The following is a 173066-nucleotide window of genomic DNA, read 5'->3' on the forward strand; positions in this document are numbered from 1 at the left end:
TAACTGGAGGACCGAACCGACTACCGTTGAAAAGTTAGCGGATGACCTGTGGATCGGAGTGAAAGGCTAATCAAGCTCGGAGATAGCTGGTTCTCCTCGAAAGCTATTTAGGTAGCGCCTCATGTATCACTGTAGGGGGTAGAGCACTGTTTCGGCTAGGGGATCATCCCGATTTACCAACCCGATGCAAACTCCGAATACCTACAAGTGCCGAGCATGGGAGACACACGGCGGGTGCTAACGTCCGTCGTGAAAAGGGAAACAACCCAGACCGTCAGCTAAGGTCCCAAAGTCATGGTTAAGTGGGAAACGATGTGGGAAGGCTTAGACAGCTAGGAGGTTGGCTTAGAAGCAGCCACCCTTTAAAGAAAGCGTAATAGCTCACTAGTCGAGTCGGCCTGCGCGGAAGATGTAACGGGGCTCAAACCATGCACCGAAGCTACGGGTATCACTTAGGTGATGCGGTAGAGGAGCGTTCTGTAAGCCTGTGAAGGTGAGTTGAGAAGCTTGCTGGAGGTATCAGAAGTGCGAATGCTGACATGAGTAACGATAATGGGTGTGAAAAACACCCACGCCGAAAGACCAAGGTTTCCTGCGCAACGTTAATCGACGCAGGGTTAGTCGGTCCCTAAGGCGAGGCTGAAAAGCGTAGTCGATGGAAAACAGGTTAATATTCCTGTACTTCTGGTTATTGCGATGGAGGGACGGAGAAGGCTAGGCCAGCTTGGCGTTGGTAGTCCAAGTTTAAGGTGGTAGGCTGGAATCTTAGGTAAATCCGGGATTCTAAGGCCGAGAGCTGATGACGAGTGTGCTTAGGCACATGAAGTGGTTGATGCCATGCTTCCAAGAAAAGCTTCTAAGCTTCAGGTAACCAGGAACCGTACCCCAAACCGACACAGGTGGTTGGGTAGAGAATACCAAGGCGCTTGAGAGAACTCGGGTGAAGGAACTAGGCAAAATGGCACCGTAACTTCGGGAGAAGGTGCGCCGGTGAGGGTGAAGCATTTACTGCGTAAGCCCACGCCGGTCGAAGATACCAGGCCGCTGCGACTGTTTATTAAAAACACAGCACTCTGCAAACACGAAAGTGGACGTATAGGGTGTGACGCCTGCCCGGTGCCGGAAGGTTAATTGATGGGGTTAGCTAACGCGAAGCTCTTGATCGAAGCCCCGGTAAACGGCGGCCGTAACTATAACGGTCCTAAGGTAGCGAAATTCCTTGTCGGGTAAGTTCCGACCTGCACGAATGGCGTAACGATGGCGGCGCTGTCTCCACCCGAGACTCAGTGAAATTGAAATCGCTGTGAAGATGCAGTGTATCCGCGGCTAGACGGAAAGACCCCGTGAACCTTTACTATAGCTTTGCACTGGACTTTGAATTTGCTTGTGTAGGATAGGTGGGAGGCTTTGAAGCGTGGACGCCAGTCTGCGTGGAGCCAACCTTGAAATACCACCCTGGCAACTTTGAGGTTCTAACTCAGGTCCGTTATCCGGATCGAGGACAGTGTATGGTGGGTAGTTTGACTGGGGCGGTCTCCTCCTAAAGAGTAACGGAGGAGTACGAAGGTGCGCTCAGACCGGTCGGAAATCGGTCGTAGAGTATAAAGGCAAAAGCGCGCTTGACTGCGAGACAGACACGTCGAGCAGGTACGAAAGTAGGTCTTAGTGATCCGGTGGTTCTGTATGGAAGGGCCATCGCTCAACGGATAAAAGGTACTCCGGGGATAACAGGCTGATACCGCCCAAGAGTTCATATCGACGGCGGTGTTTGGCACCTCGATGTCGGCTCATCACATCCTGGGGCTGAAGCCGGTCCCAAGGGTATGGCTGTTCGCCATTTAAAGTGGTACGCGAGCTGGGTTTAGAACGTCGTGAGACAGTTCGGTCCCTATCTGCCGTGGACGTTTGAGATTTGAGAGGGGCTGCTCCTAGTACGAGAGGACCGGAGTGGACGAACCTCTGGTGTTCCGGTTGTCACGCCAGTGGCATTGCCGGGTAGCTATGTTCGGAATAGATAACCGCTGAAAGCATCTAAGCGGGAAACTAGCCTCAAGATGAGATCTCACTGGGACCTTGAGTCCCCTGAAGGGCCGTCGAAGACTACGACGTTGATAGGTGGGGTGTGTAAGTGCTGTGAGGCATTGAGCTAACCCATACTAATTGCCCGTGAGGCTTGACCATATAACACCCAAGCAATTTGCGATGAAGCAGATTGAGGTGTGTGAAGACGACACAACCGAAAATTGGCAAACCCACAGATCTATCACATCCCCATTCGCTGAACCGGGCGTCCTGAAAGGGATACGCGGGTCGGCTACCGAATTTCTTGACGACCATAGAGCATTGGAACCACCTGATCCCATCCCGAACTCAGTAGTGAAACGATGCATCGCCGATGGTAGTGTGGGGTTTCCCCATGTGAGAGTAGGTCATCGTCAAGATTAAATTCCAGAACCCCTGATCGCTTACGCGTTCAGGGGTTTTGTTTGTGCGCAGAAATAAACCGAGGCAGATCCAATCCATAAAAAAACCACCATAAAGGTGGTTTTTGACTGCTTCCGAATTCAGTCGCCCCGATATTCGCAGCCACTAGGACATGAGCGATACCTGCCAATCAAAAATGAAGGGTGCATTAGTTTTCGCAGTTAGTGCTTCGAAGATCGTGCCACATATGCACTTTTGAAACGAACCGCCGCCCTACTGCTACCGCCAAAGGTTCTACTCCAAAAAGCTTGAACCCCATTCGTTCATAGAGCCCTTGCGCACCCCTATTACCTTCGGTGACGGTGAGCTGAACGAGCAAAAGCTGAGGCTGAGATTTCGCAAAAGCCAAGACAGTGCGTAGCAGTTCATATCCGATGCCTTTCTCTCGATGAGCGAGTGGAACGTACATTCCGAAGAGCGTGGATTTGTGGTTGGCCTTTCTTCTTTTCTCAACAGAAAGGCCGACGACGCCAAGCAAATCCAAGCCCTCAAATGCAGCGAATACGACATCGGCAGCATCAGATCCAATATCCAGCCTTTTCTCCCACCAGCCGATGGACAAGGCTTCGCGCTCTTCGACATCTGAAGTAAAAGCATCGGGATGAAGACGGTAAGCCTCAAGCATCAGCGCTCGATATGCAGATGCATGATCCGGGATCAGTCGCTGAATCAACGTAGTCATAAGGGCGCATCTCATAATCGTGTAACGATTTTTCGTTTTGAAGGCCAACGCGACAGAGGCTGCGGTGCTCAGTCTCCAACAAATTGGCCATATGCGGTGGGGGAGGCCAATATTTTACTGCCGGGGTTCAAGTGTATGCCCACATATCCTGGGGAGTTACAAAAGCAGAATCGTATGAACCAGGAAAAATGCTGCCTAAGCTAGCGATTTCTGAATTTGATGATCAAAGGTATCGAGAAAATCGCACATGGTGATTTCTCCGAGATCTACAGCTTTAGCGCCGCCGGCAGCAATAAAGGTGACATCGGTGATGCCTAGGACGTTTAGGATCAGTTCTAAATATTGGGTAGCAATGTCACGGTCTCTAATGGGGGAGTCGCTGGTGTATACGCCTCCAGAGGCGAGCAGCACCGTCGCTTTTTTACCAGTCACCAGCCCTTTGCCATCAAGGCCTAAAGTCAGGCCTTTACGTACTACGTGATCCACCCAAGCCTTAAGCGCCGCGGGGACGTTGTAGTTGTAGACCGGCGTTGAAATAACCAAGTGATCGGTTTCGAGCAACTCGGCGGCAAGCTCATCGGATAGCTGCAACACGGTTTTCATTTCAGGCGAATGTTGGGTTTCAGGGGTGAAGTAAGCTTGCAGCCAAGAAGCCGTCACGAATGCAAGCGGGGTGGCCGTTAGATCCCGCACCTTGACGGTTCCTCTAGGGTTCGCTGCTTCCCACGCCTTCACGAATCGGCGAGTGAGCTGCCGGGAGATTGAAGCATCTCCACGTGAGCTGGTTTCTATCGTGAGTAGTCTGGACATCAAAGTAACTCCGGCGCCGTGACACGGCAGCATGTTTTTGCGTTGTCGCTTTAAGCGATGTGCGACACACTCTACTCAAAGAGATCTCTAGGCAGGAGTGATGTAAATATGATCGAGTCCATCTATATAAGTGATGGGTCATGATCGGAAATCTCAGTCTGGATCAGTTGCGGATACTTGCGACCATTGCGGATACAGGCAGTTTTTCGGCAACGGGGCGTCATCTGCGGCGTGCCCAATCGGCCATTAGTCAGTCGATTGCCACGCTTGAGTCAGTTCAAGGGGTGACGCTGTTTGATCGCAGCGGTCATCGTCCAACTCTCACCGAGGTGGGCAGAGTGCTAGTGGTTCAAGCACGCGCAGTGCTGGCAAGCGCCGCCCAGTTTGAAGCGATGGCAGCAAGTACGGCGGCAGGGGTCGAGCCGGAACTGGCTCTTGCCATAGACCCTTTAGTCCCCAGTGCCCCGCTCATCGAAAGCCTCGGCGCTATTCGCGAAGCTTTTCCTCATCTGGCAGTGAGTTTTTCCACAGAAGGCTTAGGCGGCGCAGAGCGCCGATTGCGCAACGGCGATGCGGCGCTGGCACTTTGTACCTTAATTCCCACGGTCCCAGACGATGTCACCGCACTGCCACTGCTCAGCGTCAACTTGAGGCCAGTAGTAGCCAGCGGGCATCCGCTGGCTAAATTAGGCCGTCGGGCAACAAGTGCAGACTTGACGCCTTATGTGCAATTGGTACTTTCCGATCCGGTATCTCCCGGCGGCCCTAGCTATGGAGTGACAGGCAGTCAGCAGTGGCGGTTTGTAGATTTGGCACGGCGGCTGGACTTTTTGCTCGCCGGGTTCGGTTGGTGCCGAATGCCAGAGCATCTGATTGCGGATCATCTGGCTTCAGGGCGCCTACTGCCGCTTGAGTTGGCCGCCGAGCTTGAGCGCACACCAGACACACTTACGATCTACGCAGCGCATATGCAAAATCGGTCTTTAGGAAAAGCGGGGCGGTGGCTTCTGAATGATCTGACCCGTCGTCTTTGCATCTGAGATACGAGGGCGACTAACGACTGCGGTTCGGTTTTCCAGTTGATCAAAGGGCTGATACGGTTAATCGAACGGGTCGTGCAGAAACTACGAGGGCTGTGATCTTCTGTGCGCTTTCGTAAGCCATGATGTGATGTCTACCCGCTTGCGGATATCTACCCCTTTTACGGCGTTATCGGTCACGCCAATATGGCAATCCTCATCACATCGCCTTAAGGTTCGGCCATCAGGTTTAATCAATTCATGAGCCGTCCTCACGCGACACTCGCTGACGGTATCAGTCAAGGAAGCAGCTATGCCGGTTACACCGACGCTCATTGCTGGATTCATGGTTGTCCATGGCAACCGACTGGACGTATTGCGCAGTCTGGTCGTTTCCTGGATGCGCCGTTATCCGCTGGCCCCGCTGGAGAATGAAATTGCCTTGGTACAAAGCAACGGCATTGCCCAGTGGTTGAAGCTCGCGTTAGCTGAAGATCCCCAGGAAGGCGACCTTGGCGGCTGCGGCATCTCTGCGGCGATAGACGTTCAACTGCCAGGAAGTTTCATGTGGCAACTGTACCGAATAGTGCTAGGTCGCGATGAAATTCCGGCAGCCTCGCTGTTGGACAAAGCCCCGCTGACGTGGCGCTTAATGCGATTGCTACCGTCGCTGATTGATCAGCCACATTTCGAACCCTTACAGCGCTTCCTCACGGCCGATACCGATTTGCGAAAGCGCTATCAACTGTCCGAGCGCTTGGCAGACTTGTTCGACCAATACCAGGTCTACCGAGCAGACTGGCTGGAAGACTGGGCGGCAGGCCGGCACCAGTTACGTAACGGTCGGGGAGAGGCTAAAGCCTTGACCCCCGCCAACTGCTGGCAAGCCGAATTGTGGCGTGCGCTATTGCTGGACGTTGGTGAAGAAGGCATGGGCCAGAGCCGGGCGGGCGTTCATCAGCGCTTTATCGAACGCATAAATACTCTGACCGAAGCGCCTGCTGGATTACCCTCGCGGGTCATCGTTTTCGGCATTTCCTCCCTGCCTGCCCAAGCGCTAGAAGCACTGGCCGGTCTGGCCAAATTCAGCCAGGTGTTGCTCTGCGTACATAACCCTTGTCGTCACCATTGGGCAGACATCGTCGCCGATAAAGACTTATTGCGGCACCAATACAAACGTCAGACGCGCAAAGCTGGAATGCCAGTCGTGCTGGACCCTGAAGCATTGCATCAACATGCCCATCCGCTGCTTGCGGCCTGGGGCAAGCAAGGCCGCGACTATATCAATCTGCTCGACAGCTACGACGACCCAAACAGCTATCGCGCAGCGTTCAGGGATGGGCGTATCGACTTGTTCAGTGAGAGCGAACCGCACACGCTCTTGAACCAACTCCAGGACGACATACTGGAGTTGCGCCCACTCAATGAGACCCGCGCGCTCTGGCCAGCTGTTGATCCCGCCCATGACCGTTCAATCCGTTTCCACGTTGCCCACAGCGCGCAACGTGAAGTCGAAATTCTTCACGATCAGTTACTGGCTCGCTTCAGTGCAAACGCCAATCTACGGCCCAGAGATGTCATCGTCATGGTCCCGGACATCGACAGCTATGCTCCCCACATTCGAGCGGTGTTCGGCCAGCTTGAGCGCGATGATCGACGCTTTATTCCCTTCACGCTTGCCGACCAAGGCCAGCGCGGTCGCGAGCCCTTGTTAATTGCGGTCGAACATCTGCTGAAAATTCCCGACAGCCGCTTCCCCGTCAGTGAGATTCTCGATCTTCTCGATGTCCCGGCATTGCGCGCCCGTTTCGGTGTTGAAGAGCGTGACCTCGTCACCCTGCATCGCTGGATCGAAGGTGCAGGTGTTCGCTGGGGGCTTAATGCTCAGCAGCGCGCCGGTCTCGGTTTGCCCGATGAGCTGGAACAAAACAGCTGGCATTTTGGCCTGCGTAGAATGTTGCTCGGCTATGCAGTGGGAGCAGGCGCGGCCTTTGATGGCATCGAACCCTATGACGAGATTGGCGGATTGGATGCTGCATTGATTGGTCCGCTGGTTGCTCTGATTGATGCCTTGCAGGTCGCGCACACCGAGCTTTCAATGCCGGCGACCCCGCAGGTGTGGGGCATGCGCATGCAGGCCTTGGTGCAGTTGTTCTTCAGGTCTGACAGTGAGCATGACGACTACTTGCTTGGCCAGCTTGAGCAACTCCGAGAAACCTGGCTGGAAACTTGCGAAACGGTCGGCTTGCTCGACGAGCTGCCGCTGACCGTTGTTCGTGAAGCGTGGCTAGCGGGCCTTGATCAAGGTCGCCTGTCGCAGCGCTTTTTGGCGGGCTCGGTGAATTTCTGCACGCTGATGCCGATGCGCGCTATTCCGTTCAAGCTGGTGTGCCTGCTGGGCATGAATGACGGCGACTACCCGCGCGCACAACCGCCGCTGGACTTCGATCTGATGGGCAGTGACTATCGCCCCGGAGACCGCTCGCGCCGGGAAGATGACCGATATTTACTGTTGGAAGCCCTACTCTCGGCCCGCGATCAGCTGTATATCAGCTGGGTCGGTCGCAGCATTCGCGACAACAGTGCGCGTCCGGCGTCGGTGTTGATTGGTCAGCTTCGCGATCACCTCGCCAGCGGTTGGACGCTGGAAGACGCCGTTCAACCTGAAGACACACAGAAACGCGATCCCGGCCAACAGCTGCTCCACGCGCTCACCCTCGAACATCCGCTACAGCCATTCAGCGCCCAGTACTTTCATCAAGACACCGGTTTTTTCAGTTACGCCCGTGAATGGCAGATGCTCCACCAGCCTCAAACCGTCGTGAAAGAATCCCTGTCGCTGCCCGAGTATGAGCAGGGCGAGCCCCTAAGCCTCCTGCAACTTCAGGATTTTTTGCGCAACCCGGTTCGCCACTTTTTCAGCCAGCGCTTGAAGATTTATTTCGAAGTGGCCCAAGCGCCGCTGGCTGATGAAGAGCCTTTTGTACTCGATGCGCTTGAGCGCTACAGCCTCAGCGAAAGTTTGCTCGGCGCCGCATTGACGTGCCCCGAGCAGGTGAGTGAGGCCTTAACCGCCCAAGCCCGAAGGTTGCAAGGCAGTGGACTACTGCCCATGGCCGGTTTCGGTACGAGCTTGCAAGAGGAGTTGATCGAGCCGTTGCCGGACCTGCTTCAGCGTTACCAGGATTTGCTGGTCCGCTGGCCCCGGCCGTTGAGCAGCGCGCTGCCAGTCAGCTTCATCCATGAAAAAATAAGTCTCGACGGCTGGTTGAGTGGTCTGCATCAAAACAACAACGGCGATTTGCTGGCCGTAACCGCGATCCCCAACGCCATCGGTTCGGAGAAGACCCGTAAATGGCATCGGTTGACGCGGCCGTGGGTGGTGCATCTGGTGGCCTGCGCCTGCGATCTGCCACTGAGTACCGCTGTGGTTGCCAGCGATGAAACGCTCTTATTGGCGCCGCTCGAGAAACAGTCCGCCATAAAAGCGCTTACCTATTTGTTAATGGCCTGGCAAACCGGCATGCAACGACCGTTGCCCGTTGCGGTTAAAACCGCATTCGCCTGGCTTGGCCAGCGTGATGAAAGCAAAGCCGAGGCCGCAGCCTGCAAAGCCTACGAAGGCGACGGCGTGAACACCGATGGTGAGCGACGGGAAAGTACCGCGCTGGCCCGCCAGTTCACGGATTTCGCTGCACTGACCGACAGCGAAGAGTTTGTCGGCTGGTGTGATGCCCTGTATCGACCTCTCTACGAAGCCGCTTGGCAATCCCTGTCCACCGAGGCCAGCGCATGAACGCCGACCAACCGCAGCAACCCACCGGCTCGCTGGCCCTGCGTTTCCCGTTGCACGGCAGCCAACTGATTGAAGCCAGCGCCGGCACCGGTAAAACTTTCACCATTTCTGCGCTGTACCTACGGCTGGTGCTCGGACACGGGGGGGTCTCAGGTTTCGGCCGCGAGCTATTACCGCCGCAAATTCTGGTCGTCACCTTCACCGACGCCGCCACCAAGGAGCTGCGTGACCGAATCCGCACCCGGTTGGCCGAAGCCGCCCGTTACTTTCGCAATGAAATTGCATCGCCCGACGGGCTTATAGCCGAGTTGCGTGACCAGTTCACCCCCGAACAGTGGCCGGCCTGCGCCAGCCGCCTGGACATCGCCGCACAGTGGATGGACGAAGCGGCCGTCTCGACCATTCACAGTTGGTGCCAGCGCATGCTGCGCGAACACGCGTTCGACAGCGGCAGCTTGTTCACCCAAACCCTGGAAACCGATCACAGCGAATTACTCAGCGAAGTCTTGCGCGATTATTGGCGGCGTTTCTGCTACCCCATGTCGGGAGATGCGCTGAAGTGGGTCCGTGCCCATTGGGGCGGACCCGCGACACTGCTGCCTCGGGTCCGCGCCCTGTTTGGCAGCGACCGAAATACAACGACCCAAGAACCCGCCGAACTCATCACGGCTGCCCTTGAAGAGCGCAAACAAGCGCTGCGTGCGCTGAAGTTTCCATGGACTAATTGGGCCGCCGAACTCCACGTTATTTGTCTCGACGGCGTCGCCTGCAAAGTGGTCGACGGCCGCAAGATGCAAGAGCGCTATTTCAGACCGTGGTTTGAAAAGCTCATCGCTTGGGCTGCCGATGAGGATCAGGAGGATTTGGACCTTGGCACCGGCTTCACTCGGCTCACCCCGGATGGCTTCGCCGAAGCGTGGAAAGGGCAAGCGCCCTCACACCCTGCCCTGGAAGCCATGCTGGTACTCCAAGCCAGTCTCGACACGCTGCCCACGCCGGATGCCGTCGTGCTCGAACACGCCGCGCAATGGGTGGGCCAGCGTTTTGAAGAGGAGAAGCGCCGGCGTGCGGAAATGGGTTTCGACGACATGCTGCTGCGGCTGGAAGCTGCGCTGCGCAGCACTGGCGGGGAGCGTTTGGCGACGTTGATTCGTGAGCAGTTTCCGGTAGCGTTGATCGATGAATTTCAAGACACTGACCCCGTGCAGTACCGGATTTTCGACAGTATTTACCGCCTCGAAGAAAACGACCCTGAGACTGGATTGTTCCTGATCGGTGACCCGAAGCAGGCGATCTACGCTTTCCGGGGTGCCGATATTTATACTTACCTGCGCGCACGGATCGCGACCACCGGCCGCTTGCACACCCTCGGCACAAACTTCCGCTCAAGTCACGCCATGGTCGATGCGGTTAATCATGTGTTCAACCTGGCAGAGCAACGTCCCACCGAGCGCGGTGCGTTTTTATTCCGGGACGGTGAGAACAATCAGGTGCCCTTTACCTCGGTCGCGGCCCAAGGGCGCAAAGAAATATTTACCGTAGAAGCGCAGCCAGTTGCTGCGCTGAACATCTGGCAATTACAAAGCGAGCAACCCCTGTCCGGCGCAATCTACCGGCAACAACTGGCGGCTACCTGCGCCAGTGAAATTGCCCAGTTGCTCATCAAGGGCCAGCAAGGCCATGCCGGTTTCGCGCATGCAGGTGAAACGGTACGCGGTCTGTTGCCAGCTGATATCGCGATCCTGGTGCGTGACGGTAAAGAAGCGCAGGCCGTGCGCGGCGAGTTATCGGCCCGAGGTGTGCGCAGCGTTTACCTGTCAGACAAAGACTCAGTATTTGCCGCTCAAGAAGCCCACGACTTGCTGGCCTGGCTCAAGGCCTGTGCCGAGCCGGACTCCGAGCGCTCCGTGCGTGGGGCCTTGGCCTGCATCACGTTGAACCTGTCGCTGGCTGAGCTTGAGCGCCTGAACCAAGACGAGTTGGCTTGGGAAGCGCGGGTAATGCAGTTTCGTGGTTATCGCACCATCTGGCGCACCCAAGGCGTGCTGCCGATGCTGCGGCGATTGCTCCACGACTTCCAACTGCCCCAAGCGCTGATCAGCCGCAGCGACGGCGAACGTATCCTCACTAACTTGCTGCACCTTTCTGAACTGATGCAGCAAGCCGCCGCCGAATTGGACGGCGAGCAAGCGCTCATCCGTCATCTCGGCGAGCACTTGGCATTGTCCGGCCAGGCGGGCGAAGAGCAAATCCTGCGGCTGGAAAGCGACGAGCAGTTGGTTAAAGTCGTGACCATCCACAAGTCCAAGGGACTGGAATATCCCTTGGTCTTTCTGCCTTTCATTTGCTCGTCAAAGCCGGTAGATGGCAGTCGATTGCCGCTGCACTTTCACGACGCCGATGGCAACGCGCACATCAGCCTGAAACCCACCGCCGTCTTGATCGAACAGTCCGACGACGAACGTCTGGCCGAAGATTTACGACTGTTATACGTAGCCCTGACTCGGGCTCAATACGCTTGCTACCTCGGCGTGACAGACCTCAAGCGCGGGAACAACAGCCATTCGGTACTGCACCGTTCGGCGCTGGGGTATTTGCTCGGCGGTGGAGTTTCGCTGGCTGAATCGGCGGCGCTCGCGATATGGCTACGGGACTTGGCAGAGGGCTGCACCGCGGTGAATGTCATGCCGCTGCCCATGCCTACCGCTGACACCTTCAGCCCGCCGCGCAACGACGCAATATTACTCAAGCCGCGTCAGCCAAAACGACGCGCCGCTGAGAACTGGTGGATCGCTTCTTACAGCGCGTTGCGTATCGGCGACACCATTACCGATGGCGACGAATCCCCAGACAGCCCGCAAGCGCAAAAGCTATTTGACGACGAACGACTCGACCCCGATGCCCCTCGCGAAATATTGGTCAGCGGCGGTGATATCCACCGATTCCCACGTGGGCCCAATCCCGGGACTTTTCTCCATGGCTTGTTGGAATGGGCCGGAGTTGAAGGTTTTGCCGTGGTTGCAGCCCATCCGCTCAAGCTGGAAAAAGCTGTCGGCAGTCGCTGCAATCGTCGGGGTTGGGAAGGCTGGATTCCTACGTTGACCGATTGGATGCAGCACCTGCTGACGATGCCGCTGCGTTTGGCTGCGAACGAGCCACCGGTGTCATTAAGCGCCTTGGACCAGCCACACCAGTACCGCATCGAAATGGAGTTCTGGTTCGCCTGCCACAAAGTCGACGTGGCGCAAATGGACGCCCTGGTCCGGCGCTATACCCATAACGGCGCACCTCGGGCCAAGGCGGAAACCTTCTCGCTCAACGGCATGTTCAAGGGCTTTATCGACCTAACGTTCGAGCACCAAGGGCGTTATTACGTAGCCGATTACAAATCCAACTGGCTCGGCCCAGACGACGATGCCTACACCGAACACAACATGATCGCTTCGATTCTGGAAAACCGTTACGACCTGCAATACGTCCTCTACCTGCTGGCCTTGCATCGCCAGCTCAAGGCACGCTTGGCCGATTACGACTATGACCAGCACATGGGCGGCGCTGTGTATTTGTTCTTGCGCGGCAGTCGAGCGCCGAGTCAGGGCCTCTACTTCACCCGCCCGCCACGTGAACTGATTGAAGGTCTCGACCTGCTGTTTCAAGGCCAAACAATGCTTCAAGAAGATGCGCTGTCAGGAGAGCCCGCATGAGTCGCTCATTCGCCGAATTATTACCCACTGCGTTAGACGCGCAGAGTCTGTCGTCGCTCACCCCCCTGAGTCGAGTCGACGACCTGCTGTTGCTGTTGGAGCGTTGGGTCGAGCGCGGTTGGTTGCGCGCCTTGGACCGGGCATTTGTGGCGTTCCTCAGTGAGTTGGACCCGCAGGCTGACTCATTGGTATTGCTGGCGGCAGCGTTGACCAGCCATCAATTGGGCCATGGGCATGTGTGCCTGGACCTGTATGAAACCCTGAAAGAACCGGATTTCGCGCTGTCGTTGCCACCCGAAGGCGATGCGCAAATGGGTCCGATGCTACTGCCATCGCAACTACTGGAGGCATTGGACGGTAGCGATTGGTATGACGCCTTGGCCGCGAGTGCCTTGGTGGCACAAGCCGATGATCACAGCGAAGCGGCGGCGCAAAAACCGTTGGTGTTGTCGGATCGACGTTTGTATTTGCGCCGCTATTGGAGCTACGAACGGCGCATCGACAGCGCTTTGCGTCAACGTCTGGCGCAGCAGGACGCGGCACCGCAGGATTTGGCGCAACGGCTCGACGCGTTGTTTGGTAAAGCCAACCCTGCCCCTGACGCCCTGATCGATTGGCAAAAACTGGCGTGTGCGGTGGCGACACGCGGCGCCTTCAGCATCGTCACGGGTGGCCCCGGCACCGGTAAAACCACCACCGTGGTGCGTTTGCTGGCATTGCTGCAAGCCCCTGCCGTAGAGAGCGGGCAACCGTTGCGCATTCGTCTGGCGGCGCCCACCGGAAAAGCAGCGGCACGGCTGACTGAATCCATCAGCCATCAAGTTCAGTCGTTGGACGTGACAGAAGCCGTTCGACAGAAAATTCCCAGCGACGTCGCCACCGTGCACCGCTTGTTAGGCAGTCGTCCGGGCACTCGGCACTTTCGTCATCACGCCGGTAACCTGCTGCCGCTGGATGTGTTAGTGGTCGATGAAGCGTCGATGATCGACCTGGAAATGATGGCCAACCTGCTGGACGCATTGCCGCCCCACGCGCGATTGATTTTGCTCGGCGACAAAGACCAACTGGCCTCTGTAGAAGCGGGCGCGGTATTGGGCGATCTGTGTCGTGATGCCGAAACAGGCCGATACAGCCCGCAAACCCAAACATGGCTACAAGCGGTCAGCGGCGAAGACTTGGGCCGCAGCGGTCTGCAACAGGGTGACGCCCTGCAATTTCCATTGGCGCAACAAGTGGTAATGCTGCGGCACTCGCGGCGTTTTGTGCAAGGCAGCGGCATTGGTCAATTGTCCCGGCTGGTCAATCAACAGCAAGCGGGGGAAGCACGGGCCTTGCTCGCGGCACGGACCCACAAAGATCTTTTTGCGCTGGGCTTGAAAGGCGAGCAGGACCACGCATTTGAGCGCGTGTTGATCGAAGGGCACAGTCAAGGCACCGAAGGGCCGCAAGGTTATCGGTATTACTTGGGTCTGCTGGCGGATCAACGCCCGGCCGCGAGCGCTGCCCTTGAAGACCCCTGCTGGACACTCTGGGCGCGTTCAGTGCTGGAAGCGTTCGATTCGTTTCAGTTGTTGTGTGCCGTGCGCAAGGGACCATGGGGTGTTGAAGGATTGAACCAGCGCATCCCCCATGCGCTGTTCAACGCGGGGCTGATCGAAAGCGCCCAGCACTGGTACGAAGGCCGCCCGGTGCTGATGACGCGTAACGACTATGGGTTGGGGTTGATGAACGGCGACATAGGGATCACCCTGCGCCTGCCCGAGCGCGATGGCGTTGAGCCCAGCCGCCACGTATTGCGCGTTGCATTTCCCCGTAACGACGGCAGCGGCGGTGTGCGTTTTGTCCTGCCAAGCCGTTTGAATGACGTCGAAACCGTGTACGCCATGACCGTGCATAAATCCCAAGGCTCGGAATTTGCCCACACTGCGCTGATCCTTCCGGAAGTGCTGAACCCGGTGCTGACCAAGGAATTGATCTACACCGGTATCACCCGCGCAAAACACTGGTTCAGCCTCATCGAACCTCGCCCCGGCGTGTTCGAAGACGCCATCAAGCGCAAGGTCAAGCGGCTTAGCGGGTTGATGCTGGGTTTGTAACCACTGACGCATAAATCCGCTGAAAGGGTGTCCATCAATGCACCAACCCCATAAATCTGCGCACCCGATCCCCAGCGTCGTGTGCGCGGATCACTTGCGGCGCGGCGTCCACTTGAATATTGCCGTCCTCCATAAAAATCACCCGATCAGAGATCGACATCGCGAACTCCATTTCATGGGTGACGATGAGCATGGTCATGCCTTCTTTTGCCAGATCGCGAATGACGTTTAGCACGTCGCCCACCAACTCGGGATCAAGTGCCGAAGTGGGTTCATCAAACAGCATGATCTGTGGGTCCATTGCCAGCGCACGGGCGATGGCCACCCGCTGCTGCTGGCCACCGGACAATTGATGCGGGTACTTATGGGCATGAGCCAGCAGCCCGACCTTATCCAGTAGCGCGTAGGCGCGTTGCTCGCTTTCGTCTCGGTCTTGCCCGTGGTAGCGCGGCGCCAGGGTGATGTTGTCGAGAATGGTGCGGTGCGGGAACAGATTGAAGTTTTGAAACACCATTCCAATCCGCTGCACGCCCTGGCGAATTTGTAGGCTGTTAGGGTTGTCGCCTGCATGAATAAAGCTTTCGCCGAACAGAATAATCTCGCCCTGATCAATACTTTCCAAGCCGTTGATGGTGCGTATCAACGACGTCTTGCCTGAGCCGGACGGGCCAATAATAGAAATCACTTGCCCGGCGCGAACGTCCAGATCGATGCCTTGAAGCACATCATGCTGGCCGTAACTTTTATGGATGTTATTTAACTGCAACGCAGGCGCCGCACCGGGGCCGACATGCGAACGAACCAACGACGGCTGGGCGGTTAAATTCCCTCTCAGCGCGCTCAATCCGTACTCATCCAGTGTCTGAGGCGTGCGGTTGTTCATTTCCAGGTACTGTTCAAATCGCTGCAACAGCCAGCCAAATACCGTGACGATCAGCACGTAATACACCGCCACGGCGGACAAGGTTTCCATCACCAGAAAGTTTGTCGCGTAGAGACGTTGGCCCACTGTGAGAATTTCGGTTAGCGAAATCACCGACACCAGCGAGGTTAGCTTGACCACGGTGATGTATTCGTTGATCAGCGTCGGCAGGGAAATCCGAAACGCCTGTGGGATAACCACCAACCGCTGCAAACCGATCAGGCCGACACCCAGTGCGCGCCCGGCCTCCTTTTGGCCCTTGGCCACCGAAATCAACCCCCCACGATGGATCTCTGCCATGTACGCCGCCTCGGTCACGATCAAGGCGAACAGGCCGGAATAGAAGGGGTTCGATAACACCTCACGGGTAACCGGAAACAGCTGCGGCAGGTTGTAAACGAATACCACCAGCACCAACAACGGGACGCTGCGGAAGAACCAGATATAAATCGCCGCCGGTATGCGCAACCAGCGCGAAGTCGAAAGCTTGGCCGAGGCCAGCAGAAACCCGAGCACCATGCCGATGAACCAGCCTAATGCGCTGAGTTCGATAACGGTGATGCACGCTTCCCAAAAATCCGACACAGAAAACAAAGAAAAAAAGTAGGGCCATTCGAATTGCATGCACACCTCAAGCTGCCGGCTTCGTGGGAAGCCGGCGGGTCAAACGGGGAGAAGAATCAGTTGCTCGGTTCTTCGAGGTTGTATTTCTTCAACAGGGCGGCGTATTCACCGGATTTCTTGCTGTCATCGAAGGCTGTCAGCAACGCTTTATACAGCTCTTCATTTCCTTTTTTGACGAAGATGCCCAAGGTTTGTTGGTAGATGGAATGTTCGGTGCTGACCATCACCCGGCCTTTGGTGTGTTCGGCGATCATGCCGGCCGCCCCGTCGATTTCAACCTGAGCCTGAACGTTGCCGGATAGCAGCGCTTGGGTCACTTCCGGTGCCGACGGAAATTCGCTGACTGCGATGGCGCCCTTGTGGTTCGGCACACAGTAGTCAGTAGACAGCTTGTTGAATTGGGCTACCCAAGTTGTGCCCTTTTCCAGGCCGACTTTAAGACCGCAGAGGTCTTCCGGGACTTTCGGTTTAACCGTGCTGTCTTTGAGCACCATGATCGCTGCGCCGGTCTTGGCATAAGCAATGGTTTGAGCTTGAGTCTGACGTTCCGGGGTGATGTACATCCCGGAAATGATCGCGTCGTAATGGCCAGAGTTCAGGCCGAGGATCAGGCTAGGAAACTTGGTGTCGACGAAATCAGTCTTGAGGCCCATGTGTTTGCCCAGCATTGTGGACAGCTCAGGGTCCGAGCCTACGACGTTCTTGTCTTTGTCATACGACTCAAACGGCGGGTAGGTAATTTCCATGCCCACCTTGAACTGGCCAGGTGTCACGGTCGCTGCTGCTTGCGCCACGGTCGCGCCGAGGAGGGCGACGGCCAATACGGTCAAGCGAACGGCAGTGTTGTTCTTGTTGCGCATCGTCGGTGACTCCACAGTAGGAAAGGAACTGCATTGATCAAATGAATCGTTAAGGCACTGCATTTACGGCGCGTCCGGGGTCTGGTTTTTCAAATGCCCGAAACTCGAGGGTTTACGGGCTTTTTCCGGCAGGATGATTTCGCCGTTTTCCACCCGCTTGCGTAAGTACTGATAGGTTTGCAGCGCCTGGCCGAACATGTGCTCACCGATGGCGATTTCCTCGTAATCCTTGCCGGCCTGCGCAAAACTGGGCAGCGGCTTGATCTGCGTGTGGAAGTCGCAGGCGTAGAACAACGGAAAAGAATACCGCTCCTGACTCACTGTTCTAACCCGATGAGCCGTTGCAACGAACGTACCAGCGGTCATCACCTCAAGCATGTCGCCAATGTTCACCACTAAGGCGCCTTCCACGGGCGGCGCGTCGATCCATTGGCCTTGATCGTTCATCACTTCAAGGCCCGGCTGATCGGCGAGCAATATCGTGAAGCACTCGTAGTCGGTGTGCGCACCAATACCGGGCGCGTCTTGAGCGGTGTCGTCGAATGGGTAATGGATCAAGCGCAGTTTCGATGGCGGGCGCGTCACCATCGCATCGAAATAGCCCTCTTCCAGGCCCAATGCCAGTGCGAAGCCGTCGAACAACCGGCGGCCCAGGGCAAAGATCGCCGCGTAATAGGCTTGCACCGATTCCTTGAAATTGGGCAGCAGCGGCCACTCGTTAGGGCCAAGCAATGGCGTGTTGGCCAGCACCAAAGGGTCATCGGCGGGCACTTCGAACCCGACATCGAAGGCTTCTTTGTGATCCGGCTTGCCCTTGGCGTACACCTCTTCACCTTCGGGAACGAAGCCTTTATGGGTTTTCGAGGTGCCGATGTAATGCTGCATCTTGGTCTCGAAAGACTGATCGAAAAAGTCCTTGGCGGCTTGATACAGTCCCTTGATCAACCGCGCTTCGATGCCGTGGTTCTTGATGTACAGAAATCCGACGTCACGGGCCGCGGCGCCCAGTTTTTCGGCCACTGCTTGACGCTCTTCAAGGTCGGCGCTGAACAGCCCGGCAATGTCCACCATCGGGATGCTGTTGAAGTTAGCGGCCAGCGAGGGCGCTGCTTTGGGTAACAATTCAGGCATGGAAAAGCGCTCCTTAATGGCGAGACGAATGAGTAAAACGTTTGAAATGCTCGCGTTCGGCGTGGGCCATCCACACGTTGAGCGACCACAGATCGGCCACTGGAACGTTGGTAAATGGCAGATTGTGCAAATAGCCGTCGGCGCCAAACTCGGGGGTCAACGTGCTGACCTGATAGCCACGCGCTTGTTGTGAACGCCAGATCGCTTCCCAGTGGTGTTGATGGAAAGCCAACTCTTTGGCGTATTCCGGCGCGGCGGGGTGAGGGACTTGCGGGCCTTGGTCATACCCGACCCGAGCCTGAATGTGATGGACCCGCTCAACGAAGGCGCTCAGGTCGTCCTCGGGATCGTCGAGCAAGCGTTCGCAGGTGACGATCCAGTGGCTGATGTCGCTGGTGAACCGCAAATCGGGCAATTGGCGAATCAGTTCGAGGGTGACCCAGGGGTTGAACAACGACCGCGAGCGGTGGGTTTCAAAGCTGCACACCTGGCCGTGTTTACGCGCCAGCTCCAGTGCGCGGCCGAAAAAGTCTACCTGTTGCGGCAACTGCCAGCGGTCATTACCGGCCAGCACATTGACGAAACGCGGCGACAGCTCTGCGGCCCAAGCGAGTTTTTTGTCGAGATCCTGAAGGTGTTCGTCGACCGGCGCGGCTTGCTCGGGCAACACGTTATAAGCGGTGAACACGCTGCTGATGTAGCCCAGCCGATTGGCCCGCAGAAACGCGGCAAAATCCGCTCGTTCGCGGGCTTCCAGTGGAAGGCGCGCTTCGATGCCGTCAAAACCGGCTTCGAGCAGCTCCTCCAATGCTTGGACCTTACTGGCGGTATAGCCCCAAAGCGTTCGGAATATTTCCAGTTTCATCAACGACCTCAAAGATTCCTCGGGCTACGGCACAGCACGACAACGGCAAGACCGGGTCGGGCAACGGGGGGCAGCAGCAGAAAGAGGTAATCCTTGGGCCGAATCTCTGGGGTTTCGGTCCCGTGTGAGAATGATCTTAGGTGGAGGGCGGGACCGGGAAGAATAGGAAAGCTCAAATCGATAGTTCAGAGATTTATAAACTAACTGCGTCGATGACTACTACAGAACTACCCGAACCGCGCCGGTCCCACAGACGCGGTCATATTTACCCTCCCTGAATCCTTGCAGACTACTCCGAAGCAAACACCATTCCCTTAGTTTCCCCCAGCAACAGCGGGCGGTTCTGCTCAGTTACCACGCGGATGTAATCCCACAACAAGGTAATCCGCTTTAACTTCCGCAGATCCTCGCGGCAGTACATCCAAAACTGCCGCGTGATATTCACCTCATCTTCCAACACCGGCAGTAGCCGCGAATCTTGCGCGGCAAGAAAACACGGCAGTATCGCCAGCGACCGGCCTTGCAGCGCGGCGACGTATTGGGCGATGACGCTGGTGCTGCGCAGGTTGGCGCTGGCGCCGGGCAGCAGGTTGCTCAGGTACAGCAACTCAGAGCTGAACGCCAAGTCATCGACGTAACTGATGAACGAATGATTAGCCAAATCAGCGCTGCGTTTGATCGGCGCATGGCTGTCGAGATAATCCTGAGTCGCGTAGAGCCGCAGGCTGTAATCGCACAGCTTGCAGCACACATAAGGTCCATGTTCCGGGCGCTCCAGCGCGATCACGATGTCGGCCTCGCGTTTGGACAAACTGATGAAGTGCGGCAACGGCAGAATATCCACTGATATCGCCGGGTAAGCGTCGAGGAAATGAGTCAGCTGCGGGGTGATGAAAAAGCTACCAAAGCCTTCGGTGCAGCCCATTCGAATATGTCCGGACAGTGCCACGCCAGAGCCTGAAACTTGCTCGCACGCCAAGTGCAGCGTACTTTCAATCGACTCGGCATACCCCAGCAAACGCTGGCCTTCGGCGGTCAAAATGAAGCCGTTACTGCGGGACTTCTCGAACAGCAATGTGCCCAGTGCCGCTTCCAGAGAATTGATCCGTCGCGACACCGTGGTGTAGTCCACCGCCAACCGTTTGGCCGCAGCGCTAGCCTTGCGGGTGCGGGCGACTTCCAGGAAGAACTTGAGGTCGTCCCAGTTCAGTAGGTTTAACGACGTGATGTTATTTTGCATGTTGATCCGGTTTTTATGTGCGTTCTTGTTAGATGTTTGCACATCTATACTCCAAAACATGCCCTCGACCAAATTCAGGATCAGCGGCTCAGGAGACCTAATCAGCAAGGCCGCTCACCCCATTGCTAAACGAAGCTACATGCCATAACACCCTGCACAAAAATAATAAGCGGAGGAGTTTATGAAGAACGCTACAACTGTGGGCGCAGGTTCCGTCGGCGCCAACCCTGCAAAAAAGGTCGCATCCTATCGGCTCGCCGGCATGGCAAGCATGGCCGGTACCACCATCGAGTGGTATGACTTTTTCCTCTACGGCACGGCTGCCGCGCTGATCTTCGGCAAAATATTTTTCCCCGCACTGGACCCCATCACTGGAGTGTTGGCGGCTTTCGCCACCTACGCCGTGGGCTTTCTCGGTCGGCCGTTGGGCGGGATTATTTTTGGCCATTTCGGTGACCGCATCGGGCGTAAATCCATGCTGTTGCTCACGCTGATGATGATGGGGATTCCGACCATCGTAATCGGGCTGATCCCCTCCTACGATCAAATCGGCTATTGGTCCGCGTTGATCCTGGTGCTGATGCGCTTTCTACAAGGTATGGCGGTCGGGGGCGAATGGGGCGGAGCTGTGCTGATGGCGGTCGAACATGCCCCCGAAGGCAAAAAAGGCTTTTATGGCAGCCTGCCGCAGACCGGTGTCGGTGCGGGCTTAGTCTTGGCGTCGTTGGCCATGGGCCTGGTCGCTAAACTGCCTGAAGCGGATATGCTCTCTTGGGGCTGGCGCCTGCCGTTTGTTGCCAGCGTGGTCTTGCTGGGCATCGGTTGGTTGATCCGCCTAAAAGTGCCCGAATCCCCTGCGTTCGAAAAAATAAAAGCGCAGAACACGGCGGTCAAAGTCCCGCTGTTTCAGGTTTTGCGCAAACACCCACGGGAAACCTTGACGATTATCGGAGCCCGCACGGCAGAGAACGCCTGGTTCTACATGTCAGTAACCTTTGCCTTGGCCTACGCTGCCAACCAATTGCAGATCCCCCGGGCCGATGTGCTCAACGCGATTACCTGTGGAGCGGTGTTGTCGCTGTTCACCATGCCGTTTTGCGGCTACCTCTCGGACAAAGTAGGCCAGCGCCGCTTGTACTTCGCCGGGCTGTTATTGCTCTGCGCGTTTATTTATCCGTTTTTCGCCATGCTCGAAACCCGCGAGCCTGTATGGGTCTGGTGGGCAATGGTGCTGGCGGTCGGGGTGGTCTTCCCGATCATGTATGCCCCTGAATCGCTGTTGTTCGCCCGGCAGTTTCCGGCGGAAATTCGTTACAGCGGCATCTCGGTGTCCGTGCAACTGGCCGGCGTGTTGGGTGGCGGATTCGCGCCGATGATCGCCACCAAATTGCTGACTTACGCCGACGGCAGCCCGCATTACGTCATCGTCTACCTCCTTGGCATGGCCGTGATCGCGCTGTTCTGTACTGCACTGATGAAACCCGATCCGGCGCGGTATCACGCACCCTGAATAGATCTAAAACAAACGGCTTGATCTGAATTTTTCGCTGCCCCTACTGGGCCGTTCGAATACTGGAGAACTTGAATGAACGCTTTGCAGAGTCTTTCAATCAACAACACATCCGGCGCTGTTGCCCGAGTCAAACTGCTGATCGCGGGTGAGTGGGTCGATTCGAAAACCAATGAATGGCGCGACATTGTTAACCCGGCGACCCAAGAAGTCTTGGCGCAAGTGCCGTTCGCGACTGAAGCCGAAGTGAACGCCGCCGTCGCTGCCGCGAAGCAGGCGTTCCAAACCTGGCGCCATACGCCTATCGGTGCGCGGATGCGCATCATGCTCAAGCTTCAGGCGTTGATCCGTGAACACTCCAAGCGCATCGCTATGGTGCTGAGCGCCGAGCAGGGCAAGACCATAGCGGATGCCGAAGGCGACATTTTTCGCGGCCTGGAAGTGGTCGAGCATGCGTGCTCCATCGGCACCCTGCAGATGGGCGAATTCTCGGAAAACGTCGCAGGCGGAGTCGATACCTACACGCTGCGTCAACCTATAGGTGTCTGCGCCGGAATCACCCCGTTCAACTTCCCGGCGATGATTCCGTTGTGGATGTTCCCGATGGCCATCGCCTGCGGCAACACCTTCGTGCTTAAACCTTCTGAGCAAGATCCGATGTCGACCATGTTGCTGGTTGAATTGGCGGTAGAGGCGGGCATACCGGCTGGCGTGCTCAACGTGGTCCACGGCGGCAAGCAAGTGGTGGATGGAATTTGCACCCATAAAGACATCAAAGCTGTGTCATTCGTTGGATCCACCGAAGTGGGCACCCACGTGTACAACCTCGCTGGTCAACACGGCAAGCGCGTGCAATCGATGATGGGCGCGAAAAACCACGCTGTGGTTTTGGCTGATGCCAACCGCGAGCAAACTCTTAACGCGTTAGTGGGCGCGGGCTTCGGCGCTGCGGGTCAACGCTGCATGGCCACCTCAGTGGTGGTGTTGGTAGGCGCGGCTAAACAATGGCTGCCGGACCTCAAAGCCCTGGCGCAAAAACTCACGGTGAATGCCGGTAGCGAAGCGGGCACCGATGTTGGGCCGTTGATTTCCAAACGCGCTAAAGAGCGTGTGTTGAGCTTGATCGAAAGTGGGGTCCGCGAGGGCGCCAAGCTTGAACTGGATGGTCGCGGTGTCTCAGTGCCGGGTTTCGAAGATGGCAATTTTGTTGGGCCGACCCTATTTTCCGGCGTGACCACGCAGATGCAGATCTACACCCAGGAAATCTTCGGCCCGGTATTGGTGGTGCTGGAAGTCGAGACCCTTGATCAGGCAATTGCCTTGGTCAACGCCAACCCTTACGGCAACGGTACTGGCCTGTTTACCCAAAGCGGCGCAGCGGCACGCAAGTTTCAGAATGAGATCGATGTCGGACAGGTCGGGATCAATATTCCGATTCCTGTGCCAGTGCCTTATTTCAGCTTCACCGGCTCGCGCGGTTCGAAACTCGGCGACTTGGGTCCGTATGGCAAGCAAGTGGTGCAGTTCTACACCCAGACCAAAACGGTCACCAGTCGCTGGTTTGATGATGACAGCGTGAACGATGGCGTCAACACCACCATTAATCTGCGCTAAGTCATTGCCTGTAAAAGCCAGCGTGTGGGCGAGGGAAAATATGCGGCGGTTCAGATATGCCGGTTCGCCAACAAGTAGGCATCTACAGACTAAGGAGAATAACCATGAAAATCGCATTCATCGGCCTGGGCAACATGGGCGCGCCCATGGCGCGCAATCTGATCAAAGCTGGCCATTCACTGAATCTGTTTGACCTTAATAAAACTGTGTTGGCGAAACTCGGCGCGTTAGGTGCCACCATCAGCGCATCGCCCAAGGACGCATCCCAGGGCGTCGAGTTGGTGATCACCATGCTTCCCGCCGCGGCCCATGTGCGCAGCGTTTACCTAAACGAAGACGGCGTGCTGGCCGGGATTGGCCGTGGTGTACCCGCTGTGGATTGCAGCACGATTGATCCGCAGACCATCCGCGAGGTGGCGGCGGCAGCGGCCAAACAAGGCGTGGTTCTCGGCGATGCGCCGGTGTCGGGCGGCACTGGGGGGGCTCAGGCCGGGACACTCACCTTTATGGTCGGTGCCAGCCCACAGCATTTCGAAATGCTAAGGCCGGTCTTGGCGCAGATGGGTAAAAACATCGTTCATTGCGGTGACATTGGCACTGGGCAAATTGCCAAAATCTGCAACAACATGCTCTTGGGTATCTCCATGATCGGCGTCGCCGAGGCTATGGCTTTGGGCAATACCCTGGGGATCGATACCGGCATTTTGGCCGGCATTATCAACAGTTCGACCGGGCGCTGCTGGAGCTCTGAAGTCTACAATCCCTGGCCGGGTATCGTGGAAACTGCCCCGGCATCGCGTGGCTATACCGGAGGTTTTGGAGCAGAACTGATGCTTAAGGATTTGGGCCTGGCAACCGAAGCCGCAAGGGTCGCCCATCAACCGGTGATTCTTGGCGCTGTCGCGCAGCAGCTTTACCAGGCCATGAGCTTACGGGGTGAGGGCGGTAAGGATTTCTCGGCCATCATTGAGTCCTATCGTAAACCTGAATAAAACGCGGAGTTTGAAGGCCCTCAATAGGCGGGTATCATCCGCCTATTGGTCTCGATTCCGATGCCTTCTTGTGTGTGTGCCCCGAATGTCGTTGAAGTTCTGGAAATCGATGGACATCAAGCACAGCTTGAAGCAAAGGATCGTGGTGGTCTTTTCGCTGATGAGTGTGCTGGTGGCTGGGGTATTCGCCGTGGGCATTATCGTGACCGTGCACGTGGTCGAGAAAAGATTGACCACTGCCACACTCGGTCGGGATCTTCATCGGCTGATGGTAATGGACAGCGTTGAAAGCTGGAGCCACAAACCGGAAAAAGAAGAGTTGTTTTATGTCGAGGGCGGCGCCGGTGAACTTGCCATTGTCGGCGATTTAGCCGAGCTGGCGCCGGGCTTCCATGAGGTACACCGCGGCGAAAAAGCTTATTACGCTATGGTCGAGATGGTCAGTGGTCGTCGCTACGTGCTGCTGCGTGACCAGCGCAATTTTGAAAAGCGTGAAAGGATTTTGTTTGGGATCGTATGCGTCGGTTTTATCCTCAGCATCCTTCTGGCAATTTTATTGGGTCGCTTGTTGGCGCGCCGTGTGATGGCACCGGTGGTTAATCTCTCGCGTCAAGTCCGCTACCGCGATCAAATTCTTGAACTTGCCCCCGCCTTATCACCCAACTACGCCCGTGATGAGGTCGGCGAGCTTGCAGTATCGTTCGATGCCACCTTGGGTCGCTTGCGTGCAGCACTGGGTCGCGAAAAACTCTTCACCAGTGACGTCAGTCATGAACTGCGAACGCCGCTAATGGTATTGGCCAGCTCGTGTGAATTGCTGTTGGAAAGCTCTCTGCTTGATGATCGATCCCGTAATCAGGTCAAGCGCATAGCTCGGGCCAGCGCCGGGATGAGTCAGTTGGTTGAAACCTTTTTGATGCTGGCGCGGGTCGAGGGCAACGAAAGTCGACACGGGCCCCGCTCGACGCTGTTAGACGTTGCTGAAGAACTGGTCGATCTGTGGCGCAAGCCCATCGAGGAAAAGGGCTTGCAACTGCTGTTTGATCCGGGCGAAACCTTGCCTACATTGTTCAATGCAACTTTGGTGCATTCGGTGATGGGTAACCTGCTGCGCAACGCTTGGCACTACACAGACGTAGGCTTCATACGCCTAGCGCTGAACCCGCACGGTTTTGCCGTCGAAGACAGCGGTATTGGCATTCCTGAAAGCCTTCACGAAGCCATGTTCCAACCCTTCGTCAGGGGGGATGAACAGCGCGGTGAAGGACTGGGTCTTGGTCTTTCACTGGTACAGCGAATCTGCGAAAACCAGCATTGGACCGTCGCGCTCAGAAGCCTGAAGCCCAGCGGGTGTTGTTTTGAAGTTGTGCTGGATCCGGTTCCGCCTGTAGCCAACGTGTTGGCGAAGAACCCTTGAGGTGTTTGGGGCATACCGCCTCGCGTCGGACAGCCTTGAGATGCCGCTTTACATATCCGCGTGGGCGGCTTACTGCGGGTGACCAGTAGCTTCTACAGCAATTTGATCGAAGGGCAGTTTACTGAGCCGGTCACCCTGGCCCCTTCTGCACCGAAGCGCAGTCGCAGAGAGCTGACAGAGTTGGCCATGACCCATATTGGTGCCCAGGAAGCATTCGAGCGGTTGGTCGAGCTAGGGTAGGTCACAGCGACAATGGCGGATGGGTCTCCGCCATGTGCTTTGACCTGCAATCGAGCTATCAAGCAAAAACAAAATACTTCCTGACCGTCTCAACCACTTCCCAAATCCCTTTCATGCCCGGCTCAACGATAAAGATATCGCCCGCACGTAAGTGAATAGGCTCCATGCCGTCCGGCGTGATGATGCAGTAACCTTCTTGAAAGTGGCAGTATTCCCACTTCACATAGTCCACGCGCCATTTGCCTGGAGTGCAGATCCAGGTGCCCATGATTTTGCTGCCGTCTTCAGAAGTGTAAGCGTTGAGGTTGACGGTGTGCGGATCACCTTCAAGCTTCTCCCATTTGCAGGCGTCAAGCACGGGCAGCGGGTGAGTATCGCGAAGGACGGTAATCGGCGTAGACATGGCAACTCCAGAAGGTAGGCGCGCGGTTAATAGCGCGCGGATACCATAGGGCGATTGCTTGATGGTCAGTTGTCTGTGCTCGACATCGAGGTATCCAGAAACGCTGAGGGCTACGAACCGACCGCGTCAGGTCGGCGCGTGCTGGGCAAGCCAATCAAGCGCGACGGCTATTCGCTCGGGGTGGTGCTCAAGGCGTCCACTAACATCTTGGCGTACCCCGGCAGTACGGAAAAATCAGTCGCGCATAACAGCAGTTTGCGATCAGCCCATGGGTCGCTCAGCGCAATGCTCCTCACCGCATGGGTGCGCTCGTAACGATCAACCGCAGCGCGCGGTACGATTCCCAGGCCCACGCCACGAGCAACCATACGCATTACCCCGGCAAACCCTTCGGCCCGCGCCCGAATTCGCAAGCGTTTGCCAACATGCAACGCTTGTTCTTCGAGGTAAATCGCTATCGCATTGTTGGCCGTCAAGGCCACATGATCGAAGTCCAGCGTTTGCGCAAAGCAGAGCGATTGATGGATGTTTAGCGGGTGATCCACTGGCATGACCAGTGCCAGCGGGTCATCGCGAAACGGCAGTGTTTGTAGATCACTGGCATCGACAGCGTCAGAAATGATGCCGATGTCTGCCGCGCCTTGACGCACGGCGTGTAGGATTCTCAAGCTTGGGTGTTCTTCCAGATCAACATCGATGGAGGGATGCTTGATCAAAAAATCCCCCAGCAGTTCCGGCAGGTATTCGGTCAGCGCGGAGGTATTGCACAGCATTCGGACCTGGCCTTTGAAGCCCTTGGCATAGTCTGTCAGGCAAAACTGCATACGGTCGACCTGCTGCAGGATCAGTCTTGCGTGCCGGGCCATGGCCTTGCCGGCAGGCGTCGCTGTCACGCCGCGTCGTCCTCGCTCCAACAATGGTGTGCCCAATGATCCTTCAAGCGCCCGAATCCGGGCGCTCGCTGAAGCCAATGACAAATGACTGCGGCTGGCACCCGCCGTGATGCTGCTGCTCTCAGTCACATTGAGAAAAAGCCGAAGGTCGATCAGATCGAAGTGCATTTAAGTTCACCCTTGTAAACAGCCTCTGTCTATGCCTGAGGCTAGCTCAAAATATGACAGCTTTTCGCATGCGCTTGGCCGCGACATTATTACGTCATGAATACGCTCATAGAACTTTATCAGCATCTGGGCTGGGCGCTGTCGTTACTGGTGCTCTGTGTTTTTATGACGGCAGGCGTGGTCAAAGGCGTCATCGGCCTTGGCTTGCCAACGGTGGCAATGGGATTGTTGGGCTTGGCTATGGTGCCGGCGCAGGCTGCCGCTTTGCTGATCATTCCGGCGACGGTAACTAATGTTTGGCAGTTGGCGACAGGCGGCCAGTTACGGGCATTGTTCCGGCGGTTATGGACGATGCTGTTATTGATTTTTCTTGGCACCGGCCTGGGTACGCTCTGGTTGGGCGTGGGATCGGACCAGACTATGAACCGCGTGCTAGGCGCGGTCTTGGCGCTGTATGCGCTGAGTGGCTTGTTCCTGCCGCCCCTGCATGTTGCACCGCGATTTGAGCGTTGGCTCGGGCCGCTTTGTGGATTGATTACAGGCATTTTGACATCCGCCACCGGATTATTTGCGATGCCTGCCGTGCCTTATTTACAAGCGTTAGGCTTGGACCGCAATCAGTTGGTTCAAGCATTGGGACTATCGTTCACCGTCTCGACGTTGGCATTGGCGGCGGGCCTGTATTGGCAGGGTGCGCTGGGCAGCGGTGAGATGGGCGCCTCATTGCTGGCATTAGTGCCCGCGTTGCTGGGCATGATGCTCGGTCAGTGGTTGCGCCAGCGCATCAGTGCGGCACTGTTCAAGCGGGTGTTTTTCGTTGGAATGGGGTTACTTGGATTGCATCTGTTAATGGCCTAGTCGAATCCTTGCAGCAATACCAGATGATTCGTGCGTGTGGGTCAAATAGCGGAGAAGCCGTGCGTCAGTTAGCCTTAGCCGGGGAGGGCGTTGTTTGCCTATCGCACTTCATGACCGACGAAGACATTCGCCTCAAGCCCTTGTAGGTCATTCTTCCTGAAGCCAACAGCGGTTACCGGCAACCGATTCATGCGGTGCACTACCGAAAACTCGCAATTGGCGCTGCGTATTCAATGTTTTCTCGACTTCCTCCAGAGGAAGCTGGCAAATTACGCCGCCTGAGGCTGAGCCTTTACCGATTATTTACTGCGCCGGGCTCGTTGATTGAGGCCGCTGCGGTTAGGCTGCTCGCTTTAGCCGAGCCAACTGATAGGGATGGACTGTGTGGGGTGCATGAATTTTCAACCGAGACACTGGCTTGCTGTGAGTGTGCTGCTTGGCACAATAGGTCTGACCGCCGGCTGCGCTAGCGACCCAGCGGGGGCCCACATTAAATTTATCGAGTTGGTTAACAAAGATCTGACCACCGCGTATCTGCCGGCCCATAACGAAGTCTCCAGTTGGGATGATACGTGGCAGATAGGACGCCAATCGGTGAATGTCGCTTGGCTGGCGCCCGTGAACCATGAGCGTTTGCCGCTGATTATTTATCTGCCGGGCCTCGGTGAATCGGCCACAGCGGGCGAGCAATGGCGCACCGCCTGGGCACAAGCCGGGTATGCCGTGTTATCGGTTCAGGGTCAGGCCTACGGCCCGGCTCTTTACCTGACAGGTCAGGCCCAGGCGGGCGTGTTTCGCGAGTTGGCGGCTGATCGCTATTCCAACGCTTCCCTCCGAGACCGGCTGAGCACACTGCAGAAAGTGTTAAGCGAAGTGCGGGCGCGGGCGGCTAAAGGTGAAGCGCAACTGGCGTCGATCGATTGGAGTCAAGTTGCCGTAGCCGGTTTTGATTTGGGCGCGCAAACCGCCGCTGCGGTGGCGGGAGCGGGACAAGTGGACGTCGCGACCGGTATTGATATTGAGCCCAAGGCTGTGTTGTTGATCAGTCCTTTTGCCGAAATCCAGGCCAAACCTGAGGTGTTCGCACGCATCGCTTCGCCCGTCTTGACAATTACTAGCCAAGACGACGAAGACCCGTTCAACTGGGTCAGTTCTAATCAGCAGCGCGAATTAGTGGGTGCATCCGTGACCGCTGCTGGCAGTCACCGCTTGAGGCTGTCGCGGGCTACCTACAAGACCTTGTCCGGCTCAGATTTGGTGCCCATTCCCACCGAAGGAAAGGAGTTAAAGGTGTCAGAGGACGATCATACTCCCGGGGGAAAATCCCACGCCAAGACCAAACTCCTTCGGTCTGGCGCTCACAGTCCTGTCGGGGCAGAGCCTGTTCCCGATCCGAAACAAGTAGCTTCGATTCAAGCGGTCAGCCAAGCCTTTCTCGACAGCCGGGTGAAACACAATCCGGCCGCCAGCGATTGGCTGCAAAAAACTGCACCGGGCTGGTTGGGAACTGCGGGCTGGCTGCAGTAACAAACGCCCGTGACCTGACCTTCAGTTAGTGATGTTCGCGGGTCGCACGGAATTTTACGTCGGGCCAGCGCTCTTCCATTAATGCAAGGTTGACGCGGGTCGGTGCCAGGTAGGTCAAGTGACCGCCGCCGTCGACCGCCAGGTTTTCCACGGCTTTGATCTGGAACTCTTCAAGTTTCTTCTTATCGCTGCAATCGATCCAGCGAGCTGACCACACAGTGATCGGCTCGTAAGCGCACTCGACCTTGTATTCCTCTTTCAGGCGGCTGGCGACCACATCGAACTGCAACACACCGACAGCACCCAGAATGATGTCGTTGCTGCGTGTCGGGAAGAACACCTGCGTGGCGCCTTCTTCGGCCAATTGCTGCAAACCCTGACGCAGTTGCTTGGACTTCAGTGGGTCTTTCAGACGTACGCGGCGGAACAGCTCCGGGGCAAAGTGCGGGATGCCGGTGAAGCCCAGGTTTTCGCCTTCGGTAAAGGTATCGCCGATCTGAATCGTGCCGTGGTTGTGCAAGCCGATGATGTCGCCAGCGAAAGCTTCTTCGAGCTGTTCACGCTCGGAGGAAAAGAATGTCAGCGCATCGCCGATCCGTACTTCTTTGCCCAACCGTACATGACGCATTTTCATGCCCTTGTCGTAACGGCCTGAGCAGACCCGCATGAACGCGATACGGTCCCGGTGCTTGGGGTCCATGTTTGCTTGGATCTTGAAGATAAAGCCGCTGAATTTCTCTTCATTGGGCTCCACGGTGCGTTCGTTGGCAACACGGGCTAACGGCTGTGGTGCCCAGTTCACAACGGCATCAAGGACGTGATCGACGCCAAAGTTACCCAGCGCCGTACCGAAAAAAACCGGCGTCAGTTGGCCGTCGAGAAATTCTTGTTGGTTGAATTCGTGGCAAGCGCCCTGCACTAATTCCAGCTGATCGCAGAAGCGGTTGTACTCGTCACCCAAGTGGGCGCGGGCTTCGTCGGAATCAAGCTTTTCAATGATTTTGACGTCGGTACGCTCATGGCCATGCCCGGCGGTGTACACAATGATGTAGTCGTCGGCCAGGTGATACACACCCTTGAAATCGCGATAGCAACCAATCGGCCAAGTGATCGGCGCGGCCTTGATCTTGAGTACCGCTTCGATTTCGTCGAGCAACTCAATGGGGTCACGGATGTCGCGGTCGAGCTTGTTGATGAAGCTGACGATAGGCGTGTCACGCAGACGGCAAACGTCCATCAACGCGATGGTCCGTGGCTCAACGCCCTTACCGCCATCAAGGACCATCAGTGCCGAATCCACTGCGGTCAGGGTGCGGTAAGTGTCTTCGGAGAAGTCTTCGTGGCCCGGGGTATCCAGCAGGTTGATCATATGATCGCGATACGGGAACTGCATGACCGAGGTGGTGATGGAAATGCCGCGTTGTTTCTCCATCTCCATCCAGTCAGACGTCGCATGGCGGTCGGACTTACGAGATTTCACCGTGCCCGCAATGGAAATCGCCTTGCCCATCAACAGCAGTTTCTCCGTGATGGTGGTCTTGCCCGCATCCGGGTGGGAAATGATGGCGAAGGTGCGGCGTTTCGCGACTTCGGCGGCCTGGTTAGTCATGGGAAATCGCCTGGCAGGTGATCAAAAAAGGGCGCAGATTATAGCTCAGTTGGAGGCAATAACCGAACCGTTCAGTCGATGCAAGGTGGCCAATTACTATCTTATGTGGGAACCTTTCGCACAGTAGAGACGTCCACTCCTCGGATAGAGCCAGTATGTGAGGCTGATAAATCAACACGTTAGCTTGACGAAGCTACGCTAATGGCTTGTGTTTTCGCCGAGGTTAAACCCTTACCGGCGACCCACCCGCTGCTCTTCGCGAACGTTATTGCAGTTATCAGTGCGGTCAGAATTGGCCCGCTATGGCAACGCGTTCGCCGACGGAAAAAAGGAGTCCGCCTGTGGCTAATCGCTATGGCAAGGGGCTATTGGGAGGTGCAATTGTTATTGCGCTTCTGGCCCTGCTGGTCCATTGGATCGGCATCAGTACCATCGTAAAGTACCAAGACGACCTGTGGTTCTACCTGCAAGCGCATTTGATTTTGGTCGTGGTTTCAATGCTGGCGGCACTGGTGGTCGGTATACCGGCTGGTATTGTCCTCAGCCGACCGAGTATGGTTCGTAGCGCTGAACGCTTCATGCAAGTTTTCAATATTGGCAACACCGTTCCTCCTCTCGCCGTGTTGGCCATTGCCCTTGGGATCCTCGGCATTGGCAGCGGACCCGCCATCTTCGCGCTGTTCCTGGCCTCGTTGCTGCCCATTGTGCGCAACACCTATGAAGGCCTGAAAAACGTTCAGGGCTCACTCAAGGAAGCGGCCGTCGGAATTGGCATGACACCGCGCCAAGTGCTGCTTCGCGTTGAGCTGCCTAATGCCGTGCCGATCATTATCGGTGGCGTGCGGGTCGCGCTGGCAATCAACGTAGGCACTGCGCCGCTGGCGTTTTTGATTGGCGCGAACAGCCTGGGCAGCCTGATTTTCCCAGGCATTGCACTGAACAATCAGCCGCAACTATTGCTCGGGGCGGCGTGTACCGCTTTGCTCGCGCTGTTGCTTGACGGTGTGGTGACGTTAGCCAGCCGTATCTGGCTGGAACGCGGCCTGACCCGCTGAGAGAGGAAAAACCAATGAAAAAATCATGCTTATTCATAGGCTTTGCCTTGCTGCTCTCTGGTTTGGCCAGCGCCGCTGAAAAACCGGTGATTCGTATCGGAGCTCGGGTATTTACTGAGCAAACGATCCTTGCGGAAATGACCGCGCAGTACCTCAGGACCAAGGGCTATGACGTCCAAGTCACCGGGGGACTGGGCAGTAACCTGGCACGTAGTGCTCAGGAAAGCGGGCAGCTAGACATGCTCTGGGAATACACCGGGGTGTCGTTGGTGTCTTACAACCACATCGCTGAAAAACTCGACAGCGCGCAATCCTATGCACGGGTTAAAGAGCTGGACCTGAAAAAAGGTCTGGTTTGGCTGGCGCCGTCCAAGTTCAGCAATACCTACGCGCTGGCATTGCCGAAAAAAATTGCTGATAAATACCCCCTAATAAACAGCATCAGCGACCTGACCAAGGTCTTGAAAGACGAGGCCAAGGAAGATCATATCGTTGCGCTGGATACCGAGTTCGCTAACCGTTCCGACGGTTTGGTCGGCATGGTCAAGGACTACGGCATGAACCTGAACCGGGAGAACACCCGCCAGATGGACGCCGGGCTGGTCTACACCGCGCTGCGTAATGGCCAGGTGTTCGCCGGATTGGTCTACACCACCGACGGTCGTCTGAACGCGTTTCACCTCAAGGTGCTCGCCGACGACAAGCACTATTTCCCGGACTACACCGCGGCCCCGGTGATCCGCAAGGACTACCTCGACGCTCACCCGGACTTGGCTGCGCAGCTCAAGCCGCTTGCGGAACTGCTGGACGACGACACCATGCGCGCGTTGAACGCGCGGGTTGATGTGGACCACGACAGCCCCTCCCTCGTTGCCGCAGATTTCCTGCGCGAACATCCACTTAACTGATCAAGGAGAAGACATGAGCATCTTGAACACCTTCTCCCATCTTGACTGGTCGCTGATCCTGCACCTGACTTGGCAGCACATCACGTTGGTCGGCATCGCAGTGACCCTGGCGATTATTGTCGGCGTGCCGCTGGGCATCGTGATGACTCGCTTTCCGACACTGGCCGGACCGCTACAAGCCGGCGCCACGGTGTTGCTGACGGTGCCGTCGATTGCGCTGTTCGGCCTGTTGTTGCCGTTCTATTCAAAGTTCGGTCAAGGGCTGGGCCCGATGCCGGCGATCACCGCTGTATTTCTGTACTCGCTGCTGCCGATCATGCGCAACACCTATTTGGCGCTGACCGGCGTCGAGCCGGGGATCCGCGAAGCCGCCAAAGGCATCGGCATGACCTTCAGCCAGCGCTTGCGCATGGTTGAACTGCCGATTGCAGTTCCGGTGATCCTCGCTGGGGTACGTACTGCCGTGGTGATGAACATTGGCGTCATGACCATCGCCGCCACCATTGGCGCGGGCGGTCTGGGTGTACTTATTCTTGCTTCAATCAGCCGCAGCGATATGTCGATGCTAATCGTGGGCGCAGTACTGGTCAGTCTTCTGGCCATCTTCGCCGACCTGCTTCTGCAATGGCTGCAACGCACGCTGACTCCAAAAGGATTACTGAAATGAACAGTCCCAAGCAAATGATCGAGCTGCAGAACCTGACCAAGACTTTTCACACCAACGGCAAAGACGTCACCGCCGTGGATTCAGTGAGCCTGACCGTTAACGAAGGCGAGATCTGTGTATTCCTCGGCCCGTCGGGGTGCGGCAAGAGCACCACGCTGAAAATGATTAACCGTTTGATCATGCCAACCTCCGGCAAGGTGCTGATCAACGGTGAAGACACCAGCGGTCTGGACGAAGTGACCCTGCGCCGTAATATCGGCTACGTCATTCAGCAGATCGGTCTGTTTCCGAACATGACCATCGAAGAAAACATCACCATCGTCCCGCGCTTGTTGGGGTGGGACAAACAGAAGTGCCGCGACCGCGCTATCGAATTAATGGCGATGGTCAAGCTTGAGCCCAAGCAGTACCTGAGCCGCTACCCGCGAGAATTGTCCGGCGGTCAGCAACAACGGATCGGCGTGATCCGCGCCTTGGCCGCAGACGCGCCACTGTTGTTGATGGATGAGCCGTTCGGCGCGGTTGACCCGATCAACCGTGAGTCAATTCAAAATGAGTTCTTCGAGATGCAGCGGGCGCTAAACAAGACCGTGATCATGGTTAGCCACGACATCGACGAAGCAATAAAGCTCGGCGACAAAATCGCAATTTTTCGTGGCGGAAAACTAATTCAGGTCGACCACCCCGACACCTTGCTGGCACACCCAGCAGATGATTTTGTAAAAAGCTTCGTTGGCCAGGACAGCACCCTCAAGCGTCTGTTGTTGGTAAAAGCCGAAGATGCGGCGGACAACGCGCCGTCGGTCAGCCCTGAAACCCCGGTCGCCGAAGCGTTGGAACTGATGGACGAGCTTGACCGCCGTTACGTGGTAGTCACCGATGCCGAAAACAAAGGCCTTGGTTACGTTCGCCGCCGCGACCTGCACCGTCAAACCGGCACCTGCGCGCAATTCTTGCTTGAGTTCAATGCCACGGCTGCATTCGATGAGCATTTGCGGATTCTGCTGTCGCGGATGTACGAGTTCAACCGATCGTGGCTGCCGGTCATGGATGCCGAACGGGTGTTCCTGGGTGAGGTGACTCAGGAATCCATTGCAGAGTATTTAAGCTCCGGTAAGTCTCGCGGTGGCAAGACCAGCATTGTTTCTCCGGCTGAGTTGGTGGCTTAAGCGTAAGCAGTGTTGCTTGATCCAACGGATGAAAAACCATCTTTCTGGAGGAGCCAAGGTGTTAGCGATATGGCGAACTGATGCGCTAGACATGGCGCTTCGCCAACAAGTCGGCCCCTACAGGGAATGCATGGTGTGCCTGGAATGGAGCATCAACCATGTCACATGGGTCGGTTGCGTAGGTCAGTGAAAGACAGCTCGCGACGGACGTGTGCAAAAACGCGACATTTTTTGTTGATCTCAAGGCTATCAAGTCCTAAAGTTCGCGCCGAACGTCCATGCTGGAAACGATCCATCCGGCTCAAGTACTGACGACGAGACAGCAAGGCCAAGGGAAGCGCTTTTCCCATGGCCTTTTTGCTTTCGGCGATGGCCTTGGGAAGTAGGCGAACCAAAGTGGGGATACACACGGAGGACGTTCATTCGCACCCATTGATTAATCCAGTTTGCCCGTAGGAGATCCAGCATGATCAAAGTCGAAGACTATTTTGAGCTCACCACCTTCAACAAAATGAAGGCGTTTGCCGATCAGCATGAAACCCCGTTTGTGGTCATCGACACTGCGATGATCGACAAGGCCTACGATGACCTGCGAGCAGGCTTCGATTTTGCCAAAATCTATTACGCCGTTAAAGCCAACCCGGCGGTTGAAATCATCAACCTGCTTAAGGACAAAGGCTCCAGTTTCGATATCGCTTCGATCTACGAGCTGGATAAAGTCATGGGTGAGGGTGTAACACCTGATCGCATGAGCTACGGCAACACCATCAAGAAATCCAAGGACATTCGCTACTTCTATGAGAAGGGTGTGCGGTTGTTTGCCACCGACTCTGAAGCTGACCTGCGCAACATCGCCAAAGCCGCGCCGGGCTCCAGGGTTTACGTGCGTATTCTCACCGAGGGCTCGACCACCGCCGATTGGCCGTTGTCGCGTAAATTCGGTTGCCAGACTGACATGGCCATGGACCTGCTTATTCTTGCCCGTGAATTAGGCTTGGTGCCTTATGGCATTTCGTTCCATGTGGGTTCGCAGCAGCGTGACATCAGCGTGTGGGATGCTGCGATTGCCAAGGTCAAAGTGATCTTCGAGCGTCTGAAAGAAGAAGACGGCATTATCCTCAAGCTCATCAACATGGGTGGCGGCTTCCCGGCCAACTACATCACCCGCACCAACAGCCTGGAAACCTACGCAGAAGAAATCATCCGTTTCCTCAAGGAAGACTTCGGCGACGACCTTCCAGAAATCATTCTGGAGCCTGGCCGTTCGTTGATTGCCAACGCCGGTATCCTGGTCAGTGAGGTGGTCTTGGTAGCACGCAAGTCGCGTACCGCCGTTGAGCGATGGGTTTATACCGATGTGGGTAAATTCTCAGGCCTGATCGAAACCATGGACGAAGCCATTAAGTTTCCGATCTGGACCGAGAAAAAAGGCGAAATGGAAGAAGTGGTTATCGCCGGTCCTACCTGCGACAGCGCCGATATCATGTATGAGAACTATAAGTATGGTCTGCCATTAAACTTGGCCATTGGCGACCGTTTGTACTGGTTGTCTACCGGTGCTTACACCACGAGCTATAGTGCTGTGGAATTTAACGGCTTTCCGCCATTGAAATCTTTCTACGTCTGATCAGAGCTATTCAGATAGCCCATGATGACCCATGGGCTTTTGACGCATGACCGTTATAACTTCTGAAGGTGTTCTTTCAGGACGTTCAGGCTCGGCACCATGCCCTTCATTGCCTCGTTAAGCTCATTTATCGTGCTGCTCTGAAATACTCGTGCAATGAGTCTATCGGGTTCGTCCAGTAATGCGCGGATGTTACTGAGATAGGCGTACAAGTCACTAGCAGCGATCAAAGTGTCTGTATAATCGTTCCGTGTCTTATTGGCGGTCTTAATAACAATGTCTAAAGCGCTGTCGGTGATGGTCAAATCTAAGCTGATATTACGTCGCGCGGCATAGATATCAATGCTCGCGTCCATAAAGTTAATGATTCTTGGGGTTATCAGCGAGACACCGTCTGAGAGGGTTGACGAGTGGAACGCGCTGTCGAAACATTTTTTCCAGGCATCATGGATATGAAGTTTTATTTGTTGAAGGAGAATGACCGGTGAGCTTGCGTGAAGGAAGGCTAAGCCTGCGAGAGAGAATGGAGGTTGTTGCAGGTTGAGGGTCGACAACGAATTGCTTCTCTGTGGCTTAGTCATCAACGCAGTAGCCCCTGCGAGCTGATGAGCAAAAAAAATCAAGTCAGCGATAAGCCCGCACAAATTATAATGCCCGTGCAACATTTGGTTAAATTCAATGGGCCAAGAATCTGATTTGTTTTTTGCAATAGGAAGAACATAAACAAGAGAGGGCTCTACCCGTTGCTTAAATTCCTTATCAGAAAACATATTCAGTTCTGTTTTTATGGAGTTAACCTGTTCGGGAAGATTTTTCAAAAATAAACGATAGTTTGCCAATACCTTAAGAAATGGCAAGTCAATTTCGGCGGTGCCCATAATGATTATTTATCTACAGTCCCCGGAGACCATCGTCCGTTAGGACATTAAGTCAGCGAGTTAATGGTAAGGTAACTTGGTAAGAGGGGTGGCCGCCTGCGCGGCACGCCCCTTTGCCTAGGTAAGGTTTATTGTAATCGAGTGTGCTTTTTACCCATGAATGGGGTTAAGGTATTTTTCCAATTGAATGGCGTAGTTAATCAACGTTAAGCTGCGTACATCGTCATCTTGCTCGGGCACATTGTTAAGCTCCAGAAAAAGATAAACGGAGTTAACAATTTTATCGAATTCTGTAGCAAAAATATTCCGATGTTCATTGATGATATGAATAGCCTTGATGAGCTTGATGCGTTCCACAATTCGGCCGATTTCTGCATCACGACTTGCAATATGGCTTGAGCAAGTATCTATTCTAGTCCGCAGACGATCTCTTTCTGCTACCAGATCTAAAAAGCTAAAAGTTGCCTTCGCGTTGTCAATTGATTTTTTAAGCTGATCGACTGCCAGTTGTATAAGTGCCATTTCCGGAGGTTGCACTCCCAGTTCAGCAATTTTTTCTGTAGTCAAAATAGCCTCTTGTGCCCCCGTTGCTACACCCTGTAGTTCAATAACTGCGATAGCCTCTGTGAGTACTGTGCGTTGCTGCGACCAGTCGCTTTCCTGCGCTTTTAAATGCTCTATCTCTGCCTTTAGACTTTGTGACTGAGTTTCGAAGCCGTCTAAATAACTAGTGGTAGCCGATGGGTCAAATGAACCACTGATGTTTGCCAAACATTTATTCAGTTTTTTTGCTTCTTCAAGCGTTTTGTCCACGGTATTGGTGAGAGATTTATTGACTTCATCGAGGATGTCTACTTGTTCATCAGGGTCATCGCATTGACGGTATTCGTCGTTCAGTTGTCGCAGTTTCGGGACGGTCAGATGGAACTCTACAGCCATCCGCTGACTTGATTCTTTGAGGATCTGGCGACCTGTCAATGCGGCATCAACCCACGTCGAGAACGTGCTGATCAGGTTTGGCAAATAACTGACTTTATTAAATGCTACCTGCGCTACTGCCATGTTGTTTTGCATTTCTGCAAGGCTACTGCTCATGACGTTTACATTGGGTTCGATGTAGTTTGCGTTCAGTTTTAGGGAGGTAACGTTGCTCTGAGAGTTCATGTTATAAATATCCAAATTTAATTAAAGGCCGCGGCGTTTGATTTCGTCATCTGCTTCTTTGAAAACATCCAGCAATTCATCGGCGGTTTCACCAATTAGCTTCCACGGTTCTACTACAGACCTGAAATGGGACTCAAACCGGTTCGCTTTTAGCACGTCTGTAATGGATTTCGCTTCATCTTGGGATTTGTCGGCATACAGAGAAAGCGCGTTCCATACAGTGACCAGGTTTTTGGTCGCCGCGTCGGCGTCGATCACTAGCAATTGCAAGTCTTGCATGTCCAATTCAATACGACTTAAATTTCCTGCGATGCTATTTTTCTGGCTTAACAGTTCGATATCCGCCGCTTGTAATTTTTTAAGTCGATTTCGTTCTTTACGGATTTTTTCGGCCTCGGATCCGGTATAGATTGCCATACCTAAACCAAATACACCGCCTGCTGCAGCTGACGCCAACGAGTCGCCCACTAGTTTTTTGTATTCTTTTGTTTTTTCATCAATGTCGAGGGTGCGTTGATTGATTACCACCTGTAATTTTTTGACTTCTTCGTGCAACGGAGTGTTTTTTATTGACGCTAATTTCATGCTTACTTTTGGGCGGACTGACAACGAAAGATCTTTGTCAAAATCGTGTAGCAGTACTTTAACGGCTTCAGCGTCAGCTTTACGCGCTTGGACTTTTTCCAACATCTTTGTTAAGTAGTACCCGAAATCTTTGGCCGTATCGAGACCGGCTGCATCTAATTCGATGTCCGGAAGTTCAATATTCATATCGATTTTTGCACGCTTTAGATCATCATATGTTTCAATATTCAGCTCCCGAAAAGTTTTACTGCCTTTGATTTCAGAAAGGACGCGTGACATGTCATCGCCGTATATCTGTAATTGACCCGCAAATACTTTTAGCTCACTGCCGATGGCTTTGATCTTGACGCTAATAGGGTTCCAGCGTGCTGCGTGGTTGTGCACCACAATAAACGTATCTCGAAAATCGTTGGCTGAGAGTCCTGGTCCTGCTCCGTCGGTATAGCCGAGGTAGGTAATGACATCTTGAACTGCGGTGGGGAGCGCTAATCCTGCGATTTCGTACATCCGAAGTTGAATGATTTCATTTTTTGTCAGTGTAATGCCTTTCCCCCGGATACTGTTTTCAGACCTGCCCGTTGATGCGTTTACAAACTCTTCAGGTGCGTTGATTGCGTTGTCTAAAATTGAATCGTTGTCATAGGTGCTATCTGTATTCGATGTCATAGTTCTTTCCCTTTTATGTTTCGTCAGCACCGATCCTGATGCTATTTGAATCTGCAATGTTAAGTGCAGTGCGACTTGCACTGGAGCCAGACTAGTGGGTTGTTATAGGGACTGTCAAAATAGAAAGATGGGCGAAGTGTGTAGGAAATGTCGAAAGTTAAGTAAGAACTTGGTATTGCATAACACTTACCAAGGTTATGGACCTAGGAGATCTGTATCAGTGTATTAGCTGAGGCCATTGATCCATCTCGTTAAATACTGAGCAGCGTTTTTAACGCGGATGAGAATGTTTACGATTTAAAAGGCACAATGCATCCCTCCGAATGTGTCGAGGTCTTTGAGGTGATAAAGAAAATCCTGTTTCAAGTGCACTGGATCTCAGGCATTAGCGCAGGTCTGGTTTTGGCAATTATGGGGGTTACTGGAGCGATAAGCTCCTTTCAAGACGAGTTGCTGGAGGTTTTCAATCCGCATGCGTTGCAGGTGGAGCGACCTGCTACCGGGATTTTGCCGCCGGTCGAAATGGTGAAAAAGCTGGAAGCCACTACTGGCAAAATCGTTTCCGCGTTGTGGGTTGTTACAGCTGGAGACAAAGCGGCGCGGGTGTTATTTACACCGCCGCTCGGCCAGCTCCGTGGTGAACTGAGCTATTTCGATCCTTACACAGGCTTACTGCTTGACGTTCATTTGGCTGGCGAGGACTTTTTCGAACGGGTTCTGCAGATGCACCGTTACCTGGTCTTGGGTGAGTTTGGTAAACAGCTCACTGGCGCAAGCACGTTGATCCTGCTGTTCTTTTGTGTGTCTGGTCTGTATCTACGCTGGCCGCGTCGGGTACTGAGCTGGCGTGTCTGGCTGGCTATGGACTGGGCAAAGAAAGGCCGCGCGTTCAAGTGGGACTTACACTCTATCTTCGGCACTTGGTGCTTGGTGTTTTACCTGGTGTCAGCCTTGACTGGCCTGATGTGGTCTTACAGTTGGTACAACAACGGGATGACCCGATTGCTCGCAGACGCAGCCTCAGGTGAGGCGCGCAAAAGTCCACGTGTTAGTCGTGGGCAGCGCCTGCCGGCGGGACCATTACCTACCGTGGATTACGTAGCGGTGTGGAATAGCATTCAGCGGGTTGCGGGTTCCGAACTCATCAGCTGGAATTTGCGCCTGTCACCGGTGGCGGGCCAGCCCGCGACGGTTTATTACCTGCTGCGCAATGCTGAGCATCAACGGGCGCTGAACCAAATCACCCTCGACCCGGCGAGCGGCAAGGTCAGTGCTCAATCCCGTTACGCCGACAAGAGCCTGTCGGCCAAATTATTGATCAGCAATTACGCGTTGCATGTGGGCAGCTATTTCGGGATCGTCGGGCGGATCGTCATGTCGCTGGCGGCGCTGATGATGCCGCTGTTTTTCATCACCGGTTGGTTGCTCTACCTGGATCGGCGGCGCAAGAAGCGCCAGATTGCGACCGCCCGCAATGCGCTGGCGGCCAATGTCGACGGCTATGCACCGGCTTGGTTGATCGCTTTCGCCAGCCAAAGTGGTTTCGCCGAACAGTTGGCATGGAAAACTGCCGGGCAGTTACAGGCCGCCGGGTTGCCAGTGCGCGTGCGGCCGTTAGCTGAGGTGACCGAGTGGGATTTACGCCAAAGCCGCAATGCGCTGTTCGTGGTTAGCACGTTTGGAGAGGGTGAGGCACCTGACAGTGCACGTGGGTTTGAGCGGGCGTTGCTCAGCCGGTCGTTAGCGCGATTGGACCTTAACTATGCAGTGCTGGCACTGGGTGATCGGCAGTACCAACAGTTCTGCGCATTCGCCAAGCGCCTGCATGACTGGCTAGCGGTACGCGGTGGTCGTTCGTTTTTCGCGCCCATTGAAGTAGACAGCGGTGACAATCATGCATTGCAACAATGGCAGCACCAGTTAGATGCGTTGACGGGCAGTGCGCCATCGGCCGTGTGGCAGTCTCCTGAGTTCGAACGCTGGGTATTGAGTCGGCGTGAGCTGCTGAACCCTGGCAGTGATGGAGCTAAGGTTTTCTTGGTAGACCTGATGCCGCCCTTCATCCGTGCGTGGGGAGCGGGTGACTTGGTGGAAGTATTGCCGCATGACAGCGCGGTACCACGCCGATACTCCATTGCTTCAATTCCAGCGGACGGTTGTGTACAGCTGATTGTTCGCCAGGAAATACACCCGGACGGTAGTCTGGGATTGGGGTCCGGACTGCTGACCGAGCATGCGCTGCAAGGTTCAGCGATCAGCCTGCGCCTTCGACGTAACAGCAGCTTCCATCTACCAAGCGAAACTGTGCCAATGATTTTAGTGGGAAACGGAACTGGATTGGCGGGCCTGCGCAGCTTGCTCAAGGCGCGGATTGCTCAAGGGCAGACGCGTAACTGGCTGATGTTCGGCGAGCGTAATGTGGCCCACGATTTTTATTGTCGCGACGAGCTGCAAGGCTGGTTGGCGACGGGCGATCTGGCGCGTCTGGATCTGGCGTTCTCGCGTGACCAGGCCGAAAAAATTTATGTGCAGGATCGCTTGCGTGAATCAGCCCATGAGTTGCGCGAGTGGTTGGCCCAAGGCGCGGTGATTTATATCTGTGGCAGCCTGCAAGGCATGGCCATGGGTGTCGAGGAGGTCTTGATTGAGTTGCTAGGCATTCACGAGGTCGAGCAGTTGGTCGAGCACGGGCGTTATCGGCGGGATGTGTATTGACTGAACGATTGGTGAGCGAATTCGCTTCTACAGCAAGTTGAAGTGCGCCCCAGAGGCTGGATTTATGTCCAACCTCTGGGGCGCACTTCAACTCTGCAGGGCTTCAGAGATACTACAGAACGATTACGCAGCATTACCTTCGATGAATTGCTCGGCGTAATGGCAAGCAACCTGACGGTTGTCGACCACGCGCAGCGCAGGTTCATCAGTGGCGCACAGTTCGGTCGCGTAGGGGCAGCGCTTGTGGAAGGCACAGCCGGTTGGCGGGTTGAGCGGGTTAGGCAGTTCGCCGATGATTTTGATCTTCGGCTTGAGAGGGTCCGGGTGAATGGTTGGGGTCGCGGATAACAAGGCCCGCGTATACGGATGCAGTGGCCGGTTGTAGATCTCTTCCTTGGGGCCCATTTCCGCAGGGCGCCCGAGGTACATTACCAGCACGGTATCGGCGACGTGACGCACCACCGAAAGGTTGTGCGAAATGAACACGTAAGCGGTATTGAATTCCTGCTGCAAATCCATGAACAGGTTAAGCACTTGGGCCTGAATCGACACGTCCAGCGCCGAGGTCGGTTCGTCCGCCACCAGCACTTTGGGTTGCAGCATCATCGCCCGGGCCAGCGCAATACGCTGACGCTGACCACCGGAAAACATGTGCGGGTAGCGGTGGTAATGCTCAGGGCGCAAACCAACCTGTTGCATCATGGCTTGCACTTTCTCCCGACGCTCTGTGCGTGACAGATTGGTATTAATCAGCAGCGGCTCGCCCAGTTGGTCACCGACTTTCTGCCGTGGGTTTAGCGAGGCATAAGGGCTTTGGAACACCATCTGCACATCGCGTCGCAATTGTTTGAGTTCTGCTTTGCTGGCGCCGGTGACTTCCTGGCCGGCAATTTTCAGCGAACCGGAGGAGGGCTCCTCGATCAACGTCAACGCTCGGGCCAGGGTCGATTTGCCACAACCGGACTCACCGACCACAGCCAGGGTTTTTCCCGCTTCCAGCTCGAACGACACGCCGTTGAGTGCACGAACCAGCGCGTGCCCTTTGAACAGGCCGCGTGATACTTCGTAGTGACGGGTCAGGTCGCGGGCAGTAAGAACGACGGTCATTACGCGACCTCCTGGTTCAGCGGGTAGAAACAGCGAGCGAAGCTATGGTCTTTCAGGTCCAGACCAGGACGCTGGGTCCGGCAGTTGTCCTGAACGTAGGGGCAGCGCGGCGACAGCAGGCAACCTTGTGGCCGGTCATAACGCCCCGGCACCATGCCGGGCAGGGTCGCCAAGCGATCGGCGCCCATGCTGTGCTCAGGAATCGCCGCCAGCAACGCTTCGCTGTACGGATGACCCGGAACGTCGAACAAACCCGGCACCTGGCCAATTTCTACCGCTTGGCCGGCGTACATTACGCACACGCGCTGGGCGGTTTCAGCGACCACGGCGAGGTCGTGGGTGATCAGCACCAACGCCATGTCCCGCTCTTTTTGCAAACTCAGCAGCAGGTCCATGATCTGTGCTTGAATCGTTACGTCCAACGCGGTGGTCGGCTCGTCGGCGATCAGCAGTTTCGGTTCGCCGGCAATGGCCATGGCAATCGCAACGCGCTGGCTCATGCCGCCCGACAGTTGGTGCGGGTAAGCATTTAAACGGGCAGCAGCGCCGGGGATTTCTACTTTTTCAAGCAACTCAAGCGCACGTTGGCGAGCGGCTTTGCCATTCATGTTCAGGTGCTGACGCAGAACTTCTTCGATCTGGAAACCGACGGTGTAGCTCGGATTGAGCGCCGTCATGGGGTCTTGGAACACCATGGCCATGTCTTTGCCGATAATGCGTCGGCGCTGGCGTGAACTGAGCGTAAGCAGTTCATTGCCGTCAAAGTTCAGCGAGTCGGCGGTGACGACGCCTGGTTTTTCGATCAAGCCCATCAGCGCCATCATGGTTACCGATTTGCCGGAACCCGATTCGCCAACGATGGCCAGTACTTCACCCTTTTCCACGCTGATGCTCAAACCGTCTACCACCGGGATGGCTTTGGCGTCGCCGAAGCGGACGTTGAGATTCTTGATTTCTAGAAGTGACATACGAATCTCCTCAGGCGGCATTTTTGAGTTTCGGGTCCAGCGCATCGCGCAGCCCGTCACCCATCAAGTTGATTGCCAGCACGCTGAGCAAAATGGTCAGGCCAGGCAGACTGACTACCCACCAGGCGCGTTCGATGTAATCCCGAGCCGAGGCCAGCATCGTGCCCCACTCTGGGGTTGGCGGTTGTACGCCCAAGCCGAGGAAGCCCAATGCCGCAGCATCGAGAATCGCCGAGGAGAAACTCAAGGTCGCTTGGACGATCAATGGTGCCATGCAGTTGGGCAGCACAGTGATGAACATCAGGCGTGGCAGCGTGGCGCCGGCCAAACGGGCGGCAGTCACGTAATCACGGTTCAGTTCGCCCATGACCGCAGCTCGGGTCAGTCGTACATACGACGGCAAAGACACCACGGCAATGGCGATGATGGTGTTGATCAGGCCAGGGCCGAGGATGGCGACAATTGCCACAGCCAGCAGCAGTGAAGGCAGTGCCAGCATGATGTCCATCAGGCGCATGATCGACGGGCCAAGAATACGCGGGAAGAACCCGGCCAGCAGGCCCATGAGAATCCCTGGAATCAACGACATGACCACCGAGGACATGCCGATCATCAGCGACAGTCGTGAACCGGTGATCAGACGTGACAGCAAGTCACGCCCCAGCTCATCGGTGCCGAGCAGGAACTGCCATTGGCCTCCCACCAGCCAGACCGGTGGGGTCAGCAGGAAGTCGCGGTATTGCTCGCTGGGATTGTGAGGAGCGACCCACGGTGCGAACAGCGCGCAGAAAACGACCAGGGTCATGAACATCAGCCCGGCAACGGCGCCTTTGTTCTGCGCAAATGCATTCCAGAATTCTTTGTACGGCGACGGGTATAGCAGGCTTTGATCGACTGCTACCGCGGATGTAGGTGTGTTCATAGGAATGATCTCAGCCGTGGTGACGAATGCGTGGGTTGGCAAAGCCGTAGAGGATGTCCACCACGAAGTTGACCAAAATCACCAGGCAGGCGATTAGCAGGATGCCGTTTTGCACCACGGGATAGTCCCGGGCGCCAATGGCTTCGATCAGCCACTTACCAATACCGGGCCAAGAGAAAATGGTTTCGGTCAACACTGCGCCGGCGAGCAATGTGCCGACTTGCAGGCCGAATACCGTCAGGACCGGGATCAATGCGTTTCGCAGTCCGTGGACGAAGACCACACGGGCGGGCGACAGACCTTTGGCGCGCGCTGTGCGCACGTAATCTTCGCGCAGCACTTCAAGCATCGAAGAGCGGGTCATCCGGGCAATCACTGCCAGCGGGATAGTACCCAACACGATGGCCGGCAAAATAAGGTGGTGCAGGGCATCGAGAAACGAACCAGGCTCGTCACTGAGCAGGGTGTCGATCAGCATGAAGCCAGTTTTGGGCGGGATGTCATAAAGCAGGTTGATGCGCCCGGACACAGGCGTCCAGCCCAGAGTCACCGAGAAAAACATGATCAGAATCAGGCCCCACCAAAAGATCGGCATTGAGTATCCCGCCAAGGAGATACCCATCACCCCATGGTCGAACAGGGATCCTCGTTTGAGTGCCGCAATCACCCCGGCCAGCAGGCCCAGGATGCCAGCGAAAATAAGCGCCGCAGTTGAAAGTTCCAGCGTGGCCGGGAACAAAGCTTTGAATTCGGTCCACACGCTTTCTCGGGTGCGCAACGATTCGCCAAGATCACCGTGGGCGAGCTTGCCAACATAATCAAAGTATTGGGCGTAAAGGGGTTTATTCAGACCAAGGCGTTCCATGGCTTGGGCGTGCATCACCGGATCAACCCGGCGCTCCCCCATCATTACCTCCACGGGGTCGCCCGGAATCAAACGAATCAGGGCAAAAGTCAGCAGGGTGATGCCGAAGAAGGTGGGTATTAACAACCCCACGCGGCGGGCAATAAAACTAAACATCTTCTGGTGTACCTCATCAGCCGGTTAGGCGTGCGCCGACGAAGCTCGGGTGACGAGCCGCGCCGGTGTTTTTCTCTACTTCACCCGTGTAGTGGCAAAGTTATTAGTGGTCAGGGGGCTGATGTGATAGCCCTCGACATTTTTGCGCATGGCAGTGAACAGTTTGGGGTAAACCAGGCTGATCCACGGTTGTTCTTTGTGGAACTCTTGCTGGGCTTTTTCGTAAAACGCAGCACGCTCAGCAGGATCTGTTTTGACGCGGGCCTGGGAAATGGCATCTTCGAATGTCTTGTCACACCAGCGTGCGTAATTCTCACCATTTTTTGCCGCATCGCAACTCAGATTTGGCGTAAGGAAGTTATCAGGGTCTCCGTTGTCGCCTGCCCACCCAGCAAACACCATGTCATGTTCGCCATTTTTAGCGCGTTTAAGCATTTCGCCCCATTCCAGAACGCGAATATCTACCTTGAGGCCAATCTGCGCCAAATCCGACTGCAACATCTGTGCGCCCACTAGTGGATTCGGGTTTGTGACGGCGCCGCCATTGCGGGAGAACAGGGTTAATACCGTTCCCTCAGGTACTCCAGCTTCTTTAAGCAGCGCACGGGCTTTGTTCAGGTCGCGAGGCGGGTTCTGAATATCGGCAGCATAGCCTAGCAACGTTGGCGGGTACGGGTTGACGCCCTCGGTCGCCTTGCCTTCGCCGAACAATGCATGGATATAAGCCTTTTTGTCGAACGCCAGGTTGATCGCCTCACGCACACGCACGTCACTCAAGTATTTGTGGGACGTGTTTATGGCGACGTAGCTGGTCATCATGGCTTCCATCTCGTCGATCTTGAGATTGGGGTCGGCCTTGATGTTGGCGATATCATCAGGTTTTGGGTACAGAGCAATCTGACACTCGTTGGCTTTTAATTTTTGTAGGCGGGTGTTGTTGTCCAGGGTTATCGCAAAAATCAGTGCTTCGCTAGGTACCTGTCCCTTCCAGTAATCCGGGTTGGCTTTATAGCGGATCTGGGCATCTTTGGCATAGCGAACAAGGATGAACGGGCCGGTGCCGATGGGTTTGCTGTTGAGGTCGGCGGTCTTACCGGACTTAAGTAACTGGTCGCCGTACTCGGCGGAGTAGATCGAGGCAAAAGCCATGGCCATGTCGCGCAGGAACGGCGATTCAGGGCGGGTCAAGGTGAACTTTACGGTGGAGTCGTCAAGTTTTTCGACGCTTTTGAGCAGATCGGCAAAACCCATGCTTTCGAAGTAAGGGAAACCAATCAGCGACTTGTCATGCCACGGGTGCTTTGGGTCGAGCTGGCGCTCAAAACTCCAGAGCACGTCGTCGGCATTCATTGTGCGGGTTGGTTTGAAATAATCGGTGGTCTGAAATTTCACGCCGTGGCGCAAGTGGAACGTGTAGGTGAGGCCATCCGGGCTGATCTCCCAGCTTTCGGCCAGGCCAGGGACCACATCCGTAGTGCCCGGTGCGAAATCCACCAGTCGGTTAAGGATGGTCTCCGCTGCCGCGTCGGCGGTGACGGCGGTGGAGTACTGCACGATGTCGAAACCTTCAGGGCTGGCTTCGGTGCAGACCACCAAAGGTTTGGCTGAAACGCTGACGGCGACACTGAACAACGCCAGTGCAATCGAGGTACGTAAAGAAAGTAATTTCAATATAAACCCTCCGCAAAGATCTGAATGGTGACGCCTGTGTGGATGATCACGGATGGCCCGGAACCCGCAGCAGGCGCCTTTGATGCGTTACAGAATGTTAAATGGAATTGTGGTCACGAAACGCAATTCCCGGATGTTGCCGTCAGCCTGGAACTCGCTGGCGCGGTGGGTGGTGTAACTGGCTTTGATGCTGCTGGCTTTCAATGGGCCACTTTGCAGGGTATACGCGGTGCCGAAACCGTATTCCTGGTGATGTTCGCCATTCATTTGCTTCACGTCATACGCAGTACCCGTGTAGTGGGTACCGTTGATGTCGAAGCCGTGTGCCGAGTAGATGCTGAATTTCAGACCCGGTACGCCGTATTTAGCCATGTTCAGACCGTAACCAATCTGGATCGACTTCTCGTTTGGTCCGTTGAAGTCGGACAGCAAGGAGTTGGCGAGGAAGATGGCGTTGGTTTCGTGGGCGTAGTCGAAAAAGGTGTCGCCCGCAACTTGCTGATACGCCAGCGTCAGGCTGTGCGCTTCGTGAGCCAGGGTGAATGACAGGCTGTACGTATCGTTGTCGATGGCGCCGAGTTTGCTCTGGCCGCTGTCCTTGGTTTTGTAGTAGTTAAAACCAGTGCTCAGGGCCAGGACTGATGGATCGCCCAGGTCGTGGTTGATCCCGATGTAGTATTGCTTCCAGAAATCTTCCAGGTCTGAGGCATAAAAACTTGCGGTCAGCGCCTTGGACGGTTTCCAATCCACACCAGCCATGCTCAAGCGGTCGGAAGTGATACTGCGGTCAGCGTACTCAGAGCGGAACTTGGTCAGGCTTTCTTCGGTACGCGGCGATACGCGGTCGAAGCTGCCGGCCTGGAATGAGAGGTTGCTCAGTTCGTCACTCTGTACGGCGAAACCTTGAAAGCTTGAAGGCAGCGCACGGTTGCCAATGTAGGCGATCACGGGTGTGTTCACTGACTGACGGCCGGCGGTTACAACCGTGTTGGATATACGGGCTTTGATGTTGCCTAGGCCCATTTTGCTCCATTGGTCGACAGCATTGCCGTTACTGTCTGTCAGTGTCCGGTTGCCGCCGCCAGCGATTCGCGCGTGGCCTCTCTCAAGCGCAACTTCGTTGTAGATAGCAGCTTCAGTCGCGAAGCCAACGACGCCCTGGGTAAACCCCGAGGAGTAATCGATGATCGTGCCCTGAGTCCAGGTATTACGACGCGCTGTCGGGACCGATACACCGTCTTTCTTGTAGCTGAACAGATCTTGACGAGTGCTTTGTTCTTTCGCAAAAAAGTTCTTGGTAGAACCCTTTATCGTTGAACCTTCGATGAAACCCTTAGCGTCTTCCTGGGCCTTGCTGGTGGTGAGCGTTGTCGGTTCGAATTCCTGACTGACGCTTTCTGCCTGTGCCATTGCTCCCATGGTGCAGATGGACAGGGCTAATAGTGCGGTACTGGCTCTTTTCACGTTAACGCTCCCTTATTACTTTTATAGAGCCAGTTTTTAGTAATCTGGCTTAGATGGTGCTCGGTATCCGTCCCGCTCGAAGTAGTGGCAAATGCCAAGCGTCAAATCGTCGGAACGGCTTTGCTCGGGACGAGTATTTTCCTCCCAGCTTGAAACGGTTTTTATCAGGCGATCACTGACGCGAGCCCACGAAACCTAAAGTGCTTGGGCGGCGGAGTAAATAGTCCTAGGTGCTTCAGAGTTTGTAGGAAAAGTGCGTGGCGATAGTAGGTGGCTGCTTATTAGCAGTTACTTGCTTAACGAAGGCCTGTTTCCACTCTGAAAAAATGTCACCACGCTGGTAACAGCGTAGTGACATCGTTCTTACTTGCTAACGCTTACACCATAAAAGGAGTTCAAGCCGAATGGGCTGATCTTGAAGCCCTGGACGTTGTTGCGCATAGGTTGATAGACGGTCGAGTGCGCGATTGGCGTAATCGGCACGGCGTCTTTGAGAAGGTGTTGCGCCTGTTTGTACAGTTCGGTGCGCTTAGCCTGGTCAGGTGTTTCCTTAGCTTGCTTGATCAGGTTGTCGTACGGCTTGTCACACCACTTCGAGAAGTTGTTGCCGTCCATCGCATCGCAACCGAATAAGGTTCCCAGCCAGTTGTCCGGGTCACCGTTGTCGCCGCTCCAGCCAATCAGCATTGCGCCGTTTTCGCCTGCTTTGGCGCGTTTGATGTACTCGCCCCATTCGTAGGTAACGATTTTGGCTTTGATGCCGATTTTTGCCCAGTCTGACTGAAGCATCTCAGCCATCAACTTGGCGTTGGGGTTGTAAGGTCGCTGAACCGGCATCGCCCACAGGGTGATTTCGGTGCCTTCTTTGATACCGGCTTCCTTGAGCAGCGCTTTGGCTTTTTCAGGGTTGTAACCGGCATCCTTGATGGTGGTGTCATACGACCATTCTGTCGGCGGCATGCCGTTGACCGCTAGTTGCCCCGCACCCTGATACACAGAGTCGATGATTTGCTGTTTGTTGACGGCCATGTCCAGCGCTTGACGAACTTTCAGCAAGGCCATTGGGTTAGGTTCGTCGCTGCCTTTGATTTTTGGCATCACGTTGTAAGCGATATAACCCAGGTTGAAACCCGCCTGGTCAGGCATCTTCAAGTCTTTGTCAGCCTTGAGAGCGACGAGGTCTGCTGGGCGCGGGTACAGGGTAATCTGACATTCGCCTTTCTTCAGCTTCTGCATCCGCACCGACGGGTCGGTGGTAATAGCGAAGATCAGGTTGTCGACTTTGACGTCTTCAGGCTTCCAATAATCCTTGTTGCCGGTGTAACGGATGTTGGAATCTTTTTGATAGCTCTTGAACACAAACGGGCCAGTGCCGATTGGCTTCTGGTTAATGTCTTGAGCCTTACCTTCTTTAAGCAATTGAGCTGCGTATTCAGCAGACTGAATAGACGCGAAGCTCATGGCCATGTCTTGAATGAACGCGGCATCAACGGTTTTTAGAGTGAACTTGACAGTGTGATCGTCCAGCTTCTCGACTTTAACGATGTTGGTGTCCATCCCCATGTCAGTGAAGTACGGGAACTCGGTCGGGTAGGCTTTGCGGAACGGATCGTCTTTGTTCAGCATGCGGTTGAACGTGAACAACACGTCATCGGCATTGAAGTTGCGGGTTGGCTTGAAGTAATCAGTGGTGTGGAACTTTACGCCTTCACGCAAGTGAAAGGTGTAAGTCAGCACGTCCGGAGAGATATCCCAACTGGTCGCCAAGCCAGGAATAACAGCGGTACCGCCGCGCTCGAACTGGCTGAGACGATTGAACATAGTCTCGGCTGCAGCATCAAAATCGGTTCCGGTGGTGTACTGACCTGGGTCAAAACCGGCCGGGCTGCCTTCGGAGCAAAACACCAAGGAAGTAGGAGCTGCTTGGGCGAACGGAGCGCAGGCAATCAAACCTGCGCTGAGTAGAAACGGAATGACCGCTTGTTTGAGCATGGTGGCCTCAGTTGTTGTCATTTTTTAGTAGAGGGCGCGACCTTGTGAGCCGACCCTGCGGATACTTATGCAGGCGCCATACCCAAAGCAAGATGGTGGCGCCAATGAAGCGGCAAACAGTGGCACGAACGTACAGGAATGTCGCATAAATGTAATTTGACGCGCATTTGATCGTTTGCGTAGTCGTTTTCAGCAACCTCCTCTGCACCGACTAAGTGCGGTCAGGCGTGTGGAATGCACCCGGTTAGAGCAAAGGTGTTACTGAAGGCTATTTATTTAGACTCACGCCGTAGAACGGAGTGAGTCCAAACGGGCTAAGTTTAAAGTTTTGTACTTCTTTTCGAATGGGTTGGAAAATCTTTGAGTTGGCGATGGGCGTGATAGGCACTTGTTCCTTCAAAATGTGCTGTGCTTGCTGGTACAGCTGGATACGTTTTCCTCGATCACTGGTTACTTTGGCTTCTTGCACCAGCTTGTCGTAGGCAGGGTCACACCATCTGGAAAAGTTGCTCCCCTTTACGGCCGCGCAGCTATATAAAACCCCGAGCCAGTTGTCTGGATCACCGTTGTCGCCGGTCCAGCCATAGGTCAGAACGTCGTGTTCGCCGTTCTTGGCTCGCTTGATGTATTCGCCCCACTCGTAGCTGACAATTGTGGCTTTAATGCCGATCTTCGCCCAGTCGGCTTGAATCATCTGCGCCGACATTCGCGCGTTGGGGTTGGAAGCACGTTGTACCGTCATGGCCCACAAACTGATTTCGGTGCCTGGTGCAATCCCGGCCTCTTTTAGCAGTTGCTTGGCTTTTGTCGGGTCGTAGGGGGCGTCTTTGATCGTTGGGTCATAACTCCACTGGTTAGGTGGCAGCGCGTTTTGCGCCAACTGCCCGGCACTTTGGTATACCGCTTTTATGATCGCAGGCTTATCGATGGCCATGTCCAGTGCCTGGCGTACTTTGAGCTGATCCAACGGTTTGTGGGTCACGTTATAAGCCAAGAACCCAAGGTTGAAGCCGGGCTGACTGAGGACGTTGATGTCCGGGTCTTTTTCCAGCAGTTCAATGTCTTGTGGACGAGGATACCCGCTGACCTGGCACTCGTTGGTTTTGAGTTTTTGCGCACGCACGGCGGCATCGGTATTGATCGAGAAAATCAAGTTGTCGATCTTCACATCCTCCGGCTTCCAATACGCAGTATTGGCGCTATAGCGAATCTGCGAGTCTTTTTGATAGCGCTTGAACACGAACGGCCCGGTGCCGATGGGCTTCTGATTTATGTCTGCCGCCTTACCTTCTTTAAGCAACTGCGCGGCATATTCGGCGGACTGAACCGAGGCAAAGCTCATGGCAAGGTTTTGAATGAACGCTGCATCCACATTGTTCAGGCTGAAGCGGACGGTAAGGTCGTCAATTTTGTCGATGCTTTTAATTGTCGTGTTTAACCCCATGTCGTTGAAATAGGGCGATTCCGATGGGTATGCCTTGCGAAACGGATAGTTCGGATCAAGCAGGCGATTGAAAGTAAACAGTACGTCGTCGGCGTTGAAGTCTCGGGTCGGCGTGAAGTAATCGGTGGTGTGAAACTTCACATTTGCACGCAAATGAAAGGTGTAACTCAGGCCATCGCTGGAAACCTCCCAGCGCGTCGCCAGCCCCGGTTCGACATTTGTGCTGCCGCGCTCAAATTGTGTCAGTCGGTTGAACACCGTTTCGGCAGACGCATCAAACTCCGTACCACTGGTGTATTGGCTAGGATCAAAACCGGCGGGGCTGGCTTCAGAGCAATACACCAGCGTGCTGGCAGCCTGAGAAATCGGACTGCACGCCAATAGAGCGGTGGCAAGCAGTAAGGGTTTGACTGTTTTTCCCATGGGGGAGCTCCAAAGAGTGCGGCAATCGCGCTGGCGTTATTGCATCTGGACTTCGATCACTCCGTCGGCGTTGACGCCAACATGGCTGGTGCCAGCTTCGACCTCTGGAGTAGGGGCGCCGTCAGAGCGGGCGGCCTTCATCATCATGACGGGCGCGCGCAGGTACGGTTGTGGAAAGCCTGAGGTGTTGAGGTTCAGGTTGACCAGCTTGTAGCTTTTGCCACCCAAGGCATCGGTAACCAATTGCGCACGCATTTTAAACGCGGTCACAACATCTTTGAGGAGGGTATCTTCGCTGGCTTTGCGGGTAGTGGGTGCGATGGCGAAATCCATGCCGCCAATCTTCATACCGTCCAACAGTTGCGCTGTCAGCTTGGACAGCGCTGCAAAGTCGGTGCTCTCAAGGCGTAACTCGGCGCGTTCACGCCAGCCGGTGATTTTTTGTCCTTTGTCATCGTAGATTGGCGAACTGTTGCGAGTGCCCTGTCGAAGGGTAATGTCTTTTACCTCGCGGGCCTGGCTGATTGCCTTGTTCAGCGACTCGGTAATTTCCGTCGCGAGTTTGGCCGGGTCAGCGTTTTGGGCTTCGGTAAACAACGTCACTATCATTAAATCGCGCGGCACCTCTTGGCTGACTTCGGCGCGTACGGAAACTTGGTTGTAACGTGCCTCTTCGGCTAAGGCCGGGAAGCTGGCGAGCGTAGCGACACCGAGGGCAATCAGGGTAGCGGCGGGACGAAGGCTGAACATACAAACTCCTTGTTAAGAACATCTGCAGCGGATCACCGTCAGACGGAAAATCATCAGACTGACTATGACCTATTCTGGTTCCTGGAGGTGTGTGTCCCCTGAAAACGAATATTCCTTGTAGAAGTCCAAGGCCGCTTTCGCTCTTACAAGCCGAGTTTGTCGCGACTTTCGGCAGACCTTTCAAGGGCAGTAATGACTGCCTCAATCTGTGACGCTTTGACGCAGTTATGCTGTTTTGACATTAGCTTCGTTATACTCGGCGCGATCCGCCTGCATCGCTCATCAGGAGAGCTCATGCTCGCCCCCGTTCAGCTGCTTTCAGCTACTCGTCAGAACCTGTGGCGCCTGACCGTCATTCGTACGTTGGTGCTCGCCGCGCAAGCGGGTTCGGTGGGCATGGCCTATATGTTGAGCCTATTGCCGCTGCCATGGCTGCCCTTGGCAGTTACGCTGGGGTTTTCCATGGTGTTGTGCCTATTGACCGCCATCCGCCTGCGTACGTCATGGCCCGTGACCGAGTTGGAATACGCCGTACAACTGGCCCTGGACATGTTGATACACAGCGTACTGCTGTATTTCTCCGGCGGTTCAACCAATCCATTCGTTTCCTATTACCTGGTGCCGCTGACCATCGCTGCGGTGACTTTGCCGTGGCTGTATTCCTTGATGCTGTCGGGTCTGGCGTTGACCAGTTACACACTATTGTTGGTGCAGTTTTACCCAATGGGTACATTTCCCATCGCGCGGGAAAATTTGCAAATTTATGGCATGTGGCTGAGCTTCGCACTGGCAGCGGCGGTGATCACCTTCTTTGCGGCAAGGATGGCTGAAGAGCTCCGGCGGCAGGAACAATTGCGTGCCGAACGTCGAGAAGAGGGCCTGCGCGACCAACAATTGCTCGCGGTTGCAACCCAAGCGGCTGGCGCCGCTCATGAATTGGGTACACCCTTGGCGACCATGAGTGTGCTGATCAAAGAAATGCGCCAAGACCATCATGATCCGCTGCTGCAGGAAGATTTAGCCGTGCTGCAAGAGCAGGTTCAGCAGTGCAAGCACACCCTGCAACAACTGGTGCGCGCCGCTGAAGCCAATCGGCGTATGGCCGTTGAAGAGCGTGACGTGACTGAGTGGCTTGATGAGGCTCTGAACCGTTGGCACTTGATGCGCCCTGAAGCCAGCTATCGCTTCCAACTTGTGGGCCAAGGGTCGATTCCTCGGCTGGCGCCACCGCAAGACCTGACCCAGGCGTTATTGAATCTGCTGAACAATGCCGCTGACGCCTGCCCAGAAGGGCTGGAAGTGCGCCTGGACTGGGGCCCCGCTGAAATTTGCATCAGTATTCGTGACCACGGTGCCGGTGTGCCGTTGGCCATTGCCGAGCAAATCGGCAAGCCATTTTTCACTACTAAAGGCAAAGGCTTCGGCCTCGGTCTGTTTTTGAGCAAGGCCAGCGTGACCCGCGCCGGTGGCTCAGTAAAACTCTACAGTCATGAAGAGGGCGGCACGCTAACCGAGTTGCGCCTGCCCCGTGACGCCCGAGGAGACAAGCATGAGTGACGAAATTCAAGTCGAAGGCGAAGGCGAAGAGCTGCCGCATCTATTGCTGGTAGACGATGACGCGACCTTTACCCGTGTGATGGCACGGGCCATGAGTCGTCGTGGCTTTCGCGTCAGCACCGCCAGTTCAGCCGAAGAAGGCTTAATGCTGGCGCAAAACGACATACCGGAATACGCCGCGCTGGACCTGAAAATGACCGGCGATTCGGGGCTGGTGTTATTGCCCAAGCTGCTGGAAATCGATCCGGAAATGCGCGTAGTCATTCTTACCGGTTACTCAAGCATCGCCACGGCAGTCGAGGCCATCAAACGCGGCGCCTGCAATTATCTGTGCAAACCGGCCGACGCCGACGACGTTTTGGCTGCACTGCTGTCCGAACATGCAGACCTGGACACGTTGGTGCCGGAAAACCCAATGTCGGTGGACCGGTTGCAGTGGGAGCATATTCAGCGTGTGCTGACCGAACATGAAGGCAACATCTCAGCAACCGCTCGGGCCCTGGGCATGCACCGCCGGACCCTGCAGCGTAAATTGCAGAAGCGGCCGGTCAGGCGCTGAACAGGGGCTGAACGAATGTCTGCGGACTTCGCGAAGCGCCGCGGCGATCATTTATGATCGGCCCCGACGCGTTTTTTCTATCCCAATCGAGCTTGAATAATGAATCGCAACGCCGAGTATTCTGGGGTCAACGACGCCGTCCGCGGAGAATTCTTCCGTCGCGTCTGGAAACTGATAACGCCGTACTGGCGTAGCGAAGAAAAAGGCATGGCCTGGCTGCTGCTGGTTTCCGTGATTGCGCTGTCGCTGTTTAGCGTGGCCATTTCGGTGATGATCAACAGTTGGTACAAAGACTTTTACAACGCCTTGCAAGAGAAAAACGTAGAGGCGTTTACTCATCTGATTTTGTATTTTTGCGGTATTGCCGCCATCGCGATCCTCGGTGCGGTATACCGTCTTTATCTGACTCAAATGCTAACCATCCGCTGGCGACGGTGGTTGACCGAGCAGCACTTTGCCAAATGGCTCGCGCACAAGAATTACTACCAGCTTGAACAACATGGTTACACCGATAACCCTGACCAACGATTGTCTGAAGACTTGAATAGCTTCACTTCCAGCACCTTGAGCCTGGCGCTGGGCTTGATCCGTACCGTGGTCAGTCTGGTGTCGTTCTCGGTCATTTTGTGGGGCGTTTCGGGCAGCATCGAACTACTGGGTGTCACGATTCCCGGTTACATGTTTTGGGCTGCACTGTTATACGCCGCGTTGGGCAGCTGGCTGACTCACAAAATCGGACAGCGCTTGATCAAGCTGAGCAACCAACAGGAACGCTACGAAGCGGATCTGCGTTTCGCCTTGGTCCGGGTTCGTGAAAACGCCGAAAGCATTGCCTTTTCTAATGGCGAACCCAATGAGAATCAGCGGTTGAGCTCGCGCTTCGGCATGATCTGGGCCAACTACTGGAACATCATGAAGGTCTCCAAGCGTCTAACGTTCTTCACGGCCGGTTATTCACAAATCGCCACCGTGTTTGCCTTTGTTGTCGCATCCCCGCGTTACTTCTCGGGTGCCATCGAACTGGGCGGTCTGATGCAAATCAATTCGGCTTTCGGCAACGTTCAGGAAAACTTCAGCTGGTTCATCGAGGCTTACACCTCTCTGGCCTCGTGGCGCGCTACCTGCGACCGTCTGTTAAGTTTCCGGCAGGGCATGCGCGACAACGAAGCCCATACTTCGGACATCAAGGTTGACCGAGAGGGCAATGCGTTGCGTTTTGATAACTTGGCGTTGAAGCTGGCCGATGGTCGTGACCTGCTGGCCGGTGCCAATCTGGACATTGCTTCAGGTGATCGGGTCATGCTGAGCGGCCGCTCGGGCAGCGGAAAAAGTACGTTGCTGCGTGCGTTGGGTGGCTTATGGCATGAAGGACATGGCAGCGTGACGCTGCCCGCCGAGCGTTATTTGTTCTTGCCGCAACGGCCGTATTTGCCCATTGGTACGTTGCGCGAAGCCTTAAGTTATCCACAGGCGCCCGAAGCGTATCCGGCAGACCGTTACGCTCAGGTCCTGGAAACCTGCCGTTTGACTCATCTAATACCGCGTCTTGACGAAAGTGATCACTGGCAACGCATGTTGTCGCCAGGTGAGCAGCAACGCGTAGCCTTTGCCCGTGCGCTGCTTTACGCACCCAACTGGCTGTATCTGGACGAAGCGACATCGGCAATGGATGAAGAAGATGAAGGCGTGCTGTATCAGGCGCTGATTGACGAACTGCCGGGCGTAACTCTGCTCAGCGTCGGCCATCGCAACAGCCTCAAGCGTTTCCATCGTCGGCATGTGCGGATTGATGGCGGCCAACTGCGTGAACAACCCCAACCTGAGGCCGTGGTTTAACGGTCGTACAAAAGATGCTTGAAAGCAGCCAGCTTTTTGCGCATGTTGTCGTACAACTCGGTTGCGCTATCATGCGCGCTTATAAAGCTTTTTAGAGATTGATGTCGGATATGGATAATCAGAGCCCTGCGCCACGTGTTCGCAGAAAACACCGCAGCCTCGCCCAAGAGTTGGTAACTGATCTCTCCGAGCGGATTCGCGGTGGGCAACTGACACGCGGAGACAAGTTGCCGACCGAGTCGGCAATCATGCAAGAGCAGGGCGTAAGCCGTACGGTGGTACGCGAAGCTATCTCGCGATTGCAGGCTTCCGGTCTGGTGGAAACTCGCCATGGCATTGGCACCTTTGTGCTGGATACCCCGAGCCCGAGTGGTTTTCGTATCGATCCGGCGACCATTGTTACTTTGCGTGATGTGCTGGCGATTCTCGAGTTGCGCATCAGCCTTGAAGTTGAATCGGCCGGATTGGCCGCGCAACGTCGCAGCCCAGAACAACTTGCCGCGATGCGGACTGCGCTGGATGCGTTGATCGAAAGGGCGCAAAACGCCGCTGACGGTGTGTCCTCAGACTTTCAGTTCCATTTGCAGATTGCCCTGTCAACGGGCAACCGTTACTTCGTCGACATCATGACTCACTTGGGCACCAGCATCATTCCACGTACCCGTCTCAACTCCGCACATTTGGCCCATGACGATCAGCAGCAATACATGAGTCGCCTGAACCGCGAGCACGAAGAAATCTTCGAAGCCATCGCCCGCCAAGATTCCGATGCCGCCCGCGCCGCCATGCGCTTGCATCTGACCAATAGCCGCGAACGCCTGCGTCATGCGCATGAAGAGGCACAAAAGCAGCAGGCTTAACCCGGTGTACCCTAACCGCAGGACCGAATTCATCCAGGAAGGTCACGACGCGGCGCGCCATCAGATCACGCTGCCCGCGTTCTTGATGGATGGGTCCACAGAGCATTTGCAATCTTCTACCGGTATTCGATACCTCTGATCGGCGTTGATAATCAAATTTCCAAAATCCAGTTGAGTCATGTTATTTCTAGTTGTACGATGACATACAACATCAGCTGAGAGTTGGTGCGCTTCCTTCCATATTTTGTTGCTCAGGGTGTTCGAATAATGAATCCACAAGAACTGAAGTCCATCCTTTCTGCAGGTCTGCTGTCTTTTCCGGTTACCGATTTCAACGCTCAGGGCGACTTCCACAAGGCCGGCTACATCAAGCGCCTTGAATGGCTCGCGCCCTACGGCGCTACCGCGTTGTTCGCTGCCGGCGGAACCGGTGAGTTTTTCTCCCTCGCAGCCAGCGAATATTCTGAAGTCATCAAGACCGCGGTTGATACTTGCGCCAACAGCGTGCCGATTCTGGCCGGTGTCGGCGGATCGACCCGTCAAGCCATCGAATATGCACAGGAAGCCGAGCGCCTGGGCGCCAAAGGCGTCTTGCTGCTGCCGCACTATTTGACCGAAGCCAGCCAGGACGGCGTTGCCGCCCACGTGGAGGCGGTGTGCAAGTCGGTCAATATTGGCGTGATTGTTTACAACCGTAACGTCTGCCGCTTGACCGCTCCACTGTTGGAGCGTCTGGCCGAGAGCTGCCCGAACCTGATTGGCTACAAAGACGGGCTGGGCGACATTGAACTGATGGTTTCCATCCGTCATCGGCTCGGTGATCGCTTCAGCTACCTGGGCGGCTTGCCGACCGCCGAAGTCTACGCCGCTGCCTACAAAGCGCTGGGCGTTCCGGTGTATTCGTCGGCGGTGTTCAACTTCCTGCCAAAAATGGCCATGGACTTCTACCACGCCGTTGCCCGTGACGATCACGCCACCGTGGGCAAGCTGATCGACGACTTCTTCTTGCCGTACCTGGACATCCGTAACCGCAAGTCGGGTTACGCGGTCAGCATCGTAAAAGCAGGCGCGAAAATCGCCGGTTACGCCGCAGGTCCAGTCCGCACGCCATTGACTGACCTCACCGCAGAAGAGTTTGAAATGCTCGCTGCGTTGATGGACAAGCAGGGCGCTCAATAATAAATATGCACAACCAAGGCCGCTGAGTGATCAGCGGTTCTTGCCTTTAGCTTTTCGTGCTTTTTTGGAGAATGCTCGTGTCTGATTCGAAACGTTTTGATAACTACATTGGTGGCGAATGGGTTGCCGGTTCGACTTATTCCTCCAACATAAACCCATCTGATCTGTCGGATGTCGTCGGCCAGTACGCTCAAGCAGATGTGGCGCAAGTCAACGCGGCTATCGACGCTGCCCGTGCTGCGTTCCCGGCGTGGTCTACTTCTGGCATTCAAGCACGCAGCGATTCGCTGGATAAAGTCGGCAGCGAAATCCTCGCGCGCCGCGAAGAGCTCGGCACCTTGCTCGCCCGTGAAGAAGGCAAGACCTTGCCGGAAGCGATCGGCGAAGTGACCCGCGCGGGCAACATCTTCAAATTCTTCGCCGGTGAATGCCTGCGTATTTCCGGTGACTACCTGCCCTCGGTCCGTCCGGGGGTCAACGTTGAAGTCACTCGCGAAGCGCTAGGCGTGATCGGTCTGATCACCCCGTGGAACTTTCCGATTGCGATTCCGGCCTGGAAAATCGCCCCGGCCCTGGCTTACGGCAACTGCGTGGTGATCAAACCGGCTGACCTGGTGCCCGGTTGCGCGTGGGCTATCGCTGAAATCATCTCCCGCTCGGGCTTCCCGGCTGGCGTGTTCAATTTAGTGATGGGCAGCGGCCGTGTAGTGGGTGACGTGATTGTCAAAAGCCGCAAAGTCGACGGCGTCAGCTTCACCGGTTCCGTCGGTGTGGGTCGTCAGATCGCGGTTGATTGCATTGCGCGTCAAGCCAAAGTACAGCTGGAAATGGGCGGCAAAAACCCACAGGTCATTCTCGACGACGCTGATCTCAAGCAAGCGGTCGAGCTGTCGGTACAGAGCGCGTTCTACTCCACCGGTCAACGTTGCACGGCGTCGAGCCGCTTCATCGTGACCGCTGGCATCCACGACAAGTTCGTTGAAGCCGTGGCCGAGCGCATGCGTTCGATCAAAGTGGGCCATGCACTGAAGGCCGGTATTGATATCGGTCCGGTCGTTTCAAAAGCCCAGCTGGATCAAGACATGAGCTATGTCGCGATCGGTCAACAAGAAGGCGCACGTTTGGTATCGGGCGGTGAATTGGTCACCTGCGACACCGAAGGCTACTTCCTGGCACCAACGCTGTTTGCCGACAGCACCGCCGAGATGCGCATCAGCAAAGAAGAGATCTTTGGCCCAGTGGCGAACATCGTCCGCGTGGCTGACTACGAAGCTGCACTGGCCATGGCCAACGACACCGAATTCGGCTTGTCGGCAGGCATCGCGACGTCTTCGCTGAAATATGCCAACCATTTCAAACGCCATTCGCAGGCCGGGATGGTGATGGTCAACCTGCCAACGGCGGGTGTCGATTACCACGTGCCGTTTGGTGGTCGCAAAGGTTCTTCCTACGGTTCGCGCGAGCAAGGTCGCTACGCGCAAGAGTTCTACACCGTGGTGAAAACCAGCTACATCGGCTCGTAAGTAACGCGAAACCGCTAGGAGCCACCTTGTTGGTGAGGCGTTAGACCTGACACGCCGCCTCGCCAACAAGTTCGCTCCTGAAGAGTTGTACGTAAAAGCTTTACCCGCCCAAAAAAAATAAATAGTGGGAGTACTGTTACATGCCGCACGCCAAGCCGACCCACGTCCGCTATTTGATTCTGCTCATGCTTTTTCTGGTGACCACGATCAATTATGCCGACCGTGCCACCATCGCTATCGCGGGCTCCAGCCTGCAAAAAAGTCTCGGCATCGACGCCGTTACCCTCGGCTTTATCTTTTCTGCGTTTGGTTGGGCCTACGTGGCTGGCCAGATCCCCGGCGGATGGCTACTTGACCGGTTCGGGTCAAAAAAAGTCTATGCCCTGAGCATTTTCACCTGGTCGCTGTTCACCGTGCTGCAAGGCTATGTCGGTGAATTCGGCGTCTCCACGGCCATCGTCGCGCTGTTCATGCTGCGGTTTCTGGTGGGTCTGGCTGAAGCGCCATCCTTCCCAGGTAACGCACGGATTGTCGCGGCCTGGTTTCCTACCGCCGAACGCGGCACTGCGTCGGCCATCTTCAATTCTGCGCAATATTTCGCCACCGTACTGTTCGCCCCGCTGATGGGCTGGATCGTTTACAGCTATGGCTGGCAACACGTGTTTGTGGTGATGGGCGGCGTCGGTGTGGTGTTTTCCGCAATTTGGCTGAAAGTTATCCACAGCCCGCGCAATCACCCGATGATCAACGAAGCCGAGTTCAACCATATTGCCGACAACGGCGGCATGGTCGATATGGATCAGGATAAGGGCAAAGGTGCCAGCGGTGGCCCCAAGTGGGACTACGTGCGGCAGCTGCTGACCAATCGCATGATGCTCGGCGTCTACCTGGGCCAATACTGCATCAACGGCATTACCTACTTCTTCCTGACCTGGTTCCCGGTGTACCTGGTTCAGGAACGCGGTATGACAATCCTGAAAGCCGGCTTCATTGCCTCCCTGCCAGCGATCTGTGGGTTTGTCGGCGGCGTGTTGGGCGGGATCATTTCTGACTACCTGTTGCGCAAAGGCCATTCGCTGACCTTCTCCCGCAAGGTACCGATTATCGGTGGGCTACTGTTGTCGACGACGATTGTCGCGTGCAATTACGTGGACATCGAATGGATGGTGGTCGGTTTCATGGCCCTGGCCTTCTTCGGTAAAGGCGTTGGCGCATTGGGTTGGGCCGTGGTTTCCGATACATCGCCCAAGCAGATCGCCGGTTTGAGCGGTGGTTTGTTCAACATGTTCGGCAACATCGCTTCCATCACTACCCCTATCGTGATCGGTTACATCATCAACTCAACTGGCTCGTTCAAGTGGGCGCTGGTGTTCGTCGGTGCCAATGCGTTGGTGGCGGTGATCAGCTATGTGTTCATTGTTGGTGAAATCAAGCGCGTCGAATTGACAGAACCGTCACCTAAGGGCCTGGCAATCGGCGATGGCGCCAAAAAACTTTCTCAAGCCAAATCCTGAGGAAACCGTGATGAACCTGATTCAACATGCCGATTCGCCACGCTACATTCAGTTGAATGCCCTCGATAACGTGGTTGTCGTGGTCAACGATCAAGGTGTGCCTGCGGGCACCCGGTTCGACAACGGTTTGGTAACGCTGGATAACGTGCCGCAAAGCCACAAGGTCAACTTAGTGGACATCGCCGAAGGGGAGCCTGTTATTCGTTACGGGCACACCATTGGTTTTGCCTTGCAAGCTATCCCGCGTGGCAGTTGGGTCAGGGAAGATCACCTGCGCATGCCGACCGCGCCGCCGCTGGACAGCCTGCCGTTGTCCACTGATGTGCCGGAACAGGGCGAGCCGCTGGAAGGTTTCACTTTCGAAGGTTATCGCAACGCTGACGGCACTGTCGGTACGCGCAATATTCTGGGCATCACTACTACTGTGCAATGCGTCACCGGGGTGCTTGATCATGCGGTCAAGCGCATCCGTGACGAGTTGCTGCCTAAATACCCGAACGTCGATGACGTGGTGGCGCTGACCCACAGTTATGGCTGTGGCGTGGCGATCACGGCAAAAGATGCCTACATTCCGATCCGTACCGTGCGCAACTTGGCGCGTAACCCGAACCTGGGCGGCGAAGCGCTGGTGATCAGCCTGGGTTGCGAGAAATTGCAGCCGGGGCAAGTCATGCACGAAAACGATAGCTCGGTGGACCTCGACGACCCGTGGCTGTATCGGCTTCAGGACTCGAGCCACGGTTTCGTGGAAATGATCGAGCAGATCATGGACATGGCCGAGACCCGCTTGAAGAAACTCGATCAACGTCGTCGCGAAACCGTGCCGGCGTCCGAGCTGATTTTGGGCATGCAATGCGGTGGGAGCGATGCGTTTTCCGGCATCACCGCGAACCCGGCGCTGGGCTACGCCTCGGATTTGCTGTTACGCGCCGGTGCGACGGTGATGTTCTCCGAAGTGACCGAAGTGCGTGATGCGATTTACTTGCTGACCTCGCGCGCGGAAACCGTCGAAGTGGCTCAAGAACTGGTTCGAGAAATGGACTGGTACGACCGTTACCTGGCCAAGGGCGAGGCCGACCGCAGCGCCAACACCACGCCGGGCAACAAGAAGGGCGGGCTGTCGAACATCGTCGAAAAATCCTTGGGCTCCATCGTCAAATCCGGACGCAGCGCGATCAACGGGGTGCTTGGACCTGGCGAACGCTTCACGCGCAAAGGACTGATTTTCTGTGCAACGCCGGCCAGTGATTTTGTCTGCGGTACGTTGCAGCTGGCGGCCGGGATGAATCTGCATGTATTTACCACCGGACGCGGAACGCCGTATGGCTTGGCAATGGCGCCAGTGGTGAAGGTGTCGACGCGCACCGAGCTGTCCCAGCGTTGGCCAGACCTGATCGATATCGATGCAGGGCGCATCGCCACCGGGCGCGCCAGCATCGAAGAGTTGGGTTGGGAGTTGTTTCACTTCTACCTGGACGTCGCCAGTGGCAGGAAAAAAACCTGCGCCGAAGCGCTACGCCTGCACAACGACATCACTTTGTTCAACCCGGCGCCGATCACCTGACGCCTGTGATCGATTAGCCCTAATGCATCGTGAGAATTCGCTGTCGCACAATCTGTATAGATGGACATAGCTCGGTTTCTCCCGCCGGTCCTTACCTCTGAACTTTAGCCAATATGCTGGCCTCCCTATTCTGTTGAGGCCACTCTGACGCGGCCTCCCTTTTGGCACTGCATATTTGCATAACCAGGGAGCACCCCATGCGAGCACTTACCTACCACGGCGCCCATGACGTAAGGGTTGATAACGTTCCAGATCCGGTCCTCAAAGACGCGGATGACATCATTTTGAAAGTCACGGCCACCGCTATTTGCGGGTCTGATTTACACCTCTATCGGGGAAAAATTCCCGCCGTGGAACATGGCGATATCTTCGGTCATGAATTCATGGGGGTTGTTGAGGAAGTGGGTTCTCAAGTTACGGCAGTGAAGCCAGGCGATCGGGTTGTAATTCCTTTTGTGATCGCGTGCGGCAGCTGCTTTTTCTGTCAGCAAGATCAGTTCGCAGCGTGCGAAACCACCAATACCGGACGCGGTGCGATTCTGAATAAAAAGTCAATTCCGCCTGGTGCGGCCTTATTTGGATTCAGTCATTTATACGGCGGCGTGCCAGGCGGCCAGGCTGAGTATGTGCGGGTGCCGAAGGCCAATACTGGGCCCTTCAAGGTGCCGGGTACGTTGGCTGACGAGAAAGTACTGTTCTTGTCCGATATTTTGCCTACCGCGTGGCAGGCCGTGTTGAACGCTGGTATCGGCAAGGGCTCCAGTGTTGCGATTTATGGCGCGGGACCGGTGGGGTTGCTTAGTGCGGCCTGCGCCAAGATGTTAGGTGCTGAAAAGATTTTCATGGTGGACCATCACCCGTACCGCCTGGAATACGCGCAGAGCACTTACGGCGTTATCCCGATCAACTTCGATGACGACGATGATCCCGCCGACACCATCATTCGCCAAACCCCGGGGATGCGCGGCGTGGATGGTGTGATCGATGCCGTGGGTTTTGAGGCCAAGGGCAGCACCACTGAAACGGTGTTAGCCACCCTCAAACTCGAAGGCAGCAGCGGCAAAGCCTTGCGTCAGTGCATCGCCGCCGTACGTCGTGGCGGTACGGTGAGTGTTCCGGGGGTCTACGCGGGATTTATCCATGGCTTCCTGTTTGGCGACGCCTTCGATAAAGGCCTGACATTTAAAATGGGCCAGACCCATGTGCAGCGTTATCTACCTGAGCTGCTGGAACACATCGAAAGCGGCGCGCTGACACCAGAGGCCATCATCACGCATCGGATGTCTCTGGAAGATGCAGTGGAGGGCTACAAAATCTTCGACAAAAAACAAGAGGATTGCCGCAAGGTGATTTTGACCCCGGGCATGAGTTCGCAAGCCAGCTAGTTTTGGTCAGCTCTGAGTTAACAGCGTGACGGCAATATGCACTGTTTTTGTGAGGTGTGTTCATGCAAATTGCACGGAGCTGCTCGATAAGTGATTTGTATAAGCGTTTGTTTTTATTGGTGATTAATCTTTAGTCGGAGCGGGCACGGAAGATGCTGTAAGCCTCCAGTGAGCTTCTAGCTCCGCCCTTTATCAATTCGGGCCAGGCGATCGTATTTATGAGTTGCCAGCCTTTTTGGAGAACCGTGATGAATGCTATCGACATGCTTGTTCAAGACCATGTACGGGTCAAAGAAATTCTTACTCAACTGAGTGAGTCTTCAGAGCGCGCCCTTAAAAAACGCGCCGATCTGTTGACTAAATTGGAGATGGAGTTGGTTATCCATACCCAGCTCGAAGAGGAAATTCTTTACCCTGCGTTTAAAGCTGCGGGCAGTAAGGAACAGGACATTATGTATTACGAAGCCAAGGAAGAGCACCGTACCGTCGATTCCCTGGTGCTGCCGGATTTGAAAGCTACCGACCCCGGCACGCCTGAATTCGCTGGGAGAGTCAAAGTGATAAAGGAACTGCTGGAACACCACATCGAAGAAGAAGAGGAGGAAATGTTTCCTCAGTGCGAAGAACTTTTAGGAAAAGAAAAGCTGGACGAAATTGGCAAGGAGATGGAAGTGCTGAAGGCTCAACTGAAGAAGTCGTTGATGGCCGATATGAAGGCAGCATGACAGGTGGATTTTCAAAAGGGCGCTCACTGAGCGCCCTTTTTTATAGTGATCGAATCAAAGCCCGTTCTGCTAGATGGAATCTTCGCTATGGACAGACGCTAGGCGCTTCACTCCGCGAACGAATAGGTTAAGTCTTCAATTGCTCTGAATTTTTTGCATCGCTTGGGTCGTTAATGAAATGCACTCGCGAACACCGTCATCGCTATTTCGAGCGAACGCCGCTTCGGCTCGGTGAAGGGTCGAGTCGATGTCACCCCTTAGCTGATCGTTCATTCCCTGATTACTGGACTGGGCATCTCTGACTTTCTGCAAGTTGATCTGACAGAGACTACTTTCGTTCCCCGCAAAAACCGGGAGCGTCAACGTGGTAGCGGTTAGGAACAATCCAATCAGTACACAACGCTTCATGGAAACTCCAATGACATGACGGCCAAGTGGCCTGAGCGGTTTTGATTATAGCGTGTTGAGTTCGGTTCCCTGCAGGGTGCTGAATAGTTGAGGTAAAAAAGCGCGAGATAGCGTTGGGTAGAGGTAAGGCCGTAGTTGTTGTTTTTGGGTCCCGTGCATCGTTTTGAGTTTTTTTCGGCTGAAGAATCTCGCCCATTCGTTTATCGGGTGTAACATCAGTGAGCGGTAAAGTGCACGCCAGGTTTCTGGTAAATAGTTTGCTTAAACAGAATTTTTCCCCGCTCTGGCTAACCCAAGTCAATGCCTACCCCCTGGATCGCAAGCTCGCGGGGTTGTCGGCGTTGTAATTCCTGTTGTGCAGTTCTTCTTCCTCTGTAGTCTCAGTGAAGGTTTCAATAACCTAGGTGTGTACATGGATGACTTAAACGCATCAGACTTGAAATCGATCCTGCACTCCAAGCGCGCCAATATTTACTACCTCGAATATTGTCGGGTTTTGGTTAATGGCGGGCGTGTCGAGTATGTGACGGATGAAGGTAAGCGTTCGCTGTACTGGAATATCCCTATTGCCAACACCACGACAGTGCTACTGGGGACAGGAACATCTGTCACCCAAGCTGCGATGCGCGAACTGGCTAAAGCGGGTGTGCTGGTTGGGTTTGCGGGTGGGGGCGGTACGCCCCTGTTCAGCGCTAATGAAATCGATATCGAAGTGGCCTGGTTTTCACCGCAAAGTGAGTACCGCCCTACCGAATATCTTCAGTACTGGGTGCGTTTTTGGTTCGATGATGAGTTACGCCTAGAAGCAGCCAAAGCATTTCAACGCCTACGTCTGGAGCGAGTCAGGCAGCATTGGCTGACCAACCGTCCGCTCAAAGAGGCGGGCTTCCAAATTGATGCTGCAACCTTGGATGCTGCGCTGCAGCAGTCCCTTATGTACCTAAATGCGGCGCCGGATCACACTTTTTTGCTTACCGAGGAAGCGCGGCTGACTAAGCTGCTGTTCAAACTAGCGGCGCGCGCCATGAAATATGGCGATTTTGTTCGCGCCAAACGTGGCAGCGGTAACGATCCTGCTAATCGCTTTCTTGATCATGGTAATTACCTGGCCTATGGTTTGGCCGCCACCGCAACTTGGGTGCTTGGCTTGCCTCACGGCTTGGCGGTTTTACATGGCAAGACGCGCCGTGGCGGATTGGTGTTCGATGCAGCGGACTTGATCAAGGATGCGATGATTTTGCCTCAAGCTTTTATTTCCGCCATGCGCGGGGATGATGAGCAGGAGTTTCGCCAAGCCTGCATTGAAAGCCTGACCCGTAACGAGGCTCTAGACTTCATGATTGACAGCCTTAAAGCCGTGGCGCAGCAGTTGGGGAATTCGCAGAAGTGAATGTTTTGCTGATCTGCCAATGCGATAAACGAGCTTTAAATGAGAGTCGTCGTATTCTCGACCAGTTTGCCGAACGCCGTGGCGAACGTACTTGGCAAACACCGATTACTCAGCAAGGTCTCGACACTCTGCGGCGGTTACTAAGGAAGACAGCCCGGCGAAATACCTCTGTCGCCTGTCATTGGATTCGCGGCCGTGACCATAGCGAAATGCTGTGGATAGTTGGAGATGCTAGCCGTTTTAATGCCCAAGGTGCGGTACCGACCAACAGTACCGAGCGCGACGTGTTGCGGAGCCAAAATGAAAATGACTGGCATACCGGTGAAGACATCCGTCTGTTGGCTGGGCTGGCATCTTTGTTCCATGATTTTGGCAAGGCCAGTCAAGCTTTTCAGAACAAACTCAGCAGTAAAAAACCACTTGCCGATGCTTATCGGCATGAGTGGGTGTCTCTGCGTTTGTTTCAAGCCTTTGTGGGAAATGATAGCGATGAGGCCTGGTTGCAACGTCTTGCCTCTTTGACGAACGGCACAGAAGATAAAGGCTGGCAGGAGCGCTTACTAACACTGCGCGATGGCCTCAGCACACCCTCACCGCGTAGCCCCTTCAATATTTTGCCGCGTCTGGCTCGGGCCATCGGTTGGTTGATCCTCAGTCATCATCGTTTACCGGTGCAGCCTTATGACGAAGTGTTGCATTCACAAACACTGAAAAACCTGCCTCACGGAATAACGTCAGAATGGAACGCCGCTCGTCTTCAGGCTGATTTAAAGGAAAAAACTGCCTGCTGGACCTTTAAAAACTCGCTCCCGCTCGCTAGTAAACATTGGTGTGAGCACGCCGCCAAGCTAGCTGAACGCATGCTGGCGCGCACCGGCTTCAGTACGACGGATTGGTTGGTAAACCCCTACGTTACCCATGTTTCTCGATTAATTTTGATGCTGGCTGATCATCACTACTCCAGTGAACCCTCGCACCCACGTTATGGCGATGCCGATTATCCGTTGTTCGCCAATACTGACCGCGAGACGGGGCAGTTGAAACAGCGATTGGATGAGCATCTGATCGGTGTTGCGGTACACAGTGGGCGTATTGCACACAGCTTGCCGCAGTTAGAGCGCCGGTTGCCGAGTATTGCCCGGCACAAAGGCTTTAAACGACGCAGTGCCGATGAGCGTTTTCGCTGGCAAGACAAAGCCTACGACCTCGCTACCGCGCTACAAGTACGTTCTGCCCAGCAGGGCTTTTTCGGCGTCAACATGGCCTCTACCGGGTGCGGCAAAACGTTGGCTAATGGCCGGATTCTTTACGGCTTGTCTGATCCGCAGCGTGGGGCACGTTTCTCTATCGCACTGGGCCTGCGTAGCCTGACTCTGCAAACCGGTCAGGCCTACCGTGATCGATTGAAATTGGGCGACGACGATCTGGCTGTTGTGGTCGGCGGTATAGCGATCAAAGAACTTTTCGACCGCGCCAGAGGGTCGCTGGATCGTAGCGGCTCAGAATCGGCCGAGCAGCTTCAGGACGACGACAGTTATGTGCATTACCAAGGCAGCCTTGAGGAGGGCGCGCTGAAAAACTGGTTAGGCAAAAACTCCGCCGCACAGCGTATGCTCGATGCTCCCGTTTTAGTCTGCACGGTCGATCATTTGATTCCTGCCACCGAAGGTACGCGGGGTGGACGTCAGATCGCACCGATGTTGCGGCTGATGACCGCTGATTTGGTGCTGGACGAACCCGATGATTTTGACCTTAACGACTTGCCCGCGTTGAGTCGTCTGGTTTACTGGGCTGGCTTGCTTGGCAGCCGGGTACTATTGTCTTCGGCAACGCTGCCGCCGGCTTTGATTCAGGGACTGTTCGCCGCATATCTGGAAGGGCGCCGCTCTTTTCAAACCAACAGAGGAGTGCCCGGCCAGCGGTTAAACGTCTGTTGCGCATGGTTTGATGAGTTCGCCGCAGAGGCGAGTGAGCACATGGTTTCCGAGTCTTTTACTGATGCTCACAGCACTTTTGTGGGCAAACGCATTGCCAAGCTAAGGCAGGCTGAAGTACGTCGATTGGCGCAGATTCAGCCAGTGCCGATAACCGTGAGCGGCGCCCCAGAAATACGCAACGAGCTAGCAACTCACCTGCACCGCATGCTCCATCAGTTGCACCGGGAGCATCACAGTGTCGATCCGGTCAGCCAAAAGCGCGTCAGTTTTGGCTTGCTGCGCATGGCTAATGTCGACCCGATGATTGATGTCGCTCAGGCCTTGTTCAAATTAGGTGCCGAGGCAGGTTGCCGAATTCATCTGTGCTGTTATCACGCACGCCACCTGTTATTGATGCGTTCTGCTATCGAAAGGCGTCTTGATCGGTTGTTAAATCGTCACGATCCAGACGCTGTATTTGCCGACGTTGAGTTACGAGCCTGGCTGGATGCGAGCCCCGAGCCAGAGCAGATTTTTGTAGTGCTGGCGTCACCGGTCGCAGAGGTCGGGCGCGATCACGATTACGACTGGGGTATCGTTGAACCGTCCTCTATGCGCTCGATTATTCAGCTGGCTGGACGCATTCGGCGGCACCGTCCGGGGCCGTGTCAGTCAGCCAATGTGTATCTGCTGGAGCGCAACGTAAAAGCGTTAGAGGGGAGAGCGCCAGCTTTCTGCAGGCCTGGATTTGAGAGCCCTGAATTTATGCTTGCCAGCCACAACCTAAGTGACGTGTTGAGCGTGGAGCAACTGAACATGATTGACGCGCGGCCACGGATTGCCGAGCGAGCGGAGTTGCAACCGCGCAGTAACCTGGTTGACCTGGAGCATGTGCGACTTAGGGCATTGATGCTCGGTGAAAGCACGAAGTCAGGCTTCCCGGTGCCGCTTTGGTGGCAAACGCGGGCGGCGCTGTCTGGCGAGTTGCAGCGTAAACAGCGCTTTCGCGATGACCCGCTGGGGCATCAGCGCTATGTTCTACAGCCAGACGAAGATGAAGTGTTGAATTTCAAATTTCAGCAGGAAGATGGGCAATTAATTTCTGCGAATAACTTGCTAGAGAATTTCCCGCTGCAGTTCGGGCCACGCATTGGCTTCTGGGGAGAGCCGGATTACCTGACAGAGCTAAGCCAATTAGCCGACGAAAGAGATCTAGAACTTGCTGCCTGTGCACTACGGTATGGCGTGATTGATTTGGCCAAAAGTAACGCTGACAGGGGCTGGCGCTATCATCCCGCACTTGGATTTAGGGGGTTCTAACGCGAGAAACAAAAATGAGCGGCCAAAACCTCTAATGGAATAAGTAAGGAAACGCATCGGATTATGGAAAACTCAGCGGATATAAGTGAGATCAACGCCCTTAAAGCGCTGATCCATGGATTTATTCAAGAACGCTTACAAGCTAAGTTGGAGAAGCTAGGCGAAGGCGAGCAAGACAAATATCAGCAATTACTTGAAGCCCATCGGCCAGAGGTTTGGTTGCACGATGCTGCCCGTCGAGTTGGGCAGATTCAGTTGGTCAATTTTGGCCTCAAATTCACCCACCCCGATGCGCGCGGTAGTAGCGTGTATTTGCGCGATAGCGTGCAAGCCTCAACATTGCTGGGTACCCACAGTCTGGGCAGTGATCGTGATGATGACGTGGTTGGTAACGCCGCAGCATTGGATGTGTATAAGTTTCTCAAGCTGGAGCATGCAGGCAAAAGCCTGTTGCAGCGGGTTCACGAAGGCGACATCGCGTTAATCGCCGCATTGTCCAATCAGCCTGAGCAAGCTGCCGAATGGTTGCAGGCCTTCGCCGGTATCGTAGAAAGCAAAGGGCATCCGACCTCACACCGACTGGCTAAACAACTCTACTTCCCGCTGCCCGACGGCGGTTATCACTTGCTGGCCCCTTTGTTCCCCACCTCGTTGGTGCACCGTGTTTACGGCGATATCCAGCGTGACCGCTTTTCCGATGAGGCCAAGGCTGCACGCATGGCATACAAAGATAAGCGCCCTTGGGCGCACGGTTATCGGGAGTATCCGAATCTGGTCATTCAGAATTTCGGTGGCACCAAGCCGCAAAATATCAGCCAGCTCAATAGTGAGCGGCGTGGCGAGGCTTACTTGCTGCCGTCGTTGCCGCCTACTTGGCGCCGATCAGGGCTCAAGCCGCCTACTCAAGTATCGTCAATATTTGTCGGCTGGTTTTCTCGGCGTCCGCATGTGCGTGAACAGAGCAAGGCTTTGCGTGAATTCCTCGCCCGGACTGAACGCAATAATCTGGCCATTCGCGAGGTTCGCCGACAACGGGTCGCAGCGTTGTGCGATGAAGTATTGCAGTGCGCCGCCGAATTGCATGAATTGCCCGGCGGTTGGAGTGCTGCCAGTGACTGTCAACTGGACAGTGTCGAAGCGCTCTGGCTCGACCCCCATCGAGGGCGAACGGATGAGCATTTTGCCAGCCTGCGGCGTCGTGGTGACTGGGCTGAGGAAGTGTGCTCGCGTTTCGCCAAATGGCTGAATGCGACATTGCACAGCGAGAACAAGACGATGGGTGATGGCGAGTATCAGCAATGGGTTAGCGACCTTGATGCCGAATTAAAAATGATCCGCCTAGAGGTTGCCGACGATGAATAATGCGCCCCAAGGCCTGCTGTTATTACCCCGCTTGTACGTGCAAAACGCCAATGCCATTTCCAGCCCCTTAACTTGGGGTTTTCCTGGACCCAGTGCGTTTACCGGATTTGTCCACGCGCTCGGGCGTCGGATCGCCAGCGAGTTTGATCTGCAGTTAGATGGGGTCGGAATCATTTGCCACAGGTATGAACCGCAGGTGTTTCAACCTGCGGGGCGGCGTACGCGGGTTTTCAGCTTGAGTCGCAACCCGATTGATAAAGACGGCAAAACCGCTGCCATTGTTGAAGAAGGTCGCGCCCATTTCGAGGTCAGCCTGCTGATCGGTGTGAATGGCGGTGAGTTGTTCGAGGGCAAGGATGTTTTAGTCGAGGTCGCCGAGCGGATCTTCCGCATCGCTGCTGGCTTGCGCTTGGCGGGAGGCAGCATTCTGCCCAATCCGAATGGGCGGCATTATTCGCCGCGTTTACAGTTGTGGCCTGAAGATCCCGCTGATGCCCGCACCCAGTCACGCAAGCTGCGTCGTCAAATGTTGCCAGGCTTCGCGTTGGTTGAGCGCCAAGACTTAATGGCGGCGCAAGGGACAAATCCGTTGGAGGCGCTACTGGATGTATCGAGGTTGAACTTCGAGCCGGAAGCGCCGGACCCACAAACGCCACAAACTGCTAATTGGAACCTGCGCCGCAAGCCCGGCTGGTTGGTGCCAGTGCCGCTTGGCTACGCGGCAGTATCACCCTTGTATGCCGCGGGCGTGGTTGCCAATGCGCGAGATAACCAAACCCCTTTTTGCTTCACTGAAAGCCTGCTTGGCCTGGGCGAGTGGTTAAGCCCACACCGCATCGACAATTTGCTTGATTTGCTTTGGTATCACCGCGCCGATGCAACTAACGGGTTATACCGCTGCAGCAACGACTTTTCTCCTCCGCAAATCCATGCATAAGGAAACTGCACAGTGGCTAAAATTGAATTAAAAACTGCATCCGTTCTGGCTTTTGAACGCAAGCTGGACCCGTCTGATGCGCTATTCAGTGCTGGACGTTGGGATGATCGCTCGGCGGCCACTCAGTGGCCAGCCATCGCAGTTCGTGAAAAATCAGTGCGCGGCACCATCTCCAACCGTCAAAAAAGCAAAGACCAAGATCCTGCCAAGCTGGATGCCTCGATTCAGTCGCCTAATCTGCAAACCGTCGATGTCGCCACACTGCCTAATGATGCTGACACCTTGCGCGTACGTTTCACCCTGCGCGTACTCGGTGGTGCCGGGACACCTTCAGCGTGCAACAACGTTGAATATCAGCAGCAATTAACAGCCACAGTACAAAGCTACGTAAGTAATCACGGGTTTAAAGAGCTCGCTCGGCGTTATGCCCTTAACTTGGCTAACGCGCGTTTTCTTTGGCGCAACCGTATGGGCGCCGAAGTCATCGAGGTACAAGTGCGGCACAAGCGTGAGGGTGGCGATGCGGCACTTTGGACCTTTGATGCCTTGAGTTTGCCATGGCGTGATTTTGAAACGACAGGCCAAGCGACCGAAAGCCTGGCAGAGCTGGCCGCCGTGATCGAAAACGGTTTGGCCGGTAACGATTATGTCTTGCTCGACATTACCGCCTTTGCGCGTATCGGCGATGGCCAAGAAGTGTTTCCCTCTCAAGAGTTGATTCTTGATCGTGGGGACAAGAAGGGGCAAAAGAGCAAAACGCTTTACCAGGTCAGTGATGTCGCCGCCATGCACTCACAGAAAATCGGCAATGCTCTACGCACCATCGACACCTGGTATCCAGACGAGAACGGTCTTGGCCCTATCGCCGTGGAACCCTACGGCTCAGTCACGTCTCAAGGCAAAGCGTATCGCCAGCCAAAGCAGAAGCTGGATTTTTATACCTTGCTGGACAACTGGGTGCTTAAAGAACAGGTGCCGGAGGAGGGGCAGCAGCATTTTGTCCTTGCCACCCTGATTCGGGGTGGTGTTTTCGGTGACAGTGACAAGGGCTAAGCCATGGACCACTACCTTGATATTGGTTTGCGACCTGATCCGGAGTTTTCGCCGACGCACCTGATGAACGCTCTATATGCCAAGCTGCATCGTGCACTGGTGGGGTTTCAAAACCCGGCTATTGGCATCAGTTTTCCAGATGTACAACCGGCGCGTCCGGCGCTGGGTGAGCGTCTGCGTTTACATGGTTCAGCCGCATGCTTGCAGCAGTTGCTGGCGCAGCCCTGGCTGACTGGCATGAGCGATCATGTGCAGCTAGGTGACGTGACGGACGTGCCCGACGAGGTGCAATACCGAAATGTCTGCCGAATTCAGGTCAAGAGCAGCGCGGAACGCTTGCGTCGGCGGCTGATGCGGCGCCATGGACTGACGGCAGAAGATGCCCGGCAACGTATCCCGGATAACGTAGAGCGTAGCCTCACCTTGCCCTTTATCAGCTTGCGCAGCCAAAGTACTGATCAGGCCTTTCGACTGTTTATCCAGCACGGACCGTTACAAAAAAATCCAATAAACGGCACGTTCAATGCTTATGGTCTCGGTAACGGAGCAACCATTCCTTGGTTTTAGATAATTACCCTTTTTTATTTCGCTGGACCGATGCGATATAAATCAGCGGTCTATGGCGGCCACTAAAAAAAGGGTAAATCGCGGTTAACGGACGTTAATCCCTCAAGAACAAAGTGTTATGCATTTTAAGGGCTAGTTCACTGCCGTATAGGCAGCTCAGAAAAAATGAACGGCTTCGAAGATTCAGCACAGGAAGTTCACTGCCGTATAGGCAGCTCAGAAAAGTCGTAGTCGATGTTGTGGCCGATGATGTACGTTCACTGCCGTATAGGCAGCTCAGAAAGAGGACGAGCGATTAGCAAGGCTACTGGCTCGGTTCACTGCCGTATAGGCAGCTCAGAAAATTCCCCTTTCGCCGACTTAGCAAGCTCGTAAGTTCACTGCCGTATAGGCAGCTCAGAAAGTTTACTATGCGCAGCTCTGCGTCACAGCACGGTTCACTGCCGTATAGGCAGCTCAGAAAAGCTACAAAGAGGCTTTAGTGCTTGCGCAGGCGTTCACTGCCGTATAGGCAGCTCAGAAATCCTAGCAACTGCAACTCGTTTTCACGAGGCCGTTCACTGCCGTATAGGCAGCTCAGAAAGATCACCGACTGCAATCCATTCGCTCATAACTGTTCACTGCCGTATAGGCAGCTCAGAAATTTGCGTAGATTGATGTCATGCCAGCACCCCAGTTCACTGCCGTATAGGCAGCTCAGAAAAGCCACGCTAGCGCTTAACCATGACAACCCGCGTTCACTGCCGTATAGGCAGCTCAGAAAAGCTTGAAGCCGCGTCGGAGCCCGACCACAGGGTTCACTGCCGTATAGGCAGCTCAGAAAATACGGACTGCCTGAATGGCAATTCCAATTTTGTTCACTGCCGTATAGGCAGCTCAGAAAAGATGGACCAAGAGCGCGGCGTTGAACAGATTGTTCACTGCCGTATAGGCAGCTCAGAAAGCAACGCACTGGTCAAAATTAGTAGTGCCAGTGTTCACTGCCGTATAGGCAGCTCAGAAAAACCATAAACCCAATTATTTAGGCTGCGGAATGTTCACTGCCGTATAGGCAGCTCAGAAAAGATGCGCATCGGGCAGCTCCGAGGCTTGCAAGTTCACTGCCGTATAGGCAGCTCAGAAAGAACTGGAACTGCTTCGCCGCCGAGCTAGATAGTTCACTGCCGTATAGGCAGCTCAGAAAGTTCGAGCAAGTCGATGCATTCGTGTAGGTACGTTCACTGCCGTATAGGCAGCTCAGAAAAGCTAGATGTGGCCTTGTCTCGCTATTGCAGCGTTCACTGCCGTATAGGCAGCTCAGAAAAAAGCCGCTTCGCGGCGCAGCTGACACATCTCGTTCACTGCCGTATAGGCAGCTCAGAAAACGCAAACCGTCTTGAACTTTACGAATGTATTGTTCACTGCCGTATAGGCAGCTCAGAAAGCGACTGACTCGAACATGGTCAACTGCATCTGGTTCACTGCCGTATAGGCAGCTCAGAAAGGAGACATGGTTCGCATGAAAAAGGGAGCAGAGTTCACTGCCGTATAGGCAGCTCAGAAAAGATGCATATTGGGCAGCTCCGAGGCTTGCACGTTCACTGCCGTATAGGCAGCTCAGAAAATGCAGCCGCGAGCTCCGGCTCAGTTTTTGGGGTTCACTGCCGTATAGGCAGCTCAGAAAAACAGAACATGTCAGTGACAACATTCCAAAGGGTTCACTGCCGTATAGGCAGCTCAGAAAATATCAGCGATTTACCTCGAATGAGAGCGTCAGTTCACTGCCGTATAGGCAGCTCAGAAATCTACCAGTTGCCAGATTTCGGCGCCTGAGTAGTTCACAGCCGTATAGGCAGATTAAAAAATCTGACTCGTCATACGCAAATGAGGTCGCGGGGCCATTCCCGCCTATTTCAGCCTTCGGTAGCATATTCCGACAGAATCCGTGTTCGCCGCGCGCCAGCGCGGCATCTTCTAAACGGACGCGGCTAGACAAACTGTTTCATTGCGGCCTAAAACGCCAAAAGCCCGCTTTTTAGGGCGGGCTTTTGGCTTGGGTTTGGTGGAGCCGGGGTAATTTGAATTCGTTTTATAAGTTATTGGTTTATAAGAATTTATATGGGTTTAAATTTTATTTTGGAATACCAATTGGAATGCGGAGTTCCGCTTGACCACCTGTTTGCATTCGATCTGACCAGCATAGGCCGGGGATGTCTACCGGAGCAGGGGTAGTCCAATCTGCCAATACATCGAGTACTAGCAAACCGCATGATGCATGGGCGGTAGAGGTATTCGCAGCCTGGCAGTATTAGAGATATCTCACGCCGACACAGCTTGCACTAACCCACCTCATCGCCCCTTGCCACCACGCCAGGGGCCCCCTGCTCAGTGATCTCCAGTACACTTACCCCCATCTCTAGCCTGCCCCAAGGCAGGCTACCCGAACGGCTGCACAAGATTTTTAAAAATGACCCTGATTAAGCTAAAAGACCTTGAAGCTCACCTATGGCACGCCGCTCATATCATCACCGGCCCCATCGACGCATCTGACTACAAGACCTACATCTTCCCGATCCTGTTCTTTAAACGGATCTGCGATGTCTACTACGAAGAGTTTCAGGATGTACTGGCCAAAGTCGGTAGTGCTGAGCTGGCGCGGGAGAAGATCTTCCACCGGATTCAAGTGCCTTTGGGCTGTCATTGGGATGACGTTTTCGCCAAATCCCACGACATCGGCAAGGCGCTTAAAGATGCCTTCCTAGGCATTGAGCAGGCTAACGCTCCGTTACACGGCATCTTCGGTGACGCCAGCTGGACAAATAAAGATCGGCTGCCCGATGAATTGCTCGCCACACTGCTCAACCACTTCAACCAGGTCAATCTTGGGGTGGCCAGCGTTCGTAACGACGACATGGGCCGCGCTTACGAATACCTGATCAAACGCTTCGCCGACAAAGCCAACAAGAAAGCCGGTGAGTTCTATACCCCGCGCACCATCGTGCGGCTAATGGTCAATATCCTCGATCCCAAGGCCGGTGAAAGCGTTTATGACCCAGCCTGCGGCACCGGTGGCATGTTGTTGGAGACCATCCACCACGTTCGTGAAAACGCTGGTGATCCCCGCTTACTGAAACTCAAGGGTCAGGAAAAAAACCTGACCACCGAAGCCATTGCCCGCATGAACCTGTTTCTCCATGGCCAGGAAGACTTCGAGATCGTGCGCGGCGATACCCTGCGCGAACCCAAGTTCCTGATCTACGACCGGCTCGAAACCTTTGACTGCGTGATCGCCAACCCACCATTCAGCCTCAGCGAGTGGGGTCATGAGCAGTGGGCAGCAGACGCTTACAGCCGCAACAAATATGGCCTGGCACCGAAGACCAACGGTGACTTCGCTTGGGTGCAACACATGTTTGCCTCCCTTAACGGCAACGGGCGTATGGCAGTTGTGTTGCCCCATGGCGTGCTGTTCCGTGGCGCGGCAGAGGGCAGAATCCGCACCAGCCTGCTCAAGGAAAACCGCATTGAAGCCATCATCGGCGTAGCCCCCAATCTGTTTTACGGCACCGCTATTCCGGCGTGCATCCTGCTACTGCGCAAGCAGCGTCCTGATGAGCATCGTGACCATATTCTGGTCATCAATGCCGAGGAAATATTCACTAAAGGCCGTGCGCAGAACACCCTGAGCAACGCCCAGGCGGATCAGATCTACCAGACCTATCTGGAGCAGTATCAGCAAGGCCCTAGTGCCAAAGCACTGGACGGCGTGGCACGCTGGGTGCCATTGAGCGAAATCGCGGAAAACGACTTCAACCTGAACATCGCCCGCTATGTGCAAAAGCCGCTGGAAGAAGAGACCATCACCGTCGAAGAGGCGCTGAAGGACTTCCAGCAGAAGCTGGCTGCATTGGAGCAGGCTGAACAGGAACTTGAAGAATTATTGATCAAGGAAGGGTTTGAGCTATGAGCACGGATGATGCCGACAGCAACACCTCGCAGTTCATCATCTACCAGAGCGAAGACGGCAAAACCCGGCTGGATGTACGCTTTGTCGATGAGACGGTTTGGCTCACCCAGGCCCTGATGGCAGACCTATTCAGCACCACGCCAGAAAACGTGCTGATGCACCTGAAGAACATCTTCAGCGAAGGCGAGCTTGATCAAAATGCAACCACTAAGGATTTCTTAGTAGTTCGCCAAGAAGGCACGCGCCAGGTAAAGCGCAGCCTCAAGCACTACAACCTGGACGCCATCATCTCTGTGGGATACCGCGTGCAGAGCCACACGGCCACTCGCTTTCGCCAGTGGGCTACTCGGCAACTGCGTGAATACATCGTCAAAGGCTTTGTGCTCGATGACGAGCGCTTGAAAAACCCCGATCAGCCCTTCGACTACTTCGAAGAGCTGACGCGGCGCATCCAGGATATTCGCACCAGCGAAAAACGCTTCTACCAGAAGATCACCGATATCTACGCCACCAGCGTCGATTACGACCCCACCCAGGACGCCAGCATCAGCTTCTTCAAAACCGTGCAAAACAAGGTGCACTGGGCGATTACCGGGCAAACCGCAGCCGAGCTGATTCACCACCGCGCCGACAGCAGCAAACCGCATATGGGCCTCACCAACTGGCGCGGTGCAAAAGTGCGCAAGCAGGATATCGCCAACGCCAAGAACTACCTCACGGCAGACGAACTCAGCGCCCTCAATAACCTGGTCGAGCAGTACTTAGTATTTGCCGAGGGCCAGGCCATGCGCCGCATTCCCATGTCCATGGCCGACTGGGTGAAAAAGCTCGATGGTTTTCTGACCCTGAACGACCGCGACATTCTCGACAACGCCGGCAAGATCTCCCACGACATGGCCAAACAGCATGCCGAGACGCAGTACGAGCTGTTTCATCAGCAGCGCCAGCAGCTCGATACCGCTAACGCGGATAAACGCCTTGCCGACCTGAGCCAACTCGCTCACCAGCTATCAGACAAGACCCGCAAAAATGATTGAGCAACAAAAACACCAGGCTTCCCGCCTAGGCAAAAAGAAACTCGAAGACCTGCTCTGGGGAGCCGCCGAGTTTCTCCGCGGGCAGATCGATGCTTCCGACTACAAGCAGTACGTGTTTCCGCTGCTGTTCTACAAACGCCTGTCCGACGTTTACCTCGAAGAGTATGTCGAGGCCCTGGAGGTCAGCGAAGGCGACGTGGACTACGCGGTTATGCCCATGTTTCACCGCTTCCATATTCCCCAGGAAGCGCGCTGGGAGAAGGTGCGCCACACCAGCAAGAACATCGGCGAAGCGATCCAGAATGCCCTGCGCCTGATCGAGACCCACAACGAACGCCTGCACGGCGTATTCGGCGATGCCCAGTGGACGAACAAAGAGCGCCTGCCCGACCACCTGCTGGCTGACCTGATTCAGCACTTCAGCAAGATCCCTCTGGGCATCAAGTCCGTGGCTCAGGACGACCTCGGCGAAGCCTACGAATACCTGATCAAGAAGTTTGCCGACGACTCCGGTCACACTGCAGCCGAGTTCTACACCAACCGCACCGTGGTGCACCTGATGACTCGCATCATGGGTTTGAAGCCAAGTGAAACCGCCTACGACCCCACCTGCGGCACTGGCGGTATGCTGCTTAACGCGGTGATGGACCTGCGGGACGAAGGTAAGGAATGGCGCAGCGTCAAACTCTATGGTCAGGAAGTGAACCTGCTCACCTCCGCCATCGCCCGAATGAATATGTTCCTGCACGAGATCGAAGAGTTCGACGTGCTACGCGGCGATACCTTGGCCGAGCCTAAATTTATCGAGGGTGATCAACTCAAGCAGTTCGACGTGATCTTCGCCAACCCGCCGTACTCCATCAAAAAATGGAACCGCGACAAGTTCGCCGCCGATCCCTATGGTCGCAACCTCTATGGCGTACCGCCCCAGGGCTGCGCGGACTACGGCTTTTACACCCATATCATCAAAAGCCTGAAACCCGACACCGGCCGCGCGGCCATGCTCTGGCCCCATGGTGTGCTGTTCCGCGATTCGGAGCGGGCCATCCGTAAGCAGGTAATCGAGTCGGATATTATCGAAGCAGTGATCGGCCTTGGCCCCAATCTGTTCTATAACTCACCGATGGAATCCTGTGTGGTGGTGCTCAACTGCAACAAACCCACTGAGCGCAAAGGCAAGATCTTGTTTGTCAATGGTATTGAGCATGTCACCCGCGAGCGCGCCCATAGCCGGCTTTCGGATGATGATCTGGCTGTTCTGATTGAAGCCTACTCCGCACCGGACAAGCTGCCGGCCATTACCGCGCTAGTGGATATCGAGGCGGTTCGCGAGAACCAGCACAACCTATCGATTCCGCTTTATGTGCAGGCCGTCAGTGACGAGGAAGTGCATGATGTCGAACATGCCATTGAAGCCTGGAAAGTCAGCCGAATCCAGTTAAATAAACAGACCAATAAATTATTTACGATCCTCGCAAATCTAGGTTGTGGGGTGGAGAAAAAATGAGTGGAATTCCTGCAATCAAGTTTGGTGATATTTGTCGAGAGGTAAAAACCAGCACTAAAAATCCAGTCGCAGATGGATATGAACGCTATGTTGGATTGGAACACCTAAATACCGGTTCCCTAAATATCGAACGCTGGGGTTCAATTGTAGATGATAAGCCAACATTTACTCGGGTATTTAAAAAGGGCCAGTTGTTGATTGGTCGTAGGAGAGCTTATTTAAAGAAGGCGGGCGTGGCTGGCTTTGACGGAATTTGTTCGGGAGACATAATTGTTGTCGAGGCTAATCTTGGTAATAAGTTTGGGCGCCTGCTTCCATATATTGTTCGGTCAGATCTGTTTTGGGCTTGGGCTGTTAAAACCTCTGCGGGCGGTCTTTCGCCAAGAACAAAATTTAAAGACTTGGCTGAATTTTATTTTTGCGATTTAGATGAAGGGCTAGTTAGTGTTCTAGAAAAAGCGCTAGATAGTTTGGAACTTGCTCTGAGTGCGTCGCAATCAACAGAAAATAGTCTTTCGAAGCTATGTGATTCAATAGTAAATAGCGCTACTCGGTTTGGTTTGAGGCACGAACCGCTTAAGAAAAGTGCTCTGGGCATGACTCCGGAGTCATGGAGTGTATTGCCTTTTAAAGAGGTTTTTGCAATTGACTCAAGAAACGGCTTGTATAAACCTCAAAGTGATTATGGCAGCGGCTATAAAATGGTGCATATGGGGGAGATGTTTAGAGGTAGAATTGTCGATGACCACGGTATAGAGAACTCGGTAGATGTGAGTGAGAGTGAGTTCAGTTCTTTCGCTTTAGATAGCGGAGATTTACTGTTTGCTCGCCGATCCTTGGTCAAAGAAGGGGCTGGAGTGTGCTGTATTTACAAGGGTAGAGAGCTTTGTTCGACTTTTGAGTCCTCTATAATTAGAGTTAGGGTTGATTTGGAAAGAATCAATCCTGATTACTATAGTTACTTTTTTCGCAGCCGCTTCGGGCGTTGGATTATGGAAAGAATAATTCAAACTGTAGCAGCGTCAGGCATTACAGGCACTGACTTAAAGAATATGCTTGTTCCTGTTCCGTCGAAAAGTGAGCAGGATGAAATTGTTAATTTGTTAAATGAAATAACGTTGCTGAATTCGGTTGCCGCTAATGCCAGATCAAGAAGAAATAATTTGTTGAGGGGCTTGGTCTCTCAGCTAGTAAATACAGTAGAGGTTTAGATGTTTAACGAGCAAACCGTCACCGAAAATGGAATTATCGACCGTTTAAAAAATTTAAATGGTGTAAAGTGGACTTATTGCAACGGCGAGAGCCTGCCCAAGAAAGCGCAGGATATCTTTGTCGATGAGTGGCTAAAAGACGCGTTATGTTCGTTAAACCCTGCTATCAACAAACAACCGGATTACGCCGATGAAGTGATCCACAAGCTGCGTGGTGTGCTGTTGGAGGCTCCGCACAGTGGCTTGGTCAGGGCCAACGAAAATTTCCAAGCGTGGCTGCTGGCCGAAAAAACCTTGGCCTTTGGCGAGAATGGTGAACACGTCACCATCAATCTGATCGACTTCGACAACCTCGACAACAACCACTTTGTGGTGGCCCAGCAGGTGCACTATGTAGCCGCTGGCGAGGTGTTCTTCGATATCGTGCTGTATGTAAACGGCATCCCGCTGGTGGTAGGTGAAGTGAAAAGCGCCACTCGCCCCAGTGTCAGTTGGCAAGACGGTGCAGCTGACTTTATGGGCGGCAAGAAGCACTATTGGCAGAATGTGCAGGCTTTCTTCGTGCCCAACCTGCTGTGTTTCGCCAGTGAGGGCAAAACCTTTGCCTACGGCGCGATCAATGCCCGTGTCAAGGACTGGGGCCCCTGGCACCACACTGATCAGCGCGAAGATATTCCTGCCACCTTGGCCTCCGTGCTGGCGAGCGCCGAAGGGCTGCTGAACCCGCAAACCCTGCTGCAACTGCTGGCTTCGTTCGCGCTGTTCTCTACCCATAAAACCGGTAAAGACACGCCGCCCAAACGCATCAAATTGCTGCCGCGTTACCCGCAGTTCGAGACGGCCAAGCAGATTGTCGAGCGGGTCAAGCTGGGTTACCCGAAAAAAGGCTTGATCTGGCACTTCCAAGGTTCGGGCAAGTCGCTGCTGATGCTCTACGCGGCCAAGATGCTGCGTGCCGACAACGAGCTGAAAAACCCTACCGTGCTGATCGTTGTCGACCGCCGCGACCTAGACAGCCAGATCAGCGAGACCTTCGGCGGTGCCGATGTGAAAAACCTGATAAAGGTGCAGAGCTGCAAAAAGCTCGGTGAACATATCGAGCAAGACAGCCGCGGGATTCTGATTACGACCATTTTCAAGTTCAAGGATGTCGAGGTTGATGAACTCAACCCGGATGGCCTGAACAATCGCGACAACATCATCGTACTGGTGGATGAAGCCCACCGCACCCAGGAAGGCGGTCTGGGCGAAAAGATGCGCTGGGCGCTACCCAATGCTCACTTCTACGGCCTGACCGGTACGCCGATCTCCGGCATCGAGCGCAACACCTTCAAGCTGTTCGGCGCCGATGAAGACCCAGGCCGCTATATGAACCGCTACAGCTACAAGCAGTCGATCCGCGACGGTGCCACCAATCCGGTTAAGTTCGAGCCCCGTTTAGCCGAATTGCGGGTCGACCGTGAGGCGATCAATGAAGAGTTCGAGCAACTGGTCAAAGACAACAACCTGGACGAGGACGAAAAATCCGTCCTGTCCAAACGCGCCGGTAAGCTGGCCGTGATGCTCAAGGCACCGAAACGCATGGAGGCCATCAGCGCCGACATTGCCGAACACTTCACCAGCCATGTGCAGCCGAAAAAGATGAAGGCCATGGTGGTGGTCTATGACCGCGATGCCTGCGTGCAGATGTATTACCTACTTGGTAACAAGCTGGGTTTCGACGCACTAGAGGTAGTTATGAATCTCGACCAGGCGCCGGTGAAGGATGAGAACGGCAAGCTCAACAAGGACTGGAACAAGTGGAAGGAAGAGCTCGATCTACCGATCCAGCAAGCCGACTTTGAGCGCTGGCAGAAATTCGATGGTGAAGAGCAGGCGCAGAAAAATCTGCTGGAAACCTACAAAGACCCGAAACAGTCCCTGCAATTGCTGATTGTGACCGCCAAGCTGCTGACCGGTTTCGATGCGCCGATCTGCTATTGCATGTACCTGGATAAACCGCTGCGCGACCACACCTTGTTGCAGGCCATGTGCCGCACCAACCGCCTGTACGAGGCGGACGGGGTGGTCAAGCGTATGGGCCTGATCATCGATTATCTGGGTGTATTCGAAAACCTGCGCACGGCGCTGGCCTATAACCCGGAAGAGATCGACGGGATTGTCGAAGGAATCGAGAAATTCAAGGAATTGCTGCCAGAGCAGTTGAAGCTGTGTCTGGCCTTCTTCCCGAACGTGGACCGCACCCTGGCAGGTTTCGACGGTATCCTGGCCGCACAGGAATGCTTGCCGGACAATAAAAACCGCGATGAGTTTGCAGCAGCCTTTGGCGTGCTGGCCAAACTCTGGACGGCCATCAACCCCGACCCTTTCCTGACACCCTACCGCCAGGATTACAAATGGTTGGCGCAAATCTATGAATCAGTACGCCCGGTTGGTCAAACGGGGGCGCTGGTCTGGGCCGCGTTAGGGCCCGAGACCATCAAGATGATTCACGAGCACACCGATATCAGTCGCATACGCGATGACATCGATGAGCTAATCATGGATGAACACGCAATCTTCACCCTGACCGAGAAAGAGCAGGAAAAACGTGCCCGCCGACTGGAAATAGACTTAATGGGGCGTCTGCGCGGCCATGGCGAGGCTGTGTTCGTCGAGCTGGGCGAGCGCCTGGAGAAACTGCGCCGAGAATATGAAGCGGGTGTAATCAAGGCCATCGACTGGCTCAAGGGCCTATTGGATGCCGCCAAAGATACGGTGCAGGCCGAGCGTGAAACCGGTGACCCTGTGGTAACGGAGGCAGACAACAAGCAGGCGCTGACCAAACTCTTCCTGGAAACCCGCCCGGAAACAACGCCGAAGCTGATTGGTGATGTGGTTGAGCAGATCGATAAAATTGTGAACGCTACCCGCTTTGAGGGCTGGCAGAACTCCAACAGTGGCCCACGCGAAATCCAGAAAGCACTCATGCTGACCTTGGCGCAGTTTGGCCTAAGCAAAGACAAGGACCTGTTTGAGAGGGCATACGCCTATATTGAAGAACATTACTAAGTCGATGATGACGTACGGCCGTGCGATGAAGTTAGCTAAGCGCCCCCACCTTGAAGACGGTGGGATTTAGGAAGCGCTTACATTGCATCGACGAAATGCATGCTTACATCTGCTTTGAGGCGCAGCTTTGGGTCACAACTGGCAGTTTCGACCCAAAGCTGCGCTTCACGAAGAAAGACGCGTAAGCCTCCCCGACCACCACGCCCGCTTTGAACGAGTAAAAGGGCGTTTTCTGATTGAGAGAGGGCTTTTTGCCATTGGAAACAGGCACTTCAAGCATCGACCCATTGCTCCTGACTCGGAGCTGAAGGCCGTCACCATCGCTGAGGACGTAATCCTTGTCTTTTGCCTTGACTGCCTTGAGCTGGCGGTCGGAAAGGCGAAGGTCTGGAGCAGGCATGAGAGCTACCTCTGACACCGTTTTGGTATTCCAAAAAATAGCACCGGATGGCTTGGAATACCATTTGGAATACCCAAACGGCTGGAACTCAAAAAACCTCTCCAGCGCCCAGTAGCGCTTAAACCCTTGATTTTGCTGGATTTCAGGCACAAAAAAAGACGTCCGTGGACGTCTTTAGTTGATCAAATGGTGGAGCCGGGGGGATTTGAACCCCCGTCCGCCAGTACTCCGCTGTCGGTACTACATGCGTAGCCATATCTATTAATTTAACCCTCAGCGGCCCGATTGGCAGGGTGCATTGGGTGAGTTGTGTAAGTTTTAGCCGCTTCGTCCACAACGTACTGCACGGCGATCCTGTTCTGCATGACAATCACTTCGAGTTTACAGGCATCCTCTAGTGATTGCTGGTACCGAAGTAACCAGAAGCTCAGGCTCTAGTCGTCGCAATTAAGCGGCGAGTGCGAATTCCTGGCCGTAGTTTTCGTCATTGGCAACTATAAAAGTTGCAACAGTGGATTTACGAGTTCTGTTACCAACTCGGCATGCACCTAAAGTTTCGCGACCAGCGTCGAATCCTAATCGGCCCCGATAGCAACCGCGTGAGCAGTCAAGCGGAGGAGTCTACCCGAATGAACGGAGTCCGTCGACCTCCTGTCTAGTGCGGCGCTGAAAAACAGGCCAGCCAAAGGCTGGCCGTGTGCGTGTGCTCAAATTACTTCGAGCCGCCGCCTTCGCCATTACCGGTATCGGTTTTGTCGTTTTGTTCGATTGCTTTGGTAGTGAGTTCTATACATTTCTTCTCATCACCCGCCTTGTGGGCGGCCATGGCCGACTTCTGAGTTTCCTCAAGATTCATCTTCTCGTCATTACCCAGGTTAGTGCTCGACGACAAGCTGTCCTTGATGGTCTGCAGGTTCGCTCCGCACAGGTCTTCAGCGGCAAATACCGGCGAAGCCAACAGTGCGGCAGTGAGGAACAACCCCGTGAGTACGGTACGCTTCATGTGTATCTCCTAAGCCTGTGGACTCGGAATCACCGGTCGATGAGGCCCGTCCGAGGTCTGTGATAAGCCCGTTCGTAACGGGCCTACAGAAATGGACTGTTGCGGTTCACAGGGGTTCTATTATTTCTGCTATCTCATGTGAAAAAGCCATCTATAGATGTTTTGGCGCCCTAAGGGGGGGCTTTTCAGTATTCCATGGCGATTAAAGCGACTTAGGTCGAGTCACTCGATCTACCAGATAAACCAGCCCGTGGTAATCGATGCCGCTGTGTTGCGATAGGCCGATTTCACAGGTGCGGCTGGTTGAGATGCCTTCGTTGCAGAATTGCACGGCGTCTTTGAGCGTGCGCAACGAGTGTGCATTCAGCTCTGGCGTGGTGAAGCCTTTGTCGCCAGCAAACCCGCAACAGTGAATGCCCTCGGGAATAACCACGTTGACGCTGCACAACCGCGTCAATTCGATGAGCGCCTGGCTTTCGCCCAAATGCTGGGTGCTACAGGTCACGTGTACGGCAATCGGTTCTTGCTGCGGGGTGAAATGCAGCTTGTCCAGCAGGTGGGTGCGGATAAACCTAACCGGGTCATACAGGTCCAGGCGCGTATCTTTAAGGTCTTGGACCAGTCGCAAGGTACACGGGCTGGTGTCGCAGTAGATAGGATCAAGCCCGCCACGGCTGGCCGTTAGCAATGCCGCAAGCAGTTCCTGGCGTTTGTGTTCGGCCTGCTCGTTATAGCCCTTGGACGCAAACGGCTGGCCGCAACACAGGCTGTCTTGATTGTCCGGGAACACCACCTGATAACCGGCTTTTTCCAGCAAGCCTTGGGTTTTTTCCGACAGCGACATCTGTTCGCGATCACTGGCCGCCGGGCCCATGACCCGCGAGACACAGGCTGCCAAATACACAACCCGAGGACGCAGATCGGTCACCGGCGGACTGAAGCGAATCGCCCGTTCCGGTTGCGGCATGGCGGCGGTCCACAAGGGCACACGGCCGTCTGATGCTTTGGTCAGCGCAGCAGAGAGTTTCGCCAGGCGGGGGGCGCCCAGGAACATCCTCGCGCCATTGGCCACATGCAGGGTAAAGCGCGCACCTTGCAACGTGGTTTTGAAATGCTCGGCCAGCCAATTGGCGGTTTTGCCATGGGTGGCGTCACGGCTGCGCAGTTTCTTCACCAGCTCGCCGGTATTGATCCCCACCGGGCAACGTTGCGCGCACAGGCCGGTGGCCGCGCAGGTGTCGATGCCTTGGTAGTGGTAATCGCGTTCCAGCTCCGTGGTGTCGATGCCCGCGCGTTTCTTCGCTTGAATATCACGCCAGATAACGATGCGTTGCCGTGGGCTGAGGGTCAGTCCTTTTGATGGACACACCGGCTCACAAAAACCGCACTCGATGCATTTGTCGATGATTTCGTCTGCAGCCGGTAACGGCTTCAAATGCTTCAAGTGAATCTGCGGGTCATTACTCAACACGACGTCCGGGTTAAGGATGCCGTTAGGGTCGAGCAGGCGTTTGAGTTGCCACATCAGTTGATAGGCATCGCTGCCCCATTCCAGCTCAACAAACGGCGCCATGTTGCGCCCGGTGCCGTGCTCGGCTTTCAATGAGCCGCCGAACTCAACGGCCACCAACTGCGTGACGTCTTCCATGAAGGCCTGATAGCGCGCGACTTCCACCGGGCTTTCAAAGCTTTGGGTGAAGACGAAGTGCAAATTGCCTTCCAGTGCATGGCCAAACAGGATCGCTTCGTCGTAATGGTGCTTCTCGAACAGCGCGATCAAGCGTCGCACGCCCATCGCCAATTGCTCGACCGGGAAGGTCACGTCTTCGATGATCACCGTGGTGCCGGTTTTTCGCACCGCGCCTACGGCCGGGAAGGTGTCTTTGCGGATAGCCCACAGCCGCGCGTTTTCCAGCGGGTCTTCGGTGAAATCGACCTGCTTCTCCACCGCAAACGCGGCCAGCGAGCCCATGATCTGGGCGAGTTGTTCGTGCAGCAGTGGTTGCGAAGCGGCACGGGACTCTATCAGCAGGGCGCAGGCGTTTTCCGAAAGCTCGCGAACGAACGCAGGCATGCCCGGTTTGTTCTGCACCGAGCGCATGCTCCGGCGATCCAGCAGTTCGACGGCGGCAACCGGTTGGGTTTTCAGAACAGTGACCGCGTTACAGCAGGTCTCGACGTCTGGAAACACAATCAGGGCGGATGCTTTAAACGGATGATCGATGACCGTGTCGTAGGTGACCGCGCTGATAAATCCCAATGTGCCTTCGGAACCGACCAGCAAGTGGCTGAGAATATCCAGCGGTTCGTCAAAATCCACCAGCGCATTAAGCGACAAGCCGGTGGTGTTTTTCAGACGGTATTTATGGCGGATTTTTGCAGCCAATTCAGGGTTGGCCCGAGTTTCGCGGCCCAATCGCGCGAGGTTTTCCAGCAGGTCTGCATGGCTGTCGCGAAACGCGGCGACACTGCCAGCGTCCTCAGTGTCCACTCGGCTGCCATCCGCCAATACCAAACGGATGCCCGCCAGGGTGTAGTAGCTGTTTTGCGCGGTGCCACAGCACATGCCGCTGGAGTTGTTAGCCACGATGCCGCCGATTTTGCAGGCGTTTATCGAAGCCGGGTCCGGGCCGATTTTGCGTCCGAATGGCGCGAGCCACGCATTAGCCTGGGAACCGATAACGCCCGGCTGCAGGCGAATCTGCGTGCCTTCACCGCGTATTTCTCGACCGTTCCAGTTGTCTCCCAGCACTAGCAGTACCGAGTCGCTGATGGCCTGCCCCGATAAACTGGTGCCCGCCGCACGGAAGGTCACCGCGACGCGTTCGATCTGGGCCAGTTTGAGCAGCGACACCACTTCGTCTTCGGATTCGACGCGGATCACCAGTTTTGGGATCAGCCGATAGAAGCTGGCGTCGGTGCCAAAGGCTAAGGTCGACAGGGGATCGTCAAAGCGCCTGTTCTGCGGGATCAGCCGTTGGGCTTCGCGCACAAATGCAGCGGGCAGACTCATGCGTCCTCCAGGATCAGTACAACCAAGTCTTTCGGACCATGCGCGCCGTAAGCCAGGATTTGTTCGATATCAGCGGTTTTCGACGGGCCGGACACCAACAGTGCGTTAGTCGGCATACCGGTTGCCCATTGCTGCTGTTGCTGGACCTGATAAAAGTTTTCGTAAATCTCGCTGGCCTTGAGCAGGGCGAAATGCACCGGTGGTACCAAGCTCATCAAGCGTGGTTCTTCGCGGGTAGGCCAGATAATCAGGCTGCCCGTGGCGGCAATCGCGCCCAAAGTAGTCGTGAAACTGGCCGGGGTGTCATCGAACAACTCGGTTTTCCACTCTTCTATCGGCCGGTCATAAGCCTTGAGCGGCGGCAGTTCAGGGTGGATCGACCAATGCTCGCTGACCCGTCGCCCGTGGGGCGTGCCAGGGGCGATCAGCAGGCTAGGCAATTGCCGGTCGCTGACCAATTTTCCAAGCAACTCCGGCCATGCGCTTTCGGTACTGAGGTGGATTTCGGTGTGTACCGCTTCCATCAACTTGCGAAGTTGCGCGAGCCGCAATTCAGGGGCGTAGCTCCACGGGGTGGTAACCAGATCTACGTCGAAATTATCGGCAATCGGCGTCGCACCGGTCAGGCTGTGACGCAGTTTGTTAAGGATGTTCTGTCTGGCGCTCATTATTTGTTCTCACCCTGTTGGGCCAAATGCTCGCGGGCCAGTTCATGCAATGAGCGCGCAGCCGGTTTCGGTGCACTGTGATTTTGCGTCCACGGGCCGATGTTGTTGGGCGTCAGGTTGCGCAAGCGGGTGGCGAAAAAGCCGAACACGCGGTAAATAGCTGGCGAGCTGTTGAGCCAGGACCAGGCGTTCCAGATGAAGCGTTCTTTGCGCGAGTATTTGCTGCCTTGGCCACGCATGACTTTGTGCGGGTCGTCCGGGGATTTGACGTTTTCTTCCCGCAGGCGACGCAACAATGCCGGGATCGGGATTTTCACCGGACAGACTTCGCCGCACGCGCCACACAGCGACGAAGCGCTTGGGTGATCCGGGACTTTCTTCAGGCCGACCATGTGCGGCGTGATGATTTTGCCGATGGGGCCGGGGTAAACCTCGCTGTAGGCGTGGCCGCCGATGCGGGTGTAAACCGGGCAATGGTTCATGCACGCGCCGCAGCGGATGCAGTTCAGCGTCTGGCGCAATTCGCTGTCGGCGAAGGCCTGGCTGCGACCGTTATCCAGCAGCACCAAATGCACTTCTTGCGGGCCGTCTAGCTCATGGGCTTTGCGCGGACCGGAAATCATATTGACGTAAGTGGTGATTGGAATACCCAGCGCCGAGCGGGTTAGCAGCGACAGCAGTGGCACCGTATCGCGCAAGTTTTCCACAACCTTTTCAATTCCGGTGACTGCGATATGCACCGGTGGCACCGTGGTACACATCCGCCCGTTGCCTTCATTTTCCACCAGTAACAGCGTGCCGGTTTCAGCGACGGCGAAGTTGACGCCGGAGACGCCTATGTCGGCTTCGAAGAATTTCTGGCGCAGGACTCTACGACCAATCTGGATCAGTTGATCGACATCGTTGGTGTAGTCCACGCCGAGTTTTTCGTGGAACAGATTGCCTACTTGAACTGCGTTTTTGTGGATCGCCGGCATGATGATGTGCGACGGTTTTTCGTGGTCGAGCTGGACGATGTATTCGCCCATGTCGGCTTCCAGGCACTCGACGCCGCGCGCTTCAAGGAAATCGTTCATCTCCATTTCTTCGCTGACCATCGACTTGCCCTTGATTACCTGTTTGGCTTCATGGGCCTGGACGATCGAGAGAACAATGGCGTTCGCTTCGTCTACTGTTTCTGCCCAGTGCACGGTCACGCCGTTGCGGGTCAGGTTGGTCTCAAGCAGTTCCAGCAAGTCGGGCAGTTTGGACAGCGCCCGGGCTTTGACCGCATTACCCAGCTCACGCAGGCGCTCACGTTCGTCGGCATCGCTGAAGGCCACGGCACGCTTGGTCATCAGCGAGTCCATGGCGGTACGGAAGTTTTTACGCAGCTGTGGGTCGCCCAAGGCTTTGTGGGCCCGGGCGCGGAAGTCTTCTTCGACTTCGACGACAGGAATTCGCGTATGGGTGTTCATTGCCCACCTCCAGTGCGTTGCCACAGAAAACTGGCCAAGTGCTGTCCGCGCAGTGATTCCTGCTGTTTTTCCAGCGAACCGTTGATGTTCATCAAGCAGCCGCAGTCGGCCGTCACCACTTGGGCTGCGCCGGATTCTTTCAGCGAGCGGGTTTTATCAGCGACCATCGCCCCTGAAATGTCCGGCATGCGCACGCTGAACGTACCGCCGAAACCACAACATTCGCTTTCATGGCCGTGATCAACCCGCTCCACGTTGCTCATCTGTGAGAGCAGCGTTCGGACGTGCAGGTGGGTGTTCATTTCCCGGCGTGCGGAACAGGAGGTGTGCAGGGCGACTTTGATCGGGGCGCCGTTGTCGTGCAGTTGAACCTTGCACACGAACAGCAGAAATTCGGCCAACTCATAGGTGCGAGCAGCCAGGGCATGGACTTGCTTTAGTGTTTCAGGCTCATCCTTAAACAAGTCGGGATAGTGTTCGCGCAGCATGCCGGCACAGGAGCCCGACGGCACGATGACAGGATAGTCGCCAGTAAATAACGCTAATTGTGATCGCGCTACATCACGGGCCTGGTCGGTGTAGCCGGAGGTGTACGCCGGTTGTCCGCAGCAGCTTTGCCCTTGGGGGAATTCAACCCGAATGCCTTCGCGTTCGAGCAGACGTATCGCGTCCATGCCAGCCTCTGGATAAAACAGGTCGACCACGCAGGTACCGAACAGGTAAACCCGCTCAGGTTTCACGTCAGGGTATTGGCGTGGTGCGGCGCGTGGCGGTGCGACACGGGTCGCATTCGGCACGGCGTTGTAATAAAGCTCGCTCATCAGGCGGTTTCTCCGGGTGGGCCCGGTTATCCGTCCAGCGCAGCGACTGAAAGATGAATCGCTGAAACTTTCTGCCGCGTTGCAGACCGGGTTATGAATGGTTGGCGCCGGGTGGTTAGTCCGGCGCCAGGTCGTTGCAGGGTGCAGTTACGGGTGGTGCGTCTTGCTATTAATCAGGTACTCAGATCACCAACATGCCGGTGAGCCAGTAAGCCTGGATCAACGTAATGCAACCGACGATGGCAGCAAAGAACAGGCTGTGTTTGAGGGTAAACCTAAACAGGTCGGATTCTTGGCCAACCAGACCGGTAGCCGCGCAAGCGACTGCAATCGATTGTGGCGAGATCATTTTGCCGGTCACGCCGCCCGAGGAGTTCGCTGCCACCATGAGCACGTCACTGACGCCTAATTGGTGAGCCGTTGTGGCTTGCAGTGAGCCGAACAGGGCATTGGAAGACGTATCGGAACCCGTCAGGAAAACGCCCAGCCAGCCGAGGAACGGCGAGAAGAACGGGAACGCAGCGCCGGTAGATGCCAGTACTAACGCAAGGGTGGTGGACATGCCCGAGTAGTTCATCACGAAGGCAAACGATAGCACCATGCCAATGGAGATGATCGCCCAACGCAACTCCATCAATGTTTCTTTGAACGTGCTCAGACCCGTTTGCGGCTTGATCCGTAGCACAATCATCGACAGCAGCGCCGAGATCAAAATAGCAGTGCCGGAGGCGGCAATCATGTCGAACTTGAACACCGCAGGCATCACGGTTGGGTTGACGACGACCGGTGCGACTTTGTAGACCAGTTGATCAAGGTGCGGGACTGGAATAGCGATGGTCCAGGCTTGCAGCGCACCACCTGCGGCGAACAATGCCTTGAACGGTTTGAGCGTCCAGATAGTGACGACGACGGTCAGAATCAGGAACGGGGACCATGCCTTAAAGATCTGGCCGCCGTTGTATTCCGACGCGATTGAGGTGCGTGGCAGACCAAAGCCGCCTGGGCTGCCGACTACTACTGCCGACGATGTTGCGCCGGCCATGGTGGCGCCGGCAGTGCGTTTTGGCTGCCACACTTTCAGGAACAAGGTCAGGGAAATCAGGCTGGCCAGTGCAGACACGATGTCCGGCAGTTCTGGACCGATGAAGTTCGACGTGAAGAACTGGCATACCGCGAAGCTACCACCGGCAACCAACGCTGCTGGCCAGGTTTCTTTGACGCCGCGCTTGCCATCCATGATGAACATCAGCCAGAACGGTACAAACAGCGACAGCAGAGGCAATTGACGGCCGGCCATTGCGCCGATTTTAAAGGCGTCGATCCCGGAAACCTGCCCGGCAACGATGATTGGGATACCCAGTGCACCGAACGCAACAGGCGCGGTGTTGGCAATCAGGCACAAGCCTGCAGCGTACAGTGGGTTGAAGCCAAGACCGACCAACAGTGCTGCGGTAATCGCTACCGGAGCGCCGAACCCTGCCGCACCTTCAAGGAAAGCACCAAAGCAGAACGCGATGAGCAACACTTGTAGGCGTTGGTCATCGGTGATGGTCAGTACAGAACTGCGGATGATTTCGAACTGGCCGCTCTTGACGGTCAGTTTGTAGAGGAATACGGCTGCAACAATGATCCAGGCAATGGGCCACAGGCCATAACCAAAGCCATAAATGGCAGAAGCAATTGCCATGTCGGTTGGCATGTGGAAAGCGAATATCGCAATCAGCACTGACAACAGCATGGTGATCGTGCCCGCAACGTGCCCTTTAAGCCGAAATACGGCCAGTGCCGCGAAGAAAAACACGATGGGAATGACTGCTGCGATGGCCGAAAGGCCAAGGCTGCCGAGTGGGGTGTATAGCTGTTGCCAGGTTTGCATAGGTGGAGGCCCCTAATTATTGTTGGTCAGGCCCGGTGCCCTGTGTCGCTTGTACGTCGCGTAATGGTCCGGGACAGCCGTGAGCATAGCTGCCGTCGAACCGAGGCTGACAAACAAGTCGCGCAGTTCACCAGTCAAGCCTTTCGTTATGGCGAAAGGTCTTGCGACGCCGTGGAGAGTTTCCTTCGAACGTCGGCATTGGATAATTGGTAATACCAATTTACAATGTCTGGCCGCTAGGTTAGAAGCGTTACTACGGGTGTGTCAATTTGCCCTTCTAATACTTTCGTCGATTTACCGAAAATAAAGCCCTGATGGGCTGTTTTCAGTGGCTTCTGAGGGGTGTCAGCGCTGTGGCTATCGGCGAGAATAGGCGACCCGGTAAATGTCCGGGCGTTTGGAGAGCGTTATGGGGTTTGATCAGGTGCGTCAGCGGCGTTTGTCTGACGATATTGTCGAACAACTTGAAGGGATGATTCTGGAAGGCACCTTGAAGTCCGGGGAGCGCTTGCCTGCTGAGCGTACCTTGGCTGAGCAGTTTGGCGTATCTCGGCCATCCTTGCGTGAGGCAATCCAGAAGCTCACTGCTAAGGGGCTACTGATCAGTCGTCAAGGCGGCGGTAATTACGTAGTTGAGAATCTCGGGTCTACGTTTAGCGATCCGCTCTTGCACTTACTGGAGAGCAACCCAGAGGCTCAGCGCGATTTGCTTGAATTTCGTCAAACGCTCGAAGCGTCCTGTGCGTACTACGCTGCTCAGCGCGCTACTGATCTTGATCGTGATCGCCTGAGTGCGGCATTTGAGTTACTGCAAAGTTGTTATTCGCGGGTCGGCGAGGTGAGCCGTGCCGAAGAAGGCGAAGCGGATGCTAATTTTCACCTGGCTATCGCCGAGGCCAGCCACAACGCGGTGCTGCTGCATACGATTCGTGGCTTGTTTGATTTGCTCAAGCGCAATGTCGTGACCAACATCGGTGGCATGTACAAACAACGCACGGAGACGCGTGACATGCTGATCAACCAGCATCATGAGTTGTATCTAGCGATCATCGAGGGTCGCGCCGACGATGCGCGCGATGTTTCCAGCCGTCATCTGTTGTACGTTCAAGAAGTGTTGGAAGAGGTGCGGCAACAAGTGCAGCGAGCGGCGAGGGCGGAGCGGCGAAAGGGGGTTTGAGTGGGTTTTGAAGCTTCGCCAACACATTGGCTCCTACAGATACAGGTGTCTGTAGGAGCCAATGTGTTGGCGAGAATTCTATGCAGCTAGTCTTCCTTACCTTTGCTCCGAACCGCACGTTGCAGCTCGCGATCAGAGTCGCGCTCACGCTCGGTATGGCGCTTGTCGTATTCCTTCTTGCCTTTGCCCAGCGCAATTTCGCACTTGATCAAATGCGCTTTCCAGTAAATGGAAAGGGCAACGCAGGAATAGCCTTTTTGCTGGACCGCCGCGTTGAGCTTTTCGAGCTCGCGTTGGTTAAGCAATAGTTTTCGGGTACGTGTCGGGTCAGCGATGACGTGTGTGCTAGCAGTCGTCAACGGCGAGATATGGCTACCCATCAGCCACGCCTCGCCATCCTTGAGCAGCACATAACTGTCGACCAACTGCACCTTGCTGGCACGCAGACTTTTTACTTCCCAGCCAGCCAGGACCAGACCGGCTTCGAACTTGTGTTCGATGAAGTAATCGTGACGCGCCTTTTTATTTTGCGCGATGGTCCCTGTGGGGTGTTTCTTGAGCTTAGCCATAGGGGACGCATTATAGGGAGTCAGTGCGCTGTCGGCTATGGTGAACCTGCGTGCTTGAGCACGTTGATTGAATCCCGGACAATGCGCCTTCGATATTCATCAATTGCTTCATTGGTTTGAGCATCGCACATTGGCATAAGGCCAGATTTTCGTGAATGATGCAGACGCAATTTATTTGGAAGTGACGCTGACATGACTACCCATATTCAACGTTCAGCCCTGCTGCCTTATCCGGCTCAGGCGCTTTATGACTTGGTAAACGATGTCGCTCACTACTCAGAATTTCTGCCGTGGTGTTCTTCGGGCGTGGTACTGGACGTCAGCGATGCACACATGCGCGCTCGTGTAGAAATCGCCAAAGGCGGGCTTAGCCAACATTTTGTGACGCGCAACACGCTGGTGTCGGGGCAGTCGATCGAGATGAACCTGGAAGAAGGACCTTTCAGTCAATTACACGGCGTCTGGACCTTCAAGCAGTTGGGCGAAAAAGCCTGCAAAATCAGCCTGGACCTGTCTTTTGATTACGCGGGGCCGATCATCCGGGCAACCCTGGGGCCTTTGTTCAATCAGGCGGCCAATACGCTGGTTGATGCCTTTTGTCAGCGGGCAAAACAACTACATGGCTGAAGCGATAATCAAAGTCGAAGTGGTCTACGCTGCTATCGATCGGCAAATGCTGCTCAGCGTTGACCTGCCCACCGGGACTACGGTGCGTTCTGGATTATTTGCCTCAGGCATTGGTAACTTCTTTCCCGAGCTGGACTTGATGCATTGCCCGGTAGGAATATTTGGCAAAGCATTGAATAATGCCGACACACACGTACTTCTAGCCGGTGATCGAATCGAGATTTATCGAGCGCTGCTGGCTGATCCGAAAGAAATCCGTCGGTTGCGTGCTGCCAAGGCAGCGTTGGCCAAGGCCCAAGCCGATAAGCCTTAGATCGTTTGGGCGCACCGACTATCGGCAGACGTGAAAAAGCCCGACATGTCGGGCTTTTTCATGGGTGCTAAGCGCTGTGTGGCAACGTCACTGGGGTGACGTTTGCAACGGTACCTGGGTAGGAACCGGTACGGACTCAACTTTATCCACATCATTTTGGATCTGTTCAAGCAGCGATCCGGGTTTTGGCGGCTCGTCGGCTTTAGGCTTTTCGCCTTTGCCTGGCTCTACAGTCGTATCGCTGTGCTGGCCGAGAATGGCTTCGTCACGGCTCACGCCTGGCTTGAAATCACCGGAAAGACTGGCCAGTTGGTCATTGGCATTAAAAATAAGCGTCATGCGTTCCTGTTGGCGCTCACCGCCCCCAGGCTGCAGGCTATACAGATAATCCCAACGGTCAGTATGGAAAGTATCAGTCAGCAGAGGATTGCCCATAATAAACCGTACTTGCCGGCGGGTCATTCCCGGGCGTAACTGGTCTATCATGTCCTGCGTGACGACATTGCCTTGCTGGATGTCGATTTTGTAAACCCCGGGGATTGAACAACCGGCGAGTGCGATCAGTCCCACGAAGGTGAAACTGGCTAGCAGGAGCTTGGTGTTTTGCATCGGTGGGCGACTTCCACTATCTTGGCTGGGGAAACAAAACCCCGATCATACCCGCATTAAGAGAAGCTGCGAAGCAGCATCCGCGAGAAAGCTGACCATGGTTGAAAATAGCGAACTACGCAAAGCCGGACTTAAAGTGACCCTGCCACGGGTCAAAATTCTACAGATGCTCGATTCCGCCGAGCAACGTCACATGAGCGCCGAGGACGTTTACAAGGCACTTATGGAGGCCAACGAGGATGTTGGTCTTGCAACGGTTTACCGTGTGCTGACTCAGTTCGAATCAGCCGGATTGGTGGTTCGCCACAATTTCGACGGCGGTCATGCTGTATTCGAACTGGCTGATGGCGGCCACCATGACCACATGGTCAACGTGGAATCTGGTGAAGTGATCGAATTCTTCGAAGAAGAAATCGAAAAGCTCCAGAAAGGGATTGTCGAGAAGCATGGGTACGAGTTGGTGGATCACAACTTGGTGCTTTACGTGCGCAAGAAGAAGGTTTAACCCTTCCGGCAGTTACGATAAAGGCGACCTCAGGGTCGCCTTTGTGCTGTTTGGTGTTCAGCTTTTTGGCGTTCAAACCTTAGCGGTGAGAACCATCTTTTTCGCGTGGGCGAGGGATTCCTTGGTCAGGTCGATGCCGCCGAGCATACGTGCCACTTCTTCGATACGTTCGGTCTTGCTCAGCTTCGACACGGCGGTGCGCGTGACTTCGCTGTCTCGCACTTTATGCACGAATAGATGTTGGTGACCTTGGGCAGCGACCTGTGGCAAGTGGGTTACGGTCATCACTTGCCCGCGCTCGCCAAGACGACGCAAGAGTTGCCCAACAATTTCTGCCGTGGGTCCACCTATCCCGACATCGACTTCGTCGAACACCAGCGTCGGCACCCGTGAGGTTTGCGCGGTAATCACCTGAATCGCGAGACTGATACGGGACAGTTCGCCGCCCGAGGCTACTTTGGCCAGTGCTTTAAGAGGTTGGCCTGGGTTGGCGCTGACCAATAACTCGACCTGTTCCAAGCCGTTAGGCAGCAACTCGTTACTGATGTTGGGGCGAAGTTCGATGCTGAACCGTCCACCGGGCATCCCGAGTCGTTGAATTTCCTGCTCGACGGCCGACGCAAGGTTTGGTGCCGATAGTTGACGCAGGTCACTCAGTTCCCGCGCCTTGTCCTGATAATGACGGGCATAGGACGCCAATTCATTTTCGAGACGTTCAATGGATTCATCGCTGGCGTTGAGCGAATCAATCTCGTCCAGTAGCCGTTGCTGGAGCGCGGCAACATCCGTGGGTTGAATGCGGTGTTTGCGTGCCAGGGTGTAGATGATATCCAGGCGCTCTTCCAATTGCTGAAGGCGCGCTGGATCAGCATCGAAATGGTCCAGAAAGCGGTTTAGTTCGCCCACGGCTTCTTCAACCTGAATCTGCGCACTGGATAGCATGCTCGCAGCTTCACTCATGGCGGTCGGCGAGCTGGTGACAGCACTTAAGCGGTTCAGGCTGGCAGTCAGCGCAGTCAGGACATTGCCTGAGTCGTTTTCACTGCATTGCTCAACGACCTGTCGGCAAATGCTCAGCAGGCTTTCGGCGTTGGTGAGGGTTTTGTGTTCTTGCTCTAACTGCTCCAGTTCGTTTTCACCAAGACCCAGGCTTTCCAGCTCTTCAAGCTGGTAGCTGAGCAGTTGATGACGCGAGCGTTGTTCGTCGCCAGAGTTGGACAAACGTTCAAGCTCCTGTCGCGCCTGACGCCAGCGCTGGGCGGCTAAGTGAACCTGGCGGGCAAGGTCATTGGCGCCAGCGTACTCGTCGAGTAAGCGGCGGTGGGTGTCAGCTTTTAGCAGCGACTGATGTTCATGCTGACTGTGGATGTCGATCAAAAATTCGCCGAGTGACTTCAAGTCACCCTGAGGGCAGGGCGTGCCATTGATGTAGGCGCGGGAGCGGCCTTCAGCGGTAATGACCCGGCGCAGAATGCATGGGCCATCGCTGTCCAGTTCACGCTCCTGAAGCCAGGCCTGTGCTTCGGGGATGTCGGTCAGGTCGAAGGTGGCGAGAATATCGGCTTTGTCAGCGCCGGGGCGGACCACGCCACTGTCGGCACGATCGCCAAGCGTCAGGCCTAGCGCATCGAGCATGATCGATTTACCGGCACCGGTTTCGCCAGTAATTACACTCATGCCTCGGTCCAGCTCGAGATCGAGATGTTCAACGATGGCATAGTTATGTACAGACAGGTGCACCAGCATAAAGGCGGCTCCCAAGCTATTTGTCTGGTTATTTATACAGTGTTTTGTTTCTGGCTGACAATGCTCATCGTTAGCTCAATTTGGATGATGCACTGAAGTTTTAAGTCCTTTGAGTGATTTTCAGTAACTACGCGCTGACGAAACTCGACGCGCTTGCTCGCCACAGAGCTCTTGAAGCTGCAGATTAAGACCCCATATAGCGGAACAGAAGCGTGAGTTGAGCTCACTGAAGTAATTGAATGGAGAAATCTATGGCTGATGAACAGAATCTGGATACGCAGACTCAAGATCAGACCGCTGAAGCGGTTTTGGGTGATGACATGTTGGCGCTTGTTCAAGGGCTTGAAGAGCAACTGGCTGCCGCGCAGGACCAATCCCTGCGAGTTGCTGCGGATCTACAGAATGTCCGCCGCCGTGCCGAGCAGGATGTAGAGAAGGCTCACAAGTTCGCTTTGGAAAAATTCGCGGGCGATCTGCTTCCGATCATCGACAGCCTGGAGCGTGGTCTGGACTTGTCCAGCCCGGATGATGAAAGCATTCGTCCTATGCGCGAAGGCATCGAGCTGACACTGAAAATGTTTCAGGACACATTGAAGCGTTATCAGTTGGAGGCTATTGATCCACACGGCGAACCCTTTAACGCTGAACACCATCAGGCGATGGCCATGCAGGAAAGCGCAGAGGTCGAACCCAATAGCGTGTTGAAGGTTTTCCAGAAGGGTTATCAGCTCAACGGTCGCTTGCTGCGTCCGGCAATGGTCGTAGTGAGCAAGCCCGTTGCTCCGGCAAGGCCATCGATTGATGAGCAGGCTTGAAATCAGCCATCAGGCCCCCATTTAGAAGTCATGCGTTTAAGTGCTACCGCAATTTGTAAACGCAGTTGCGGCAACCAAATCCAAGTTTCAGGAGAAAGTAAACATGGGCAGAATCATCGGTATCGACCTGGGGACCACCAACTCGTGTGTTTCCATTCTCGAAAACGGCAACGTTAAAGTTATTGAAAACGCCGAAGGCGCGCGCACCACGCCTTCTATCGTGGCTTATGCAAAAGATGGCGAAATTCTGGTTGGCCAGTCTGCCAAGCGTCAGGCAGTGACCAATCCGCACAACACGTTGTATGCGGTAAAGCGTTTGATCGGTCGCCGCTTCGACGAAGAAGTTGTGCAAAAAGACATTCAAATGGTCCCGTACAAGATCGTCAAAGCTGATAACGGCGACGCTTGGGTCGAAGTGAACGGTCAGAAAATGTCGCCTCCTCAGATTTCGGCTGAAATCCTGAAGAAGATGAAGAAAACCGCCGAAGACTACCTTGGCGAAGCAGTAACTGAAGCGGTCATTACCGTTCCCGCTTACTTCAACGACAGCCAGCGTCAGGCGACTAAAGATGCCGGTCGTATTGCGGGTCTGGACGTTAAGCGCATCATCAACGAACCAACCGCAGCCGCTCTGGCTTACGGCATGGACAAAGCGAAGGGCGATCACACCGTCATCGTCTATGACTTGGGCGGCGGTACATTCGACGTTTCAGTTATCGAAATTGCTGAAGTTGATGGCGAGCACCAGTTCGAAGTATTGGCCACCAATGGCGATACGTTCCTGGGTGGTGAAGACTTCGACATTCGTCTGATCGACTACCTCGTTGACGAATTCAAGAAAGAAAGCGGCATGAACCTTAAGGGTGATCCGCTGGCTATGCAGCGCCTGAAAGAAGCTGCTGAAAAAGCCAAAATCGAGCTGTCTTCCAGCCTGCAGACCGACGTTAACCTGCCGTACATCACTGCAGACGCAACGGGTCCTAAGCACTTGAACGTGAAAATCTCTCGCGCCAAGTTGGAAGCACTGGTTGAAGATCTGGTTAAGCGCACTATCGAGCCTTGCCGTATCGCGCTGAAAGATTCGGGCATCGAAGTCGGTAAGATCGATGACGTGATCCTGGTCGGTGGCCAGACACGTATGCCGCTGGTGCAGAAGCTGGTAACTGAGTTCTTCAGCAAAGAAGCGCGCAAAGACGTTAATCCGGACGAAGCCGTTGCAATGGGTGCTGCTATCCAAGGCGCGGTATTGTCTGGCGACGTTAAAGACGTATTGCTGCTGGACGTTAGTCCGTTGACCCTCGGTATCGAAACCATGGGTGGCGTGTTGACTGCGCTGATCGAGAAAAACACCACGATTCCTACCAAGAAATCCCAAGTATTCTCGACTGCCGATGACAACCAAGGCGCGGTGACCATTCACGTTCTGCAGGGCGAGCGTAAGCAAGCGGCGCAGAACAAGTCACTGGGCAAGTTCGACTTGGCCGACATTCCGCCAGCTCCACGCGGCGTGCCTCAGATCGAAGTGACCTTCGACATCGATGCTAACGGCATCTTGCACGTAGGCGCCAAAGACAAGGCGACGGGTAAAACCCAGTCGATCATCATCAAGGCCAACTCCGGGCTGTCTGAGGAAGAAATTCAACAGATGGTGCGTGATGCTGAAGCCCATGCTGACGAAGATAACAAGTTCGTTGAGCTGGTCGCTGCCCGCAACCAGGGTGATGCACTGGTCCACTCGACTCGCAAAATGATCGTTGATGCTGGCGAGAAAGTAACTGCGGAAGAAAAAACCGCCATCGAAGCTGCGCTGACTGCTCTGGAAGCTGCCGTTAAAGGCGACGACAAAGCGACCATCGAAGCCAAGGCTGAAGAGTTGTCCAAGTTGACGGCTCCGGTTGCTCAGAAAATGTACGCTGAAGAAGCCGCGAAGCCGCAAGGCGCGGGCGACGCTCACGCTGAAGAGCCTGCAAAAGCCGACGACGTTGTCGATGCAGAGTTCGAAGAAGTGAAAGACCACAAGTAAGCGCAAGCCTACTTGAAAGCCAGTTGACCGCAGTCAGGCGGTCACTGGTAGGATGTCGCCGCGCGGGAGCTTGCTCCCGCGTTGGCGTGTCTGGAATAGACGAATTTTTCAGGCTGGCGGGTTTGACCCGAAAGCTATGCGGCAAAGCATCAAGAGTGCGAAGACTTATGGCAAAGCGTGACTATTACGAGATATTGGGGGTGGAGCGCGGCTCCAGTGAAGCGGACCTGAAAAAGGCTTATCGCCGTCTCGCGATGAAACACCATCCGGACCGCAACCCCGACGACAAAGTGTCCGAAGACATGTTCAAAGAGGCCAATGAGGCCTATGAAGTGCTTTCCGATACCGGCAAACGTGCGGCTTATGATCAGTATGGTCATGCCGGTGTTGAGTCGGGCGGCGGTGCCGGTTTTGGTGCGGGCGGTGCAAACTTCTCCGATATCTTCGGCGACGTATTCAGTGACTTCTTCGGCGGTGGCCGTGGCGGCGCGCGTGGCGGTGCCCAGCGCGGCAGCGACTTGCGCTACACCCTCGAGCTGAACCTCGAAGAGGCAGTGCGCGGTACTACCGTCAGCATTCGCGTACCTACCTTGGTCAACTGCAAGCCGTGCGACGGTTCAGGAGCCAAGAAAGGTTCGGCCCCGATTACGTGCCCGACCTGCGGCGGTATCGGTCAGGTGCGCATGCAGCAGGGTTTCTTCTCTGTGCAGCAAACCTGCCCGCGTTGTCACGGGCACGGCAAGATCATTTCTGACCCGTGCGAATCGTGCAAGGGCGAAGGCCGCGTAGAAGAATACAAAACGCTGTCGGTGAAAGTACCGCCTGGCGTTGATACGGGTGACCGCATTCGTCTATCTGGTGAAGGCGAAGCCGGTACCCAGGGCGGGCCGACTGGCGATCTTTATGTTGTGATCAACGTTCGCGAGCACGCGATCTTCCAGCGTGACGGTAAGCATCTGTTCTGTGAAGTGCCCATCAGCTTCGCTGACGCAGCATTGGGCGGCGAGCTAGAAGTACCGACGTTGGACGGTCGGGTGAAACTGAAAATTCCGGAAGGCACACAAACGGGTAAGCAGTTCCGCTTGAAAGGCAAAGGTGTAGCTCCGGTACGTGGCGGCGGTGCCGGCGACTTGATGTGTCGTGTTGCAGTGGAAACTCCGGTCAACTTAGGCCGGCGTCAGCGTGAGTTGCTCGAAGAGTTCCGCGCGACCCTTGAAGGCGATAGTTCGCATTCACCCAAGGCCAGTGGCTGGTTTGAAGGTGTTAAGCGTTTCTTCGGCGATTTATAAGGGCTACCAAGAGGGCTGGGCATGCGACGTATTGCAGTTATGGGCGCCGCTGGGCGCATGGGTAAAACCCTGATTGAAGCCGTTCAGCAGACCTCGGGCGCAGGGTTGACGGCGGCGGTCGATCGTCCAGACAGCTCGTTGGTGGGCGCTGATGCCGGCGAGCTTGCTGCGTTGGGTCGGATCGGTATTCAGTTATCGGGTGACTTGGCCAAAGTGGCTGACGAATTCGATGTGCTAATCGATTTCACACACCCTTCGGTGACCCTGAAAAACCTGGCGTTTTGCCGCAAGGCAGGCAAGGCGATGGTCATCGGCACCACCGGATTCACGCTGGAAGAGAAGCAGCGTCTGGCTGAGGCGGGCAACGACATTCCAATCGTGTTCGCCGCCAACTTCAGCGTTGGCGTCAATTTGTGCCTGAAACTGCTGGATACGGCTGCTCGTGTACTTGGCGATGAGGTCGATATCGAAATCATCGAAGCGCATCACCGGCACAAAGTTGATGCGCCGTCAGGTACTGCGTTGCGCATGGGCGAAGTGATCGCCAGTGCATTAGGCCGAGACTTGGAGAAGGTAGCGGTTTACGGTCGCGAAGGTCAGACCGGTGCTCGTGACCGTCAAAGCATTGGATTTGCAACCATCCGTGCGGGCGACATCGTCGGTGATCACACCGTATTATTCGCTGCGGACGGAGAGCGCGTTGAAATTACGCACAAGGCTTCCAGTCGCATGACCTTTGCCAAGGGCGCTGTCCGAGCCGCCTTGTGGCTCAACGATCAGCCGCCTGGTCTTTACGACATGCAGGATGTGCTGGATTTGCGTTAATCATTCCTGAGGCAGTGAGAATCGGGTGGGAGCGAACTTGTTTGCGAAAGGAGTGGCGCGGCGTTGCAGTTGAGCCGAGTCGTTAGCTTCGCGAACAAGTTCGCTCTCACCTTAAGATTCCGGCCGGTTCACGTAAGGTCCAGCCCTATTTTTCAGGGGTTTTAGCACCGTTTTACGGCGCCTTGCGATGTTCCGTCGCATTGCCCTCCCTTTTAGGCTCATTGGCGGTAGACCAAAACACCCCTTTTCTGTAACCTACAGCTTTAGTGTGTCCACTAAAAGCGCGCAGATAATTCGAGAAGAAGCGGGGTGACGTGTCTACGTCATTCCGCTTTTTTACAACCTGCGAACGCCCTTTCAGGCTTTATTTACCGGGAGGTCTTCTTGACTAAGCCAGCCATACTCGCCCTTGCTGATGGCAGCATTTTTCGCGGCGAAGCCATTGGAACCGACGGTCAAACCGTTGGTGAGGTGGTGTTTAACACCGCAATGACCGGTTATCAGGAAATCCTTACCGATCCTTCCTATGCCCAGCAGATTGTTACCCTGACTTACCCGCATATCGGCAATACCGGTACTACGCCGGAAGATGCCGAGTCTGATCGTGTATGGTCAGCCGGGTTGGTTATTCGCGATTTGCCGCTGGTAGCGAGTAACTGGCGCAACACGATGTCCCTTGATGACTATCTGAAATCCAACAATGTGGTGGCGATTGCTGGTATCGACACCCGTCGCCTGACCCGCATCCTGCGTGAGAAAGGCGCCCAAAACGGCTGCATCATGGCCGGCGACAATATTTCCGAAGAGGCCGCGATCGAAGCGGCACGCAGCTTCCCAGGCCTGAAAGGGATGGATTTAGCTAAAGTGGTCAGCGTCAAAGAAAACTACGAGTGGCGTTCAGGCGTATGGAGTCTGGCGACCGACAGCCATCCGGAGATTGCGGCCGCTGATCTGCCATACCACGTTGTGGCTTTTGACTACGGCATCAAGCTGAATATTCTGCGCATGTTGGTAGACCGCGGTTGCCGCGTCACTGTGGTCCCGGCGCAAACCCCGGCCAGCGAAGTGTTGGCGCTAAATCCTGACGGGATCTTCCTGTCCAACGGTCCTGGCGATCCCGAGCCGTGCGATTACGCGATCAAGGCCATCCAGGAGTTACTGGAAACCGAGACGCCGATCTTCGGCATCTGCCTCGGTCACCAGCTGCTGGCACTTGCTTCCGGCGCCAAGACCCTGAAGATGGATCACGGCCACCACGGGGCGAACCACCCGGTTCAGGACTTGGATACCGGTGTAGTAATGATCACCAGCCAGAACCACGGTTTCACCGTCGACGAAAGCACCTTGCCGAGCAACCTTCGCGCAACGCACAAGTCGCTGTTCGACGGCACTTTGCAAGGCATAGAGCGTACTGACAAGTCCGCGTTCAGCTTCCAGGGTCACCCTGAAGCGAGCCCAGGCCCTACCGACGTTTCGCCACTGTTTGATCGCTTCATCGGTGCAATGTCCAAGCGGCGCTAACCGGTTGCCTTGAGATTTAGCACGCAGAGGGTTGGGCTGAACCCAGACGAAAGTGTCTGGCTGATCCGCCCAGCGCCCTGAGACAAATGTTCAAGACGGCTTGCCGACTGACCCAAGGATTTGAGTGACAACCCCATGCCAAAACGTACAGATATAAAAACCATCCTGATTCTCGGTGCCGGCCCCATAGTGATCGGCCAAGCCTGTGAATTCGACTACTCCGGCGCCCAGGCTTGCAAAGCCCTGCGCGAAGAGGGTTATCGCGTGGTTCTGGTGAACTCCAACCCAGCCACCATCATGACTGACCCATCGATGGCCGACGCGACCTACATCGAGCCGATCAAATGGCAGACGGTTGCCAAGATCATCGAGAAAGAGCGTCCAGACGCTCTGCTGCCAACCATGGGCGGCCAGACGGCATTGAACTGCGCACTGGACCTGGAGCGCGAAGGCGTTCTGGAGAAGTTCGGTGTTGAGATGATCGGCGCCAACGCCGACACCATCGACAAGGCTGAAGATCGTTCGCGTTTCGACAAGGCAATGAAGTCCATCGGCCTCGACTGCCCGCGTTCCGGCATCGCTCACACCTTGGAAGAAGCCTACGTCGTACTTGAGAAGTTAGGCTTCCCATGCATCATCCGGCCGTCTTTCACCATGGGCGGCACCGGTGGCGGCATTGCGTACAACCGCGAAGAGTTCGAAGAGATCTGTACGCGCGGCCTCGACCTCTCACCGACCAAAGAGCTATTGATCGATGAGTCGCTGATTGGCTGGAAAGAGTATGAGATGGAAGTCGTCCGCGACAAAAAGGACAACTGCATCATCGTCTGCTCCATCGAAAACTTTGACCCGATGGGTGTCCACACTGGCGACTCGATTACCGTTGCGCCAGCGCAAACGCTGACCGACAAGGAATACCAGATCATGCGTAACGCCTCGTTGGCGGTATTGCGTGAGATCGGCGTTGAAACCGGGGGCTCTAACGTCCAGTTCGGCATCTGCCCGGACACCGGTCGTATGGTAGTGATCGAAATGAACCCGCGGGTTTCTCGCTCCTCGGCGTTGGCTTCAAAAGCCACCGGCTTCCCGATTGCTCGGGTCGCTGCCAAGCTGGCCATCGGCTACACCCTCGATGAATTGCAGAACGAAATCACCGGCGGCAAAACCCCGGCATCGTTCGAGCCTTCTATCGATTACGTCGTTACCAAGCTACCGCGCTTCGCCTTCGAGAAATTCCCCAAAGCCGACGCGCGCCTGACCACGCAAATGAAGTCAGTCGGCGAAGTCATGGCCATCGGCCGGACCTTCCAGGAATCCCTGCAGAAAGCCTTGCGCGGTCTGGAAGTCGGCGTCTGCGGTCTTGATCCTAAGCTAGACCTGAGCAATCCAGAAAGTATGGCTGTGCTCAAGCGCGAACTGACTGTGCCCGGCGCTGAGCGCATCTGGTACGTGGCAGACGCGTTCCGTGCTGGCATGACGGTTGATCAGATCTACAGCATGAACATGATTGATCGCTGGTTCCTGGTGCAGATCGAAGATCTGATCAAAGAAGAAGCGAAGATCAAGACCTTGGGTCTGGCGACCATTGATCGCGACCTTATGTTCCGCCTCAAGCGCAAAGGCTTCTCTGACGGGCGCCTGGCCACGCTGCTGGGTGTTACCGAGAAAAACCTGCGCCGTCATCGTCACAAGCTTGAGATCTTCCCGGTCTACAAGCGCGTTGATACGTGCGCGGCCGAGTTTGCAACAGATACTGCTTATCTTTACTCGACTTACGAGGAAGAGTGCGAAGCCAATCCATCGACCCGCGACAAGATTATGATTTTGGGCGGCGGTCCTAACCGTATCGGCCAAGGTATCGAGTTCGACTACTGCTGCGTACACGCGGCACTGGCGCTGCGCGAAGACGGGTACGAGACCATTATGGTCAACTGCAACCCGGAAACCGTGTCCACTGACTTCGACACTTCCGATCGTTTGTACTTCGAGCCAGTTACCCTCGAAGACGTGCTGGAAATCGTCCGCGTCGAGAAGCCTAAAGGCGTCATCGTCCAGTACGGCGGCCAAACCCCATTGAAGCTGGCCCGTGCGTTGGAAGAAGCGGGCGTACCGATTATCGGTACCAGTCCTGACGCCATCGACCGCGCAGAAGACCGTGAGCGCTTCCAGCAAATGGTCGAGCGCCTGAACCTTCGTCAGCCGCCGAACGCGACGGTGCGCAGCGAAGAAGAAGCGATTCGTGCCGCCGGCAAGATTGGTTACCCGCTCGTCGTGCGTCCGTCCTACGTATTGGGCGGCCGAGCAATGGAAATCGTCTACGAAGAAGACGAATTGAAACGTTACCTTCGCGATGCAGTAAGCGTGTCCAACGACAGCCCTGTGCTGTTGGACCACTTCCTCAACTGCGCCATCGAAATGGATGTCGATGCAGTCTGCGACGGTACTGACGTTGTCATTGGCGCAATCATGCAGCACATCGAACAGGCTGGTGTTCACTCCGGTGACTCTGCTTGCTCGCTGCCGCCTTACTCGCTGCCTGCGCATATCCAGGACGAGATGCGTGAGCAGGTCAAGAAAATGGCCCTTGAGTTAGGGGTGGTCGGCTTGATGAACGTGCAGTTGGCGCTGCAAGGCGAAGACATCTACGTGATCGAAGTCAACCCGCGCGCTTCGCGTACCGTGCCGTTCGTATCGAAATGCATTGGTGTTTCGCTAGCGATGATTGCTGCACGGGTTATGGCCGGCAAAACGCTGAAAGAAATTGGTTTCACCAAAGAAATCATTCCAAACTTTTATAGCGTAAAAGAAGCAGTCTTCCCTTTTGCCAAGTTCCCCGGCGTTGACCCGATTCTCGGCCCAGAGATGAAGTCCACCGGAGAAGTGATGGGGGTAGGTGACACCTTCGGCGAAGCTTTTGCCAAAGCTCAAATGGGCGCTAGTGAAGTATTGCCGGTGGGCGGCACTGCTTTTATCAGCGTCCGCGACGACGACAAGCCTTTAGTTGCCGGCGTCGCCCGTGATCTCATCAGCCTGGGCTTCAAAATTGTCGCGACCGCAGGCACGGCTAAAGTCATCGAAGCTGCAGGCTTGGAGGTGCGCCGTGTGAACAAGGTGACTGAAGGTCGCCCACACGTGGTCGATATGATCAAAAATGACGAAGTCACGCTGATCATCAACACTACCGAGGGTCGTCAATCAATCGCTGATTCTTACTCCATTCGTCGAAATGCCTTGCAGCACAAGATTTACTGTACGACGACCATCGCTGCGGGCGAAGCTATCTGTGAAGCGCTCAAATTCGGTCCAGAGAAGACCGTGCGTCGCTTGCAGGATCTACATGCAGGATTGAACGTATGACTAAGTACCCAATGACTGTCGAGGGCGCCCGCGCCCTCGAAGAAGAGTTGCATCACCTGACCAAGGTAGTTCGCCCCAAGCTTAGCCAAGACATCGGCACTGCACGTGAGCTGGGTGATCTCAAGGAAAATGCTGAGTACCACGCCGCTCGGGAGCAACAAGGCATGGTTGAAGCGCGTGTTCGTGATATCGAAGGACGCCTGCAGAACGCAGTCGTCATTGATGTGAAAACCATTGCCCATACCGGCAAGGTGATCTTCGGCACCACAGTAGAGATTGCAAACGTAGAAACCGATGAGCGTGTGCGCTATCAAATCGTCGGTGAAGACGAAGCGGATATCAAACAGGGCAAGCTGTCGGTTGGCTCACCTATCGCTCGCGCCTTGATTGCCAAGGAAGAGGGTGATGTAGTCATCGTCAAGACGCCAGGTGGCGTAATCGAGTACGAGATTGTCGAAGTTAGCCACCTTTAACCAAGGTCGCCCACTTTGTGCGGGGGCGATCATCTGGCAAGTCACTCAAACACTTTGGGTGGGCGGGCTGGTACTACTGCATCTAGCGATGTTGACAGTGCTTGACCAGACAGGCCTTGCACCGTTGCTGATTGATGAGGTTGCGAATCTTTCGGGCACGTTGCTGGTAGGATTTGCGGCTTTCTGTGTGGCATTGCAGATGGTTGTGCTGGTGCAGGCCGAGCGCTTCTCGAGTCTCTGGCTTGATGCGCGTGGGCAATTGCTGATGATTGCGACGTTGGCTTCAGCGAGCCATTACGTGCTGTATAGATGGTTGCCAGACGCTGTGCGTTGGCAATTGGTGAGTTATCTGGTGTTAGCATTATCCGGTTTGCTGCTGGTCATTCAGCCAGTGCCGGGTGGAAACGGCAGGGCGTGCGATGCACGCCCTTGACCGCTGTTATACAGCGCGATGTACGTTGGACAGTAACTTGTTTACTTTGGCGTTTTTGCGGTAAATCAGCGCCATTTTGCCAATGACTTGCACTAAATCCGCTTTGCCGACTTTGCATAACTCTGCAATGAGCGCCAAGCGACTTTCGCGGTCGAGGATGTTGAGCTTGATTTTAATCAGCTCGTGATCGCCCAGTGCGCGTTCAAGTTCGGCTGCAACACCTTCAGTCAAACCATTGTCAGCCACAGTCAATACCGGTTTCAGATGGTGACCAATAGATTTGTACTGTTTCTTCTGCTCTTGAGTGAGCGGCATAATCTGACCCCTGCGTCTGATCTTGTAAAAAGCGGCGGCCAGTTTACCCGAGCGAGTCCGGGACCGCCCAGTTAATCACGACTCGTTTATTTTTGAGGTGGCCCGTGGCCCGTTCCAAAACAAGCCATAACTGGCTGAAAGAACATTTCGATGACCATTACGTCAAAATGGCGCAAAAAGATGGGTACCGTTCGCGGGCAAGCTATAAGCTGCTGGAGATCCAGGAGAAGGATCGACTGATCCGGCCCGGCATGACCGTCATTGACCTTGGTGCAGCGCCTGGCGGATGGTCGCAAGTCACCAGTCGTCTGATCGGCGGCCAGGGTCGTTTGATCGCGTCGGACATTCTTGAGATGGACAGCATCCCGGATGTGACCTTTATTCTAGGTGACTTCACCGAAGACGCAGTGCTAGCCCAAATTCTCGAAGCGGTCGGTAATACACAAGTAGACCTTGTGATTTCAGATATGGCCCCCAATATGAGTGGACTGGCTGCTGTTGACATGCCGCGCGCTATGTTCCTTTGTGAATTGGCGCTCGATTTGGCCGGGCGGGTACTGCGTCCTGGTGGCGATTTTCTGGTCAAGGTTTTCCAGGGCGACGGTTTCGACGTGTTCCATAAGTCGGTTCGTCAGGTGTTTGACAAGGTCCAGATGCGCAAGCCTGCGGCTTCCCGCGATCGGTCCCGCGAGCAGTATTTGTTGGGTCGTGGATTTCGCGGCATAAAAGGAGCTGAAAGTGTTGAGCGGCTTTGACGTAGAGGCGATAGCTTTTATTTAATAGCCTGCAAGCTAAGCATAAACGAATATTGTGTAGTCAAAGTTTCACAAAGGGTTACAGACGGCGCCTGCAACACCCGCAGGTAATGTAGTAAGTTAGGCCGGTGAAATCATGCGAGGCACGCTCCTGCGTGGGGCTTGCTTCAGAGGGTAGCTAATTGAACGATATGGCAAAGAATCTGATCCTGTGGTTGATCATCGCTGCTGTCCTCGTGACGGTCATGAACAACTTCTCTAGTCCAAACGAGCCGCAAACCCTCAATTATTCTGAGTTCATCCAGCAAGTTAAGGATGGCAAGGTCGAGAAGGTTGCTGTAGACGGTTATGTCATCACGGGTAAACATACCGATGGCGATACTTTCAAGACCATTCGTCCTGCTATTGCGGACAATGGCCTTATCGGTGACTTGGTTGATAACCATGTAGTTGTCGAAGGCAAACAGCCAGAACAGCAGAGCATTTGGACCCAGCTGTTGGTAGCGAGCTTCCCGATCCTGGTGATCATCGCCGTTTTCATGTTTTTTATGCGGCAGATGCAGGGCGGTGCTGGTGGTAAAGGCGGCCCTATGAGCTTCGGTAAAAGCAAGGCACGTCTGCTTTCTGAAGATCAAGTCAAAACCACCTTGGGCGATGTCGCAGGTTGCGATGAAGCCAAAGAAGAAGTGGGCGAATTGGTAGAGTTCCTTCGTGATCCGGGCAAATTTCAGCGTCTGGGCGGTCGAATTCCACGTGGCGTATTGATGGTTGGACCTCCAGGCACTGGTAAAACTTTGCTGGCTAAGGCCATTGCTGGTGAAGCCAAAGTGCCGTTCTTCACTATCTCCGGTTCTGACTTTGTTGAAATGTTCGTGGGTGTTGGCGCAAGTCGCGTCCGTGACATGTTTGAACAGGCCAAGAAACATGCACCTTGCATCATCTTTATCGATGAAATCGACGCAGTCGGTCGGCATCGTGGTGCGGGTATGGGCGGCGGTCACGATGAGCGCGAACAAACGCTTAACCAGTTGCTGGTTGAAATGGATGGCTTTGAAGTGAATGACGGCATCATCGTCATTGCCGCTACTAACCGTCCAGACGTGCTCGACCCGGCTTTGCTGCGTCCGGGCCGCTTCGACCGTCAGGTTGTGGTAGGACTACCGGATATTCGTGGTCGCGAACAAATTCTTAAAGTCCATATGCGTAAAGTGCCGATGGGCGAGGACGTTAACCCAGGCGTTATCGCCCGTGGTACGCCAGGCTTCTCCGGTGCGGACTTGGCCAACTTGGTCAATGAAGCGTCTCTGTTTGCTGCTCGCACCGGCAAGCGCATCGTTGAGATGAAAGAGTTCGAACTTGCCAAAGATAAAATCATGATGGGCGCTGAGCGCAAGTCTATGGTTATGTCCGAGAAAGAAAAGCGTAATACGGCCTATCATGAGGCCGGTCACGCTATTGTCGGTCGAGTGGTGCCTGAGCATGACCCGGTCTATAAAGTCTCGATCATCCCTCGCGGCCGGGCTTTAGGCGTTACGATGTTTTTGCCAGAGGAAGATCGCTACAGCCTGTCAAAGCGCGCGCTGATCAGCCAGATTTGTTCGCTGTATGGTGGGCGTATTGCCGAAGAGATGACGTTGGGCTTTGACGGCGTTACCACTGGTGCGTCCAACGACATTATGCGAGCCAGTCAAATCGCTCGGAATATGGTCACCAAATGGGGCCTATCCGAGAAGCTAGGTCCGCTCATGTATGCCGAAGATGAAAACGAAATGTACCTGGGTCGCGGCGGTGGCGGTCAGGGCTCAAGCGTTTCAGCAGAAACGGCGAGACTTATCGATTCTGAAGTGCGCAGTATCATTGATCAGTGCTACGGTTCGGCCAAGCAAATTCTGACCGAGCACCGTGACAAGCTGGACGCGATGGCTGATGCTTTAATGAAGTATGAAACCATCGATGCAGAGCAAATCGATGACATCATGGCAGGTCGTGCCCCCCGTGAGCCTCGAGATTGGGGTCAAGGAGGCTCGGGTACTCCGGTAGTTCCGTTGGACACACGTCCAGAAGCGCCTATCGGCGGTCCTGCTGCTGAAATCTAGGGTCTGACATGACTTCTGCGCTGTACCCAACCCGGTTGCCTTGCGGCAACCGGGTTCTTGATTTAGCCCGTACGCATGTTATGGGTATCTTGAACGTCACTCCTGATTCCTTCTCCGACGGTGGTCGTTTCAGCGGTCGCGACGCTGCCTTACGCCACGCTCAGGCAATGGTAGCAGCGGGTGCAACGCTGATCGATGTGGGGGGCGAGTCTACCCGGCCGGGAGCGCGAATGGTCTCCCCACTGGAAGAGCTTGAACGCATTGGGCCCGTAGTTGAGGTTATAAGCCGTGAGCTAGATGTGATCATCTCGGTGGATACGTCGACCCCTGCGGTAATCAGAGAGGCGGCGCGCCTTGGTGCCGGGCTTATCAATGATGTGCGCTCATTGCGCCGTGACGGTGCCTTGGATGCTGCCGCAGCTACTGGTTTGCCAGTGTGTCTGATGCATATGCGCGGCGAGCCCGAGAATATGCAGAATGACCCGCAGTATCAGAACTTGATGGCTGAGGTGCGCGCATTTCTTGTTGAGCGCATGGACCAATGCGCAAAGGTTGGAATTCCTAATGAGAGAATCATTCTCGATCCCGGATTCGGATTCGCTAAAAACCTCCAGCACAACCTTAGCCTGTTCAAGCATATGGAAGATTTACATGAACTTGGCAGGCCGCTGTTGGTGGGCGTATCGCGCAAGAGCATGATTGGACAAGTCCTGGGGCGTCCTGTGGCAGAACGGCTCTCTGGTGGCTTGGCTCTGGCAGTCATGGCCATGATCAAGGGTGCACGTATTTTGCGTGTACACGATGTTGCCGAAACTATCGACGTAGTGCGCATGATTGCTGCTGTCGAGTTGGCTGAATAAGAATGACGGAGCATATATGACTAGAAAATACTTTGGCACCGACGGTATTCGTGGTCGGGTGGGTCAGTTTCCTATCACCCCCGAGTTCATGCTTAAGCTCGGCTGGGCTGTTGGGATCGCATTTCGCCGATTGGGTGCTTGCAAGGTTCTCGTGGGCAAAGATACGCGGATCTCGGGCTATATGTTCGAATCAGCGCTGGAAGCCGGTCTTTCTGCAGCGGGCGCGGATGTGATGTTGTTGGGGCCGATGCCAACGCCAGCAATTGCCTACCTGACTCGAACTTTCCACGCTGAAGCTGGCATCGTGATCAGTGCATCGCATAATCCTCATCATGACAACGGAATCAAATTCTTCTCTGGCTTGGGCACCAAGCTTGCGGATGAAGTGGAAATGATGATCGAAGAGTTGCTCGACACACCAATGACGGTCGTGGAGTCCGACAAGCTTGGTAAGGTGTCACGCATCAACGACGCCGCTGGTCGTTATATCGAATTTTGCAAAAGCAGTGTCCCGACCAGTACCGATTTTGCAGGCCTGAAGTTGGTAATCGATTGCGCGCATGGCGCTACCTACAAAGTTGCCCCCAACGTTTTTCGTGAGTTAGGCGCTCAAGTCACTGTACTGTCTGCGCAGCCTAATGGGCTGAACATAAATGATAATTGTGGTTCGACCCATATGGGTAACTTGCAGGCTGCGGTGCTAGCTGAGCAGGCCGACCTCGGTATTGGCTTCGATGGCGACGGCGATCGAGTTTTGATGGTTGATCACACTGGTGCGCTTGTCGAAGGCGACGACCTGTTGTTCATTATTGCTCGTGATTTGCAAGAGCGGGGCAAGCTGCAAGGTGGTGTGGTCGGCACATTGATGACCAATCTGGGTGTTGAACTTGCTTTTGCTGAGCTTAATATCCCGTTTGTGCGCGCCCGCGTCGGTGACCGCTATGTCACTGCTGAAATTCTTGAGCGTAACTGGCAGCTTGGTGGTGAGAATTCAGGTCATATTGTTTGCTTTCAGCACACGACAACGGGCGATGCGATCATTGCTGCGCTGCAAGTGATATTAGCTTTACGTCGTCGAGGTGAAACTCTGGCGTTGGCGCGTCAATCGTTGCGCAAGTGTCCCCAAGTGCTAGTTAACGTACGCTATGCGGGGGATATCAACCCTGTCGAGCACCCTGCCGTCAAGGAAGCCTGTGAGCGTGTCACCGTTGCCATGGGCGGTCGCGGCCGTGTGCTATTGCGCAAGTCTGGCACCGAGCCGCTAGTGCGCGTAATGGTCGAAGGCGACGACGAGGTTATGGTTCGTGCTTACGCGGATGACCTGGCAAAACTGGTTACTGAGGTTTGCGCCTGATTTCGGCTTGCCAGTGTTGATGCGGTTGGGTAACATCTGCGCCCACTTTGACCGACGAGGTATAGCATGCGTCGCATTATGGTAGCTGGTAACTGGAAAATGCACGGTACCCGCGCCAGCGTCGCTGAGCTGACCAAAGGCCTTCGTAATCTGGTCTTGCCGAGCGGTGTTGATGTAGCAGTCTTTCCGCCTTTTTTGTACGTTAATCAAGTGATTGACGGACTCGGCGGTAAGGCAATCGCGGTAGGTGCGCAGAATTCTGCGGCAGAGTCTTCGCAAGGTGCGCTGACCGGCGAAATTGCTCCGAGTCAGCTGGCTGATGCGGGTTGTACGCTTGTATTGATAGGGCACTCCGAGCGCCGCCAGATAATGGGCGAGCATGAAGAGTTGCTAAATCGGAAGTTCGCAGCTGCTCAGGCGTGTGGTTTGACGCCAGTGCTGTGTGTAGGGGAAACCCTGGAGCAGCGCGAGGCGGGCAGGACGCTTGAGGTAGTGGGGCGTCAGCTTGGTAGCATCATCGAAGAGCTGGGTGTCGGTGCTTTTATAAATGCAGTCATCGCTTATGAGCCAGTCTGGGCTATTGGCACTGGACTGACTGCATCGCCCCAACAGGCGCAGGAAGTGCACGCAGCCATTCGTGCGCAGTTGGCGGCAGAGAATGCTGAGGTCGCGCAAGGTGTGCGGCTTCTTTATGGCGGCAGCGTGAAGGCGGCCAATGCGGCTGAACTGTTCGGCATGCCGGATATCGATGGGGGGCTCATTGGTGGAGCGTCCTTGAATGCAGATGAGTTCGGTGCGATCTGTCGCGCCGCGGGAAACTGAAAAAATGCTGGAAACAGTCGTAGTCGTTTTTCATCTGTTGGGCGCCCTGGGTGTTGTCGCTCTGGTATTGCTTCAGCAGGGTAAGGGTGCAGACGCCGGTGCGTCTTTCGGTGCAGGTGCTTCAAACACTGTGTTCGGAAGCCAAGGTTCCTCTACCTTTCTCAGTAAATTTACTGCTATACTCGCCGCTGGTTTTTTCATAACCAGCTTGGGGTTAGGTTACTTTGCTAAAGAGAAAGCTCACCAGCTGACTCAAGTAGGTTTACCAGATCCAGCGGTATTGGAAGTACCACAGCAAAAGCCGGCGGCAAGTGATGTGCCGGTGCTGGAAGCGCAAAAGCCGGCAGTTGTTCCTGCTGACGTTCCTCAAGCGCCAAAGCAGAAGTAAGCAGTCAGGCGGCTGATGCAGGGCCGCCAAAGAGTTGTATTGCCGAGGTGGTGGAATTGGTAGACACGCAACCTTGAGGTGGTTGTGCCCAATGGGTGTAGGGGTTCGAGTCCCCTTCTCGGTACCAATTATCAGCAAAGCCCGCAATTGCGGGCTTTCCTGTAGGTGGGAGCCTCGATTGACCCCGCAAGGGAACGGTCGTATACTCCCGCCCCAGCTTTGTCGCGGGGTGGAGCAGTCTGGTAGCTCGTCGGGCTCATAACCCGAAGGTCGTCGGTTCAAATCCGGCCCCCGCAACCAGTTTTAGCGGAGCCCCTTTTTAGGGGCTTTTTGTTAGCTGGACAGTTTATAACGCCGCTATTCGACGGCGTTTCAGGGATGGGCGTTTAGCCCATTTTTTATTTGCATCGCATGCACAAAGGGGGTTCAGGTGTCGAGCAAGCTAGAACAGTTGCAGGCCTTGGTGGCCCCGGTGGTCGTGGCCCTGGGCTATGAATGCTGGGGGATTGAGTTTTCAGCTCAGGGTCGCCATTCACTATTACGTATTTATATCGATAAAGAAGGCGGCGTTTTGGTGGATGACTGTGCAATAGTCAGCCGCCAGATCAGCGGTGTTTTGGATGTAGAAGATCCTATAGCCGTTGAGTACACCCTTGAAGTTTCGTCTCCTGGTATGGAACGCCCGCTGTTCACTCTTGAGCAGTTTGCCTTGCACGCTGGCGACCAAGTGAAAATAAAGCTGCGTTCACCCTTTGAGGGTCGTCGCAATTTTCAGGGCCTTCTCCGCGGGGTGGAGGAGCAAGATATTGTGGTGCAGGTAGAAGACCATGAATTCTTGTTGCCGATCGACTTGATCGACAAGGCCAACATTATTCCCAGTTTTGACTGAGACGCGGATCCCGCGGATCCAATGGCTTGCGAAAGGCGAGGCGTACGATGAGCAAAGAAGTACTGCTGGTTGTTGAGTCGGTGTCCAATGAAAAGGGCGTTCCGGCAGGTGTTATTTTTGAAGCGCTGGAGCTGGCTCTTGCCACCGCTACCAAAAAGCGTTTTGAGGATGAAGTCGAACTGCGTGTGGAGATTAATCGCCAGACGGGTAATTACGAGACGTTCCGACGCTGGACAGTTGTTGAAGATGAAGATCTCGACGACCCGGCGCATGAATTGGCTGTAGATCAAGCTCAGGAAAAACAGCCGGGTGCAGTTGCCGGTGATGTAGTTGAAATTAAAATCGACTCCATTGAGTTCGGTCGAATCGCTGCGCAGACTGCTAAACAGGTCATCGTGCAGAAGGTTCGTGAAGCTGAACGCGCTCAAGTGGTAGATGCCTACCGCGAGCGTCTGGGTGAAATCATTTCGGGTACTGTTAAAAAGGTTACGCGTGACAATGTCATCGTCGACCTTGGCAACAATGCCGAAGCGTTGCTAGCGCGTGAAGACATTATTTCGCGGGAAACTTTCCGCGTAGGTGTTCGCGTTCGTGCACTGCTTAAAGAAATTCGCACTGAAAACCGTGGGCCTCAGTTGATTCTGTCGCGTACTGCGCCAGAGATGCTGATTGAGTTGTTCCGGATCGAAGTACCGGAAATCTCCGAAGGGCTCATTGAGGTGATGGCTGCCTCACGTGACCCGGGTTCGCGTGCAAAAATCGCTGTTCGCTCCAAAGACAAGCGAATTGATCCGCAGGGTGCTTGTATAGGCATGCGTGGTTCGCGCGTTCAGGCTGTTTCTGGCGAACTGGGCGGAGAGCGTGTGGACATCGTGCTTTGGGACGATAACCCTGCACAGTTCGTAATTAACGCCATGTCGCCTGCTGAAGTGGCGGCGATTATCGTCGACGAAGATGCCCACGCAATGGACATCGCCGTTGGCGCAGACAATCTGGCTCAGGCCATTGGTCGCGGCGGTCAGAACGTTCGTTTGGCTAGCCAGTTGACTGGTTGGACCCTGAACGTCATGACCGAATCAGACATCCAGGCCAAGCAGCAGGCAGAGACCGGCGATATCTTGCGTAACTTTATCGAAGAGCTGGAAGTCGATGAAGACCTTGCCCAAGTGCTGGTTGATGAAGGCTTTACTAGCCTGGAAGAGATTGCCTACGTACCGTTGGAAGAAATGCTCAACATCGACGGCTTTGACGAAGAAACCGTCAACGAGCTTCGCGCTCGGGCCAAGGATCGGTTGTTGACTAAAGCCATCGCTACTGAGGAAAAGCTGGCAGACGCCCATCCGGCCGAAGACCTGCTCTCGCTTGAGGGTATGGACAAGGATTTGGCGATGGAACTGGCGGTGCGCGGCGTAGTTACCCGCGAAGACCTGGCCGAGCAGTCTATTGACGACCTGCTCGACATCGACGGCATTGACGATATTCGTGCCGGCAAGTTGATCATGGCCGCCCGAGCCCATTGGTTCGAGTAAGTAGGCGCGGCCTGAGGAGAGAAGTGCATGACGCAAGTCACGGTGAAAGAACTGGCCACAGTGGTCGACACACCGGTAGAGCGCCTGTTACAGCAGATGCGTGAGGCAGGTCTGCCGCACACCGCCGCCGAGCAAGTTGTGACCGACATAGAGAAACAAGCCCTGTTGACGCATTTGAAAAGCGGTCACAAGGCTAAAGTGGAAGAGCCACGCAAGATCACTTTGCAGCGCAAAACCACTAGCACCCTGCGCGTTGCTGGAAGTAAGAGCATTAGCGTTGAAGTACGCAAGAAGAAAGTTTTTGTACAGCGCAGCCCGGAAGAAATCGAAGCCGAGCGCAAGCGCGAGCTTGATGATCGTCGTGCTGTAGAAAACGCTGCGCGTCAGAAGACTGAAGAAGAAGCTAAGCGTCGTAACGAAGAAGATTCGCGCAATCAGCCTGCTGCTGCGCAATCGACTCCAGCCGTTGCCGCCGCTCCGGCACCTGCTCCAGTTGCTGAACCTGTGCGTGAAGCGCCGGTTGCAGCTACTCCAGTTGCTGATGCGCGCAAAAGAAACGACGAGCAGCGTCGTCCAGATAAGCCACGTGCCGATGACAACAATCGTCGTAGCACCGGTGGTGATGGCGACCGTAAAAACGCGCCGCATCGCGCCTCTGTTAAAGAGAAAGCGCCTGCACCACGCGTTGCGCCTCGTACCACCGACGAAGAAAGCGACAGCTTTCGTCGTGGCGGTCGCGGCAAGGCCAAGTTGAAGAAGCGTAATGCTCACGGTTTCCAGAGCCCAACCGGCCCTGTTGTTCGTGACGTTGCTATCGGCGAGACCATTACTGTCGGCGAGTTGTCAGCGCAGATGTCGGTCAAGGCTGCTGAAGTCATCAAGTTCATGTTCAAGATGGGTACTCCGGTGACCATCAACCAGGTACTGGATCAGGAAACTGCCCAGTTGATTGCTGAAGAGTTGGGCCACAAGGTCAGACTGGTCAGTGACAATGCCCTGGAAGATTCGTTGGCCGAATCGCTGAAGTTTGAAGGAGAGACGTTCTCCCGTGCGCCAGTAGTGACCGTAATGGGTCACGTTGACCATGGTAAAACCTCGCTGCTCGACTACATCCGTCGTGCCAAGGTTGCAGCTGGCGAAGCCGGTGGCATCACCCAGCACATTGGTGCATACCACGTTGAAACTGACCGTGGCATGGTGACTTTCCTTGACACCCCTGGTCACGCTGCGTTTACCGCAATGCGTGCCCGTGGTGCCAAGGCCACCGACATCGTGATTCTGGTAGTTGCTGCGGACGACGGCGTTATGCCGCAGACCATCGAAGCTGTTCAACATGCCAAGGCCGCCGGTGTTCCGTTGGTTGTAGCAGTGAACAAAATCGACAAGCCGGGTGCTGATCTTGATCGTATCCGTAGCGAACTGTCTGTTTACGGCGTTACGTCAGAAGAATGGGGTGGCGACACGCCTTTCGTCTCAGTCTCCGCGAAAGTGGGTACTGGTGTAGACGAACTGCTCGAAGCCGTCCTGTTGCAAGCCGAAGTACTGGAACTAAAAGCGACTCCATCGGCTCCTGGCCGTGGTGTAGTAGTTGAATCGCGTCTCGACAAAGGTCGTGGCCCGGTTGCAACTGTTCTGGTTCAAGACGGTACGTTGCGCCAAGGCGACATGGTGCTGGTGGGTTCGAACTATGGCCGCATTCGCGCCATGCTCGACGAGAACGGCAAATCGATCAAGGAAGCTGGTCCTTCCATCCCTGTCGAGATCCTCGGCCTGGACGGTACCCCGGAAGCTGGTGACGAACTCAGCGTGCTGTCGGACGAGAAGAAAGCCCGTGAAGTGGCTTTGTTCCGTCAAGGCAAATACCGTGAAGTCAAACTAGCGCGCGCTCATGCTGGCAAGCTGGAAAACATCTTCGAGAACATGGGCCAGGAAGAGAAGAAGACGCTTAATATCGTCCTCAAATCTGATGTCCGTGGTTCGTTGGAAGCGTTGAACGGTGCCTTGAATGGCCTGGGCAACGACGAAGTGCAAGTGCGAGTGGTCGGTGGCGGTGTCGGTGGTATCACCGAGAGCGACGCTAACCTGGCATTGGCTTCCAACGCTGTACTGTTTGGCTTCAACGTGCGTGCCGATTCTGGCGCTCGCAAGATAGTCGAGCAGGAAGGTCTGGATATGCGTTATTACAACGTAATCTACGACATTATCGAAGACGTCAAGAAAGCCCTCACCGGTATGCTTGGCAGCGACGTTCGGGAAAATATCCTGGGTATCGCGGAAGTACGTGACGTGTTCCGTTCGCCGAAGTTTGGCGCGATCGCTGGTTGCATGGTTCTTGAAGGTGTTGTTCACCGTAACCGTCCAATCCGTGTACTGCGTGAAGACATCGTTATCTTCGAAGGCGAGCTGGAATCCCTGCGCCGCTTTAAAGATGACGCTTCCGAAGTACGTGCCGGCATGGAATGCGGTATAGGCGTGAAGAGCTACAACGACGTCAAGGCCGGTGACAAGATCGAAGTCTTTGAGAAGGTCCAAGTGGCTCGCAGCCTCTAAGCCGCGAGCTTCAAGAGCCATGGTCGACCCCAGCATGCAAATGCCAAGCGGTCGTTCATGGGCTCTAAACGCAACGCCCGGTCTGACTTTTGTCAGGCCGGGCGTTTGCCGCTTTCAGACCGCGAGGGTTTCGCCCTAGGTCGGTGACAGGTAGTAGACATGGCAAAAGAATATAGCCGTACCCAACGTATTGGCGATCAGATGCAGCGTGAGCTGGCTCAGTTGATCCGCCGCGAAATCAAAGACCCGCGTGTCGGTCTGGTGACCATTACCGCCGTCGACGTCAGTCGTGACGTCGGTCATGCCAAGATTTTCATGACGGTGATGGGGCAAGACAGCGCCGAAGAAATTGCGCAGACCATCAAAGTGCTTAACTCGGCAGCAGGTTTCTTGCGCATGCAGTTGGCTCGCGAAATGAAACTGCGCAGCGTTCCGCAGTTGCACTTCCACTACGACGAAAGTGTCGTGCGTGGTGCTCATCTGTCAGCGCTCATCGAGCGTGCCGTTGCCGAAGATGGTCAGCACCCGGTAGGCGCTCCGCAAAGCATTACGCCAGACAGTGACAAGCCAGAAACCAGCAAGGAGTAACGCACATGGCCCAGGTCAAGCGTATACGCCGCAATGTCAGTGGGATCATCCTGCTTGACAAGCCTCTGGGATTTACCTCCAACGCTGCGTTGCAGAAAGTTCGTTGGTTGCTTAACGCGCAGAAGGCTGGGCACACTGGCAGTCTTGATCCCCTTGCAACCGGTGTATTACCGTTATGCTTTGGCGAAGCTACCAAGTTTTCCCAATATTTGCTCGATTCGGACAAAGCATACGAAACCAGAATGCAGTTGGGCAAAACCACCACCACCGCCGATGCGGAAGGCGATGTGCTACAAGTTCGTCCGGTAACCGTTGGTCGCGCCGATATCGAATTGGTTTTACCGGGTTTTCGCGGTGAAATCAGTCAGATACCGCCGATGTACTCTGCGCTAAAGCGGGATGGGCAACCTTTATACAAGTTAGCCAGAGCCGGGGAAGTGGTGGAGCGCGAACCGCGTTCTGTTACTATTGCGCGCTTGGAATTACTTGAGTGCGAAGCAGATACAGCGTGTCTCGCAGTTGACTGCACCAAAGGCACCTATATCCGCACATTGGTTGAGGATATTGGCGAAAAGCTAGGGTGTGGCGCTTACGTTGCTGAGTTGCGCCGTACCCAGGCCGGTCCTTTCAGCTTGGCACAAACAGTGACGCTGGAAGAGTTGGAGCAAGTACACGCCGACGGCGGCAACGAAGCGGTTGATCGCTTCTTGATGCCATCGGACAGTGGTTTGCTGCATTGGCCGCTGCTTCAATTTTCGGAACACAGTTCGTTCTACTGGTTGCATGGTCAGCCAGTCAGAGCACCGGATGCACCGCAATTCGGCATGGTTCGCGTGCAAGATCATGAAGGTCGCTTCATCGGTATTGGTGAAGTGAGTGAAGACGGGCGCATCGCGCCGCGTCGATTGATTCGGTCAGAATGACCGAACGAGGGTGGCTGTCAGTAGGCGCGGTCACAACTCATTTTAAAATACGGGGGTTTGCCCTCGGCCTATTGAAATCGTCTCTCTCGAGCGGTTTCCGTGATTAAGGATTGCCCACATGGCACTCAGCGTTGAAGAAAAAGCTCAAATCGTTGCCGACTACCAGCAAGCTGTTGGTGATACTGGCTCACCAGAAGTGCAAGTTGCACTGCTGACCGCCAACATCAACAAATTGCAGGGTCACTTCAAGATCAACGGTAAAGATCACCACTCACGTCGTGGTCTGATCCGCATGGTAAACCAGCGTCGCAAGCTGTTGGATTACCTGAAAGGCAAAGAAGTTAGCCGTTACAGCGCCCTGATCGGTCGTCTGGGTCTGCGTCGCTAATAGCGATGTCGATAGAGGTTGGTTGTCTGCCAAGATTTCTCGAGTTCACTCGATGGGTCTGGCAGGCTTCCAGCCTCAAGTTTTATCTGGACGGTCGATAGGTCCGAACCCTTTCACTGCCCAAGAATTCGCAAGAAACCAGTTCCCCCAAGAGCCACCAAAGAAGGTAGGAAACCGTGAACCCGGTAATCAAGAAGTTCCAGTTCGGTCAATCGACCGTCACCCTCGAGACTGGCCGTATCGCCCGTCAAGCTTCCGGCGCAGTATTGGTCACCGTTGACGACGACGTCAGCGTATTAGTGACTGTGGTCGGTGCCAAGCAAGCTGACGCAGGTAAAGGCTTCTTCCCTCTTTCCGTTCATTACCAGGAAAAGACCTACGCAGCCGGCAAGATCCCCGGCGGTTTTTTCAAACGTGAAGGCCGCCCCTCCGAAAAAGAAACCCTGACTTCGCGTCTGATCGACCGTCCGATCCGTCCGCTGTTTCCAGAAGGTTTCATGAACGAAGTGCAGGTTGTCTGCACCGTTCTGTCCACCAGCAAAAAGACTGATCCAGACGTTGCCGCCATGATTGGTACATCGGCTGCATTGGCAATCTCCGGTATCCCGTTCGACGGCCCTATCGGTTGCGCGCGCGTTGCTTTCCACGAAAGCACCGGCTATCTGTTGAACCCGACTTACGAGCAACTCAAGGCTTCGAGCCTGGACATGGTTGTTGCCGGTACGTCGGAAGCGGTATTGATGGTTGAATCGGAAGCCAAAGAGCTGACCGAAGACCAGATGTTGGGCGCCGTTCTGTTCGCCCATGACGAATTCCAGGTGGTGATCAATGCCATCAAAGAACTGGCCGCTGAAACAGCCAAACCTACTTGGGACTGGCAACCGAAGCCTGAAGCCACCGCTTTGCTGGCCGCGATTCGTGGTGAGTTTGGTGACGCGATTTCCGAGGCTTACACCATCACCGTCAAGCACGAGCGTTATTCTCGTCTGGGCGAGTTGCGCGATCAGATCGTTGCCAAGCTATCCGGCGAAGAAGGCCAGCCTTCTTCCAGCGAAGTCAAAGCAGCCTTCGGCGAAATCGAATACCGCACCGTGCGCGAGAATATCGTCAACGGCAAGCCACGTATCGACGGCCGTGACACTCGCACTGTGCGTCCACTGAACATCGAAGTCGGCGTGTTGCCGAAGACTCACGGTTCGGCACTGTTCACCCGTGGCGAAACTCAGGCGCTGGTTGTAGCGACCCTGGGCACCGCACGGGACGCACAGCTGCTCGACACCCTGGAAGGCGAACGCAAAGACCCGTTCATGCTGCACTACAACTTCCCTCCGTTCTCGGTAGGTGAATGTGGTCGCATGGGTGGCGCTGGCCGTCGCGAAATCGGTCACGGTCGTTTGGCTCGTCGCAGCGTACAGGCCATGTTGCCTGCTGCCGACGTGTTCCCTTACACCATCCGCATTGTGTCGGAAATCACCGAATCCAACGGCTCCAGCTCCATGGCGTCGGTGTGCGGTGCTTCCCTGGCATTGATGGACGCTGGCGTACCGATGAAAGCACCGGTGGCCGGTATTGCCATGGGTCTGGTTAAAGAAGGTGACAAGTTCGCCATCCTGACCGACATCCTTGGTGACGAAGATCACTTGGGCGACATGGACTTCAAAGTAGCCGGTACCGCCAAGGGTGTTACCGCGCTGCAGATGGACATCAAGATCAAGGGCATCACCGAAGAAATCATGGAAATCGCTCTGGGCCAAGCCCTGGAAGCGCGCCTGAACATCCTTGGCCAGATGAACAAGATCCTTGCCGGTTCGCGTACCGAGTTGTCGGAAAACGCACCGACCATGATCGCGATGAAAATCGACACCGACAAAATCCGTGATGTTATCGGTAAAGGCGGTGCGACTATCCGTGCGATCTGTGAAGAAACCAAAGCTTCTATCGACATTGAAGACGATGGCACCATCAAAATCTTCGGCGAAACCAAAGAAGCGGCTGAGGCAGCACGTCAGCGCGTTCTGGGCATCACTGCTGAGGCTGAAATCGGCAAAATCTACATCGGTAAGGTTGAGCGCATCGTCGACTTCGGCGCATTTGTTAACATTCTGCCAGGCAAAGACGGTCTGGTTCACATCTCCATGCTGAGCGATGCTCGCGTTGAGAAGGTGACCGACGTACTGCAAGAAGGTCAGGAGGTTGAGGTGCTGGTATTGGATGTCGATAATCGCGGCCGTATCAAGCTGTCGATCAAAGACGTAGCAGCAGCAAAAGCTTCCGGGGTTTAACTAACCCGACGCTAAACATGGACTGAAGGCCTGTTGCTAATACGGGCTCTTGGTTTTGCTGAAGAAACCGTTTTCTCTCATGGAGGAAGCGGTTTTTTTTTGATTTTGCGCTGCTATGGGTGGCCTAAGTTTCGCCAGCCACAATGGCGGCATGACTTACTCGCATCGTCAGGAGCTAACCCCCAATGACCGCCCAAACAACATCTACAGTATCAAGCTGGCTAAATAAGGTTCCCGAAGTAACCCTATCGTTTTGGATCATCAAGATCATGTCGACCACTGTCGGTGAAACCGGCGCCGATTATCTGGCTGTCGACGCCGGATGGGGGCAGGGGTTGACGAGTTGGGTGATGGCCGGGCTATTAACTGTCGCCTTGATTCTGCAACTGCGCACACGACGCCATACGCCTTGGACTTACTGGCTGACGGTGGTGTTGGTCAGTGTGGTGGGTACACAGATTACCGATCTGCTGACCGATGGCTTGGGCGTGAGTTTGTACACCAGTACCGGAGTATTTGCCGTGACATTGGCGGCGATTTTCGCGATTTGGTATCAGGTCGAACGAACCCTTTCTATCCACGAGATATCCACACTGCGTAGAGAGCTATTTTACTGGGCAACTATTCTTTGCACGTTCGCGTTGGGCACAGCCGCAGGTGACCTGGCAACTGAGGCGCTAGCGCTCGGGTTCACGCTGGGTGCCATGATATTCGGTGCTTTGATTGCGCTTAGCTACATCGCTTGGCGCCTTGGTGGCAACGCCGTCTTGACGTTCTGGATTGGCTATATTCTGACTCGCCCATTTGGCGCATCTCTCGGCGACCTGCTGACTCAAGCGAAAACCTATGGCGGTTTAGGTATGGGCGCCATGTGGACCAGCGCACTGTTTTTGACCGTAATTGTGATACTGGTGGCAGTAGCGCAAATCACCGTTGGCAGCCGCACCTCTGCAAAAATCACGAAATAACCCACTTAAATTAATTCAGGTAAAAATTATGTACAGTTTTAATTCGCTAGTCCGTTCAGCCTCGATTGCCTCAGCTATTGCTCTTTTAGCCCTTGCTGCCGGATGCTCGAAACCGGACGACAAGGCAAAACTAGGCGCTGTTCCTGCGGCGACGTCGGTTCAGACCTCTTCAACCAGCCAGGCCAAGCTGCCTTCCAAACTGGGCGATTTGTCAGCGTTTCGTAACATCGCCGCCGATGTGGCAGTTATTGTCGACAAGGGTGACCTACCCGCTGCTAAAACGCGCATTAAGGATTTGGAGCTCTCTTGGGACTCCGCCGAAGCAGGTTTGAAACCTCGCGCAGCAGATGATTGGCATCTTATTGATAAGGCTATCGATCGCTCCCTGGAAGCGCTGAGGGCCAATACCCCAAGTCAAACCGACTGCAAAGCAGCGATGACTGATTTGGTTAAGGTGTTTGATTCAGTTCAAGGTAAGTAGGCGCCGCAGCTAGTACTCGCTACTATCGAGTCTGTTGAAAAGACAGGGGCGTAGGTATGCGGGTACTGCTGGTTGAAGATGACGTGATGATCGGAGAAACCATTCAGGCGGCGCTAAAGGATTCGTCCTATGCGGCAGACTGGGTGAAAAATGGTCAGACAGCGCTTACGACACTTGCAAGCCAGCACTACGACTTGGTGCTACTGGACCTAGGGCTGCCTGGTAAGGATGGGTTGGAGGTATTGCGCAGCATCCGCGGCAGTAACAATCCAGTGCCGTTGCTAATTATCACTGCACGAGATGGCCTTGATGATCGGTTAAGTGGTTTGGACGGAGGCGCTGATGATTACGTGCTTAAGCCGTTCGAGATGGCCGAGTTACTTGCACGCATGCGTGCGGTGCTTCGGCGTAAAGGCGGCAGCGCGATTCCTATACTCAGCAACGGCACGCTGTCACTTGACCCGGCTACGCGCGAGTCTGTAGTGAGTAACGGTGCCCCGGTGCAACTTTCCAATCGTGAGTTCGCCCTGCTGCATGCGCTACTGGTGCGGCCGGGTGCGATTCTTTCTCGTAGCGATCTTGAGGACCGCATCTACGGTTGGGGGGAAGAAGTTGAAAGCAACGCGGTTGAATTTCTAATCCACGCCCTGCGTCGCAAACTTGGGAGCGAAGTGATCAAAAACGTCAGGGGGGTTGGATGGATGGTTTCAAAAAGCGCTTAAGTGACTCGGTTCAGCTCAGGCTGTCTTTTTCTTTGGCAGTGGCGATTCTAGTGGTGGCCTTTGCAGCTGGCGTTTTTTCATTTGTGTCCGCGTTTGACGAGGCCCACGAACTGCAAGATGACGTGTTACGTCAGGTGGCGTCGATCTATGACCGGCAGCATCTCCCCATAGCAGGTTTCAGTAAAGACAGCCAGGCCAAGGATGAAGTCGCTGAGTTTCGCGTTATCGTCCAATATCTCGCGGATGGCGACGCCAAGGTTCAGGGAAGTGATGCCTACGCGCCATTACCGTTGCCCACCACTTTGTCGGATGGTTTGCATACCTTAGATGTTGCGGGCGAACCTTTCCGAGTGCTGGTTAAAACCTTGGCCACTAAACAGCGAATTGCACTGGCGCAAGAAACAAGTGTTCGCGATGAAATAGCACGCGACAGCGCGTTGCGCTCTGTTATTCCACTTCTAATTTTGGTGCCGATCTTACTGCTGGTAGTCGCCGACCTTGTACGCAAGATTTTTCGCCCGATTGCGGTCTTGTCCCTTGAAATAGATCAGCGCGCCGAGCAAGAGTTACATCCGGTTAAAGAAAGCCACCTACCGCTAGAGATCCGCCCCTTTGTTATCGCAATCAACCGTTTGCTAAGCCGTGTCGCGCAATCAATGGATTCTCAGCGGCGCTTTGTCGCGGATGCAGCGCACGAACTTCGGTCGCCGTTGACAGCACTTTCGCTGCAGGCTGAACGCTTGGCTGAGGCTGAAATGTCTGCGGAGGCAAAAACGCGGTTGGTGCTGTTACGTCGAGGCATTGAGCGAAGCCGGAACCTTCTCGATCAGCTGCTAACCTTCGCTAAAGCTCAAGCAGCTCTAGACCTGCCAACGTCTGCGGTCTCTGTTTTAAGCCTTTATCGGCACGTCTTGGAGGATCTGCTTCCTTTGGCCGAAGCCAAGCATATTGATATTGGGGTGGAGGGAGATCAGGACGTATGGGTGATGGTTCATGAATTGGATCTGGTCACTGTGATCAAAAATCTGGTTGATAACGCCATTCGTTACACGCCCGTTGATGGACGAGTCGACTTGTCAGTCTCTTTTGATGGTCATCGTGCGAGGTTGCAAATCAAGGATTCAGGCCCAGGGATTTCGGCTAAGGAAAGGCTTCGAGTATTCGACCCGTTTTACCGAACGCTCGGGAGCGATCAGGTGGGATCAGGTTTGGGTCTTTCCATAGTTAATGCAATCGCGCAGCGGATCGGTGCAGAAGTCCAACTGGAATTCTCTGATCAGAAATCGAAAACGGGATTATGTGTTTCGGTACTTCTGAACGAGGCTGGTCCCTTGCTTGCCTCGGAAATATCAGACTAATTTACTAATACTTTTAGAGAGTTAGGGTTTCAGCCAATAATTCAGCTATGAAAACATGCATCCTGCACGCAAGTTAGGGGTGGAACGTGCAAATTGCATGATTAAAGCCTTTGAATTATTACGTAACTGTATGTTTTTAAGATGCTTTTTTTATATTAAAAAATGGCACAGCGCTTGCGATACAACCTGTAACCCTGCTGTCAGCGAGACTGGCGCAGACTTTGAGAAAAACAGGAGTGACTCGTATGAATATGAATAAGTTCGCTATTGCTGCCGCTGCTGCCACAGCTATTACATTGTCTATGGCTAACTCGGCTTTCGCCCAAACCACAACAACTCAAGCTCCAATGGTTGTTGCTGGCGAAATGACCAAGGCAGGGGAAGCGACATCGGACACTTGGATCACCACCAAGGTTAAATCCGATTTGGTGACTGAGAAAGGCATTCCTGGTACCGACATTAAGGTAGAAACCAACAAAGGCGTGGTCTCCCTTTCATCAACTGTAGCCATCACCCAAACCCAGAAAGATATGGCTGTTGCGATCACTAAGAAAATCAAAGGTGTCAAAGCCGTGTCCGCCGCAGGCCTTAAAGCTGAGTGATGTCCAGCCGCTCGCAATGACTATTGATAGTACCAGCGGATAACGAAGGACGGTGTCCGGTGAGGTATCGAAATTAACGCGAGGCTATACGGGTGTGTTTATTACAGGTCTCGACGTAGTTGTCGGGGCCTGTTCTATTTTAAGTTCAGTCATTGAGCAGCGTCGGAAATCAGTTGCCGCGCTTACTGTTAATTCCTACCAGACGGCCCCCTTCGAATCGCAGGTACTGATACATACCGTTGCTAGGTCCGTATATCCACTCATCAATTTTGACTTCTTCTCGCCGGTTGGGGCTACGTAGATAACCAATTAGGTTACGCGCAGCAGGTTCGCCGCATTTTTGCTGTACCTCAAACTCGTGATCCCCACTATTTATCAGCTGACTCCCACAACGCAGGGAGTCGGCCTGCGCTTGTCCCATCACACCGGCCACTATCAGAAGCAAAACGTTGCTCGTTCGCATGGTTTAATCGCTGTCCAAATGTAATTGGCTGATTACTCGACCATCCGCTTCTGCTTGGCCCAAGCTGGCATCCACAAAGAAAATTCGCTCATCTGCCAGTTTCGCTTTATCAACGAGATAATCCTTGATGCTGCTGGCGCGTGCTTGCCCCAACTGGCGAAGTAGCACCGCGTTGGAACTCCAGGATTTGATCACTGCGGCACGCATTTTTGCCGTACGGTCTTCTTTGCCCTGATTGGTCCACTCAACTGGCGGCTGCTGTTTCAAGCGGTCGCGGTAGATTGCTTCCAGCATTGGCGGTTTTTCACTTTCCGGTACTTGCAGCAGTGATGCCTGTGCTGGAACCTTGTCGCCGCGTCGCTGAAGAATCTTGTAAAAGGTACTTTGGTATTCCCGCTGAAGACGTTGTTCAGCAATTAACGGACCGTCACTGCTTTCCGCGCTGGTGCCCTCTATCTCCAGGCGTAGCGTTGGGCGCTCTTTCAAGGCGGCTGAAAGCTTGTTGAGGGCTGACTGAGCATCTGGGCTCAGGTCTGTGGCGCCAGGCGCAAACGCTACCGTACCGAGGTCTTGAGAGTCGCCGCCACTGATGAGTCCGCCAATGAACTTAAAGGGCGCCTGAGCGGCACGTAATACCAAATTACGCAGTGTTTGCCAGACAATGGGCATCACGCTGAATTGCGGGCTGTTCAAGTCACCGGATATCGGCAGTTCAATGGAGATCTTGCCATCGGTATCCTTGAGCAGGGCGATGGCCAAACGAATGGGTAAATCGACTGCATTTGGGCTGTCGACTTTTTCGCCCAGTTGCAGTCCGTCGACTACCACTTTGTTTTCGGCCTTGAGCTGGCCTTTGGCGATCATGTAATGCAGGTCGAGATTAAGGCGGCCCTTACGGATGCGAAAGCCCGCAAATTTCCCTGAGTACGGTGTCAACGTGGTCAATTCCACGCGCTTGAAGCTGGTGGCAATGTCCAGGCTTGCCAAGGGGTCGAAGGGATTCAGGCTGCCCTTGATGGTGACTGGCGCGTAACGGTCAACCTTGCCGTTGATATCGACGGTCGCAGGCTTTGACTGACGATTATCGAGGGTGCCAATTTTGCCATTGAGCTGCTGAATCGCGGTGGCGAAGTTCGGCGTGAGGCTTAAATCGGCGAAGTTGGCCGAACCGTCTTTGATATTTACCTCGCCGATGCGGATACCCATTGGCTTGACACCTTTCTCTGCAGCGGTTGCCGCAGCATTAGCGACCGTTTTAGCGCTGTCTGCAGGTTGTTTAATCAGCAGGTCATCAATGTTAGTGGTGCGGTCGTCGTTGATCATGAATCGTGCATACGGTTGCAGCAGGTTGACTTTGGCAATCGTCAGGTGATCGCCGAGCTCGAAGTCCAGACCTTCAAGGGCCAGTTGCTGCCATTTTAAAAAGTCGCGCTGTTTGATCGTGTCGAGGGTGTGCAGTTGGTCTATTTGAGCCTTGCCGGTAATACCGAGGGCCAAAGGCTCGGTACTTTTCAGGTTGACCGCTAAATCACTACCGAGCATACCGCTGCGCAATTCAAGGCGGATAAGCGGAGTGATATAGGATTGCGCCAAACGCAGGTCGATGTCTTTGGTATTGACCTGTAGTTTGGCGCTGACCGGGCTCAGATTGACGTCGCCAGTTGCGGTAATGTGCCCTTGCTTACCAAGCCCTGTGTCGAGCTTAAGCGTAAAAGGTGATTTGTTTAGACTGTCGAAATTTTGTATGTCCACATTCAGTGGGCCTACATCTAACATTACCGGCTCTTTTGGGGTGCGGTCTGCCAGATGAATTTGGTAATTGCGTAATTGCGCATCACGTAACAGCACTTGCCAGGGTTTGCTCGGTGCTACAGGTTGTGCTGCGATTTCAGGTGCATTACCTGCCGCGGCGGCGGGTGCCTTTATAGCCGCAGGTGTTGGTTTTTTTGGCTGGCTGGCGAACAGCTTCTGCCAATCGAGTTGGCCGTCGGCTTCGCGAGCGGCCCAGGTTTCGAGTTTATTACTGCGAATATTGCCAATCTTGACGAGCTGCTTAGCCAGATCAATGGACGTGTCGCTTATATCGAGCCGTTCAAGGCGCACCAACGGCCTGCCATCAGGAGTATCTATCGCCAGAGGGGCAATGCTCAGCGCGGTATTGCTTAATAGAAGTTCGGTTTCCTTCGCCAGACTCAGCGTGTAATCGGTGCTGAAATTGAGAACGCCATCCTTTAGCGCCAGCGGCAAGGCGTCGCGTACATACGGCCACCAGACTTTCATTCTGCCGTCAGTGACTTTGAGTTTGCCTTGCGAGGTAATCGGAACCAGGCTGATGTGTCCAACCCAATCAATCTGACCGCCTTCAGGGCCTGCTGCGACCAAGGTCATGTCGGCGTTGTCTTCGGGCAGAGTGCTGAGATTCTTCAATTCGAAGTTGAGCGCGTTATACAAAAATTCGATCGGTTTGCTGGGCCGCAGATCTTGGAAATGAACATAGCCATCGGCAAGTTTGATTTGATCGATGCGGATCGGGAACGGTTTGCTGGGCGTTTTATCCTTGGCAGGTTCACTTGGCGGAAGTTTGAACAGCTGCTCCACGTTCAGCGATCCGTCCTTGGCGAACAGCAACTGGGTCTTGGGTTTATCCAGTTCAATGTCGGACAAGTGCAGGGCGCCGGTCCAGATGCTGTCGATTTGCAGGTTGATGTACAGGCGCTCAAAGCCAATCTGTTCCTGACCCGGCGTACCGATGTTCAGGCCCCACAGGTTCACTTCCAGGCTGAAGGGGTTGAGTTCCAACCGATCCAGCTTTGCTGGAACCGTAGAGTAGTTGGCCAGTTGTTGGTTGACGATACGCAGTGCGATGCCGGGCAAAATCAAAAAGCCCAATACGCTGTAAAGTGCGATGACGGTCAGCAAGGCGCCAATGGCGCGTATCAATCCTTTGGACATGTGAGGCGTCGTCTCTCTATCGGAGGTGTTTGGAGTATGGCACGCGAAACTGGTTCAGAAGAAATAGCCTCGTCTGCTGTAGGAATCGTCCTGGGTTGTGCTTGGTTAAAACTGCAAAATCAACGTTTTGAGTGGCGGTTGCTGGTCCATAGACGGAAAGTCGCTGCCCGGTGTCAGTACTTGCCATTCGCGTACCGGGCGCCCGGCTTTAGTCGCGCAGCGTAGAACCTGTTCGCGCCAATCCTCCATGCTGACTTTCGCCAGATTATTGCAGCAAATCAGCACCCCATTAGCGGCAGTGGTGAGTACGGCAGGTTTGAGCAAGCTTTGGTAATCACGAAGCAAATCCACGGTGCCGAACGCACTTTTTGCCCACGCAGGCGGATCGAGAAAGACGAAGTCGTATTGTCGCTGTGTTAAACGCGGGTAGTCTGGCAGTTTGTTTGCACGACGGGGCGCGATGGGCAGCCCTGCCAGTTGACGGATGGCAGGAAAATAGTCGGATTGCACGAACTTCATCGGTTTTAGTGCGGGGTTCAACAACCCATTTTCGCGGCCGACGGCGAGATTGCCTTCTGCAAAATCTAGGTTGCACACCTCTCGCGCACCACCGGCAGCCGCACTCAGGCCAACACCGCAGGTGTAGGAAAACAGGTTGAGTACGGTTTTTCCGGCGCTATGGTGTTTGATCCAGCCCCGGGTGTTGCGCAAATCGAGAAACAACAGCGGATCTTGTCCTGCATGGCGTCCGCGTACGCGATAGTTTAATCCCCACTCATGGCCAATCAATTCACCTAGCGCCGCATCTTCTGCTGTAAAGACAGCGTCGTTGCGGTCGATGCGTGAATTGCCGTGTGAGCGGTCGTTGTAGACCAATAGCGTATCGAGCCTCAGACGGGTATTAACGGCGGCATGCAACGCTAGCAGTTCGTCGCGTTCGAGCGTGTGGTGAAAGCTCTGCACCAGTAATTGCGGGCCATAACGGTCGATAGTCAGGCCGCTGGCGCCTTCTTGGCTGCCGTGAAACAAGCGATAGCAATCCGTGCCCTGTTCATGCAGCTCGGCGAGCAATGACTGACGGTTATCGAGGGCGACGCTCAGCGCCTGGTTCAGGGAGGACATACACCGCGCCTTGGATTGGAAATGGGCGCGGCAGTTTAGCAGTTAAGCGACAGATCGCCCCGATGCATCCTGTGGTAGCGATTTCATTTGTGAATGAATTCACTCCCACAGGGGATCAGGATTTGCCTGATCTGAACTCCACAAGTTGGCTCTTTCAGTTGATTTTATTAGCGGGACAATGCCAATGCCACGCCCTGACCACCGCCGATGCACAGGGTTGCCAAGCCTTTTTTGGCATCGCGCTTGATCATCTCGTGCAGCAAGGTCACCAGTACGCGGCAGCCTGACGCGCCAATCGGGTGGCCCAATGCAATGGCGCCGCCGTTAACGTTGACTTTGTTCATGTCCCAGCCCAACTCTTTGGCCACCGACAACGATTGAGCGGCGAAGGCTTCGTTGGCTTCGATGAGGTCCAGTTGGTCAATCGACCAGCCGGCCTTTTCGAGGCAGCGGCGGGTGGCGCTGACTGGGCCAATGCCCATGATTGCCGGGTCGACGCCTGCGTTGGCGTATGCCGCGATGCGTGCAAGCACCGGCAGCCCGAGTTTCTCGGCCTTAGCTGCGCTCATCAAAATGACCGCAGCAGCGCCGTCATTCAGCGACGAAGCATTGCCCGCCGTCACGGTGCCGTCTTTTTTAAACGCAGGCTTGAGTTTGCCCAGCGATTCGGCAGTGGTGCCCGCGCGTGGTTGCTCGTCAGTAGCGAACGATACAGGGTCGCCTTTGCGCTGCGGAATTAGAATCGGGGTGATTTCATCAACGAAACGCCCGGTTTCGATGGCCGCTACGGCTTTCTGCTGCGACGCGGCAGCGAACGCGTCCTGTGCTTCACGGGAGATGCTGTATTTGTCGGCTAGATTTTCGGCGGTAATGCCCATGTGGTAATCATTGAATGCATCCCACAAACCGTCGCTGATCATGGTGTCGATCAAGGTGCTGTGGCCCATTCGCAGACCGGTTCGTGCGCCAGGTATTACGTAGTTGGCCAAGCTCATATTTTCCTGGCCGCCAGCGATTATTACGTCGGCATCGCCACAACGAATGGCCTGGGTTGCTAAATGCAACGCTTTCAATCCCGAGCCGCAGACCTTGTTCAGTGTCATGGCTGGAACGGCGAAGGGAAGCCCTGCCTTGATTGCGGATTGACGGGCAGGATTCTGTCCTGCGCCAGCTGTCAATACGTGCCCCATGATCACCTCGTCGACTTGCGCCGGATCGAGGCCGGTTTGTGCCAGCAGTTGGCGAATGACGGCAGCGCCTAGATCGACTGCGGAAATATTTGCCAAAGCCCCCTGAAATGCACCGACTGCGGTACGGGTAGCGGCAACAATTACGACGTCTTGCATGGCAGGTCCTCACAGTTGATAAATGTGCGTCAGCCCAGGTCTGTTCGGCCCGATTCGCTGCGGTAGCGGCGATGACAACGGTGGCATATGGTGTCACACATCCGCGGGTGGGTTCCAACGATGGCTTAAGTTCGCCTATTTGTAAGCCAGGCCCATTCGCCGATGGGCGCGGTGGACCGAGCTGTCACGCATTGCCCAGCGCAATATCGGCGAACTACGGTTAATGCTTGCGCGGATAAACGAGCGCTGCAATGGATGTTGGCTCAGACCAAGCAGACTGCAGGCCCAGAGCGGCAATAACTCGATACCAGCTTGCATCATCAACACGCCAAATGGCTTGGCCAAGCGGCTTGGTGCGGGCGCGGCCCTTAGTAGCCTTAGCACTTCAAGGCTGCGTTCATCGCATACGAGCTGGGGAAGCATTCGTTCAAGGTAATCGGCAACCGCTTGACGTGAGCGGGGTATGTCACGTGCACCAAGCCGTTCGGCGATGGAGGCGACTTCTGCGTAATACCGATCCTGATCGGCTATGGACAGATCGGGGTTGCGGTAGCGCAAATGGGCACCTAAAAAGCTGCTGACCTCAGCGACATGCACCCATGTCAGCAGGTCAGGGTCACTGGCCGCATACGGCCGTCCGTCGAGCGCGGTTCCGGTCACTTGCAGGTGAATGGTGCGGACCTTCTCAATCAGCCAGTTAGCGTCTTGAGTCGAGCCGAACGTGGTACCGGCGATAAATTGTCCCGTGCGGCGCAAGCGCCCCATCATGTCCTGGCGAAACGTCGAGTGGTCCCAGACCCCGGCCAAGGCTAGCGGGTGCAAAGCTTGCAGTAATAAAGCGCTAATGCCTCCGATCAACATGCTGCTGAAGTCGGCATGTACTTGCCAGCAAATAGCTTGAGGTCCGAACAGACCTGGATCGCCCTTTGGGTTCTCTAGGTCCAATTGGCCAAGAGACAATCCGGTCAGGCTCATGACTTGGGTTTCGATGCGGCTACGAATGAATTCCATGGGTTCTCGTCAAGTCAGCGGTTCAGACGTTTATTAATCAGGTCTTCGACCACGCTCGGCTCGGCTAGCGTCGAAGTATCACCCAAGCTGTCGAGTTCATTGCTGGCGATCTTGCGCAGGATGCGACGCATGATTTTGCCCGAGCGAGTTTTCGGCAATGCTGAGACCCACTGAATAAAATCGGGCTTGGCAAAATTGCCAATCTCCTTAGTGACGTGCGCCAGCAATTGTTTCTTCAGTGCATCGTCTGCCTCAACTCCCTTTACGGGCGTGACGAACGCGTAAATGCCTATTCCCTTAATATCGTGGGGATACCCGACCACCGCAGCTTCGGCAATGGTGTCATGCAGCAGCAGAGCGCTTTCAACTTCCGCCGTGCCGATGCGGTGTCCCGACACATTAATGACATCGTCCACACGACCGGTGATCCAGTAATCGCCGTCGTCATCGCGGCGTGCGCCGTCGCCAGTGAAATAGTAACCGGGATAGGGCTTGAAGTAGGTTTCAACCAGGCGCTGTCGGTCACCATAAATACTACGGATCTGCCCCGGCCAACTGGCTTTGATAGCTAAAAGACCGTTGCCAGCGCCACTGATTTCCTTACCTTGCTCATCCAGTAGCACCGGTTGTACGCCAAACATCGGGCGCGTAGCGCAGCCGGGTTTGAGGTATTGAGCGCTGATCAGTGGGCTGAGCATGATGCCGCCGGTTTCGGTCTGCCACCAAGTATCGATGATGGGGCAGCGTTCTTTGCCGACTTTATGGAAATACCATTCCCATGCTTGCGGGTTGATGGGTTCTCCGACGCTACCCAACAGGCGCAGGCTGTCACGGGAAGTGCTTTGCAATGCTGCCGGGCCCTCACGCATTAGTGCGCGCAACGCAGTAGGTGCAGTGTAGAAAATATTGACCTGATGCTTGTCGATGACTTGCCAGAATCGCGAGGCGTCGGGAAAGTTGGGAGTGCCTTCGAAAATCAGCGTGGTCGCGCCGTTGGCCAGTGGGCCGTAAACGAGGTAACTATGGCCGGTGACCCAGCCTACGTCGGCGGTGCACCAGAAGACTTCACCGTCACGGTAGTCGAACACGTATTGAAACGTCATCGCCGCCTGGAGCAGGTAGCCGCCAGTGGTATGCAAGACGCCTTTGGGTTTGCCGGTGCTGCCCGACGTGTAGAGAATAAACAGCGGGTCTTCGGCGTCCATCGGTTCGGGCGGGCAATGGCTACTGATGCCACTAACGGCTTCGTGGTACCAGATATCGCGACCGGTCACCCAGCCGATTTCACCTTGAGTGCGTTCCACCACCAAAACGGTATGAACGTCCGGACAACCCAGCAGCGCAGTGTCGACGTTTTCTTTAAGTCCACTATATTTACCGCCGCGCACGCCTTCATCCGCGGTGATCACCATACGGCAGTCAGCATCTAGTATTCGATCACGCAGGGCATCCGGTGAAAATCCACCAAACACCACTGAGTGCACTGCCCCGATACGCGCGCAGGCCAGCATCGCATAGGCGGCCTCGGGGATCATAGGCATGTAAATACACACCCGATCACCCTTTTGTACACCACGGCCTTTGAGTACGTTAGCCAAGCGCCCAACGTTGTGGTGCAGTTTTTTGTAGGTGATTTCAGCGGACTCGGATGGGTTATCGCCTTCCCAAATGAGCGCTATCTGCTCGGCTCGGTCTTCTAAATGGCGGTCGATGCAGTTATAGCTGACGTTCAGCTCACCGCCCTTGAACCAGATGGCGTCTCCGGTTTTGAAGTCCGCCTGCTGCACCTGTTGCCAGGGTTTTGACCAGTATAGAAAGCGCTTGGCCTGCTCGGCCCAGAATGTATTCGGGCTATCAATCGATTGTTGATACAGCGTCTGATAGTCGTCTTCGCTGAGCTGCGCGGCAATACGCACGGCATTGGCGATAGGGAATTGGCTGATATCGAACATGGGCACATCCTAATTCTTATTGGCCTTACATTTCATCAGGGTGCGCTTTGGTGGGAATGGGTTCAAGGGGCATGGCGCCGCCGTTACGATGCGTCAGACAGCAAAAAACCCGCCGCTTTATCCAGGGGCGGGTTTTTCATTATCGGAGAAAGATCAGCCGCGATGACGACCACGGAAGTAATTGATCAAGCCTTGGGTCGACGCATCGTCGGCGGGCTCTTCGATGGAACCGGTTAAGCGGTTGAAGACGCCTTTACCCAATTCCTTACCCAGTTCAACGCCCCATTGGTCAAATGCGTTGATCCCCCAAATGACGCTCTGTACGAACACCTTATGTTCATACATCGCCACCAAGGCGCCTAAACGACGAGGGCTGATGCGCTCAACGACCAATGTGTTGCTTGGGCGGTTACCCGGGATCACTTTGTGCGGAGCAAGTTTCTGCACGTCCGCCTCGGCCATGCCTTTGTCGCGTAGCTCAGCCTCAGCTTCGGCGTGGGTTTTGCCCATCATCAGTGCCTGGCTTTGTGACAAGCAGTTGGCGTACAGCCACTGATGGTGATCGGCAACCGGGTTGAAGCTGACAATCGGCACGATGAAGTCGGCCGGAATCATTTGGGTGCCTTGGTGCAGCAACTGGTGGTAAGCATGCTGGCCGTTGCAGCCGACGCCGCCCCAGATAACCGGGCCCGTGTCGGTTGATACCGGCGTGCCGTCCTGGCGCACGCTTTTACCGTTGGATTCCATGTCCAACTGTTGCAAATGCTTGGTGATGTTGCGCAGGTAGTGGTCATACGGCAGGATCGCGTGGCTTTTTGCACCCCAGAAGTTCCCGTACCAAACACCAAGCAGCCCCAACAGCACCGGCATGTTTTGTTCAAACGGCGCGCTTTGGAAATGTTGGTCCATGGATGAAGCGCCGGACAGCAATTCTTTGAAGTTGGACATGCCGATGGCCAACGCGATCGGCAAGCCGATGGCTGACCATAGCGAGTAGCGACCGCCAACCCAATCCCACATCGGGAAGATATTTTCTTCGCGGATACCGAAGGCGACGGCTGCGGCGTTGTTGCTGGAAACCGCGATGAAGTGCCGATAAAGCTCTGCCTCTGAGCCACCTTGGGCCAAGTACCAAGCACGAGCAGCTTGTGCGTTCTTCAGGGTTTCCAGGGTGTTGAATGACTTGGAGGACACGATGAAAAGTGTGGTCTCGGCGCGAAGCTTCATCGTCAGTTCATGAAACTCACTGCCGTCGATGTTGGCTAAATAATGGCAGCGCACGCCTTTTTGCGCGTAGGACAACAGCGCTTCGGACACCAACTCAGGGCCGAGGAACGATCCACCGATACCGATGTTTACCACGTCGGTAATCGGTTTTTCGGTATACCCGCGCCATAAACCATCGTGGATACGGCCCACCAGGTCGGTGATTTGATTAAGCACTTTGTGTACTTCGGGCATCACGTTGACGCCGTTCACCGACAGCTTGTCGCCTACTGGTCGGCGCAGCGCGGTGTGCAAGGCTGGACGACCTTCGGATGCGTTAACGATTTGGCCGTCAAACAGCGCTTTGATTGCGCCCTTGAGGTCGACTTCGTTGGCCAGATTTACCAGTAAATTGCGGGTTTCAGGAGTGATCAGGTTTTTAGAGTAATCGAGGAACAGCCCACAGCTACTAAGGGTGAACTCATTAAAACGCTGCGGGTCTGCACTGAACGCTTCACGCATGCTGAAATTCTGCATGGTTTTACGGTGTTCGGTCAGCGCGTGCCAAGCGGGTAGGGTGGTCACGTCGAGAGGAGTGCGGTAGTACGCCATCGCTGCGGATTTCCTTGTACTTAAACTGCCTTTTGGGCACTAAAAAAGCCCGGACGGGATTAATAATCGAAGCACGATTGCTAAGCGCATCCAGGTAGCCGAACACTAACCCCAGTCTGCTCGACTGTCTGCGCTTTGCCTGACCGTTACTCGGTACTATTTCGTACCTCTGTCGCCGGGTTTTCCAGTGGGTTGTGGTCTGTGATTGTTTTTAAACTATCAGGCTACCTGTACCGGTATGGCATTGCTCGTGTGGCTTAGTTCATTGCCGGGCGCCATGTACAGCATGCGCGGCTTGAAAGTGATCAATTCGACTTCACTGTAATGAGCATAAGCGGCGATGATGACACGATCACCTACTTTCGCTTTATGCGCTGCGGCGCCGTTGACTGAAATCATTCGCGAGCCCTCTTCACCTCGAATGGCATAGGTGGTGAAACGTTCGCCGTTGTCGATGTTGTAAATCTGGATTTGTTCGTACTCACGAATTCCCGCAAGGTCGAGCCATTCGCCGTCGATGGCGCAAGAGCCTTCGTAGTCGAGTACCGCGTGCGTAACCTCGGCTCGGTGCAACTTGGCCTTGAGCATGATTGCGTGCATGTTTATTCCTTGGTCAGGTGCAAGTTGTCGATCAATCGGGTGGAGCCTTGGTACGCAGCGGCCATAATCACTAAATCCTGATCTTCGGCGCAGGCGTGGCGCAAGGTGGATGCTTCGCAAATTTCCATATAGTCAAGGCGAAAATGGGCCGCTTCAATGAGCGTCAGCCCTTCAGCACGCAAGCGGTTAAAGTCTTTTTCGCCATTTTGGATGCCGTCGGCGATTAGCTTGATGGCGCGGTACAGGGCTGGTGCCGCAGCGCGTTGGACCTCGCTAAGGTACATATTGCGCGACGATAGCGCTAGGCCATCGGTGGCGCGCACCGTTGGTTCGCCAATGATCTGTATAGGCATGTTTAGGTCGCGAACCAGTGCTTTGATGACCGCCAGTTGCTGAAAATCTTTTTGGCCAAACACTGCTAAATCAGGCTGCACCATGTTGAAGAGTTTGCTGACGACGGTGGCCACGCCGTCAAAATGACCGGGACGACTGCCGCCGCATAAGCCTTCAGATAGATGCGGGACGCTAACTCGGGTCTGGTTGTTCATGCCATGGGGGTACATTTCATCCACCGAGGGCGTGAACAGCAAATGGCAACCTGCTTGCAACAGGGTTTCCTGATCGGCAGGCAAGGTTCGCGGGTAAGTCGCAAGGTCCTCGTTAGGGCCAAATTGCAGTGGATTGACAAAAATGCTCGCCACCACGAAGTCAGCGCGTTGAGCGGCTTTGAGTACCAATGCGGCGTGACCGTTGTGCAGGTTGCCCATGGTTGGTACAAGCCCGACGCGTTTGCCTTCACTGCGCGCCCGAGCTATTGCAGCGCGTAGCTCGCGCACGGTTTTTACTGTGTTCATGCGGAAAATCCGTGTTCTGTTGCCGGGAAACTCACTTCTTTTACCGCAGTGACATAGGCCTGTAACGCCGACTGGATATCCGGCTGTCCAGTCATGAAGTTCCGGACGAACTTGGGCACTCTGCCGGTGATGGAAAGGCCGAGCATGTCGTGCAGGACCAGCACCTGGCCGTCGGTCGCGTTGCCTGCACCAATGCCGATCACCGGCACTTTGACCGCGTGGGTGATTTCCTGTGCCAATTCACTCGGCACGCACTCGAGCAAAATCATCGCCACACCTGCTTGCTCCAGGGCGATGGCATCAGCGCGCATTTGCCGAGCTTGGGCTTCCTGACGGCCCTGCACTTTATAACCACCCAAGATGTTCACCGATTGCGGGGTCAGGCCCATGTGTGCACACACAGGAATACCGCGCTCGGCCAACAACTTGATCGACTCGGCTAACCAGGCTGCGCCCTCGACTTTGATCATGTGCGCACCAGCTTGCATCAACTGCGCACTGTTGGTGAAGGTCTGCTCGAGCGTGGCATAGGCCATAAAGGGCAGGTCGGCGAGAATTAGCGCGCCTTGGTTACCGCGTTTAACGCAGGCAACGTGATAGGCCATTTCGGCATTGGTCACTGGCAGGGTGCTGTTGTGGCCTTGCAAAACCATGCCTAGCGAGTCGCCGACCAGCAATATTTCGACACCGGCCTGGCTGACAGCGTGAGCAAAGGTCGCGTCATAGCAGGTCAGCATGGTGATTTTTTCACCTTTCTGCTTGAGGCTTTGCAAGGTCGTCAGGGTTATGTCTGGCATGAAAAAAATCCTCGTTCAGGCGCTGTGAAACTACTGCGAGCAACGCATGAGATCATCTGGAAAAACAGGCACACCGTCGTATGCGGTGTTTTGCAAAGGCCTGATTCGCGCCCTTTTGCCATGTGATCGGCAGCGGGACGCCTATCTTCGTGATGAGGGGGCGTGAAGTCAATTACAGGTGTTACCGTTTGAGCAGGTGTTACCGCTTATGGATTTCGGGCGGTACCGTAGTTGTCCCTTAGCGCAGAAGTTTGTAGAACCGCTAAAGATGTTCCAGACCAACGAAAGGGCAGTCTGCCAGCAGTTGATCAAGGGAGCGGCCGTCGGCCAATTGCAGGTGGGGCGCGAGTTCAGACAAGGGATACAGGACGAAGGCGCGAGCATGCAGGTGGTAGTGAGGGACTTTGAGTCTAGGTTCGTCTATTAGCCGGTCACCGAAGACGATAATGTCCAGATCCAGCGTTCTTGGACCCCAGCGCTCATGCCGCTCGCGGCCCTGATTACACTCGATAGCCTGTAACGCATCAAGCAATGCCAGCGGCTCAAGCGCCGTATTCAGGGCGGCGATGGCATTGGTAAAGCGCGGCTGGCCGGGTAGTAGCGAGTCGCTGGCATAAAACGACGAAACGCCGACCCATTCGCAAGATGGCAACTGCTCCAGTGCTTTGAGGGCAAGGCGCAATTGGTCGGCCGGGTCAGACAAATTGCTGCCCAGACCAATATAGACGCGTTCCACGATCAGTCGCCTGAGGTAAGCGGCGCGTCGGAGGCATTGCGTTTACGCTTGCTGCCACTGCTGCGACGGCGTTTGCGCGGGGCTGCACCTGTTGCGTCGGGCTTGTTGCCCAGGTCGCGAATCATGTTGCGGCGCTCGCCTTCGTTGCTTTGCTGATAATCGGTCCACCAGTCGCCAAGGCCTTCGGTTTCCTCGCCTGCGAGTTCGCGCAATAGCAGGAAATCGTAGCCGGCACGGAACCTGGGGTTATCGAGCAACAAATCTGCGCGTTTGCCGGTACGCCTTGGCAGACGCTCCTGCATGTCCCAGATCTCACGGATCGGCATGGTAAAGCGTTTGGGAATGGCAATCCGTTGGCATTGCTCAACGATGAGCTCGTGCGCCGCTTCTTGCATGGCCGGAATCGGCGGCATACCGCGTTCCTGCAAGCGAAGGACTTTAGCTGGCAGCGCTGGCCAGAGCATGGCGGCAAACAGGAAGGCCGGGGTGACCGGCTTGTTTTGCGAGATACGTAGATCGGTGTTAGCCAGGGCTTCACTGATCAGCGTATGGGTGTAGGTCGGGTTCATTTCTAGTGAGTTGGCGCTGGCCGGGAATAGCGGCTCGAACAGCTCAAGATCAACCAGCATCTCAAACGTGGGTTCGGCATAACCGGACAAAAACAGCTTCAGCACTTCCTCAAATAGACGTGCAGAAGGAATATCGCGCAGCATTGGCGCTAACTGTTGAATCGGCGTGGCGCTGTGTTTTTCTATACCGAAATCCAGCTTCGCAGCGAAACGCACCGCACGCAGCATCCGCACCGGGTCTTCTTTGTAGCGCTGCTCGGGATCACCGATCAGGCGGATCAGACGATTGCGAATGTCGTGTACGCCGTTGGCATAATCGAGAACGCGTTCAGTGACGGGGTCGTAATACAACGCGTTGATGGTGAAGTCGCGACGTTGGGCGTCCTCTTCAAGGGTGCCGTAGACATTGTCACGCAGGATGCGTCCGCTTTCGTTGCGTGAGGACTGATTGCTGTCCTCTTCTTCATCATCTTGAGGATGATTGGCGCGGAACGTCGCGACCTCAATTATTTCTCGGCCGAAATGAACATGGACCAGTTTGAAGCGCCGACCGATTACTCGGGCATTACGGAACTCGGCACGTACTTGTTCCGGCGTGGCACTAGTGGCAACGTCGAAATCTTTTGGTGTGATATGCAGCATCAAGTCCCGCACGCAGCCGCCGACCAGATATGCCTGGTAACCGGCGGTCTGCAAACGCTCAACGATATTTACCGCGTAACGACTGAACTGGCCGCGCTGCAGCGAATGTTGGCTGCTAGTGAGCACTTCAGGCGTAGTACGTATGTGTTGCGTTTGTTGCGGCCGACGCAATGGGGAGCGGAATGACTGGAACAGCTTTTTCAGCATGGGATGCACTGTTTAAAGGAATATTCGGCCAAAAACGAGAATGACCGCATGATGGGCGGGGATTCTAGCATTTAGTCAGGGGATGGTGTAGGAAGCTGCACAAGCGGCTGGCGTAGTCGGCGCCAGGTGGTAGGGGGAATAGCAGAAGCTACTGGGGGAGCCGAAGCTCCCCCAAAGTTGTTTGCGCTTTTATTTTTATTATTCACTCGGGCTTTTTGTTTTTATTAAGTGCCCCGTTCTCGGGCTTTCGCCTGCGAACCTCCCAAATCGGGAGTCAAGAGCAAACGGATTGCTTTGGTCGCTGCGTTGCAATGATCATTCGATCCAACCAGTTCAGGCGCTACCTTGGGGTAGTTTTTATAATTCTCAGCCTGGTCATGGGGCAAGCCCCAAATACAACTCCTCTCCAAAAGAATCAGTTAGCTGCGCCTCCGCCGTCTTGTTTTTATTATGCGTGAGCCGATTCGTCTTATTTTTATTGTGTTGTTTACACTGCTTTTTATTGTTCTTGTACTAGAGACATAGCAGGAGCTGTGCCAACTTTTAAAAATCCTTTAAAACCGGGGCGTGGGGCGAAATCGAGAGTTTTAACGGGCGTTAAAAAACCGGACTTTCGTTACCTTAAGACCCGGCATTTGTTACGTGATTGATCGGGGTAACAGTTGTTTGGAGCATTCGAGCAGCACGGGCCAGAGCCTCGCGCGCTCGTACTACTCAGCTTTCACTGGCGACACTGGTTTTGCGCCGTGGAATACCTAAGCGCTGACGGCGTTCCCAGAGACATTTACGGCTGACGCCAAGCTTGCGGGCCAGTTCTGTTTCGGTCATATGGTCCTGATGCTCGAGCACGAAGTGCTGGAAGTAGTCTTCCAGCGACAAATCTTCAGTGGGCTCATGACTGGTGGCGCTGGTCGAATTCTGCTGCGGACCCAAACCGACGAAATCCTCGTCATCCAAATCACTCAGCTCGATATCAATACCCAACAGTTCGGCGGAGATTTCCGGGCTCTCGCACAGGATCACGGAGCGTTCGACTGCGTTTTCCAGTTCTCGAACATTACCCGGCCACGTGTAGTGACGAATTGCCTGCTCGGCATCGGGCGCGAACTTCAGGTCCGTGCGGCCAACCTTGGCACTTTGTCGAGCCAAGAACGAATGAGCAATTTCCAGAACGTCGGCGCCACGTTCGCGCAGCGCAGGCAATTTCAGAGCAATTACGTGCAGGCGATAATACAAGTCTTCACGAAACTGGCCGACTTTGGCCAAACTCTTGAGGTCGCGGTGAGTTGCAGCGATTAGACGCACGTCGACTTTTTGCGATTGCACCGAACCGACACGGCGAATTTCACCTTCCTGAAGCACTCGTAGTAATCGCGCCTGGGCTTCGAGCGGGAGTTCACCGATCTCGTCGAGGAACAGCGTGCCACCGTCCGCGGCCTCAACCAAACCTGCGCGGCCAGCGCTGGCTCCGGTAAAAGCACCTTTCTCGTGTCCAAACAGTTCAGATTCTATGAGGGATTCCGGTATCGCGGCGCAGTTGACCGAGATCATCGGTGCCTTGGCCCGTTTGGACAGGTTGTGCAGCGCGCGTGCCACCAGCTCTTTGCCGGTGCCCGACTCGCCTTGGATCAGCACATTGGAATCGGTTGGCGCTACCTTACGGATCTTGACGTACAAATCCTGCATCGGGGGACATGAGCCGATAATACCGATTTCGCCGTTGCTGTTATCCACCACGCCTTTATCGGACACGCTAGCCGGCTTCGCGCCTGCGGCCGAAAGTTCGGCTTGCAGGCTTTGAATCGTTTGCCTGTCGCGCAAAATGCGCGCAACGGCCTGGAGCATTTCGTCGTGGTCAAAAGGTTTGGCGATGTAATCAACCGCGCCCATTTTCATTGAGTCTACGGCAGAGCGCAGGCTGGCATAGCTGGTCATGATCAGGACGGGTTTGCCCTGACCGAGCTTGATCAGTTCAGTGCCAGGCGCACCGGGCAGGCGTAGGTCGCTGACGATCAAGTCAAACGAGGAGATGCTGAAACGTTCCTGTGCTTCCTGCACTGAACCGGCTTCGCTGACCTGATACTGATTTCGTTCAAGGAGGCGTCGCAGGGCCGAGCGAATAATTGTTTCGTCTTCGACGATCAGAATGTGAGGCATGTGATTCGATACTCTCGACGGTCTCAGTTAGTAGCGGACGTCGCTTCGACATGACGCGGCAAAGTCACCCGGATACGGGTGCCGCGTTGATGCTCGGGGTCGGCCGGGCTGTCGATGGTGATTTGTCCATAATGCTCTTCAACGATGGAATAGACCAGTGCAAGGCCCAGTCCGGTGCCTTCCCCCGGGTCTTTGGTCGTGAAAAACGGTTCGAATAATCGGTCCATGATTGATTTTGGAATCCCACTGCCTTCGTCTTCTACGATCAGATCGACCGTGTGTTCGGAAATTTCTGTTTTTACCCGCACGGCGCTGCCCGATGGTGAAGCGTCACGGGCGTTGGTAAGCAGGTTTATCAACACCTGCGCGAGTCTTTGTGGGTCTCCGTCCACCCAGTGTTCCGGGTTGCACAGATTGAAGAATTGCACCTCGTAATTGCGTCGATTCAGCGCCAGTAAACCGATAGCATCTTGGGCTACTTCAGCCAGGCATACCGCTTCGTCGGAATGTTGGTGACCGCCGGCATGAGCAAAGCTCATGAGTGACTGAACGATGCGTGAAACACGTTTGGTCTGTTCAAGAATCTGGCTACTGATTTCCGTCAGTTCGCTGTCGTCTTCGCGTTCTTCGCGCAGATTTTGCGCCAGGCATGCGATGCCGGTAATCGGATTACCAATCTCGTGGGCGACGCCCGCTGCAAGGCGACCGATGCTGGCCAAGCGCTCGGAATGCACTAGCTTATCTTCAAGCATCTGGGTATCGGTCAAGTCTTCAACAAGCAACACCAAACCGCTGTTACCCGGCGCGAGGGGTTCGTCGATGGCGGCTTTGTGCAGGTTTAACCAACGTGTCTGGCCATCCAGCCCGAGACGTTGTTTGTGCAAGTGTTCGTCAGGCAGGTCAATAAAGCCCTGCAGCAGTTCTTTCCACGGGTCGGCGATTGTTTCCAGTCGAGAGCCCACCACTCGCTGCGCCCCGATGCCGGTTAACTCTTCCATGGCTTTATTCCACATCAGGATTTCCTGATCCTTGGCCAGTGAGCACACGCCCATGGGCAATTCCTGCAATGTTTGGCGGTGGTAGCGGCGCAACGCATCCAGTTCGGCAGCCAGGCCTGTCAGCCGTGAGTGATAGTCCTCGAGACGACTTTCGATGAAGTGGATGTCTTCGGTGACATAGTTTTCACTGCCGGATTTGTATGGCAGGAAGGTTTCAACCATGTCCTGTGCGACGCTCGGTCCCATCAATCCCGAAAGGTTGGCTTCGATCCGATCACGCAGGCGGCGCAGTGCGTAAGGGCGGCGCTCATCAAACGGCAGGTAAAGGTCGCGCAGTGCTTGTTCGACTTCTTTTTGTGCGGCTTTTGCGCCCAGGGGTTTGGCCAATTGCGTGGCGAATTCCTGAGGGGACGCAGCGTGCAACTCTCGCCGTTGCGGACGTCGCACGTTATCCACAGCGCAGGCTTCGGCGGCGCTGGCTTCTTCCGGGCTGGCGTCACTGAACAACGAGATCAGGGTGAAAATCAAAACGTTGGCCGCCAGTGAGGCGATGGCTGCCATGTGCCAACTGGTGTCGTCAAGCACGTAGATCATGTTCAACATCGGGATATAAAAGCCGTGGAAGTTGCCAATCAAGGGCAACAGCATGCTCACCATCCAGACACCGATCCCCGCTATCAGCCCGGCAATGAAGCCGCGACGGTTAGCGGTGGGCCAGTACAGCACCGACAATACCCCAGGCAGAAACTGCAACGTGGCGACGAAGGCCACGATGCCTAAATTCGCTAAATCCTGCTGTTTACCGAGTAGTAAGTAGAACCCGTAACCCAGCATGATGATGGCGACAATCAAGCCGCGACGGGTCCATTTCAGCCAACGGTAAATATTGCCTTCGGCAGGCGGTTGATACAGCGGCAATACCAAGTGATTGAGTGCCATACCCGATAAGGCCAGCGTAGTGACGATGATCAGTCCGCTCGCCGCTGATAAACCGCCGACATACGCCAACAATGCCAATGCTTTGCTGTTGGCGGCGATACCGACGCCTAACGTGAAGTACTCCGGGCTGGTCTGAGCGCCCAGTTTAAGTCCGGCCCATAGAATCAGTGGCACTGCCAGACTCATCAGCAAAAGGAACAGTGGCAAACCCCAGCTGGCGCTGACCAGCGAGCGCGGATTGAGGTTTTCGGTGAAGGTCATATGGTACATATGCGGCATGACGATGGCTGAGGCGAAAAACACCAACAGCAGCGTGCGCCATGGGCCTTCTTGCAGTGGGGTGTGAAGCGCGGCGAGGGCGGCCTGGTTTTGCAGTAACCACTGCTCTAACTGCGTCGGGCCGTCGAACACCCCATATAGGGCGTACAAACCTACGCCGCCCATGGCCACAAGCTTGATGACTGATTCGAAAGCGATGGCGAATACCAGACCCTCGTGTTTCTCCCGAGTCGCAATATGTCGTGAGCCGAAGAAAATTGTGAACAGCGTGATCAAGGCGCAGAAAGCCAGCGCAACACGGTTCTGCACGGGTTCGTGGGTCAGGATACCGATAGAGTCTGCGACTGACTGAATCTGCAAGGCGAGTAACGGCAACACGCCGATCAGCATGAAAATGGTGGTCAGTGCGCCGGCCCATGTGCTGCGGAAACGAAAGGCAAACAAATCCGCCAACGAAGACAGTTGGTAAGTACGGGTAATCTTGAGAATCGGATAGAGCAGTACCGGTGCCAGCAGAAACGCCCCGGATACGCCCAGGTAGCTGGATAAAAAACCGTAGCCGTATTGATAGGCCAACCCCACAGTGCCGTAAAACGCCCAGGCGCTGGCGTATACGCCAAGCGATAGGGTGTAGGTCAGCGGGTGGCGAATGATCCAGCGTGGGACTAGGCCACGCTCACTGACCCAGGCGACGCCGAACAGCACCAGCAAATAGGCGGCGCTGATCAGTATCATCTGGGTCAGGCTAAAGCTCATCGGCATCTCGTTGACTCTGCAGGATAAAGGTCACGACGATCAGAATCAGCCAGAGCAAATAGGGGCGATACCACGCGCCTGTTGGTTCAATCCACCAGTCCATAATGGCTGGGGAAAACAGGTATATCCCTACCACCAGGAGCAGGACCAATCGATAGATGTACATGCTGGCCTCACTAAAAAGGTCGGGCGATGGTACTGGATGGCGGCGAAGCTGCAAGCGGCGTTTTACGGGCTGCCATCGCGGCACTGCGCCGAAGGCTCTAACTCAGCTTAATTTAGCTTCTTCAAGGCTCTGGATTCTTGGGATCAAGGTTGCATCCCACTGCTCGATTCCCCACTTCAATACCTCGCGAGGGCTTGCGTAGTTAAGCCCATCGTCCGTTGGTTGGCCCAAGGCCCGTAAAGCACGAAGCAACAACAAGGTCGCTTGATCGTTTTGCAGCGGCGCAGATCGATACGATTTGCCTAGCTTGTTGCCGTCTGGTTGGGTGATCAGAGGCACGTGCAAATAGCGAGGTTGTGGCAGGCCGAGCAGCTCCTGAAGATAGAGCTGGCGGGGGGTAGAATCGAGCAAGTCCGCGCCACGAACAATATCGGTAATACCTTGCCAGGCATCGTCAATGATTACCGCCAGCTGATACGCATACAGACCGTCGCGACGACGGATAACGAAATCGCCGACATCGCGTCCCAAGTGTTGGGCAAAGAGGCCTTGTACCCGATCCTCAAAACGATAGTCCAGTTCGGGTACGCGTATGCGTATTGCGGCGTTTTCAGTAGTGTGTCCGAGGTTGCGGCACCTGCCGGGATACACCCCATTTGAGCCTTCCAATTGTTTGCGCGAACAGGTGCAGGCATAAGCCAGGCCGTGACTCAACCAGCGACGGATGACCTGCTCGTAGTCTTCGTGCCTTTGGCTTTGGCTGATCAGTTCGCCGTCCCACTCGAATCCGTAGCTTTCCAGCGTTCGCAAAATAGCTGTTTGCGCGCCAGCGACCTCGCGCGGGGGGTCAAGGTCTTCCATGCGCATCAGCCATTTTCCGCCCACCGAGCGGGCGTCGAGATACGACGCCAGTGCCGCAACCAATGATCCGAAGTGCAGATAACCGCTGGGAGTTGGCGCAAAGCGCCCGATATATGAGGGGGAATTCATGGTGCGATGGTAATGGAACAGTCAGCAATGATATACGGGATATTTGCGCTCCAGAACTGTAGGAGGGGCCGCTGGCATTGACGCTTTCGTCGGCAACCAACTCTCACAGAGACTTTGGCAGACACGAAAGGGAAGGCACTGAAAAATCTTTATCGCACGCTCCGACAGTAAGGTTCAATGCTGCTACGCCGCGCGTTAGAAACAACAAGGGGCGCCGAGGCGCCCCTTGTTTAAGATCATTTACCGACCTGTTTTTCTTTAATTTCGGCCAACGTTTTGCAGTCGATGCAAAGGTCAGCGGTAGGGCGGGCTTCAAGCCGGCGAATGCCGATCTCTACGCCACAGGACTCGCACCAGCCATATTCTTCTGCTTCTATCAATTGCAACGTCTTGTCTATCTTCTTGATCAGCTTTCGCTCGCGATCGCGGGCGCGCAGTTCCAGGTTGAATTCTTCTTCCTGGCTTGCACGATCTGCGGGATCGGGAAAGTTGGCTGCTTCGTCCTTCATGTGATCCATGGTCCGATCGACCTCTTGCATCAACTGCAGCTTCCACTTGTTGAGGATGCCGATGAAGTGGAAACGCATAGGCTCGCTCATGTATTCCTCACCCTTACTGATTACGTAAGGTTCGAAGTCACGAACGGGCTGGCTGCTTTGCTGCTTTTCTTGGGTGGGCATGAATGGACCGCCTCTCGCTTTTCTCTATCCATTGCGCAGGATTTTTTCTTCACCGACACCTGCCGGCCCTGCGGCTGCAAGCGGGCGAACTTACCAGATCAAATCGGAGCGCGCTACTCCCGGTTGTCGAGCCTGTTAGCACCTTTTTATCTTTGTAGGCTGTGATACTTGAGCAGGGTATGAAAAATCGTTCGCAAAAGTTGATTTTAGTCTTGGCGAAAGTACCCGTTCGATTTTTTTTGCGCAGGGGGTTGTTGGCAAGCGTAAGCGTCATAAACCGGACTGTAAGACCGCAGGTTGGGTAGAATCAGGCGATTGATACTCCGACTCTCCTTTAAGGAAGGCTCATGGCTCACCCCTACAGTGCGCGTAGTCGCGCTATCGAACCCTTTCATGTCATGGCCTTGTTGGCGCGGGCAAACGAGTTGCAGGCGGCAGGCCATGATGTCATCCACCTTGAAATCGGCGAGCCAGATTTCACGACCGCTGAGCCCATCATCGCCGCAGGTCAGGCCGCGTTGGCGGCAGGTAAAACTCGATACACCGCTGCTCGGGGATTGCCTGAACTGCGTGAAGCTATTGCCGGATTTTACGCTCAGCGTTACCGGGTGACCGTGGATCCAGATCGGATTCTGATTACGCCCGGTGGCTCTGGCGCTTTGCTGCTCGCCACCAGCTTGTTGGTAGACCCTGGTAAACATTGGTTATTGGCCGATCCGGGTTACCCCTGCAATCGCCATTTTTTACGACTGATAGAAGGCTCCGCGCAATTAGTGCCGGCTGGACCGGACGTACGCTATCAGTTGACGCCGGACCTTGTGGCCCGGCATTGGGATAAAGACAGCGTCGGCGCATTGGTTGCTTCACCTGCCAATCCTACCGGCACGATGTTGAGCCGTGATGAGTTGGCGGCGTTGTCTGCGGCATTGAAAATCCGCCATGGACATTTGGTGGTGGATGAGATTTATCACGGACTAACCTATGGCTGTGATGCGGCAAGCGTGCTCGAAGTTGATGACGATGCCTTCGTGCTGAACAGTTTTTCCAAATACTTTGGCATGACCGGCTGGCGGTTGGGCTGGATAGTCGCGCCGCAAGATGCGGTAGCAGACCTGGAGAAGCTTGCGCAGAATCTCTATATCAGTGCCCCGAGCATGGCTCAACACGCTGCGCTCGCGTGTTTTGAACCGCAGACCCTGGAGATTCTCGAAGAACGGCGCGCAGAATTTGGGCGACGACGCGACTTTTTGTTACCCGCGCTGCGCGAATTGGGTTTCGGCATTGCAGTCGAGCCGCAAGGTGCGTTCTACCTCTACGCAGACATCACCGCGTTTGGCGGCGACGCATTTGCTTTCTGTCGGCATTTTCTTGAAGTCGAACACGTCGCAATCACCCCTGGACTAGACTTTGGCCGCTTCCAGGCCGGTCATCATGTTCGGTTTGCTTACACTCAAAGTCTGCCGCGGTTGCAGGAAGCGATTGAGCGAATTGCCAAGGGTTTGCGGAGTTGGCAAGGCTGATGCGCTTCTCTCCTGAGCTTGAAAACGGTCGTCTGCTGGTCCGCTACAAACGCTTTCTTGCCGACATTGAAACCCCAGGCGGTGAAAAGCTGACTATTCATTGCCCTAATACCGGGTCGATGTTTAATTGCATGGCGCCAGGCGGGCGCGTTTGGTTCAGTCGTTCCAGCGATCCAAAGCGCAAGCTTCCTGGAACTTGGGAAATTGCCGAAACTCCACAGGGGCGTTTGGCCTGCGTCAATACCGGTCGGGCGAATAATTTAGTAGAAGAAGCCCTGCGCGCGGGTGTGATTACTGAATTAAGTGGTTTCACGGCGCTCAAGCGCGAAGTGCCCTATGGGCAAGAAAACAGTCGTGTGGATTTTCGCTTGGACTATCCGAGCGGGCCAGCATTCGTGGAGGTCAAAAGTGTCACTCTGGGATTTGACGAGTCCACGATCGCTGCTTTTCCGGACTCAGTGACACAACGGGGTGCGCGACATCTTCGCGAGTTGGCCAGCCTTGCGCGCAATGGCGTGCGTGGGGTGTTGGTATATTGCGTCAACTTGACGGGTATCGACGCGGTACGCCCGGCCGAAGAAATAGACCCGGTTTATGCGGCGGCCCTGCGTGAAGCCGTGGCGGCCGGCGTAGAGGTTTTGGCTTACGGCGTGCAGCTGACTCCGGAAGAAATTCGCATTGATCGTCGGCTTGACGTGCATCTGGCGCCAGTCAAGCCTATTTGTCAGAAGGCGGGCTGATCCAGATTCCGCTTGAATCTTCGCGGCAAGGGATTGCACGCAGTGACTGACCGGCGCAAGGTCCAGCCACACACTCCCCGCTTTCAATAAGAAACAGTGCGCCGTGTGTGGCGCACTGGATAAGGCTTGCACTCGGATCGAGAAATTGATCTGCCTGCCATTCAAGCGGCACCCCACGATGCGGACAGCGGTTGTGGTACACAAATACCTGCCCCTCTCTGCGTATTGCCAGTAGCTCAAGCCCCTCGATTTCGAAACCCCGGCTTTGTGCTTCGGTCAGATACTCTGCGTTGCAGAGAAATTTCATGCTTGGCTCCATCGCCATTACGTGGCTAGTGAGTGTCGCAGATCCGGCAGCTGGACGCTGCCCATCGCGGAAATTGACGCCGTGTGTCACTTCGGCACTTAAATTCAAGAAGTTGCCGACCAAGGGCGCTGTGGTGGCAATCATCCCGCATGACGTGAGTCTTGCGGCACGTTAATGTGGCCGTGTGCTGCTACAGAACTATTCGCATGGGTTAGCACTGTTATGCGACGGAGTTGGCAGGCACTCGCTGAGGCAGATCCATTGATTCGTTTGCAGTTGATAGCACTGCGGGTGGGGTGGGGGGCGTCGGGCACTTGCAGTGCGGCCTCTCGGTCAAAAAATATACCGGCTTGGCAAAGTCCTCTTGGGCATGAGCGTGTGGATGTAGGCATGATCCGTGATTTAAACAGTGGGCAAAAACTGACGGCGCAGCAACTGGGTGACCGTCTCGCGCAGGCCCCCCGGGTGTTGGTCGGCGAGCAACATGACAACCCAGACCATCACGCGTTGGAGTTATGGGTTTTACAGGTACTGGCTGATCGACGCTCCCAGGGAAGCCTGCTCTTGGAAATGCTTGATCCGAATCAACAATCCAGGGTCGATGAGGTCAAAGCGGCGTTCAAATCTGTTGCGCCGGCTGATCTTCCTGCTCAATTGGCCTGGCGGGATGGTTGGGACTGGGCGTTATACGGCCCCATCGTTCGTTATGCATTGGGACAGTCATATCCCTTATTGGCTGCAAATTTGGCCCCTGAAGAAGTCGCTACAATTTATAAGCAACAGCCCCCGCTCACGGGAACCCATTCTACGTGTCTGGCTGTACGTGAGCAGTTATTGGCGCACATTCGCGATTCTCATTGTGGACAGCTCCCAGAAGAGCACATACCCGCGATGCTGGCGGTCCAGCAACAGCGTGATCGACGTATGGCTCATCAGCTACTCGCCGCTCCGGTTCCGGCGCTGTTGTTTGCCGGGGCGTACCGCGTCCGTAAGGACATCGGCGTGCCAACACACCTTCGCGATCTGGGCACGGGAGACGGTACCGTTGTTCTGCTCCTTGCAGAAGTAGGTGTCCATGTAACCTCTGCTTTTGCCGATTACGTTTGGTACACCGGCGCAATGTCCAGAAAGAACTGACGCACTCAGTGGCTTAATAACGCCTTGTAGACTCGCGTCCCCCTTAGGACACTTCCTGCAAATGCGTAGTCCCTTTCTCTGTTCTACGGCCGGAAACATTTGTTGCTTCGGTCTCGTTTACTGTCTGTCCTGTTACTGAGCGGTCGAACGGGATGAGAGACATGAATTCGCAAGAGGAGCAGTTAGCGCTTCAAATGATAGGGTTACTGGATTTAACCTCGCTTAATACAGATGATAACGAAGCGCGCGTCATTACCCTTTGCCGACGAGCCATCACGCCCGTTGGCGAAGTCGCCGCAGTGTGTGTTTTTCCACATTTTGTTAAATTGGCGCGCCGCACGCTGGACGATTTGCGTGCCGATGCTGTACGCGTCTCTAGTGTCGCCAATTACCCCTATGGTGGGTCTAATCTTTTGTCGGCTGTGTCTGAAACTCGCGCCGCTTTGGCATCGGGCGCTGATGAAATCAGTCTGGTGTATCCCTATCGCTTGCACCTCACTGGCAACAAGCAGGGGACGAAGGATCTGGTGGCGGCCTGCAAAGAAACATGTGGAGATCGGGCTGTACTCAAAGTTATTTTGGAAACCGGCGAGTTGAGAGACCCGCAGATCATCCGTAATGTGTGCATGGACATGTTTGCGGCGGGTGCAGACTTTGTCGAAACCAGCACGGGCAAGGTCATCGTCAACGCCACGCCGCAAGCCGCGCGGATAATTCTGGAAGTGATCGCAGAGGCAGGTGGGCAGGGGGGATTCAAAGCCGCTGGTGGTATTCGAACGTTCGATGAGGCGAGGGTCTATCTTGACTTGGCGAAGGCCCGTTTTGGCCCGCATTGGGTTAGTGTCAATAGCGTAAGGTTGGGCGCAGGAAGCTTGCTTGACGATCTGCTCACTCACTTGGGTGTATTAGCGCCGGGTCGTTGACCGTTGCCCGGGGAGCGCAGGTCGCACAAAGGTCGCGTATCGTCACGGAGTTAACTGTTCGATGCTTGTGTTCCTGCACCCATTTCCCGGCTCGGTACAGGCATAACTCGCTTGTGGCGCATGAATTTTTCAAAGCATTCGGGCCAAGCGCTCAGCTGAAGATGAGGTTGCTAAAATCCAGCGAAACCAGCAACGGGTCAGAAATCTTCTGCCCGGCCTCGTCGTAGGCAAAGATACGACGTTGAGTCGGCATCATCAGGCCCTGCACCTCGCGGTAATCACTAACGTAATTGGCACCTGTCGCACCGCCAAGAATGTCTACGGTGTAATCATGGCGGCGCATGAGGCCGTCTGGGCCGAAGTGCGTGATCTGCTTGCGAGTGTGGCTCTCGATATAGTCAGGAAAGATGACTTCCAAACGGCGCCACTGCTCGCCGTTTTCCTGCCATGGTTCAATTTCTCTGCACTGGAAACCCCGGTAGGTGTAGAGGAAAGGCGAGGTCAGGTATGTCCACAACGCTTCGCTGGCAAAGTAAGCCACATGTACTAAGTCCCAAGGGCTTTCCCGTGTATGAGAAGCGAAGGAGTCGGCTGGGTGGTCGCGTTGCTCGGTAACTATTGCGTCCACAGGCAACTCCCCAAGGAACAGTGATATCGCCGTAACTGGCAATATCTACCTTCTCCACGGTTTTGGATCTGTGGGCAAGGCAGTGGCTTTAACGCCACTCCGGTGGCGATGTGATTGTTTAACTTCCCGGGTTTCACACGCTGTTGTAGTTCCAACAGTAACCTTGGCTTCAAATACTGCGTCTGTTTAGCGGATTTCGTTTAACGGTGTGCCTTCTCTGGCGGCAAGTACTCGAGCGACGCAGTCTGCGAAATAGACTCCAATGGTCCCTTAGACCTATCAGGAGAAATCTAAGATTGCGAAATCATGGTCCTTCAAATCTCAGACCAGTCTGGCCAATCGTAGAGTTTCTCCCGTTTGCATATCGGCGCCATCATTCACGTTTTTACTGGGCTGACCTAGCGTCTATATCCAACGCCTTTGGTCGCAGCGAAAGAGCATCCAGTTCCTCATTCAACGCTTCTTTACGTTCGGCAGATATGTCGCTCCAGTGGATGTCCAAAAGTGCCCCCTCAATGGCATAAAGCAAAACTTTTGATGCGCGGAATCCTCGCCTCCGCACCGCCCGGTAAGCACCCACTGCGCCCAGCCGACGTAAGTCGGAAACGCTATGAATACCCACTGCGTGTAACCACTGCGAAGACGTTTTGCCGAGATTTTTCAAATGTTGCAGTTCATCGTTCATCCTGCCTCCTTGCTATGGCTGAGCACTGCACTGCGCTTGCTGTGTTGGCAAACATTAAAGAAGTGTAGCGGGGAGTGAAAAAAGCGCTCAAAGCGCTAATGAACTGACACTGCTAATGCGGGAATGTTGCTAAAGCGAGTTCAACCTCGCTGGAGTTTTCGGTCGACGCGCTGCGACCTGCCCCGCGCGTCAGAACGGGCGGGGCAAACTGTGACTCGGACAGAGGCGTCGTCTATTTTGTTCGGTAGCGTAGGCGCGTACCGAAATTCACCGACATTAGAATTTCGTCCGCCGAAAGTTCTACCGGGAAAAAGGCCCCAGAGATTTGTGCATGGCCAAGGCTTGCACCCTCCATAGCGGTATGCCGCAAATCTAGTCCCCGCAAATCGGCTGCACGAAAATACGCGTCGGTGAAGTCAATGCCAACGGCATCCAGCTTTCTCAGGTCTAGTCCGCGGAAATCACCGCCGGTCAAATCGATGGTGCCCGTTCTGGGTTTTTGAAGATTGAAGTCTTCAACTTTTTCGTGATGCAACAATACATAAAGGTGGGAGTCGAGCTGCTTGGGGTGGCTCATGAGGCTTCTCCAGTTATATTTATGACGCCATTATAGTGCCACTATTTTTGAGCCGTGAAGCGTTAAGTGCGACACAGCTCAAAAAGAGTCTTAAAGACCCGGCAAGCGTTGGCGGAGATGGGCAACTAGACCATCTATATCGCTGCTGTTGTTAGTTTCGACACGTTTGCTGCGCAGGATTTCATCGGCACCCAACGGTTCGCGATTGGCTTGTTGAGCTTCAATCACTTTCAAGGTGGCATCGGACGGATCATTATTCTGCGCTTGACGGAGTGCAAGCCAACCTTCGATCACGGCCTGCGGCGCATTGCAGTCGAGGATCAAGAATGGCGCGCCAGAAGCTTCGGCAACTTTGGCAGCGGCGTCACGTTGCTCGCGCTTCAGGTAAGTGGCATCGATGACCACCGGGAAACCGGCGCGCAGTATGCCATCCGCCAGTTGATTCAATCGTGTGTAGGTGGCGGTGCTGGCATCAGCGCCATATAGATCTCCGCTCTCGCTGCTATTGGCGAAAAGGCGCTTGCGTTCAACGTCAGAGCGCAAACGAATCGCCCCCAGTGCTTCCACTAAACGCATTGCTACGCGGCTTTTGCCTACTGCGGACACCCCGTGGGTGATCACAAGAAAGCGTGACGGAATTGCGCTATAGCTTTCTGCCAAATTGGCGTAGTTGCGATATTGACGCAGCGTAGTCGCTCGCTGGACGGGATCAGCGTCTGTAGGCAGGCTAAACAGCGCGATTTTTGCGCGAACGAGCGCACGGTACGCTTTATAGAAGTTAAGCAGTTCAAGGCCCTGATAGTCGCCAGTCAGTTCGAGATATTGGCTGATCAGACGTCGAGATAAGGACTTCAGGCCCCGGTCTTCAAGGTCCATCGCTAGGAAGCCGATGTCTGCATAGACGTCCGTAAATCGGAAAGGCTCGTTAAATTCGATACAGTCGAAAATAACGACATTGCCGTCGATCAGCGTGATGTTACCTAAATGGATGTCGCCGTGACATTCGCGAATGAATCCATCGGTTTTGCGCAGGGACAGCAGGCCTTTGAGTCGTTCGAAACTACACTGCGCCCAGGCTTCCAATGCATCCAGCTGTTGTAAGTCGGCTGTGTCGTTGATCAGGGCGCGAATTTGCTCGAAATTTTGCAAGACCGGCGCCATTACGGACTCAGGTGTGCCTTGCGCATGCTCCAGAGGCACATGAGGGGCGACGAGGTGGAATTCAGCAATCTGTTTGGCCATTTCGTCGATGTGCGATGTGGTCAGTTCGCCGTTCGCCTGTAAGGTGCTGAGCAGTTGGCTTTGTGGGAACTGACGCATTTTCAAGGCATATTCGATCACTTCGCCGTCACCGCCTATCTTCGGTGCGTCGATCGTGCCCGTAATGGGCAAAACTTCCAGATAAAGATTGTTTGTCAGGCGCTGATTCAAGCGCAATTCTTCGCCGCAAAAGTGCTCGCGGGCTGAAAGCGTGGTGAAATCCAGAAAGCCGAAATTCACCGACTTCTTGAACTTATAAGCATAAGGACCGGTTAGCAGCACCCAGGAAATATGCGTCTCAATGACCTGAAAACTGTCGACCGGGTGTGGAAATAAAGCCGGGTTTTGCATCGCGGTTATCAGGGATTGGCTCACAGGCGATCCTTCAAGGGGTTAAAAAATCAGGTCGCTATTATGGCGATTGATCGCAGTACTGCAAACCGCTAGAAGCGTGTCTTTCGATCATTGATAAAGTGCGTATAATCCGCCGCCATGACTCGTACCCGCACTTCTCGTAGCCCAAAAAAACGCGCCTCTGGCGGTCTTCGTCCCTGGTTAGGCTGGGCGCTGAAGCTCGGTCTGGTCGGCTTGGTCGTGCTCGCTGGCTTCGCGGTTTATCTCGATGCCGTTGTTCAGGAGAAGTTTTCTGGCAAGCGTTGGACCATCCCGGCAAAGGTTTACGCACGTCCGCTGGAGCTGTTCGTCGGGCAAAAGTTATCTGAGGTTGACTTTCTGACTGAACTCGATGCGTTGGGCTATCGCCGTGAAGCAGTGGCGAACGGTCCCGGCGCGGCGGCGGTCAGCGGCACAACTGTTGATCTCAATACCCGGGGTTTCCAATTTTACGAGGGCACGGAGCCGGCTCAGCAGATTCGTGTGCGGTTTGCGGGTAACTCGGTCGCTGCTTTATCTGCGATCAACGGTTCGAAGTTGTCGGTGGCTCGGCTTGAGCCGCTAATGATCGGCGGCCTTTACCCGAAGAACCTCGAAGATCGCATCCTGATAAAGCTTGATCAGGCGCCGCCTTATCTGCTCGACACATTGGTGACGGTTGAGGACCGGGATTATTACCACCACTTTGGTGTGTCACCCAAGTCAATCGCGCGAGCTTTCTGGGTCAATGCGTCTTCCGGTCAAATGCGTCAGGGTGGGAGTACGCTTACGCAACAGTTGGTCAAAAACTTTTACCTCACTAACGAACGCAGCCTCAGCCGTAAGCTGACTGAAGCAATGATGTCGGTGCTGCTGGAGATTCATTACAGTAAGAAGGAAATTTTGGAGGCTTACCTCAATGAGGTTTTCCTCGGTCAGGATGGTCAAAGGGCCGTCCATGGTTTCGGGCTCGCTAGCCAGTATTTTTTCAGTCAGCCGCTGTCTGAACTTAAATTGCATCAAGTTGCGCTGTTGGTAGGGATGGTCAAGGGGCCTTCCTATTACAACCCGCGCCGTTATCCAGAAAGGGCAATGGAGCGCCGCAATTTGGTCCTTGATCTGTTAGAGCAGCAAGGCGTAGCGACGGCGGACGTGGTTGCCGCTGCAAAGAAAATGCCATTGGGCGTGAGCAAGGTAGGCAGCCTGGCAGATAGCTCTTTCCCGGACTTCCTCGATCTGGTCAAGCGACAGTTACGAGAAGACTATCGCAACGAAGATTTGACTGAAGAAGGTTTGCGTATCTTTACCAGTTTCGATCCCATCCTGCAGATGAAGTCAGAAGCCGCAGTGAGCGAAGCGTTCAAGAAGTTGGACGGGCGCAAGGGAGGGGAGGATGTGGAAACTGCCATGGTCGTGACCAATCCGGAAACCGGCGAAGTCCAAGCCTTGGTCGGCAGTCGCCAGGCCGGATATGCCGGGTTCAACCGGGCGCTGGATGCCGTGCGCCCGATCGGATCACTGGTTAAGCCTGCGATATATCTGACGGCACTCGAACAGCCAAGTAAGTACACCTTGACCAGTTGGATCGCCGATGAACAGTTTTCTGTTAAAGGCGCTGACGGTCAAGTCTGGAAGCCACAGAACTTCGATCATAAATCCCACGGCAATATATTTCTGTATCAAGGATTGGCGCACTCCTACAATTTGTCCTCGGCGAAGTTGGGTCTCGAACTGGGTGTGCCCAACGTACTAAAAACGTTGGCAAAGTTGGGCATCTCCCGAGAATGGCCAGCCTACCCATCGATGCTATTGGGTGCAGGTAGTCTGACTCCGATTGAGGTGGCGACCATGTATCAGACCATCGCCAACGGCGGTTTTAATACACCCATGCGAGGCATCCGCAGCGTGTTGACCGCTGAAGGTGAGCCGCTTAAACGTTATCCATTCCAGATTCAGCAGCGCTTCGATCCGGGCTCCATTTATCTGCTACAAAATGCCATGCAGCGCGTCATGCGTGAAGGTACGGGCAAGTCGGCTTATAACCAATTGCCTGGTACGCTGAATCTTGCAGGGAAAAGCGGTACTACCAATGATTCGCGTGACAGCTGGTTTGCCGGTTTTAGCCAAGATTTGTTGGCGGTAGTCTGGATAGGCCGTGACGATAACGGCCAAACACCGTTTACTGGCGCGACCGGTGCGTTGCAAATATGGACCAGCTTCATGCGCCGGGCCGAGCCTCTTTCGCTAGAAACCGCGAAGCCCGATAACGTGGTCCAAGCGTGGATCAACGCTAGCACCGGCCAAGGCTCCGATTCGACCTGCCCGAACGCGGTGCAGATGCCGTATATTCGTGGCAGTGAGCCAGCGCCCGGCACTGCTTGCGGGGGTGTCCCCGCCGCAGCCGATTCCGTAATGGATTGGGTCAAGGGCTGGTTGAAATAAGCAAAGAGGATGTGACGTGAATAAGTGGTTGATTCCTGCTTTAACAGCGGTGGCTTTGCTTAACGGCTGCGCGAGTGTGCAGCGCGGTTCCATTCCGGTCGAAGATTCCGGTAGCAAAGTCTCCAACAGCGAGCGCGTTCAGGGTAATCGGGCAGGCGGCTATCGTCAGACCGCGCCTCAGCAGCAAGGCGTGCCACAAAATTCGGGTGTCACAGTGATGATCCCGAGTGGCAGTGGCTCGACGCCGATCCAGAGTTACCCTGCATCAACGGGTGCTCCTCAGTTCAATACCAATCCGATCGATACCACACCTATTGACACGGCACCCATCAATTCAGCCCCAATGAATACGGCGCCGATCAGCAACAGCTATAACTCCACAGCTCCGACTGGGATTCCCAGCAGTAACAACAGCGGCGGCGGCTTATCTGCGGATGAACAGCTTGATGGCGCAGTGCTTTCGTTGCTCACCACCGCACAGCAACAGCAATCCAGTGGCGATCTCAATGGTGCGTCGTCGAGTCTGGAGCGTGCCCAGCGTGTAGCACCACGCGAACCGCAAGTACTTTTCCGTCTGGCACAAGTGCGATTGGCTCAAGGTGACGCCCCTCAGGCTGAGCAACTCGCTCGTCGCGGTTTGACCTATTCCAATGGCCGCCCGGACTTGCAGGCCAGTCTGTGGGGATTGATTGCTCAATCTCGCGCAAAGCAGGGTGATGCGGCGGGTGCTGCGTTGGCACGGCAAAAAGCAGGGACTGGTTCCTGATGGATAAACGCTTCCCTCAAGTGGCTGAGCAGTTGCTGCTGATTGAGCGCGAGTTGCGCGTACTGGGATGGTGGCGCGAGTCGCCGCCCAGTATGGAGGCCTTGTCCAGTCGTGAACCGTTTTGTGTTGATCTGCTGGCATTTGATCAGTGGTTGCAGTGGATTTTTCTGCCGAGAATGAAAGACATCCTTGAGCAAAATCTGCCACTGCCCAACGCGTCTGGCATTGTGGAAATGGCCGAGATGGTTTACTCAGGTTGTCCGCAGGAGACTCATACACTTCAGCAATTGCTGGCGAAATTTGACCGGTTAATTACTGAAACTCACTAACAATAACGCCGGTCGGGCGCCGGTGTGATTTTATTGGCAATTGTCCGCTATCGCTTTTTCAGTTTCGGCGATTCGGGTTTGACGTTCCTCCTCAGTCAAGCGCCTCATCACGCCACTGACCTCCAGGCGTACCCGCGGGTTGTTTCGAAACTGAGCAAGATTGGTCCTCACGTCCTCGCAATAGGCCGCACGTTTAGCCTCTTGTACGGCTACCTGCTTTTTGACCTTGGCGTCTATTGCATCCTGATTGCCATGGCCACTGTCAGGCAAAGGCGCCTGCGGCACCGCTCGGGCTGGCATTGGCGGCGATTGCTTAATGTCTATCTGCTGTGCCGCCTGGTTAGGCGGCGGCTGAGCATCAAAATGAGTTTGGCCTTGAGCATCGACCCACTTGTAGATCTGGCCTGCCTGGCATACGGCATTCAGCGAGCACAACAGGGCCGCCGCTAAAATCATGCAACGCATAGTGCTTCCTTCGATGTTTGTGCACGCGGCAAAACTACCATAAGTGCGGGGTTAGAGCCGTTATTCAGTGACTTTCCATGCTCTTAATCGCAAGAAAACGCACGGATGACTTGACTTGAGCAGGTGTAATCACAACAATCCAAAGTTCGCTGAAGACGTACTGCCAGAAGCAGGCCGTCTCGGTAGATCATGAGGTGCACATCCGCGCCGACCTGTAACACCCGCAACGCGTTACCTCGCGCTGGGTGGGAAAGCCCCGCAAAACTTGGGGAGCTCCCAATACTTGCTCAGTCAGTGCTGACGTAGTCGGCGACCACCGTCGCTCATGCTCTGCTAGCAGTAAACCTAATTAAGATCCGTCCCGCGTGTGGGCGGAATTCTGGCGTTTAGAGGTGAACAACGTGGAGCTTTTATCTGGCGCTGAAATGGTCGTCCGCTTTTTGCGCGACGAAGGCGTTAAGCATATTTATGGGTACCCCGGCGGTGCCCTCCTGCATATCTATGACGCCCTGTTCAAAGAACCAGCAGTAACGCACATCCTGGTTAGGCATGAACAAGCCGCAACGCACATGGCTGATGGCTATGCTCGGGCAACTGGCAAGGCTGGAGTTGTGCTTGTGACGTCCGGTCCGGGCGCAACCAACGCCATTACCGGCATCGCGACCGCTTATATGGACTCGATCCCGATGGTAATTCTGTCGGGTCAGGTCCCGAGTAATATGGTCGGCACCGATGCTTTTCAGGAAACCGACATGATCGGTATTTCCAGGCCCATTGTGAAGCATAGCTTCATGATCAAAAATGCCGCGGAAATTCCAGAAGTGCTAAAAAAAGCCTTCTACCTCGCGCAATCCGGTCGGCCAGGTCCGGTTGTGGTCGATATCCCGAAAGATATGACCAACCCGGCCGAAAAGTTCGAATATATCTTTCCGAAAAAAGCCAAGCTTCGTTCTTATAGCCCAGCTGTTCGTGGTCATTCGGGTCAGATTCGCAAGGCTGTGGAAATGTTGTTGGCCGCTAAGCGCCCCATCATTTATGCCGGCGGTGGTGTGATTCTGGGTAACGGCTCAGCACCGTTAACCGAGTTGGCGCATTTGCTCAACGTGCCGGTGACCAATACCTTGATGGGCCTTGGTGCTTATCCTGGCAACGATCGCCAGTTCCTGGGCATGTTGGGCATGCACGGTAGCTACACCGCTAACTTGGCGATGCACCACGCCGATGTGATTTTGGCCGTCGGGGCGCGGTTCGATGATCGGGTAATCAATGGTCCGGCCAAGTTCTGTCCGAGCGCCAAGATTATCCATATCGATATCGATCCGGCTTCGATCTCCAAGACCATCAAGGCTGACGTACCCATTGTCGGCCCGGTTGAAAGCGTGTTGACCGAAATGGTTGCTACCCTGAAGGAAATCGGCGAAACACCGAACAAGGAAATCGTCGCCAGTTGGTGGAAGCAGGTTGAAGAATGGCGCGGAGACCGTGCCATGTTCCCGTACAACCGGGGCGACGGTAGCATCATCAAACCGCAAACTGTTATTGAGACGCTCAGTGAAGTCACTCGTGGCGACGCGTATGTGACGTCCGACGTAGGCCAGCATCAAATGTTTGCCGCGCAATATTATAGATTTAATAAGCCCAATCGCTGGATCAACTCCGGCGGTCTGGGCACGATGGGCTTCGGTTTCCCGGCAGCGATGGGCGTCAAGCTCAGCTTCCCGGAATCAGACGTTGCCTGCGTGACCGGCGAAGGCAGTATCCAGATGAACATCCAGGAGCTGTCGACCTGCTTGCAGTACGACTTGCCGGTGAAGATCATCAACCTGAACAACGGTGCGCTGGGTATGGTGCGTCAGTGGCAGGACATGAACTACGGCGCTCGTCACTCGCATTCCTATATGGAGTCGTTGCCGAACTTCGTCAAATTGGCTGAAGCCTACGGTCACGTGGGTATGCGCATCACTGAGCTGAAAGATTTGAAGCCGATGATGGAAGAAGCGTTTGCCATGAAGGATCGTCTGGTATTCCTGGATATCAAGGTCGATACCAGCGAGCACGTCTATCCAATGCAGATCAAAGACGGCTCCATGCGCGATATGTGGCTGAGCAAGACGGAGCGGACTTAATCATGCGGCACATCATTTCCTTATTGCTGGAAAATGAACCCGGCGCCTTGTCGCGGGTGGTTGGTCTGTTTTCTCAGCGCAACTACAACATCGAAAGCCTTACCGTAGCGCCAACCGAGGACCCGACGTTGTCGCGTCTGACGCTGACTACGGTTGGACACGATGAAGTCATCGAGCAGATCACCAAAAACCTCAACAAATTGATTGAGGTAGTCAAGCTGGTAGATCTATCCGAGAGCGCCCATATCGAGCGCGAGCTGATGCTGGTCAAGGTTAAGGCGACGGGTGCTCAGCGGGCTGAGATCAAGCGCACGACGGATATCTTCCGTGGGCAAATCGTTGACGTATCCAGTAGCGTTTACACTGTGCAACTGGCAGGGACAAGCGACAAACTGGATAGCTTCATCCAGGCCATAGGCACTTCAGCCATCCTGGAAACAGTACGCAGTGGCGTAACGGGCATTGCCCGTGGCGACAAAGTACTGAGCATCTAACTCAATTTTGATAATGGCCCGAGAGGCCAGGATAACAGGGGAACTTCATGAAAGTTTATTACGACAAAGACTGCGACCTTTCGATCATCCAGGGCAAAAAAGTGGCCATCATCGGTTACGGTTCCCAGGGCCACGCTCAAGCGTGCAACCTGAAAGACTCCGGCGTAGATGTCACTGTTGGCTTGCGTAAAGGTTCGTCTACTGTCGCCAAGGCTGAAGCTCATGGCTTGAAAGTGACTGACGTTGCTTCTGCCGTGGCCGCTGCTGACTTAGTCATGATTCTGACTCCAGACGAATTCCAGTCCCAACTGTACCGGGATGAAATCGAGCCTAACCTGAAGAACGGCGCGACTCTGGCCTTTTCCCACGGTTTCGCTATCCATTACAATCAGGTTGTTCCTCGTGCCGACCTCGACGTGATCATGATCGCGCCGAAAGCACCGGGCCACACCGTTCGCTCCGAGTTCGTTAAAGGCGCAGGTATTCCTGACCTGATCGCGATCTACCAGGATGCTTCCGGCAACGCTAAAAACGTCGCACTGTCCTATGCTTCGGGCGTTGGTGGCGGTCGTACTGGTATCATCGAAACCACTTTCAAAGACGAAACCGAAACCGATCTGTTCGGCGAGCAAGCCGTACTCTGCGGCGGTACCGTTGAGCTGGTTAAAGCGGGCTTCGAAACCTTGGTTGAAGCCGGTTATGCGCCGGAAATGGCCTACTTCGAGTGCCTGCACGAGTTGAAGCTGATCGTCGACCTCATGTACGAAGGCGGCATCGCCAACATGAACTACTCGATCTCTAACAACGCTGAGTACGGCGAATACGTGACCGGTCCTGAGGTCATCAACGCTGAGTCGCGTCAAGCTATGCGCAATGCCCTGAAGCGTATTCAGGACGGTGAGTACGCCAAAATGTTCATTAGCGAAGGCGCTACTGGCTACCCTTCGATGACTGCTAAGCGTCGTAACAATGCCAACCACGGCATCGAAATCATTGGCGAGAAGCTGCGTTCGATGATGCCATGGATCGGGGCTAACAAAATCGTCGACAGAACCAAGAACTGATTTCAGCTCTTACGGTTTTCGTTTTAGGAAAACGCGGCCTCGGCCGCGTTTTTTCGTTTTGGCGGCACGCTTCTGGTATAAAGCTGCATCGTTTGATAACGAACCCTCGTTACAAACCTCTATTGAAACTTTCCACACCGTTGCAAGGTATTGTCCATGAGCGAACGTCCCGAAGAGCCAGCCCAGGCCTCTGACGCCGAAAGCCTGTTACCCATTGATGAGCATGTTGAAGAAGGCCATGACGCCGAAGGGCATAAAGTCCGTCACCGCGGGATCTATCTGCTGCCTAATTTGTTCACAACGGCGAATTTGTTTGCCGGGTTTTATTCCATTATTAGCTCAATGAGCGCGCAAAGCGCGCTGAGTGCCGGAGATCCGGCTGAAGCGAGCAAGTATTTTGGTTTCTCTGCCATCGCAATTTTTATAGCGATGGTGCTCGACGGCCTTGATGGTCGAGTAGCACGTATGACTAACACGCAAAGCGCTTTTGGCGCTGAGTACGATTCCCTGGCTGACATGGTTGCGTTTGGCGTTGCTCCGGCTTTGCTGGCCTTTGGTTGGGCGCTGGGCGATATGGGCAAAGTCGGCTGGATGGTTGCATTTATCTATGTCGCTGGCGCTGCATTGCGACTTGCTCGCTTTAACACTCAAGTTGGTAAAGCGGATAAGCGCTATTTCATCGGCCTGGCCAGCCCTGCTGCTGCGGGCGTTGTCGCGGGTCTCGTCTGGGCGTTCAGCGATTACGGGATCCAAGGATCGAAGATGTCGTTTTTAGTTGCGTTGCTGGTTGCCGCGGCCGGCATGCTGATGGTGAGCAATATCAAATACAACAGCTTCAAAGAGCTGGACCTCAAAGGGCGCGTCCCGTTTGTAGCCATTCTTGCCGTAGTGCTGGTGTTTGCGGTGGTGTTCAGTGATCCGCCACGTATCTTATTGCTGATATTCCTCGCTTACGCAGCGTCCGGTCCGTTTCAAAATTTATTGAAGCTGCGTCGTCATAAATCCCCTGAGTGATTTGTAATTTCCGCCATACTCCACGGTCTATTGGTGCACTCGTCCCCAATGCTGTGGAGCCATCATGCTAATCAAGCTGCCTTCGGTATCTGACTGCAATGAGTCGGGTGTCACGCCTGAATCTGTTTACTTCTCTCGTCGCACGCTGTTGGGTGGCTCTGTCGCCGCCCTTGCGGCCAGCGCATTGCCGCGTTGGGCCGATGCTGCTGACCCTACTCCTTATGCGGATGTCGAGCCGGGTGCCGCGCCTAATTGGTTCAAGGCGAAGCTGCCGGATACGAAATGGCAGGCTGTCACCGTTAAAGGTGAGGCGATCACGCCGTTCAAAGATGCGACCCACTACAATAATTTTTATGAGTTCGGCTCTGATAAAGGTGACCCTGCGCAAAATGCGGGGTCTCTGAAAACCGAGCCTTGGACGGTGGTCATTGACGGTGAGGTGGGAAAGCCGGGTCGTTATGCGCTTGAAGACTTCATGAAACCGTATCAATTGGAGGAGCGGATCTATCGATTGCGCTGTGTCGAGGCGTGGTCGATGGTTATTCCCTGGATGGGCTTTCCTCTGTCTGCGCTACTTAATCGCGTAGAACCTAATGCCAGCGCTAAGTACATCCGCTTCGAAACGCTTCAGGATCCTAAATCGATGCCAGGTCAGCGCTCCAACTTTGCATTGATCGATTGGCCTTACGCTGAAGGTCTGCGTCTGGATGAAGCGATGAACCCTTTGACGATTCTCGCGGTGGGGATGTATGGCCGCGAGCTGCCCAATCAGAACGGAGCGCCGTTGCGTCTGGTAGTGCCATGGAAGTATGGTTTCAAGAGCGCGAAGTCTATCGTGCGAATCAGTCTGGTCAGCGAGCAGCCTAAGACTACTTGGCAAAGCATAGCCGCGCGTGAGTATGGTTTTTACGCCAACGTGAATCCGACCGTCGACCACCCGCGCTGGACGCAAGCACATGAGCGTCGTTTACCCAGTGGGTTGTTCAGTCCCAACATTCGGCAGACGGAGATGTTCAACGGGTATGGGGAGCAGGTTGCCTCTTTGTATACCGGTATGGATCTGCGGAAGAACTATTGATGCGCTATCCATTTTGGCGAATTGGTGTTTTTGCCGCAGCCTGCATCGCACCTGTACTTTGGCTATACCAAGCCTGGATTCTTGCTTTAGGGCCTGATCCCGGCAAGGTTATGGTGGACCGCCTTGGTTTGGGTACTTTGATCTTGTTGTTGATTACCTTGGCGATGACTCCTTTGCAGCGTTGGAGCGGATGGCCAGGCTGGATTGCAGTGCGCAGGCAGCTAGGGCTGTGGTGCTTTGCTTATGTCGTTTTGCACATGAGCGCTTACGCCGTCTTTATTCTGGGATTGGATTGGTCCCAATTGAGCGTCGAGTTGGTCAAGCGGCCCTACATTATCGTGGGTAGTTTGGCGTTCCTGTGTTTGCTCTCGCTGGCGATAACGTCCAATCGCTATAGTCAGCGTCGGTTGGGTGGGCGTTGGAAGAAGCTTCATCGCCTTATTTACGTGATTCTCGGGCTTGGACTGCTTCATATGTTCTGGATCGTCCGGGCTGATCTGAAGGAGTGGGCGCTGTATGCCGGGATCGGTGCATTGTTGTTATTACTGCGGGTTCCAGTGATTGCTAGGCGAATCCCCCGGTTGGTCGGTCCAAAAGCGATTCATGTTACGAAATCATGAATTAGACCTTGACGTAACTTTTTCTGAG

At 54.8% G+C, this 173066-nt stretch carries 137 protein-coding genes, 2 tRNA genes, 2 rRNA genes, 1 other RNA gene, 2 pseudogenes and 1 CRISPR repeat array (1 of these 145 only partly in view); of the genes and pseudogenes, 87 read left to right on the top strand and 57 right to left on the bottom strand.

Annotated features, from left to right (window positions below; all coding sequences use genetic code 11):
• Both RGW60_RS22455 and rrf read left to right on the top strand, forming a co-directional pair.
• Window positions 1-2181 (top strand): 23S ribosomal RNA (locus tag RGW60_RS22455) (it extends 710 nt beyond the left edge of the window).
• A 144-nt stretch (window positions 2182-2325) separates the two neighbouring features.
• Window positions 2326-2441 (top strand): 5S ribosomal RNA (rrf, locus tag RGW60_RS22460).
• Between the two features lie 191 nt (window positions 2442-2632).
• Here the strand turns inward: rrf and RGW60_RS22465 are convergent.
• Both RGW60_RS22465 and RGW60_RS22470 read right to left on the bottom strand, forming a co-directional pair.
• On the bottom strand, window positions 2633-3166 hold the full coding sequence (locus RGW60_RS22465; RefSeq protein ID WP_322206681.1) for a GNAT family protein: 534 nt from the start codon (window positions 3164-3166) through the stop codon (window positions 2633-2635).
• A gap of 195 nt (window positions 3167-3361) precedes the next feature.
• The gene (locus tag RGW60_RS22470) at window positions 3362-3976 is read right to left on the bottom strand and encodes an FMN-dependent NADH-azoreductase (RefSeq protein WP_322206682.1); all 615 of its coding nucleotides are present in this window, start codon (window positions 3974-3976) and stop codon (window positions 3362-3364) included.
• A 140-nt stretch (window positions 3977-4116) separates the two neighbouring features.
• Between RGW60_RS22470 and RGW60_RS22475 the strand changes: the two genes are divergently transcribed.
• The 4 genes from RGW60_RS22475 to recD all read left to right on the top strand — a co-directional run bounded on the left by RGW60_RS22475 (window position 4117) and on the right by recD (window position 14591).
• Window positions 4117-5016 (top strand): LysR family transcriptional regulator, encoded by a 900-nt coding sequence (locus RGW60_RS22475; RefSeq protein ID WP_322206683.1) that lies wholly within the window; start codon window positions 4117-4119, stop codon window positions 5014-5016.
• A 292-nt stretch (window positions 5017-5308) separates the two neighbouring features.
• Window positions 5309-8791 carry an exodeoxyribonuclease V subunit gamma gene (gene recC / locus RGW60_RS22480; protein WP_322206684.1) on the top strand — a complete coding sequence of 1161 codons (3483 nt, stop codon included), beginning with the start codon at window positions 5309-5311 and terminating at the stop codon, window positions 8789-8791.
• The gene (gene recB / locus RGW60_RS22485) at window positions 8788-12495 is read left to right on the top strand and encodes an exodeoxyribonuclease V subunit beta (RefSeq protein ID WP_322206685.1); all 3708 of its coding nucleotides are present in this window, start codon (window positions 8788-8790) and stop codon (window positions 12493-12495) included. Before recC ends, recB begins: the two co-directional genes overlap by 4 nt.
• Entirely contained in the window at window positions 12492-14591 is a 2100-nt protein-coding gene (gene recD / locus RGW60_RS22490; protein ID WP_322206686.1) for an exodeoxyribonuclease V subunit alpha, read from the top strand. Before recB ends, recD begins: the two co-directional genes overlap by 4 nt.
• 34 nt (window positions 14592-14625) lie before the next feature.
• Here the strand turns inward: recD and RGW60_RS22495 are convergent, their stop codons facing one another.
• From RGW60_RS22495 to RGW60_RS22515, 5 genes are all read right to left on the bottom strand, one after another.
• Complete coding sequence (locus RGW60_RS22495) at window positions 14626-16137, bottom strand: amino acid ABC transporter permease/ATP-binding protein (protein WP_322206687.1); 1512 nt, start codon at window positions 16135-16137, stop codon at window positions 14626-14628.
• Window positions 16138-16193: 56 nt separating this feature from the next.
• On the bottom strand, window positions 16194-16997 hold the full coding sequence (locus RGW60_RS22500) for an ABC transporter substrate-binding protein (RefSeq protein ID WP_322206688.1): 804 nt from the start codon (window positions 16995-16997) through the stop codon (window positions 16194-16196).
• Window positions 16998-17060: 63 nt separating this feature from the next.
• Entirely contained in the window at window positions 17061-18128 is a 1068-nt protein-coding gene (locus RGW60_RS22505) for an isopenicillin N synthase family dioxygenase (RefSeq protein ID WP_322206690.1), read from the bottom strand.
• A gap of 13 nt (window positions 18129-18141) precedes the next feature.
• The gene (locus RGW60_RS22510; protein ID WP_322206691.1) at window positions 18142-18993 is read right to left on the bottom strand and encodes a sugar phosphate isomerase/epimerase family protein; all 852 of its coding nucleotides are present in this window, start codon (window positions 18991-18993) and stop codon (window positions 18142-18144) included.
• 289 nt (window positions 18994-19282) lie between these two features.
• Complete coding sequence (locus RGW60_RS22515) at window positions 19283-20233, bottom strand: LysR family transcriptional regulator (RefSeq protein ID WP_322206999.1); 951 nt, start codon at window positions 20231-20233, stop codon at window positions 19283-19285.
• 181 nt (window positions 20234-20414) lie between these two features.
• Here RGW60_RS22515 and RGW60_RS22520 point away from each other — a divergent pair, with 181 nt between their 5' ends.
• The 5 genes from RGW60_RS22520 (at window position 20415) to RGW60_RS22540 (ending at window position 26006) form a co-directional block, all read left to right on the top strand.
• The gene (locus tag RGW60_RS22520; protein WP_322206692.1) at window positions 20415-21743 is read left to right on the top strand and encodes an MFS transporter; all 1329 of its coding nucleotides are present in this window, start codon (window positions 20415-20417) and stop codon (window positions 21741-21743) included.
• Window positions 21744-21818: 75 nt separating this feature from the next.
• Window positions 21819-23357 carry a CoA-acylating methylmalonate-semialdehyde dehydrogenase gene (locus RGW60_RS22525; RefSeq protein WP_322206693.1) on the top strand — a complete coding sequence of 513 codons (1539 nt, stop codon included), beginning with the start codon at window positions 21819-21821 and terminating at the stop codon, window positions 23355-23357.
• A 104-nt stretch (window positions 23358-23461) separates the two neighbouring features.
• A complete protein-coding gene (gene mmsB, locus RGW60_RS22530) occupies window positions 23462-24349 on the top strand; it encodes a 3-hydroxyisobutyrate dehydrogenase (RefSeq protein WP_322206694.1) in 888 nt (295 codons plus the stop codon).
• 109 nt (window positions 24350-24458) lie between these two features.
• Window positions 24459-25766 (top strand): HAMP domain-containing sensor histidine kinase, encoded by a 1308-nt coding sequence (locus tag RGW60_RS22535; RefSeq protein WP_322207000.1) that lies wholly within the window; start codon window positions 24459-24461, stop codon window positions 25764-25766.
• Window positions 25767-25844: 78 nt separating this feature from the next.
• The gene (locus tag RGW60_RS22540) at window positions 25845-26006 is read left to right on the top strand and encodes a hypothetical protein (RefSeq protein ID WP_322206695.1); all 162 of its coding nucleotides are present in this window, start codon (window positions 25845-25847) and stop codon (window positions 26004-26006) included.
• Window positions 26007-26064: 58 nt separating this feature from the next.
• On the opposite strand, the gene RGW60_RS22545 is transcribed toward RGW60_RS22540, so the two are convergent.
• Both RGW60_RS22545 and RGW60_RS22550 read right to left on the bottom strand, forming a co-directional pair.
• Complete coding sequence (locus tag RGW60_RS22545) at window positions 26065-26409, bottom strand: cupin domain-containing protein (RefSeq protein WP_297831243.1); 345 nt, start codon at window positions 26407-26409, stop codon at window positions 26065-26067.
• Between the two features lie 167 nt (window positions 26410-26576).
• Window positions 26577-27470 carry a LysR family transcriptional regulator gene (locus RGW60_RS22550; protein WP_322206696.1) on the bottom strand — a complete coding sequence of 298 codons (894 nt, stop codon included), beginning with the start codon at window positions 27468-27470 and terminating at the stop codon, window positions 26577-26579.
• Between the two features lie 96 nt (window positions 27471-27566).
• On the opposite strand from RGW60_RS22550, the gene RGW60_RS22555 reads away from it, so the two are divergent.
• From RGW60_RS22555 to RGW60_RS22565, 3 genes and pseudogenes are all read left to right on the top strand, one after another.
• Window positions 27567-28328 carry a sulfite exporter TauE/SafE family protein gene (locus tag RGW60_RS22555; protein WP_322206697.1) on the top strand — a complete coding sequence of 254 codons (762 nt, stop codon included), beginning with the start codon at window positions 27567-27569 and terminating at the stop codon, window positions 28326-28328.
• A 41-nt stretch (window positions 28329-28369) separates the two neighbouring features.
• Window positions 28370-28610, top strand: a pseudogene (locus RGW60_RS22560) (LysR substrate-binding domain-containing protein); the annotation flags it as partial.
• Window positions 28611-28721: 111 nt separating this feature from the next.
• On the top strand, window positions 28722-29855 hold the full coding sequence (locus RGW60_RS22565; protein ID WP_322206698.1) for an alpha/beta hydrolase: 1134 nt from the start codon (window positions 28722-28724) through the stop codon (window positions 29853-29855).
• Between the two features lie 25 nt (window positions 29856-29880).
• Here the strand turns inward: RGW60_RS22565 and RGW60_RS22570 are convergent, their stop codons facing one another.
• Window positions 29881-31464 carry a peptide chain release factor 3 gene (locus RGW60_RS22570; RefSeq protein WP_322167552.1) on the bottom strand — a complete coding sequence of 528 codons (1584 nt, stop codon included), beginning with the start codon at window positions 31462-31464 and terminating at the stop codon, window positions 29881-29883.
• Window positions 31465-31766: 302 nt separating this feature from the next.
• Here RGW60_RS22570 and RGW60_RS22575 point away from each other — a divergent pair, with 302 nt between their 5' ends.
• The 5 genes from RGW60_RS22575 to RGW60_RS22595 all read left to right on the top strand — a co-directional run bounded on the left by RGW60_RS22575 (window position 31767) and on the right by RGW60_RS22595 (window position 36890).
• Entirely contained in the window at window positions 31767-32519 is a 753-nt protein-coding gene (locus RGW60_RS22575) for an ABC transporter permease (RefSeq protein WP_407074110.1), read from the top strand.
• Window positions 32520-32533: 14 nt separating this feature from the next.
• Complete coding sequence (locus RGW60_RS22580) at window positions 32534-33427, top strand: glycine betaine ABC transporter substrate-binding protein (RefSeq protein WP_322206700.1); 894 nt, start codon at window positions 32534-32536, stop codon at window positions 33425-33427.
• A gap of 13 nt (window positions 33428-33440) precedes the next feature.
• Window positions 33441-34094, top strand: a complete 654-nt coding sequence (locus tag RGW60_RS22585; protein WP_322206701.1) for an ABC transporter permease — start codon at window positions 33441-33443, stop codon at window positions 34092-34094.
• A gap of 14 nt (window positions 34095-34108) precedes the next feature.
• Window positions 34109-35263, top strand: a complete 1155-nt coding sequence (locus RGW60_RS22590) for an ABC transporter ATP-binding protein (protein WP_322207001.1) — start codon at window positions 34109-34111, stop codon at window positions 35261-35263.
• A 466-nt stretch (window positions 35264-35729) separates the two neighbouring features.
• Window positions 35730-36890: a type III PLP-dependent enzyme gene (locus tag RGW60_RS22595; protein ID WP_322206703.1), complete on the top strand. Its 1161-nt coding sequence runs from the start codon at window positions 35730-35732 to the stop codon at window positions 36888-36890.
• Between the two features lie 53 nt (window positions 36891-36943).
• Here RGW60_RS22595 and RGW60_RS22600 read toward each other — a convergent pair whose 3' ends face one another.
• The 3 genes from RGW60_RS22600 to RGW60_RS22610 all read right to left on the bottom strand — a co-directional run bounded on the left by RGW60_RS22600 (window position 36944) and on the right by RGW60_RS22610 (window position 40183).
• Window positions 36944-37768, bottom strand: coding sequence for a hypothetical protein (locus RGW60_RS22600; RefSeq protein WP_322206704.1), 825 nt, complete (start codon window positions 37766-37768; stop codon window positions 36944-36946).
• A 150-nt stretch (window positions 37769-37918) separates the two neighbouring features.
• The gene (locus RGW60_RS22605; RefSeq protein WP_322206706.1) at window positions 37919-38932 is read right to left on the bottom strand and encodes an alpha-xenorhabdolysin family binary toxin subunit B; all 1014 of its coding nucleotides are present in this window, start codon (window positions 38930-38932) and stop codon (window positions 37919-37921) included.
• A gap of 21 nt (window positions 38933-38953) precedes the next feature.
• Window positions 38954-40183 (bottom strand): alpha-xenorhabdolysin family binary toxin subunit A, encoded by a 1230-nt coding sequence (locus RGW60_RS22610; protein ID WP_322206707.1) that lies wholly within the window; start codon window positions 40181-40183, stop codon window positions 38954-38956.
• 342 nt (window positions 40184-40525) lie between these two features.
• On the opposite strand from RGW60_RS22610, the gene RGW60_RS22615 reads away from it, so the two are divergent.
• Window positions 40526-42898, top strand: a complete 2373-nt coding sequence (locus RGW60_RS22615) for a sulfite reductase flavoprotein subunit alpha (protein ID WP_322206708.1) — start codon at window positions 40526-40528, stop codon at window positions 42896-42898.
• A gap of 123 nt (window positions 42899-43021) precedes the next feature.
• Here RGW60_RS22615 and RGW60_RS22620 read toward each other — a convergent pair whose 3' ends face one another.
• The 9 genes from RGW60_RS22620 to RGW60_RS22660 form a co-directional block, all read right to left on the bottom strand.
• Complete coding sequence (locus tag RGW60_RS22620; RefSeq protein ID WP_322206709.1) at window positions 43022-44005, bottom strand: peptide ABC transporter ATP-binding protein; 984 nt, start codon at window positions 44003-44005, stop codon at window positions 43022-43024.
• Window positions 44005-44973 (bottom strand): ABC transporter ATP-binding protein, encoded by a 969-nt coding sequence (locus RGW60_RS22625; protein ID WP_322206710.1) that lies wholly within the window; start codon window positions 44971-44973, stop codon window positions 44005-44007. The genes RGW60_RS22620 and RGW60_RS22625 overlap by 1 nt, the downstream gene beginning before the upstream one ends.
• 10 nt (window positions 44974-44983) lie before the next feature.
• The gene (locus tag RGW60_RS22630) at window positions 44984-45895 is read right to left on the bottom strand and encodes an ABC transporter permease subunit (RefSeq protein WP_322206711.1); all 912 of its coding nucleotides are present in this window, start codon (window positions 45893-45895) and stop codon (window positions 44984-44986) included.
• Window positions 45896-45905: 10 nt separating this feature from the next.
• Window positions 45906-46916: an ABC transporter permease subunit gene (locus RGW60_RS22635; protein WP_322206712.1), complete on the bottom strand. Its 1011-nt coding sequence runs from the start codon at window positions 46914-46916 to the stop codon at window positions 45906-45908.
• Between the two features lie 75 nt (window positions 46917-46991).
• A complete protein-coding gene (locus RGW60_RS22640; protein WP_322206713.1) occupies window positions 46992-48587 on the bottom strand; it encodes an ABC transporter substrate-binding protein in 1596 nt (531 codons plus the stop codon).
• An 87-nt stretch (window positions 48588-48674) separates the two neighbouring features.
• Entirely contained in the window at window positions 48675-50051 is a 1377-nt protein-coding gene (locus RGW60_RS22645; RefSeq protein ID WP_322206714.1) for an OprD family porin, read from the bottom strand.
• A gap of 363 nt (window positions 50052-50414) precedes the next feature.
• The gene (locus RGW60_RS22650; protein ID WP_322206715.1) at window positions 50415-52043 is read right to left on the bottom strand and encodes an ABC transporter substrate-binding protein; all 1629 of its coding nucleotides are present in this window, start codon (window positions 52041-52043) and stop codon (window positions 50415-50417) included.
• A 268-nt stretch (window positions 52044-52311) separates the two neighbouring features.
• Window positions 52312-53910 (bottom strand): ABC transporter substrate-binding protein, encoded by a 1599-nt coding sequence (locus RGW60_RS22655; RefSeq protein ID WP_322206716.1) that lies wholly within the window; start codon window positions 53908-53910, stop codon window positions 52312-52314.
• A gap of 36 nt (window positions 53911-53946) precedes the next feature.
• On the bottom strand, window positions 53947-54660 hold the full coding sequence (locus tag RGW60_RS22660) for an SIMPL domain-containing protein (protein WP_322206717.1): 714 nt from the start codon (window positions 54658-54660) through the stop codon (window positions 53947-53949).
• Window positions 54661-54954: 294 nt separating this feature from the next.
• Between RGW60_RS22660 and RGW60_RS22665 the strand changes: the two genes are divergently transcribed.
• From RGW60_RS22665 to RGW60_RS22710, 10 genes are all read left to right on the top strand, one after another.
• Window positions 54955-56217, top strand: coding sequence for an ATP-binding protein (locus RGW60_RS22665; RefSeq protein ID WP_322206718.1), 1263 nt, complete (start codon window positions 54955-54957; stop codon window positions 56215-56217).
• The gene (locus RGW60_RS22670; protein ID WP_322167575.1) at window positions 56210-56776 is read left to right on the top strand and encodes a response regulator transcription factor; all 567 of its coding nucleotides are present in this window, start codon (window positions 56210-56212) and stop codon (window positions 56774-56776) included. The genes RGW60_RS22665 and RGW60_RS22670 overlap by 8 nt, the downstream gene beginning before the upstream one ends.
• Window positions 56777-56875: 99 nt before the next feature.
• The gene (locus tag RGW60_RS22675) at window positions 56876-58612 is read left to right on the top strand and encodes an ABC transporter ATP-binding protein/permease (RefSeq protein ID WP_322206719.1); all 1737 of its coding nucleotides are present in this window, start codon (window positions 56876-56878) and stop codon (window positions 58610-58612) included.
• A gap of 110 nt (window positions 58613-58722) precedes the next feature.
• The gene (locus RGW60_RS22680; protein ID WP_322206720.1) at window positions 58723-59472 is read left to right on the top strand and encodes a FadR/GntR family transcriptional regulator; all 750 of its coding nucleotides are present in this window, start codon (window positions 58723-58725) and stop codon (window positions 59470-59472) included.
• Window positions 59473-59739: 267 nt separating this feature from the next.
• Window positions 59740-60651, top strand: a complete 912-nt coding sequence (gene kdgD, locus RGW60_RS22685; RefSeq protein WP_322206721.1) for a 5-dehydro-4-deoxyglucarate dehydratase — start codon at window positions 59740-59742, stop codon at window positions 60649-60651.
• Window positions 60652-60728: 77 nt separating this feature from the next.
• Window positions 60729-62174, top strand: a complete 1446-nt coding sequence (locus RGW60_RS22690) for an aldehyde dehydrogenase family protein (protein ID WP_322206722.1) — start codon at window positions 60729-60731, stop codon at window positions 62172-62174.
• A 140-nt stretch (window positions 62175-62314) separates the two neighbouring features.
• A complete protein-coding gene (locus tag RGW60_RS22695; RefSeq protein ID WP_322206723.1) occupies window positions 62315-63688 on the top strand; it encodes an MFS transporter in 1374 nt (457 codons plus the stop codon).
• A gap of 10 nt (window positions 63689-63698) precedes the next feature.
• Window positions 63699-65252 (top strand): galactarate dehydratase, encoded by a 1554-nt coding sequence (gene garD, locus RGW60_RS22700; protein ID WP_322206724.1) that lies wholly within the window; start codon window positions 63699-63701, stop codon window positions 65250-65252.
• A 197-nt stretch (window positions 65253-65449) separates the two neighbouring features.
• Window positions 65450-66637, top strand: coding sequence for a zinc-dependent alcohol dehydrogenase (locus RGW60_RS22705; RefSeq protein WP_322206725.1), 1188 nt, complete (start codon window positions 65450-65452; stop codon window positions 66635-66637).
• 248 nt (window positions 66638-66885) lie between these two features.
• Window positions 66886-67362 carry a hemerythrin domain-containing protein gene (locus RGW60_RS22710; RefSeq protein WP_322206726.1) on the top strand — a complete coding sequence of 159 codons (477 nt, stop codon included), beginning with the start codon at window positions 66886-66888 and terminating at the stop codon, window positions 67360-67362.
• Between the two features lie 135 nt (window positions 67363-67497).
• Here the strand turns inward: RGW60_RS22710 and RGW60_RS22715 are convergent, their stop codons facing one another.
• Window positions 67498-67770: a hypothetical protein gene (locus RGW60_RS22715; RefSeq protein ID WP_322206727.1), complete on the bottom strand. Its 273-nt coding sequence runs from the start codon at window positions 67768-67770 to the stop codon at window positions 67498-67500.
• Window positions 67771-68182: 412 nt separating this feature from the next.
• On the opposite strand from RGW60_RS22715, the gene cas1f reads away from it, so the two are divergent.
• The 11 genes from cas1f to RGW60_RS22770 all read left to right on the top strand — a co-directional run bounded on the left by cas1f (window position 68183) and on the right by RGW60_RS22770 (window position 87067).
• The gene (gene cas1f, locus RGW60_RS22720; protein WP_322206728.1) at window positions 68183-69160 is read left to right on the top strand and encodes a type I-F CRISPR-associated endonuclease Cas1f; all 978 of its coding nucleotides are present in this window, start codon (window positions 68183-68185) and stop codon (window positions 69158-69160) included.
• The gene (gene cas3f / locus RGW60_RS22725) at window positions 69157-72396 is read left to right on the top strand and encodes a type I-F CRISPR-associated helicase Cas3f (protein WP_322206729.1); all 3240 of its coding nucleotides are present in this window, start codon (window positions 69157-69159) and stop codon (window positions 72394-72396) included. The genes cas1f and cas3f overlap by 4 nt, the downstream gene beginning before the upstream one ends.
• Window positions 72397-72459: 63 nt before the next feature.
• Complete coding sequence (csy1, locus tag RGW60_RS22730) at window positions 72460-73758, top strand: type I-F CRISPR-associated protein Csy1 (protein WP_322206730.1); 1299 nt, start codon at window positions 72460-72462, stop codon at window positions 73756-73758.
• The gene (gene csy2 / locus RGW60_RS22735; RefSeq protein WP_322206731.1) at window positions 73751-74695 is read left to right on the top strand and encodes a type I-F CRISPR-associated protein Csy2; all 945 of its coding nucleotides are present in this window, start codon (window positions 73751-73753) and stop codon (window positions 74693-74695) included. The genes csy1 and csy2 overlap by 8 nt, the downstream gene beginning before the upstream one ends.
• Window positions 74696-74707: 12 nt before the next feature.
• On the top strand, window positions 74708-75748 hold the full coding sequence (gene csy3 / locus RGW60_RS22740; protein WP_322206732.1) for a type I-F CRISPR-associated protein Csy3: 1041 nt from the start codon (window positions 74708-74710) through the stop codon (window positions 75746-75748).
• A gap of 3 nt (window positions 75749-75751) precedes the next feature.
• Window positions 75752-76315, top strand: a complete 564-nt coding sequence (gene cas6f / locus RGW60_RS22745) for a type I-F CRISPR-associated endoribonuclease Cas6/Csy4 (protein WP_322206733.1) — start codon at window positions 75752-75754, stop codon at window positions 76313-76315.
• 135 nt (window positions 76316-76450) lie between these two features.
• A CRISPR array of direct repeats spans window positions 76451-78158; the repeat unit is 28 nt; unit sequence GTTCACTGCCGTATAGGCAGCTCAGAAA.
• 603 nt (window positions 78159-78761) lie between these two features.
• On the top strand, window positions 78762-80261 hold the full coding sequence (locus RGW60_RS22750) for a type I restriction-modification system subunit M (RefSeq protein WP_169876940.1): 1500 nt from the start codon (window positions 78762-78764) through the stop codon (window positions 80259-80261).
• Window positions 80258-81298 carry a virulence RhuM family protein gene (locus RGW60_RS22755; protein WP_169876941.1) on the top strand — a complete coding sequence of 347 codons (1041 nt, stop codon included), beginning with the start codon at window positions 80258-80260 and terminating at the stop codon, window positions 81296-81298. The genes RGW60_RS22750 and RGW60_RS22755 overlap by 4 nt, the downstream gene beginning before the upstream one ends.
• The gene (locus RGW60_RS22760) at window positions 81291-82805 is read left to right on the top strand and encodes a class I SAM-dependent DNA methyltransferase (protein ID WP_322206734.1); all 1515 of its coding nucleotides are present in this window, start codon (window positions 81291-81293) and stop codon (window positions 82803-82805) included. The genes RGW60_RS22755 and RGW60_RS22760 overlap by 8 nt, the downstream gene beginning before the upstream one ends.
• The gene (locus RGW60_RS22765) at window positions 82802-84016 is read left to right on the top strand and encodes a restriction endonuclease subunit S (protein WP_322206735.1); all 1215 of its coding nucleotides are present in this window, start codon (window positions 82802-82804) and stop codon (window positions 84014-84016) included. Before RGW60_RS22760 ends, RGW60_RS22765 begins: the two co-directional genes overlap by 4 nt.
• Complete coding sequence (locus tag RGW60_RS22770) at window positions 84017-87067, top strand: HsdR family type I site-specific deoxyribonuclease (protein ID WP_322206736.1); 3051 nt, start codon at window positions 84017-84019, stop codon at window positions 87065-87067.
• A 274-nt stretch (window positions 87068-87341) separates the two neighbouring features.
• Here RGW60_RS22770 and RGW60_RS22775 read toward each other — a convergent pair.
• The 8 genes and pseudogenes from RGW60_RS22775 to RGW60_RS22810 all read right to left on the bottom strand — a co-directional run.
• Window positions 87342-87467, bottom strand: a pseudogene (locus RGW60_RS22775) (integrase); the annotation flags it as partial.
• 187 nt (window positions 87468-87654) lie between these two features.
• Window positions 87655-88054, bottom strand: a transfer-messenger RNA (tmRNA) gene (ssrA, locus tag RGW60_RS22780).
• Between the two features lie 125 nt (window positions 88055-88179).
• Entirely contained in the window at window positions 88180-88470 is a 291-nt protein-coding gene (locus RGW60_RS22785) for a hypothetical protein (RefSeq protein WP_322206737.1), read from the bottom strand.
• 202 nt (window positions 88471-88672) lie between these two features.
• Complete coding sequence (locus RGW60_RS22790) at window positions 88673-91483, bottom strand: FAD-binding and (Fe-S)-binding domain-containing protein (protein ID WP_322206738.1); 2811 nt, start codon at window positions 91481-91483, stop codon at window positions 88673-88675.
• Window positions 91480-92151 (bottom strand): lactate utilization protein, encoded by a 672-nt coding sequence (locus RGW60_RS22795; protein WP_322206739.1) that lies wholly within the window; start codon window positions 92149-92151, stop codon window positions 91480-91482. Before RGW60_RS22795 ends, RGW60_RS22790 begins: the two co-directional genes overlap by 4 nt.
• Window positions 92151-93608: a LutB/LldF family L-lactate oxidation iron-sulfur protein gene (locus tag RGW60_RS22800; RefSeq protein ID WP_322206740.1), complete on the bottom strand. Its 1458-nt coding sequence runs from the start codon at window positions 93606-93608 to the stop codon at window positions 92151-92153. Before RGW60_RS22800 ends, RGW60_RS22795 begins: the two co-directional genes overlap by 1 nt.
• Window positions 93605-94429, bottom strand: coding sequence for a (Fe-S)-binding protein (locus RGW60_RS22805; protein ID WP_322206741.1), 825 nt, complete (start codon window positions 94427-94429; stop codon window positions 93605-93607). Before RGW60_RS22805 ends, RGW60_RS22800 begins: the two co-directional genes overlap by 4 nt.
• Before the next feature lie 181 nt (window positions 94430-94610).
• Complete coding sequence (locus tag RGW60_RS22810; RefSeq protein WP_322167607.1) at window positions 94611-96305, bottom strand: lactate permease LctP family transporter; 1695 nt, start codon at window positions 96303-96305, stop codon at window positions 94611-94613.
• A gap of 409 nt (window positions 96306-96714) precedes the next feature.
• Between RGW60_RS22810 and RGW60_RS22815 the strand changes: the two genes are divergently transcribed.
• A complete protein-coding gene (locus RGW60_RS22815) occupies window positions 96715-97482 on the top strand; it encodes an FCD domain-containing protein (RefSeq protein ID WP_322207002.1) in 768 nt (255 codons plus the stop codon).
• A gap of 86 nt (window positions 97483-97568) precedes the next feature.
• Here the strand turns inward: RGW60_RS22815 and smpB are convergent, their stop codons facing one another.
• A complete protein-coding gene (smpB, locus tag RGW60_RS22820) occupies window positions 97569-98051 on the bottom strand; it encodes an SsrA-binding protein SmpB (RefSeq protein ID WP_322206742.1) in 483 nt (160 codons plus the stop codon).
• A gap of 192 nt (window positions 98052-98243) precedes the next feature.
• Here smpB and RGW60_RS22825 point away from each other — a divergent pair, with 192 nt between their 5' ends.
• Complete coding sequence (locus RGW60_RS22825; protein WP_322206743.1) at window positions 98244-98678, top strand: type II toxin-antitoxin system RatA family toxin; 435 nt, start codon at window positions 98244-98246, stop codon at window positions 98676-98678.
• Window positions 98671-98991, top strand: coding sequence for an RnfH family protein (locus RGW60_RS22830; RefSeq protein ID WP_322206744.1), 321 nt, complete (start codon window positions 98671-98673; stop codon window positions 98989-98991). The genes RGW60_RS22825 and RGW60_RS22830 overlap by 8 nt, the downstream gene beginning before the upstream one ends.
• Window positions 98992-99078: 87 nt before the next feature.
• Here the strand turns inward: RGW60_RS22830 and RGW60_RS22835 are convergent, their stop codons facing one another.
• The gene (locus RGW60_RS22835) at window positions 99079-99600 is read right to left on the bottom strand and encodes an outer membrane protein assembly factor BamE (protein WP_322206745.1); all 522 of its coding nucleotides are present in this window, start codon (window positions 99598-99600) and stop codon (window positions 99079-99081) included.
• Window positions 99601-99697: 97 nt separating this feature from the next.
• On the opposite strand from RGW60_RS22835, the gene fur reads away from it, so the two are divergent.
• Window positions 99698-100105 carry a ferric iron uptake transcriptional regulator gene (fur, locus tag RGW60_RS22840; protein WP_322206746.1) on the top strand — a complete coding sequence of 136 codons (408 nt, stop codon included), beginning with the start codon at window positions 99698-99700 and terminating at the stop codon, window positions 100103-100105.
• Between the two features lie 72 nt (window positions 100106-100177).
• On the opposite strand, the gene recN is transcribed toward fur, so the two are convergent.
• A complete protein-coding gene (recN, locus tag RGW60_RS22845) occupies window positions 100178-101851 on the bottom strand; it encodes a DNA repair protein RecN (RefSeq protein ID WP_322206747.1) in 1674 nt (557 codons plus the stop codon).
• 251 nt (window positions 101852-102102) lie between these two features.
• On the opposite strand from recN, the gene grpE reads away from it, so the two are divergent.
• The 8 genes from grpE to RGW60_RS22885 all read left to right on the top strand — a co-directional run bounded on the left by grpE (window position 102103) and on the right by RGW60_RS22885 (window position 112587).
• Window positions 102103-102666: a nucleotide exchange factor GrpE gene (gene grpE / locus RGW60_RS22850; protein WP_322206748.1), complete on the top strand. Its 564-nt coding sequence runs from the start codon at window positions 102103-102105 to the stop codon at window positions 102664-102666.
• Between the two features lie 103 nt (window positions 102667-102769).
• Window positions 102770-104689, top strand: coding sequence for a molecular chaperone DnaK (dnaK, locus tag RGW60_RS22855; protein ID WP_322206749.1), 1920 nt, complete (start codon window positions 102770-102772; stop codon window positions 104687-104689).
• Window positions 104690-104856: 167 nt separating this feature from the next.
• Complete coding sequence (gene dnaJ, locus RGW60_RS22860; RefSeq protein WP_322206750.1) at window positions 104857-105978, top strand: molecular chaperone DnaJ; 1122 nt, start codon at window positions 104857-104859, stop codon at window positions 105976-105978.
• A gap of 21 nt (window positions 105979-105999) precedes the next feature.
• Window positions 106000-106803 (top strand): 4-hydroxy-tetrahydrodipicolinate reductase, encoded by an 804-nt coding sequence (dapB, locus tag RGW60_RS22865; RefSeq protein WP_322206751.1) that lies wholly within the window; start codon window positions 106000-106002, stop codon window positions 106801-106803.
• 384 nt (window positions 106804-107187) lie between these two features.
• A complete protein-coding gene (gene carA, locus RGW60_RS22870; RefSeq protein WP_322206752.1) occupies window positions 107188-108324 on the top strand; it encodes a glutamine-hydrolyzing carbamoyl-phosphate synthase small subunit in 1137 nt (378 codons plus the stop codon).
• Between the two features lie 135 nt (window positions 108325-108459).
• A complete protein-coding gene (gene carB / locus RGW60_RS22875) occupies window positions 108460-111681 on the top strand; it encodes a carbamoyl-phosphate synthase large subunit (protein ID WP_322206753.1) in 3222 nt (1073 codons plus the stop codon).
• Window positions 111678-112154, top strand: a complete 477-nt coding sequence (gene greA, locus RGW60_RS22880; protein ID WP_322206754.1) for a transcription elongation factor GreA — start codon at window positions 111678-111680, stop codon at window positions 112152-112154. Before carB ends, greA begins: the two co-directional genes overlap by 4 nt.
• A 28-nt stretch (window positions 112155-112182) precedes the next feature.
• The gene (locus RGW60_RS22885; RefSeq protein WP_322207003.1) at window positions 112183-112587 is read left to right on the top strand and encodes an MFS transporter; all 405 of its coding nucleotides are present in this window, start codon (window positions 112183-112185) and stop codon (window positions 112585-112587) included.
• 6 nt (window positions 112588-112593) lie between these two features.
• On the opposite strand, the gene RGW60_RS22890 is transcribed toward RGW60_RS22885, so the two are convergent.
• Window positions 112594-112902, bottom strand: coding sequence for a YhbY family RNA-binding protein (locus RGW60_RS22890; RefSeq protein ID WP_322206756.1), 309 nt, complete (start codon window positions 112900-112902; stop codon window positions 112594-112596).
• A 104-nt stretch (window positions 112903-113006) separates the two neighbouring features.
• Here RGW60_RS22890 and rlmE point away from each other — a divergent pair, with 104 nt between their 5' ends.
• The 20 genes from rlmE to RGW60_RS22990 all read left to right on the top strand — a co-directional run bounded on the left by rlmE (window position 113007) and on the right by RGW60_RS22990 (window position 132457).
• A complete protein-coding gene (rlmE, locus tag RGW60_RS22895) occupies window positions 113007-113657 on the top strand; it encodes a 23S rRNA (uridine(2552)-2'-O)-methyltransferase RlmE (protein WP_322206757.1) in 651 nt (216 codons plus the stop codon).
• A gap of 191 nt (window positions 113658-113848) precedes the next feature.
• Window positions 113849-115753: an ATP-dependent zinc metalloprotease FtsH gene (gene ftsH, locus RGW60_RS22900; protein WP_322206758.1), complete on the top strand. Its 1905-nt coding sequence runs from the start codon at window positions 113849-113851 to the stop codon at window positions 115751-115753.
• An 8-nt stretch (window positions 115754-115761) separates the two neighbouring features.
• Window positions 115762-116613: a dihydropteroate synthase gene (folP, locus tag RGW60_RS22905; RefSeq protein ID WP_322206759.1), complete on the top strand. Its 852-nt coding sequence runs from the start codon at window positions 115762-115764 to the stop codon at window positions 116611-116613.
• 16 nt (window positions 116614-116629) lie between these two features.
• Window positions 116630-117967: a phosphoglucosamine mutase gene (glmM, locus tag RGW60_RS22910; protein WP_322206760.1), complete on the top strand. Its 1338-nt coding sequence runs from the start codon at window positions 116630-116632 to the stop codon at window positions 117965-117967.
• A 66-nt stretch (window positions 117968-118033) separates the two neighbouring features.
• The gene (gene tpiA / locus RGW60_RS22915) at window positions 118034-118789 is read left to right on the top strand and encodes a triose-phosphate isomerase (protein ID WP_322206761.1); all 756 of its coding nucleotides are present in this window, start codon (window positions 118034-118036) and stop codon (window positions 118787-118789) included.
• Window positions 118790-118793: 4 nt separating this feature from the next.
• Complete coding sequence (gene secG / locus RGW60_RS22920) at window positions 118794-119177, top strand: preprotein translocase subunit SecG (protein WP_322206762.1); 384 nt, start codon at window positions 118794-118796, stop codon at window positions 119175-119177.
• A gap of 41 nt (window positions 119178-119218) precedes the next feature.
• A tRNA-Leu gene (locus tag RGW60_RS22925) sits at window positions 119219-119304 on the top strand.
• A 96-nt stretch (window positions 119305-119400) separates the two neighbouring features.
• Window positions 119401-119477, top strand: a tRNA-Met gene (locus tag RGW60_RS22930).
• 130 nt (window positions 119478-119607) lie between these two features.
• Window positions 119608-120066, top strand: a complete 459-nt coding sequence (gene rimP, locus RGW60_RS22935) for a ribosome maturation factor RimP (protein WP_322170719.1) — start codon at window positions 119608-119610, stop codon at window positions 120064-120066.
• A 47-nt stretch (window positions 120067-120113) separates the two neighbouring features.
• On the top strand, window positions 120114-121595 hold the full coding sequence (gene nusA, locus RGW60_RS22940) for a transcription termination factor NusA (protein ID WP_322167628.1): 1482 nt from the start codon (window positions 120114-120116) through the stop codon (window positions 121593-121595).
• Window positions 121596-121622: 27 nt separating this feature from the next.
• A complete protein-coding gene (infB, locus tag RGW60_RS22945) occupies window positions 121623-124145 on the top strand; it encodes a translation initiation factor IF-2 (protein ID WP_322206763.1) in 2523 nt (840 codons plus the stop codon).
• 159 nt (window positions 124146-124304) lie between these two features.
• On the top strand, window positions 124305-124733 hold the full coding sequence (gene rbfA / locus RGW60_RS22950) for a 30S ribosome-binding factor RbfA (protein WP_322206764.1): 429 nt from the start codon (window positions 124305-124307) through the stop codon (window positions 124731-124733).
• Between the two features lie 5 nt (window positions 124734-124738).
• Entirely contained in the window at window positions 124739-125656 is a 918-nt protein-coding gene (gene truB / locus RGW60_RS22955) for a tRNA pseudouridine(55) synthase TruB (RefSeq protein WP_322206765.1), read from the top strand.
• Between the two features lie 118 nt (window positions 125657-125774).
• Window positions 125775-126044 (top strand): 30S ribosomal protein S15, encoded by a 270-nt coding sequence (gene rpsO / locus RGW60_RS22960; RefSeq protein WP_299832411.1) that lies wholly within the window; start codon window positions 125775-125777, stop codon window positions 126042-126044.
• 176 nt (window positions 126045-126220) lie between these two features.
• Entirely contained in the window at window positions 126221-128326 is a 2106-nt protein-coding gene (pnp, locus tag RGW60_RS22965) for a polyribonucleotide nucleotidyltransferase (RefSeq protein WP_322206766.1), read from the top strand.
• 185 nt (window positions 128327-128511) lie between these two features.
• Complete coding sequence (locus RGW60_RS22970) at window positions 128512-129294, top strand: hypothetical protein (protein ID WP_322206768.1); 783 nt, start codon at window positions 128512-128514, stop codon at window positions 129292-129294.
• A gap of 28 nt (window positions 129295-129322) precedes the next feature.
• Window positions 129323-129775 (top strand): hypothetical protein, encoded by a 453-nt coding sequence (locus RGW60_RS22975; RefSeq protein WP_322206769.1) that lies wholly within the window; start codon window positions 129323-129325, stop codon window positions 129773-129775.
• 56 nt (window positions 129776-129831) lie between these two features.
• Window positions 129832-130497: a response regulator transcription factor gene (locus RGW60_RS22980; protein ID WP_322206770.1), complete on the top strand. Its 666-nt coding sequence runs from the start codon at window positions 129832-129834 to the stop codon at window positions 130495-130497.
• Window positions 130473-131855, top strand: a complete 1383-nt coding sequence (locus RGW60_RS22985) for a sensor histidine kinase (protein ID WP_322206771.1) — start codon at window positions 130473-130475, stop codon at window positions 131853-131855. The genes RGW60_RS22980 and RGW60_RS22985 overlap by 25 nt, the downstream gene beginning before the upstream one ends.
• A 251-nt stretch (window positions 131856-132106) precedes the next feature.
• Window positions 132107-132457 carry a BON domain-containing protein gene (locus RGW60_RS22990; protein ID WP_322207004.1) on the top strand — a complete coding sequence of 117 codons (351 nt, stop codon included), beginning with the start codon at window positions 132107-132109 and terminating at the stop codon, window positions 132455-132457.
• A gap of 169 nt (window positions 132458-132626) precedes the next feature.
• Here RGW60_RS22990 and RGW60_RS22995 read toward each other — a convergent pair whose 3' ends face one another.
• The 16 genes from RGW60_RS22995 to dksA all read right to left on the bottom strand — a co-directional run bounded on the left by RGW60_RS22995 (window position 132627) and on the right by dksA (window position 154491).
• A complete protein-coding gene (locus RGW60_RS22995) occupies window positions 132627-132920 on the bottom strand; it encodes a DUF2845 domain-containing protein (RefSeq protein ID WP_322206772.1) in 294 nt (97 codons plus the stop codon).
• A 3-nt stretch (window positions 132921-132923) separates the two neighbouring features.
• Complete coding sequence (locus RGW60_RS23000; protein WP_322206774.1) at window positions 132924-135872, bottom strand: DUF748 domain-containing protein; 2949 nt, start codon at window positions 135870-135872, stop codon at window positions 132924-132926.
• A 105-nt stretch (window positions 135873-135977) separates the two neighbouring features.
• The gene (locus RGW60_RS23005) at window positions 135978-136994 is read right to left on the bottom strand and encodes a class I SAM-dependent rRNA methyltransferase (RefSeq protein ID WP_322206775.1); all 1017 of its coding nucleotides are present in this window, start codon (window positions 136992-136994) and stop codon (window positions 135978-135980) included.
• A gap of 167 nt (window positions 136995-137161) precedes the next feature.
• The gene (locus RGW60_RS23010; protein ID WP_322206777.1) at window positions 137162-138340 is read right to left on the bottom strand and encodes an acetyl-CoA C-acetyltransferase; all 1179 of its coding nucleotides are present in this window, start codon (window positions 138338-138340) and stop codon (window positions 137162-137164) included.
• A gap of 135 nt (window positions 138341-138475) precedes the next feature.
• Window positions 138476-139351, bottom strand: a complete 876-nt coding sequence (locus RGW60_RS23015; protein WP_322206778.1) for an oxygenase MpaB family protein — start codon at window positions 139349-139351, stop codon at window positions 138476-138478.
• Window positions 139352-139365: 14 nt separating this feature from the next.
• Complete coding sequence (gene acs, locus RGW60_RS23020) at window positions 139366-141303, bottom strand: acetate--CoA ligase (protein WP_322206779.1); 1938 nt, start codon at window positions 141301-141303, stop codon at window positions 139366-139368.
• 153 nt (window positions 141304-141456) lie between these two features.
• Window positions 141457-143121, bottom strand: coding sequence for a glucose-6-phosphate isomerase (gene pgi, locus RGW60_RS23025; RefSeq protein WP_322206781.1), 1665 nt, complete (start codon window positions 143119-143121; stop codon window positions 141457-141459).
• Window positions 143122-143340: 219 nt separating this feature from the next.
• Window positions 143341-143721, bottom strand: a complete 381-nt coding sequence (gene panD, locus RGW60_RS23030; RefSeq protein ID WP_322206782.1) for an aspartate 1-decarboxylase — start codon at window positions 143719-143721, stop codon at window positions 143341-143343.
• Window positions 143722-143723: 2 nt separating this feature from the next.
• Complete coding sequence (gene panC / locus RGW60_RS23035) at window positions 143724-144575, bottom strand: pantoate--beta-alanine ligase (protein ID WP_322206783.1); 852 nt, start codon at window positions 144573-144575, stop codon at window positions 143724-143726.
• On the bottom strand, window positions 144572-145372 hold the full coding sequence (gene panB / locus RGW60_RS23040) for a 3-methyl-2-oxobutanoate hydroxymethyltransferase (protein ID WP_322206784.1): 801 nt from the start codon (window positions 145370-145372) through the stop codon (window positions 144572-144574). Before panB ends, panC begins: the two co-directional genes overlap by 4 nt.
• A 262-nt stretch (window positions 145373-145634) precedes the next feature.
• Entirely contained in the window at window positions 145635-146114 is a 480-nt protein-coding gene (gene folK / locus RGW60_RS23045; protein WP_407074128.1) for a 2-amino-4-hydroxy-6-hydroxymethyldihydropteridine diphosphokinase, read from the bottom strand.
• Window positions 146111-147526, bottom strand: a complete 1416-nt coding sequence (locus RGW60_RS23050; RefSeq protein WP_322206786.1) for a polynucleotide adenylyltransferase PcnB — start codon at window positions 147524-147526, stop codon at window positions 146111-146113. Before RGW60_RS23050 ends, folK begins: the two co-directional genes overlap by 4 nt.
• Window positions 147527-148240: 714 nt before the next feature.
• A complete protein-coding gene (locus RGW60_RS23055) occupies window positions 148241-149683 on the bottom strand; it encodes a sigma-54 dependent transcriptional regulator (RefSeq protein WP_322206787.1) in 1443 nt (480 codons plus the stop codon).
• Window positions 149684-149706: 23 nt separating this feature from the next.
• Window positions 149707-152661, bottom strand: a complete 2955-nt coding sequence (locus RGW60_RS23060; protein ID WP_322206788.1) for a sensor histidine kinase — start codon at window positions 152659-152661, stop codon at window positions 149707-149709.
• Window positions 152662-152923: 262 nt separating this feature from the next.
• A complete protein-coding gene (gene gluQRS / locus RGW60_RS23065) occupies window positions 152924-153811 on the bottom strand; it encodes a tRNA glutamyl-Q(34) synthetase GluQRS (protein WP_322206789.1) in 888 nt (295 codons plus the stop codon).
• Window positions 153812-154047: 236 nt separating this feature from the next.
• On the bottom strand, window positions 154048-154491 hold the full coding sequence (gene dksA, locus RGW60_RS23070) for an RNA polymerase-binding protein DksA (protein ID WP_322206791.1): 444 nt from the start codon (window positions 154489-154491) through the stop codon (window positions 154048-154050).
• A gap of 347 nt (window positions 154492-154838) precedes the next feature.
• Between dksA and RGW60_RS23075 the strand changes: the two genes are divergently transcribed.
• Together RGW60_RS23075 and sfsA are read left to right on the top strand one after the other, a co-directional pair.
• The gene (locus RGW60_RS23075) at window positions 154839-156011 is read left to right on the top strand and encodes a pyridoxal phosphate-dependent aminotransferase (protein ID WP_322206793.1); all 1173 of its coding nucleotides are present in this window, start codon (window positions 154839-154841) and stop codon (window positions 156009-156011) included.
• Complete coding sequence (gene sfsA / locus RGW60_RS23080) at window positions 156011-156751, top strand: DNA/RNA nuclease SfsA (protein WP_322206795.1); 741 nt, start codon at window positions 156011-156013, stop codon at window positions 156749-156751. The genes RGW60_RS23075 and sfsA overlap by 1 nt, the downstream gene beginning before the upstream one ends.
• Here the strand turns inward: sfsA and RGW60_RS23085 are convergent.
• Window positions 156729-157058, bottom strand: coding sequence for a Rieske (2Fe-2S) protein (locus tag RGW60_RS23085; RefSeq protein ID WP_322206797.1), 330 nt, complete (start codon window positions 157056-157058; stop codon window positions 156729-156731). The genes sfsA and RGW60_RS23085 overlap by 23 nt on opposite strands.
• Here RGW60_RS23085 and RGW60_RS23090 point away from each other — a divergent pair.
• The 3 genes from RGW60_RS23090 to deoC all read left to right on the top strand — a co-directional run bounded on the left by RGW60_RS23090 (window position 157057) and on the right by deoC (window position 159118).
• The gene (locus RGW60_RS23090; protein WP_322206798.1) at window positions 157057-157233 is read left to right on the top strand and encodes a hypothetical protein; all 177 of its coding nucleotides are present in this window, start codon (window positions 157057-157059) and stop codon (window positions 157231-157233) included. The two genes, RGW60_RS23085 and RGW60_RS23090, sit on opposite strands and share 2 nt — an antisense overlap.
• An 89-nt stretch (window positions 157234-157322) precedes the next feature.
• A complete protein-coding gene (locus RGW60_RS23095) occupies window positions 157323-158195 on the top strand; it encodes a ChaN family lipoprotein (RefSeq protein WP_407074121.1) in 873 nt (290 codons plus the stop codon).
• 152 nt (window positions 158196-158347) lie between these two features.
• On the top strand, window positions 158348-159118 hold the full coding sequence (deoC, locus tag RGW60_RS23100; protein ID WP_322206799.1) for a deoxyribose-phosphate aldolase: 771 nt from the start codon (window positions 158348-158350) through the stop codon (window positions 159116-159118).
• A 151-nt stretch (window positions 159119-159269) separates the two neighbouring features.
• On the opposite strand, the gene RGW60_RS23105 is transcribed toward deoC, so the two are convergent.
• From RGW60_RS23105 to RGW60_RS23120, 4 genes are all read right to left on the bottom strand, one after another.
• On the bottom strand, window positions 159270-159746 hold the full coding sequence (locus RGW60_RS23105) for a hypothetical protein (RefSeq protein WP_322206800.1): 477 nt from the start codon (window positions 159744-159746) through the stop codon (window positions 159270-159272).
• Between the two features lie 385 nt (window positions 159747-160131).
• A complete protein-coding gene (locus tag RGW60_RS23110) occupies window positions 160132-160431 on the bottom strand; it encodes a TfoX/Sxy family protein (protein WP_322206801.1) in 300 nt (99 codons plus the stop codon).
• Window positions 160432-160663: 232 nt separating this feature from the next.
• On the bottom strand, window positions 160664-161008 hold the full coding sequence (locus tag RGW60_RS23115) for a pentapeptide repeat-containing protein (RefSeq protein ID WP_322206802.1): 345 nt from the start codon (window positions 161006-161008) through the stop codon (window positions 160664-160666).
• Between the two features lie 90 nt (window positions 161009-161098).
• Window positions 161099-162643 (bottom strand): bifunctional aminoglycoside phosphotransferase/ATP-binding protein, encoded by a 1545-nt coding sequence (locus tag RGW60_RS23120; RefSeq protein ID WP_322206803.1) that lies wholly within the window; start codon window positions 162641-162643, stop codon window positions 161099-161101.
• Between the two features lie 117 nt (window positions 162644-162760).
• Between RGW60_RS23120 and mrcB the strand changes: the two genes are divergently transcribed.
• Genes mrcB through RGW60_RS23135 form a run of 3 tightly spaced genes read left to right on the top strand, consistent with a single transcriptional unit; the run spans window position 162761 to window position 166177 of the window.
• Window positions 162761-165082: a penicillin-binding protein 1B gene (mrcB, locus tag RGW60_RS23125; protein ID WP_322206804.1), complete on the top strand. Its 2322-nt coding sequence runs from the start codon at window positions 162761-162763 to the stop codon at window positions 165080-165082.
• A gap of 16 nt (window positions 165083-165098) precedes the next feature.
• On the top strand, window positions 165099-165848 hold the full coding sequence (locus RGW60_RS23130; RefSeq protein ID WP_322206805.1) for a hypothetical protein: 750 nt from the start codon (window positions 165099-165101) through the stop codon (window positions 165846-165848).
• Window positions 165848-166177 (top strand): YqcC family protein, encoded by a 330-nt coding sequence (locus RGW60_RS23135; protein ID WP_322206806.1) that lies wholly within the window; start codon window positions 165848-165850, stop codon window positions 166175-166177. Before RGW60_RS23130 ends, RGW60_RS23135 begins: the two co-directional genes overlap by 1 nt.
• A gap of 30 nt (window positions 166178-166207) precedes the next feature.
• Here RGW60_RS23135 and RGW60_RS23140 read toward each other — a convergent pair whose 3' ends face one another.
• Window positions 166208-166642: a DUF4124 domain-containing protein gene (locus tag RGW60_RS23140; protein ID WP_322206807.1), complete on the bottom strand. Its 435-nt coding sequence runs from the start codon at window positions 166640-166642 to the stop codon at window positions 166208-166210.
• A gap of 401 nt (window positions 166643-167043) precedes the next feature.
• Here RGW60_RS23140 and RGW60_RS23145 point away from each other — a divergent pair, with 401 nt between their 5' ends.
• From RGW60_RS23145 to msrQ, 6 genes are all read left to right on the top strand, one after another.
• On the top strand, window positions 167044-168768 hold the full coding sequence (locus tag RGW60_RS23145) for an acetolactate synthase 3 large subunit (protein ID WP_322206808.1): 1725 nt from the start codon (window positions 167044-167046) through the stop codon (window positions 168766-168768).
• Between the two features lie 2 nt (window positions 168769-168770).
• Window positions 168771-169262, top strand: a complete 492-nt coding sequence (ilvN, locus tag RGW60_RS23150) for an acetolactate synthase small subunit (protein ID WP_322206809.1) — start codon at window positions 168771-168773, stop codon at window positions 169260-169262.
• A 47-nt stretch (window positions 169263-169309) separates the two neighbouring features.
• Window positions 169310-170326 (top strand): ketol-acid reductoisomerase, encoded by a 1017-nt coding sequence (gene ilvC, locus RGW60_RS23155; protein WP_299835451.1) that lies wholly within the window; start codon window positions 169310-169312, stop codon window positions 170324-170326.
• Between the two features lie 156 nt (window positions 170327-170482).
• Complete coding sequence (gene pssA, locus RGW60_RS23160) at window positions 170483-171340, top strand: CDP-diacylglycerol--serine O-phosphatidyltransferase (protein ID WP_322206811.1); 858 nt, start codon at window positions 170483-170485, stop codon at window positions 171338-171340.
• 64 nt (window positions 171341-171404) lie between these two features.
• Window positions 171405-172418 (top strand): protein-methionine-sulfoxide reductase catalytic subunit MsrP, encoded by a 1014-nt coding sequence (msrP, locus tag RGW60_RS23165; protein WP_322206812.1) that lies wholly within the window; start codon window positions 171405-171407, stop codon window positions 172416-172418.
• Complete coding sequence (msrQ, locus tag RGW60_RS23170; protein WP_322206813.1) at window positions 172418-173038, top strand: protein-methionine-sulfoxide reductase heme-binding subunit MsrQ; 621 nt, start codon at window positions 172418-172420, stop codon at window positions 173036-173038. The genes msrP and msrQ overlap by 1 nt, the downstream gene beginning before the upstream one ends.
• Window positions 173039-173066 lie beyond the last annotated feature (28 nt).

Source organism: Pseudomonas sp. AB6 (assembly GCF_034314105.1).
Classification (GTDB): Bacteria; Pseudomonadota; Gammaproteobacteria; order Pseudomonadales; family Pseudomonadaceae; genus Aquipseudomonas.

What these genes read in the sequence shown, in the direction of transcription:
- RGW60_RS22495 (WP_322206687.1), bottom strand. Translation starts at nt 16,137, where the DNA reads ATGCAATTCGAATGGCCCTACTTTTTTTCTTTGTTTTCTGTGTCGGAT.
- RGW60_RS22785 (WP_322206737.1), bottom strand. Translation starts at nt 88,470, where the DNA reads ATGAAGCGTACCGTACTCACGGGGTTGTTCCTCACTGCCGCACTGTTG.
- RGW60_RS22620 (WP_322206709.1), bottom strand. Translation starts at nt 44,005, where the DNA reads ATGACCGTCGTTCTTACTGCCCGCGACCTGACCCGTCACTACGAAGTA.
- secG (WP_322206762.1), top strand. Translation starts at nt 118,794, where the DNA reads ATGCTGGAAACAGTCGTAGTCGTTTTTCATCTGTTGGGCGCCCTGGGT.
- RGW60_RS22705 (WP_322206725.1), top strand. Translation starts at nt 65,450, where the DNA reads ATGCGAGCACTTACCTACCACGGCGCCCATGACGTAAGGGTTGATAAC.
- RGW60_RS22825 (WP_322206743.1), top strand. Translation starts at nt 98,244, where the DNA reads ATGACTACCCATATTCAACGTTCAGCCCTGCTGCCTTATCCGGCTCAG.
- ilvC (WP_299835451.1), top strand. Translation starts at nt 169,310, where the DNA reads ATGAAAGTTTATTACGACAAAGACTGCGACCTTTCGATCATCCAGGGC.
- RGW60_RS22650 (WP_322206715.1), bottom strand. Translation starts at nt 52,043, where the DNA reads ATGCTCAAACAAGCGGTCATTCCGTTTCTACTCAGCGCAGGTTTGATT.
- csy2 (WP_322206731.1), top strand. Translation starts at nt 73,751, where the DNA reads ATGAATAATGCGCCCCAAGGCCTGCTGTTATTACCCCGCTTGTACGTG.
- mmsB (WP_322206694.1), top strand. Translation starts at nt 23,462, where the DNA reads ATGAAAATCGCATTCATCGGCCTGGGCAACATGGGCGCGCCCATGGCG.
- RGW60_RS23055 (WP_322206787.1), bottom strand. Translation starts at nt 149,683, where the DNA reads ATGCCTCACATTCTGATCGTCGAAGACGAAACAATTATTCGCTCGGCC.
- panB (WP_322206784.1), bottom strand. Translation starts at nt 145,372, where the DNA reads ATGCCAGACATAACCCTGACGACCTTGCAAAGCCTCAAGCAGAAAGGT.
- deoC (WP_322206799.1), top strand. Translation starts at nt 158,348, where the DNA reads ATGAGAGACATGAATTCGCAAGAGGAGCAGTTAGCGCTTCAAATGATA.
- RGW60_RS22625 (WP_322206710.1), bottom strand. Translation starts at nt 44,973, where the DNA reads ATGTCACTTCTAGAAATCAAGAATCTCAACGTCCGCTTCGGCGACGCC.
- RGW60_RS22555 (WP_322206697.1), top strand. Translation starts at nt 27,567, where the DNA reads ATGAATACGCTCATAGAACTTTATCAGCATCTGGGCTGGGCGCTGTCG.
- rbfA (WP_322206764.1), top strand. Translation starts at nt 124,305, where the DNA reads ATGGCAAAAGAATATAGCCGTACCCAACGTATTGGCGATCAGATGCAG.
- RGW60_RS22660 (WP_322206717.1), bottom strand. Translation starts at nt 54,660, where the DNA reads ATGTTCAGCCTTCGTCCCGCCGCTACCCTGATTGCCCTCGGTGTCGCT.
- RGW60_RS22510 (WP_322206691.1), bottom strand. Translation starts at nt 18,993, where the DNA reads ATGAAACTGGAAATATTCCGAACGCTTTGGGGCTATACCGCCAGTAAG.
- RGW60_RS22475 (WP_322206683.1), top strand. Translation starts at nt 4,117, where the DNA reads ATGATCGGAAATCTCAGTCTGGATCAGTTGCGGATACTTGCGACCATT.
- ftsH (WP_322206758.1), top strand. Translation starts at nt 113,849, where the DNA reads ATGGCAAAGAATCTGATCCTGTGGTTGATCATCGCTGCTGTCCTCGTG.
- gluQRS (WP_322206789.1), bottom strand. Translation starts at nt 153,811, where the DNA reads ATGAATTCCCCCTCATATATCGGGCGCTTTGCGCCAACTCCCAGCGGT.
- RGW60_RS22520 (WP_322206692.1), top strand. Translation starts at nt 20,415, where the DNA reads ATGAAGAACGCTACAACTGTGGGCGCAGGTTCCGTCGGCGCCAACCCT.
- RGW60_RS22550 (WP_322206696.1), bottom strand. Translation starts at nt 27,470, where the DNA reads ATGCACTTCGATCTGATCGACCTTCGGCTTTTTCTCAATGTGACTGAG.
- RGW60_RS22675 (WP_322206719.1), top strand. Translation starts at nt 56,876, where the DNA reads ATGAATCGCAACGCCGAGTATTCTGGGGTCAACGACGCCGTCCGCGGA.
- folP (WP_322206759.1), top strand. Translation starts at nt 115,762, where the DNA reads ATGACTTCTGCGCTGTACCCAACCCGGTTGCCTTGCGGCAACCGGGTT.
- RGW60_RS23050 (WP_322206786.1), bottom strand. Translation starts at nt 147,526, where the DNA reads ATGCTGAAAAAGCTGTTCCAGTCATTCCGCTCCCCATTGCGTCGGCCG.
- RGW60_RS22750 (WP_169876940.1), top strand. Translation starts at nt 78,762, where the DNA reads ATGACCCTGATTAAGCTAAAAGACCTTGAAGCTCACCTATGGCACGCC.
- RGW60_RS22470 (WP_322206682.1), bottom strand. Translation starts at nt 3,976, where the DNA reads ATGTCCAGACTACTCACGATAGAAACCAGCTCACGTGGAGATGCTTCA.
- recB (WP_322206685.1), top strand. Translation starts at nt 8,788, where the DNA reads ATGAACGCCGACCAACCGCAGCAACCCACCGGCTCGCTGGCCCTGCGT.
- RGW60_RS22515 (WP_322206999.1), bottom strand. Translation starts at nt 20,233, where the DNA reads ATGCAAAATAACATCACGTCGTTAAACCTACTGAACTGGGACGACCTC.
- cas6f (WP_322206733.1), top strand. Translation starts at nt 75,752, where the DNA reads ATGGACCACTACCTTGATATTGGTTTGCGACCTGATCCGGAGTTTTCG.
- msrQ (WP_322206813.1), top strand. Translation starts at nt 172,418, where the DNA reads ATGCGCTATCCATTTTGGCGAATTGGTGTTTTTGCCGCAGCCTGCATC.
- recN (WP_322206747.1), bottom strand. Translation starts at nt 101,851, where the DNA reads ATGCTGGTGCACCTGTCTGTACATAACTATGCCATCGTTGAACATCTC.
- RGW60_RS22715 (WP_322206727.1), bottom strand. Translation starts at nt 67,770, where the DNA reads ATGAAGCGTTGTGTACTGATTGGATTGTTCCTAACCGCTACCACGTTG.
- tpiA (WP_322206761.1), top strand. Translation starts at nt 118,034, where the DNA reads ATGCGTCGCATTATGGTAGCTGGTAACTGGAAAATGCACGGTACCCGC.
- csy1 (WP_322206730.1), top strand. Translation starts at nt 72,460, where the DNA reads ATGGAAAACTCAGCGGATATAAGTGAGATCAACGCCCTTAAAGCGCTG.
- RGW60_RS22980 (WP_322206770.1), top strand. Translation starts at nt 129,832, where the DNA reads ATGCGGGTACTGCTGGTTGAAGATGACGTGATGATCGGAGAAACCATT.
- RGW60_RS22500 (WP_322206688.1), bottom strand. Translation starts at nt 16,997, where the DNA reads ATGCGCAACAAGAACAACACTGCCGTTCGCTTGACCGTATTGGCCGTC.
- RGW60_RS22795 (WP_322206739.1), bottom strand. Translation starts at nt 92,151, where the DNA reads ATGAGCGCCAGACAGAACATCCTTAACAAACTGCGTCACAGCCTGACC.
- RGW60_RS23135 (WP_322206806.1), top strand. Translation starts at nt 165,848, where the DNA reads ATGGATAAACGCTTCCCTCAAGTGGCTGAGCAGTTGCTGCTGATTGAG.
- RGW60_RS22695 (WP_322206723.1), top strand. Translation starts at nt 62,315, where the DNA reads ATGCCGCACGCCAAGCCGACCCACGTCCGCTATTTGATTCTGCTCATG.
- RGW60_RS22655 (WP_322206716.1), bottom strand. Translation starts at nt 53,910, where the DNA reads ATGGGAAAAACAGTCAAACCCTTACTGCTTGCCACCGCTCTATTGGCG.
- pgi (WP_322206781.1), bottom strand. Translation starts at nt 143,121, where the DNA reads ATGGCGTACTACCGCACTCCTCTCGACGTGACCACCCTACCCGCTTGG.
- RGW60_RS22835 (WP_322206745.1), bottom strand. Translation starts at nt 99,600, where the DNA reads ATGCAAAACACCAAGCTCCTGCTAGCCAGTTTCACCTTCGTGGGACTG.
- RGW60_RS22670 (WP_322167575.1), top strand. Translation starts at nt 56,210, where the DNA reads ATGAGTGACGAAATTCAAGTCGAAGGCGAAGGCGAAGAGCTGCCGCAT.
- RGW60_RS22790 (WP_322206738.1), bottom strand. Translation starts at nt 91,483, where the DNA reads ATGAGTCTGCCCGCTGCATTTGTGCGCGAAGCCCAACGGCTGATCCCG.
- RGW60_RS23010 (WP_322206777.1), bottom strand. Translation starts at nt 138,340, where the DNA reads ATGCAAGACGTCGTAATTGTTGCCGCTACCCGTACCGCAGTCGGTGCA.
- RGW60_RS22585 (WP_322206701.1), top strand. Translation starts at nt 33,441, where the DNA reads ATGAGCATCTTGAACACCTTCTCCCATCTTGACTGGTCGCTGATCCTG.
- RGW60_RS22565 (WP_322206698.1), top strand. Translation starts at nt 28,722, where the DNA reads ATGAATTTTCAACCGAGACACTGGCTTGCTGTGAGTGTGCTGCTTGGC.
- RGW60_RS22610 (WP_322206707.1), bottom strand. Translation starts at nt 40,183, where the DNA reads ATGACATCGAATACAGATAGCACCTATGACAACGATTCAATTTTAGAC.
- RGW60_RS23110 (WP_322206801.1), bottom strand. Translation starts at nt 160,431, where the DNA reads ATGAACGATGAACTGCAACATTTGAAAAATCTCGGCAAAACGTCTTCG.
- garD (WP_322206724.1), top strand. Translation starts at nt 63,699, where the DNA reads ATGAACCTGATTCAACATGCCGATTCGCCACGCTACATTCAGTTGAAT.
- RGW60_RS22985 (WP_322206771.1), top strand. Translation starts at nt 130,473, where the DNA reads ATGGATGGTTTCAAAAAGCGCTTAAGTGACTCGGTTCAGCTCAGGCTG.
- RGW60_RS22570 (WP_322167552.1), bottom strand. Translation starts at nt 31,464, where the DNA reads ATGACTAACCAGGCCGCCGAAGTCGCGAAACGCCGCACCTTCGCCATC.
- nusA (WP_322167628.1), top strand. Translation starts at nt 120,114, where the DNA reads ATGAGCAAAGAAGTACTGCTGGTTGTTGAGTCGGTGTCCAATGAAAAG.
- RGW60_RS22810 (WP_322167607.1), bottom strand. Translation starts at nt 96,305, where the DNA reads ATGCAAACCTGGCAACAGCTATACACCCCACTCGGCAGCCTTGGCCTT.
- RGW60_RS22970 (WP_322206768.1), top strand. Translation starts at nt 128,512, where the DNA reads ATGACCGCCCAAACAACATCTACAGTATCAAGCTGGCTAAATAAGGTT.
- cas1f (WP_322206728.1), top strand. Translation starts at nt 68,183, where the DNA reads ATGGATGACTTAAACGCATCAGACTTGAAATCGATCCTGCACTCCAAG.
- RGW60_RS23060 (WP_322206788.1), bottom strand. Translation starts at nt 152,661, where the DNA reads ATGCCGATGAGCTTTAGCCTGACCCAGATGATACTGATCAGCGCCGCC.
- RGW60_RS23115 (WP_322206802.1), bottom strand. Translation starts at nt 161,008, where the DNA reads ATGAGCCACCCCAAGCAGCTCGACTCCCACCTTTATGTATTGTTGCAT.
- greA (WP_322206754.1), top strand. Translation starts at nt 111,678, where the DNA reads ATGACTAAGTACCCAATGACTGTCGAGGGCGCCCGCGCCCTCGAAGAA.
- RGW60_RS22525 (WP_322206693.1), top strand. Translation starts at nt 21,819, where the DNA reads ATGAACGCTTTGCAGAGTCTTTCAATCAACAACACATCCGGCGCTGTT.
- carB (WP_322206753.1), top strand. Translation starts at nt 108,460, where the DNA reads ATGCCAAAACGTACAGATATAAAAACCATCCTGATTCTCGGTGCCGGC.
- RGW60_RS22590 (WP_322207001.1), top strand. Translation starts at nt 34,109, where the DNA reads ATGATCGAGCTGCAGAACCTGACCAAGACTTTTCACACCAACGGCAAA.
- RGW60_RS22765 (WP_322206735.1), top strand. Translation starts at nt 82,802, where the DNA reads ATGAGTGGAATTCCTGCAATCAAGTTTGGTGATATTTGTCGAGAGGTA.
- fur (WP_322206746.1), top strand. Translation starts at nt 99,698, where the DNA reads ATGGTTGAAAATAGCGAACTACGCAAAGCCGGACTTAAAGTGACCCTG.
- dapB (WP_322206751.1), top strand. Translation starts at nt 106,000, where the DNA reads ATGCGACGTATTGCAGTTATGGGCGCCGCTGGGCGCATGGGTAAAACC.
- RGW60_RS23000 (WP_322206774.1), bottom strand. Translation starts at nt 135,872, where the DNA reads ATGTCCAAAGGATTGATACGCGCCATTGGCGCCTTGCTGACCGTCATC.
- RGW60_RS22815 (WP_322207002.1), top strand. Translation starts at nt 96,715, where the DNA reads ATGGGGTTTGATCAGGTGCGTCAGCGGCGTTTGTCTGACGATATTGTC.
- RGW60_RS22830 (WP_322206744.1), top strand. Translation starts at nt 98,671, where the DNA reads ATGGCTGAAGCGATAATCAAAGTCGAAGTGGTCTACGCTGCTATCGAT.
- grpE (WP_322206748.1), top strand. Translation starts at nt 102,103, where the DNA reads ATGGCTGATGAACAGAATCTGGATACGCAGACTCAAGATCAGACCGCT.
- recC (WP_322206684.1), top strand. Translation starts at nt 5,309, where the DNA reads ATGCCGGTTACACCGACGCTCATTGCTGGATTCATGGTTGTCCATGGC.
- smpB (WP_322206742.1), bottom strand. Translation starts at nt 98,051, where the DNA reads ATGGCTAAGCTCAAGAAACACCCCACAGGGACCATCGCGCAAAATAAA.
- RGW60_RS23075 (WP_322206793.1), top strand. Translation starts at nt 154,839, where the DNA reads ATGGCTCACCCCTACAGTGCGCGTAGTCGCGCTATCGAACCCTTTCAT.
- RGW60_RS22575 (WP_407074110.1), top strand. Translation starts at nt 31,767, where the DNA reads ATGGCAACGCGTTCGCCGACGGAAAAAAGGAGTCCGCCTGTGGCTAAT.
- RGW60_RS23085 (WP_322206797.1), bottom strand. Translation starts at nt 157,058, where the DNA reads ATGAAATTTCTCTGCAACGCAGAGTATCTGACCGAAGCACAAAGCCGG.
- RGW60_RS23140 (WP_322206807.1), bottom strand. Translation starts at nt 166,642, where the DNA reads ATGCGTTGCATGATTTTAGCGGCGGCCCTGTTGTGCTCGCTGAATGCC.
- dnaJ (WP_322206750.1), top strand. Translation starts at nt 104,857, where the DNA reads ATGGCAAAGCGTGACTATTACGAGATATTGGGGGTGGAGCGCGGCTCC.
- RGW60_RS22605 (WP_322206706.1), bottom strand. Translation starts at nt 38,932, where the DNA reads ATGAACTCTCAGAGCAACGTTACCTCCCTAAAACTGAACGCAAACTAC.
- sfsA (WP_322206795.1), top strand. Translation starts at nt 156,011, where the DNA reads ATGCGCTTCTCTCCTGAGCTTGAAAACGGTCGTCTGCTGGTCCGCTAC.
- acs (WP_322206779.1), bottom strand. Translation starts at nt 141,303, where the DNA reads ATGTTCGATATCAGCCAATTCCCTATCGCCAATGCCGTGCGTATTGCC.
- RGW60_RS22805 (WP_322206741.1), bottom strand. Translation starts at nt 94,429, where the DNA reads ATGAGCGAGCTTTATTACAACGCCGTGCCGAATGCGACCCGTGTCGCA.
- RGW60_RS22505 (WP_322206690.1), bottom strand. Translation starts at nt 18,128, where the DNA reads ATGCCTGAATTGTTACCCAAAGCAGCGCCCTCGCTGGCCGCTAACTTC.
- RGW60_RS22990 (WP_322207004.1), top strand. Translation starts at nt 132,107, where the DNA reads ATGAATAAGTTCGCTATTGCTGCCGCTGCTGCCACAGCTATTACATTG.
- RGW60_RS22600 (WP_322206704.1), bottom strand. Translation starts at nt 37,768, where the DNA reads ATGGGCACCGCCGAAATTGACTTGCCATTTCTTAAGGTATTGGCAAAC.
- RGW60_RS22465 (WP_322206681.1), bottom strand. Translation starts at nt 3,166, where the DNA reads ATGACTACGTTGATTCAGCGACTGATCCCGGATCATGCATCTGCATAT.
- kdgD (WP_322206721.1), top strand. Translation starts at nt 59,740, where the DNA reads ATGAATCCACAAGAACTGAAGTCCATCCTTTCTGCAGGTCTGCTGTCT.
- rpsO (WP_299832411.1), top strand. Translation starts at nt 125,775, where the DNA reads ATGGCACTCAGCGTTGAAGAAAAAGCTCAAATCGTTGCCGACTACCAG.
- recD (WP_322206686.1), top strand. Translation starts at nt 12,492, where the DNA reads ATGAGTCGCTCATTCGCCGAATTATTACCCACTGCGTTAGACGCGCAG.
- RGW60_RS22580 (WP_322206700.1), top strand. Translation starts at nt 32,534, where the DNA reads ATGAAAAAATCATGCTTATTCATAGGCTTTGCCTTGCTGCTCTCTGGT.
- dnaK (WP_322206749.1), top strand. Translation starts at nt 102,770, where the DNA reads ATGGGCAGAATCATCGGTATCGACCTGGGGACCACCAACTCGTGTGTT.
- RGW60_RS22890 (WP_322206756.1), bottom strand. Translation starts at nt 112,902, where the DNA reads ATGCCGCTCACTCAAGAGCAGAAGAAACAGTACAAATCTATTGGTCAC.
- RGW60_RS22755 (WP_169876941.1), top strand. Translation starts at nt 80,258, where the DNA reads ATGAGCACGGATGATGCCGACAGCAACACCTCGCAGTTCATCATCTAC.
- RGW60_RS22665 (WP_322206718.1), top strand. Translation starts at nt 54,955, where the DNA reads ATGCTCGCCCCCGTTCAGCTGCTTTCAGCTACTCGTCAGAACCTGTGG.
- RGW60_RS22545 (WP_297831243.1), bottom strand. Translation starts at nt 26,409, where the DNA reads ATGTCTACGCCGATTACCGTCCTTCGCGATACTCACCCGCTGCCCGTG.
- RGW60_RS23090 (WP_322206798.1), top strand. Translation starts at nt 157,057, where the DNA reads ATGCTTGGCTCCATCGCCATTACGTGGCTAGTGAGTGTCGCAGATCCG.
- RGW60_RS23015 (WP_322206778.1), bottom strand. Translation starts at nt 139,351, where the DNA reads ATGGAATTCATTCGTAGCCGCATCGAAACCCAAGTCATGAGCCTGACC.
- RGW60_RS22995 (WP_322206772.1), bottom strand. Translation starts at nt 132,920, where the DNA reads ATGCGAACGAGCAACGTTTTGCTTCTGATAGTGGCCGGTGTGATGGGA.
- RGW60_RS22535 (WP_322207000.1), top strand. Translation starts at nt 24,459, where the DNA reads ATGGACATCAAGCACAGCTTGAAGCAAAGGATCGTGGTGGTCTTTTCG.
- RGW60_RS22630 (WP_322206711.1), bottom strand. Translation starts at nt 45,895, where the DNA reads ATGAACACACCTACATCCGCGGTAGCAGTCGATCAAAGCCTGCTATAC.
- mrcB (WP_322206804.1), top strand. Translation starts at nt 162,761, where the DNA reads ATGACTCGTACCCGCACTTCTCGTAGCCCAAAAAAACGCGCCTCTGGC.
- RGW60_RS22595 (WP_322206703.1), top strand. Translation starts at nt 35,730, where the DNA reads ATGATCAAAGTCGAAGACTATTTTGAGCTCACCACCTTCAACAAAATG.
- infB (WP_322206763.1), top strand. Translation starts at nt 121,623, where the DNA reads ATGACGCAAGTCACGGTGAAAGAACTGGCCACAGTGGTCGACACACCG.
- RGW60_RS23005 (WP_322206775.1), bottom strand. Translation starts at nt 136,994, where the DNA reads ATGTCCTCCCTGAACCAGGCGCTGAGCGTCGCCCTCGATAACCGTCAG.
- msrP (WP_322206812.1), top strand. Translation starts at nt 171,405, where the DNA reads ATGCTAATCAAGCTGCCTTCGGTATCTGACTGCAATGAGTCGGGTGTC.
- truB (WP_322206765.1), top strand. Translation starts at nt 124,739, where the DNA reads ATGGCCCAGGTCAAGCGTATACGCCGCAATGTCAGTGGGATCATCCTG.
- ilvN (WP_322206809.1), top strand. Translation starts at nt 168,771, where the DNA reads ATGCGGCACATCATTTCCTTATTGCTGGAAAATGAACCCGGCGCCTTG.
- glmM (WP_322206760.1), top strand. Translation starts at nt 116,630, where the DNA reads ATGACTAGAAAATACTTTGGCACCGACGGTATTCGTGGTCGGGTGGGT.
- RGW60_RS22710 (WP_322206726.1), top strand. Translation starts at nt 66,886, where the DNA reads ATGAATGCTATCGACATGCTTGTTCAAGACCATGTACGGGTCAAAGAA.
- panC (WP_322206783.1), bottom strand. Translation starts at nt 144,575, where the DNA reads ATGAACACAGTAAAAACCGTGCGCGAGCTACGCGCTGCAATAGCTCGG.
- RGW60_RS22800 (WP_322206740.1), bottom strand. Translation starts at nt 93,608, where the DNA reads ATGAACACCCATACGCGAATTCCTGTCGTCGAAGTCGAAGAAGACTTC.
- RGW60_RS22770 (WP_322206736.1), top strand. Translation starts at nt 84,017, where the DNA reads ATGTTTAACGAGCAAACCGTCACCGAAAATGGAATTATCGACCGTTTA.
- panD (WP_322206782.1), bottom strand. Translation starts at nt 143,721, where the DNA reads ATGCACGCAATCATGCTCAAGGCCAAGTTGCACCGAGCCGAGGTTACG.
- RGW60_RS22760 (WP_322206734.1), top strand. Translation starts at nt 81,291, where the DNA reads ATGATTGAGCAACAAAAACACCAGGCTTCCCGCCTAGGCAAAAAGAAA.
- RGW60_RS22680 (WP_322206720.1), top strand. Translation starts at nt 58,723, where the DNA reads ATGGATAATCAGAGCCCTGCGCCACGTGTTCGCAGAAAACACCGCAGC.
- RGW60_RS22975 (WP_322206769.1), top strand. Translation starts at nt 129,323, where the DNA reads ATGTACAGTTTTAATTCGCTAGTCCGTTCAGCCTCGATTGCCTCAGCT.
- RGW60_RS22635 (WP_322206712.1), bottom strand. Translation starts at nt 46,916, where the DNA reads ATGTTTAGTTTTATTGCCCGCCGCGTGGGGTTGTTAATACCCACCTTC.
- dksA (WP_322206791.1), bottom strand. Translation starts at nt 154,491, where the DNA reads ATGCCCACCCAAGAAAAGCAGCAAAGCAGCCAGCCCGTTCGTGACTTC.
- pssA (WP_322206811.1), top strand. Translation starts at nt 170,483, where the DNA reads ATGAGCGAACGTCCCGAAGAGCCAGCCCAGGCCTCTGACGCCGAAAGC.